191 protein-coding genes, 4 tRNA genes, 1 pseudogene and 1 riboswitch (1 of these 197 only partly in view) are annotated in these 229143 nt (G+C 37.2%); of the genes and pseudogenes, 142 read left to right on the top strand and 54 right to left on the bottom strand.

Annotated elements, in window-relative coordinates; translation table 11 throughout:
* Positions 1 to 11 precede the first annotated feature (11 nt).
* Positions 12 to 914 carry an IS3 family transposase gene (locus ABDJ41_RS14440; protein ID WP_349786767.1) on the bottom strand — a complete coding sequence of 301 codons (903 nt, stop codon included), beginning with the start codon at positions 912 to 914 and terminating at the stop codon, positions 12 to 14.
* Positions 836 to 1249: a transposase gene (locus tag ABDJ41_RS14435; RefSeq protein WP_349786761.1), complete on the bottom strand. Its 414-nt coding sequence runs from the start codon at positions 1247 to 1249 to the stop codon at positions 836 to 838. Before ABDJ41_RS14435 ends, ABDJ41_RS14440 begins: the two co-directional genes overlap by 79 nt.
* 295 nt (positions 1250 to 1544) lie before the next feature.
* On the opposite strand from ABDJ41_RS14435, the gene ABDJ41_RS14430 reads away from it, so the two are divergent.
* From ABDJ41_RS14430 to ABDJ41_RS14340, 19 genes are all read left to right on the top strand, one after another.
* On the top strand, positions 1545 to 2399 hold the full coding sequence (locus ABDJ41_RS14430; protein ID WP_349786760.1) for a UDP-2,3-diacylglucosamine diphosphatase: 855 nt from the start codon (positions 1545 to 1547) through the stop codon (positions 2397 to 2399).
* 63 nt (positions 2400 to 2462) lie between these two features.
* On the top strand, positions 2463 to 3449 hold the full coding sequence (locus ABDJ41_RS14425; protein ID WP_349786759.1) for a glycosyltransferase family protein: 987 nt from the start codon (positions 2463 to 2465) through the stop codon (positions 3447 to 3449).
* A 23-nt stretch (positions 3450 to 3472) separates the two neighbouring features.
* Positions 3473 to 4453 (top strand): DUF6427 family protein, encoded by a 981-nt coding sequence (locus ABDJ41_RS14420; RefSeq protein WP_349786758.1) that lies wholly within the window; start codon positions 3473 to 3475, stop codon positions 4451 to 4453.
* Positions 4454 to 4527: 74 nt separating this feature from the next.
* Positions 4528 to 5280, top strand: coding sequence for a type III pantothenate kinase (locus ABDJ41_RS14415; RefSeq protein WP_349786757.1), 753 nt, complete (start codon positions 4528 to 4530; stop codon positions 5278 to 5280).
* Entirely contained in the window at positions 5243 to 6562 is a 1320-nt protein-coding gene (bamG, locus tag ABDJ41_RS14410) for a BamG family beta-barrel-assembly machinery protein (RefSeq protein WP_349786756.1), read from the top strand. Before ABDJ41_RS14415 ends, bamG begins: the two co-directional genes overlap by 38 nt.
* Before the next feature lie 10 nt (positions 6563 to 6572).
* A complete protein-coding gene (locus ABDJ41_RS14405) occupies positions 6573 to 7175 on the top strand; it encodes a hypothetical protein (protein ID WP_349786755.1) in 603 nt (200 codons plus the stop codon).
* A 72-nt stretch (positions 7176 to 7247) separates the two neighbouring features.
* The gene (locus ABDJ41_RS14400) at positions 7248 to 9344 is read left to right on the top strand and encodes a peptidylprolyl isomerase (RefSeq protein WP_349786754.1); all 2097 of its coding nucleotides are present in this window, start codon (positions 7248 to 7250) and stop codon (positions 9342 to 9344) included.
* A gap of 74 nt (positions 9345 to 9418) precedes the next feature.
* On the top strand, positions 9419 to 9934 hold the full coding sequence (locus ABDJ41_RS14395; RefSeq protein WP_349786753.1) for a DUF2480 family protein: 516 nt from the start codon (positions 9419 to 9421) through the stop codon (positions 9932 to 9934).
* Positions 9935 to 9962: 28 nt separating this feature from the next.
* The gene (locus ABDJ41_RS14390; protein WP_349786752.1) at positions 9963 to 10739 is read left to right on the top strand and encodes a DUF3108 domain-containing protein; all 777 of its coding nucleotides are present in this window, start codon (positions 9963 to 9965) and stop codon (positions 10737 to 10739) included.
* A gap of 4 nt (positions 10740 to 10743) precedes the next feature.
* A complete protein-coding gene (locus ABDJ41_RS14385) occupies positions 10744 to 11310 on the top strand; it encodes a DUF3109 family protein (RefSeq protein WP_349786751.1) in 567 nt (188 codons plus the stop codon).
* A 51-nt stretch (positions 11311 to 11361) separates the two neighbouring features.
* Entirely contained in the window at positions 11362 to 12222 is an 861-nt protein-coding gene (rfbA, locus tag ABDJ41_RS14380) for a glucose-1-phosphate thymidylyltransferase RfbA (protein WP_349786750.1), read from the top strand.
* Positions 12223 to 12725: 503 nt separating this feature from the next.
* Positions 12726 to 13982 carry an L-fucose:H+ symporter permease gene (gene fucP, locus ABDJ41_RS14375; protein ID WP_349786749.1) on the top strand — a complete coding sequence of 419 codons (1257 nt, stop codon included), beginning with the start codon at positions 12726 to 12728 and terminating at the stop codon, positions 13980 to 13982.
* Positions 13975 to 14316: an L-rhamnose mutarotase gene (locus ABDJ41_RS14370; protein WP_349786748.1), complete on the top strand. Its 342-nt coding sequence runs from the start codon at positions 13975 to 13977 to the stop codon at positions 14314 to 14316. The genes fucP and ABDJ41_RS14370 overlap by 8 nt, the downstream gene beginning before the upstream one ends.
* Positions 14317 to 14318: 2 nt before the next feature.
* Positions 14319 to 15971 carry a UxaA family hydrolase gene (locus tag ABDJ41_RS14365; RefSeq protein WP_349786747.1) on the top strand — a complete coding sequence of 551 codons (1653 nt, stop codon included), beginning with the start codon at positions 14319 to 14321 and terminating at the stop codon, positions 15969 to 15971.
* Positions 15972 to 15980: 9 nt separating this feature from the next.
* The gene (locus ABDJ41_RS14360; protein WP_349786746.1) at positions 15981 to 16745 is read left to right on the top strand and encodes an SDR family NAD(P)-dependent oxidoreductase; all 765 of its coding nucleotides are present in this window, start codon (positions 15981 to 15983) and stop codon (positions 16743 to 16745) included.
* A 7-nt stretch (positions 16746 to 16752) separates the two neighbouring features.
* The gene (locus ABDJ41_RS14355; RefSeq protein ID WP_349786745.1) at positions 16753 to 18078 is read left to right on the top strand and encodes an alpha-L-fucosidase; all 1326 of its coding nucleotides are present in this window, start codon (positions 16753 to 16755) and stop codon (positions 18076 to 18078) included.
* A gap of 8 nt (positions 18079 to 18086) precedes the next feature.
* A complete protein-coding gene (locus ABDJ41_RS14350) occupies positions 18087 to 18944 on the top strand; it encodes a fumarylacetoacetate hydrolase family protein (protein ID WP_349786744.1) in 858 nt (285 codons plus the stop codon).
* Complete coding sequence (locus tag ABDJ41_RS14345; protein WP_349786743.1) at positions 18931 to 19761, top strand: amidohydrolase family protein; 831 nt, start codon at positions 18931 to 18933, stop codon at positions 19759 to 19761. The genes ABDJ41_RS14350 and ABDJ41_RS14345 overlap by 14 nt, the downstream gene beginning before the upstream one ends.
* A gap of 13 nt (positions 19762 to 19774) precedes the next feature.
* Positions 19775 to 20557: an L-fucose dehydrogenase gene (locus tag ABDJ41_RS14340; protein WP_349786742.1), complete on the top strand. Its 783-nt coding sequence runs from the start codon at positions 19775 to 19777 to the stop codon at positions 20555 to 20557.
* 92 nt (positions 20558 to 20649) lie between these two features.
* On the opposite strand, the gene ABDJ41_RS14335 is transcribed toward ABDJ41_RS14340, so the two are convergent.
* Entirely contained in the window at positions 20650 to 22425 is a 1776-nt protein-coding gene (locus ABDJ41_RS14335; RefSeq protein ID WP_349786741.1) for an aminopeptidase P family N-terminal domain-containing protein, read from the bottom strand.
* Between the two features lie 168 nt (positions 22426 to 22593).
* Between ABDJ41_RS14335 and ABDJ41_RS14330 the strand changes: the two genes are divergently transcribed.
* From ABDJ41_RS14330 to ABDJ41_RS14200, 27 genes and pseudogenes are all read left to right on the top strand, one after another.
* Positions 22594 to 23175, top strand: a complete 582-nt coding sequence (locus ABDJ41_RS14330; protein WP_349786740.1) for an RNA polymerase sigma factor — start codon at positions 22594 to 22596, stop codon at positions 23173 to 23175.
* 102 nt (positions 23176 to 23277) lie between these two features.
* Positions 23278 to 24279, top strand: a complete 1002-nt coding sequence (locus tag ABDJ41_RS14325) for a FecR family protein (protein ID WP_349786739.1) — start codon at positions 23278 to 23280, stop codon at positions 24277 to 24279.
* Between the two features lie 235 nt (positions 24280 to 24514).
* Positions 24515 to 27748: a TonB-dependent receptor gene (locus ABDJ41_RS14320; RefSeq protein WP_349786738.1), complete on the top strand. Its 3234-nt coding sequence runs from the start codon at positions 24515 to 24517 to the stop codon at positions 27746 to 27748.
* Positions 27749 to 27766: 18 nt separating this feature from the next.
* Positions 27767 to 29209: a RagB/SusD family nutrient uptake outer membrane protein gene (locus tag ABDJ41_RS14315; protein WP_349786737.1), complete on the top strand. Its 1443-nt coding sequence runs from the start codon at positions 27767 to 27769 to the stop codon at positions 29207 to 29209.
* A 10-nt stretch (positions 29210 to 29219) separates the two neighbouring features.
* Complete coding sequence (locus ABDJ41_RS14310; RefSeq protein ID WP_349786736.1) at positions 29220 to 31124, top strand: redoxin family protein; 1905 nt, start codon at positions 29220 to 29222, stop codon at positions 31122 to 31124.
* A gap of 107 nt (positions 31125 to 31231) precedes the next feature.
* A complete protein-coding gene (locus tag ABDJ41_RS14305; protein ID WP_349786735.1) occupies positions 31232 to 32506 on the top strand; it encodes a nucleotide sugar dehydrogenase in 1275 nt (424 codons plus the stop codon).
* A gap of 53 nt (positions 32507 to 32559) precedes the next feature.
* Positions 32560 to 33696: a GDP-mannose 4,6-dehydratase gene (gene gmd, locus ABDJ41_RS14300; protein ID WP_349786734.1), complete on the top strand. Its 1137-nt coding sequence runs from the start codon at positions 32560 to 32562 to the stop codon at positions 33694 to 33696.
* Between the two features lie 9 nt (positions 33697 to 33705).
* A complete protein-coding gene (gene purU, locus ABDJ41_RS14295) occupies positions 33706 to 34530 on the top strand; it encodes a formyltetrahydrofolate deformylase (RefSeq protein ID WP_349786733.1) in 825 nt (274 codons plus the stop codon).
* A 190-nt stretch (positions 34531 to 34720) separates the two neighbouring features.
* Positions 34721 to 35188: a SusD/RagB family nutrient-binding outer membrane lipoprotein gene (locus ABDJ41_RS14290; RefSeq protein ID WP_349786732.1), complete on the top strand. Its 468-nt coding sequence runs from the start codon at positions 34721 to 34723 to the stop codon at positions 35186 to 35188.
* Between the two features lie 223 nt (positions 35189 to 35411).
* Positions 35412 to 35792 (top strand): annotated as a pseudogene (locus tag ABDJ41_RS14285) (SusD/RagB family nutrient-binding outer membrane lipoprotein); the annotation flags it as partial.
* Between the two features lie 143 nt (positions 35793 to 35935).
* Positions 35936 to 37360: a sugar MFS transporter gene (locus tag ABDJ41_RS14280; RefSeq protein ID WP_349786730.1), complete on the top strand. Its 1425-nt coding sequence runs from the start codon at positions 35936 to 35938 to the stop codon at positions 37358 to 37360.
* 20 nt (positions 37361 to 37380) lie between these two features.
* Positions 37381 to 37977 carry a Crp/Fnr family transcriptional regulator gene (locus ABDJ41_RS14275; RefSeq protein WP_349786729.1) on the top strand — a complete coding sequence of 199 codons (597 nt, stop codon included), beginning with the start codon at positions 37381 to 37383 and terminating at the stop codon, positions 37975 to 37977.
* A gap of 123 nt (positions 37978 to 38100) precedes the next feature.
* Positions 38101 to 38844, top strand: a complete 744-nt coding sequence (gene ric, locus ABDJ41_RS14270) for an iron-sulfur cluster repair di-iron protein (RefSeq protein ID WP_349786728.1) — start codon at positions 38101 to 38103, stop codon at positions 38842 to 38844.
* 221 nt (positions 38845 to 39065) lie between these two features.
* Positions 39066 to 41405 (top strand): glucuronyl esterase domain-containing protein, encoded by a 2340-nt coding sequence (locus ABDJ41_RS14265; RefSeq protein WP_349786727.1) that lies wholly within the window; start codon positions 39066 to 39068, stop codon positions 41403 to 41405.
* A gap of 167 nt (positions 41406 to 41572) precedes the next feature.
* Entirely contained in the window at positions 41573 to 41920 is a 348-nt protein-coding gene (locus ABDJ41_RS14260; RefSeq protein ID WP_349786726.1) for a hypothetical protein, read from the top strand.
* Between the two features lie 100 nt (positions 41921 to 42020).
* A complete protein-coding gene (locus tag ABDJ41_RS14255; RefSeq protein ID WP_349786725.1) occupies positions 42021 to 42368 on the top strand; it encodes a hypothetical protein in 348 nt (115 codons plus the stop codon).
* 239 nt (positions 42369 to 42607) lie between these two features.
* The gene (locus ABDJ41_RS14250; RefSeq protein ID WP_349786724.1) at positions 42608 to 42952 is read left to right on the top strand and encodes a hypothetical protein; all 345 of its coding nucleotides are present in this window, start codon (positions 42608 to 42610) and stop codon (positions 42950 to 42952) included.
* 136 nt (positions 42953 to 43088) lie between these two features.
* Entirely contained in the window at positions 43089 to 44213 is a 1125-nt protein-coding gene (locus ABDJ41_RS14245; protein WP_349786723.1) for an SGNH/GDSL hydrolase family protein, read from the top strand.
* A 6-nt stretch (positions 44214 to 44219) separates the two neighbouring features.
* Complete coding sequence (locus ABDJ41_RS14240) at positions 44220 to 44786, top strand: RNA polymerase sigma factor (protein ID WP_349786722.1); 567 nt, start codon at positions 44220 to 44222, stop codon at positions 44784 to 44786.
* Between the two features lie 76 nt (positions 44787 to 44862).
* Complete coding sequence (locus ABDJ41_RS14235; protein WP_349786721.1) at positions 44863 to 45996, top strand: FecR family protein; 1134 nt, start codon at positions 44863 to 44865, stop codon at positions 45994 to 45996.
* Between the two features lie 199 nt (positions 45997 to 46195).
* Positions 46196 to 49618 (top strand): TonB-dependent receptor, encoded by a 3423-nt coding sequence (locus ABDJ41_RS14230; RefSeq protein WP_349786720.1) that lies wholly within the window; start codon positions 46196 to 46198, stop codon positions 49616 to 49618.
* An 18-nt stretch (positions 49619 to 49636) separates the two neighbouring features.
* Positions 49637 to 51526 (top strand): RagB/SusD family nutrient uptake outer membrane protein, encoded by a 1890-nt coding sequence (locus ABDJ41_RS14225; RefSeq protein ID WP_349786719.1) that lies wholly within the window; start codon positions 49637 to 49639, stop codon positions 51524 to 51526.
* A gap of 21 nt (positions 51527 to 51547) precedes the next feature.
* Positions 51548 to 52513, top strand: coding sequence for a DUF5017 domain-containing protein (locus tag ABDJ41_RS14220; RefSeq protein ID WP_349786718.1), 966 nt, complete (start codon positions 51548 to 51550; stop codon positions 52511 to 52513).
* A gap of 13 nt (positions 52514 to 52526) precedes the next feature.
* A complete protein-coding gene (locus tag ABDJ41_RS14215; protein ID WP_349786717.1) occupies positions 52527 to 54752 on the top strand; it encodes an alginate lyase family protein in 2226 nt (741 codons plus the stop codon).
* 40 nt (positions 54753 to 54792) lie between these two features.
* Positions 54793 to 55704: a PfkB family carbohydrate kinase gene (locus ABDJ41_RS14210; RefSeq protein ID WP_349786716.1), complete on the top strand. Its 912-nt coding sequence runs from the start codon at positions 54793 to 54795 to the stop codon at positions 55702 to 55704.
* A gap of 12 nt (positions 55705 to 55716) precedes the next feature.
* Entirely contained in the window at positions 55717 to 56700 is a 984-nt protein-coding gene (locus tag ABDJ41_RS14205) for a metallophosphoesterase family protein (protein ID WP_349786715.1), read from the top strand.
* 155 nt (positions 56701 to 56855) lie between these two features.
* Positions 56856 to 59216: a sensor histidine kinase gene (locus ABDJ41_RS14200; RefSeq protein ID WP_349786714.1), complete on the top strand. Its 2361-nt coding sequence runs from the start codon at positions 56856 to 56858 to the stop codon at positions 59214 to 59216.
* 5 nt (positions 59217 to 59221) lie between these two features.
* Here the strand turns inward: ABDJ41_RS14200 and ABDJ41_RS14195 are convergent, their stop codons facing one another.
* Positions 59222 to 60268: a DUF4434 domain-containing protein gene (locus ABDJ41_RS14195; RefSeq protein ID WP_349786713.1), complete on the bottom strand. Its 1047-nt coding sequence runs from the start codon at positions 60266 to 60268 to the stop codon at positions 59222 to 59224.
* A gap of 324 nt (positions 60269 to 60592) precedes the next feature.
* Here ABDJ41_RS14195 and ABDJ41_RS14190 point away from each other — a divergent pair, with 324 nt between their 5' ends.
* From ABDJ41_RS14190 to ABDJ41_RS14180, 3 genes are all read left to right on the top strand, one after another.
* On the top strand, positions 60593 to 62134 hold the full coding sequence (locus ABDJ41_RS14190) for a PQQ-dependent sugar dehydrogenase (protein WP_349786712.1): 1542 nt from the start codon (positions 60593 to 60595) through the stop codon (positions 62132 to 62134).
* A gap of 352 nt (positions 62135 to 62486) precedes the next feature.
* Positions 62487 to 63389: an RpnC/YadD family protein gene (locus tag ABDJ41_RS14185; RefSeq protein WP_349786711.1), complete on the top strand. Its 903-nt coding sequence runs from the start codon at positions 62487 to 62489 to the stop codon at positions 63387 to 63389.
* 108 nt (positions 63390 to 63497) lie between these two features.
* Positions 63498 to 64001, top strand: coding sequence for a HEAT repeat domain-containing protein (locus ABDJ41_RS14180; protein ID WP_349786710.1), 504 nt, complete (start codon positions 63498 to 63500; stop codon positions 63999 to 64001).
* Between the two features lie 89 nt (positions 64002 to 64090).
* On the opposite strand, the gene ABDJ41_RS14175 is transcribed toward ABDJ41_RS14180, so the two are convergent.
* A complete protein-coding gene (locus ABDJ41_RS14175) occupies positions 64091 to 64699 on the bottom strand; it encodes a hypothetical protein (RefSeq protein ID WP_349786709.1) in 609 nt (202 codons plus the stop codon).
* A gap of 944 nt (positions 64700 to 65643) precedes the next feature.
* Here ABDJ41_RS14175 and ABDJ41_RS14170 point away from each other — a divergent pair.
* From ABDJ41_RS14170 to ABDJ41_RS14160, 3 genes are read left to right on the top strand one after another with little or no spacing between them, the layout of a single operon-like run.
* A complete protein-coding gene (locus ABDJ41_RS14170; RefSeq protein WP_349786708.1) occupies positions 65644 to 68649 on the top strand; it encodes a SusC/RagA family TonB-linked outer membrane protein in 3006 nt (1001 codons plus the stop codon).
* Between the two features lie 10 nt (positions 68650 to 68659).
* On the top strand, positions 68660 to 70057 hold the full coding sequence (locus tag ABDJ41_RS14165; protein ID WP_349786707.1) for a RagB/SusD family nutrient uptake outer membrane protein: 1398 nt from the start codon (positions 68660 to 68662) through the stop codon (positions 70055 to 70057).
* A gap of 12 nt (positions 70058 to 70069) precedes the next feature.
* Positions 70070 to 71581: a TlpA family protein disulfide reductase gene (locus ABDJ41_RS14160; protein ID WP_349786706.1), complete on the top strand. Its 1512-nt coding sequence runs from the start codon at positions 70070 to 70072 to the stop codon at positions 71579 to 71581.
* A gap of 8 nt (positions 71582 to 71589) precedes the next feature.
* On the opposite strand, the gene ABDJ41_RS14155 is transcribed toward ABDJ41_RS14160, so the two are convergent.
* The 8 genes from ABDJ41_RS14155 to ABDJ41_RS14120 all read right to left on the bottom strand — a co-directional run bounded on the left by ABDJ41_RS14155 (position 71590) and on the right by ABDJ41_RS14120 (position 77330).
* The gene (locus ABDJ41_RS14155) at positions 71590 to 72639 is read right to left on the bottom strand and encodes a hypothetical protein (RefSeq protein ID WP_349786705.1); all 1050 of its coding nucleotides are present in this window, start codon (positions 72637 to 72639) and stop codon (positions 71590 to 71592) included.
* A 62-nt stretch (positions 72640 to 72701) separates the two neighbouring features.
* Positions 72702 to 72956, bottom strand: coding sequence for a DUF6520 family protein (locus ABDJ41_RS14150; protein WP_349786704.1), 255 nt, complete (start codon positions 72954 to 72956; stop codon positions 72702 to 72704).
* Between the two features lie 98 nt (positions 72957 to 73054).
* Positions 73055 to 73540, bottom strand: coding sequence for a MauE/DoxX family redox-associated membrane protein (locus ABDJ41_RS14145; protein ID WP_349786703.1), 486 nt, complete (start codon positions 73538 to 73540; stop codon positions 73055 to 73057).
* Between the two features lie 199 nt (positions 73541 to 73739).
* Positions 73740 to 74399 carry a cyclic nucleotide-binding domain-containing protein gene (locus tag ABDJ41_RS14140; protein ID WP_349786702.1) on the bottom strand — a complete coding sequence of 220 codons (660 nt, stop codon included), beginning with the start codon at positions 74397 to 74399 and terminating at the stop codon, positions 73740 to 73742.
* Positions 74326 to 74793, bottom strand: a complete 468-nt coding sequence (locus ABDJ41_RS14135; protein ID WP_349786701.1) for a hypothetical protein — start codon at positions 74791 to 74793, stop codon at positions 74326 to 74328. Before ABDJ41_RS14135 ends, ABDJ41_RS14140 begins: the two co-directional genes overlap by 74 nt.
* Before the next feature lie 247 nt (positions 74794 to 75040).
* Entirely contained in the window at positions 75041 to 75994 is a 954-nt protein-coding gene (locus ABDJ41_RS14130; protein WP_349786700.1) for a helix-turn-helix transcriptional regulator, read from the bottom strand.
* 156 nt (positions 75995 to 76150) lie between these two features.
* Positions 76151 to 77101, bottom strand: coding sequence for a helix-turn-helix domain-containing protein (locus ABDJ41_RS14125; RefSeq protein ID WP_349786699.1), 951 nt, complete (start codon positions 77099 to 77101; stop codon positions 76151 to 76153).
* 31 nt (positions 77102 to 77132) lie between these two features.
* Positions 77133 to 77330, bottom strand: a complete 198-nt coding sequence (locus ABDJ41_RS14120; RefSeq protein ID WP_349786698.1) for a hypothetical protein — start codon at positions 77328 to 77330, stop codon at positions 77133 to 77135.
* A 592-nt stretch (positions 77331 to 77922) separates the two neighbouring features.
* Between ABDJ41_RS14120 and ABDJ41_RS14115 the strand changes: the two genes are divergently transcribed.
* From ABDJ41_RS14115 to ABDJ41_RS14080, 8 genes are all read left to right on the top strand, one after another.
* The gene (locus ABDJ41_RS14115; protein WP_349786697.1) at positions 77923 to 78567 is read left to right on the top strand and encodes a DUF6266 family protein; all 645 of its coding nucleotides are present in this window, start codon (positions 77923 to 77925) and stop codon (positions 78565 to 78567) included.
* Positions 78564 to 79211, top strand: coding sequence for a hypothetical protein (locus ABDJ41_RS14110; RefSeq protein WP_349786696.1), 648 nt, complete (start codon positions 78564 to 78566; stop codon positions 79209 to 79211). The genes ABDJ41_RS14115 and ABDJ41_RS14110 overlap by 4 nt, the downstream gene beginning before the upstream one ends.
* A 206-nt stretch (positions 79212 to 79417) precedes the next feature.
* Complete coding sequence (locus ABDJ41_RS14105) at positions 79418 to 80065, top strand: DUF6266 family protein (RefSeq protein WP_349786695.1); 648 nt, start codon at positions 79418 to 79420, stop codon at positions 80063 to 80065.
* Between the two features lie 259 nt (positions 80066 to 80324).
* A complete protein-coding gene (locus ABDJ41_RS14100) occupies positions 80325 to 80690 on the top strand; it encodes a hypothetical protein (protein WP_349786694.1) in 366 nt (121 codons plus the stop codon).
* Positions 80609 to 81121, top strand: a complete 513-nt coding sequence (locus ABDJ41_RS14095) for a C40 family peptidase (protein ID WP_349786693.1) — start codon at positions 80609 to 80611, stop codon at positions 81119 to 81121. Before ABDJ41_RS14100 ends, ABDJ41_RS14095 begins: the two co-directional genes overlap by 82 nt.
* A 4-nt stretch (positions 81122 to 81125) precedes the next feature.
* Positions 81126 to 81497: a hypothetical protein gene (locus ABDJ41_RS14090; RefSeq protein ID WP_349786692.1), complete on the top strand. Its 372-nt coding sequence runs from the start codon at positions 81126 to 81128 to the stop codon at positions 81495 to 81497.
* A 145-nt stretch (positions 81498 to 81642) separates the two neighbouring features.
* Positions 81643 to 86898: a putative Ig domain-containing protein gene (locus tag ABDJ41_RS14085; protein WP_349786691.1), complete on the top strand. Its 5256-nt coding sequence runs from the start codon at positions 81643 to 81645 to the stop codon at positions 86896 to 86898.
* Positions 86899 to 86912: 14 nt separating this feature from the next.
* On the top strand, positions 86913 to 87800 hold the full coding sequence (locus tag ABDJ41_RS14080) for a PorP/SprF family type IX secretion system membrane protein (RefSeq protein ID WP_349786690.1): 888 nt from the start codon (positions 86913 to 86915) through the stop codon (positions 87798 to 87800).
* A 143-nt stretch (positions 87801 to 87943) separates the two neighbouring features.
* Here the strand turns inward: ABDJ41_RS14080 and ABDJ41_RS14075 are convergent, their stop codons facing one another.
* From ABDJ41_RS14075 to ABDJ41_RS14050, 6 genes are all read right to left on the bottom strand, one after another.
* Positions 87944 to 89341 (bottom strand): alpha amylase family protein, encoded by a 1398-nt coding sequence (locus ABDJ41_RS14075; RefSeq protein WP_349786689.1) that lies wholly within the window; start codon positions 89339 to 89341, stop codon positions 87944 to 87946.
* A gap of 24 nt (positions 89342 to 89365) precedes the next feature.
* The gene (locus ABDJ41_RS14070) at positions 89366 to 91069 is read right to left on the bottom strand and encodes a DUF5018 domain-containing protein (protein ID WP_349786688.1); all 1704 of its coding nucleotides are present in this window, start codon (positions 91067 to 91069) and stop codon (positions 89366 to 89368) included.
* Positions 91070 to 91086: 17 nt separating this feature from the next.
* Positions 91087 to 92805 carry a RagB/SusD family nutrient uptake outer membrane protein gene (locus ABDJ41_RS14065; protein WP_349786687.1) on the bottom strand — a complete coding sequence of 573 codons (1719 nt, stop codon included), beginning with the start codon at positions 92803 to 92805 and terminating at the stop codon, positions 91087 to 91089.
* 12 nt (positions 92806 to 92817) lie between these two features.
* Positions 92818 to 96354, bottom strand: a complete 3537-nt coding sequence (locus tag ABDJ41_RS14060) for a TonB-dependent receptor (RefSeq protein ID WP_349786686.1) — start codon at positions 96352 to 96354, stop codon at positions 92818 to 92820.
* 166 nt (positions 96355 to 96520) lie between these two features.
* On the bottom strand, positions 96521 to 97699 hold the full coding sequence (locus ABDJ41_RS14055) for a FecR family protein (RefSeq protein WP_349786685.1): 1179 nt from the start codon (positions 97697 to 97699) through the stop codon (positions 96521 to 96523).
* Positions 97700 to 97767: 68 nt separating this feature from the next.
* Positions 97768 to 98367: an RNA polymerase sigma factor gene (locus ABDJ41_RS14050; protein WP_349786684.1), complete on the bottom strand. Its 600-nt coding sequence runs from the start codon at positions 98365 to 98367 to the stop codon at positions 97768 to 97770.
* 262 nt (positions 98368 to 98629) lie between these two features.
* Here ABDJ41_RS14050 and ABDJ41_RS14045 point away from each other — a divergent pair, with 262 nt between their 5' ends.
* The 31 genes from ABDJ41_RS14045 to ABDJ41_RS13895 all read left to right on the top strand — a co-directional run bounded on the left by ABDJ41_RS14045 (position 98630) and on the right by ABDJ41_RS13895 (position 131986).
* Positions 98630 to 99325: a hypothetical protein gene (locus tag ABDJ41_RS14045; protein ID WP_349786683.1), complete on the top strand. Its 696-nt coding sequence runs from the start codon at positions 98630 to 98632 to the stop codon at positions 99323 to 99325.
* A gap of 192 nt (positions 99326 to 99517) precedes the next feature.
* A complete protein-coding gene (locus ABDJ41_RS14040; RefSeq protein WP_349786682.1) occupies positions 99518 to 101977 on the top strand; it encodes an SLBB domain-containing protein in 2460 nt (819 codons plus the stop codon).
* Positions 101978 to 101988: 11 nt separating this feature from the next.
* The gene (locus ABDJ41_RS14035; RefSeq protein ID WP_349786681.1) at positions 101989 to 103077 is read left to right on the top strand and encodes a Wzz/FepE/Etk N-terminal domain-containing protein; all 1089 of its coding nucleotides are present in this window, start codon (positions 101989 to 101991) and stop codon (positions 103075 to 103077) included.
* Between the two features lie 31 nt (positions 103078 to 103108).
* The gene (locus tag ABDJ41_RS14030) at positions 103109 to 104296 is read left to right on the top strand and encodes a UDP-N-acetylglucosamine 4,6-dehydratase (protein ID WP_349786680.1); all 1188 of its coding nucleotides are present in this window, start codon (positions 103109 to 103111) and stop codon (positions 104294 to 104296) included.
* Entirely contained in the window at positions 104296 to 105450 is a 1155-nt protein-coding gene (locus tag ABDJ41_RS14025) for a LegC family aminotransferase (protein ID WP_349786679.1), read from the top strand. Before ABDJ41_RS14030 ends, ABDJ41_RS14025 begins: the two co-directional genes overlap by 1 nt.
* 4 nt (positions 105451 to 105454) lie before the next feature.
* A complete protein-coding gene (locus ABDJ41_RS14020) occupies positions 105455 to 106090 on the top strand; it encodes an acetyltransferase (protein ID WP_349786678.1) in 636 nt (211 codons plus the stop codon).
* Complete coding sequence (gene neuB, locus ABDJ41_RS14015; protein ID WP_349786677.1) at positions 106090 to 107115, top strand: N-acetylneuraminate synthase; 1026 nt, start codon at positions 106090 to 106092, stop codon at positions 107113 to 107115. The genes ABDJ41_RS14020 and neuB overlap by 1 nt, the downstream gene beginning before the upstream one ends.
* Entirely contained in the window at positions 107112 to 108230 is a 1119-nt protein-coding gene (gene neuC / locus ABDJ41_RS14010; RefSeq protein ID WP_349786676.1) for a UDP-N-acetylglucosamine 2-epimerase, read from the top strand. The genes neuB and neuC overlap by 4 nt, the downstream gene beginning before the upstream one ends.
* Positions 108220 to 109275 (top strand): nucleotidyltransferase family protein, encoded by a 1056-nt coding sequence (locus ABDJ41_RS14005; protein ID WP_349786675.1) that lies wholly within the window; start codon positions 108220 to 108222, stop codon positions 109273 to 109275. Before neuC ends, ABDJ41_RS14005 begins: the two co-directional genes overlap by 11 nt.
* Before the next feature lie 2 nt (positions 109276 to 109277).
* A complete protein-coding gene (locus ABDJ41_RS14000) occupies positions 109278 to 109970 on the top strand; it encodes an acylneuraminate cytidylyltransferase family protein (protein WP_349786674.1) in 693 nt (230 codons plus the stop codon).
* On the top strand, positions 109967 to 110812 hold the full coding sequence (hisF, locus tag ABDJ41_RS13995) for an imidazole glycerol phosphate synthase subunit HisF (protein ID WP_349786673.1): 846 nt from the start codon (positions 109967 to 109969) through the stop codon (positions 110810 to 110812). The genes ABDJ41_RS14000 and hisF overlap by 4 nt, the downstream gene beginning before the upstream one ends.
* An 8-nt stretch (positions 110813 to 110820) precedes the next feature.
* Positions 110821 to 111468, top strand: a complete 648-nt coding sequence (hisH, locus tag ABDJ41_RS13990; protein WP_349786672.1) for an imidazole glycerol phosphate synthase subunit HisH — start codon at positions 110821 to 110823, stop codon at positions 111466 to 111468.
* Positions 111468 to 112697 carry an N-acetyl sugar amidotransferase gene (locus tag ABDJ41_RS13985; protein ID WP_349786671.1) on the top strand — a complete coding sequence of 410 codons (1230 nt, stop codon included), beginning with the start codon at positions 111468 to 111470 and terminating at the stop codon, positions 112695 to 112697. The genes hisH and ABDJ41_RS13985 overlap by 1 nt, the downstream gene beginning before the upstream one ends.
* A gap of 110 nt (positions 112698 to 112807) precedes the next feature.
* Positions 112808 to 114226 (top strand): lipopolysaccharide biosynthesis protein, encoded by a 1419-nt coding sequence (locus tag ABDJ41_RS13980; protein WP_349786670.1) that lies wholly within the window; start codon positions 112808 to 112810, stop codon positions 114224 to 114226.
* Positions 114210 to 115724, top strand: a complete 1515-nt coding sequence (locus tag ABDJ41_RS13975; protein ID WP_349786669.1) for a capsular polysaccharide export protein, LipB/KpsS family — start codon at positions 114210 to 114212, stop codon at positions 115722 to 115724. Before ABDJ41_RS13980 ends, ABDJ41_RS13975 begins: the two co-directional genes overlap by 17 nt.
* Positions 115711 to 116397 carry an acyltransferase gene (locus tag ABDJ41_RS13970; protein WP_349786668.1) on the top strand — a complete coding sequence of 229 codons (687 nt, stop codon included), beginning with the start codon at positions 115711 to 115713 and terminating at the stop codon, positions 116395 to 116397. Before ABDJ41_RS13975 ends, ABDJ41_RS13970 begins: the two co-directional genes overlap by 14 nt.
* A 68-nt stretch (positions 116398 to 116465) precedes the next feature.
* Positions 116466 to 117089 carry an acyltransferase gene (locus ABDJ41_RS13965; protein ID WP_349786667.1) on the top strand — a complete coding sequence of 208 codons (624 nt, stop codon included), beginning with the start codon at positions 116466 to 116468 and terminating at the stop codon, positions 117087 to 117089.
* Position 117090: 1 nt separating this feature from the next.
* A complete protein-coding gene (locus ABDJ41_RS13960; RefSeq protein ID WP_349786666.1) occupies positions 117091 to 118011 on the top strand; it encodes an NAD-dependent epimerase/dehydratase family protein in 921 nt (306 codons plus the stop codon).
* A 57-nt stretch (positions 118012 to 118068) separates the two neighbouring features.
* On the top strand, positions 118069 to 119166 hold the full coding sequence (locus ABDJ41_RS13955) for a glycosyltransferase (RefSeq protein WP_349786665.1): 1098 nt from the start codon (positions 118069 to 118071) through the stop codon (positions 119164 to 119166).
* Between the two features lie 148 nt (positions 119167 to 119314).
* Positions 119315 to 120409, top strand: coding sequence for a hypothetical protein (locus tag ABDJ41_RS13950; protein WP_349786664.1), 1095 nt, complete (start codon positions 119315 to 119317; stop codon positions 120407 to 120409).
* Positions 120410 to 120430: 21 nt separating this feature from the next.
* The gene (locus ABDJ41_RS13945) at positions 120431 to 121138 is read left to right on the top strand and encodes a glycosyltransferase family 2 protein (protein WP_349786663.1); all 708 of its coding nucleotides are present in this window, start codon (positions 120431 to 120433) and stop codon (positions 121136 to 121138) included.
* Positions 121135 to 121881, top strand: coding sequence for a glycosyltransferase family 2 protein (locus ABDJ41_RS13940; protein ID WP_349786662.1), 747 nt, complete (start codon positions 121135 to 121137; stop codon positions 121879 to 121881). The genes ABDJ41_RS13945 and ABDJ41_RS13940 overlap by 4 nt, the downstream gene beginning before the upstream one ends.
* 105 nt (positions 121882 to 121986) lie before the next feature.
* Positions 121987 to 123099, top strand: a complete 1113-nt coding sequence (gene gmd, locus ABDJ41_RS13935; RefSeq protein ID WP_349786661.1) for a GDP-mannose 4,6-dehydratase — start codon at positions 121987 to 121989, stop codon at positions 123097 to 123099.
* Positions 123099 to 124046, top strand: a complete 948-nt coding sequence (locus ABDJ41_RS13930; protein ID WP_349786660.1) for a GDP-L-fucose synthase family protein — start codon at positions 123099 to 123101, stop codon at positions 124044 to 124046. Before gmd (ABDJ41_RS13935) ends, ABDJ41_RS13930 begins: the two co-directional genes overlap by 1 nt.
* 13 nt (positions 124047 to 124059) lie before the next feature.
* Positions 124060 to 125112 carry a mannose-1-phosphate guanylyltransferase gene (locus ABDJ41_RS13925; RefSeq protein ID WP_349786766.1) on the top strand — a complete coding sequence of 351 codons (1053 nt, stop codon included), beginning with the start codon at positions 124060 to 124062 and terminating at the stop codon, positions 125110 to 125112.
* 9 nt (positions 125113 to 125121) lie between these two features.
* Positions 125122 to 125667 (top strand): dTDP-4-dehydrorhamnose 3,5-epimerase, encoded by a 546-nt coding sequence (gene rfbC / locus ABDJ41_RS13920; protein WP_349786659.1) that lies wholly within the window; start codon positions 125122 to 125124, stop codon positions 125665 to 125667.
* Positions 125664 to 126530, top strand: coding sequence for a dTDP-4-dehydrorhamnose reductase (rfbD, locus tag ABDJ41_RS13915; RefSeq protein ID WP_349786658.1), 867 nt, complete (start codon positions 125664 to 125666; stop codon positions 126528 to 126530). Before rfbC ends, rfbD begins: the two co-directional genes overlap by 4 nt.
* The gene (gene rfbA, locus ABDJ41_RS13910) at positions 126530 to 127390 is read left to right on the top strand and encodes a glucose-1-phosphate thymidylyltransferase RfbA (protein WP_349786657.1); all 861 of its coding nucleotides are present in this window, start codon (positions 126530 to 126532) and stop codon (positions 127388 to 127390) included. The genes rfbD and rfbA (ABDJ41_RS13910) overlap by 1 nt, the downstream gene beginning before the upstream one ends.
* A 35-nt stretch (positions 127391 to 127425) precedes the next feature.
* Complete coding sequence (locus tag ABDJ41_RS13905) at positions 127426 to 128331, top strand: MraY family glycosyltransferase (RefSeq protein WP_349786656.1); 906 nt, start codon at positions 127426 to 127428, stop codon at positions 128329 to 128331.
* A 92-nt stretch (positions 128332 to 128423) separates the two neighbouring features.
* The gene (locus ABDJ41_RS13900) at positions 128424 to 130376 is read left to right on the top strand and encodes a polysaccharide biosynthesis protein (RefSeq protein WP_349786655.1); all 1953 of its coding nucleotides are present in this window, start codon (positions 128424 to 128426) and stop codon (positions 130374 to 130376) included.
* Between the two features lie 2 nt (positions 130377 to 130378).
* The gene (locus ABDJ41_RS13895; protein WP_349786654.1) at positions 130379 to 131986 is read left to right on the top strand and encodes a gliding motility protein RemB; all 1608 of its coding nucleotides are present in this window, start codon (positions 130379 to 130381) and stop codon (positions 131984 to 131986) included.
* A 328-nt stretch (positions 131987 to 132314) separates the two neighbouring features.
* On the opposite strand, the gene ABDJ41_RS13890 is transcribed toward ABDJ41_RS13895, so the two are convergent.
* On the bottom strand, positions 132315 to 133283 hold the full coding sequence (locus ABDJ41_RS13890) for a helix-turn-helix domain-containing protein (RefSeq protein WP_349786653.1): 969 nt from the start codon (positions 133281 to 133283) through the stop codon (positions 132315 to 132317).
* Between the two features lie 211 nt (positions 133284 to 133494).
* Between ABDJ41_RS13890 and ABDJ41_RS13885 the strand changes: the two genes are divergently transcribed.
* The 9 genes from ABDJ41_RS13885 (at position 133495) to ABDJ41_RS13845 (ending at position 146700) form a co-directional block, all read left to right on the top strand.
* Positions 133495 to 134199, top strand: a complete 705-nt coding sequence (locus ABDJ41_RS13885) for a FadR/GntR family transcriptional regulator (protein WP_349786652.1) — start codon at positions 133495 to 133497, stop codon at positions 134197 to 134199.
* Positions 134200 to 134348: 149 nt separating this feature from the next.
* On the top strand, positions 134349 to 137579 hold the full coding sequence (locus ABDJ41_RS13880; protein WP_349786651.1) for a SusC/RagA family TonB-linked outer membrane protein: 3231 nt from the start codon (positions 134349 to 134351) through the stop codon (positions 137577 to 137579).
* Between the two features lie 16 nt (positions 137580 to 137595).
* Positions 137596 to 139059, top strand: coding sequence for a RagB/SusD family nutrient uptake outer membrane protein (locus ABDJ41_RS13875; RefSeq protein ID WP_349786650.1), 1464 nt, complete (start codon positions 137596 to 137598; stop codon positions 139057 to 139059).
* Between the two features lie 2 nt (positions 139060 to 139061).
* Entirely contained in the window at positions 139062 to 140225 is a 1164-nt protein-coding gene (locus tag ABDJ41_RS13870; protein ID WP_349786649.1) for a sialidase family protein, read from the top strand.
* A 2-nt stretch (positions 140226 to 140227) separates the two neighbouring features.
* Complete coding sequence (locus tag ABDJ41_RS13865) at positions 140228 to 141880, top strand: exo-alpha-sialidase (protein ID WP_349786648.1); 1653 nt, start codon at positions 140228 to 140230, stop codon at positions 141878 to 141880.
* A gap of 20 nt (positions 141881 to 141900) precedes the next feature.
* Entirely contained in the window at positions 141901 to 142833 is a 933-nt protein-coding gene (locus ABDJ41_RS13860) for a dihydrodipicolinate synthase family protein (protein ID WP_349786647.1), read from the top strand.
* Positions 142834 to 142874: 41 nt separating this feature from the next.
* Entirely contained in the window at positions 142875 to 144392 is a 1518-nt protein-coding gene (locus tag ABDJ41_RS13855; RefSeq protein ID WP_349786646.1) for a PKD domain-containing protein, read from the top strand.
* Positions 144392 to 145465, top strand: a complete 1074-nt coding sequence (locus ABDJ41_RS13850) for a galactose oxidase (protein WP_349786645.1) — start codon at positions 144392 to 144394, stop codon at positions 145463 to 145465. Before ABDJ41_RS13855 ends, ABDJ41_RS13850 begins: the two co-directional genes overlap by 1 nt.
* Before the next feature lie 2 nt (positions 145466 to 145467).
* Positions 145468 to 146700: an MFS transporter gene (locus tag ABDJ41_RS13845; RefSeq protein WP_349786644.1), complete on the top strand. Its 1233-nt coding sequence runs from the start codon at positions 145468 to 145470 to the stop codon at positions 146698 to 146700.
* Between the two features lie 31 nt (positions 146701 to 146731).
* On the opposite strand, the gene ABDJ41_RS13840 is transcribed toward ABDJ41_RS13845, so the two are convergent.
* Positions 146732 to 147955, bottom strand: coding sequence for an ATP-binding protein (locus tag ABDJ41_RS13840; protein WP_349786643.1), 1224 nt, complete (start codon positions 147953 to 147955; stop codon positions 146732 to 146734).
* A 174-nt stretch (positions 147956 to 148129) separates the two neighbouring features.
* Between ABDJ41_RS13840 and rhaT the strand changes: the two genes are divergently transcribed.
* The 5 genes from rhaT to ABDJ41_RS13815 are packed head-to-tail and all read left to right on the top strand — an operon-like array spanning position 148130 to position 155088.
* Entirely contained in the window at positions 148130 to 149209 is a 1080-nt protein-coding gene (gene rhaT, locus ABDJ41_RS13835) for an L-rhamnose/proton symporter RhaT (RefSeq protein ID WP_349786642.1), read from the top strand.
* A gap of 45 nt (positions 149210 to 149254) precedes the next feature.
* Positions 149255 to 151375 (top strand): bifunctional aldolase/short-chain dehydrogenase, encoded by a 2121-nt coding sequence (locus ABDJ41_RS13830; protein WP_349786641.1) that lies wholly within the window; start codon positions 149255 to 149257, stop codon positions 151373 to 151375.
* 20 nt (positions 151376 to 151395) lie between these two features.
* A complete protein-coding gene (locus ABDJ41_RS13825; protein ID WP_349786640.1) occupies positions 151396 to 152670 on the top strand; it encodes a sugar isomerase in 1275 nt (424 codons plus the stop codon).
* A 3-nt stretch (positions 152671 to 152673) separates the two neighbouring features.
* Positions 152674 to 154038, top strand: a complete 1365-nt coding sequence (locus ABDJ41_RS13820; protein WP_502930338.1) for an FGGY-family carbohydrate kinase — start codon at positions 152674 to 152676, stop codon at positions 154036 to 154038.
* Between the two features lie 18 nt (positions 154039 to 154056).
* Positions 154057 to 155088: a GntR family transcriptional regulator gene (locus ABDJ41_RS13815; protein ID WP_349786638.1), complete on the top strand. Its 1032-nt coding sequence runs from the start codon at positions 154057 to 154059 to the stop codon at positions 155086 to 155088.
* Here the strand turns inward: ABDJ41_RS13815 and ABDJ41_RS13810 are convergent.
* Complete coding sequence (locus tag ABDJ41_RS13810; protein ID WP_349786637.1) at positions 155021 to 155629, bottom strand: 5' nucleotidase, NT5C type; 609 nt, start codon at positions 155627 to 155629, stop codon at positions 155021 to 155023. The two genes, ABDJ41_RS13815 and ABDJ41_RS13810, sit on opposite strands and share 68 nt — an antisense overlap.
* Before the next feature lie 152 nt (positions 155630 to 155781).
* Here ABDJ41_RS13810 and ABDJ41_RS13805 point away from each other — a divergent pair, with 152 nt between their 5' ends.
* Complete coding sequence (locus ABDJ41_RS13805) at positions 155782 to 156531, top strand: DeoR/GlpR family DNA-binding transcription regulator (protein WP_349786636.1); 750 nt, start codon at positions 155782 to 155784, stop codon at positions 156529 to 156531.
* Between the two features lie 123 nt (positions 156532 to 156654).
* On the opposite strand, the gene ABDJ41_RS13800 is transcribed toward ABDJ41_RS13805, so the two are convergent.
* Complete coding sequence (locus ABDJ41_RS13800) at positions 156655 to 157350, bottom strand: BT1926 family outer membrane beta-barrel protein (RefSeq protein ID WP_349786635.1); 696 nt, start codon at positions 157348 to 157350, stop codon at positions 156655 to 156657.
* A 142-nt stretch (positions 157351 to 157492) separates the two neighbouring features.
* On the bottom strand, positions 157493 to 159421 hold the full coding sequence (gene dxs / locus ABDJ41_RS13795) for a 1-deoxy-D-xylulose-5-phosphate synthase (RefSeq protein ID WP_349786634.1): 1929 nt from the start codon (positions 159419 to 159421) through the stop codon (positions 157493 to 157495).
* A gap of 93 nt (positions 159422 to 159514) precedes the next feature.
* Between dxs and glyA the strand changes: the two genes are divergently transcribed.
* Positions 159515 to 160786, top strand: coding sequence for a serine hydroxymethyltransferase (gene glyA / locus ABDJ41_RS13790; protein ID WP_349786633.1), 1272 nt, complete (start codon positions 159515 to 159517; stop codon positions 160784 to 160786).
* A gap of 276 nt (positions 160787 to 161062) precedes the next feature.
* Here glyA and ABDJ41_RS13785 read toward each other — a convergent pair whose 3' ends face one another.
* The 6 genes from ABDJ41_RS13785 to ABDJ41_RS13760 form a co-directional block, all read right to left on the bottom strand.
* The gene (locus ABDJ41_RS13785; protein ID WP_349786632.1) at positions 161063 to 161758 is read right to left on the bottom strand and encodes a ComF family protein; all 696 of its coding nucleotides are present in this window, start codon (positions 161756 to 161758) and stop codon (positions 161063 to 161065) included.
* Positions 161759 to 161807: 49 nt separating this feature from the next.
* Positions 161808 to 162857, bottom strand: coding sequence for a dual-specificity RNA methyltransferase RlmN (rlmN, locus tag ABDJ41_RS13780; RefSeq protein WP_349786631.1), 1050 nt, complete (start codon positions 162855 to 162857; stop codon positions 161808 to 161810).
* A 60-nt stretch (positions 162858 to 162917) separates the two neighbouring features.
* Positions 162918 to 163994: a 23S rRNA pseudouridine(2604) synthase RluF gene (rluF, locus tag ABDJ41_RS13775; protein ID WP_349786630.1), complete on the bottom strand. Its 1077-nt coding sequence runs from the start codon at positions 163992 to 163994 to the stop codon at positions 162918 to 162920.
* Positions 163995 to 164154: 160 nt separating this feature from the next.
* Positions 164155 to 164421: a TFIIB-type zinc ribbon-containing protein gene (locus tag ABDJ41_RS13770; RefSeq protein WP_349786629.1), complete on the bottom strand. Its 267-nt coding sequence runs from the start codon at positions 164419 to 164421 to the stop codon at positions 164155 to 164157.
* 97 nt (positions 164422 to 164518) lie between these two features.
* On the bottom strand, positions 164519 to 165010 hold the full coding sequence (locus ABDJ41_RS13765; RefSeq protein ID WP_349786628.1) for a DinB family protein: 492 nt from the start codon (positions 165008 to 165010) through the stop codon (positions 164519 to 164521).
* An 84-nt stretch (positions 165011 to 165094) separates the two neighbouring features.
* Positions 165095 to 165787, bottom strand: coding sequence for a helix-turn-helix transcriptional regulator (locus tag ABDJ41_RS13760; protein WP_349786627.1), 693 nt, complete (start codon positions 165785 to 165787; stop codon positions 165095 to 165097).
* Positions 165788 to 165901: 114 nt separating this feature from the next.
* On the opposite strand from ABDJ41_RS13760, the gene ABDJ41_RS13755 reads away from it, so the two are divergent.
* The 20 genes from ABDJ41_RS13755 to ABDJ41_RS13660 all read left to right on the top strand — a co-directional run bounded on the left by ABDJ41_RS13755 (position 165902) and on the right by ABDJ41_RS13660 (position 191453).
* Positions 165902 to 167164, top strand: coding sequence for an amidohydrolase family protein (locus ABDJ41_RS13755; protein ID WP_349786626.1), 1263 nt, complete (start codon positions 165902 to 165904; stop codon positions 167162 to 167164).
* Positions 167165 to 167186: 22 nt separating this feature from the next.
* The gene (locus ABDJ41_RS13750) at positions 167187 to 168140 is read left to right on the top strand and encodes an NAD(P)H-dependent flavin oxidoreductase (protein WP_349786625.1); all 954 of its coding nucleotides are present in this window, start codon (positions 167187 to 167189) and stop codon (positions 168138 to 168140) included.
* A 3-nt stretch (positions 168141 to 168143) separates the two neighbouring features.
* Positions 168144 to 168422: an acylphosphatase gene (locus ABDJ41_RS13745; RefSeq protein WP_349786624.1), complete on the top strand. Its 279-nt coding sequence runs from the start codon at positions 168144 to 168146 to the stop codon at positions 168420 to 168422.
* Positions 168423 to 169904 (top strand): lipopolysaccharide biosynthesis protein, encoded by a 1482-nt coding sequence (locus tag ABDJ41_RS13740; RefSeq protein WP_349786623.1) that lies wholly within the window; start codon positions 168423 to 168425, stop codon positions 169902 to 169904. It begins immediately after the preceding gene.
* A gap of 70 nt (positions 169905 to 169974) precedes the next feature.
* Positions 169975 to 170406, top strand: coding sequence for a dUTP diphosphatase (gene dut / locus ABDJ41_RS13735; protein ID WP_349786622.1), 432 nt, complete (start codon positions 169975 to 169977; stop codon positions 170404 to 170406).
* Between the two features lie 15 nt (positions 170407 to 170421).
* A complete protein-coding gene (locus tag ABDJ41_RS13730) occupies positions 170422 to 171456 on the top strand; it encodes a tetratricopeptide repeat protein (RefSeq protein ID WP_349786621.1) in 1035 nt (344 codons plus the stop codon).
* A complete protein-coding gene (lolB1, locus tag ABDJ41_RS13725; protein ID WP_349786620.1) occupies positions 171434 to 172228 on the top strand; it encodes a lipoprotein insertase outer membrane protein LolB1 in 795 nt (264 codons plus the stop codon). The genes ABDJ41_RS13730 and lolB1 overlap by 23 nt, the downstream gene beginning before the upstream one ends.
* Before the next feature lie 22 nt (positions 172229 to 172250).
* On the top strand, positions 172251 to 173546 hold the full coding sequence (locus ABDJ41_RS13720) for a murein hydrolase activator EnvC family protein (protein WP_349786619.1): 1296 nt from the start codon (positions 172251 to 172253) through the stop codon (positions 173544 to 173546).
* A gap of 55 nt (positions 173547 to 173601) precedes the next feature.
* A complete protein-coding gene (locus ABDJ41_RS13715; RefSeq protein WP_349786618.1) occupies positions 173602 to 174117 on the top strand; it encodes a Sec-independent protein translocase subunit TatA/TatB in 516 nt (171 codons plus the stop codon).
* Positions 174118 to 174134: 17 nt separating this feature from the next.
* Complete coding sequence (locus ABDJ41_RS13710) at positions 174135 to 174341, top strand: Sec-independent protein translocase subunit TatA/TatB (RefSeq protein ID WP_349786617.1); 207 nt, start codon at positions 174135 to 174137, stop codon at positions 174339 to 174341.
* Positions 174342 to 174381: 40 nt separating this feature from the next.
* Positions 174382 to 175806 (top strand): Asp-tRNA(Asn)/Glu-tRNA(Gln) amidotransferase subunit GatA, encoded by a 1425-nt coding sequence (gatA, locus tag ABDJ41_RS13705; RefSeq protein WP_349786616.1) that lies wholly within the window; start codon positions 174382 to 174384, stop codon positions 175804 to 175806.
* Between the two features lie 97 nt (positions 175807 to 175903).
* Positions 175904 to 177130, top strand: a complete 1227-nt coding sequence (locus ABDJ41_RS13700) for a lytic transglycosylase domain-containing protein (RefSeq protein ID WP_349786615.1) — start codon at positions 175904 to 175906, stop codon at positions 177128 to 177130.
* Between the two features lie 79 nt (positions 177131 to 177209).
* Complete coding sequence (locus ABDJ41_RS13695) at positions 177210 to 179525, top strand: NADP-dependent malic enzyme (protein ID WP_349786614.1); 2316 nt, start codon at positions 177210 to 177212, stop codon at positions 179523 to 179525.
* A 5-nt stretch (positions 179526 to 179530) separates the two neighbouring features.
* Positions 179531 to 180115 (top strand): Holliday junction branch migration protein RuvA, encoded by a 585-nt coding sequence (gene ruvA / locus ABDJ41_RS13690; protein WP_349786613.1) that lies wholly within the window; start codon positions 179531 to 179533, stop codon positions 180113 to 180115.
* A 9-nt stretch (positions 180116 to 180124) separates the two neighbouring features.
* On the top strand, positions 180125 to 187312 hold the full coding sequence (gene sov / locus ABDJ41_RS13685; RefSeq protein ID WP_349786612.1) for a T9SS outer membrane translocon Sov/SprA: 7188 nt from the start codon (positions 180125 to 180127) through the stop codon (positions 187310 to 187312).
* Positions 187313 to 187413: 101 nt separating this feature from the next.
* Positions 187414 to 187794, top strand: a complete 381-nt coding sequence (gene gcvH / locus ABDJ41_RS13680; protein WP_349786611.1) for a glycine cleavage system protein GcvH — start codon at positions 187414 to 187416, stop codon at positions 187792 to 187794.
* A 3-nt stretch (positions 187795 to 187797) separates the two neighbouring features.
* The gene (locus ABDJ41_RS13675; RefSeq protein ID WP_349786610.1) at positions 187798 to 188205 is read left to right on the top strand and encodes a VanZ family protein; all 408 of its coding nucleotides are present in this window, start codon (positions 187798 to 187800) and stop codon (positions 188203 to 188205) included.
* Between the two features lie 274 nt (positions 188206 to 188479).
* Positions 188480 to 188695, top strand: a complete 216-nt coding sequence (locus ABDJ41_RS13670) for a FeoA family protein (protein ID WP_349786609.1) — start codon at positions 188480 to 188482, stop codon at positions 188693 to 188695.
* Between the two features lie 4 nt (positions 188696 to 188699).
* Positions 188700 to 190817: a ferrous iron transport protein B gene (gene feoB, locus ABDJ41_RS13665; RefSeq protein WP_349786608.1), complete on the top strand. Its 2118-nt coding sequence runs from the start codon at positions 188700 to 188702 to the stop codon at positions 190815 to 190817.
* An 18-nt stretch (positions 190818 to 190835) separates the two neighbouring features.
* A complete protein-coding gene (locus ABDJ41_RS13660; protein ID WP_349786607.1) occupies positions 190836 to 191453 on the top strand; it encodes a SprT-like domain-containing protein in 618 nt (205 codons plus the stop codon).
* Positions 191454 to 191475: 22 nt separating this feature from the next.
* On the opposite strand, the gene ABDJ41_RS13655 is transcribed toward ABDJ41_RS13660, so the two are convergent.
* From ABDJ41_RS13655 to pdxA, 11 genes are all read right to left on the bottom strand, one after another.
* Positions 191476 to 192867 (bottom strand): LutB/LldF family L-lactate oxidation iron-sulfur protein, encoded by a 1392-nt coding sequence (locus ABDJ41_RS13655; RefSeq protein ID WP_349786606.1) that lies wholly within the window; start codon positions 192865 to 192867, stop codon positions 191476 to 191478.
* Positions 192868 to 192894: 27 nt separating this feature from the next.
* Positions 192895 to 194469, bottom strand: coding sequence for a M28 family peptidase (locus tag ABDJ41_RS13650; protein WP_349786605.1), 1575 nt, complete (start codon positions 194467 to 194469; stop codon positions 192895 to 192897).
* 10 nt (positions 194470 to 194479) lie between these two features.
* Positions 194480 to 194917 (bottom strand): ribose 5-phosphate isomerase B, encoded by a 438-nt coding sequence (gene rpiB / locus ABDJ41_RS13645; RefSeq protein WP_349786604.1) that lies wholly within the window; start codon positions 194915 to 194917, stop codon positions 194480 to 194482.
* 24 nt (positions 194918 to 194941) lie between these two features.
* Entirely contained in the window at positions 194942 to 195835 is an 894-nt protein-coding gene (gene tatC, locus ABDJ41_RS13640; RefSeq protein WP_349786603.1) for a twin-arginine translocase subunit TatC, read from the bottom strand.
* Positions 195836 to 195938: 103 nt separating this feature from the next.
* Positions 195939 to 197279 (bottom strand): acetyl-CoA carboxylase biotin carboxylase subunit, encoded by a 1341-nt coding sequence (gene accC / locus ABDJ41_RS13635; protein WP_349786602.1) that lies wholly within the window; start codon positions 197277 to 197279, stop codon positions 195939 to 195941.
* A 21-nt stretch (positions 197280 to 197300) separates the two neighbouring features.
* Positions 197301 to 197774: an acetyl-CoA carboxylase biotin carboxyl carrier protein gene (gene accB, locus ABDJ41_RS13630; RefSeq protein WP_349786601.1), complete on the bottom strand. Its 474-nt coding sequence runs from the start codon at positions 197772 to 197774 to the stop codon at positions 197301 to 197303.
* Positions 197775 to 197848: 74 nt separating this feature from the next.
* Positions 197849 to 198838, bottom strand: a complete 990-nt coding sequence (locus ABDJ41_RS13625; protein WP_349786600.1) for a beta-ketoacyl-ACP synthase III — start codon at positions 198836 to 198838, stop codon at positions 197849 to 197851.
* 11 nt (positions 198839 to 198849) lie between these two features.
* A complete protein-coding gene (gene plsX, locus ABDJ41_RS13620; protein ID WP_349786599.1) occupies positions 198850 to 199788 on the bottom strand; it encodes a phosphate acyltransferase PlsX in 939 nt (312 codons plus the stop codon).
* 97 nt (positions 199789 to 199885) lie between these two features.
* The gene (rpmF, locus tag ABDJ41_RS13615; protein WP_108555155.1) at positions 199886 to 200077 is read right to left on the bottom strand and encodes a 50S ribosomal protein L32; all 192 of its coding nucleotides are present in this window, start codon (positions 200075 to 200077) and stop codon (positions 199886 to 199888) included.
* An 18-nt stretch (positions 200078 to 200095) separates the two neighbouring features.
* Positions 200096 to 200629 (bottom strand): YceD family protein, encoded by a 534-nt coding sequence (locus ABDJ41_RS13610; protein ID WP_349786598.1) that lies wholly within the window; start codon positions 200627 to 200629, stop codon positions 200096 to 200098.
* Between the two features lie 59 nt (positions 200630 to 200688).
* Positions 200689 to 201768: a 4-hydroxythreonine-4-phosphate dehydrogenase PdxA gene (pdxA, locus tag ABDJ41_RS13605; protein ID WP_349786597.1), complete on the bottom strand. Its 1080-nt coding sequence runs from the start codon at positions 201766 to 201768 to the stop codon at positions 200689 to 200691.
* Positions 201769 to 201866: 98 nt separating this feature from the next.
* On the opposite strand from pdxA, the gene rsmA reads away from it, so the two are divergent.
* The 5 genes from rsmA to ABDJ41_RS13580 all read left to right on the top strand — a co-directional run bounded on the left by rsmA (position 201867) and on the right by ABDJ41_RS13580 (position 206277).
* Positions 201867 to 202649: a 16S rRNA (adenine(1518)-N(6)/adenine(1519)-N(6))-dimethyltransferase RsmA gene (gene rsmA / locus ABDJ41_RS13600; protein WP_349786596.1), complete on the top strand. Its 783-nt coding sequence runs from the start codon at positions 201867 to 201869 to the stop codon at positions 202647 to 202649.
* Between the two features lie 48 nt (positions 202650 to 202697).
* On the top strand, positions 202698 to 203633 hold the full coding sequence (locus ABDJ41_RS13595; RefSeq protein ID WP_349786595.1) for a 2-hydroxyacid dehydrogenase: 936 nt from the start codon (positions 202698 to 202700) through the stop codon (positions 203631 to 203633).
* A gap of 161 nt (positions 203634 to 203794) precedes the next feature.
* Positions 203795 to 204268, top strand: a complete 474-nt coding sequence (gene greA / locus ABDJ41_RS13590) for a transcription elongation factor GreA (RefSeq protein WP_349786594.1) — start codon at positions 203795 to 203797, stop codon at positions 204266 to 204268.
* Positions 204269 to 204278: 10 nt separating this feature from the next.
* A complete protein-coding gene (locus tag ABDJ41_RS13585; protein ID WP_349786593.1) occupies positions 204279 to 204671 on the top strand; it encodes an HIT family protein in 393 nt (130 codons plus the stop codon).
* Between the two features lie 358 nt (positions 204672 to 205029).
* Complete coding sequence (locus ABDJ41_RS13580) at positions 205030 to 206277, top strand: hypothetical protein (RefSeq protein WP_349786592.1); 1248 nt, start codon at positions 205030 to 205032, stop codon at positions 206275 to 206277.
* 14 nt (positions 206278 to 206291) lie between these two features.
* Here ABDJ41_RS13580 and ABDJ41_RS13575 read toward each other — a convergent pair whose 3' ends face one another.
* The 3 genes from ABDJ41_RS13575 to rsgA are packed head-to-tail and all read right to left on the bottom strand — an operon-like array spanning position 206292 to position 208019.
* A complete protein-coding gene (locus ABDJ41_RS13575; RefSeq protein ID WP_349786591.1) occupies positions 206292 to 206618 on the bottom strand; it encodes a nucleotide pyrophosphohydrolase in 327 nt (108 codons plus the stop codon).
* A 1-nt stretch (position 206619) separates the two neighbouring features.
* Positions 206620 to 207072 carry a D-aminoacyl-tRNA deacylase gene (gene dtd, locus ABDJ41_RS13570; protein ID WP_349786590.1) on the bottom strand — a complete coding sequence of 151 codons (453 nt, stop codon included), beginning with the start codon at positions 207070 to 207072 and terminating at the stop codon, positions 206620 to 206622.
* A gap of 26 nt (positions 207073 to 207098) precedes the next feature.
* Positions 207099 to 208019 carry a ribosome small subunit-dependent GTPase A gene (gene rsgA / locus ABDJ41_RS13565; protein WP_349786589.1) on the bottom strand — a complete coding sequence of 307 codons (921 nt, stop codon included), beginning with the start codon at positions 208017 to 208019 and terminating at the stop codon, positions 207099 to 207101.
* 288 nt (positions 208020 to 208307) lie between these two features.
* Here rsgA and thrA point away from each other — a divergent pair, with 288 nt between their 5' ends.
* The 3 genes from thrA to thrC are packed head-to-tail and all read left to right on the top strand — an operon-like array spanning position 208308 to position 213008.
* The gene (gene thrA / locus ABDJ41_RS13560) at positions 208308 to 210755 is read left to right on the top strand and encodes a bifunctional aspartate kinase/homoserine dehydrogenase I (protein WP_349786588.1); all 2448 of its coding nucleotides are present in this window, start codon (positions 208308 to 208310) and stop codon (positions 210753 to 210755) included.
* A gap of 7 nt (positions 210756 to 210762) precedes the next feature.
* Positions 210763 to 211698: a homoserine kinase gene (locus ABDJ41_RS13555; RefSeq protein ID WP_349786587.1), complete on the top strand. Its 936-nt coding sequence runs from the start codon at positions 210763 to 210765 to the stop codon at positions 211696 to 211698.
* A gap of 5 nt (positions 211699 to 211703) precedes the next feature.
* Positions 211704 to 213008, top strand: coding sequence for a threonine synthase (thrC, locus tag ABDJ41_RS13550; protein ID WP_349786586.1), 1305 nt, complete (start codon positions 211704 to 211706; stop codon positions 213006 to 213008).
* Here thrC and ABDJ41_RS13545 read toward each other — a convergent pair.
* From ABDJ41_RS13545 to murQ, 6 genes are all read right to left on the bottom strand, one after another.
* A complete protein-coding gene (locus ABDJ41_RS13545; protein WP_349786585.1) occupies positions 212995 to 213426 on the bottom strand; it encodes an META domain-containing protein in 432 nt (143 codons plus the stop codon). The two genes, thrC and ABDJ41_RS13545, sit on opposite strands and share 14 nt — an antisense overlap.
* 199 nt (positions 213427 to 213625) lie before the next feature.
* A complete protein-coding gene (metF, locus tag ABDJ41_RS13540; RefSeq protein WP_349786584.1) occupies positions 213626 to 214579 on the bottom strand; it encodes a methylenetetrahydrofolate reductase [NAD(P)H] in 954 nt (317 codons plus the stop codon).
* Between the two features lie 32 nt (positions 214580 to 214611).
* Positions 214612 to 218271, bottom strand: a complete 3660-nt coding sequence (metH, locus tag ABDJ41_RS13535) for a methionine synthase (protein WP_349786583.1) — start codon at positions 218269 to 218271, stop codon at positions 214612 to 214614.
* A gap of 116 nt (positions 218272 to 218387) precedes the next feature.
* Positions 218388 to 218497, bottom strand: a riboswitch (SAM riboswitch).
* Positions 218498 to 218871: 374 nt separating this feature from the next.
* Positions 218872 to 219621: a Bax inhibitor-1/YccA family protein gene (locus ABDJ41_RS13530; RefSeq protein WP_349786582.1), complete on the bottom strand. Its 750-nt coding sequence runs from the start codon at positions 219619 to 219621 to the stop codon at positions 218872 to 218874.
* 50 nt (positions 219622 to 219671) lie between these two features.
* On the bottom strand, positions 219672 to 220244 hold the full coding sequence (locus ABDJ41_RS13525; protein WP_349786581.1) for a hypothetical protein: 573 nt from the start codon (positions 220242 to 220244) through the stop codon (positions 219672 to 219674).
* A gap of 8 nt (positions 220245 to 220252) precedes the next feature.
* A complete protein-coding gene (murQ, locus tag ABDJ41_RS13520) occupies positions 220253 to 221056 on the bottom strand; it encodes an N-acetylmuramic acid 6-phosphate etherase (RefSeq protein ID WP_349786580.1) in 804 nt (267 codons plus the stop codon).
* A 260-nt stretch (positions 221057 to 221316) separates the two neighbouring features.
* Between murQ and ABDJ41_RS13515 the strand changes: the two genes are divergently transcribed.
* The gene (locus ABDJ41_RS13515) at positions 221317 to 222891 is read left to right on the top strand and encodes a S41 family peptidase (RefSeq protein ID WP_349786579.1); all 1575 of its coding nucleotides are present in this window, start codon (positions 221317 to 221319) and stop codon (positions 222889 to 222891) included.
* Positions 222892 to 222902: 11 nt separating this feature from the next.
* On the opposite strand, the gene der is transcribed toward ABDJ41_RS13515, so the two are convergent.
* The gene (der, locus tag ABDJ41_RS13510) at positions 222903 to 224204 is read right to left on the bottom strand and encodes a ribosome biogenesis GTPase Der (RefSeq protein WP_349786578.1); all 1302 of its coding nucleotides are present in this window, start codon (positions 224202 to 224204) and stop codon (positions 222903 to 222905) included.
* 89 nt (positions 224205 to 224293) lie between these two features.
* Positions 224294 to 225169, bottom strand: a complete 876-nt coding sequence (gene era, locus ABDJ41_RS13505) for a GTPase Era (protein ID WP_349786577.1) — start codon at positions 225167 to 225169, stop codon at positions 224294 to 224296.
* A gap of 111 nt (positions 225170 to 225280) precedes the next feature.
* Between era and ABDJ41_RS13500 the strand changes: the two genes are divergently transcribed.
* The 4 genes from ABDJ41_RS13500 to ABDJ41_RS13485 all read left to right on the top strand — a co-directional run bounded on the left by ABDJ41_RS13500 (position 225281) and on the right by ABDJ41_RS13485 (position 225732).
* Positions 225281 to 225356 (top strand) — tRNA-Met (locus ABDJ41_RS13500).
* 38 nt (positions 225357 to 225394) lie between these two features.
* Positions 225395 to 225466: transfer RNA gene (locus tag ABDJ41_RS13495), tRNA-Glu, on the top strand.
* Between the two features lie 80 nt (positions 225467 to 225546).
* Positions 225547 to 225622 (top strand) — tRNA-Met (locus ABDJ41_RS13490).
* A gap of 38 nt (positions 225623 to 225660) precedes the next feature.
* A tRNA-Glu gene (locus ABDJ41_RS13485) sits at positions 225661 to 225732 on the top strand.
* Positions 225733 to 226227: 495 nt separating this feature from the next.
* On the opposite strand, the gene ABDJ41_RS13480 is transcribed toward ABDJ41_RS13485, so the two are convergent.
* The gene (locus tag ABDJ41_RS13480; RefSeq protein ID WP_349786576.1) at positions 226228 to 227280 is read right to left on the bottom strand and encodes an FUSC family protein; all 1053 of its coding nucleotides are present in this window, start codon (positions 227278 to 227280) and stop codon (positions 226228 to 226230) included.
* A gap of 118 nt (positions 227281 to 227398) precedes the next feature.
* On the opposite strand from ABDJ41_RS13480, the gene ABDJ41_RS13475 reads away from it, so the two are divergent.
* Positions 227399 to 227578 carry a hypothetical protein gene (locus ABDJ41_RS13475; protein ID WP_349786575.1) on the top strand — a complete coding sequence of 60 codons (180 nt, stop codon included), beginning with the start codon at positions 227399 to 227401 and terminating at the stop codon, positions 227576 to 227578.
* 39 nt (positions 227579 to 227617) lie between these two features.
* The gene (locus tag ABDJ41_RS13470) at positions 227618 to 228082 is read left to right on the top strand and encodes a hypothetical protein (RefSeq protein WP_349786574.1); all 465 of its coding nucleotides are present in this window, start codon (positions 227618 to 227620) and stop codon (positions 228080 to 228082) included.
* A 24-nt stretch (positions 228083 to 228106) separates the two neighbouring features.
* Here ABDJ41_RS13470 and ABDJ41_RS13465 read toward each other — a convergent pair whose 3' ends face one another.
* Positions 228107 to 229143, bottom strand: the final stretch of a protein-coding gene (locus ABDJ41_RS13465; protein ID WP_349786573.1) for a glycosyl hydrolase family 28-related protein. It continues 1957 nt past the right edge of the window; the window shows 1037 of its 2994 coding nt (coding positions 1958-2994); the start codon falls outside the window, past its right edge; its stop codon occupies positions 228107 to 228109.

Below are 229143 nucleotides of genomic sequence, written 5' to 3'. Positions count from 1 at the left end.
GATTAACAAAATTAAGTTTTTTGTACGAGAGCTCGGTATTCCACCGGGCTCTTTCCATTTAGCCTGTTTTTTATTCTTTTATTGTTGTAATAGTGAATGTATTCTTTTACTGAAAGGACAAACTCATCTGCTGTCTCAAAGCTTTGTGAGTACAGTAGCTCAGTCTTTAAGATTCCAAAAAAGTTTTCGGCCACTGCATTATCTAAGCAATTTCCCTTCCTGGACATGCTCTGTATAATTCCTTGTTTCTCTAAAGCCTTTCTATATCCATAATGCTGATATTGCCAGCCTTGATCAGAATGAAAAATAAGCCCCTTTGTGTCTTTTACTTTGTCAAAAGCCTTATCTAACATTTCGTCTATCATCTTCATATTCGGACTTTTTGAGATACTATAGGAGATAACTTCTCCATTGAATAGGTCAAGTATTGGTGATAGGTAGATCTTCTCGCCTTTGATGTTTACCTGAGTGACATCTGTAGCCCATTTCTGATTAGGGGAACTTGCCTTGAAATTCCTTTCAAGTACATTGGCGGCAATTTTACCAACTTCACCTTTGTATGAGCGATAGCGAACTTTCCTTATATTACATTTTAGGTTCAATGTTCCCATTAATTTTTGAACAGTCTTATGATTGATATGATAACCCAAGTTCTTCATTTCGGCCGTTACCCGTCGATACCCATATCTGCCTTTATGCAAGTGATATATGCGTATAATCTCTTCCTTTTCATTCTTGTATTTATCTCTACTATTCAGGCGCTTGAGATGATAATAAAATACCGAGCGAGCCATCTGTTTGCAATCCAATAGAATTGCAACATCATGTGCAGGCCTTAGTTCTTCGATGGCTTTTGCCCACTCATGTGTTCGCGGGCTTCTCTTTCCTTGACTAAGGCCGTGACTTTTTTTAATAGTGCGTTCTCGGCTCGCAAACGAGCATTCTCTGCCTGGAGTTTTTCTAATTCTGTTTCAGGCTCATGCTTCTTTGATCTACTCATGTCTTTGGGTAGTCGTTCACGATTTTTTTGTTGGTGTAGTACGCCATAACCCTCAACTCGTACTGATCTTACCCAGCGTTCTAAAGCGGTTTTACTTACTCCATATTGCAGAACAACTTGTACTAAAGGTACCTTTTTCTCTAGAACAATCCTTACAATTTCTTCCTTGAAATCAGGTGTGCCCCGGACATTAGGTTGTTTGAGTAGCCCACTTTCACCATAAAGATCATATTTCCGAACCCATTCCAATATCATCCTTTCGACTATATGCCGTTCGCGGGATATGCGTAGTATCGGCTTCCCGTTTTTTACTTGAGAAACTATATCTAGTTTCTCCTCAAATGTGTGTTTTGCCATAAATAGTGAACCCCAAAAGTTTTTGTCCAACTTTTGGGGTTCACTTCAAAGATGAGCAACCTTTTTTTATGCTTCTAAATTTCTTAATTAGCTATATTTCCCTCTTAATATTTAACCTTCCCTTAATCTCTTGTTAATCTTGTCGATGCACTTTTGTAGCGTAAAATAGTATGCAATATAAATCCGCATGACATCTAAAAGAGAAATAGATATTGCCGTAATCTCAGATGTGCACTTAGGCACTTATGGCTGCCATGCTAAAGAACTGTTAAAATACCTTAAAAGTATCAAGCCTAAAATGATCATTCTAAACGGTGATATTATTGATATTTGGCAGTTTAGTAAAAGATATTGGCCAGAGACACACATGAAAGTGGTTCGGAAGCTTATGAAATTTGTGGTGGAAGGAGTACCTGTTTATTACCTGACAGGTAATCATGACGAATTGTTGCGGAAGTTTGCAGACATGAATCTGGGTACATTTCATATTCAGAATAAGCTAGTGCTTGAATTAGATGGTAAAAGAGCATGGTTTTTTCATGGAGATATATTTGATGTTACTATGCAACATTCCAAATGGTTGGCGAAGTTGGGGGCGGTAGGGTACGACAGCTTAATTTTGATTAATAGTTTAGTAAACTGGTTTTTGGTATCGATAGGAAGAGAAAAAATGAGTTTTTCTAAACGAATTAAGGCACAATTCAAAGATGCTGTAAAGTTTATTAATGGTTTTGAAAATACAGCTGCGGAGCTAGCTGCTGAAAATGGTTATCAATATGTAGTTTGTGGGCACATTCATCAACCTGAAATGAGAGCAATAGCCACAGAGAATGGAGCGGTAACTTATTTGAATAGCGGGGATTGGGTGGAGAACCTTACCGCTCTGGAATATTGTGATCAATCTTGGAAAATATTTAGATATGATCAAAAAGACTTCCAAAAGGATGATGTTGAAGAAGGGGAGTTGTCAGATGGTGAAGATTTACGTAGCAAGCTTGATGTCAATATTTTGTTGCAAAAAATTAAGTTAGAAATTGTCTAACGCCAAAACCTGAATGAATTTACAAATTTATATTTCAATGAAAATTACAGATATTCGGTGCGGATGAAGATACTTTACGCCATACAGGGTACAGGCAATGGACATATTAGCCGGGCAAGAGAGATTGTGCCTTTGTTGCAAAAACATGGCGATGTTGATCTGCTAATCAGCGGAACACAGGCAGATGTTAAATTAACGCAGGAGGTAAAGTATCAATTGCATGGCTTTAGCTTTATTTTTGGTAAAAAAGGTGGTGTGAATCATTATGAAACCTGGAAGAGCATGAACCTTCCACGTTTTGTAAAAGATATGAGAAGTATTCCTTTAAAGGAATACAATTTGATTTTGAATGATTTTGAGCCTGTTACGGCGTGGGCTTGTAAAACAAAAGGTATAGAAAGTGTAGGATTAAGTCACCAGGCTTCTTTTCAATCTAAAAAAGTTCCGAAACCAAAAAGTATAGATTGGGCACAGCTGGTTATGAAGTATTATGCGCCAGCTACTCACTATGTAGGTTTTCATTTTGAGCGTTACGACGATTTTATTTATACGCCGGTAATCAGAGCTGAGATTAGAAATATGCTGACAAGTAATTTGGGGCATTATACAGTTTACCTTCCAGCTATTGATGATCAATACCTGGTGCCGATGCTCAAGCAGATACCTCAAGTTAACTGGCAGGTGTTTTCTAAGCATTGCAAACAAGCCTATATAGATGGAAATGTTGATGTTCATCCCGTAGATAATCGATTGTTTAATTTGAGTTTAGCAAGTTGCGAAGGATTGTTTACTGGTGGCGGATTTGAAGGCCCTGCTGAAGCACTTTTTTTAGGTAAGAAATTATTGGTAGCGCCAATGAAATTTCAATATGAGCAGCAATGTAATGCTTATGCATTGAAACAGTTTGGTTTACCCGTGCTATGGGGAAGCAACAAGGACTGGCTTCCTATAATTAAAGAATGGGTAGTACAGCCGCAAATACATCAATTTCATTTTCCTGATGAAACAGATGCTGTAATTGATAAAGTTGTAAAGCAGTTTGCCAGATAATTTGCTTTACTTTGCCTTTAGGCATGATTAATCAATTTAGAAACTTAAACCCTGTAAACCTGTTAATCCTGTTCGCATATACTTTTTTTATGCGAATAGCTCTTTTTGCTGATCTTCCAGCTCAACTGAATTTTGAATTTTTAGAATCTTACACCAGGTTTTTTATTAAAATTCCGGTGCAAGGTTTCTTCTCTCCAGTTAGCAATGTCTTCTTTGCAGGAATCATTGTATATATTCAGGCCATACTGTTTAACAGGGTTGTAAATAATCATGGATTGTTAAATAAACCAGGTTTTTTACCAGCATTGATGTATATCAGTGGTGCCAGTCTATTTATGCCTTTTTTAGTGTTGAGCCCAACCTTAATTTGTAATTTTTTATTGATCTGGATGATGGATAAATTCTTAAAGATTGGTAAATCTCCAAATGCTATAATGATCATGTTCGATATTGGGATGATCATTGCTATAGGGACATTAATCTATTTTCCGTTCATAGTAATGCTGGTCATGATCTGGCTTGCCCTATTGTTGTATAGGTCGTTCAACTGGCGGGAGTGGATTTCTGGATTGGTGGGCTTTTTAATCATATTCTTTTTTGTAGCTGTGTTCTATTACTGGAATGATAGTTTATCCATGTTCTATAAGATATGGTTGCCTTTGGCAAACAAATTTCCTTCTGTTTTTAAGATTAATTATAATGATTATCTGGTATTGGTACCTGTATTGGTTATGATGATACTTGCAATTGTTCAACTACGTGAGAACTTTTTCAGAAGCTTTATCTATACTAGGAAAGCATTTCAAATGCTTTTTTTTATGTTTATTGTAAGTGCCGGTAGCTTTTATACAAAACCAGACTTTAGGTTATATCACTTTTTGTTATGTGTACCACCGGGGGCTGTTTTATTAGCATATTATTTTTCAAATGCTAAAAAAAGATGGTTTTATGAAAGCTTGTTTCTTATCTTGGTTTTTGCTATTCAATACTTTTTATTTGTTTAACTTTTTTTAACAAATTGAACCGTTGAAAATACCTAAAGATTGATAGCTTTGTGCAATGAAGTTTGGAACTGTTAATGCATAATCTTGTTATAGATATTGGTAATACAAATAGTAAACTCGCTGTTTTCGATGAAAAGGTGTTGGTTCACTACCAGGTTTTTAAAGAGATTGAGCCCGATGTACTCATCAGCATAATACAAAAGTACAAGGTGAAAAACTCTTCTGTTTCTATTGTTAGGGAAGACTTACAGGAAGTAATTGATGTGTTGAAATCTAACACAAATTATATTCCTTTTTCTACTGAAATTAACACGGGAGTAATAAATTATTATCAGACGCTTTCAACACTTGGTTTAGACAGGTGGGCTAAAGTTATCGCAGCCTATAGCTGTTATCCTGGTCAAAACAGTCTAATGATAGATGCAGGAACCTGCATTACATACGATTTATTAAGTAGAGATAATAAGTATTTTGGGGGGAGTATTAGTCTTGGGATAGATATGCGCTTTAAAGCATTGCACCAATTTACAGGTAAATTGCCACTTATTGAATGGCAGCAAGAAGGAGAAATTCCTAGGGGTATAGATACCAGTTCAGCAATTAAAAATGGTGTTTTACAAGGGGTGATAAATGAAGTTGAGGGTTTTATATCCTCTTATAATAAAGAAAATATAGGCCTTACGGTATTGTTAACAGGGGGAAGTGCAGCTTTTTTGCTAGAACAATTAAAAAACAGCATCTTTGCGCCTCAAATAATACACGATCCGTATTTGGTATTAAAGGGATTAAATGAAGTTATTGCATTTGAATATGTACAAAAGAATTAATTATATAGTAGCGGTAATCATCTTGTTTGCCAGTGTTAGTGTTAAAGCACAGGTAACTTCTCAATCACCATATTCAAGATATGGTCTTGGAAATGTGAAAGGATTATTGCTTCCTCAATTCAGGGCAATGGGTGGAATATCTACTGCTATTTACAAGCCTAATAATTACTATAGTAATATCAATATGCAGAATCCTGCATCTTATTCTGGCATTACCTTAACTACAGTAGATATTGGTATGAGTGGGGGTTTTAAACAGCTTAAAAGGGATAATTTATCTGAAGGAAGTTTTAACTCGACCTTAAGTCATATAGCTCTTGCATTTCCGATTAAAAATGGTCGTACGGGATTAAGCTTTGGCTTAATGCCTTATACTGATCTTGGCTATGAATTTAGTAATTCAGGAACGCTCGCTGGAGATACTACTGTTGCAAATAGGTTATACTCCGGAGAGGGTGGACTAACTAAAGCATATTTTGGTTTAGGTCAGCAATTTGGTGATCATTTTAGAGTTGGGGTAAATTTGGAATATGTTTTTGGTAACCTCGTTGAAAACCGTGCTTTAGAACTTCAAAGTGTGCCATCAATAAATACAAAGCAACAAGATAAAAATAGTGTAGGTGGTATCAGCTTCTCTTATGGGGCACAATATGAAATTCCCCTTAGTGCTAAAAGTAGAATCACACTTGGATACTCTGGATCTTCACCATCGAGTATTAATTCTAAGAGAACGTTTGTAGTAACGCAATATCTGAGACAAAGTTCTGGAGATGAAGGAACAGCAATTGATACTCCTGCATTTACAGAAAATGGTTCGGCAAAATTGAAATTACCATTGTTACATAACTTTGGTATTGCTATTCAAAAAGATAATAAATGGTTAATTGGTGCAGATTTTAGAACAGGAAACTGGTCTAAATTAAGTATTGACGGACAGAACAATGGTCTGCAAGATAGCTGGGGAGCTTCTATTGGTGGACAACTTACGCCTGATATGACTTCAATTGGGAGTTATTTTAACCGCGTAGATTATAGACTTGGTTTTACATACGACAAGACTTATATTCAAGTTAAAAATCAGGATATTAAGCAGATGGCTGTTACTTTTGGTTTAGGATTGCCTTTGGCATTCAATAGGTTCGCTTTTCATAAGTTGAATTTGACTACAGAGCTTGGTAGAAGAGGAACGTTAACTAATGGCCTGGTACAGGAGAATTATATCAACATTCATTTAGGATTTACGCTTAACGATACCTGGTTCAGACGATTTAAGTTTGACTAATAACCAGCTTATGACAAGCCTTTTAACATCATTAAAAAAATATACCTGGATAAAAAGTCCGGGTTTGATTTTTTGTATGGCTTTTTTTTGTGTGTTGTATTTGAGCTCTTGCGGGGATGATGACCTGAAAAAAACGGCAAAACTTTCTAAAAAAATTAGTTTGGATACAAATCGGACTATCGGAGTGGAAATTATTTACAGTGATTCTGCAAAGGTAAAGGCTAAAGGTTTTGCACGTGTGTTGGATAAGATAACTCCAGCTACGGGAGCCGCCTTTTCTGAAATGCCAAAAGGAGTTAAAATTGAGTTTTTAGATGAAAATCAACAAATAACCGGAACCATTACATCTGATTATGCCATTGCAAAGGAAACAGAGAAGTTAACTATCTTCAGAAAGAATGTCGTGGTGGTAAATCAATCGCTAACTTTTAATACAGAAGAGTTAATATGGGATGAGAATAAAAGAATGTTCTTTTCACCTAAAGGTATAGTAACAAAACCAGATGGTTCTTTCGCTGATGCTGTTAACTTTAGTGCACCCCAAGACTTCAGTTATTACAAGGCTGGGAGTGGTTTTGGTGAAACATATATTGAGGAAAAATTTAGCGAATAATTTAATGTTTTCTTTTTTTCGCAAAAGTTGTATCTTGCGCGCTCTTAAAAAAGAATTATAAATAATAATATTATGGGATTAATGACATTTTTGCGGAATCGCGCTGGCTTTATTTTGATAGGAGCCATCGGTTTTGCAATTGTTGCATTTTTAGTTGGTGATGCAATGCAAGCGGGGCAACCTTTTTGGAGTGCGTCTCAAAAAGTTGTAGGATCAATTGATGGTGAAGAAATTAGCATAGATCAGTTTGGGCCTAAGGTAGACCAAAGTCTTGCACAGTTTAAACAACAGTATGGCGGATCGGGCAATGCTCAAATGCAAGCCATGGCGGTTGATAATGTTTGGCAAGGCGAAATAGCGAGTATTCTTTTAGGTAAAGAATATAACAGGCTGGGATTAACTATTTCAAGTGATGAGCTTTTTGATTTGCTTCAGGGAAGTAATCCTAGTCCACTTATAGTTCAGTATTTTGGTAATCCTCAAACAGGTGAAATAAACCGTGCGGAAGTAATCAACTCCTTAAAACAACAAGGTCAAAACCCTCAGTTAAAGCAACAGTGGGATATGCTACAAGAAGAGATTGAGAAACAGGCCTTGCAGAAAAAATATGCAAACCTGATTACCAATTCAATGTATGTAACTACTTTGGAAGCTAATGATGAGTATCAGAACCGTAATAAACTGGCTAGCTTTAAATATGCTGTGCTTGATTACGCTTCAGTTCCTGATGCTGATGTAAAACTTACAGAGTCTGACTATTCAGATTACTATAACGAAAACAAAAAGCGTTTCGATAATCCAACAGAAACACGTTCATTCGAATATGTGTCTTTTAGTGTAAATCCTACAAAAGCTGATTCCGTTGCTGTTAAAACAAAAATTGAAAAACTAGCTGCTGATTTCAGAACATCAACAAACGATTCATTGTTTGCTGCTGTAAACTCTGACGTAAAAGTACCTTATGCTTATATGTCTAAGGGTAAACTAGACCCAGCTGTAGATTCAGTTGTTTTCAACCTGCCTGCGGGTAGCTATTACGGACCTGCATTCTCAGGAAACTCTTATAAACTTGTAAAAGTTATTGATACTCGCTTTTCTCCAGATTCGGTAAAAGCAAGTCATATCTTAATTAACCCGTCTAGTTTAGGTGGTGCAGATAGAGCTATTAAATTAGCAGACTCTTTAAGAACTTTAGTTCAAGGTGGTACTAGCTTTGCCGAATTAGCAAAAAAATATAGTGTTGACGGTTCTAAAGATAATGGCGGTGAATTGGGTACATTTAGTCGTGGACAAATGGTTCCAGCATTTGAGGATGCTGCATTTAATGGTAAACCAGGCGATCTTAAAGTGGTGACTTCTCAGTTTGGTGTACATTTAATTAAAATTGAAAAACAAGTTGGTTCTTCAAAAGTTGCTAAACTGGCTTATATAGAAAAAGGTCTGGTTCCTAGTAATAAGACAAGAGATGCTGCTTATAAACAAGCTAGCGCTTTCCTTAACGAACTTAAAGGAGATAACTTTGCAGAAGTAGCAAAGAAAAAAGGGCTTACTGTTGGTGTGGCTGAAAGAGTTACTCCTACGCAAGGATTTGCTCCTGGACTAGATAATCCTCGTCAGTTAATTCGTGATGCATATGCTGCAGATAAAGGTGATGTCCTTAAAGAGGTTTACCAGATGGATAATGCTTATGTTGTTGCCCGTGTAACTGATATTAAGCCAAAAGGTGCTTTATCTCTTGACGCTGTAAAGAAAGATATTGAACCAATGGTGCGTATCGCAGTTAAAGCTAAAATGTTAACTGAAAAAGTAAATAAAGCATTAGAAGGTGCTTCTAAAATTGAGCAGGTAGCTCAAAAATTAGGTAAGCAGGTTGCTCCGGTTGAGAATATCGTGTTTGCTAACCCGATTATACCAGGTGCTGCTCAAGAGAATAAATTGGTTGGAGCTGTTTTTGGTTCTCAGCCAGGTAAGCTTTCTAAGGCTATTGATGGTAGTCAGGGTGTGTATGTGTTTAGTGTTGATGGATTCAGTAATCCTGCTCCTCTTGCAAATGCTTACAAACAAAAAGAAATTATGATGCAAGGTAATGCACAACGTTCTTTGGGAGCTGCATTCCAGGCATTACAAGATAGAAGCACGATAAAAGACAATAGGGTGAAATTCTATTAATCTTATTTTACGTAATTTTGTAGCCGGAAGCAGTTTAGCTTCCGGCTTTTTTTATATTTAAAGATATTTATACCATGGATATTCAAGAGAATTTTGTCAATAAGGTAGCTGCAAGTGGGTTGATTACACTCAACCTTGAAGATTACTTTCATGCGGGAGAAAGAATCGTCTATGATATTAAAGAGAATCTTTTTCATGGATTGATGCTTAGAGAGAAGGACTTTCGCGAATTCATTAAAACTCATGACTGGTCAGTGTATACAGGGAAAAATATTGCTATAGTGTGTAGTGCAGATGCAATCGTACCAACATGGGCTTATATGTTGCTGGCTAATCGGATGAAGCCTTTTGCCAATGAGGTCGTTTTTGGAAGCCTGGAAACTCTTGAAGCAGTACTTTTTTCAAAAGCCCTAGCGAAAATCGATTTGTCTGCATTTGCCAACGAACGTGTGGTAATTAAAGGTTGTGCTGATATTGATGTTACTGTTGCTGCCTATGTAGAGATTACGAATTTACTTACTCCTGTTGTTAAGAGCATCATGTATGGCGAGCCATGCTCTACAGTGCCTATTTATAAGCGTAAAGATTAATTGGTTTGCTTTTTGTTTTAGCTTAGTTATGAGAAAATCCTTATTGTGTATCCTTATTTTATTACTAAGCTTCAAAGTGCAGGCGCAGGAGTTACCATTTGTAAAGGAGCCTGTTTTCAAGGCGGGCGAGGTTCTGCAGTATAAATTGAAATATGGATTTATTACTGCTGCCGAAGGGACTTTAAAGGTGCAGGAATCTGATATTAAATTTGATGGTAAACCTGCTTTCAAGTTACTGGTTGATGGAGAGACATCTGGCACATTTGATATATTTTACAAAATAAGAGACCATTATGATTCTTTTATCGATAAAGAAAACTTAAAACCATTTTTCTACCAGGAAAATATACGTGAAGGTGGATACCGTAGGCAGGATAAAGCTAGGTTTAATCAGGAAGGGAAGAAAGTGGTAGCTACTCAAGGAACTTTTACCACACCTACTACTCAGACTTTCGACCTGGTATCAGCTTATTACTTTGCAAGAAGCCTGGATATCTCTAAAATGAAAATCGGCGACTTTGTAAAACTGAATTACTTTTTGGGAGATGAGATTAGCCAATTGGAAATTCAGTTTGTAGGCAGAGAAGTAGTAAAGACCAAGTTGGGTAAAATAAAATGTTTGAAATTTAGCCCATCTATCAAGCCTGGGCGAGTTTTTAGAAAAGATAGTAAGTTATACCTTTGGATAACAGACGATGGAAACAGGGTGCCTGTGAAGGCTCAGGTTGAAATTATAGTTGGTTCTGTAACCATGGAGATCAAATCGGCTGATGGATTAAAATATCCATTAGCTATAGTTAAATAATATAATGATAGAAGTACAAAATACACTGGTTCATGAAGATGTTATTACAGAACAGTTTGTCTGTAATCTGAGCAAGTGCAAAGGGATTTGTTGTGTTGAAGGAGATGCAGGAGCACCACTTGATGTTGCTGAGACAGCAATCTTAAAAGATATTTATCCAAAAATCAAGCATCTTTTAGAACCTAAAGGGATTGTAGCTATTGAAGAACAAGGAACTTCTGTTGTAGATGCTGATGGTGATTTAACTACCCCTTGTGTTGATGGGAATAAAGAATGTGCCTATGTTACTTTTGAAAATGGCATTACTAAATGTGGTATTGAAAAAGGCTATGAGCAAGGTCTGGTAGATTGGCAGAAACCTATTTCCTGTCATTTATACCCAATAAGAATTACTCAATACCCTGAGTTTGATGTGTTGAATTATGATAGATGGCATATCTGCCATGATGCATGCTCGTTTGGCCGAGAATTAAAAGTTCCTGTATATCAATTTTTGAAAGGACCACTAATCAGAAAATATGGTGCTGAATGGTATGCAGAGTTAGAAAATAGTGTATCTTCGAATAAATAGTGTAGACTGTAAATCAGGATATAATAGATATTAACCTCAAATATATACCCATTGAAAGGAATTATTTTAGCTGGAGGTAGCGGTACCCGTCTTCATCCCTTAACTTTAGTCATGAGCAAGCAGATGATGCCTGTTTATGATAAGCCAATGATTTATTATCCATTATCTATTTTAATGCTTGCGGGTATTAAAGAGATATTGATCATTTCAACTCCACATGATCTGCCTAATTTTGAAAAATTATTAGGAGATGGTTCTCGTTTGGGCTGTAAGTTTTCCTATGCTGTCCAGGAAGTGCCAAATGGGCTGGCTCAGGCATTTGTTATTGGTGCCGATTTTATTGGTAGTGATAAGGTTGCTCTTGTCCTTGGTGATAATATTTTTTATGGTGATGGAATGTCGAGGTTACTTCAATCAAGTGCAGATCCTGATGGTGGTGTAGTATTCGCTTATAGAGTTTCTGACCCTGAAAGATATGGCGTTGTCGAATTTGACGAACATAATAAGGCCATCTCTATTGAAGAAAAACCTGCCGTTCCAAAATCTGATTATGCAGTTCCTGGATTGTATTTTTACGACAATAGTGTTGTTGAAATCGCCAGAAATATTAAGCCTTCAGCAAGAGGGGAATATGAAATAACCGATGTGAATAAAGTTTATTTGGAACAAGGTAAGCTAAAGGTTGGTGTTTTGAGCAGAGGAACAGCCTGGTTAGATACCGGAACTTTTGCTTCATTAATGCAGGCAGGCCAGTTTGTCCAGGTTATTGAAGATAGACAAGGCCTGAAAATAGGCTGTATTGAGGAAGTCGCTTACCGTATGGGATTCATTGACAAAGAACAGTTACGTGAGGTTGCAATGCCTTTAGTGAAGAGTGGGTATGGGGAGTATTTGCTGAAAATGCTAAAGTAAAGGGAAAAAATAACCGTTCTCTTCATCGCGGGAATCTTTTTCTGAAGAGAAAAAGTTCCAATGCTCTTCTGAGAAGGTGATTTTTTCTTTAAGCATGATGTAGAGAAAGGGAGGTTAGGGAAGGTGTACAAGAGGGAGATTTTTATAGCGCTTAAGAGTTAATTATAAAGTTTATGGCTTCGGGAAACCGGAGCTTTTTTGTTTTTCAATAAATTGTATTTGCACTATGCTTTTATTCTTTACTTATAACTACCGTTTTACTTATGTGTATGGAACTTGCTTTTGCAATATGGTTTTGTGGGTTGCTTCTGCTCGCTGCTGACAGAAAAATTACCTTTTCTGAAGCGGCCTTAGGCGATGTTGCCCTTTAGCAACAGATGCCAGACGCTGAAGAGAATGGTTCTTTTTCAACTTGAATGTTAAAATCGCTTAATCATTAGATAATATCATAAAATAAATACATTCTAAATTTCCGTCCTTTGAATAACCAAATATTTAATCGAATGACGAAAAATAAATATCTTTTTCCTTTTATCATGATCACCTCACTATTCTTTATGTGGGGTTTTGTACATAATCTCGATCCTATTCTTATTCCACATTTAAAAAGATCATTTAGTCTAAGTACTTTACAGGCTTCTTTGGTAGATTCAGCAGTGTTTATTGCTTACTTCGTTATGGCATTACCTGCGGGTTTCATCATGAGGAAATATGGTTACAAAACAGGTATTATTATTGGATTGATTGTCTTTGCAATTGGTTCATTTTTGTTTATTCCCGCAGCCAATACGCAGTTATATGTATTCTTTTTAGGTGCATTGTTTGTCATTGCGTGCGGACTTACTATTCTTGAGACTGCAGCAAATCCATATGCTTCCTTATTGGGGCCACCTAAGAGCGCTACGTTTCGTTTAAACTTTGCACAAACCTTCAATGGACTTGCTGCAACATTAGCGCCTATGGTGGGTGTTAGAGTAATTTTAATACAAGGAGCTACAGATGAAGAGTTGAGTAAAATGACGGAGTCGGCTAAGCAATTGGCTTTGGCTTCTGAAGCTTCATCGGTAAAAACGCCTTATTTGATTTTAGGAGCTATAATTTTGGTGATTGCTGTAATATTTATCTTTTTAAAATTACCTGAAATTACAGAAGAGGAAGAAAAACAAGGAGAGAAAAAAGGAATGTTCCATGCTTTAAGACATAAGCATTTAAGCTGGGCAGTTGCTGCACAGTTCTTTTATGTAGGTGCTCAAGTCTGTGTCTTCAGCTTTTTTATATTATATGCCACTGAAGCTGCAGGTATTGATCAGAAAACAGCGGGAGATTATGCTGGTTATGGAATGGGACTTGCCTTTTTATTTGGCAGGGTCATTGGAACATCGTTAATGAAATTTATAAAAGCGGAATCATTATTGGTGATTTACTCATTAATTAATGTGGCTTTATGTATCGTTGCAATTGTAGCTGCAGGTACATTAGCATTGGTTTCAGTAATTGGTATTGCTTTTTTTATGTCGATTATGTTTCCAACTATTTTTTCTCTTGGTATCAAAGACCTTGGTAACGATACAAAATTGGGGAGCAGTCTCATTATTATGTCTATCGTTGGAGGCGCAGTATTGCCACCAATAATGGGCTATATTGCTGATTTAACACATAATATCCAAATTGGATACATCGTCCCACTAGTTTGTTTTGTTGTCGTACTTGTATTTGGATTAAAAGGGCATAAAATTGTTAAAAGAGTGGATTATGAATAAAAGATATTGCTTAACACTAGATCTCATACCTGATGAAGTACTAATTGCTGAGTATGAAGCAGTACACCGCAAAGTGTGGCCGGAAATAATTGAGAGTATCACCTCTTCAGGAATTGTAGATATGGAAATCTACCGAATGGGAAACCGATTGTTTATGATTATGGAGGTAAATGATACATTTAGTTTCGATCGTAAGTCGGATATGGATGCTGTAAATGAAAAAGTACAGGAGTGGGAAACGCTGATGTGGAAATACCAGCAACCTGTTCCAGGAGCAAAGCCTGGAGAGAAATGGATAATGATGGATAGAATATTTGAGTTAAAGGATTATTAGCAGTGGATAAAGTAAAAAGTTATTTGCAAATACACCCTAAGGATAATGTCTTGGTGGCTTTGCAAGATTTGCCAAAAGGACAGATTATAGATTGGAATGGACAGTTAATCACTTTACAGGATGATATACATGCCAAGCATAAATTCTTTATTGATGCGATGGAGGTGGGAGATGAAGTTTTGATGTATGGTGTACTGGTTGGGAAAGCAATCATAGCAATTCCTAAAGGAGGGATAATGACGACTGAAAATGTACATCATGCCTCTCAGGATTATGCCTATCGCAAAGTAAATTATGAATGGAAAACCCCTGATGTGTCTAGTTTTAATCATAGAACTTTTAATGGATACCTTCGCGCTGATGGCAGGGTAGGGACAGCAAATTATTGGCTTTTTGTTCCAACTGTTTTTTGTGAAAACAGAAACCTGGATGTAATAAAAGAAGCTTTATATAATAACTTGGGTTATACTGTAACTGACAAGTACAAGCACTTTACAGAGCAACTATTGGAAGCTTACCAAGCTGGTGAAGATATTTCAGCATTTGAAGTAGATAAGCTAGCTCCAGTTGAACCATTAAAGAAAAGGGTTTTTAAAAATGTTGATGGAATTAAATTTCTAAATCACCAGGGTGGATGTGGTGGGACAAGGCAAGATTCAGCATTACTAAGTCAGCTATTGGCTGCTTATGTAGATCATCCAAATGTTGCGGGAATTACAATTTTAAGCCTTGGCTGTCAGCATTTGCAAACTCAAAATTTACTGGATGACCTCAAAGTAAGAAATCCATCATTTAATAAACCTGTGTTAGTATTTGAGCAACAAAAAAGTCAGAGCGAAGAACAGCTGATAAAAGAGGCAATCCTTCAAACCTTTACAGGTTTAACGGAAATCAATAAAATAGAAAGACAGCCAGTGCCGTTGAGCAAACTTTGTGTAGGTGTTAAGTGTGGTGGTAGCGATGGTTTTAGTGGTATATCTGCTAATCCGGCTGTTGGATATACTTCAGATTTATTAGTAGCTTTAGGAGCTAAAGTTCTGTTGGCGGAGTTCCCGGAGCTGTGTGGTGCTGAGCAAAATTTAATTGATAGAAGTGTAGATCAGCCTACAGCCGAAAAGTTCATACGTTTGATGCAGGAGTATGATGCTCAAGCGCATGCTGTAGGATCGGGTTTTCATATGAACCCATCACCTGGAAACATAAAAGATGGTTTGATTACCGATGCTATTAAAAGTACAGGAGCAGCTAAAAAAGCTGGGACATCTCCTGTTGTTGATGTGTTGGATTATACAGAGCCGGCAACAAAGGCTGGATTGAGCTTGGTATGTACACCAGGGAATGATGTGGAAGCAACAACAGGAAAAGCAGCAAGTGGTGCGACATTAATTTTATTTACTACCGGATTGGGAACCCCTACAGGAAACCCTGTTTGTCCGGTTATTAAAGTAGCCACAAATACAGCTTTAGCAACAAGAATGAGTGATATTATTGACATTGATACCGGAGCAATTATCCGTGGAGAGAAATCGATTGAAGAAATGGGAACAGAAATTCTTGAGTACTGTATTAAAGCGGCGAGTGGAGAAGAAATACCTAAAGCGGTGCAATTGAACCAGGATGACTTTATTCCATGGAAAAGAGGAGTTTCATTATAATTATTAAAAATGTTTAGTTTAAAAGGAAAATCAGCAATTATTACAGGTGGCGGAAGTGGAATCGGAAAAGCAATTTCAGTGCTTTTTGCCAGACAAGGTGCCCATGTTCACATTATTGAATTGAATGCAGACGCAGGTTTACAGACTGTAAATGAAATCAAAGAGATGGGAGGACTAGCCGATGTTCACAGTTGTAATGTAGTAAATCAGGAAACAGTAGTAAAAGTATTTAAGCAAATAGGTAAGATCGATATCTTGGTAAACAATGCTGGTATTGCACATATTGGTAGAGCTGATAATACCAGTGAGGCTGATTTCGACAAAGTATTTGATGTTAATGTTAAAGGAGCTTATAACTGTTTGTTTGCTGCCATTCCGGTAATGAAAGAAAATGGTTATGGCGTGGTACTAAATATGGCCTCTATTGGCGCATTAGTGGGCTTATCAGATCGTTTTGCATATTCTATGAGTAAAGGTGCAATATATGCAATGACGCTTTCTGTTGCGAAGGATTACATGGCTGATGGCATCCGATGCAATAGTATATCTCCTGCAAGGGTGCATACTCCGTTTGTAGATGGATTTATTTCTAAGAACTATGCAGGTCAGGAAGCAGAAATATTTGAAAAATTATCTAAAAGTCAGCCAATAGGCCGTATGGGAAAACCTGAAGAGGTGGCTTCGTTGGCACTTTACCTGTGTTCTGATGAAGCAGGGTTTGTAACCGGGAATGACTATCCTTTGGATGGTGGTTTTATAAAGCTTAATAACTAATAACAGTATGAAAAGGCTCTTTATCTTTCTTCTTTTTATTAGTATCTCATTGGTATTAAATGCCCAACGCTATAAACCAAGTCCAGCAAACGTCGCTGCACGTAAAGAATTTCAAGATATGAAATTTGGCATGTTTATCCATTGGGGGGTGTTTAGTATTCTTGGGGATGGAGAATGGGTAATGACCAATAAAAATATTAAGGTAGAGGATTATAAACGATTGCAGGATTTTTTTAATCCTACGGCTTTTGATGCTAAAAAGTGGGTAAGTACAGCAAAAAATGCAGGGATGAAGTACATCACTTTCGTAACACGTCACCATGATGGATTTAGTAATTGGGATACCAGACAGTCTGACTGGAAAATAACAAATACGCCATATGGGAAAGATGTACTTGCTGAACTGGCTAAAGAATGTAAAGCACAAAACATAAAGTTATTCTTGTATTATTCGTTACTGGACTGGTCTCGTAATGATTATCATTATCAAACAGGTAAAACTGGTAAAGGAACAGGCCGTACAGAAAGAGGGCACTGGGAAGATTACATCGCATTTATGAAAGCTCAACTCACAGAATTACTTACAAATTATGGAGAAATAGGCGGGATATGGTTTGATGGGCATTGGGATCAGTTGGATAACGATAAAGACAAGTCATTAAAATCTAAAGTAGACTGGCATTATGATTCAATCTATGCACTCATTCACAAATTGCAGCCACAATGTCTGATAGGAAATAACCATCATTTAAGTCCTATTGAAGGTGAAGATTTTCAAATGTTTGAAAAGGACCTTCCAGGGAAAAACACGACAGGATTTGGTGGTGCAAGCATCTCACATCTTCCATTAGAAACCTGTGAGACGATGAATGATTCGTGGGGATTTAAAATTACTGACAGAAAATATAAAACGGTAAAGCAATTGATCCATTATCTGGTAAATGATGCAGGTAGAGATGCCAATTTATTGTTGAATGTTGGTCCTATGCCAAATGGGGTAATCCAGCCCGAAAATGTAGATACGTTGGCTAAGGTTGGGGACTGGATGAAAAAACATGGAAATACGATTTATGGTACACGCGGAAATGTAATAGATGTACAGGACTGGGGCCTGGTAACTGGAAAAGGTAAAAGTTTATACATACATGTTCTCAATAAAATTACACAGACTTTTATTACTTTACCCAAGCTTAAAGGGAAGGTGATTTCTGTAACTATAATGGAAAATGGAATGAAGTTGAGATTTAAGCAAACAAAAGACAAAACCATAATATATTTAGACGGGGTAACAATGGACGACATTGATACCATTATTGAATTGAAAATTAAATAAACACAAAAATGAAATTAATCAGATGGGGTGCTGCCGATCAGGAGAAAATCGGTGTTATTGTAAATGATACGTGGTACGATACTTCTGCTTTTGGCGGAGATTACAACGAACAGTTTTTTAGTGATAACGGATTGGAAAGACTTGCTGAATTTGTGAAAGCTAATGAAGGCAAATTAAATGTTATTCCTGCTGGTACAAGATTAGGCTCACCTGTAGCCCGCCCTTCTAAAATCCTTTGTATTGGTTTAAATTATGCCGATCATGCAAAAGAAACAGGAGCTGCAATTCCTTCAGAGCCGATTATCTTTATGAAATCGACAACCTCTATGGTTGGCCCTTTCGATGATATCGTAATTCCTAAAAACTCTGTTAAAACAGATTGGGAAGTAGAGCTTGCAATTGTAATCGGTAAAAAAGCGTCTTATGTAGATGAAGCTGAGGCATTAGATTATGTAGCTGGTTATGTTTTACATAACGATGTGTCAGAGCGTGAATTCCAATTGGAAAGAAATGGTACTTGGGATAAAGGAAAAGGTTGTGACACATTTGCTCCGCTTGGCCCATTTTTGGCTACAAAAGAGGAAATAGCCGATGTTGATAATCTTCGCATTTGGTTGACCGTAAATGGTCAGAAGATGCAAGATGGCAATACATCAAACTTTATTTTCAATGTTCCTTTTGTGGTTGCTTATTTGAGTCAGTTCATGACTTTACTTCCGGGAGATGTGATTTCTACTGGTACACCAGCAGGTGTTGGTCTAGGTTTTAATCCGCCAATTTACCTTAAGGAAGGTGATGTTGTTGAGCTAGGTATTGATGGACTAGGTACATCAAAACAAAAGGTGAAAAACTATGTTAAAAATTGATTCCCATCAACATTTCTGGATATATGATGAGGTAAGAGATAGCTGGATTACAGATGATATGGCTGTAATTCGGGATGATTTTAACCCTGATCGTTTGCTAGCTGAGCTTCAGCAGCATAATTTTGATGGAAGTGTGGTGGTACAATCGGATCAAACTCCGGCTGAAAATATATTTCAACTTGAAAACGCTGCTAACAACGCTTTTGTAAAAGGTGTTGTTGGTTGGGTTGACCTGCAAGCTACAGATGTTGAAGAGCAGTTGTTTGAATTATCAAGCTATACTAAGCTTAAAGGGTTTCGTCATATTTTACAGGGTGAAGAAGATCGGGCATTAATGTTAAAACCAGAGTTTGTAAATGGTATCGATAAACTAAAACGATTCGGTTATACCTACGACATACTCATTTTTCCTGATCAGCTAAAATATGCAGCGGAGCTGGCCAAGATGTTCCCCGATCAGCCTTTAGTGCTTGACCATATTGCTAAACCAGATATTAAAAACGGGACTATTGATCAGTGGAAAAAAGATATCTCCGAGTTGGCACGGCATGAGAATGTTTACTGTAAAGTATCTGGGATGGTTACTGAGGCAGACTGGAAACAGTGGAAAGCGGATGACTTTAACCCCTATTTGGATGTGGTTTTTGAAACTTTTGGATTAGAAAGAATCATGTATGGATCAGACTGGCCGGTTTGTCTTGTCGCAGCTAGATATAATCAGGTGGTAGGTATTATGGAACAATATACATTGAAATTATCTTCCAATGAACAAGCCATGTTCTGGGGTGGTAATGCAACAAAATTTTACAACTTATAAAATTTCAACTGCTATGGATTTGCAATTAAAAGATAAGGTAATCATTGTTACCGGGGGGGCAAAAGGTATTGGAGAAGGCATTGTAAGGGTCTTGGCAAAAGAAGGGGCAATTCCCGTTATCTTAGGACGTAATGCACAAGATAATCAGAAATTGGCTGATGATATCATTACAGGTGGTGGAAAGGTCTTCCCTGTTGTTGCAGAGCTTACCAGGCCCAGAGATTCAGCTAAGGCAATTGAGCAGGTTCTGGAGAAATTTGGCAGGATTGATGGATTGGTAAATAATGCTGGAGTAAACGATGGTGTTGGTTTGGAAAATGGTAATTATGAGGGGTTTGTGGAGAGTTTGCATAAAAATGTAATCCATTATTATTTGATGGCACAGCAGGCTTTACCAGCTTTAAAGGCTTCAAAAGGAGCAATTGTAAACATTGGCTCCAAAGTAGCAGATACAGGGCAGGGCGGGACTTCTGCGTATGCTGCTTCTAATGGTGCAAGAAACGCTTTAACGCGAGAATGGGCATTAGAGTTATTGCCTTATGAGATTCGTGTAAATGCTGTTATTGTAGCGGAATGTTTCACGCCTTTGTATCAAACATGGGTTAATTCTCTACCAAATTCTGAAGAAACATTAGCATCCATTAAGGCCAAAATACCCTTTGGACAAAGGATGACAACGGCTGAAGAAATTGGAAATGCAACAGTATTCTTATTATCCAATGCATCCAGTCACACAACCGGACAGTTGGTTTATGTGGATGGGGGATATGTACATCTAGACAGGTCTATTAGTTAAGTACAACATTTTAGATATTAAAAAACCTGATATGTAGAGAGAATTCCATATCAGGTTTTTTTAATCGTTTAATTATGGGTATATCGAGTGGATTATATTGCCTTAGTTTCTTCTTTCAGCCAAGCTGCTTCGTCAGCATTTAATAGTGGACTAAGTTTTTCATATACTAAATTATTATAGCTGTTTAGCCAGTCAATTTGCGATTGCTCTAATAAATCTTTCTTAACAATTTTAGTGCTGATCGGGGCAATTGTTAACGCCTCAAAAGCATAGAATTCATTAAACTCATTGCTGATATCAGTAATCGTGTTTACAAGATTTTCAATACGAATACCATGTTTTCCTGGACGATAAATCCCTGGTTCAACTGAAGTAATCATGCCCAATTCAATAGCGACTGGGTTTGCAGTAGGGTTGAATACCTGAGGGCCTTCATGTACATTTAGAAAATAACCAACACCATGACCTGTTCCATGTCCATAGTTAATAGCATAATCCCAAAGTGGTTTCCTGGTAATAGCATCAATCTGATAACCACAGGTGCCTTTAGGGAAGCGCACTTTGCATCCGTCAATCATGCCTTTTAAAACCAGGGTATAGTCAGTGCATTCTTCTTCAGTGTTATTCCCCATAGGGATTGTACGGGTAATATCCGTGGTTCCATAAAAATACTGACCACCCGAATCTACCAGAAACAGGCCTTCAGCTTTTACCTCTGCATTACTTTCTTCCGAAGCGCCATAATGAGGTAAAGCACCATGTGCTTTGTAAGCGCTGATAGTATTAAAGCTATCGCCGGCAAAGCCATCTTGTGCAGCTCTGAATTTACGTAACTCAGCAGCAGCAGAAAGCTCAGTTATGGTAATCTTACCAATGTTTTCTGATAACCATTTTAAGAATTGAGTAATGGCAACGCCGTCTTTAAGCATTGCTGTACGTGTATTGGCTAGCTCAGTTTCGTTTTTTATTGCTTTTAAGTTTGTAGTCGGATTGGTGTCTTTAATGATTTTAACTGATGATGGGATTAGTTTATAGAAAGCAAAGCAGTTACGTTTTGGGTCAATAAAGATTGAACTGTTGGCGGGGATATTTGAAATAGCACTTTCAATATCTTTATATGGTAATACCTCTACTCCACTACTTAATAGATTTTCTTTTTCTGCTTCACTAAGCTTATCAATATCCATGTATAAGGTTGCGTGATCTTGATTAATCAATGCGAAACTCAATACTACAGGATTATAGCTAACATCTTTTCCGCGGATGTTAAACAACCAGGCCAGGTCATCTAGTGAAGAAATCAGGTGATGCGTTGCACCTTGTTTTTGTAAGCTTGTTCTTACCTGATTTAATTTAGACCTAACTGATTGGCCGATATGTAGCTCTTCAATCAGGAATGCTTTTTCGGAAGGTAATGCAGGACGGTTTTCCCAGATAGAACTCAAATAATCTTTACTGCTTAAGCTAATCTCTTTAACAGAAAACTGCTGAGTAAGCAGGTCGCCCAGTAAAACAGAAAGCAATTTATCATCTGCCGCAACAATACTTCCTTTGTCTAATTTTTCAACTAACCACTGAATGTATTCCGGAGCATGCTGAACCTTTTGTTTCATTAGTTCAAATCCGCTATCCTTTAGTTCATCAGCCGCTTGTTCAAAATAGCGGAAGTCGGTCCACAAGCCAGCATGGTCATGAGTAATAACTAATGTTCCTGCTGATCCTGTAAAGCCTGAAGTAAAGGGGATACACTTATAATGTTTTGGTAAATATTCACTAATATGAGGGTCTGCTGAGGGAATAATGTATGCTTGTACATTATCAGCCTTCATTTGATTGCGTATTTCTTTTAGTTTTTCCTGATAAGTCATAGTCAGTTCTTTTATGTCTGTTACAAATTTATGGAAAATATGTTTAGCCCAAAGGGATCATCTATTTGCTGCGGTTCTATATTTTAAATCCTGTTAATAATTGTGTAACTTTCGTATTAATAATCGTAAGGGTTGGGATTTAAATAAAATCTACTAGATTTGTAGAGTATGCGATTGTCCATCAATAGGGAAATAGAATTATTAGAAAAACTTAAATTACAAGATCCAAAAGCATTTTCGCAGTTGTATACCTTGTATGTTAAGAAAATCTATGCCTATGCATTGGGAATTTTAAAATCCCCATCCCTTGCCGAAGATGTTACACAGGATACCTTTGTGAAGTTGTGGGAACATGCTTTATCAATCAAATCAGATCGTTCAATTCAGCCATTTCTTTTTACCATTGTTAGAAACCTTTCCTTGAATGTAATTAAACAAGCTTCTAAGCAAGCTTTTATCTCCGATGAAATGTTCTCACACGTGGAGTCTCAGCAAGAGGATGGTTTGCAGTATACAGAACGGAAGCAAACTGGAGAGATCATTGGAAAGGCAGTTGATCAGCTTCCTCCACAGCGTAGAATCATTTACGATCTTTGTCGTAATTATGGTTATTCCTATAAGCAGACTGCCGATAAACTTGGGATAAAGGATAGTACCGTAAACAGTCAGATGGTTAAGGCACTTAAGACCATTAAAGATTTTATGGTACGTAATGGAGCTTTATTATTGATCTTGTTCTACACTAAATAAAAAATATTTTCAATCAGAGTAAATGTACTCCTTCGGTTATTTGTAATATATAGGTCTGTTCGATATCGGTTTCAAACAGATGTAATAAAAACAGATAACAAATTGGAAAACCCCATCAAGCAATTATTTGTAAAATTCATTCTTAATCACTGTAGTCCACAGGAAATTGCAGAGGTTAAGGAAATGGTAAGTTCTGGAGGCTATGAGCAGGAGTGGCTCGAGGCGATGGAAGAGACAGAAAAGGAATTTTCTAATGCTGATCATCTGTCATTGATCATAAATGAGCAGAGAATCTTTGATAAGGTAAACACTACTATTGGCACAAAAAGACCTCTTTTAAATACGAAACGTATTTGGTTTGCTGCTGCGGCTTTAGTCTTACTTGCCATGAGCATTGGCTTGTTACTTATAAAGCCTGAGGTTGATTCTCAAAAAATAGCCGAAGTAAGAAAGGGAAAATCTGTAGAACCAAAAGACACCACTCATAAATGGGTGAAATTACCTGATGGTAGTTCAGTTCAATTAAATGTAGATAGTTATTTGGAGTATCCGGAATCTTTTGGCGGAAAAGCACTTAGAGAAGTCCGTTTGACTGGAGAGGCTTATTTTGACATTAAGCATGATGCAAAACATCCTTTTGTTATTTATACAGGTAAAATAAAAACTACGGTACTTGGTACAGCCTTCAACATCAATGCATATCATGTTAATGAATCAGTAACTGTAACAGTAACCAGAGGTAAAGTTAAAGTTGAAGACGAAAAGAAGGTCCTTGCTGTATTAACGCCAGATCAACAATTGGCATGGAATATTAAACTTCCGGAACCTACAAAAATAAATGTGAAAGCGGAGACCGTAGTGGAATGGAAAAAACATGACCTGATTATGGATGATGTGAGTATGGAAAGTGCTGCACAAATGATAGCAGAGCGTTATGGCGTAAAAATCCAGTTCAAGAATGAAAAAGTTAAAAACTGCAGATTTACAGCAGCTTTTCTGAACCGAAATGATATCAATCAGGTACTGAGTGTAGTAGGAGATATTACAGGTTCAACGCTGACTTTAAAAGATAATCTGGTCACTATTGATGGTCCGGGATGTTAATCAATAAACTAAACTAAACAACCATAAATGAAGAACAAAGCATCACCATAAAAGCATTCATGCTTCAGACTATTAAAAGCAAACCCCGGCTGCAACCGGAGTTTGCAAGTGGTCTTAAATTTTCCTATCAGTTCAAACTAAAACCAACGCAATGTATTACAATTCTACTCGTTTTGCAAGCCGGTGTGTTCCGGCATTTTACGCTCCTTTTAATATTAAAAAATTAAAGTTTTTTATGAAAGTGAATGCGATCCTCTTATTGATCACCTTATTTACAGTTAGCAGCTTAACCGCATCGCCGGGTTCCGCTCAGACACTTTCCGATGTGAATGTCTCTGTTGATATCAACAATGGAACACTTCGCTCTGCTTTTTCTCAGATTGAAAAGCAAACAGATTTTAGGTTTGCTTATAGAAATGAGCTGATTGCTAAATTTAAAAGTCTAAACATTAGCGGAGATAACCGTTCTGTAAAAAGTACGCTGGAGGAGCTGCTGAAGGGGACAGGTCTGAGTTTTAAGCAACTTAATAACAGCATTATTATTTTCAAGGAAACAAAGGAGTCACAATATACCACAAATCAGGATTTATATATCACTGGAGTGGTAACTGACGAAAATAGACTACCTATGCCAGGGGTATCTGTAAAAATAAAGGGAACAACTAAAGGGGTTACAACAAATAATGAGGGTAAGTTCAATATCCAGGTATCTAATGAAAATGATATGCTAGTTTTCTCTTATATCGGTTACGTTACAACTGAAGCATCTGTAAAAAGTGGGCGTGTTATTAACATTTCATTAAAGCCAGATATAGGTACATTGGATGATGTTGTGGTTATTGGCTATGGAACAACGACTAAAAGATTAAATACAGGCTCAGTATCCTCAATTACAGCAAAGGATATTGCGAATCAGCCAATTTCTAATCCGATTGCAGCATTACAAGGCCGGGTGGCAGGTTTGGATATTTCAGGAACTACTGGTTTACCGGGGTCGTCATATAATGTACGTTTAAGAGGTACAAATTCAATTCTTGGAGGAAATGATCCTCTATATATTGTCGATGGAATTCCTTTTATCTCTGAATCAATAGATCAGTTTAGGGGAGCAAATGGTAATAACAGCCCTTTAAATAGTATTAACCCTGCTGATATAGAAAGGATAGATATCTTGAAGGATGCAGATGCTACAGCGATTTATGGATCAAGAGGGGCAAATGGAGTTATCCTGATCACTACAAAAAAAGCTAAAAGTGGTAAAACAGCTGTTGATGCGAAGGTCTCTAGTGGCGCTGCTTTTGTGAGCCACCAGGTTGAAATGCTGAATACTCAGCAATATCTGGCTTTGCGTAAAGAAGCACTTGCAAATGACGGTGGCTCAGTTGCTGATGAAACGATACCTGATTTGAAAGCCTGGGATCAGAATCTTGATAACAATTGGCAGGATAAACTAATGGGGCGTACAGCTAAATTTACAGAAGCACAGCTTTCTTTGTCAGGTGGATCTGAATTAACTAATTTTTTGGTTAGTGGAACCTACCGTCGTGAAGGGAATGTAACTCCGGGTGATCAGAATTACCAACGTGGTGCCATTAATATGGGAATGAATCATAAATCTGCAGATAAGAAGTTTGATTTGAGCGCTTCGTTAAAATATACAGCAGATATGAATAAATCCTTTGTGACCGATCTGACTCAATATTATAATCTTTCACCTAATTTCCCGATTTATCAGCCTGATGGAAAATATTTTTGGTTTAGCACGGCGCAGAATCCAATAGCACTTTTTGAAAGGGATTATGAGTCACAGACCAATAATATGTTTGGAAATGTATTGGCTAAATATAAGATTCTTGATGGTTTAAGTGCTCAGGTAAGTTTAGGCTATAACAGAATGACTTTAAAACAGACGCAAAGTATTCCTGAAATCTCTTCCAATCCTATAAATTATACAAATAGCGAAGCCTATTATGGAAATAGTGAACTCAATTCCTATATTGTTGAACCTCAGTTGGATTATGTTCGTAAGATTGGAAAGGGGACATTAAATGTATTATTGGGTGGAACCTTTCAATCTAGTACTAAAGAGGGATCTAATCTGTTGGGCTCAAACTATCCTAGTGATGAGCAGTTAAAAAATCCTAATGCTGCCGAAGAACTAATCTCCAGAGGTTACAATTATAGCAACTATAAGTATATCTCTGTATTTGGACGTGCTACTTATAATCTGGATGAAAAATATATTGTTAACGGAACCTTCAGAACTGATGGATCTTCTCGCTTTGGCCCAGATTATAGATTTGGAACTTTTGGAGCTGTTGGAGCAGCATGGTTATTTGCTAATGAATCATTCATTAAAGATAATATTGGTTTTTTGAGTTACGGTAAATTAAGGGCTAGTTATGGTACTGTTGGAAATGATCAGATTGGAGATTATGAGTACTATGATGGTTGGGAACCTTCAAGCTTCCCTTATGCGGGCTATCCAACACTTAGTCCTAGCCGCTTTTCAATCCCTACATATCATTGGGAAGTAACCCGTAAGTTTGAAGTAGGATTAGAATTGGGTGTTTTAAAGGATAGAATTTTAATGACAGTTGCATATTATCGTAATAAATCAGGTAATATGTTGATACGATACCCTCTTTCTTCTCAATCTGGATTCCCGGAATATACCTCTAATTTGCCTGCTGAGTTGGAAAATAAAGGCTTCGAATTAGAATTGAATACGGTTAATATTAATAATAAGGATTTTAAATGGAATACTTCATTTAACATCACATTTGCTAAAAATAAACTTCTAAAATATCCAGGATTAGAATTAACATCATTTTCTAGTCAATACTTTATAGGTCAGCCTATTAATGTTACTACGGGTTATATCTCTGAAGGAATTGATCCGGAGACAGGATTGGCAAAAATTAAAGATTTGAATGGTGATGAGGATATTGATGATATTAGTGACTTTACTTTCCTTGGAACCACTACCCCTAAATTTTACGGAGGGATTTCAAATACCATTAGCTACAAAAATTGGAGTCTTGATTTCTTTTTTCAATTTGTAAAGCAAGAAGGGCCTACATTAAACTATGGCTATCTATCATCACCTTATGGATTTGCGGTGAATAAGGATATAAGTGCACTTAATAGGTGGACGCCCGAAAACAAGTATACCGAAATTCCAAAAGCGACAGCAAGCGCTAGTAGTGATGCTTATACCTCTTATAGTCAATGGAGATTATCAAGTGCCAATTGGAAGGATGCTTCTTATATACGATTAAAAAATTTGGCATTGCGTTACAATCTGCAGTCGCTTGCTAAGCGATTGAATGTAGGGAATCTGCAAATTTTTGCTCAGGGACAGAATCTATTTACAATAACTAATTATGATGGTTTTGATCCGGAAACAAAAGGCTTGGTTATGCCTCCTTTAACAGTTTACACTGCGGGGTTACAGTTATCTTTTTAATATTTTAATTCTAAAAAAATGAAATCAAACATATATATAGTCCTGGTTACTTTACTAAGTCTAACCTTGTCTTGCAAAAATTATGTGGAAATCGATCCGCCTAGGACAGAACTTTCATCAGAAAGCTTATTTGTTAATGATAAAACTGCTATTTCAGCAATGGTAGGTATTTATTCTGACATGAACTCTTATAACTATTTCTATGCTAATTTAATTACCATGTTTATGGGAGGGATGTGTTCAGATGAGTTTACATATGCCCTAACTTCAACTGCCGAGTTTGAAGAGTTTAAAAATAATAATGTGTTGCCAACTAATCGTTTTGTTGATCAGCTATGGTCCGAACCTTATACTTATAATTATAGAGCAAATGCTGTTATTGAGGGAGTAACTGCATCGAGGACGCTCAGCCCCGAAGTGAAGAATCAATTGCTGGGCGAAGCCAAGTTTATGCGAGCATTCTTCCATTTCTATCTTGTAAATACTTTTGGTGATGTTCCACTAATTTTGGATACTGATGTATTGAAAAACACAAATTTGCCTAGGACACCTGCAGCAGATGTTTACAAAGCGATTATTGCAGATCTGATTGATGCTAAGAGTTTACTAGATATCAATTATCCAGTAAATGGAGAAAGAACAAGACCAACTAAAGGAGCCGCTACTTTATTACTTGCACGTGCCTATTTGTATACTGGTAACAATGTGCAAGCAGAGATAGAAGCATCTGAGGTGATCAATAATCCCAATTATCAATTGCTACAGGGAGCAGATATGAATAAATCATTTTTGGCCAATAGTCGAGAAGCAATTTGGCAATTGCAGGTTGTAAATACTGGGGGAGGTAGAAATACCTGGGAAGGTTTTACAATGACTCCTGCTAGTATGACAGCTCCAGTAGCTTATTATCGTTTAACAAAAGGTGCTGGAGGCTTGGTTGATGCATTCGAACCTGGGGATCTACGTAAAGCATATTGGACAGGAGCTTACACAACTACAGCTACTCCACCATTAACTCATACTTACCCTTATAAATATAAAATACGGACCACTACAGGTGGTGTAACTGAATATTCTATGGTGATGAGATATGCCGAAGCTTACCTGATTCGTGCAGAAGCAAGAATTCAGCAAAGTAAATTCGGCCTGGGTAAAGATGATTTGGATGTGATAAGAAGCCGTGCTGGTTTTATCACCCCACTTCCTTCGTTTACAACCATTCCTGCAGGAATGCTTAAAGTTGAGCAAGAGCGTAGAGTGGAGTTATTTACAGAATGGGGACATCGTTGGTATGACCTTAAAAGATGGAAAAGTGTAACAGGAGATCTAACAAAAACGCGTGCTGATGATGTGTTGTCATTAACTAAACCTTCTTGGAAATCTACTGCTATTTTGATGCCAATACCATCAGAAGCCAGAAAAACCAATAGTAGTTTAACTCCAAATCCAGGCTACAATTAACTTAGAACAGATGTTTAAAAATATAGCTTTCAGCTGCCTGCTTTTACTTGCATTTATGCAAGTAAAAGCCCAGGTGCTGCAAATTACCCCAGAACACCCACAACGTGGAGAAAAGGTCACCATAACTTATCATCCTGATGCTGCCGGCGCGATGATAGGAAAGGATGCTAAAAGTGTAATCATTAATTTTACCTATTCAACTTTTTATGATCAACCCTGGAAATTGCCTATGACAAAACAGGGAAATGATTGGGTTGCTTCTTTTGTTTTACAGCGTTATGCAACATTTGCTTCTTTCTATCTTCAAAGTGGGGAAATTATCCAGAAGCCAGCAGCGGACCAGCATTATTCTTTAGCGGTTTATGATGGTAACAAGCGGGTTAGGGATGGCTTTTTACATGAGTCCTATAGTTTAGGAGCTCAGATGCCCAAATCGCCTAAAATACCTGGACTGCAATTGACACTCCTGAAAAAAGAACTGGCTAATTATCCCGACAATTATGAGGCAAAAGTAAGGGTGCAAAGTGTACTCATGACAATGGCAAAAACACCTGAAGAAAAGCTAAAACACAGAGTTGAAGCCCGTAAAATCATAGCTGCAAAATTTGAAGAAAACCCGACGTTCGGAGGAAACCTCAACAAAGTAACTATGGGGTACTTAATAATTGGAGAAAATTCAAGAGTTGATTCAATCCGCAAGGTTGTTTCTAAACGCTTCCCAAAATCTGATTTGGCTAAAGACTATCAGATCTCGGCTATTTCTAAAGAAAAGGATGAAGTCAAGAAAGTAGCGCAGCTTGAAGCATTATTAAAAGAAGACAAGGAAACTGGCGAAAACTCAACCGATATACACAGGATTTTATTTGAACATTATGCGGAAAAGAAAAATGAAGCAAAAGCAATTTTTCACGCCCGTAAAAGTCTGGGTAAAGAAAGTCCTTATACTCCGGAAATACTCAAAAATATTGCCGCAACGTTAACGAAACAAAGAATGTCTCCTGATACAGCATTGGCTTATGCTAATGCTTCTTTAAAAATTGTAGATCATTGGCCAGTAGGTGTTATTAGGTATTTCCCTGAATATGGCTACATTTTGCCGTATGTGGCCGATAGTGCAAAGATGAAAGCGGTTAAAGAAGCAAAAGCAGAATTATATGCAATTATGGGGCTCAATAATTTTTTTAAGGGTAAAAAAGAGCAGGCATTAAATTACGCAGTTAAAGCAGAAAATACAGCTGAGAATCAAGAGATATTGATGAATGTTGCTTTACTTTATGAACTGGCAGGGATGCCTGATAAAGCTTTTGAGGCTGATTGGAAAGTCTTGCTGCAAAATCCTTCTGACACTGCAGCACTAAAATCAGCCAAAACTAACTTTTTAAAATTCAACCCTTCTGAGGCCGAATTTAATAAAAGAGTTAAAAAGCTGGAAGAGTTGAAAATGGCTCAGCTTAAAGTTTCTCTTAAAAAACAACTCATGCATAAGCCCGGGCCTGTGTTAAATCAGTTAACCGATCTAAAAGGGAAAGCAGTGACAGCAGAAATGATGAAAGGTAAAATCGTTATTCTTGATTTCTGGGCCACCTGGTGTGTGCCTTGTATGCAGGAAATGCCTTATTTGCAAAAAGTATATGACAAGTATAAAAATAATCCAAAAGTAATGTTTATGGTTGTGAACAGTGGTGCGCGAAATACCATTAAAGATGCCATTGCCTGGGGAGCTAAAAACCCTCAATATACTTTTCCACTTTACTTTAACAATGATCCTGATATAGGAGAGAAAGTCGGTTTCACACTAATCCCTACAATAGCCCTGATTGATCAAAAAGGACTGATGCAATTCAGGACAATAGGTTTTGAAGGGGCAGAGTTAGAACATAAACTCGCTGCCCAGATTGATATTCTATTAGAATAGTTAAACAAATGTATAATGATAAATGCCTTTGAGACTTCCTCAAAGGCATTTTTTTTGTCATAAAAAGCCACCTGTACCGAATTAAATTATTTCGTAAGTTTGCAGCCATGTCAGCAGCAAAAAAGCCACACATTGCAATCATCGGTTTAGGTTACGTCGGATTACCATTAGCTATCGAATTTGCTAAACAATATCAGGTTCTTGGTTTTGATATCAATGAAACAAGAATAAATGAACTTTCTAAAAATGAGGACATCACAAAGGAAGCTGACTTAAATGCTCTACAGGGCGTACTCGGCAAGGGACTTGCGCTTTCCGCTGAGATAGAATCTTTAAAAGATTGTAACGTTTTTATTGTAACGGTCCCAACGCCAATAGACGAGTTTAAAGCACCTGATCTGAGACCACTTTTGGGTGCAACAAAAATGATTGCACCATTCTTATCGAAAGGTGATATTGTAATATATGAATCAACCGTATATCCAGGTTGTACCGAAGAAGATTGTGTGCCTGTTTTAGAGAAATACTCAGGATTAAAGTATAATGAAGATTTTTACTGTGGATACTCTCCAGAAAGGATCAATCCTGGGGATAAAGTAAATACATTAACAAAAATCATGAAGGTTACTTCTGGCTCAACACCTGAAGTGGCAGATTGGATTGATGCCCTATATTCTAGTATCATCACAGCTGGAACACATAAAGCGCCTAGCATAAAAGTTGCAGAGGCATCAAAAGCAATAGAAAATGCGCAACGAGATGTAAACATTTCTTTTGTAAATGAGTTGGCTTTGATTTTCGATAAAATGGAAATCGACACTTCAGATGTAATTGCTGCTGCCGGAACTAAATGGAACTTTTTAAAATATAAACCGGGATTAGTAGGAGGGCATTGTATTGGTGTTGATCCTTATTATCTGGCTCATAAATCTAATGCATTAGGCTATTCTCCACAGGTCATCTTATCTGGAAGGATAGTAAATGAAAATATGGGTATTTTTGTTGCTAGCAAGGTAATAAAAATGTTAATTGCAAAGGGCTCTATGATTAAAGACCAGAAAGCATTGATATTAGGAGTAGCTTTTAAGGAAAACTGTCCAGATATAAGAAATACAAAGGTTGTAGATATATATAAAGAACTTCGCCAATATGGGATGGATGTAGATGTTTATGATCCATGGGCTATAGCTAGTGAGGTTAAAGAAGAGTATGGTATTACTTTAGAGGAGACTCTTGAAGATATCGATTACAAGGCAATTATCATCGCTGTAGCACATGATGAATTCTTGAATTTGAATTATGCAAAGTATAAAGAAAGGGGCGCGATTATCTTTGATACTAAATCATTTATAGATCGCAGGTTTGCTGATGCACGGCTCTAGAAAAAATAAATAATTCCGTATGTTTACGGCAACAATTTAAAAATATAATATTGATGAAGGTAGCTTTAATAACAGGTGTTACAGGACAAGATGGGGCATATTTAGCAGAGTTTTTACTTAAAAAAGGATATTTTGTACATGGTTTAAAAAGAAGAGCTTCATCATTCAATACTGATAGGATAGATCATTTGTATCAAGATCAGCATGAAAATGGTGTCAACTTCAAATTACACTATGGAGATCTTACTGATTCAACCAATCTAATCCGCATTATCCAGGAAACTCAGCCCGACGAGATTTATAACCTTGCGGCAATGAGCCACGTGCATGTAAGTTTCGAAATGCCAGAATACACTGCAAATGCAGATGGTATTGGTACTTTAAGGCTGTTGGAAGCCATCCGCATATTGGGAATGGAGAAAAAGACTAAAATCTATCAGGCTTCAACTTCAGAATTGTATGGGTTGGTACAAGCTGTTCCACAAAGTGAAACAACTCCTTTCTATCCCCGTTCTCCTTATGCTGCAGCTAAAATGTATGCTTACTGGATTACTGTTAACTATAGAGAGGCTTATAAAATGTATGCTTGTAACGGAATATTGTTTAACCACGAAAGTCCGCTTAGAGGAGAAACATTCGTAACCCGTAAAATTACACGAGCAGCTTGTAAAATAGCGCTTGGATTGCAAAACTGTCTATATTTAGGTAACCTTTCTGCACAAAGAGATTGGGGACATGCTAAAGACTACATCGAAGCAATGTGGTTAATTCTACAGCAGGAACAAGCCGAAGATTATGTAATTGCAACAGGTGTAACCACAACAGTAAGGGACTTTGTGAAAATGAGTTTCGCAGAATTGGGAATTGAAGTTGAGTTTAGTGGAAAAGATGAGCATGAGCGTGGTGTTATCATCGATGTAGATCAGGAAATGGTTGCCAGGCTTGGTCTTAACGATACTTACCTGAAACCTGGAACTGTAGTAGTACAGGTTGATGAAAAGTATTTCCGCCCTACAGAAGTAGACTTATTGTTGGGTGATCCTACAAAAGCTAAAACAAAATTAGGCTGGAAACCAAAATATGATCTTCCATTATTGGTTCAGGATATGATTCAGTCAGATTTACACCTAATGAAGAAGGATGAATACCTGAAAGAAGGAGGTTTTCAAACCCTGAACTATTTTGAATAGGAAGCAGTTATGATCGTTATCATTCAATGTAAAGACCGTGTTGGTCTGGTCGCCGATATTTCAAGAATCTTATCAAAAGCACAATTGAACATTATTTCCATGCGTGAGCATGTGGATAAAGTGGAAAGCAGTTTCTTTATGCGTCTGGAAGTGGATGGGACAGCAAAAGAGTTGGAGTTGAAAGAACAGATGGAACAGATCTTACCAGAGGGGGCAATTATACATGTTAATCCGGTTCCTGATAAGAAGATCGTGGTAATGGTTACAAAAGAATACCATTGTCTGGCAGATATATTGGTGCGCAATAACTTTGGAACACTTGGTGCAACTGTACTTTGTGTAATTGGTAACCATTCGATCCTGCAACAGATTTGCGATCGATTTGATATCCCGTTCTTTTTGATTCCTTATCATGATGATAAAGAAGTGTCTGAGCAGGAAATCATCCGCAAAATTAATTCTTATAATCCTGATTATGTTGTTCTCGCTAAATTTATGAGGATTTTATCTCCGGCTTTTGTAAAGAACTTTTCTAACAGAATCATAAATATTCACCATTCATTTTTACCCGCATTTGCAGGTGCCAGTCCCTATAAGCAAGCATTTGAAAGAGGAGTGAAACTCATTGGGGCAACAGCCCACTTTGTAACAGATGATTTGGATGAAGGGCCAATTATCGCGCAGCAGATTATTCCTGTAAATCACTCTTATACAGCTGCTGATATGGTGAAATCAGGAAAGGAAATTGAAACAGCTGTGCTTGCCAAAGCATTGCGATTGGTGTTTAATGATCGGGTCTTTGTTTATAAAAACAAAACGGTTGTCTTCGAGTAACTGTTTTTACAATAATTATTTTCTGCTTTAAATTTCTTTAACTGAATGACTTTATATGTCCGTTTGCCTTGCAAATGGACATTTTTATTTTTTCATTCTACTCTAATTCTTTATAAACTTTTTAATACTTAATAAATTATTTAAAAAGATTTGAAAAGTATTGTTTTAAATTATTAAGCTTGTTGTAGCAATGGATCAATTTACTACTCGACTAGCTATCTATGATCTTGCCGGAAATATTGTTTATCCAGTTAAGTCACTTGAATTGGTACTTCCCGGAGATACTCAGGTGGGGGAAGAGCGGATTGCAGGTGGAAAACCTGAACCACATATAAATAACATGATTCAGGTAGCAAGGATCTGGAGGGCATACTTGTTGAGTGAGATGTCTGATAACTTCGGCTCTATTCCTATTAAAGGTTTTCAGGGAGTGAATCCTGATTTTACGGATGTTAAAACTGTGTACTATTACATTTTAGCTGAATTAACAGATGCTGCATCTAAGCTGTATGTTTCAGTTACCAGATCTGACGCGTTGAAAAAACTTGATCCTGCTTATGAGTATGATTTTGCAAAATGGAGAAAGTATGCTAATTCTATGCGTTTAAGATATGCAATGAGGTTATCTGAAGTAGATTCAGCATACCAGGAGATATAACTAATATCAATTATCCGAAACAGAATGGAGATTATGATATCCTTACTACACGGAATTTAAAAAATTCTACTGGTGGAACAGTAAAAGCTGTTGATGCAAAATATACATGGAATGCCAAAACGGATGGGGCATGGGGCAGTAAAGATCCAATGAATGAATTGGTTAATTATGGAGGTACAATGCCGCGTATTAATAATCAGTTTAGAACAAGTACTCAAAACGTCTTTTCTTTGGTGCTTGGGAAACCTATTTCCTGCTTGCAGAGGGGGCTGTGCGTAGCTGGACTTCTCCTGTAACAGCACAGGTAGCTTATGAAACTGGAATTACAAAGAGTTTTGAATATTGGAAAGTCTCATTGGGCTCGTATCTGACTTCACAAGATTACAATAGAGTAGGTACTTCAGTGAGCTGGACACATACTCCTGAACCTACATCGCGTGTCATGAAGTTTGAAGATGGAATGACAGGAACACCTGGTACTGTAACTTTAAGTTATCCGAAGAATGATCTTTTAACCAAGATCATTACTCAGAAATTTATTGCTCAAACACCATGGCAAGGAATAATAATCCAGCTGGTTATGGACAAGCAGTTGGTGCTTTAAATGGTCTTGATGAAGTTCTGACTCCTCTCTGGTGGGCAGGGATGTCCTAATAGGCATCCCTGTTGCAATTAATTACTATCTTCACGCTGTGAATTTTAATGGAAAACCATTGAATTCTTAAATCCTGATTAAAATATAAAACGATGCAGATAGCAAAGAAAGAAAATTTACGCCCAGAAACAAGCTATACTACACCTCTCATTTCCTTAACTTTCCTTTTCTTTATGTGGGGCTTTATAACCTGCATGAATGATATCCTGATCCCACATTTAAAGGAATTGTTTGTATTGAATTACCTGGAAGCAATGTTGGTGCAATTTTGCTTTTTCAGTGCCTATTTTATTGGTTCATTGATCTATTTCCTCATATCTTATTTTAAAGGAGATCCGATTAATAAAATCGGTTATAAGAACGGTTTGTTGCTCGGACTGATCATCTCAGCCTTAGGTTGTCTGATGTTCTACCCAGCAGCTACAATGTCTGTTTATGGATTGTTCCTCGCTGCCTTTTTTATCCTGGGACTTGGATTTACGCTATTACAGATCTCAGCGAATCCATATGTTTCTCTATTGGGAAAAGAAAGTACAGCATCTGGGAGGTTGAATCTGGTACAAGCTTTTAACTCATTCGGAACTACCATCGCTCCTATTCTTGGAGGTTACCTTATCTTCCACTTCTTCGCCTCAAATGGACATTTATCGGCTCAGGCTACAAAAATGCCATATCTGATATTTGCAGGTATCTTTTTGTTGCTTACCCTTTTCATTTATAAAGTGAAATTGCCTGATTTTAAGAATGAAGATTCAGAAATGGATGGGCTTGGTGCATTGCGCTTTCCACAGCTTAAAGGAGGGATATTCGCAATCTTCTTTTATGTAGGTGCAGAAGTTACTATAGGAAGCTTTATGATCAGCTTCCTGGAGCATGGGGATGTGATGGGTTTAAAAGAAACAGTAGCCAAAAATTACCTGTCCTTATATTGGGGAGGTGCAATGATCGGTAGATTCCTTGGAGCAATCAGTATGAATGATGTACTGAGAAATGGCAAAAAAATGTTGTACATGGTGTTGGTGTGTGTCGGTTTATTCGGACTGCTTTATGCTATTGTAGACCTTAATTTTGAACAAATGCAATGGTTTATCATATTTATTGTGATTAACCTTGTAGGTTTTAGTATTGGTAAATCTACTCCTGCATTAATGTTATCTGTATTTGCATCAATCAGTATCGTGTTATTACTTGTGACTGTATTTACTGGCGGAGCCCTTGCAATGTGGTGCCTGTTAGGTATTGGCTTGTTCAATTCAATTATGTGGTCTAATATTTTCACACTTTCTATCTTCGGATTAGGCGAGTATAAGAGTCAGGGCTCTTCATTGTTGGTTATGGCTATATTGGGTGGTGCAGTAATTCCATTAGTACAAGGTAGCATAGCTGATGCTGTTGGTATCCAGTATTCATTCCTTTTGCCAGCCGTATGCTATGTTTATGTAGCCTGGTTCGGATTGTTCTGTTTAAAGAAGTTTAAAGCTGTTAGCCTTGAAAAATCTGTAAGAGGAGGTCATTAAAAAACACTATATTAACTGATATGGTTGATGAAAGCCTTTTGATTCAGTTTGGTGCCAGAATTGTTAGCTTTGACAAAGGGGAAATCTTATTTAATCAAGGTGATACACCACGTTATTACTTCCAGATTCTCAGTGGTGAAGTGAAAATGAACAACTTTAATGATGAAGGAAAGGAGTTTGTTCAAGGTTTTTTTACAACAGGAGACAGTTTTGGTGAACCACCTCTTTTTCTGAAAGATACTTACCCCGCAAATGCAGAAGCCATTGTAAGTTCAAAGGTTTATCTTTTGTCAAGAGATAAATTTATGGATTTACTAATGGCTAATCCGTATATTCATTTAAGTATGACCACTAACCTGGCCCGTAGACTTTATTATAAATCTATAATGGCATCAGAAATTTCTTCTCAGGAACCTGAACATCGTATTTTAAAGCTTATCGATTATTTTAAAACTAAAATCAGTAAAACACCTGTTAGTGCTAAATATAAAGTGGAAATCACCAGACAACAGATAGCTGATCTAACGGGACTAAGGGTTGAAACCGTTATTCGTGCTATAAAAGCATTAGAAAAGAAAGGCGAATTGTCTATAAATAATCGCAAAGTTTACAGATAATCTAATAGATAAAGGTCTTCTCTATAATTCTTTTTCTTTATGATCACAGTCATAAAAAATAGATTTACAGTCCAATAACTTTGATGTTAATTAACAGATCAATTGTCATTAAAATAATTAGCAATGGATAATTTAGTAAATATCAAAGAAGAAACTATTGGTGAAATCGTAACCAGAGACTATAGAAAAGCTCAGGTCTTTAAAGATTTTGGCATCGACTTTTGTTGTGGTGGTAAAAAGACCATCACTGAAGTTTGTGAAAGTAAAGGGATAGATGCAGCAGAACTTAATAATGCACTTGAAAAAGTAACGGATGAGGTAGACACTATTGGGAATGATTATCAAAAATGGGATATTGGCTTTTTGACAGATTATATCATCAATACCCATCACCAGTATGTAAAAGATAATACTCAGTTTATAATAGAACTAGCCAATAAAGTGGCAAAAGTTCATGGTAATCAACACCCTGAACTCGTTAGAGTAGCACAAATCTTTACACAAGTAGCAATGGAGCTGATCTCTCATCTGAATAAAGAAGAAAAAATGCTTTTCCCATTTATAAAGGAACTTTCAGTTGTTCAGCATAATGGTGGAAGTGTACCTGAAAGCGCTTTTGGAAAAGTTTCTAATCCAATACGAATGATGGAGTCGGAGCATGAAGAAGCTGGGGAAGCATTGCAGACAATTCGTGAAATTACAGGTAATTTCACTTTACCGGCAGATGCCTGTAATTCTTACACTATACTTTATAAAAAGTTAGACGAATATGAGAATGATCTGCATAAACATGTACACCTCGAAAATAACATCTTGTTTCCTAAATCCATTTTAGTAGAACAGGGACTCCAAATGTCTAAGAGTTAATTTTCTATACTTCTAAACCTTAAAAAAAAATAATAGAAGTGCTGTAAATACAGCTCAATTGCAAGTGATTGTAATTGAGCTTTTTTGCGGATAATTTGTTGCTGTAAAATTAATTATTTTGATACGATCAGTTTTTTTAATAATTTCGGGTACGTACCCAAAACTAGTCGCGACCTATTTAAGCTGACCTGATTTGAGGTCGCTAACCAAATCTAAACTGTATGATCAAAGCTATTGGATTATTTTTTTGCGTTGTTTTTTGTATGTCAGGAAATATTTTAGCGCAGAGTGGACTGGAAAGACAGCATCAATATCTGAAAGATATTCTAGATATTAATCTCCCTCAACGTTTTAAGGAGAATACAAGACGAGTTAATTTAAAAGACAGTACATGGCAGGAATGGTTGACAAGAACAAAGGAATTACCTCCGGATTTTTCTAAAATGGTTTCTTCTCCAATGTTGCCTGATCCACTAATCCAGTACAAGAATGGCAAAGAAGTGGAGATCAAAACAAAGGAAGAATGGGAAGAAAAAAGAAAATGGATCAAAAAGGAATATAAGTATTGGATATCTGGACAATTTCCTCCTGCTCCAAAAACTGTAAAAGCAGAAATACTTTCAGAGCGGACAGAAGGTGAGACCTTAATACAATTGATAAGACTTAAATTCGGACCTCAGGACAAAGCTGTCATGAATATAGAATTGATGATCCCTAAAACAAAAGGTGTTTTGCCGGTCTATATGACACAATGGACCCATAGGGGATGGGCACAACTCGCAGTCAGAAGGGGATATATTGCCTGTGTGTATGCTGCAGCTGATTCCAAGGATGATACTGAAGCTTATCAGGCACTTTATCCTGATTATGATTTTAGTATGTTGATGAGAAGAGCTTGGGGAGCTTCAAGGGTTGTTGATTATCTGCTGACAAGAAAAGAGGTTAATAGAAATCAGATTGCAGTTTCAGGACATTCGCGGAATGGAAAACAGTCGTTGTGGGCAGCTGCATTTGATGAAAGAATTGCGGCCGCAATATCTAATAGCTCAAGTACAGGAGGCGACGCACCGTGGCGCTTTAGTGATCCTCAATATGTTAGTGAAACATTGGATTATGTAACTGCATTAAATGGACATTGGTTTCATCCACGTTTACGTTTTTTTTCAGGAAGGGAAGATAAATTGCCTGTAGATCAGAACCTGCTCGGAGCTTTAATTGCACCGAGGGGACTGCTTTATCATTACTCTATAGTAGAAAGGGGTCTTAATCCCTGGTCTAATGAACAGAATTATTATTCAGTAAAAAAAGTATATGATTTTTTAAATGCTCCAAATAATATAGGTGTATTAACCCGAATGGGCGAGCATGCTGTAGCTGCAAGAGATGTCGAAAAAACAATAGACTTTCTTGATATTCAGTTTAAACGTAGTAGCCTTACCTGGAATAATCAGTTGTATTATACTTATAGTTATGCCGACTGGCAAAAACAACACCCAGCTTATCAGAAAGAGGCAATGAGTGTATCTCCTGTTAAGTTAAAAGTGAGTTATTCAGACACAGTTACTTTTTCAAAAGACAGAAAGAAAATAATAGCAAATCTTAAATGGATTCTTGGAAATGAACCAACTGGCGTTAAGGCTTCGAATGTGGGTGTAGCAGATCCATCAAGACGCGACTGGATTGATAAAACCATTGGGAGACCTGAAGTTAATGGTGCTAAAGAAATTTACCTTGGTCCTTATACTGCTATGGGAGATCATGTCGCCGGTATATTGTATTGCCCGGCAGATAAGTCGGGAAAGATAAGTACTGAAAAAGGTAAAATTCCAGTGGTTATTTATTTACATCAGTACGCTCATTCCACCGGGTATGCCAAAGGGTACGGGAAAAATGGAGGACAAGCTAATAAATTGCTTTTCCAGGAAATGGTGAAAAAAGGTTTTGCAGTGCTGTCTATCGATATGTTTGGTTTCGGAACCAGAATAGATGAGGCTACAAACTTTTATACCAGATTTCCGCAGTGGTCTAAAATGGGCAAAATGATCAATGATGTGAAGGGATGTATTGATGCTTTGGAGAGCCTTGATTATATTGATCACAATGGCATTTATTTATTAGGAAATACAATTGGTGGTAGTGTGGCTTTAATGACAACCGCTGTAGATAGGCGTGTAGCTGGACTAGCAGTTGTTGCTGCATTTTCCCCCTGGCGAACTTCAAATAAGCAATATGAAAGCTTAAAAAACTATTCGCATTTACATGGCTTTATTCCAAGATTAGGCTTTTTTACAGATAAACAAGAACAGGTACCTATCGATTTTGCTGAAATTATAGCAGCGGTTGCACCTAAACCTTTAATGATTATTGCTCCCGATCTGGATAGATATGCTGATATTCCAGCAGTGAAAAAAAACATACAGTCTGCATCTGTAATCTATAGCTTATACAATAAAAGAGATAACCTGATTGCAAAATATCCACATGAAATAAACAGGTTAACCGAGGGGATGAGTGTAGAAATTGCAGGTTTCTATGAAAGTTTATATAGAAAAAGTAAATGATGCCAAAGTATTGTCCCCTTTATTTTAGAATATATATTGTAAATAAGAAGATTGAAATGATTAATATTTGGATTTAATATATATGTTTTTTATTTTAGGGTACGTACACAATTAGCGATTCCCTGTAGTGTACAAGAAAAACCAAATTTTAACCTAAAAAATTAATTATGAAAAAAATCTTATTGACTGCAGTAGTGTTATTCGCATTAAATTTTGCCTCAGATGCTCAGGAAAAGAAACGTACAAATATTCCTTACTATACTGTAGAATTATTGGATGAAATAGGAGCAACGGCTGATCAAAAAGCAAAAGTTGCTGAATTAGTAAAGGAGTTTAAACCAAAATATGATGCGGTAAAACAAGATGCCAGCTTAACTGAAGAGGAAAAAAAGGCTAAAATAAAAGAGATTGGGTATCAAAGAGGAAGCCTTTATTTTAAAATCTTAAATGCAGAACAAAAAGCAAAACTAGATGCGATGAAAAAAGAAGTCGCTAAAAATAAAGAAGGTAACTAAATTGTCTTTTATCATATTTGTTCTATATTTTAGAGATGGCTACACGACTGATGGCCCCATAAAAGTGTAGATAAACCAAATTTTAACTTAAAAATTAATTATGAAAAAAATTTTATTAACAGCAGTAGTGTTATTCGCATTAAATTTTGCCTCAGATGCTCAGGAAAAAAAACGTACAAATATTCCTTATTATACTGTAGAATTATTGGATGAAATAGGTGCAACAGCTGATCAAAAAGCAAAAATTGCTGATCTTGTAAAGGAATTTGAACCAAAATTTGCTGCTTTAAAGGCCGAGACAAATTTAACTCCTGAAGAAAGAGCCGCTAAGTATAAGGTTATTTCTGGTGATAGAGGTCGGATCTATTATCAAATCTTGAATGCAGAGCAGAAAGCTAAATTAATTGAAATGAAAAAGGAGATCGAAAAAAACAAAGCAAATAAATAATATTTATAGATCTTCTCAGAAAGACACTACTATCTTAGATAAATTTGACATCTATTTAAGAGAGTAGTGTCTTTTTTTGTAACAAGCATTTTATAAGGTGGGAGATTTTTTATGAATGAGGATGTTGGATAATTATTATTTGCATTTGAAATATATGTTTTATAATTTAGGGTACGTACACGACGGCGATGCTATCCATGTGTGCTTTAACCAAATATTTAAACCTTAAATAATTCATCATGAAAAAAATTGTACTAATGACTATGGTGTTGTTTGCATTGAACTTTGCTACAAGCGCACAGGAGAAGAAGCCGGCTGTCCTTAAATATTATGATACAGAATTACTGGATGAAATAGGAGCAACAGCAGATCAAAAGGCAAAAGTTGTAGCTTTAGTTAAAGAATTCCAACCACAACTTACTGAAGTTAATAAAAATGCATCTTTAAGTGCAGATGAGAAAAAGGCCAAATTAAAAATACTTTATGGGGAGAGGGCTGTAAAATATTTTAAAATTTTGACAGAGGAGCAGAAAGCTAAATTAAAAGTAATGCAGGCCGAAATGAATAAAAATAATACCAAATAACAATTGTTTATTTATAAGCTGTATCGAAACCCGGATACAGCTTATTTTTTACCCAATGTGCTAATTAGTCATATTGTCCATCTGATCCCAATTGATAAAGGAAGAAACCAATTGGAAATACTATTCAAAGCTTAATATGAGAATCCAAAAGATACTAGCATTTGCTGCCGTATGTTTTTTTGCCATACCTGTATTTGCTCAACCATCAAATGTAAAAATGAAATGGTGGAACCCTGCTAAAAATGAATTTCCAGTTTTAGAAGGTCAGGGTTGGAATAAAGAATTGGAAAATTTCTATGATAGAATACCCCTTAGAGCAAAAAATGCCTTAAGAAAGCCGGTGTGGAGTCTTTCCAGGAATTCTGCTGGATTAAAATTTCGCTTTAAAACAAAGGCAAGACAAATTGTAGTTAGATATGTAGTTGAAAAGAAAAATTTTGCAATGCTTCACTTCCCTGCTACAGGTGTCAGTGGTGTCGATCTATATTCCCCAAATAATGATGGAAGCTGGGCCTGGGCAAATGGGAAGTATAAATTTGGTGACACTATAACCTATACTTTTAGCAATTTGGACCTTGATACTAAGAATTATAAAGATGGAAGAGAATACCACCTTTATCTACCTTTATATAATAATGTATCTTGGTTAGAAGTTGGTGTTGCTGAAAATGCTGATTTTTTACCTTTAGGCCCCCGTAAAGAGAGACCAATAATAGTGTATGGAACATCTATAGCCCAGGGAGGATGTGCATCACGTCCAGGTATGGCGTGGACGGCTATTTTGGAGAGAAAGCTTAGGATTCCTATGATCAATCTGGGCTTTTCAGGTAATGGACAGCTTGAGAAAGAACTGATTGATTTAATCGCAGAGATTGATGCCAGTGTATTTGTGTTAGACTGTCTGCCAAATCTGGGTGGGTTTAAGCCGGAAGAAGTAAATAAAAGATTATTGGCATCAGTTAATACATTGCGGCAAAAGCATCCCCAAACACCGATTATCCTTACCGATCACGCTGGATTTACAGAAAATAGAATGGATGCAGCAATTCGTAGAACTATTATGACTTCCAATCAGACCTCTGCTGCGGCATATCAACAGCTTGTAAAAGCGGGGGTAAAAAATATTTATCAATTATCCACTCAGGAAATAGGATTAGGTACAGATGGCACCGTTGACGGGTCACATCCCACTGATCTGGGAATGTTAAGGTATGCAACAGCATATGAAAATTTAATAAAAAAGATATTAGACACTAAATAATTTAAAATGTCTAAGTACCATAATTTAAGCAATTCTGAACTAATATCACTTCTAAGAGATGATGATAGGGAGGCATTTGCTGAGATTTACAATAGGTACAAAGGAATTTTGCAACAACATGTTTATAAAAAGCTTGGTAATTTTGAAGAAGTGAAAGATGTACTTCAAGAGCTTTTTACTCAATTGTGGACAAAAAGAAAAGAACTTCCGGAAACAATAAATCTTTCTGGCTACTTATATGTTGCAGTTCGCAACAAGGCATTTAATATCATTTCCCATCGCAATGTTTCCTCCAGGTACATACAGTCTCTTCAGGAATTTATAAATGAGGCCAGTTATGTTACTGACTTGCAAATAAGAGAAAAAGAATTTGCTGAGATGATTGATCAGGAAATCAATGCATTACCAGTAAAAATGCAAAGGGTATTTAAGCTAAGTCGAAAGGACTACCTCACTCACAAAGAAATTGCAGTACAATTAGAAATATCTGAACAGACTGTTTCTAAGCAAATTACAAATGCCCTTAAAATTCTAAAAGTGAAGTTGAATATCTTTTTCTTCTTCTTTTTTTAAATTATTTTTCATTTCACCTACCTGTTAGACTCGTAGCTAACTGTCTTGGTATAAATAGGGAAAACATTCTATTATTATGCAAGAGTCAGAGGCTAAAGAATTATTAAAAAAATATTGTGCAGGTATTTGTTCTGAGGAAGAAATAGCAATACTTGAAACCTGGTATGTCAGACAAAACATGTCTTTACCTGAGATTTCTGAAGTAGAAAGAGAAAAACAACTCGACGAAGTCTGGAATAGTTTGCCTATTCATTCGAAAAAACACTTCTTCATTAGGTTATGGCCAAGGGTCGCTGCAGTTGGCATGATCATTTTGGCCATAAGTACAGGCTTATTGTTCTACTTTTTTAAAAATACGTCCAATAAGGATCAAATCAGCTATGCCCGGGATATTAAACCAGGTGGAGATAAAGCGGTATTAACACTTGCTGATGGAAGTAAGATTAACCTTTCAGATGTAGCACAAGGAAAGCTCGCTGAACAATCAGGAATCAGCATTTCAAAAACAGCTGATGGGCAGTTGATCTATAAGATTGTCGAAGTTGCAGGCGAAGTAAAGTCCAGTAATAATATCGAATACAATACGATTGAAACTCCTTTGGGTGGACAGTATCAAGTATATCTTCCCGATGGAACAAAGGTATGGCTCAATGCAGCTTCGGTACTACGCTATCCTGTAAAGTTCATTGGTGATGAGCGTAGAGTAGAGTTGAAGGGGGAAGGTTATTTCGAAGTTGCTAAAATAAAGAATAAAACATTTAAGGTATTTAGTGCAGAACAAACTATTGAGGTTCTGGGAACGCATTTTAACGTTATGGCTTATACTGATGAGAAAGTCATCAGAACAACCTTAATCGAAGGCTCGGTTAAAGTTAGTAATGCTAAACATTCAAAATTATTAATACCCGGAGAACAGTCAGTAGTGTTTGGTGGAAATGAAATACAGATAAATGAAACTGCCGATACGGAAGAAGTAATGGCCTGGAAGAATGGTTATTTTAAATTCAATGAGAACTTAGAAAGTATTATGAATAAGATTTCCAGATGGTACAATGTGGAGATTAAATATGAGTTTAAACCGGATTCGGATCTGGTTTTTGCTGGTAAAATATCAAGAGCCAGAGATATTGATGCCGTACTAAAAATTATGGAATACACAGGTAAAGTTCATTTTAAAGTAGAGGGGAGGGTGGTAACAGTTACAAAGTAATTTTCTGGCAAAGGCAAAAAAAACCAGAGGTGCGTAGGAACACCACTGGTTATAAATTGAGTCTTTTGCCCTATTAATAAGGATAAATATTAAGCAATCAACATTTTAAACCAAAACTCAACAGATCAAATGTATGGAATTTTACACTCAATTTAAGCGTCACGGTTCTGTTTCCGCTTTAACAAAATTAATACAGTTTATGAGATTGATTTTTTTCTTTTTAACTATAATGATTTCACAGGTTAGTGCGAGCAGTTTTGCACAAAAAATAACCATGAATGTTAAAAATGAATCTATGGAGAAGGTGTTCAATACCATCCGGATTCAAAGTGGCTATGACTTCTTCTATGATTTAAAGCTCATAAAAAGTACAAAGCCAGTAACTATAAATATTAGAGGTGCCTCGATAGAGCAAATTCTTAATATGTGCTTTAGGGATCAGCCACTCATCTATAAAATAGAAGATAAGGCTGTAATGATTCGAGAAAGGAATAATCCGGTTGCTATTCAAGCAATCGCTAAAAATATAATAGGAGTAATCATCAATAGTGAAACAAAAGAACCATTATCCGGTGTAAGTATTAAAATTAAAGCTACAAACAAAGTCGCGGTTTCAGGAGAAAATGGTAGGTATAGTATTTCCGCAAATCCTGAAGACATATTGATGTTTTCTTATTTAGGCTATGCTCCCCAATCTTTTAAGGTAGGTGCCAGGACCACCATTAATGTTGCTTTAAAACCGATACTGACAGACTTGGACGAAGTCTTGGTTGTTGGATACGGAACAGTTAAACGTGGTGATCTTACCGGTGCTGTAGGTTCTGTAAGTATAAAAGATATTGCAAATGCACCAGTTCAATCTTTTGAGCAGGCATTGGCAGGAAGAGTAGCAGGTGTAAATGTAACTTCCAATGAAGATCAACCAGGAGCTGGGATGAATATAGTAATACGTGGAGCGGGATCACTAACACAGAGCACTGCGCCCCTGTATGTTATTGATGGGTTCCCAATTGAAGACTTTGATGCAAAATCTCTTAATCCGGATGACGTTGAATCTATTAGTGTGTTAAAGGATGCTTCATCAACAGCAATTTATGGGGCCAGAGGTGCAAATGGTGTTATCGTAGTTCAAACCAAGCAAGGTAATGAAGGAATGCCAACAATTTCTTATAGCGGTAGAGTAGGAATTGCACAGGCCAATAAGAGGATGGAGATGATGAATCCTTTTGAGTTTGTTAAATATGAATTGGAAAGATCCCCTTCAATTGCTACCCAGGTATTTTTTAGGGATATTTTTGATGTAGATGGGATTGCTACAGTCACCGACCTGGAACGTTATAGAGGTATTAAGGGTGTAAACTGGCAGGATAAAATATTGCAGAACGGCAGCACTAATATTCACAGTTTGGCTTTAAGGGGAGGTACAAAACAAACTCGTTATGCTGTATCAGGCTCTATATTTAATCAAGGAGGTAGTATCATCAATTCAGGGTCTAAGCGGTATCAGGGTAAAGCTGCTTTGATACAAACGGTAAATTCTAAATTAAGGGCAGGAATTGATGTCAATTATAGCCATAATATGAACTATGGTTTGATTTCATCTACAGGAGCTGCGAGTGCGGCCAGTAGTTCACTTTTTTATTCTGCATGGGGCTATCGACCAGTTAAAGGTATTGGTCCGGTAGACGAAGAAGACTGGGATATTGAGGAAGATTTATACGATTCCAGCATAGATCAAACAGCAGATTATAGAATTAATCCAATGTTGTCTGTAGAGAATGAATTGAGAGAGCGTTATACCACCAACTTCAGAACAAACGCCTGGTTTACGTATAACCTTATAAAGGATCTGGAGATAAAAATACAAGGAGGTATAGATAATGTGTTGGACAAGAGTAAGATTTTTTATAACTCTAAAACACATCGTGGTACTCCCGATCGTCCTGGAAATACAGCAGGTGTTAATGGTGGTGTGAGTTATCTGGAACGTGGTGTATATTCAAATGAAAATACCATTACCTGGAAAAAAGTTTTGAACAAAAAAAACCGTTTCGATCTGATGGGAGGGTTCAGTTTACAATCTATAACCGGAGAAGGTTTTGGTTTAAGTGCCCAGAATTTACCTAATGAGCAATTGAGTGTATGGGGATTAAATGAAGGGATTCCACGCCCAAATTCTTCCAGATATATCTGGTCTACCATGGCATCTGTATTTGGCCGTGTCAATTATTCTTACGATAGTAAATATCTGGCAACTGTAACATACCGTGCAGATGGTTCTTCAAAATTCTTGAAGAAATGGGGATATTTTCCTTCAGCTGCTTTAGCATGGAGAATTAGCAGGGAATCCTTTATGAAAAATATCAAGTTCATTTCAGATGCAAAGTTAAGAGCAAGCATTGGAGTGACTGGTAACAATAGAGTCGGTGATTTCAGCTATGACCCAGCATTAGGGATGCCTTTTGATGGTTCTTATTCTTTTAATAATGCAACTCCTATACCTGGTATCCGGCAGACTAACATGGGTAACAAAGAGCTGAAATGGGAACCGACAACACAAGCAGATTTAGGAATAGATTTAGGGTTTCTAAAGAACAAAATTGAATTAACAGTAGATGTATACAGAAAAACGACTTCCGATCTCTTGTTAAATGCGAATGTTCCTTATGTAACTGGGTTTTCAACCGCATATAAGAATATTGGAAAACTTCAAAATGACGGCTTGGAAATTACTCTGCAAACTATTAATGTTAAAAATAAAAAATTTAGCTGGACCAGTAGTTTTAACATCAGTTTTAACAAGAATAAGATACTGGCACTGACAAAAGATGAGCAGTTTATGCTTTCATCTGTTGCCTTTGATAATTTATATACTGACTTCCCGTATATAGCCCGCGTTGGAGAATCAGCCGCTACTTTTTTTGGTATGATCTGGGAAGGGGTGTATGGTTATGAGGATTTTGATATTGCACCTGATGGAAAATACATTTTAAAACCTGGTTTATCTACAAATAATCCTGATGTTACTGTAAAGCCTAGACCAGGGGATATCAAGTATCGTGACGTCAATAGTGATGGTGTAATTAATGGCAATGACCGCGTAAATATTGGAAGAACTGCACCAATACATACAGGAGGTTTTTCAAATACCTTTGCTTATAAGGGAATTGATCTTAATGTATTTTTACAATGGTCGTATGGTAATGATATTCTGAATGTGAACAAAGCCTTTTTTGAAGGAAATCAGTCGAGCAGAATATTACTGAATCAATTTGCTTCTTATCAGGACAGGTGGACCGAAGAGAATACATCAAGTAAGATTTTTAGGGTTAATGGAGGCGGACCAGCTGGTGTATATTCTACCCGACTAATTGAAGATGGCTCCTTTCTCAGATTAAAAACAGTTGCTTTGGGTTATACGCTTCCCAAAAAGTTGACCTCAAAAGCAAAGATAAGTACGGTGCGTTTGTCTGTATCTGGACAAAATCTATTCACATGGACCAAGTATTCAGGAATGGATCCGGAGGTATCTGTTCGTCATAGTATCCTTACACCGGGGTTAGATTGGTCCTCATATCCACGTATGAGAACATTTGTTTTTGGTGCACAGGTAACGTTTTAATATTAAAAATCAACGAATATGAAATATATATGTAAATCTATTGTATTAATTTTAGTCTTTACATTAGGTAGTTGTAAAAGTTTTCTTGATACTGAACCTAAAGATTTTCTATCTAAACAGAATTATTATACTACAGAAGATCATTTAAATAGAGCATTGATTTCTGTTTACGATATTTTAGGTAGTAACAATACCTATGGTTCAAATATGTTAGGCCGGATGGGCCTGGATGCTGATCAGGCATTCTATGGAAGAAATGAAAAAACCGGAGTCTCTGTATATGAAACTGCTGCTACAGACCCCTTGGTCACTTCATTCTGGCAAGCAATGTATGATGGCATTAATCGTGCAAATGTATTATTAGAGAATGCCAGCAGGCCTGCAATGAACGAAGCTAAAAGAAACACTATAATCGGAGAAGCGAAGTTTTTAAGAGCTTATTATTACTTTTTATTGGTGACAAATTTTGGGGATGTTCCTCTGAAAACAAAAACAAACGATTCGCCGGCCGAGACGAACTTTCCACGTGTTCCTAAAAGAGAAATCTATGATTTTATTATTAAGGAGATGACCGAAGCGGAAGCTATGGTCAGCACTGCAGGTAAAGTAGGTTTTGGCGGTAAAATATCTAAGTCGGCTGTTAGAGGGATTCTGGCAAGAGTTTGTCTGCACATGGCTGGACATCCTGTTAATGATGTGTCTAAATATGCAGAAGCACGCAAATGGGCAAAAATGGTAATGGATCCTGATCCTTCTGATGGTTATGTACATGCTTTAAATCCTAGTTACAAACAGATTTTCATCAATTATGCTCAGGATTTATACGACTTGAAAGAAAGTATCTGGGAGGTTGAGTTCTGGGGATTTGCAGATGGTACATACTCTGAGTCTAAACGGGTAGGAAGTAACAATGGCATCAGGGCACATCATACAGATAATGCAACCAATGATTTGATTGGATATGCTTATGGCTATATACAAACTACAGCCAGTCACTTTATGCTTTATGGTTCGGAAAGTAAAGCCATTGGATCAGTAGTTTTAGAATATTCTAATGATATGAGGAGAGATTGGACTATCGCACCTTTTTATTATGGGACCTCGCATAATGGGGCAAAAGTTTATCCTCCAGCCACTGTTGCGGATATGTACCGCCGACTAAGTGGAAAATGGAGAAGAGAATATGAGCTGATTAAACCTAAATCTAAAAACGATACTCCCCAGAATTACCCTCTATTACGTTTTTCTGATGTGCTGTTGATGTTCGCTGAGGCAGATAATATGGTCAATGAAGGACCAACTCCTGAGGCTGTAGAAGCATTGAATAAAGTAAGGAGAAGAGGATATGGGAAAAATTTAAAAGCAGAGTTGGTTAGAAACATTGTGATTACAAATCAAGGTACAGGTTATCCAGCTTCAACTACGATAAGTATAACAGGTGGCGGTGGAACTGGAGCGGCAGCAACTGCAACCGTAGTTAGCGGTAAGATCACAGATATTACCATCACTGATGAGGGCTCTGGTTATACTTCTGCACCCACAATTACCATTACAGGTACAGGAGGTAAAAATGCTGCTGCCACCGCAGTGATCAGTCAGATCGCTGCTACAAAAGCAGATTTTACTATCGCAGAAATTGGCACAAAAGAAGATTTTCTAAAATTGATACAAGATGAACGTACAAGAGAACTTGCATTTGAGAATTTAAGAAAGGGCGACTTGGTACGTTGGGGTATATTTTATCAGAACATGCAAAATGAAGCCCAAGATATGGTCACAGGCGCTGCTAGCACCTGGTCAGTACATAGCCGCTATTTTACAAATGTTCGTCAAAAAGATGAAGTATGGCCAATACCGGCAAGAGAGATTGGTTTAAATCAAGGGTTGGTACAAAATCCAGGTTGGTAATAATTTGTTAAAAACATTTCGATGAAATTATATACATATTTAGTACTGCTCTTAATGGTGATCTTAGGAGCATGCAGTAAAAAAGAAGAACTCCCTGAGCTCAGTTTTGATGTGAGTGTAGAGTCTGCAACAGTTAAAGTTAATGAGCCTGTAAAATTTAAATTTTCAGGAGATCCCGGAACTATATCCTTCTTCTCAGGAGAGTCTGGCAGTGATTATCGTTTCAGACAAGAGCCACGGATAGATAATATTACTGAAGTGACACTTTCTTTTCAAACACACGATCAGGAGGCTACTGTTCCCTCATTGCCAGCAGCGTCTCCAGCAACTTTTAAGGTGATGTTCTCTACAAACTTTGATGGGGTTTATGAATATGATCATGTAAATAATGCTACATGGCAAGACATCAGTAATAGATTTATCATTGCTCAGCCTCGTGCCTGGGGTAGTAATTTAGGTTGGTTTGAATCTGGAGTAGTTAATATTTCTGATTTAAAGCTACCAGGAAAGCCTTTTTATATTGCATTTAAATTTGACTCACCAACTGGGGCAGCGGTTGCCAGTACGAGATGGAGAATGTCTTCATTTAAGTTAGACTTACTAACCGCTTCAGGGGTTCGCTCAAACTTGGGTACTTACTCAAATACTAAGTTTAAATTGGTTTCTCGTGATAACCCTATCACTTCACGATCAGATGGATGGTCAGCATCAATCATGATTTTTAATCCAATAGCTCCCGCAAATGGAACGCCTCAAAAACCAACTATAGATGAATGGGGAATCAGTCCGGCATACTCAGCAGATGATATTAACCTGGGGACGGATTACGCTACAGCAATTAAGGGCTATGGTAACCCTACTGTTAATGACTTCAGTTATACTTTTGCCAAAGAAGGGGTTTATAAAGTGGTTTTTATAGCAGCCAATACTAATTTATATGCAAGTAAGCAGATTGTTAAAGAAGTTGAAATCAAAGTAGAGCCTTAATTAGCTGTATTTAATGAAATATATAGAAAGAAAGCATGTTTTAAGGTTGTTAACCTTATTGCTAACAAGCATTATGTTTTCCAGTTTTACCAAAGCAGATGCTTTGGTAAAACTGGAAAAGCCTTTGTATGATTACCCTGTTTTTTCCTTAAACCTGGAAGACTTCTATAATCAGTTTGATTATAAAATATCCGGTTTGGGCAAGGTAAAGGCTGCGGTCGAAAAGAAAGATTTTACAAAAGCAGCTAAGGAGCTCCATGCTTATTTCATTAAGCACAAGAGCTATGCGCAAAAGGTATACAGTATATCCGAATTAAGATCTGCTGATGTAAAACAAAAGGAAGCAGAACGCTTATTGGAGCGGACTTATTCATTTCAGGGTGCTACGCATACTTTCAGCAATGGAATTGATTGGTTATACAATCCAACAGTCAAAGAAGGGAAAGAAGTGAATCCCGAATGGGTTGTAAATACAGTTAGATTTAGAGTCTTACCTGAAATTGTTTCTGCCTATAGAAAAACAAATGATGAGCGCTTTGCTTCAGAAGCCGTTTATCTGATGCGGGATTTTATAGAAAAGTTTCCAGTCCCTTTAAATGAAAAACAAGATAGTCGTATTCCCGTTGAAATAGACTGGCTCGTCTATAGTAAGTTATCAGTTTCGGCCAGGCTTAACGCGACTATTTTAGGTTTATTTTCGGTGATAGAATCACCTTCTTTAAGTAGTAAAGACTTTGTAACCATTCTTCAGGGTATAAACAATCATTTGCTAAGGATGGAAAAATATCCTTATCTGGGCTACCATAATATGGGCGTTGTAGACGCACAAGTATTACAAAAAGCATCTGTAGCAATCCCTGAACTAAAGAAATCTACAGAATGGGCCAAATGGGCATTAGAAAGAGGATTAGATCAGATGGAACATGTCGTTTATCCAGACGGAGTGGAAAAAGAATTATGTCCAAGGTATCATCAAGGAGTAATGGGCAGCTTTGCACAATTTATGGCCGTATCTCAATCAGCCGGAATTTCTGCTCCTAAAGCATTTACAGAGAAATTGAAAAGTATGGGAGAGTTTCTGGTTAAGATTTCCAGGCCAGATGGGACTATTCCAGCTTTCAATGAAATGATACAGGCGCATGGCGATAGTAAGGATATCCGTAAAAAAATCAGGGGAATCTCCAGAGCTATAAATGATAATGGAGTTTTAAACTGGTTTGGAAGCAGTGGAACAGGTGGGACTAAGCCCCAATATAATTCGGTAGCATTAAATTGGGCTGGTTATTATGTAATGCGTTCCGGATGGGCTAAAAATGATAACTACATGGTAATAAAAGCAGGCCCTTATGGTGCTGCCCATCAACAGGAAGATAAATTGAGTTTCGAACTGTTTGCCAATGGAGAGCTATTTTTAATAGATCCTGGATTTTACTTGTATAATAAGAAGAGCTTGTGGAGAAAATATTATCAATCTTCTTTGGCGCATAATACAGTCGTTCCTGATAGATTAAGCCAGTATCGTTATGGACAAAGGAATTTGTATGAAAACAATAAACCCAATGATGCTACATGGATAAGTAATACCAAATATGATTTTCTAAGTGCTACTTACGAAAATGGTTATGCTGAATATCGTTATATTACTGAAAAGAACCCAAATCCTCTGGTTAAAATCCGTCATCAAAGAGATGTTTTATTTATTAAACCTGGAGTATGGTTGGTGTTAGACTGGCTGGATCCTGAAGATACAAAGGAGCATTCGTATGAGGCTCTGTTTCAGAGTGAATTTAAATTTCAAGTAAATAAAGATAATCTGATATTAGAAGGTAAGAAATCTAATCTCCAGATACTTCCGGTGCCTGGTAAAGAAAATGCATTGGAGGCAAGTGTGGCGAGTGGACAAACTGAGCCTTTAAAAAGGGGTTGGATTTATAAAATAGAAGGAGAGAAAAACACCCCAATATCAACAGGAGTCATCAACCAAAAATCAAAGGGAAAAACTGCTCAGGCTTATTTTATAATCCCTGGAGAAAAGAATGCTTCTGATATATATCAGGTTAAAATGATAACTGTTGAAGGAGGGGTTGGTGCAAAACTGTTTGGCCCCAATGGCTTATCTATATCATTTATAGCCCAGCAGCAGGCTGGTAAAGTAATTTCAGGGGCTGGCTTAACGACTTCGGGAAGAATAAAAGTTAATTTTGATAGCACAGGTGAAAAATTTGAGATAGTGAAATAGTATTTTGTTTTACTATTTTGCATGAAGTTATTAAATCTTTATGAGAGAGAATAAAGGGGTTGTTTGTTTTGGAGAAGTATTGTGGGATAATCTTTTGGAAGGAAGAAGGATCGGAGGGGCACCATTAAATGTATGTTACCATCTTTCTAAATATGATATTCAGAGTAAAATAATTAGTCAGATTGGCAATGACAGTAATGGTAAAGAAATCACTAAAGAATTAGATAGGCTAGGTGTTGATTATCAGTATTGTTTTAAAACGGATTTATATCCTACTTCAACCGTAGAGGTTCATGTCCTCGACAAAACAAAGGTCGAATATGAGATTGTTGAAGAGGTGGCTTGGGACTATATTCCTTATACATATGAAATGGGGGAAGAGATAAAATCATCTGTTGTATTTGTGTACGGTAGCTTGGCGGCTCGGAACAATGCAAGCAGGGAAAGTTTACTTAAATGTATTGAAAATGCAAGTTGGGCTGTATTTGATGTCAATTTAAGAACTCCTTTTTACAGTAAAGAGCTTATAGCAGATCTGATCTCTCGTTGCCAGACACTCAAAATAAATGATGATGAGCTACTCCTTGTGACCAAATGGTTTGATAATGACTCAAAAGATGAAACAAAAAATGTCGAGAAATTATTTAACAGGTTTGCTACCTTAAGAGAGGTCATTCTGACTAAAGGCGCGCGTGGAGCTAGCTATTATTCGCGCAAGGAAAGTATAGAAGTTGACGCAATCAAAATTGAGGTTAACGATACTGTTGGTAGTGGAGATTCATTCCTTGCGGCATTTATTGCCAATAAAATGCAAGGGCACTCTTTAGTCTACTGTATGAAAGAAGCAGTAGCTCTTAGTGCATTTATTGCTACTTTCCATGGAGCATGTCCATCTTATGATAAAGGGGATCTTTTGAAGTTCAAAGAAAGGCATGGATACAGGACTAATTAAATAAAATATCAGATGCTTTTGAAATACAGTCTTTTTTTACTGATTCACCTGAATCTGTTCCTATCCTATAGCTATGGACAAGATCAGATATACAAGGAACAACGTAATAAAGACCTTAAGATATTATTGATTTCAGATCTGAACGATAGTTATGGTTCGGTAACTTATAGCAATGAGGTACACGATATCATCAGCAAAATTAAAATCATTAAGCCTGATATGGTATTATGTGGAGGTGATATGGTTGCAGGACAAAAGAAATCACTTACTGTCGGGCAATTGGACAACATGTGGAATGGATTTCAATCCACTGTACTAGATCCATTGTACAAACTAGGTGTTCCATTTGGATTTACATTGGGTAACCACGACGCTTCGCCTGGTTATACCAATGATCGTAATGCCGCTTCAAAATTCTGGTTGCAAAATAAAGAGAAAGTCAACCTCACCTTTGTGGATGACCGTCACTTTCCATATTACTTTTCTTATATAAAAAATAACATATTCTTTATAAGCTGGGATGCCTCTTCTGCCGTGATCCCTGATGAAGTTAAAACCTGGATGAAGGGGCAACTCTTATCTCCGGTTGCCATGAAAGCACGCGGGAAGATTGTTTTGGGACATTTACCCTTATATGCAATTGTGGAGGCAAAGAATAAACCCGGAGAAGTGCTGGAAGAGGCAGATAAGACACTTTCTTTCTTAAAAACTCATGGAGTGGATATGTATATATCAGGACACCAGCATGTCTATTATCCTGCATCAAAAGATCAGATTACGCTTTTGCATTCTGGCTGCCTTGGAGGTGGTCCAAGGAGTTTGATTGGTCATAATGGAGCAGCATATAAATCTTATGAGATTATCAGAATAGCCAGAAAATCTAGTCCTGAGAATGCCGATATCCAGGGCTATAAAGCCGATGGTCATAGTCAAATTCCCCTTGAAAGCTTACCACAGAGTGTTACAGGATTTAATGGCACTGTAAATCGAAGATAATAGCGGAGAATTAGCAAAAGTTTAATTCAGATAGAAAGTTAAAATGCAATCGTTATTTCATTTAAGAAAAAATTAATATCATTATCTATTTTGGTATATTAGTAATTCTGAAAACTTGATATGGTTTTAATCTTATCCTTATTTGAGCGGCCTTTATGCGTCCAAAGAAAAATTTTTTTGATTTAATAGCTACCATTTTTAGTCGGCCAAAAGTTGCCGGGGCCTCCGTCTTTTTATTTCTACTCATCCTTATAGGATTTATTACAAAACAGAAATACAGGATAATTAAGGATGAAGAAAGACAGGAAATGTTGAGCATCCTTAACGTAGTAAAACAAAATATAGAGCAATCCTTAAAGAACAGTTATACAGCAACATTAACGCTTGCTGTAACACTCAACGAAAATGGCGTGCCGGTAGATTTTGAAAAAGTGGGGGCGAAATTGGTCGACTCGAATTCCATGATCCAGACTGTACAGTTGGTGCCACACGGAACCATTAAATATACATACCCTTTAAAAGGAAATGAAAAAGCATTAGGACTAAATATTCTTAAAGGATCAAATGAAGTTGCGGCCGGAGCTTTAAGAACTATAAATAGTAGAAGGATGTATTTTTCGGGTCCGATACCATTGATACAAGGTGGATATGGAATTATTGGTCGTCTACCATTATTTGATAATGGGAAGTTCTGGGGATTTTCTGCGGTGGTACTTAAACTCGACAAATTTTTAGAACAGGCTGGGGTATATAATAATAAAAATGACAAATTCTTTTTTCAGTTCTCAAAAATAAATGAGCAGGCAGGTAAGGAGACTTTTTTTTTACCTACAAAAAAGGACCTTAAGAATTCTACATTTGAAAGTATCCTTATTCCAGATGGCGATTGGAAACTGTATATCGTAGCAGCTGATGAAAACAGATTATGGATCCAACTTATTTATTCCTTCTTGTTAGGGCTTTTGTTGGCAGCTATACTTGGAATACAGACCTTTAGATTGTTTAAAAAGCCCGAAAAACTAAGACAGTTGGTGAATAAACAAGCCAATGAACTTATGGAAAGTGAACTTCGGTTTAAAACCATATTCGAGAAAGCCCCTATTGGCATTGCAGAGGTAGATACGAAAACGGGCAATTTTATCCGTGTTAATCATAAATTTTGCTCTATTTTAGGATATACAGAAAAAGAACTTTATCAAACTGATTTTCAGTCCATCACATTTCATGATGATCTCTCTGATGATTTTGAAAAGATGCAAAAAATGAAATCGGGTGAAATTGATGAATTTACACTGCTGAAGCGTTATAAACATAAAGACGGACATTTAATATGGGCTAATTTAACCGTTAAATCTTTATGGAATGATGTAGAAACTCAAACTAGCCACATTGGTATAGTTGAAGATGTGACGGAAAGAATGTCTGCAGAGCAAGAAGCGAAAAATTCACAGTTAAGAATAGCTTCTTTGATCAATACCATTGACGGAATCGTTTGGGAGGGGAATCCTGATAATTTCGAATTTACTTTTATCAGCAAAAAAACAGAGCAAATACTAGGTTATACTGCGGAGGAATGGTTGGCATCACCAACTTTTTGGGCCGATCATATTTATGAGGATGATAGAAATTGGGTAGTGGACTATTGTATGATGTGTACAAAAGAACTTAAGTCTCACGAATTCGAATATCGAATGATAAATAAAGAGGGTACTTTGGTTTGGTTGAGAGATATAGTTAATGTGATTTCAGATGGGCATAAACCCACTTTATTACGTGGAATTATGATTGATATAACGGCGCATAAAGAAGCAGAGAAAGTATTGAATGATTCCCTTACACTGGTGACAGAACAAAATAAGAGATTGGTCGATTTCTCTTATATTGTGTCCCATAATTTGCGTTCCCATGCCAGTAATATAGATGGTATAGTAAGTTTAATTGATGAAGCTAGCAATGATGAGGAAAGAAATGAGTTCTCAGGTATGTTGAAAAGAGCTTCAACTTCACTCAATGAAACACTGATGAACCTCAATCAAATTGTGAATATTAAAAACCGGATTCATGTAAATATTGAACCCTTAGATCTTCAGTATTATATAAATAAAACTATTGATTCACTTCATCAGGAAATCGCTGCCAAGGATGTTATTATTAATCAATTCGTAAATTGTGATTATCTGGTAGATTATAATCCTGCTTACCTGGAAAGTATTTTGCAGAATTTTATATTTAATGCGATAAGGTATAGTCATCCAGATAGAAGACCGGAAGTAAGCATAGATTGCCTCAAAGAAAACGGGCAGTTGGTGTTACAGATTTCAGATAATGGGATAGGGATCAATCTGGAAAAGCATGGTGAAGATTTGTTTGGGATGTATAAAACATTTAACGGAAATCCGGATGCTAAAGGCATTGGTCTTTTTATGGCTAAAAACCAAATTGAAGCTATGGGTGGTAAAATTGATGTCAGCAGTGCAGTAAATGTGGGTACTACATTTAAAATCTACTTTAAATAGCAATGTTATCCTTTTAACCAGCCTTCTTTTACTAATGATTGGTACAAACTTTTACCATTATCAAAACCTGTAAATAATTTGGTTCCTGGTTTATTCAGCATCCCTGTATATTGATAAATAAAGATCTGATCTACATATTCTGAAACTGCTTCCAGTTGTGGGATTACTCTTTCTGCTGGCGCTGGTAATAAGGGTGAATTATATACCTTACCTTCAAATTGAAAAAGCTCCACATCGGCCCAGAGTTTGCTTTTGCCAGACTTCTTATGGAATTTATTTAAGTTTTGGTAGAAAGCGGCTGTCTGATCAGCTGTTGTTTTTTGTACACCCACTTCGTCCTGGTAAGCAATAAAGTCAATGTCCAGTAAGTCCAGTTGAGATAAGTACTTGTCGTCAAATTTTATGTCTTTTGTACCGTAAGGTGCAATAAGGTTTTTGCCATTAGGTGTCAGGCGCTTCGCTTCTTTGGTGCAGGCATTTACATAATTAATGAATACATCATCATAATGTCCTGAAATACCGGTTTCATTAGGGTAATACCAACCATAGAAACTTTTATGATGGCTATATTTTTCCGTTAACTCTTCCATCGCTTTTACCCGAAGTTCATGTATTTTCTGATCTTTCATTAATAGCCAGGGATTTCTCCAATCACCAAAAAATCCATTGCTGATAAAAAATCTGAGTCCGTACTTATTTGCAGCAGTAAGCGCTGCTTCCAAGGGATCAGTACAGCCTAAAGAATGTTGAGGGAGTAACTTGGAAGGATAAAAACTCTTACCATATATGGCAACATCTAAAAGTACCAGATATTTTATGCCGCTTGAGGCAATCTCTTTGATCTTACTATCCCAGTCGTTCGCAGTGAACCCTTGTAGGGTATCATTCCAATACTTGCCTTCTATTTCACTATGATGTTGAAATTCGAACCATGTCCCTGTAATAGGTTTAATTTTTTTGCTTTTAGTAATTTGAGCAAACAAAGTTTGATTATGGGTTGCAGTTAAAGCCGTTGCGGCTGTTATCAAACTTAAAAAACTCCTTCTTTTCATAATAAGGGATAAATTAGCTTTTGTTATTATTTGGTAAAACTATTCACATTTGGTAGGGAAATGCTAATCTTCTGGAGCAGTAAATCCGAGCTGATAATTAGAAATAGAAAGCATATGTTGAGGTTTATTTGGTTAAATAAATATATTAATATTTTTTTAAATGTGTAGCGATCTTTTGAAATTTATTTGTTTTTAGAATTGTATTTTGTTTATGCGAATGGATTATTTTGTGACGAACAGTTGCGCGTAATTATTCAATTACTTAATTTAGAGATACAATATAGTAATCAATACTATCCTTTATTACTATGAATTTTAATTAAAATGACCATATCATTTAATAAAATAAGAATAGCCCTTATATTGTTGTTTTTGTCAGTAAGCTGTTATATTAGCCTGAACTTCGCTGCTGTTGGTCCAAGTGTAAAATCAAGTACAGATTCAGTAAAGATTGGGTACAGTACCATCATTTCCAATCTGGATGTCCCATGGGAAATGATCTGGGGGCCAGACAATACTATATGGTACAGCGAGCAGAATGGAAGTATCAGTAAGGTAAATCCAGGGAACGGAGAGCATAAATTAATGCTGAAGATAGGGGACTATTACAGGAAGAAGCTAGGTCTGCTAAGTATGGTATTCCATAAGGGGATGAAAAAGGAACCTTATCTCTTTGTGTACTATTCTTTTTTAAAAGATGAAAAAGTATTTACAAAAATTGTACGGTATACCTGGGAAGCAGATTCATTAATCAAGCCAAAAACACTCCTTGAGATTCCAGCTCATACAGGTCATATGGGAGCCCGCCTTGCTATTGGCCCTGATAATAAACTCATGTTAGCTACCGGTGATCTTACAGATGCTAAGAGTGCTCAGAATCCAAATACCCTGAATGGGAAAATCTTAAGAATTAATTTAGACGGAAGTATTCCGGAAGATAATCCACAGAAGGGAAGCTATGTCTGGGCAAAGGGATTTAGGGTTCCACAAGGTTTGGCTTTTGGCGCTAAAGGACTTCTGTATACTTCAGAACATGGAGATGCTACTGATGATGAAGTGAACCTCATTACAAGAAATGGGAATTACGGTTATCCGAATGTTACTGGGATTTGTGACAACCCGGCAGAAAAAGTTTTTTCTGCTAGTAATGTGGTAACAGATCCTTTAAAAGCCTGGACACCAACTATCGCTCCTTCCTCCATTGCATATTATGGGGCCTCCGCAATACCTCAGTGGAAAAATTCATTACTGGTTACTACACTTAAGGAAAGTGATCTCCGGATATTAAAACTAAATGAAGCTGGTGATAAAGTCATTTCAGAAAGCATTTATCTGGATCAGCAATTCGGGCGACTACGTGATGTTTGCGTTTCTCCTTCCGGAGAAGTCTTTGTTTCCACCAGTAATCATGACTGGAACCGGACCAATAAATATTCGAATGAAAAAGATGACAGGATCATCAGGATCGCTCCCCTCGGTAAATCCTCAGCGCTAAACGAAGTCCTGTTATCAAATACACAAAATAAAGATGTAAAAGGAGTAATTATCGGAAAGGTTCTTTACAATCAATATTGTGCTTCTTGTCATAAAGAAGATGGCAACGGTCTTGCGGGAGTATTCCCTCCTTTAAGAGATGCAGAACAAGTGACTGGAGACAAGAAGAAATTCATTGAAATTGTTCTGAATGGCATTTCAGGTCCTATAAAAGTAAAAGGCGAGGAATATGATCAGCAGATGCCGGCATTCAGTTTCCTGAAAGACCAGGAACTGGCAAAAATTTTAAGTTACGTCCGTTCAAATTTTTCCAGCACACAAAATAGTCGCGTGAGTGCAGAAGAAATAAAGAACCTAAGAGAATCAAAATAACTATAGCAACAAACAACATTCTGTTCGTTGCTACATTCTTTGTCCTTAAACAAACTTTATATTACATGTCGCTATTTTTTCTGAGGAAAATGCAGTATTTTAATTAAGTGAATTTTATTATAAGTGTTCTAATTACGTTTGCTGAGCACAATCAAACTAATTATAATAGAAGAAATAACTTCTAAGACAGTTGTTTGCCAGAATCATATTTTGTTTAAGGCTCTTAGGTTACTCTATAACTAATCTTATTTTGATTTTTGAGGTTTTTATGGTGGAAAACTCAGTGTTTCAGATAAAGCAGTCTTCTTGTTTTATATCTCATTATTTTTGTTAAATACCAATTCTTAATTAAATGGAAGAGCAAAGATTCCAGCGGTTTGTTGTTAAATCAAGAGAGGCTTATAAATATTCCTGGTGTTTCTCAACTGCTATTGTTTGCGAAGAGAACGGTATTTACAAACAAAACAGCCAATATGATAAGGTGTTTCGTGAAAACATGCGTTTCACTTTACCGGGGATCTTGGAGAAAGTACTTAAACTCAATATTGTTGCAAGTGCTGAGCTCAAAGACAAGATTCAGATTACTAAGCAGAAAGAGGTTGATGCATTACGGGTGGTTACTGATGCCAGTGGAGAAACTTATGTGCTGCATATTGAGTTTGAATCAGGTAATCCAGACAAGATGAATTTCAGAATGGCTGAGTATCGTGCAATGTTGCACCAGATTTACGATCATCCTGTAAAGCAATATGTCTTGTATTTGGGTAAAAGCAAGAGCAGGATTTCTAACAAAATTAGTTTACCAAAGTTCAGGTTTGAGTACGATTTAATTTCTTTCTCTGACTTACCTTATGAGTTGTTTTTAACTTCAGCAAGTCCTGAGGAGCAAATTTTAACAGTATTGGCCGATTTTGGAGATGCAGATCCAGATAAAGTGATCCAGGAGGTTCTGGAAAAAATTTGTAGAGATGACCATGGAAAGTTAATAAAGAACAAATATTTTGAACAGTTGCGCGTAATTATTCAATTACGTAATTTAGAAACACATTTAAACAAGGCTATGTTAACAGTAAATTCATTTTTTAAAAAGGAAAGAGATGTTCTATTTAAGTGGGGCCTCGAGCAAGGAATAGAGCAAGGGGCAGAAAAGCGAAGTAAGGAGATGGCGCGTAAATTAAAAGACAAAAATCTATTATTAGTAGATGAAATTGCAGAATTAACGGGGCTTTCAGCGGAAGAAATTGAGGCTTTGTGATTCTGCTGATGTGATGGAAATGTTATTCCTTTTTTGCCTCTTTTTTTATGTTATAGAATGGCAGCAAAGAGCTAGCGGGTACTTATATTAGAGTAGAATTTGTTATTTATGGCAGTGCTTGAACAATTAATTGAACAATATAGGTCTGAATCTAATGAGGATCTGAAAGCTGATATTATACTAAGTGAATTTGAAGATCTGGAAGTAAATGATAAATGGGATTTCCTGTTGCAGCTAATCAATGATAAAAATACCTATGATCTGGTAAAAATTAATGTGTATAAAATTATTGAGATTGCTGAGCTTTCAGAAATGGATTTGATAAAAGTAAAATCCGCGGTTCTTATAGCAATTAATAATGAAGAGGACGAATTGGTTCGGCAATGGGGATTTATAAGTCTGACCAACAATTTCTCTAGCTTCCATGATGTGCTAGATCTATGTATTACCACGGTTGAAAATGAGGAAGAAGACTTAGATGTGAGATATAGTGCTTTTGGAGTAATCAAAAATTCTAGTGCGAAAGAGAAATTAGAATCATTTCAAAAAAGACTACTTAAAGTCGAACAATTCAAAAAATCAGCAGAAAGATTTTATAAAGAAATGAAATAGGGTGCCGATGTTTGAGTGCCTGGATGTTTCATCCAGGTTTTTTTATGTTCTATTCACCTTAATTAATTTCAAATTCTTTATTGTTTACTTTATTTTTCAGATTTGAGGGATATAGCATTTTTGTAAATCTTTTCTTGGGCTTTCTCACGAACTTCTGGCATTATTTTCTTTGCCAGTTTATAGATTTTTTCAGGTTTCTTATTTGTTGATGTAGGCCTTGTTTCTTTAGTGTCAATAACCAAGTCTTTCAGAATGCCTTTGTTCCATTCTATAGATTTACCAGTCATATGTTTAATGAGATCCTTCGGGAACTTTGCTATTATCTGGGAATTGGTAAATTCATCATCAGTCGAATATTCACTGAGTACTACTATTACATTTTCATTTATATTACGAGTGCCCTTTTGTCCAACCTTGATATTACCTTCTTTCTTTTCGACTTTATTTTTAGTGGCGACCGGTAAATCTTTAATAGCCGGAGGTCCTTGATTTGTTTCTTTAAATTCGCAATAGGTTAAACCATATATACCTGCTATTGATTCTGCAAGATCAAGAGTTAGTGTTTTTACACCTCTTTCTAAGCCAATATATTTTAGTTGCTTATTTTGCAAAAGATCATTCAACTCCTGTTCAGTTAATTGAAAATGTAATCTAAATTTCTTAGCCTTTTCTATAAAGTTATTTCTATGCTGATCCATTAATATTTAAATCGATATCATTATATTTTTATATGTCTAATAATTTCTTTATCTTTGTTATAGTTAAATAAGCGACAAATAGAGTAGAGTGCTTTAAGTTCTATTCAATGATGTCACTCATGAGTGTAAACCGTCAAATTTCCACATGAGTTGATTGTGAGTTCGCCATGACTATTGTATTTTAATTATCTTCGTGATATTAAACCAATAGGGCGAACTTCATAGCAGCCTTTTGTGGAACCAGGTTTCGACTTGGCGGTTCTTGACGGTACCTCACTCAAAAGCATTGAAGTTCGCCCTATTGGTCTTAACCAATTAGGCTCTTTCATTGCTTTTATGGGTCACATCGTTAAATAACCAAATACTAACTGTTATGAAAACGAAAAGGTTAAGCTATGCCACATGTCTCTGTCTACAGACGATAGAATGTGTTAATCCTCTTAAATTCTTTTTAAAGAACGAACTTTGTTCTCCACCGTAATGATTGCAAGAAAAACAAGTAAATAAGCCAAGAAAAGCTAAGTGTGAAAAGAGCGCACATTTATCTCAGAGGGTTATATTAACTTGTCACCAGCCCTTATAAAGTTTTTTAGGATTTAAAAGGTACATTACTATGGTTTGTCGCGATTCCAAGGTAAGGCGTTTTTTCCAATAAAGCAAAATGATTTAAATCAACCGCGTTACATTGATTGCGGTAAGGGCTGGTATTTATACTTTCTATTATACTTCTTATGCCACAAATCTGAGGAACTATTATTTCACTAGCATTGCTATGCCTTGAGTATTCAGAGAATGAAAAGATCGATTATCCCAACAAAACATATTCTTATTAATGCACACTCAACAATAGATCTGTGTATCTGCGTTCCGATATATCATGATTCTTCATAGACCCTGAAATCATCTTTATTTTTCTTTAATAACTAACCAATAAATATAACCATATGAATAAAACGATACTAACCGTCGTAATGGCCACGCTTTGCCTAAATTTTAGCGCTATATCCCAAGAGCAGGTAAAGCCTCCTCCTTTAAAAAATCAAGGAGTGATGGGGAAAGTAATATCAGCTTCAACAAATGAACCTCTTTCTGGTGCGGTAATAAAAATAGCAACAATTAATTATACTGTGGTTAGCAATGATAGAGGAGAGTTCGTTTTAACCTTAAGCAATAAAAGATATAATTTATCTATATCTCACCTTGGTTATAAATCCCAAAACATTAACATTCAAATCCCGCTAAAAAATCAGCTCATCGTCGCGTTGGAAACGGAGGAGCAAGACTTAAAAGAAGTAGAAATCAATGCAGGGTATTATACGGTAAAGGATAGGGAAAGAACTGGTTCCATTTCAAGAGTTGATGCTAAAACAATTGGTCATCAGCCAGTGAGTAATGTAATGGGGGCTTTAACTGGAAGAATGTCAGGGGTGCAGATTACACAACAAACTGGAGTTCCCGGAGGTGGGTTTGATGTTATGATAAGGGGTAGAAATAGTGTTTCTAGTGGTAATACCCCTTTATATATTATAAATGGAGTACCTTTTACTTCCACTTCTATTAGCTCTGCATCAGGAACAGGTATTTTGGGGCACCATGCTAATCCATTAAGTGTAATTAATCCAAGTGATATAGAAAGTTTAGAAGTACTCAAAGATGCGGATGCCACTGCAATATATGGTTCTAGAGGGGCTAATGGTGTAATTTTGATAAAAACAAAGACTTCAAATCCGAAACTAGGTAATATTGAATTTGAACTTCAACAGGGAATAGCAAGGGTTAATAGAAAACTTGATCTCTTAGGTACAGAAGAATATCTGGAAATGCGGAATGAGGCTTTTAGAAATGACAATGTAGTGCCAGGTGCTTTTGATTATGATGTAAATGGCAAATGGGATCAAAGCCGTAATACGGATTGGCAAAAGGAACTGATTGGTGGTACTGCTACGACAACAACTTCTCAGTTATCACTTAACGGAGGAAATGTTAATACAAACTTTAGAGTAAATAGTGGATTTTATAGAGAAACGAGTGTTTTTCCTGGTAGTAGTGCTTATAATCGTAAAACAGTGGGTTTGACACTTCATCATCATTCTATCAATCATAAATTTAATGCTAATTTCTCGGCAAAATATGCTGTTGAATCTAATAATATATTTTCTAATGACCTTACTTCATTAATTAATTTACCTCCTAATGCTCCAACACTTTATGATCAGTTTAACCAATTAAATTGGGAAAATGGGACTTGGAATAATCCTCTTGCATTTTTAAAACGGAATTATGAGACACTCACCAATAATATAATTGCCAATACTAATTTGAGTTATAAGTTGTTTGACGGATTGGAAATAAAAACGAGCTTAGGTTATACAAATATTAGCCGCCAAGAGATTCAGACTAATCCACTAGCTGCCTTTAGTCCATTCCAGAATTACTGGACTAAAGAAAATATTTGGACAGATTTTTTTAATGGTAGTACAGGTAGTTGGATTTTAGAACCTCAGATTTCATGGCGTAAAAAAGTAGAAAATCATCTGTTTACGGCTATGGTTGGTGGTACATTACAGCAAGATTTAAGAAGTAGTCAACGGTTAAAGGCGATAGGGTTCAGTAATGAATCATTGATGAGAAATATTCTTTCAGCAAATAAGCTGGAAGCTATGGAGAATTCGTACTTACAGTATCGATATATTGCATTATTTGGGAGATTAAACTATAATTATAAACAAAAGGTTTTAATCAATTTTACTGCCAGAAGAGATGGGTCTAGCAGGTTTGGACCAGAAAATCAATTCGCAAACTTTGGAGCTGTAGGAGCTGCATGGTTATTTTCAGAAGAGCCATTTGTAATAAAAGTATTGCCATTTTTAAGTCTGGGGAAATTAAGAGCTAGCTACGGCTCCAGTGGTAATGATCTAATAGGTGACTATAGATATCTTGAACTATGGAAATCAACTAGTAACAATTATAATGGAAATTCTGGCCTTTATCCAACGAGGATTGGTAATCCAAATTTTGCTTGGGAACGTAATCGGAAATTTGATGTTGCCCTGGAATTAGGTATCTTAAACAATAAGATCCAGTTCTCTACAAACTACTATCGAAACACTTCCACCAATCAACTTATTGACTTTTCCTTACCACCTAGTATAGGTTTTACTGGTGTGCAATATAATTTGAATGCAGAAGTAAGAAATTCAGGTTGGGAGTTTGAATTCAATTCTACTAATATTAAGAAACTTAATTTTTTGTGGAACATGTCATTAAATGTGACTATACCACAAAATAAGCTCGTTGCATTTCCAGGTCTGGAGGAGTCAAGTTATTACACTAAATATGAAATAGGAAAGTCTTTAAACATAAAAAGAGCATTTAAACTAAGTGATGTACATCCTACGCGTGGTATTTATACTTATGTTGATTATGATGGAAACAATTCTGTTGAGTGGCCAAATGATTTGATGTCAGTTAATCTGGACCAAAAATTTTATGGGGGCCTTTTCAATAGTTTCTCTTATAAGGGGTTTGAATTGAACTTTATGATTCAGTTCGTAAGGCAAACTGGGATAAATTACAAAGCCGCTTTTTATCCTCCGGGATTTATGATGAATCAACCTTATGATGTAATGGATCGATGGCAAAAAGAGGGAGATATAAAAAGCATTCAGAAATTTACGCAAGCCTATGCTGAAGCTTTCAATGCCTATTATGAGAATGGAGATCTTTCTTATAGCGATGCATCCTTTCTAAGATTAAAGTCGGCGTCTTTTTCTTATACTTTTTCTCCTAAAAGCCTGAAACGGCTTCCGATTTCTTCGGCAGGCATGTTTTTACGGAGTCAGAATTTATTAACCATTACAAATTTTAACGGCTTAGACCCAGAATCACAAAATGTAATGACATTACCATCATTGGGAGTCCTGACTATAGGATTCCAGCTGAAATTTTAAAATAAATAAAATGGAACAAGTAAAATGTATAGTATATAAGTTGCGACAATTAACATATGTACTTTTAGGAGGTATCATATTTCTGCAAATGTCTTCTTGCAGAAATTTCCTCTCTATTGATCCCCCGCGTGATCAGATTATTTCCAATGAAGTTTTTAAAGATGAAGTTTCGGCAACAGCCGCGCTCACTGGGATCTATAGTAGGATGATGGAGGAAAAGCAGGGGTTTGCCAGTGGGGGAATTAGAAGTGTTACCTATCTTACTAGTCTCTCCGCAGACGAACTTACCGAGGTAACTCCGGGAGAGTTTTATAGAAATCAACTGTTGCCTATCAACGGCATTATAAATGGATACCTATGGTCAGAGCCTTATCAATACATTTATTCTGCAAATACTATAATTGCTCAGCTTAAGTATTCATTGATTAATGAGAGTGTAAAGAAACAGCTTATTGCAGAAGCAAAGTTTGTTAGGTCTTTTTGTTATTTTTATCTTATTAATTTGTTTGGTGATGTACCTCTTTATTTAACAGCTGACTACAGGTTAAATCGGTTAGTATCTCGTACTAGTAAAGATATTGTATATGAGCAAATAATTAAAGATTTGATCGACGTTCAGTCTGAACTATCAGATCAATTCTCACCGAAAGGAAGAATCAGGCCAGGTAAATGGGCCGCAACAGCTTTATTAGCTCGCTGCTATCTATATGTAGAAAATTGGAGTGAGGCTGATAATCACGCAAGTACAATAATCAGCAGATCAGATTTGTTTTCAATTCCTAAGGATTTAGACGCGGTTTTTTTAAGTAGTAGTCCTGAAGCAATCTGGCAATTGTACCCTAGAAGTATTGGTGAAAATACTTACGAAGCTGGAACATTTATCATTCCGACAGTACCAGGAAATTCGGTTCTTTCATCAAGCTTATTGAATTCATTTGAGCAGTATGATCTTAGAAGAATTCACTGGATCAATCATGTTCATAGTGACGCAGGCTTATTCTATTATCCATTTAAGTACAAGATTACCTCTAGGTCTTCATCGGATGAATATTCGGTGATCTTTAGACTAGCTGAACAGTATCTGATTCGCTCAGAAGCAAGAGCTCACCTTAATAGAATTAAAGATGCACAAGCAGATTTAAATGTAATTCGTGGAAGGGCAGGGTTGGATAATATTACTGCGAGCGATCAAGCCTCCTTACTAGGAGCCATAGAATTGGAAAGACAGAAAGAATTATTTACGGAATGGGGACACCGTTGGCTAGATCTTAAACGTACCAATCGGGTAGATCAGGTTTTGAAATCTATAAAATCGCCTAATTGGCAGAAAGAAGATGCCCTCTATCCAATTCCAATGGATGAGATTAGCCGGAATAAGAACATTAAACAGAACAATGGTTACAAGTAATAGAAAATTAATATGCGTTTTACAATATTCTCCTTTCTTTTTATAGTTAGTTTTCTTTGTGCTAAAGCACAGCCAAAGGAACGTGTTAAGGTTGCAGGCTTTTTTACTGGCCAAATAAAAGATTACGATCCTTCAACTAAGGATTCATTGATGGTAGCATATTATCCAGACCAAAGTTTGAATACATCTGATGAACCACAGTTTTTTATCCATCCTGATGAAAATGGGGAGTTTAAATTTGAAATCCCGCCAGTCTCACATCCTATTCGGATCTTATTTGGCTTATTTACAAGTAAACCGATATTCATAAACGATTATCTGATGGAGCCTGGCGATAAAATACATATGGAGATTCGGTACAATGAGGGACAGATTAAGGTGAAGTATACAGGAAATGGAGCTTCAAAATATGCAGCTAAGGACTTAATTTCGATAGAAAATGATCTCTGTTATGAAAGAGTAGGTGCGTATGAATCTAGTTTACAGTTGACTACTTCTGTCACAGCTAATTTTGATTCTCTGCAGGTTGAAAAACATTTAGCAGTTTATAATATATTAAATGAGAGTCTAATTCGAGTAAATAAAATTTTAGATCAGATTAGGAATAAACGTAGTAAATCAATGTATAGGTTAATTAAAGCAGATCAATTAAGCTTCTATGGAAGTAATTGGCTGTTACAGTCGAGATTCTTTTTGAATAATTGTAAAAGCAATAAGCTTAAAAAGAAGATAATTGATCGATATAACCAATTTAAATCCGAACTATATTTTAAGAATGCTCCAATTAATGCTTACTCGTTAAATGTCATTAATTTAAATTTGCAAGAGGCACGATTTGATTTATACTTGGAAAATGAACTCAAACCTTATTCTTATACCCGCCTGTATCAACGGATAAAGACTAGTTATACTGGAAGATATAGAGAAAGAATGTTACTTCATTTTTTTAATGATCCTGCTAATTTTCAATTTATTACAAACTATAGTCAGGTTGAGTTCGGAGACTGCTTAACAGATGCTTTGTCGTATTTTAAAGATCCGCCTATCATAGCCCTAATAAGACGTAAACTACTATTAAAAAAGGGGGCTCTAGCATATGATTTCACTATGCCAGATCAGAATGGTCAATTGCATAATTTACATGATTTTAGAGGAAGTGTTGTGCTTGTTGATGTGTGGGGGGAAGGGTGTACTGCTTGTACGCATTTTTCTAGCGTATTCAAAAAAGAGGTTTATCCACATCTCAAGGATCTAGAAAATTTTAAGGTTATTAGTATTAGTATTGACCGTAAAAAGGAGGTTTGGCAGAAAGGGATTAATAGTGGCAGGTATACTCAGCAAACTTTCACAAACTTATACACTGCAGGAATAGGGGTTGAGCATCCTTTTTTAGAATACTATAATGTAAAATCAATCCCTTTTTTGTTGCTAGTCGATAAGTATGGGCGAATTTATACTGAATTTCAGGCTAGTATGAAATCTTCTCAAATTTTATCTATTATTCATCGGGCTCTGTCAGAATAAGGTATAGGTTACAGATTTAAATTGAAAGTAAGTATGTCTTGTCCATATACAGCAATTATCGTTTTATCTGCAATAGCGAAATCAGTAAGTGTTTTATTTCCGTGTTTCGGGAGGTAAAAGCTATATCGATAGTTTCCATTATTTGAATTATAAACATCAATTACACAATATTTATTAAAAACATCATAATCTTCATTATCAGATTTTAAAGTGGAATAGATATATAAATTTTCATCCAGTATATAGGATTTTTTATTTATTAAGTGAGCTGGTGAAGAGAATGTTGTTGTTTTTTCTTTTGATGTTGAGAAATTGGAAATAGTCAACTTCGCTTTATAGTTTGTATCAATAGTTCTTGTATCTAATAATACATTTAAATTTGTATCCAACACAGTAAATTGATTTCTATAATAGTACATGTACATCAATTTTGCTGATAGTGGGTCATATTGCAATTCACCATCTGTACAGAAAAATCCGTCAATTTGCTTTTTTAATTTATATTGTTTTTTCACTATTAAATTAGGAAGAAATGAGACTTTTTCGATGATATTCTGTTTAAGGACCAGGTCATAACTTCTAATGAATATAGATGAAGGAGAAATTGGGCTAATCTGATCAAAATGTAGTTGATCCATATTTTTAAATTCAAAATTATTTTTTCCCAAATTACTATAAGAAAAAGAAGGTGTAATGATATCTGTCCTAAAATAAAAGGATGATCTAATAATATTTTTTACTGCTTTCCAAGCTAATCTTTTGTGATCTGGTATTGGTAGCGTCATTTTATTTATAGATGTAAGTTTAAAGTCTAATGCTAATACTTCTCCCACATCAGTTGCATTCCCGATATAAATAATGTCATTATAAATGCCAGCCAAATAGTAGTTGTCGCTAGGTAATGAAAGTTTATAATTTTCACCTAAAGCGTGTGGTGGAAATAATCTCACAAAGCCATTTTTTGAATGGTTTCTTTTGTATGAATACTGATTTAAGCCAAGAATTAGGAGTATGCTTAAAAAGGTAATACTTATTATCTGGTAAGTAGCTTTTTTCATTATAATATTAGTTGTAAACGGCAGTAAGAGCCTCATTCTTACTGCCGTTGGGAGGTGATTACTTACGGTCTTTTATAAGTGATTGGAGGAGTAACCAATGAACTACAGTTCGGTAAACTGTAAAGTTCAAGGGTTTGCTTACATGCAGACCCGGTAAAATTTGGGTCGCAGGTAATGGTATTACATTCCGAATCACTTACTCTTTCATAGTAAGTTGTAACAAGATTCTTGTTACTCGTCTTTGTATTTGCATTCATTGCAAACACTCCGCCTACTGCTACTATAGCCAGCGCAGCGGTTAAAAGATGTTTCTTCATCTTTTTAGGGTTTAAGGTTGTGCCTACTTTGTGTCCAGGTGTTCGGCTTTTCCTGATTCTTGTTTAAGAATATTTTATATACCTATTAAGGCTTGTTGTCATTCATCTATTGCTGGCTTATGCATTTTTAGTCTACTCTGAAGCACGATTCCCACCAGAGCCAGTGCCACAAATGCAATATTGAAGGCCAGATGCTGCCCCCATGTTGCACCCTCTAAGATCCCATTACATGAACAGGGGATGTATTCACTATAATTCATGATAACAAAAATGTAGGCGGTAAACATGACCATTAAGTTAAATGATGCAAATAGGCCAAGGAGCTTTGTTTTAGGGATGATGAGTAGGATGGATATGATAATTTCAATTGCCGGAATAAACCAGGCAACAAATCCCGCAAGGTTTGTGAGCAAGGGCGATTGCCCAAGTTGTATCCTAAACTTTTCAATGTCATATAACTTATCTGCTGCGGAATAAAGGAACAGCAAAAAGAGCATTCTGCTAATGACAAACACAATTACATCTTGGTTTATGCTTGCCCTTAATTTGGAAAAACTGAATCTGTTGTTAATTATATTGTCCATTACGCTATGTTTAATTTTTTCCATTGGTCTCATTGTCAATTAATCCAAAGATATATGAGGAAAAAAAAAGCGTATTAACCTGGGTTAAGTGATTCGCTTAACCCAGGTTAACTAAAGTTCTTAACTCGGGTTAAGTCAGTGTCGCTGAAGGGGCCGTAAGGGCTGTTTTTGAAGAAGTAATTATTTTAAAAAAAATGAATTATTTTGATATTCTTTTTAACAATCTACTATAGGAAGGGATTTTAATGGCCAGATGTCCGGCGATATCTTTTTTGGCTGTACGTTGCTCAACCTCTGGACGTCTATGTTTCAATTTCGAATAACGATGCTCAGGACTACGGGTTTTAAGCTTCCTTTTCCATAGTTTAAAATCCTGGATTTGCTCTTTAATAAGGTCATTTATACAAATGCCTATTTCTCTATATTTTGACTCAATTGCTGATAAACCTGCCTTGTCTAATATATAAACAACACTACCTGCACTAACCTCAATGCTAAATCTTGCAACACAGTTTTTTTTCATACTTCTTCCTTCAGCCAAAATGCAGGGACTTAACATCAGAAATGGATTGAGTTCTTGTTTATATGATTTACTGTAGTAGTAGAAACGGCAGTTGCCCTTTAATAAAAAGTAAATGCTTACAGCAACATTACCATCTTTAATTAAATCCCGTTTTCCTTCGCGATAATCTGGTCTCGTCAAATTGAAAATGTATTGATACATTTCTTCCTTCATTTTTGCCGTGGTGGCTGCAGGCAAACGAAGCGTTTCGTCTAATATTTGCTTAAAGAGCGATTTTATCATTGCTAACGCATGTTTTCCATGTGTCTTTCCATTCGCCACTCTTAACCAGCTCATCCCTTTTCTGAATGGTTTTACTAATTGCTTCTTTTTCATCTGCAGCCAGACATTGAAAAATTAATATGCCTCCATCTTCGCCGTACGCCGAATGAAAAAAGATATGGTAAGATTCCTTTAATGCTTCTTCGACCATGTCAATCGTACTGCAGATTAATATTTCCTTTGGTATAATAGAGATCTTATCAAGCAATATGCAATATGGGTCGGCAGTTTTTTCCGTATAATATTTAGGATTAAGATCCGACGATACAATCTCGACGTCAAACATTTTTGTTTTAAAGCGATTTAAAAAAGTCTCTGCTTTTTCAAGTGTGTCGAACATGCCGTATAACTCGTCCAACGACTGATTGCTTGCGGGTTTTACCAGGTAAACTTTACTTTGGGCTTTCATTTCCAAAACTGCTAATGGTGAGAAATCTGTTAATTGTAGATCGCGTTAGCCGCTTCGTTGCACCCTCATAAATCAGCTTCTCCCGGCTAAGCGCTTCCAGGAAAAACATTTTTATGAGTGGTGCTAGAAGCTTGCAAATCAAATCTCAACACATTTTCTTTCTTTTGGAATGGACAATCACGTCAATATGTAAATGTATTTTATACCTCAATTGAAACGATTGTCCATGTCATACCGTCTGAATTTTTTAGTGATTTCGCCTTACATCACTGGGCGCTAAATCAAAATGATTTTTAAATAGCCGGCTAAAATGCAATGGATCGGGATAGCCTATGTTGGCTGCTATGTCTTTAATAGCGATCTGGCTTGTTGTAATTTGCACCATAGCTTCATCCATTCTCAGCTTTATAACATATTGGCGCAAGGTCATTTTAATGGTTTTTTTGAGTAGCCGATCTAAAGTAGATATCGAGATGTTAAACATGCTTGCCATTGTAAGCTGGTTTTCGACTATTTTCTCGGTATAATGTTGGCGGATAAAAGAAATGATCTCTGCTATTTTTGTTTTATTTAAAGCATTGGTGGTATATCTCTCATTTATCAGAGCTTGCTCGTATTTAGCAAGGCAGTTTGTACTGATGCTCTCTATAGCGGTAAATTGTGTCAATGTACCTGAGTTGATGTACTTGAAATATTTTTTAAACAGATTGAAAATGCTTGTGGCGATCTTGCAATGAGGCAACAGAATGTAAGGGATATCCCCAGATTGATGGGCATCTGTCATCCCTTTAAATTGTGGAGTTTCTTTGCTTCTTTCTATAAAATAATCCGGATTAAAATTTAAAAGGATCATTTTATGTTTTGGGGACTTAAATTCCCAAGTGTAGTGCCCCGCATTAAGAAAACATAAAGTGCAACTGTTCCCTTTGGTTTCTGAAACCAAATCACCAAACTCATTATAAAGTGTAGATTCACCTTTTAGCATAATAAGCATTAAGAATGATGACTGCTCAATGATCATTTCAAAACTTGTTCTGTTAGGTAAATCAAGTTTAAAAAAGTCTAAACGTACAAGGTAATGATTGATCGACTGTAGGCAGATTCTGGAATTGGTTCCCAGAAGAAACTGTATTGTGGCCCCATTTAATGGAATGTTTGCAAAATGAGAATGCTGACCAGAATCACTAATTCTGATCAGCATTGTGGTAAGGTAAAAGGTAATATAAGAATGCATAGAACTGAGCGTTTAGATGAAAAGCAAAGTTCCATACTATATCGATCTTAAAAAATGCAGTTTAGGGACAAAATTTTAGATAATAATCCAATAATCGGTTACTATTTGACAAAAACCGAATTTTTAACCAGGATTTTTTGTGGCAGCTTCCTTAGCTGGATATCCATGATACTCATTAAATCTCCTGCTGAAATAGTCCTCAGTTTTAAATCCAACCTCTTTATATACCTCTTTTACCATTTTCCGCTCATTAACCAGAAGATCTCGAGCTTTCGCCATTCTTAGATCTGTAAGATATTTATATGCAGTTGTACCCAATACTTTCTTGAAATACTCGGTCAGGGTTTTCTTGGTGGTGTTAAATTTAGTTCCCAAAATCGTGAGGTTCTCAAATTCCGGATTGCCGTAATTTTCATTTATATAAGTTTTTATTTCAAGTACTACTTGCATATAATGAGGCTGAGAAGAATATTTGGATTTTCCTGCACAGAGGTCAATTTCTCCTGATTTTAACAGGCTTATCTTTAGTTTAATGTAATTTTCTATGCTGATCCGTAAAAATGAAGCACAATATTTATCTGCCAGTCCGGGGACATCGTAATTATTAAAAAAGGAAATAATCCTTTCACGTGGAGCTAATAAAAACATTTCAGACTTGTCATCATTTAGTTTTATTGCATTGCTCATCAATACGCTTTCCAGTTTTGCCCTTTCAACAGCTGGTTCTAATTCAAGGTAATCAATTTGCTTTAATTCATGAACTTCTACTCGACCTATGGCCATGTATTTATAGGCAACAGGCTGCTTATGAAAAAAGCTGGGCAGATCTGTAACGAAGGCTCCGGGACAGTAAATGTCCATAAGGGTTTGTCTGCCATCGGTATCCTGACTTACTTCTGCTATATAGCCGGACCGGAGGTGCCAGATTGATTTGGCAATTTGGCCAGGCTTTAAAAAAATAGAGTAGTTGTTCTTGACTTGCTTTTTTAGTTTATCTGCCAGATTAACTTCAAATTCCTTAGAAAAGGGGTCTGTGCTATTGAAATCACTCAATAGATCTTCATCTTGAATCATACGCTGAGATTTGTTAATTGTAAATAATAGATTAATTGTTTTTGTTTAATGCCTTAAGAACTTCGCTTTCTTCCAGGCCTTTATGTTCACTAAATTCTTTTATAGTGATTAAATGCCGTTTTTTCTTATTAAGCTCTTCGCGGATCGCTTTGAATATCCGCTGTGCTTGTCGCACACTGATTTCCAGAAGCCCGGCGGCTTCTTTAGGGTAAATACATAATCGTTGCATGTTAGGGTCTGATTAAAACCGCAACAAGTTAAGTGGCGCTTAGCGCACAGATCAGTTGATCTGTACGGAACCCAACTGGTAGTTGGTTTATGGTTTATATGTTGGTTAAGTATTATGATTATTTATTATGTAAATAATTTTGCAATGTAAAAATTATTGCCAAATAATGGAATATTTTATTTCTCAAATAAAAGAAAAATATTAATCAATTGCATAACTATTTAATATTTGGTAGTGGTTGTTTGTGTAACAAATTTATTATCACGACAATTACGACATAAACCGTCAAATCAGGACATCCTGCGACAAGCCGTTTTTTATTCACTCTACTTTTGGGTTATGGATCAGAAACATAACATAGCAAAAACTTTTTTTAACATCTTTTTGGATGAATGTCAGGCTTACAGGATGGCAGTATTCAGCTTAATAACAAAGTCGAATTTAAGAGGAACATTGTTCGTATCTCGTTCGGGTTTGTTCGATAAAATCCCAATTAAAAACGAATAGAAATACAAGCAACATATATGCTTATTAATGATGGGCTAATCGTTGCTTGACGGAACTAAAAAAAATCAATTAAATCATATCAATTATGGCAAGATTAAGTAGTGGAATATTTGGACCTATCCACGGTAAATTAGGGTCTGTAGTGGGGGCAGTATGGAAACAAACAGCGTATTTGAGAACTATGCCAACTGAAAGAAAACCTGGATTAAAGGCAACACCTGCTCAAATAGCGAGTAGGGAAAAGTTCAAGTTTGTAAATGAATGGCTTGTGCCTTTCCATGCGTATGTCACTGTAGGATTTAGGAATTACGCTAAAGATAAAACAGAGATCAATACCGCATTTTCTAAGAATTACCGCCAGGCAACCGTTGGGGTATATCCTGATTTAAGTATCGATTATGAAAAAGTGGTTTTAGCAAAGGGCAATTTGCCATGCTTATATGGTGTACAGGTTGAATTGGCTCAGCCAGATCTGCTAAAACTGACCTGGAAGCAAAATCATAACGATGACTCTTCCACTGATGATCAGGTGATGTTGATCGTTTACAATAGAGAACTTAAAATTGTTGATGGCTTTATTGGTGGATGTAACCGGGCCAATCTGCACTGTAGCCTGGAGTTAAATCCTAAACTGATCGGTAAATCATTGGATGTATATGTAAGTGTTGTTTCATTAAATGGTAAAAGAGTAGCAAACAGTGAATATTTAGGAAAGGTAAATCCTTTATGAATGCTGACCTGACAAAATTGAGGACTTTGGTTCTAAAGGATCTGGATCCGAAATATTATCATATGAATGCACAGCAGGTGGAAGACTGGTTAAGGGAACTGCCAAAAATTGAGTCGAATATATTGGCAATATTACAGGAGGAAGTACTTGGGGATATGGATAATAGTCTGGTTGAACGCCATCTGAAACAAATAAATTACGACTGTGTGTTTTTATTGAATGCTTTGTATAAATATGGTAATATGCCGGATGTACCGGAACCTCTTTATTTTTTAACCGAAAGCTGCCTTCAGAATACACTGACACATATTGAGGGAAGATATGGCAGTTTTTTTCTAAGGAAGGAGGGCGACTACCATCAAGTCGGGGAAGATTACCGGATCCGGGTATTATTGTCGGCCGGGGGCCTGGCATATTTTTTCAAGTTGCTTTTTAAAGCCGGTGCTTTAGACTCAGGACCGGTTAGCCGGATGATGGTATCGCTTTCTAAAAATTTTACAACTTCTGGTATTGGTAACGGATCCTTATCCAGTTATAGCTTAATGACAAAATACAAGCAGGTGGTACAAAGTACAGCTAAATCTATAAGGGCATTACTCGTAAAAATGTTAAGGATTCTGGACGAGGAGTTTACAATTGTATAATTTTTAATTAAAATTTTATGCTGTCAGAATCGGTCTGGAACCCGATTTTAAGGGAAAAACCCTGAGGGTACCGTACCCCCCGGGACTGCCACAGCTTTCTTTTATTCTTTCTATTTGTGTCATCATTTGCAATGGACAGGGTAGTGACGTCCGCCCTTGCTGGTAAATGAAGTAAACAGATTTTTTAATCCTTAAAATTTAAAATTATGGGAATTGTTAGAAATGGAATTCTTGGTGGATTTCGCAAAAAAGTTGGTAATGTTTCCGGTGCTTTCTTTAGAGATCTGAATGTTATCAAGACCTTGCCTCGTCCAAGTGGTAAGGCGCCAACACAGTTGCAGATTAATCAGCGTATAAAGTTCGGATTGGTGACTAGCTTCTTAAGTTTATTGAGTGATCTGATTGATACGGGATTTCAACCAGATGCAAAATCTGCTTCACCAATGAATCAGGCGGTTTCTTATCACCTTAAAGAAGCCGTTATTGGTGTCGCACCAGATTTTTCAATTGATTATACTAAGCTTAAGTTCAGTCGTGGAAAGTTGAATATTCCTTATTTATACGATGTGGAACCGGTAGCCGGAGCTGAACTGAAATTTACCTGGAGCGAGGATGGTATAGATAGCAAGCATAAGGATGGGACAGATATGATCAACGTGGTTGCTTATGAGCCATTAACTAATCGCTTTGTAATGCTACCCGCGGCGGAAGAAAGATCTGCACTGGAGTTTAGTCTGCAGCTTCCTCCTGATTTGGTAGGGGCAGAGGTTTATTGCTACTTCAGTTTTTCTTCTGTTAAGAAAAAGAAGCTTCATTCTAAAAGCGTCTATGTAAAGAAGGTGGTAGTGGTGTAATTGGTTAAAAATAATGGTGATCTCCTCTCAGGCTGGGACACAGCTACGCAATGCCCCTATGCCTGCTCGGAGACACCATTATTTTTTCCCGTAATGAACTACTTGGAGTGGTTTCATTTAATGTTTCAGGCTGGGACACAGCTGAGCAATGCCCCTATGTCTGTTCGGAGACACCATTTTTTTCGTGATAAACTACCTGGGGTGGTTTCATTAAGGAGGTTCCTGGCCTTATTATTAGTTAATTTCTAAAATTGTAAAAATGGATGTATTAAAAGTTTCAGCCTTAAATGCTAAGGCAAATTATAAAGTTTATTTGTTGCTGCTGATCTTGTTCTCGCTATGGTTATTTGCACAGCGCCTGATTATGCATGCTGATCCTACTATAGGGTTTATTGATCCGAATATCTGGCTATTGTTGTTGCTGAGTATGATTGCTTTTTTACTGGTTGTAGCATTGTGTTGGTGGATTTTGCAAAGATTTTGGTTGGGCTTAGGTTTCCCGGCTTTGGGTTATATGGTTTCACAGTTTAAACAATTGTTATTATGGCAACAGTTAGGATTTTATTGGGCTTCGTTTGCATTGCTTTTATGGGCAGCAGTTGGGGTGCTGAGCGCAATATTATAGCGCTGCATAAGGTTGTTGAAGTAGCACAAAAGGAAATTGGTGTTCAGGAAATTGCTGAAAATAGTGGTCTGCGTGTTGATCAGTACAATGCTTATGTTGGACTAAAAAAAGTGCCTTGGTGTGCTTCCTTTGTCTCCTGGTGCTTTGGACAAGTTGGATATTCACAACCTCGGACGGCCTGGAGTCCTTCACTTTTTCCCAGCAGAAGGATTGTGAGGGAGCCTGTTCGGGGAATGGTACTAGGTATTTATTTTCCGGAACTGAAAAGAATAGCACATTGCGGGCTTGTTGAACAAGTTAAAAACGATCTCATATACACCATTGAGGGGAATACTAATATCAATGGAAGTAGGGAAGGGACTGGTGTGTTTCGTCGCTTAAGACATAAACGCAGTATTCATCGCTTTGCAGATTGGACACAGGAAAAATAATATCATGAAAAAAGAATTATTCATTGTCACTTTATTGTTTTATAGTTGTTCCTTGTTTAGAAAAACTAGCAAGACAAAAGATATCGTAACGCAAAGCTCAAAAAACCAGCTGGATTTTAGTCAGCTGGTTTTAAAATCTTCAGGCAAAGAAACACGGGTTTTTACTTATTGGAATGACAGTGGTTTTTATCAATATCAACACATCAAGGAACAGCTTGATCAGGCTAAGTCAGATCAATTAAAAACAATAACACAACATGCAGCCGGACAAACTATTGCTACTAAAAACACTACATCTTTACAAACATGGGGGATAGTTGGCATGTTTATGCTTACCTTAGTTTTTGGTTTTCTTTATAGAAGATGCCGGTCTTGAGTATCTCATTTAAATGTAACATTCTTAATACATTTAAATCGCCTTAATGTGATTATCTTTAGCAAGTAAAAAAAATACAGATATCTAACACATTGTTAGCTATCTGATTACTTTAAGATCATCTAAATTAACTATCCCTATTTTTATGAAAAAAGCTCTGCTCTTTTTTTTCTTAGTATTCTCGTTATTTTCCGTTAATGGCCAGATTACTGAAACGTTCGAAAGTGCCACTAAAGATGCACAAAGTTTTACAGCTGGAGGAGCAACCTTCAATCTGAGCTCACCATATACCTATTTTGTATATGGTAACCAGCCTGGTCTTGGTTACAACGGTTCTGATAGGTTTATCCATGTTCTGGATCCTCAACCTACAAGTAATCCTCCTGTAAATCCATATGGGCAGACAGGCACTCTTAAAATTGCAAGTGGTAGTTTTAAACTAAATAGCTTCTGGCTATTTTTATCTGGAGATCCTGGAACACGTCCCAATGTTACAAGGGACGGACTACCGGGAAGCGCAACCATCAAAGGGAAACTGGCAGGTATTACACAATTCACTATTGCGAAACCCGTAACCGGGGCCAATATAGGTTATGGGTTTCCAGGTAATGGTTTTGAGTTTATCGATCTTGCTACCGCAGGGGGGACAAATAATACCAATGTGAATATTGATGAACTCGAAATTACGTTGAGCGATCACCTGGATTATTTTGCGATTGATGATTTTAGAATAACAACAAGTACTTCCGGGGTTGCACTATCCACATCTCCAACCCTCACATTCACAAATGGTACGGGGCTGAATACAAAAGCAACTGATGGGGCAGGGGGTTCAACCGCGATCTCCGACCTGAATCTGGAAATATTTGGAGGCAACAAGACCACCGGTGCTATACTTTCCGCACCAATGGAATGGCATAATGCCAGCTGGTTTAGTTCTATAAATGGTTTTACAGGCGTAACACCAATGTCTGCTTCTGTCCAAGACGATGGATTTGATGCTTTAATCATCAAAAGCTCTGCTCAGGCTAATAATTTTGCATTAAAATCTTTTGGTATTATCGACTGGGGGGGTGAAAGCCCGGTAATGATAGCCGCATACGACGGTGGCACATTACTCGGAAGCGTTGAACTCACCTTACCGAACGACGGTACAGGAATAGTTGTTAACCAAGTCTCAGCCTTAACAGGAATATTCAACAATGTTGATGAAGTCAGGATCTATTCAAAATCAGGGAATCCGATTTGGGTTGGTGTAAACAACATCAATGTTGGGCCAGCAGTGGTGGATCTTACTCCACCCACTGTTACTTCCATGGAAAGGGCACATCCCAACCCGACCAGTCTGACTGACCTTGTATTTAGCATTTTTTTCTCGGAGAATGTTAACGGAGTTGATATCAATGATTTTGATCTTGTCAAAGGTCCGGGAGTTTCTGCAACGTTACAAAGCATTAGTGCACCTCTTCCAAACGGCCAGTATAATATATCAGTAAGCAATGTTTCTGGATCGGGTACACTGGGTCTAAATCTTAAAGCTAGTGGTACCGGTATTGCTGATCTTGTCGGAAACCCTATAAGTAGTGGTTTTACCGGTCCGGTTTATACCATTGATCAGACGGCGCCTGCAGCTCCGGTTGTTATTACACCTGTCAATGGTTCGGTGATAAACTCACTAAGGCCAGCGATCAGCGGTACAGCCGAGGCGAATGCCAGGATTAACATTGTTATTGACGGCAGTACATTGATCCATGTCGCTACAGCTGATGCTTCGGGTAACTGGAGTTATGTGCCTACGACTAACCTTTCTCAGGGCTCACATACGGTTAGTGCCCGGGCAGTCGACCTGGCAGGGAACTCAAGTTCTCTGAGCAATACCAATACTTTTACAGTATCGCTGGCACCAACAATAGTTGTTAACCCCGGAAATGTAACTGCTGTTACGGTTGGAGTGCCTTATTCCCAGACTTTTACTGCAAGTGGTGGTGTTGCTCCACACACATTTAGTTTATCAAACGGGACGTTGCCTCAGGGATTGACGCTGAATTCTACTACAGGTGCTTTAACTGGTACACCCACTGCTGCCGGAGGGTTTAATTTTACGATAAAGGCTACGGATGGTTCATCTGCTCCCGGACCTTATTCGGGTACCCAGAATTATTCTGGAGTTGTTGCACAACCGGTTATAGTAGTTGCTCCGACAACAATATCTAATGCAACGGTTGCTACTGCTTACAGCCAGACGATTACTGCAAGTGGTGGTATAACTCCTTATACTTATAGTGTAACTGGTGGATCCTTACCTGCCGGGCTAACAATAAATAATACTACAGGCATCATATCCGGTACGCCTACAGCTGGTGGAACATTTAATTTTACAGTTACAGCCAGAAGCTATTCAACAGGTATCGGAGCTCCACATACCAGTTCAAGAGCATACGAACTTGTTGTGAATGCACCCACCCTCACTTTAAATCCGGCTTCTATGCCCTCTGCAACTGCATATGTGTCTTACAGTCAGATCTTAACTGCAAGTGGTGGTACGGCTCCTTATACTTATGCTATCACTCTGGGCAGCTTACCTGATGGTTTAACCTTGAGTACTGGCGGAGTGTTAAGTGGTACACCAACTGCCAGCGGTACCTTTAATTTTACTGTAACCGGAACAGATTCTTCAACAGGTACTGGCCCCTATTCAAAATCACAAGAATATACCTTAAATATTATTTCACCGATTGTAATCAATCCTGCAAGTTTACCGGATATGATTTATGGGGTTTCCTATAACGAATCGCTGACATCATCAGGAGGAGTGGCTCCTTATAGCTATAGCCTGGCAAGTGGCGGATTACCTAATGGAATTACATTTAGTCCGGAAGGTGTGCTGTCTGGTACACCACGCTCAAGTGGCAGTTTTCCATTAATCGTACGGTCTACCGATGCAAATGGTGTAAATATTTCCAGAACATATAATTTCATGATACAGCCAGCCGTAATGGCGATTATTCCATCAACTTTGCTAAATCCGGTATTGGCTGTACCTTATAGTCGAACCTTAACTTCTTCAGGTGGTATTGCCCCTTATAGCTATTCTGTGACCTCGGGATCCCTTCCTAATGGTTTGTTGTTAAGCAGTGCCGGAGTCTTAAGCGGAACTCCAACATCAGCCGGAACCTTTACTTTTATAGTAAAGAGTGCGGACAATGGTTCGGCTAGTACTTCACAGAGCTATACATTAACTATTGCTACACCAACATTGACCATTTCACCTGCTTCTTTGCCAGGTGTTACTGTGGGCGATTCATATAGTCAGACGCTGACTACAACCGGAGCTACTGCTCCTTACACATATGTTCGCACTACCGGAACATTACCTTTAGGGTTATCTTTAAGTACCGGAGGTGTAATCAGTGGTATACCCACAACAAAAGGAACATATTCATTTACTGTTCGCAGCACTGATTCATCTGTAGGTTCTGGTCCGTATAGTACAACAAAGGATTACAGTATTGTGGTTCAGGGTAAAACACAGACTCTTACTATGGCCTCAACTAAGACTGTAAACTATGGTGATGCAGATTTTGATCCGATGGCAAGCAGTAATAGTCCGTTGACAATCACTTATACCACCAGTAATCCGGCGATTGCTACTATTGTTAACGGAAAAGTGCATATTGTGGGGGCAGGACTGGTAACTATTTTTGCCAATCAAGCTGGTAATGGTACTTATGAGGATGCTGTACAGAAACAACAAGCCCTTACTATTAATAAAGCACAACTGACTTATGTTGCCAATGCAGCTTCCAGAATATACGGGGCGGCTAATCCTGCATTTAGCGGAACGGTAACGGGTTTTAAATATACTGATAACCTTGCAGGATCAACAACAGGGACGGCTTCGTTTACTACAACAGCTACTACCGCAAGTCCTGTGGGAAGCTATGCTATAAATGGTTCAGGTTTAACTGCAGCCAATTATACATTTGTACAAGCAGCAACAAATGCGACCAGATTGAGCATTACACCTAAAGAGCTGACCATCACAGCTGATAATCAGGAGAAGTTTGCTGGTGCTGCTATTCCTCCATTTACTGCCAGCTATAGTGGTTTTGCTAATGGCGAAACACAGACTGTTGTCACCACAAAGCCAGTTCTTTCTACTACTGCCACTGCAGCTAGCCCTGTGGGGACTTATGACATTAATGCAAGTGGAGCTGTAGCAGCAAACTATACTTTCAAATATGTAAAAGGAGTGCTCACCATAAAACCTGGTGCCCCAACAGACATCAGTCTGGCAGCAGTTACATTATATGAAAATCGACCATCAGGGACCAATGCGGGAACACTGAGTAGCGTTTCACCTGATCCTTCTGCTACTTTTACTTTTACCTTAGTTTCGGGTGCGGGTGACACTGATAACAGTTTGTTCAGCATCAGTGCAAATAAGTTGAATACTGCTGCAAGTCTTAATTTTGAACAAAAGGCTAATTACAGTGTACGCATACGTAGTACTACGCAATATGGATTAACTTTTGACAAAACCTTGAATGTAACGATCGCCGATGTGAATGAAATACCAACGCTGGATGCAATAAGCAATCTGCCGATCTGTTATACCACAAACCAACAAACTGTTCCTTTAACAGGGATCAGTGCAGGCCCGGAAAGTGGACAGACGGTGGTCGTTTCGGTTACAAGCACAAATAGTGCTTTGTTTGAAAGTCTGAACGTAAGCAACAGCGGAACCACAGGCTCTGTTAATTACCGTGTTAAAACAGGTGCTGCAGGAACGGCTACCGTAACTGTTACAGTGAAAGACAATGGGGGAACAGCAAATGGTGGCGTAGATACCTACAGCCAGACTTTTGTGGTTACTGTAAATCCATTGCCTATACTGGCTATTAATAGCGATAAAGGCACTACTGTAAGTAGAGGTGAAGTATTATTGCTAACGGCAACAGGTGCAAGTAATTATGTGTGGACGGGTAATAACGGAATAGTTAACGGAGCAAATTCAGCGGTGCTGCAAATCAGACCAACAGTAACAACTACCTATACCCTTACCGGTACCAACTCCAGCGGTTGTAGTGAAACGCAAACATTTACGGTAACAGTTCTGGATGACCTTGCTAAAATTAAAGCAACCAATATCCTGACACCAAATAATGACGGATATAATGATAAATGGGTCATAGATAATATTGACGTTTATCCTAATAATGATGTAAAAGTATTTGATAAAGCAGGAAGGATAGTTTATACCAAAAAGGGCTATGACAATAGCTGGGATGGTCAGATGAATGGTACTGCGCTAAACGAGGGTACTTATTATTATGTGATTGATTTTGGTCAGGGAAAAAGAAAAATAAGAGGATACATTACAGTAATCCGCAATAATTAAAACAACAGAACAATATGAAATTTCTATATAAATTTTTGATGTTAACGATAAGCTGCGGATGGGTTGCATCAACAGCAAAAGCACAACTCAACCCTTTAGCTGCCCAATATTATAGCAACCGTTACCTGATCAACCCGGCTTTTGCAGGTGCAAAGCAAGGACTTAAAATTAATGGTGCTTACCGCAAACTCTGGGACAATGTTGACGGTGCCCCGGTAACCCAGAGTCTGACCGGCGATTACGGCTTCAACAAGGTCGGTCTTGGTTTAAATGTAAACAATGAAAGTTCTGGTCTGGAACGCAAGACCCGCGTAGTTGGTAGTTATGCCTACCATTTGCCTTTAAGTGGTGACGGACAGCAGTTACATTTTGGAGTTTCAGTTGGTTTTATGAGCCAGCGACTGGAAAATCCCGACATTTATGGTGATATAAATGATCCGCAGGTAGGGTTGTATAATGATCGTAAGACCTATCTGGATGGGGACTTCGGGCTTGCCTATACCTCAAACAGTCTGACTGTGGAAGCTTCTATTCCTAATTTAAAAAGCTTTTTCAAAAAGGATGTGATCAAATTGGCCGATGTGGCAACTTTTTATACTGCGGCAAGTTATCAGATACAGCTGAGCGAAGGTCAGGATGGGGTAGATCTGGAACCTAAGGTGGCTTATCGTGGTGTTAAGGGTTTTGACAACATCTGGGATGCAGGAGCACAAGCCTGGATAGCAAACAAACAGGTATTTTTAATGGGAATGTACCATAGTACCGAAAGTGCCACTTTTGGCCTGGGTATGGATTATAAAAGGAAATATCTTATCAGCGGTATGTATACCACTCAAACCTCTGCTTTGTCTGGTTATACAAACGGTAGTTTTGAACTGAACTTAAGATTGAGCCTGTTTTAAAATTTCTAAAATTAGTTCCGTTATCTTCCATTCTGAAGATAGTTGTTTATCAAAAAAATAAAGGTGCCTCTGAGCAGACATAGGAACATTGCGTAGCTGTGTTCCCGACTGCGAAGAGTGCACCTCTATTTTTTTACAGATTACTACTTCCCTTTTATTCCCTTTTCAATCGCATTCCAAAGAGGAATCTTTAGATTGTTGTAATGCGGCACAGTAATATGCACCACATCAAACAACATAAGCCCACCACTGGAACGGTTCAAAATGTACTTTATAGAGTTTGATATTTCTGCTTCATTATCATATGGCACATTCCCTACATCTAAACTCGAATAAATAGGCATTTTGTTTTTTGTAACATAATCAACCCCATTGATAGATCCCTCAACACTCCACCAGTGGTAAAATAGATTCATAGTTGCTGGGTTATCGGATAACATCAGCTGCTTGAAATAATTACCTGTCATCAACAGGTCCAGCTGTTCCGCATATCCTGTTTCTTTATATCCCGGATAAGCCCATGAGAAGGTCAGGTCATCATCATAAAAAGGATCATAATCTTCACTGGCCCAGTTCACACCCACTTTATAATAAGTATTATACCAGGCACCTGTATAGGCACCCAGTTTAAGATCAGGTTTAACACTTTTAACAGCAGCCCTGGCTTTGACGAAAAAGTTCTTCAAAACAGAAGAGCGGAAATACAACCATTTCTGATAATATTTTCCAGTAACATTTGGCTCTATTACCCCATTTGTAGATTTCCATGAGCTCACAATATCTTTAGGAAACTGCATGTATTTCGCATCGTTGTCGTTAAACTTATCCTTTAGGAATTGAATAAACAGTTCTTTACTCAGGTCTGAGAAATCGGCATTGATATCCTTGTACCTGCAATAATCCAGGACAATTCCATCTATATCAAATTTCGAAGCAATTTCTTTAATCACATTTAATGCCCTGTCCTGAACTACTGCAGCGGCAGGGTTCATAAACGCATTGGCCCCAAAATCAGTTGAAGTAACCCTGTTGCCATTTACATCACATAAAATAGCTTCATACTTCTTAAATTCCGGATCATCGTAAATCACGCCTCTTTTCTTTGATCCATTTCCCCAGACAAAAGTATTGATGGCTAAAAAGATGTTTAGTTTTCTGGCCTTTGCTTCCGAGATCATAAACTCAACGTAATTTTCAGGAAGATTATAACCATCAAGGGAGGTCAGCATACCAGCATAAGCACTATTGTATAAAGTATAGCCGGTATTGTGCTTAATGTCGACCACCAGTCCGGTAACACCCACGATTTTTAAGCTGTCCAGGATGACTTTGATGTCATCCTTATCCCTGAATCTACCTCTGTTTTGAAATATATTCGACTGTGCATCTACCCAGACCAGCACTTCTCTTTTCGGTTCTATTCTCGGGGTTTCCTCTTTCCCATTATCAACAATAGCCTGTTTTTCTTTTTTGCAGCCTGATGAAAAACCAACAATTATAGGCAGTGCAAACAGTAATGCTAATTTTATAATTCTTTTCATTTGTTTATATTTTAATTGTTGTAGCTATTCAGCTGAATAAACGGTAAACTCATGAGCCAATACACCATGGCCAGATAACAGCATATAGATTTGCATCCTATCTCCATTATTTGAATATCCTATGGCCACATCGCCTGCCCCACCTGTTGTTTGTGTTCCTATAAATGCTTCTGAATTGTATACATTCAACAGCGAATAAGAGGGATCAGTAGAAGGGGTAGGGATCCTTGCAGGATTTGTAATGTCAAATAAGGAAAGATGTGCCCTGTTCAGGTTACTGCTGCCCATATATTTCATCAGTGCAGCATAGGTAGCATTGTTAAAGTGCGCTACAGATAATGCATTTCTGAAATTAATACTCGCAGCATTGGCCAATGAGAAACTATTGATATTGGCATTAGTGCTGCCATTAAGATAGGCAAAGTCCCACTGACTGGCCATCAGATAATTTGTGTTGGCATCTGCTGTTAAAGGTTGTACCTCAGCTACGAAACCAAAATGAGTACCTACTAATCCTGTCATAAATATGATTTCAGGTATGGCATTCTGTAACGTTCCGTTTTTAACCACCCATTTATAGAAGGCCAGCGTCTGACCAATCGGAACAAAAATAACGGCATCAGTTGCTAAATCACCGGATACATTTATCCTTCTTCCTATACCTCTGTCTAACGTGGTTAAGGTTGCTAAAGCTGGATTCGAATTGGTAAAGTTAACCAGCAGTTCAGGATTGGTATCAAAAGCATTTTTGTATTTATAAATCCTGAAGTTTGTACCGTAGGCTGCTCTGTTAATCGCTAATAAAGCTCCTTTATCGTCCGCTACCAATTGGTTAGTCTGACTTAAAGCTCCTGATGCAGCATTAAACGGCATATACATATTCTGTATAAATTGTCCCGTAAAGCGGTTGTACACTCTATACTTAGAAGTCCCGGCAGTTCCCAGCGTTGTGATGATCAGATGGTCGCCACTAACGGCCAGACAAGTTTCATTAACTGCGCTAAAGCCACCCAGGTCTGCAGCTAGCTTTGTCCATAATCGTCTGTGGATACCAAAGCCATAATCCAGTTTTGTAGGCTCAGCAGCAATAAGTTTATAGGTTTTTGAAACATCACCCTGTGCACTTACCTTCAATGAAAAAGGATTGGATAGGTCTACTACTGCACCATTTGCGATGGAAGCTGATGAATGCTGGTTGATGCTAAAATTGATTTTTGATTGAGATACATCTGTGCCCGGTAAAATGAAGAACCTCAGCTCATCATCCACTGCAATCGCATCTAATTCCTGTAATGCCCCGTCACCATCGGTGTACGACATTTTTACATTACTGATGGATACATCACCAACCCGTTTTGCAACCACTACATAGGTTTTACTTTCTCCCGAACCTGAAGTAACGGTAAGCTTTACCGGAGCCGTTAAATCCATTGGGAAACCTAATTGCGGACTAACAACAGCGTCGGCAGATAGCGATGCCCTTAAAATTATCTTTCTTAAATCGGTTTCATAATCTGTATCTACAGGATAGAAATAAGGGATGTCAAAATATATAGTGTCATTGCTGAACCGGGGTTCAAACATCCTTTTTGCACCTGAGGCTTCAGTATTTGCAAATATATCAGTCAGGTCGCCGGTGCTGTTTCGTATAACAGGATCTGCTTTTTTGCAGGAGCCCCATATTGCAGTTGTCAGAACAAGCAGCGATATATAAATAAACTTCTTCATAATCTTAAATAAAATAATTACCAACCTTGAATTTGAGTTAACATTCCATTACGTTGAACTTCGGTGTCCAGTATTGGCAAATAATATAAAGAAGGGTAAAACTCCCTGTCTTTATCATCAACACTTACAGATTCATAATTCAGACTGTTTCCTATTGTGCTGATTTTATGCCCTCTGAACCTGGTGTCGTTAAGCGTCTGGTGTGCTTTTCTCCATCTTCTCAGATCCCAGAAGCGATGTCCTTCAAATGCCAGTTCTACAATTCTTTCATGTTCTATGGCTTTCATCAAATCGGCTTTGCTATTGGCGGGGGTATTGGGTAAGCTTCTGATGCCACGCAATTGGTTTAAGGCAGTTCTGGAACCAGATACATCGTTTAACATCGCTTTAGCCTCTGCCAGAATCAGGATTATCTCTGCATATCTGATTTCGTGCCAGCTTTGTGTGCTTTTACTGGTAAGAATTGTAGTGTTATTTGGATCAAGCATCTTTTTAGCATAGTATCCGGTAACTGTTTTTCTGGGTTCAGACATACTTCCATAAGCCACAAAACCATCTAATGTTCCCGTTACTGTCGTGTTAAGTGTTCTCCCTTTCCATACCGCCCCATTGTATAAGATCGAAGCATAAAAACGTTTCTCTCTGTTTGCATAAGGATCGTTAGACATAGATGGTGTGTTCCAGTTGAACTTATTGCCATCAGCCATTTCAAACTCATCCACCAGATTGGCAGTTGGTACGCCATAAACCATAGTCTGACCAGGGACATCACCCGGTGGGACAAATCCGAAATCATACTGGTGCGTTACCAATTGCGTCACAAAATCCAACCTGAATATTGATTCCGTAGAATTCTTATTCTGGAATATATTGGCGAAATCAGCTGATAAAGCATAATATCCTTCATTTGCTAAATCGACAACCCCCTGGGCTGCATTCTTCGCATTGGTGTAATAAGCCTGCGCTTTATCTGCCGGCACACCTGTTAAAGGATCTGCATTAAATTGTTTTTTATCAAACTCTGCGGTAGAAGCAGCATACAACCAGGTTCTTGCCAGCATACTTAGTGCGGCACCTTTAGTTGCTTTACCTTCAAATTTACCACCCTCAATGGTTTTCCAGGTTTTAGGTAAATAAGCAGCCGCATACTCCAGATCACTCGCAATAAAATTCCAGCAATCATTCTCTGATGAACGGGCAATGTCCTTTTTGGTATGATCGTTCAGGTCTTTCATGATAATTACACTCCCATGAAGTTTTACAAGCATGAAATAGATGTATGCCCTGATAAATCTGGCTTCGGCTTCATAACCTAATTTTTTGCCATTATCTATTTGCGCATAGGTATGTATCCCATCTAAGAACTCATTGATTCTCCTGATCCTGGTATAAGCATTTGCCCAATAATTTAATCCCGGACTGGCCGAATTTATCCTGGATGCATCTGTAGCCAGAATGTTTACTGTACCATTTCCAGAGGCACTGGAAGTATATTTTAACAGATCGGTTAATCCGTCTGTAGCATTGTCATAACCTATAGGGAAGGTTCCAAACTGAAAACGTCTGAATTCCTGATACATGTCATTGATGTATAGTTCAATACTGCCCGGATCGTTCCAGATTACTTCTTCAGTATATCTGTCTGTAGGCGTTACATCGATTTTACACGACTGCAGAGTGAAACAGCAGATGATCAGTAAGATGCTTTCCTTTATATATTTTTTTAATAAACTCATCACTCAGAAATTTTAGTTAAAGACTACGTTTATACCAAATGCGAATAACTTTTGCTGCGGGTAAAAGCCATTATTTACGTTAGGCATTTCCGGATCAAAATACTTCAGATGATCCCAGGTAAACAGGTTCGATGCCGTTGCGTAAAAACGCACTTTTTGAATCTTAGCATAATTCAATATGCTTTTAGGCAGGGAGTACCCCAACTGTAAAGATTTTAAGCGTAAATAAGCACCGTTGCGCAAATATCCGGAACTGCTGTGTGCATTGTGAGCACCCAAAGCTGCTTTGCCAGCTGTTAAACGTGGGAATTCTGCATTTGGATTGTCACTGCTCCAGGAATTTTCAACTAAAAAGTAAGGGGCATTTCCATTTTGATAAAAGGACCTTGACATTACCGTAAATGCTTCAATACCGCTTGTTCCTGATGAACCTTCATATAGACCAGATAGGGCTACATCTGACAATGCTGCTCCCTGGAAGAATGAAGAGAAGTCGAAGTTTTTATATTTCAGGTCTATGTTAAGTCCGAACATCATTTCCGGAATATTGGAACGGCCGATAAAAGTCATGTCGTCCGATCTGGTAATTTTTCCGTCGTTATTCAGGTCCCGGTATTTGAAAAAGCCAGGAGCCACAACACCGCCGGAAGGAGAAACCGCATCTTTAGTCTCTTCCCAGTTCTGATAAATCCCATCTACTACAAAACCGATTTTCTCTCCATAAGAGCGGCCGACTGTTCTTTGCCAGTAAGGCAGACTGGTATTCTCGTCTCTTCTGATGATTTTGTTTTTGGCCCAGTTGAAATTACCGGTTACCCCGTAAAATAGTTCGCCAATATTGTTTTTATGCCTGATTTGTAAATCGATCCCTTTATTTTCCATGATGCCATAATTGATCGTGGAAGGGAAAAAGCCTCCTGTAGAAGCAGGGTATAATCCGGCAGGAGAAGCAAGTATGTCTTCCGTCACCCTGTAAAACCATTCTGCATCAAAGCCCAGTTTACCATTAAACCACTCCGATTCAAATCCGACATTAAATGTTGTTGAAGTTTCCCAGCGGATATCAAGATTTGGTGGTGCAGAGGTATACAATCCCGATACCGGAGCACCCCCTAGTACACCTACCGGGTCAGTTGATAATCTATAGGTCTGGAGATAAGGAAAGGCTCCGTTAATTTTATCATTACCCGTTTGGCCCAGGGATGTTTTAAACTTCAGGTAATCTATGTTTTTAATGTGATCCTTAATAAAAGACTCCTTGCTGAGCAGCCATCCCAAACCTACAGCAGGAAAAATATCCCATCTGTTTTTTCTGGCAAAGTTTACAGAAGCATCAGATCTGGCGGCAACTTCTAACAGGTATTTTTCTTTAAAACCATAATTGATCCTTCCTACATATCCGGCTCTTGCGGTTATCGAACTGGAACCACCTGGTGGAACAAAATCTTCAGGGTCAGGACTGCCGTAATCTAAGTCATACAAGCCACCGATCGGGAAGTTTCTGGCACCTGCAGAAAATCTGCTGCTTTGATACTGTGACCACTCATACAATGCCAATACGTTGATCTGGTGATCTCCGATAGCTTTTAAATAGCTGATGCTGGGTTGAAATGTCCTTCTGTTATTTTGTACGTGACTTTGAGTTAAGGCTGTTTGTGTAATTCCAGGAACAGTGGTCAGGGGTATAAAGGAACCTGTTTTCTGTTCTCTGTCGCGACCCATTAGCGGATAGGGTTGAAGCCATCCTTTATTTTCTGTGCTTGTTTTATCATAGGCAGTCATTACCTGCATTTTTAAACCCGGAACCCATGGGATATCTACTTTAAAAGTTAAATCGCCCTGAAAAAAGTTTGATTCTTGCTTTTGAAAGCCGGATTGTTCTACAGAGGCCAGAGGATTTACCCAGCCTGGACCACTTCTGTATGCGGTATATATTCCATTTGGTGCATACATGGGTAGGTTTGGTAACATCATTGCTGCCTGATAAAATGGGTTCAGGTAAGAGCTGTTGTCAGGCGATATACCAGGAGTATTCGTATTCTGTTGTCTGAACATCAGGTTCAGGTCGACCGAAATGATTTTGTTTAAGTTCGCACTGACGTTGCTTCTGACATTGTATCTTTTGAATCCTGTATTTTTTACTACCCCATCCTGATCCAGGTGAGAGACAGAAGTAAAGTATTTTATATTTTCAGTACCGCCATTTACGGTAATAGCATGGTGTTGGGAATTACTGTTTTTGCCGATGAGCTCACCGATCCAGTCGGTATCGCCAAACAGTATATTTTTATTGGTACCACTTCTGATGTCGTTAATTAGGTTTTTGCCGTATACATAAGGAACAGGGTTTCCGCCAGTGTGCATCAGATATTCATTGTCTTCATCTGTTGCTTTATTGAACCATTCCATATAATCTACCGCATTTAAAAACTCCGGAAAACGTGTGTTCTGACCTAAGGTATAAGAGCCATCATAAGCTATGGAAGCCTTTTGCTGTTTTCCTTTTTTTGTGGTAATAAGGATGATTCCATTTGTGGCCTGTAAACCATATACTGCGGTTGATACTGCATCTTTTAACAGGGTTACGCTTTCTATTTCCGAAGCATCCAGGTGAGAGAAAGATTCGCGTTGTACACCATCAATCATGATCAGGGGTGCTTGATTGTTGCCATAAGAGCTTATTCCTCTGATTCTTAAAGTGGCATCATCCGCGCCAGGGCGTCCTGATTGTTGCACTGATGTTAGTCCCGGTAACCTTCCGCCTAGTAAATTGGTAATGTTACCTGCGGGGGCCTTTTCCAGTTCTTCACCTTTGATCTGAGATACAGACCCCACGACATTTGCACGCTTTTGCGTGCCATATCCAACTACAACGACTTCATTCAGTTGTGCATCTTTTTCCTGTAAAACAACTTTAATGCTTCCTTTTAGTGCATTTACTTCTTTGGTTACGTACCCTAAAAATGAAACGACAAGTACATCAGTTTCTTTAACGCCAGCAATGCTAAACTGACCGTTGGTATTGCTGATTACAGATTTTGATGTTCCCTTTATGGTGATAGTTGCTCCGGGTAGGGGGAGGCCTTTATCATCCAGGACTTCTCCTTTTATGATGTTATCCTGCAATAGTGACGTTGTATTTTTAAGTGCAGGTTTAGACTTCAGGGATACCACTACTGACTTATCTTCCAGTGAATATTCTAAAGGTTGTCCATTGAAAATTTTGCGAAGTACGTCGTTCAGCTCCGCATTTTTAACATCAATGTTAATAGGAGAGGCATCTTTCAGTGTTCTTCTAGTGAACAGAAAATCATATCCCGTTTGGGCACTAATCTTTTCAAAAATCTTTTCTAAGCGGGTGTTCTTTTCGGACAGCGTTATTTTCTGAGCAAATGTGGTTGCGCTGACCTGTATAAAAGAGGCAAGCAACAAAAACGAGATCATATTAATCCTCATAATCCATTTTCTTCTATCAGCTTTGTTCACCCAATTGAAAATCGGGCGACTGTGGTTCTGGATTTGTAATTTCCTTTTATAAAAATTGTACATTTGGTTAGTTTGGTTTTATTCGAAATGCCTTTCCATTGTCCAGATGTATCCGGCTTTCGAGAATTCAGTTTAGTTTTTAGATATGCTGCTGATGATCCAGACTATTTGGCCATTCTGAGTCCCATCGGAATGGCTTTTTTTTTCTGGTAACCATTGGTTGTATCATTTACTTCATAACGGTTACCCTCCTTCCTTCAACTTTAAAATGAATACTCTTCGTTTTTTCAAGCATGGTTAATACTTTATCAAGGTTATTGAACATGGATATTTTACCATTGAACTCTTCATCAGATGGCTTTCCTTCATATTGTACCTCTATATCGTACCATCGGGATAGCTTTCGCATCACACTTTCAATTTTTTCATCATTGAAACGGAAATATCCATTTTTCCAGGACATGGTTTCTTCTACATTAGCTTGCCCGACTTTTAGTTCCTTGTAGTTGTTGAATAGGTGCTGACCAGGGTTTAAGATTTTATTGCCCGTTTTGCCTACCACTTTTACTAATCCTTCTATTAATGTGGTATTAGTCCCCGATTCATCTTCATAAGCGTTGACATTGAAATGTGTTCCAAGCACTTCAACCTGCTGCTGATCTGTTTTTACAACAAAAGGACGTTTTTTATCTTTAGCTACCTCGAAATATGCTTCACCTCTAAGCTTTACTATTCGTGTACTTACTTTGTTTAAAGAAGTGTTATAGGTTAAGCTTGAAGCTGCATTCAGCCAGACCTGCGTCCCATCTGGCAGACGAACCTGATAGGTTCCTCCTTTGGGGGTGGATATGGTTTGTACTCCCTCAGTCGAGGCTACCCCATCTTGGATTTTAGATCCATCATTGTAAGTTAAGGCAAGATCATCGATAATAACTCCATTTTTTTGATCACTAAGGTTTATTGTTTTACCATTTGCTAAAGTAATGGAAGCTTGGTTTTTACCTGGTGCAATAGTATTGGCATAATTATTTTTTTGCTGATTTTTTGTTGAGGTTGGACTGTTTAAAAACAATAATCCGGCTGTTGCCAGTATGATTACAACAGCAGCAGCGGCTGTAATGCGCCACCATATATTTACCTTCCTAATTGCAGGTGTATAGGTTTCAGCAATTATTTTATTTCTTGTTTTGTTCCATACTGAGGCCTTATCAGCGGAATAATACATTTTTAGTTGTGCTGCAATATTGGCTTCTTCGCAAAAAGCCTGAAACCATTGTTCATTTTCTACTGATGCCTGGCGAAAGTTGTTCAGCTCTTTTTCCTGATCAGGACTTAAATTCCCGTTCAGGTATCCCGCTACCAGTAATGATAGTTCTTGTTCATTTTTAAAGTTTTGCTGAATACTCATTCTGGCTTGTTTTTATTGCTGTTTTATATAGAAACAACTAAGCAATGAAAACAACCAAAAGAAATTATTTATTTATCGATAAATAGTAAAATGGCGAGTGTTGTTGCGGCAGACAAGCCTTTTTTCAGGAAAGAGGCTTTTAATAATTCTACAGCACGTGTTTTATGATTTCTCACTGTTTGCACAGAGAGGCCGAGTTGCAGGGCTATTTCGTCTGTTTTACGTCCTTCTAAATAGATTAATTTAAATACCTCACGACATTTATCTGGTAAAATCTCTATTTCTTTACTGAGTATGGTTAGAATTTCCGTTTCAACCAGTTCATACAATACCGTTTCTTCTCCTTCTTCTATTTGACTAGAGTATTTTTCTTGTATTGCAGTTCTTCTTTTAATACTCTTTAGATGGTTAAAGCAGGCATTTCTACAGCTGATGTATAAAAATGCTTTGATATTGGCTGCTGTTTCAAAATCTTCTTTCTTTTCCCAGAGTTTACAGAAACAATCCGACACAATATCTTCAGCTTCCATGTTATCTTGCAACAGTCGACCTGCAAAATAACAAAGTGAGCGATAATGAAGTTCAAAAAAGTATGCAAGTGCCGCGTCCTCACCTTTACGAAAGGCGTTTAACCAGGATTGTTCATCTTGTGAGTCGTATTGCGGCATCTATTTGGTGAATTTTGAACAATATCTGTAAAAAAAACAGCTTTATTATAAAAAAATCGATGAGAATGTTCTGGAGTTTCTTGTTTATTTCCAATGCAAGTTGATCCTGACAATTAAGTTTGATAAAATTTATTTTTTTTTATTGTGATATAATTTCTGGCACAATAAATGAACAGACACGGTAGTTGTAACGTTCTTGCTATTTTACATTATTGTTATTATAAATTTTAACTGAACAAAATGCCCGGGAAGGGATTTATTAATGAAAAGAAATCTACTTATTGTGCTCTCTCTAATATTGTCCAATAGTGCTTTTTCACAAATAAATGGTGATTTTAACTACAGTTTAGCTGTAAAGGGGTATAGCATTATGCAAATGCCCAAGATAATGAACCAAAAAAAGAACGAAGAATTTAAAGATGTCTCCTTTAGTGGAGGGATGATTAAATTTAATGACAATCAGATCAGCTATCGTTTAGGCGGCAGTTATATTAAAAGAGATATTAAAGCGGTCAATATTTGTAGCACATGTGAAGAGATGAATGGTCAAATGAAAGACTTTAATCTAACCCTCGGTTTCGAAAAAAATCTTAACTTCTCCAGAATACAACCTTATTTTGGTTTTGATATTGGTTTCAGAGAAAATAAATTTGATGGGACAATAATTTCTAAAAATATACTATCTGCTGCTAACGGATCCGTTATGGCTCCGGATATTTTGGAAACAAGTAAAACAGGTTTTACAGCATCACCTGTAATAGGCATCAAGATTAATCCGATAAGTCAGGTGACTTTGTTTGCCGAAAGTAGTATTCAATGGTTTTATTCTTATGAACGGCAAGAAACAGTTGCTCAGGGCGTGGGTAATACCAGAACCTTTAACAAGTATCATAAGTCAGAATTTTTAGCAAATGCAGTTTCAGTAGGTATCCAGATTAACATTGGAAATGTCAGATAGATCTTCGTAACATTTTAACCCAGATCAATTAATTTAATATATTTGCATTTAAACTAAACCATACCTACCATATGAAAGTTAAGTTAGCCAACGTCTCCATTCCCTATAAATTACAAGATAATCGAATTTTATGCGTTTTTGTATAAACAAAACGTTGAAATAAATATTAAACATTAACTCTCTACCTATAATATGAATTTTAAAAGAACGATAACTGCAATAATATTTTTGTTTGCTGTTTTAGTCACGGAGTCTGCTTTTTCACAATCAAACTACTCAGATGTAAAGGTTGATGAACTTTCTGATGCTCAGATTTTACAAATGATTAAAAAAGCAGAATCAATAGGATATGGTGAAGCACAATTGGAGCAGATGGCTGCGGCCCAGGGTATGAAGCAGGAAGAAGTTCAAAAGCTTCGCGCCCGCGTCGAAAAGGTACGCAAACAGGGCTCAACTGCAACTCAGGTTGATACCAAAGTGGTTAGCACAGGTCGTGAAGGTAGCGAAACTACTGACGGAGGTGCTGTAGATAATGAAAAGAAAATAAAAGATGAGGAGATCGGACCTAAGATCTTTGGTGCTGAGCTTTTTAGAAATGGAAGTATTACATTCGAACCCAATCTGAGAATTGCTACACCTAAAGGATATATAATAGGGCCTGATGATAGATTGCTGATTGATTTAACTGGTGATAATGAAGCGAGTTATGAATTAGCTGTAAGTCCTGATGGAGTAATTAATCTTCAGTTTGTTGGAAGGATTGCAGTTGGTGGTTTATCTATAGATCAGGCAACTTCAAAGATCCGCTCTGCAATGGGGAAAACCTACCCTTCATTACGTTCAGGACGAACTAACCTGGCTATTAATTTAGGAAATATCAGGAGTATAAAAGTTGTAATGACTGGTCAGATTACTAAACCGGGAACTTATACTTTATCTTCCTTATCTACTGTTTATAATGCATTATATGCTTCAGGTGGCCCATCTCAAAATGGTTCATTCCGTAAAATACAAGTTATTCGTAATAACAAAGTCGTTGCAAATATTGATGTTTACGATTTCCTGTTAAAGGGAATACAGCAAAATAATATTCGTTTGCAGGATCAGGATGTAATTAATGTCCCTGTGTTTGATAAACGGGTAGAAATTCAGGGAGAAGTTAAAACAACAGCTTTGTTTGAAATTGTTTCAGGAGAATCATTAAATGACTTAATTGGCTTTGCTGGTGGTTTTACTACTGAGGCTTATACAGCTAAGATTAAAACATTTCAAAATACAGATAAAGAGCGCAAGATAATGGATGTTGCATCGTCTGATTTTGGGAGTTATTTGCCCAAAAACGGAGATAAATTTGTTGTTGAAGCAATCTTAGACCGATTCCAGAACAGAGTAGAGATCTTAGGTGCAGTTTTTCGCCCAGGCATGTACGCATTGGATAGTGGACAAACTTTGAAAAGACTGATTACTAAGGCTGACGGCCTTACTGAAGATGCATTTTTAAATCGTGGTTATATTAATCGTTTAAATGCTGATAATACTCAAAGTCTGTTATCTTTTGATGTTGCTAAGATCATGGCTGGAACAGATCAGGATATTGTACTTCAAAGAGAAGATAAGGTAACAATTTCATCTTTGTTTGATTTAAGAGATGAGTATAAGGTTAGCATTCAAGGTGAAGTGCGGGCGCCCGGTACTTTTGACTATGCAGATAATATGAAATTAGAAGATGTAATTCAGATGGCTGGAGGCTTTAGAGAAGGCGCAACACCAGATAGAATCGAAATTTCAAGAAGAGTAAAAAATAGTGATTCACTTTCAAAGTCAGCGGTGACTGCAGAATTGTTTACTTTGAATGTAAATCAGGATCTTAAATTAGTAGGTGATCCTTTTATTTTGAAACCTTATGATATTGTAACTGTTCGTAACGCCGCAGGATATATGGCGCAAAAACAAGTGAAGCTGGAAGGAGAGGTTTTGTATCCGGGCGTTTATACTATTTCGTCAAAAGATGAGCGCATTTCTGATTTAATAAAAAGAGCAGGAGGACTAACACCTTCCGCTTATGCTGATGGGGCTTCTTTAAAGAGACCTGGTGCTGAGAAAGTAAATCCGGGAGATAAGAACGCAATCAATAACCAGGAGGAGGATAGTAAGAAACTATTAGGATTGAAACGTGCCGAAGAAACCGGAGCTAAAGCGGATATTGCACCAGAACTGATTCAATCTGACTTAGTAGGAATTGATTTAGTAAGGATTTTGAAAAAACCATTGTCAAAGATCGATCTGATTGTGGAAGATGGTGATGTAATTCGTGTGCCCAGACAGCTGCAAACAGTAAAAGTTACAGGAGAGGTATTGAATCCAAATAGCATTATTTATATACCGGGGAAAAGCTTTAAACAATATGTAAATGGGGCTGGAGGCTTCACTTCCAATGCATTAAAAAGTGGGACATATATAAAGTATGCCAATGGCTCAGTAGAGGCAGGAAGTAAGTTTTTATTCTTTAATAATTTTCCGAAAGTAAAACCAGGGGCTGAGATTTTGGTTCCTAAGAAAGCAGAAAAAGAAAGAATGAGTGCACAGAGCTGGATAGGATTGGGAACAGGTTTGGCTTCTTTGGCAGCGATTATTGTTAGTTTATTGAGATAGAAAATCACCTTATGTCAGTGGATAAAAAGCAATACATTTCTGAAGAAGAGCAAGACGAAATATCTTTAAGAGATATTGCGTTAAAATTAAAAAAATTATTTAATTATTTGGCTGGTAAATGGCTAATCATAACGATTTTTTGTATCATCGGTGCAGTTATTGGTTATATGTATGCTACATGGAAAAAGCCAGTCTATACTGCATCTACGACATTTGTAATAGAAAATGGAGAAGGTAGAGGTGGTATGGGTCAATATGCCGGATTAGCTTCTATGGTTGGTTTGGATATTGGGAGTAGTGGCGGCGGTATTTTTCAAGGCGACAATATATTGGAACTTTACAAATCCAGGACTATGATCGAAAATACTTTGCTAACGGCAGTAGATGACAATGGTAAACCAAAGTTACTGTTAAATAGATTTATAGAGTTTAATGGCTTAAAGGATTCTTGGAAGGGAACGATTTACGAAGGAGTTACATTTGATCTTCATTCTAAGGATTCAACCTTAACAAGGCTGCAGAATAGTATACTGACAACTATTATAGCAGACATTAATAAAAACTATTTGGTTGTTGACAAAGCTGACAAAATGTCGAGTATAATTAAGGTTGATATAAAAGCTAAAGATGAGTTTTTTGCCAAAGAATTCAATGATCAAATCGTAAAAAGTGTAAATGATTTTTATATCCAAACTAAGACAAAGAAGTCTATCGAAAATATTAAAATCTTAACTCTAAAAACTGATTCAGTTAGATCAGTAATGAATGGGGCTATTTATTCGGCGGCCAAAATTGCTGATGCCACCCCAAATTTAAATCCAACAAGAGAGGTTCAAAGAGCAGCCCCAATCCAACGTTCTCAATTTAATGCAGAAACTAATAGGACAATTCTTGGAGAATTAGTAAAGAATCTGGAAATGTCGAAAATGGGTTTATTAAAAGAATCGCCGTTAATTCAAGTTATTGATCAACCCGTTTATCCTTTGAATGTAACTGCTCTTTCAACAATTAAGGGAGCTCTTATGGGAGCTCTGTTAATGGGATTTATTATAATTATGATTTTAATATCAAAAAGAATATTCAATAATATTTTGATTTGATAAATACTGCTAACATTTTTTTGAAATTTTAATGAATAAGTTAAGGTTAATCGGTAGAAAAAAAGAGTTGTTTATCAATGATATTGCCCAACACGAGTTTTTACTTAGGGAAATTGTATCACAATCAACTTTTCTTGTTATAGGTGGTGCCGGTTCTATTGGTCAGGCTGTGGTAAAGGAAATATTTAAACGTAACCCTTTAAAACTTCATGTAGTAGATATCAGCGAAAATAATGCAGTTGAGTTAGTTAGGGATATTAGAAGTTCATTTGGTTATATAGATGGAGATTTTCAGACGTTTGCGTTAGATATTGGCTCAACTGAATATGATGCGTTTATTGAATCTGACGGAAAATATGATTATGTGTTAAATCTTTCCGCGTTAAAACATGTTAGAAGTGAAAAGGATCCATTTACATTGATGCGTATGATTGATGTAAATGTGTTTAATACTGAGAAGACAATCAATCAAGCAATAGCAAAGGGAAGTAAGAAGTATTTTTGTGTTTCAACTGACAAGGCCGCTAATCCAGTAAATATGATGGGAGCTTCTAAACGTATTATGGAAATGTATTTGATGCGTAGAAGTGAAGAAATCAATATTTCGACAGCTCGATTTGCAAATGTGGCATTTTCTGACGGGTCTTTATTGTACGGCTTTAATCAGCGTATTCAAAAACTCCAGCCCATTGTTGCACCTAATGATATAAAGCGATATTTTGTTATACCTAAGGAGTCTGGAGAACTTTGTTTGATGTCCTGTATTTTCGGAGAAAATAGAGATGTGTTTTTTCCAAAATTAAGTGAAAACCTCCACTTAATTACTTTTGCAGATATAGCTGTAAAATACCTCAATGAGTTAGGATTTGAACCTTACTTGTGTGAAACGGAAGATGAAGCAAGAGCGTTAATAAGTACTTTACCTCAGCAAAAAAAGTGGCCATGTTTATTCACTTCAAGCGATACCACAGGAGAAAAGGATTTCGAAGAGTTTTTTACGGAGAACGAAATACTTGATATGGATCGTTATGAAAATCTTGGAGTAATTAAAAATGGTCCTGGTTTCGATCAGATAAAGCTGAATCATTTTACGGATTCTATCGAAAAATTGAAAAGGGATAAATCATGGGTAAAAGAGGATATTGTAAAACTGTTTCATGATATGATTCCTGATTTTGGTCATAAGGAAACAGGTAAATATTTAGATGCAAAAATGTAATGGAATTAACTGATAAATTTAAGAAGACAACAGAATTCATAAAGGCAAAATATCCAGAAAAGAATTTTGTTGGATTACATGAACCTGTATTTATAGGTAATGAGCGTGAGTACGTGTTAGATGCAATTGATTCTACATTTGTTTCTTCTGTAGGCGCTTATGTGAATCGTTTTGAAGAGATGATGACACAAATCACTGGCGCTAAATATGCCGTTGCAATTGTAAATGGTACAAATGCGCTTCATATGGGGCTTATTTTGGCCGGAGTACAAAGGGAAGACGAAGTCTTGTCTCAGGCTTTAACTTTCATTGCAACTGCAAATGCAATAAGCTATATAGGTGCAATACCTGTTTTTTTAGATGTAGATAAAGATACTTTAGGGATGTCACCTGTAGCTTTAAAACTTTTTTTAGAAGAAAATGCAGAGAAGAGACAGGATGGGACTTATAATAAAAGTACAGGAAAAAAAATAGCAGCATGTGTACCTATGCATACGTTTGGTTTTCCTTGTCGCATTGATGAAATAGCAGCTATCTGCGAAGAATGGAATATCTATTTGGTAGAAGATGCCGCTGAATCATTGGGTAGCTATTATAAAGATAAACATACTGGTGTATTCGGTGGGATTGGAGTATTTAGTTTTAATGGAAATAAGACGGTTACTTGTGGAGGTGGTGGTGCATTAATTACAAATGATGAAGCCATTGCTAAAAGAGCGAAGCATTTAACTACACAAGCAAAAGTACCTCATAAATGGGAGTTTGTACATGATGAGATAGGATATAATTACAGAATGCCTAACCTAAACGCGGCTTTAGCTTGCGCTCAGTTGGAGCAATTGGAACACTTTATAGAAAATAAGAGAGGCTTGGCGGCGGCTTACAAGGCTTTTTTCGAAATGCAGGATATAAAGTTTGTAATTGAGCTTCCTGAAGCCAAAGCTAATTATTGGTTGAATGCCTTATTGTTTAACGATCGTGAAGAACGTGATACTTTCCTGACATACTCTAATGAAACCGGAGTAATGACCAGACCCATATGGGAGTTGATGAACAGACTAAAAATGTTTCAGTATTGTCAGACTGATGAGTTGACGAATAGTGTCTGGATTGCAGAAAGATTGGTTAACATTCCAAGTGGGTTTAGGGTATAGGCTTATGAAACAAAAACTGATCTTGATAGGAGGAGGAGGACATTGTAAGGCTTGTATTGATGTCGTAGAGCAATCCGGTAATTTTGAAATCGCGGGCATTTTAGACGAGAAAAATCTAATTGGGCAATCGGTGCTGGATTATATGATAGTTGGCACTGATGCAGATATCCCTAAATACGTTGGATTAGGATGCAGTTTTTTAATCACTGTAGGCCAGATTAAATCAGCCGAAATCAGGAAAAATCTATTTAAATATTTAATGGATTGTAAGGCAGATATCGCTACGGTAATTTCCCCTCGTGCTTATATCTCAAGATATGCGGAAGTTGGAACTGGGACAATAGTTATGCACAACGTCACTATCAATGCAGGAGCTAGGATCGGAACGAATTGCATACTAAATACTGGTTGTAACATTGAGCATGATACTTTAATTGGCAGTAATGTCCATGTTTCAACACTAGCAACTGTAAATGGTAATTGTGAAGTTGGAAATGAAGTATTTATTGGAAGTAATGCGACGATTTCCAGCCAGATGAGAATTTCAGAAAATACAATTATTGGCGCTGGAACAGTTGTTGTAAGGGCTATTAAAGAAAAAGGAATTTATGTAGGAAATCCTGCAAAAAAAATAAATTAATGGGACATACAATCATTATTGCAGAAGCGGGAGTAAATCATAATGGTGATTTAAACAATGCATTTAAATTGGTTGATGCTGCGGTTGCCGCTGGAGTTGATTATGTAAAGTTTCAGACATTCAAGGCTGATAAACTTGTTTCTATAAATGCAAAAAAGGCCGAATACCAGATAGAAAATACTCAGGATAATAAAGAGTCTCAATTGGAAATGCTTAAAAAGCTAGAACTCTCAACCGATGATCATGAACAGTTAATAACTTATTGTAAGTCTAAAAATATCAGGTTTTTCTCTACCGCATTTGACCTCGATTCGTTGCTTTATCTCTCGGAAATAGGATTGGACATGGTTAAAATACCATCGGGAGAAATCACAAACCTGCCCTACTTGCGTAAGGCAGCTGAATTATTTCCTAAGGTCATTTTATCGACTGGAATGTGTACGCTGGATGATATCAGGCAGGCTATTGAGGTTTTTATAAAAGGAGGTATTGAAAAGAAAAATATTTCCATTTTACATTGTAATACAGAATATCCCACACCAATGACTGATGTGAACTTAAAGGCAATGCTTCATATTGAACAGGTTTTTGGTACTGCGATTGGCTATTCTGATCATACCCTTGGAATTGAAGTCCCTATTGCTGCAGTAGCCTTAGGGGCGACTATCATAGAGAAGCATTATACTTTAGATCGGAATTTGCCGGGGCCGGATCACATTGCTTCATTAGAGCCGGCTGAGTTAAAAACTATGGTTGATAGCATAAGGAATATTGAAATTGCTGTTTCGGGCTCTGGTTTAAAGGAACCCTCTGTTTCTGAAATGAAGAACTCAGCTATTGCCCGTAAGAGTATACATTTGGGTAACGATAAAAGAGCCGGAGACATATTGCAGGAGGGAGATTTGGAAATGTTACGTCCCGGCGATGGTATCTCTCCAATGAAAATGGATGAGCTTATTGGCAAAACCATTGCGACAGATTTGCAGGCAGGACATAAGTTGTCACTAAATGATTTGTATATATGAGGATTGGTGTTCTAACAAGTTCAAGAGCAGATTTTGGCATTTACCTTCCTTTGTTGAAAAGGTTGAAGGCAGATGATTTTTTTGAATTGGATATCATTGCTTTCGGTACTCATCTTTCTTCATTTCACGGAGAAACAGTTCAACAAATTCTTAAGGAAGGATTCGATGTAAAGTATAAAATCGAGTCGATGCTGTTGACAGATAGCGCTGAGTCTATTTCTACCGCAATTGGTTTGACGTCAATTAAATTCGCTGCTTTTTGGGCAACACATGGCAATGAATTTGATTTGGTATTTTGTCTTGGTGACAGGTATGAGATGTTTGCTGCAGTTACTGCAGGGATTGCCTTAAATATTCCTTTCGCCCATTTGCATGGTGGAGAAACAACATTAGGCGCAATAGATAATGTTTTCAGACATTCTATAACATTGGCTTCGAAATACCATTTCGTCTCCACTACTCAATACGCAAAACGCGTTGCTTCAATTATTGATTCAGAAGAGAATATCTATTATGTCGGTGCTTTAAGTCTTGATAATTTGGATGATGTTGAATTGCTTGATATTCATGGTTTTGAACAAAGATGGGGGGTTGATTTATCTGAGGATACTGTACTTACGACTTTTCACCCCGAAACCATCAATGCAGCAAACAACGTTAACTATGCTAATGAGTTGGTTGAGGTCATCATGAAAAACTCGCAGTTTCGATTTTTGATTACTATGCCGAATGCGGACACTAGTGGTAATGGCGTGAGAAAAATTTTGACGGATAGATTAGGGGAGAACAAGAACGTTTACTTAATTGAAAATTTGGGCTCTCAAAGTTATTTTACGGCAATGAGATATTGTTCTTTTTTATTAGGAAATACTTCTAGTGGAATTATTGAAGCTGCTTCTTTTAGAAAATATGTAATTAATTTGGGAGATAGGCAGAAAGGTAGGGCGGCTGGTGTAAACGTTATTAATGTTCCGTTAATTGCGGATAATATTCAGCGGGCAATTGAAGAAATCAAACTAAGAGAACCTTATAACGGCGGGAATATCTATCATAAAGGGAATTGCTCTGAAGAAATTATACAGGTTTTAAAACAAATACCACGTAATGCAAAATAATAATCAACATATTGTTAAAGAAAAACAAGAAGCAAGAGTAGCGTTAAAGGCTATTGATGTGCTAGATGAATATGCCAGCAAAACGCTATTTGTTGTAAACGAACAGAACAAATTAGTTGGTTCTTTGACAGATGGCGACATTAGAAGAGGACTTTTAAGTGGAAGGGAAATTTCTCAGCCTATCGAGAAATTTATGAATACAAATTTCAAGTTTTTAAAAAAGTCAAATAATAATCTTGCATTGATTAAAGAGTATAGACACGCGGGAATTAATTTAATACCGCTTATTGATGATGATTATCATTTACTAGAAGTACTCGATTTAAAAAGAACAAAAACAAGTCTTCCTATTTGTGCCTTAATTATGGCTGGCGGTAAGGGAGAACGTTTACGTCCGTTAACTGATGTCACCCCAAAGCCGATGCTGAAAATAGGAGAAAAGCCGATTATTGAACACAATATTGATCGACTCATTAGTTATGGTATAAAAGATATCTACATTAGTGTTAAATATCTAAAAGAACAAATTATAGATTATTTTGGGAATGGGGAGTCTAGAGGAATTAATATAGTTTATCTCGAAGAAGACCAAGCTCTTGGTACCATTGGAGCACTTGGTCTTATTAATAAAACGGACTATATAGATATATTGGTAATGAACTCGGATTTATTGACTAATATAGATTTCGAAGATTTTTATAATTTCTATTTGGAGAATAAGGCGGATATGGCCTTAGCAAGTGTTCCTTATCATGTAAATATTCCATATGCAGTTCTGCAAACATCTGGTCACATTATATCATCTTTTTCTGAAAAGCCGAGTTACACCTATTATTCAAACGGTGGTATATATATGATGAAAGTTGCGTTGAAAAATTTATTTGAAAGAGGGAAATTCTTCAACGCTACGGATTTAATGGATAAGGTAATTGGAGACAAAAGTTCAAATTTGATTCACTATCCATTACTAGGATATTGGTTAGATATCGGCAAGCATCAGGATTTTATGAAGGCTCAAGAGGATATAAAACACATTAATTTTTAGTAATGAAAACACTTTATCTCATTCCGGCGCGTGGAGGATCTAAGGGAATACCCAAAAAAAATATTAAAGATTTAAATGGAAAGCCACTTATTTACTATACAATAGATGTAGCGAGAACGTTAGCTGAAGATTTTGATATTTGTGTTTCTACTGATTGTGACGAAATTATCTCTATTGTTCAAGATTATAAATTGGACGTACCTTTCAAAAGACCGGAGTTTCTTGCCTGTGATCAATCTGGGAGTTACGAGGTAATCATGCATGCTATTGAGTATTTCAATAAAAAAGGGCGGGATTATGATAACGTGATGCTCTTGCAGCCAACATCCCCTTTTAGGCAGGAACAACATTTGAAAGATATTTCAGCTTTGTATAACGAAAAATTAGATATGGTGGTTTCAGTCAACCTATCTCATCAAAATCCATATTTTAATCTTTTCGAGGAAAACGAATTTGGATTTTTAGAAAAATCAAAGAAAGGACATTTTGAAAGCCGTCAACAGTCACCTCCTATTTATGCTTACAATGGATCAGTATACCTTCTTAATACAAAGTCCTTAAGGTTAAACCCTTTGCACAAATTTGAAAAAATAAAAAAATATGTAATGGATGACATTTACTCCATGGATATTGATACTCCATTGGACTGGGCTATTTGCGAAACAATAATTAGAGAAGGTTATATAAAAAAATGAAAACAGTTAGAATCATACCAAGGCTTGACATTAAAGGCCCAAATCTTGTTAAAGGAATTCACCTAGAGGGGTTGAGAGTTTTAGGTAGACCCTCGGATTTTGCTAAATATTATTATGAACAGGGTGCAGACGAACTTATGTTTATGGATGTTGTCGCCTCCCTTTATGAAAGAAATAGCCTTCATGATATCATTTCAGAAACGGCGAAAAGTATTTTTATACCAATTACCGTCGGAGGAGGATTAAGATCAATTGCAGATATTAAAGAAGTGTTAAGAGCCGGTGCTGATAAGGTTTGTTTAAATACAGCTGCGATAAATAATCCCCAGCTAATTAAAGATGCAACCAGAATGTTTGGATCTTCTACGATTGTAGTTGCGATTGAAGCAATTAAAGAATCACATGGGACTTACTTAGCTTATACAGATAATGGGAGGGAACATACAGGGATTGATGTTTTTCAATGGGCCCAGAAATTAGACGATATGAAAGTTGGCGAGATCGTGATTACTTCTGTTGATAAAGAAGGAACTGGAGAAGGGTTCGACTTAGAACTTATCTCTAGAGTCAGTTCCTTAGTATCTGTTCCAGTTATTGCTCATGGTGGGGCTGGCGAAAAAGAACACATTCCGCATGTATTTAAGGAGGCAAATGCTGACGCTGTCGCACTGGGTTCGTTGTTGCATTATCAATTTATCAAGGATAATGAATCCAATAATTCGAAAGAAGAAGGGAATACCGAATTCTTAAAACAAAAAAGAAATTTTCATACTTTTAAGCCCTGCACGATTAGTGAGATTAAAAAGCATGTGATTTCAAAGGGTATTGAATGTAGATTATAGCAAGAGTTATGCAGAAAAAAGTTGTTATTATAGATTATAATTTAGGTAATCTGTTTAGTGTTAAGCAGGCGTGTGATACTATTGGAATTAATTCAAAGATTAGTTCTAATAAGGCTGATATAGAAGATGCGGATGGTTTAATTCTGCCAGGCGTAGGGGCCTTTATTGAAGCTATGCAAAATCTGAATAATTTAGGCCTTATTGATTCCATCAAAAATAATGTAAAGAATGGTAAGCCAATATTTGGTGTGTGCTTGGGCCTACAGTTATTATTTAGTCGAAGTGAAGAATTTGGATCTGGTGATGGGCTAGATTTAATTTCAGGCACTATTAAAAAATTTCCTGCAATTGTGGAAGATAAAAAGATTCGGGTTCCGCAAATAGCATGGAACAAAATCTATTCTTACAAACAAGATTGGAAAAACAGTCCTTTATACAATATTTCAGAAAATGAGTTTATGTATTTTGTCCATTCTTATTATGTGGATCCAACTGAAGAGTCCTGTATTTTAACGAAAACCAATTATAGCGGATTGGATTATTGTTCTGGAATTTTAAAGGAAAATATTTTTGCAACCCAATTTCACCCTGAAAAGAGTGCGGAAAAAGGGATTTCAATTTATAAAAATTGGGCTACTTTAAACAATATATTATAATGTCAGAAAAAAAATTAGAAGCTTATTATGGTTTACCTGAAGAGGTAAAATTCTGCACAAAATGCGTAATGTCAAATCAGCGACCTGCTTCTGCTGTCGAATTTAAGCATACGAAAGACAGTAAAAAGGTTACAATGCAATTTGATGAAAATGGTGTTTGTGATGCTTGTCGGACTGCTGAGATTAAAGACAATATTAATTGGGGCATGCGCGAAGAAGAACTGATCAAGCTTTTAGATAAGCACAGGAAGAACGATGGTTCGTACGACTGCTTGGTGCCTGGAAGCGGAGGTAAAGATAGTGCCTATCAAGCCCATATTTTAAAATATAAATATGGAATGAATCCATTGACAGTTACCTGGCCACCAATATTATATACAGACTATGGTCTGAAAAACTGGAGAAACTGGCTTGATAGCGGATTTGATAATATTTCTTTTTACAGAAACGGGAAAGTTATGAAGCTGTTGACAAAGCTGTCAATCGAGAATTTATTACATCCTTTTCAAACTTTCATTCTTGGTCAAAAGAATCTGGCTCCTAAGATTGCCGCTGCTCAGGGAATCAATTTAATTTTTTATGGGGAGAATGAAGCAGAGTATGGTAATCCAATTGCGGACAACATGACTTCATTAAGAGATAAGTCATATTACAGTTTTGAGCATCTTGACGAAATTTACTTAGGAGGTGTTTCTGTTCCAGAACTGATTGAAAAATATGATGTCAGGCTTTCTGATATTATGACCTTTTTGCCTCCAAAAGCCGAGGATTTAGAAAAAGCAAATATAGAGGTACATTATTTGGGCTATTATCTAAAATGGACACCACAAGAAGTCTATTATTATGCTGTAGAAAATACTGGTTTTAAAGCTAGACCATTCAGAACTCAGGGTACTTACAGTAAGTATAGTGGAATTGATGATAAGATCGATGATTTACATTTCTATACAACATTTATAAAATTTGGAATTGGCCGTGCTACATATGACGCATCACAGGAAATAAGAAATAGCCATATTACTAGAGAAGAAGGGGTTGCATTAGTAAATAGATTTGATGGGGAATTCCCTGATCGTTACTTCGATGAAGTTATGGAATACATAGGTATGGAACCTGATCATTTTCATAAATTATGTGATCAATTCAGATCTCCACACTTGTGGGATAAGGATAGTGAAGGAAAATGGAAATTAAGACACAATGTTGCAGGTAAAGGTTTAGACGATTAATCTATATATATAGCATTATAGAAAAATATATTAATCTAAGTTTAATTTTTTAAAGAGGTTGAACTTAGATTACATCAAGTTGGTAAAGCTTGATTTATAAATTATATCGAGTGAATAGGAAGGTAATAAAGAATATTTTTTTTTATGGTATAGGTGACTTCATTGTTACCGGAGTAACTGCATTCTTGTTCATCCCATTATACATAAAGTATTTATCAGTAAGTGAGTATGGCATTTTTAATGTTTTGAATAATAATTCAACAATATTTACTTATATATTTCAGTTTGGGATTGTATCAGCGTTTGCGAGAATATATTTTATAAGAAAAGCTGAAAAAAAGGAAAAAGCATATACTTGGAATATCATTTTTTTGCATATTTTTTATTCACTTTTTCTATTCCTGATTATATATCTGTTCAGAGACTTCATTTTTACTAATTTATCTCCCTCAATAAAAGACTCAAGACTGTTCAATTACCCTGTTGCAATTGCTTTTCTAACATTTCTGCCTTCCTTATATTATATTTATTTAAGGGTAGAAGAAAAAGCATCTTTATTTGTTATCTACCAGATTGCGAATGTGGCATTGATTATTTTATGTATTTTTCTAAATTGGTACTTTTATAAACTAGATCTCTATACTATATTACTTTCTTTTTTTGTTACAAATGCAACAATCTGGCTTGTAGTTATATTAAAGTTTTTGCCTTCTTTTTCAATTGAATTAGATCGTAAAGATTTTATAGACACTATTCGTTTTTCTTTTCCGATTTTTATCAGTTATATCGCGTATTTTTTTATTGCAAAATATAGTATCGTAATATTACAAAACCACATTTCACTTAAAGATATTGGCTTATTTTCTCTAGCTCAGCAAATTTCATCTATACCTAGCCTTGTAACAATTGCAATAACAAAGGCTGTACAACCTTATTTATTTTCATCAAATTCAACTGCAGAATTAAAAGATAAAACTGGGAAATTTGATTCTAGCTATAAACTTATAATGATATGGGTGGTAGGATGTTTGATCTTTTCTGTGGATATTGTATTCAGTTCTTTTTTGCCGAGTTCTTATTATTCAATTCATAATGTAACTAAATGGCTACTACTAATTAGTTTAATATATAATTTTTCAATAGTCGAAAACTCCATTTTACTTTATTTCATGAAAAGTAAAGTTATACTGGCAATTACACTCGTTGGATCAATATTGAATGTTTTATTAAGTAATATTCTAGTTTATAAATTTTCAATTAATGGTATTTTGATAGCAATGGCGATTGCCTTTAGCGTTAATTTTCTATTGGATGTTTTTTTTTCAAGAAAACATGTAAGGCTTGATTACAATATTAAGGCTCTGTTGCCATGTCTTATGATTATTATCCTATTTATTATTATTACATCATCTAATTTAGTACCGCTTTTAATTCATTACAAGGTAGCTTATACTATTATAAGCTTTTTAGTGCTAACCGTTAGTGTTGCATTATTTCTAAAAAAAACAAATCATGATTTTATCAAATAAACAAATCATAAAGGCTAGATTAAGGTTTATCTTAAGCTTTATAAAATTTAAGTATTTTCTAACTAAACTCGATTTATCTTCATACGCACTCGAGCAGCAAAAAGAAAGTAATTCTTATATAATAGTATTGTCTCCCTGGCTATTGACATCAACTCCTTGGTTTGCGATTGCAACTGGTATTTTATTGCATAAAAGAAATCACAAAGTTCAGGTCTTAATTGACGATCTCCAATTCGAAAATAAGACAGATCATGCATTACAAATTAGTTTAATTGGAATTGCTTTAAACTCATTGAAAAAACTGGAATGGAAAGTGGAAAGGCTTAGTGAGTATAGAACTAATAATGCCATCAGTATAGAGGAATTGAAAACTATTCAGAATTTGGGATTTGCTAATGCTATACATAAAAATCGTGGCGAAGAAGAAACAGCTTATTTCAATGCACTTCGCGATAAGAACATTGGTGTTTTGAAGAAAAACTTTTCAACTATAAAGTCTTTTGTCGAGGTAAATTCGAATCAGACTTATATTTTTCCTGGAGGAATTTATGCTAATTCGGGGCTTTTGGAGCGTCTTTTAAAGAAGGGTGATAGGTCTTATTTTACATTTGATTCGGGGTTTGAGGTCTTGCTATCAACTTATAAGGGCATAGCTGCACAGTTTACGGATATACCGGCTTCTCTGGAGTTGTTGTTGTCTGGTAATGAGAAGGATACCGAGATAGCTATGATCCACGCTAAGGAAGAATTCGATAAAAGGAAGAATGGAACAAACAAACTAAATAGTCAATATCAATCATTCGAACAGAGTCAGAATTTTGATAAGGTGGGTGTCCTTATTCCATTGAACTCTCCCTGGGATTCAGCGGCTTTAAATATATCATCTGTATTTTCTGGATATAACGAATGGCTATTGGAAACTGTTGGATTGATATTAGAGAACTCTAGCTTTAATGTTACAATTAGGCAGCATCCTGACGAGCGTTTCTGGTGGGGGAAAACTAAAACTGATTTCAATCAGTTGATAACCGATAGATATACCGATAAAAGAATTCAATTTGTATCTTGTTTTGATAAAGTAAATTCCTATGCGTTATTAAGTAAATCAGACGCAGTTGTATGTTATTCATCGACATTTGGAATCGAAGCTTCTATGTCTGGGAAAGCCGTTTGTGTTTGCTCGAATGTTTATTATTCGAGATTAGGCTTTTCTTATAAACCGTCTAACGTTGAAGATATCAAATTTTTCCTGAAAAATGTCGATAGTGAAAGGTTTAACGTAGATATGAACAAGGCTAGACTGACTTATTACTTAGGTCAACAGTGTAATTGGTTATTTACACCGTTCACGCCTATGACACCGGATTTAGACAAGTGGTTAGCGATAGGAATTGATCAATTATTAATTGACCCTACAGTAAACATTTATTTGGAATCCTTGGAGAAACACTTACCAATGAGTTATGTAAATCATAGAAAAAATTATGATGCGAGCTAAATTTTTGTACCTGAAAGTAAGAGGTTTCTTAAGAAGGTATCTTAGCCAGGACATATCAAAGAGTTCTTTTATTGGTAGAAATACTCAATTATTGGGAATTCGCAATATATCCATAGGCGAAAATACGACTATAGGGGAAGGATGTACATTCACAGTTAATGACAGATCTTTAAATTATGTGACTTTAAAAGTTGGCAGTAATTGTTTCATAGGCAGGAATAATTTTTTCGCAGTGGGTAAACGTATAGAGATTGGTGATTATTGCATTTTCGGAAATAATTGCTCTATAATGTGTAGTGATCACGTATTTGAATCACCATTAGTCCCTTACAGAATGTCAGGCGTCACGACTGAGAAAAAAGTAAAAGTGGGTGTAAATTGTTGGTTGGGAATAAATGTTAGTATTCTAGGTAATGTAACAATAGGGCATGGTAGCATCATTGGAGCAAATACTGTGATAACAAAAGATGTACCTCCTTTTAGCATCGCAGTAGGAAATCCCTTTAGGATTATTAAAAGGTTTGATTTCGACCAAAGTAAATGGATTAGCGATGATCAAATAGATGACAACCGTTATTTTGATGAAGATTTTTATTTAAAATATATTAGCAGTCATTTTGGAAGTTTATCCAAAGCATATCATGCAGCCTCATCTCAATTTGGTGACATCTAAAGTTCAACGAGTAGGCTAATAATATGTATTTAAGCAGGAATATTTCTTATTTATTTTAAAAACAAATTATGATTTCTTTAATTATTAACTCACTTAAGAAGCTTCTCCTTAAGTTACACTTAAAATCAAATCTGCAGCATATAAAAATAGGCAATAGTCATTTTTTAGAAAACTTTAGATTGAGAGTTATTAAAGGTGTGGCTGGCAGAAATTATGTGGAGATTGGTAATGATTGTATATTAGATTGTAAGATTTTATTTGAATCAGGGGAAGGTAAGGTTGTTATTGGAAATAGGAATTATTTAGGCAATTCTAATATTATTTGTAAAACAGGAGTTGTTTTCGAAGATAATATATTTGTTGCTTGGGGAAGTTATTTTTATGATCACAATTCTCATTCATTAGATTACGGAGAGCGTGAACATGATATTACGCAGCAATTGGAAGATTATAGGTCAGGAAAGCTTTTCATCGAAAACAAAAATTGGAATGTTGTAGAGAGCCAACCTATTAGGATCTGTTCTAATGCTTGGATTGGAATGAATTGTATCATTCTAAAAGGTGTAACTATTGGACAAGGGGCAATTGTAGGTGCTGGAAGCGTAGTAACTAAGGATGTACCTGCATGGAGTATTGTTGGAGGAAACCCAGCGAAGGTGATAAAAGAGATTCCTGAAGCATTAAGAAAATAAAATGAAACGAGTTTTAATAACGGGTGCTTATGGCTTTTTAGGAAGGCATACAGCAAGAAAATTTAAGGACAGTGGATGCCATGTAACAGGAATTGGACATGGTAAATGGTATTTGGAAGAATATACTAAATGGGGAATTGACACTTGGTTGGAATCTACGATTACATTTGAGTCTTTAATGAATATCAATGAGCGATTCGATATTATCGTTCATTGTGGTGGAAGTGGTTCTGTGGCTTTTTCTCATTCTAATCCGTATGAAGACTTTCAAAAAAGTGTTCAAAGTACACTTTCATTATTGGAATACATACGTTTGCAAGCACCTAAATGTAAGTTTATATATCCATCTAGTCCTGCAGTTCAGGGGAATCTTCAGGATTTACCCATTCAAGAAAACATTATTTCGAATCCCATTTCTCCTTATGGATTTAACAAAAAGATAGCCGAAGAATTATGTTTATCCTATCGAAATAACTACGATTTAGATATTGGAATTATCAGATTTTTCTCCATATACGGAAAGGGTTTACAAAAGCAATTAATATACGATGCATGTAAAAAAATCGTAACTACAAATGTTGACGAGATCATATTTTTTGGTACGGGAAAAGAAACAAGGGACTGGATAAATGTAGAAGATGCCGGAGCGCTCATTGTTAAGTTTTCGGACGCCTTTGTGGGGTGGGATGTAGTTAACGGTGCAAGTGGTGTTAGAACGGAAATACAAGAGATTTTGAGACTTGTCGCAATTCAGTTTGATAGACCATTAAAAATTACATTTAATGGAGTTACAAGAGAAGGGGATCCAAAATATTTTTGGGCAGATATGACCCATACTTTGACATATGATTGGAACCCAAAAGTAGTGTTGGCTGATGGTATTGCAGAATATGTCGAGTACTTTAAACAATTGAAATTATAAAGTTGATTGGTGTATTAATTATTAGACAACTTTCAGTTAAAATCAATAAAATTAAAAATGAAGATTACTATAGTTATTGATGCTCCGCATTACATTGGTGGCATAAGGTATATTGAACGATTTATCAAAATTTTGTCTCTAACAGATCAGGACATTGATTTAAATATAGTATACGTAAACTGTAAAAGTCCGTTGAATATTTCAGTTCCAAAAAAGGAGTTTTTTTTTAAAATACCCTCTATCTTATATAGATTGGATCGCCTGATGGCTAGGTTTCTAGGTATTTCCTTTTTTTCAATATTCCTCTTAAAATATGTAAAAAATGGGAACGTATTTTTTTCAGATATTTTTTTGCCAAAATTTCTGAAAAAACATTATAATATTAAGTTAGTTCATTGGTTTCCAGATTTTCAGGTTTATGATTTGGAACATCTTTTCCCTAAAAACAAGGTTATTTCTAGGAAATTGTACATTCTTCTTCAGTTGAGAACTTGCGATTATCTTCTAACACAATCCAAAACTGATTTGGAGCGAATGAAGATTCTTTATCCTGCTTTTAAGGATAAAATCGTTAAGTGGTCTTTTGCTGAGCCTAAGTTTGACGTACCAGAAATAGATACTGTTAAGATAAAAGAATTTAATTTGCCGAGAGGAGGATTTCTTATGTATCCACATCAGGGTTGGGCACATAAGAATCACTTGCTTTTAATTAATATCCTTCAGTCTTTTCCAAGCGAAAGACTCGTTCTAACAGGAAGGTTAAGTGACCCGAGAAATGATAAATACTCAAAAGATCTACAAGATGCCATCAGTAAAAGTAAGATTGAAATTATAAATTTAGGACTTGTTGACTCGGAAGAGCTTAACTTATTAATGAAAAATGCTAAGGCTATCCTGAATTTTTCTTCTTATGAAGGTTGGTCATCATGCGTTGAAGAAGGGATTATGTTTGGTACTCCATTAATACTTTCGGATCTTCCAATACATAGAGAGCAGTTTGGCGATGCCTCGTTTATTGATATCTCTACTGAAGAATCAGCGAAAAAAACTTTTGCAAAGGCTTTGTCTGAGGTAGAGGGTTTTAAGGGCTATTGTCATGGTCAGAGAGTAATGAATTCTGTAAAAGACCTGAATGATATTTTAGTAACTTTGTAAGTGTCTTTAAATCTTTTAAAATAAACAATTGTTGAAAGGGCGCACTAATTCCGGTATTAAAACCGAGACAATATTTCTGTTTCTTTGCTTTATAATCGTAGGTACTAACATTGGTTCCGGACCTTGTTATGGACTTTTCGGCTTATTGGTGTTACTTTTTTTTTTAGTTCAAAGGAGATTCTACTTAAGAACTATAGCTTGGGATTTTATTGCATTTGGTTTTATTCTGTTATGGGCATATGGGTTGATTCTTGGATTTTTGAGCGGTAATAAGTTAAGTTATATTGTTGCTAACAATGCAGGAATGGTACTTTACTTTGTCTACTACCTATTGCTTCAGTTTCGAATACCAAAGGAGAAAATTTATAAACTAGCTATTTATGCCGGAGTTTCTATTGGTTGTATCACTGTTTTGTTATTCATTTTTAGTTTTACAAATATTCCAGCAAATTTCCTATTCTTTTTAGGTGAGTTTACTGGAGGCTCAAGTACAGGGCAACGAAGGATATATTTTGTTAGCCAGATCTCATTGTTCCCGGCATTGGCTTTATATATGTCTGCCTTTATAGCTTCTAGATATCAGAAATTAGAGTATTTCGATGTGCGAAATTTAAAACAAAACATTCGCGTTTTTTTTGCATTCATGTTCTTCACAATGTGTGTGATGTTTTTTACGGCATCAAAAGGATTTATGCTCGGCTATCTTTTTATATTATTTACACTCCCGTTTGCTCTTTTTTTTAGAGGGTTTTATCATGGATATATAAATAAAAAGATAATCTTCTTTCTTGTATTATTAGTGATATTAGTGGTTTTATTGTTGTCTTTTGGCTATTTCAATATAATTACAGCTACTTTTGATAATAAAGACGAAGCAAATATTCGCAGATATGAACAGCTTTTTTATTTACTTCAGGATCTTACAATTTGGGGTAAGGGTTTAGGTGCTGTTATCCCTGGCTATTCAAGAAATTTAGATAAACCATATGGTTTTGAGCTCTCTTATTTATCCTTGATTCACAAGTTTGGCATTTTTGGCATTGTTGCTGTGCTATTATATTTGGTTATAATTTTTAAAGCTATTGCAAATGTAATTATTGGTTATAATGTTAGATATGCAATAACAGCTATTGGATGCATGTGCTATTTACTACCCTCAATTGGGAATCCACTTCTGTTTGCCCCTCAAGCCGTCGTTTTAAATTGTCTGGCACTTTATTTATTAAGAAAAGAGAAATCATAAATGAAAAAAATATCAGTTTGTATGGCCACTTATAATGGAGGCAAATATATTAAAGATCAAATCGCTTCAATTTTGCCGCAATTGAAGCTGAGTGACGAACTAGTTATTTCGGATGATTCGTCTACTGATAATACTATTGAGATCATACGTTCATTTAATGATAAAAGGATTAAGATAATAGAAAATCAGCAATTTAAGAGCCCTATTTTTAACTTTGAAAATGCTTTGAAACATTCAGATGGGGATGTTATATTCTTATCTGATCAAGATGACAAATGGTCTGAAAATAAAGTTGAAGTTATGTTGTCTGCATTGCAAAAATATGATTTGGTTGTAAGTAATGCTTTCATTGGGGATGGTTCTTTAAATATTATAAGAGATTCATATTTTGAATGGAGAAAATCTCGCAACGGAATCTTGAAAAATTTTGTTAGAAATTCCTATTTAGGTTGTTGTATGGCTTTTAAGAGAAAAGTAATACAGGTTGCTCTTCCTTTTCCAAAGGATATTCCTATGCATGATATGTGGCTAGGGATGATATCGGAAATATATTTTAAACCGGTTTTTATTAAGGATAAATTGATGATATATAGAAGACACGACGAGAACGCAACATTCTTAAATGAAGATTTTACGAGTAACGAAACTTTGTCTTCAAAATTTAAATTTAGATATAATTTATTCCTGGCCATTGTGAGAAGAATAATCAACAAAAAGCGTAGTATATGAAAATTTCTATAATTACAGTGGTATATAATAATGTCACGACGATCGAAGAGGCGATAAAGTCTGTACTATCACAAAACTGTTCTGATATTGAGTATATAATCATTGACGGAAAGTCTAATGATGGTACTTTAGAACTAATTCATAAATATAAAGAGAAGATCCATAAAATAATTTCGGAAAAAGACAATGGAATTTATGACGCAATGAATAAGGGAATTCAGTGTGCAACTGGGGATATAATTGGAATTTTAAATTCGGATGATCTTTATGCAGATGATAATGTCTTGAAAGATGTTAAAAGATATTTTGATGAAGATCCTAAACTGGATATTTTATATGGTGATTTAGTATATGTTAAATCAGATGACATTGATAAAGTTGTTAGAAATTGGAAATCTTCAAGTTATTATAGCAATTATTTTGAAAGAGGTAATGTTCCTCCTCATCCTTCTTTATTTTTGAAAGCATGTGTGTATAAAAAGGCAGGACTTTTTGATGTAAAATATAAGCTGGCAGCTGACTATGAATTCATGCTTAGAATTTTTAAAAAATACAATTTTAATTCAAAATATATCTCCCGTTTGATGGTTAGGATGCGTCTTGGTGGCGCAAGCAATAAAAATTTAAATAATATAATTAAAGCCAATAAGGAGGTTTTAGATGCTTGGAAAAGGAATGATTTAAAGGTGCCAACTTTTTTATTGCCAATTAAAATATTTAAAAGACTCACACAGTTTTTCTAGTTGATCTAAATTCAGTTGCAAAATATCTTGTATTCTGAAAGATCTTTTATAACTAAACTATATACCTATATTAAAAACTAAAATCTACACATACTAATTTCAAAAATGAAAACAGCACTTATAACAGGAATAACTGGTCAGGATGGAGCTTATTTAGCTGATTTACTATTAAAAAAAGGATATATGGTTCATGGCATTAAACGCCGAAGTTCATTATTTAATACGGAACGTATAGATCATTTATACCAGGATCCCCATGAATCCAATGTAAGGTTTAAATTACATTACGGAGATCTAAGCGATTCGACAAACTTAATCAGAATCGTTCAGGAAGTACAGCCAGACGAAATTTATAACCTTGGTGCAATGAGCCATGTTAAGGTTAGCTTTGATACACCTGAATATACTGCTAATGCCGATGGAATTGGGACGCTTCGTTTGCTTGAAGCTTTACGGATTTTAGGTCTTGAAAAGAAAACAAAAATATATCAAGCCTCTACTTCCGAATTATATGGTTTGGTTCAGGCAGTACCTCAATCTGAAACTACTCCATTTTATCCACGGTCTCCATATGCTGTTGCTAAAATGTATGCTTATTGGATAACTGTTAATTACAGAGAGGCTTATGGTATGTTTGCATGTAACGGTATTTTATTTAATCATGAAAGTCCATTAAGAGGCGAAACGTTTGTTACTCGAAAGATCACAAGAGGTACATCAAAAATTGCCTTAGCTTTACAAGATAAGTTATATCTTGGAAATTTGGATGCGCGTCGCGATTGGGGACATGCAAAGGATTACGTCGAAGCCATGTGGTTAATTTTACAACAAGAGGTAGCCGAAGATTATGTTATTGCCACAGGTGTAACTACTACTGTTCGGGACTTTGTTAAAATGTCTTTTGCGGAAGTGGGAATCGAAATTGAATTTAAGGGTGAGGGTATTGAGGAAAAAGGATATGTGAAATCTTGTTCAAATAAACAGTTTATACTTGAAATTGGAAAGGAAGTAGTTGCTGTAGATCCGAAATATTTTAGGCCAACTGAAGTGGATTTGTTAATAGGAGATCCAACAAAGTCAAAAACAAAATTAGGTTGGAAGCCTCAATATGATTTGCAGGCTTTGGTGAAGGAAATGATGGCCTCGGATATTGACCATTTCCGTAAAGAACTAATGCTTAAAGAAGCTGGCTATACTGTGAAAAATCAATTTGAGTAATGAATAGATCTAATAGGATTTACATTGCTGGGCATAGAGGAATGGTAGGATCAGCGATTTTACGCAAACTTCAATCTGAAGGTTTTGATAACCTTATGTTTAAAACCTCTGCAGAACTTGATCTGAGGGATTATAATGCAGTAGCCTCCTTCTTTGAAGCGGAAAGGCCCGAATACGTCTTTTTAGCAGCAGCGAAAGTTGGAGGAATCATTGCTAATGATACCTATCGGGCCGATTTTCTATATCAAAATCTAATGATACAAAATCATATTATTCATCAATCTTACTTAAATGGTGTAAAAAAGTTAATGTTTTTAGGGTCATCTTGCATATACCCTAAGCTAGCTCCTCAACCTCTGAAAGAGGAATATTTGATGACTGGAGAATTGGAGCCTACAAATGAGCCTTACGCCATTGCTAAAATTGCTGGAGTTAAATTGTGTGACGCTTACAGAGATCAATATGGGTGCAATTTTATTTCAGTTATGCCAACGAATTTGTATGGTTCTAATGACAATTACGATTTAAAAAATTCGCATGTACTGCCGGCAATGCTTAGAAAATTTATTGTAGCAAAACGTAATGCCGAAGAATCGGTTACTATTTGGGGTACAGGTAAGCCTAAGCGAGAGTTTATGCACTCAGATGATCTTGCTGATGCTTGCGTTTATTTGATGGAGAAATATAATGAATCAGGTTTGGTTAATATTGGTGTTGGTGAGGATATTTCCATATTGGACCTAGCACAATTAGTGAAAAAAATTATTGGTTTTGAAGGTGAGATCCTGAGAGATCTTTCAAAGCCTGATGGTACTCCGAGAAAATTAATGGATGTATCGAAATTAAATAATTTGGGATGGAAAGCTCGTATCACTCTTGAAGACGGGATTAGGAAAGTTTATAATGAAATTAAGGATATAACCTGGAAGACAAATGAAGCAAAATAACTATGTATTGATTATGGCAGGAGGGGTAGGCAGCCGCTTTTGGCCAAAAAGTCGTCAGCATTTTCCAAAGCAGTTCATTGATATATTGGGTATCGGTAAATCATTATTGCAACTTACTTACGAGAGATTTTTAAATATTTGTCCTCCAGAAAATATTTATGTTTTAAGTAATGAGCATTATAAGGATTTAATAAATGAACAGATTCCTGATATTTCTGATACTCAGATTCTGCTTGAGCCGTGTCGTAATAACACTGCGCCTTGTATTGCTTACGCAAGTTATAAAATTCATAAAATTAATGCAGATGCAAATATTGTCGTTGCACCCTCTGATCATCTTATTTTAAAAGAGAATGAGTTTTTAATAAAGCTAAACCTTGCTTTAGGTTTTACTGAATCTAATGACGCGTTACTTACACTTGGAATTCAACCAACTAGACCGGACACGGGATATGGTTACATTAATTTCAAGAAGGAGGATAATGAGGGAGTATATCCTGTTGAAAGGTTTATGGAAAAGCCAATATTGGAAACAGCGAAAGAGTTTGTCGCAAGTGGGGATTATTTATGGAATGCAGGGATATTCATCTGGTCAGGTAAATCAATTATCGATGCATTTCAAAAATATGCTCCCGAAATTGCTGCGCTTTTTGAAGGTGGAATAGCATATTTTTCGACTGATAAGGAATCCGCTTTTATAAAAGAAAATTATCCGAACTCTCCTAATATTTCTATCGACTATGCGATACTTGAGAAAGCGGAGAATGTTTATACTATTCCAGCGGATATAGGTTGGTCTGATCTTGGCACTTGGGCATCATTACATACCATTGCTCAAAAGGATGCTTGTAATAATGTAATAAATTGTTCTGCAGTTTATGTGAGTGAAACTGAAGATTGCATTATTCAGTTGCCAAAAGGAAAGGCGGCGGTGGTGAAGGGTTTAAGCGATTACATTATTGTAGATGATGGAAATGTTTTGTTAATTTATCCAAAATCAGAAGAACAGCAAATCAAAAAGGTCGCAGGAAAGATGGTTGAAGAATATGGTATTGATTATTTATAATTTTAGTAGATGGAAATACAAGAAACAGCATTAAAGGGGTGTTTTATTTTCAAACCAAAAGTATTTGAAGATAGTAGAGGGTATTTTTATGAGGGCTTCAACTCTGCAACCTTTGAAAGGTTAACTGGAATGTCTGGTACTTTTGTGCAGGACAATCAGAGTTATTCATCTTATGGTGTGATCAGGGCATTACATGCCCAGGCTGGAGAATACGCCCAGGCAAAATTGGTTAGGGTTTTACAAGGTGAGGTGTTAGATGTGGCAGTAGATGTCAGGCCAGGGTCCGTAACTTATGGTCAACATGTAGCCATTCGTCTGAGTGCAGAAAACAGGTTACAATTATATATCCCGAGAGGTTTTTTGCATGGCTTTGCTGTGTTAAGTGAAACAGCAGAATTTTTTTATAAATGTGATAATTTTTATAATAAGGAAGCTGAACAAGGATATCATCTGGCTTCTCCGGATTTGAATATTGATTGGTTAATTGAGGAAGATAAAAGAATAATTGCAGAAAAAGATTTAATGTTGCCTTTTCTTTCAACTATAGAAGTATGAAGAAAGTATTAGTATTTGGAGGCCTTGGACAGCTCGGACAATGTATTAGTAAATTAAGTAGGCAGCGTGAATATGAATCTATATTGTTTTTAGACGAAATAGAAGGGAATATATTAGATATTGATATACTGTCTGCTTTATTTGCGAAGGAGAAACCGGAGTTTGTAATCAATTGCGCTGCTTATACTGCGGTTGACAATGCAGAGGAGCAGGTGGAGCTTTGTGAAAAGATCAATAAAGATGGGGTAGCAAACTTAGCAAGGTTTTGTGATGAGTTCAAGACTACACTTGTCCATGTTTCCACTGATTTTGTGTTCGAGGGAAACTTACCTAAGTTGTTAAACGAAGAAGATACCGTCAATCCTATTAATGTTTATGGTAAAACAAAACTGGAAGGTGAGCTGGAAATTGCAATGGTCCTGCAAGAATATTTTATATTAAGAACTAGTTGGCTTTATTCAGAGTTTGCTAACAACTTTGTGAAGACCATGCGTAAATTAGGATCTGAAAGAGAGCAGTTAGGTGTTATTGTTGATCAGGTGGGAACACCAACCTATGCGATGGATCTGGCCGTAGCTATTTTTGATATAATTGAATCTGGAAAGCTTGCCTATGGCACCTACCATTATAGTAATGAGGGGATTACTTCATGGTATGATTTTGCAAAAGCAATTTTTGATATTAGTGAGATTACAGTAAAATTGAATCCAATACCGGGTTCTGCATATCCGACAAAGGCAATTCGCCCTTCCTTTTCTGTAATGGACAAGGCAAAAATTAAAAATACATTTGATATGGATATTCCATATTGGCGGGATAGCCTTGTAAGATGTATACAGGAATTGAATCTACTTGAAAAATAATGAAAGGAATAATTTTAGCAGGAGGAAGTGGGACAAGACTACATCCTTTGACACTTGTGATGAGTAAACAAATGATGCCGGTTTATGATAAGCCAATGATTTACTACCCATTATCGACCTTAATGCTGGCAGGGATAAATGAAATTTTAATTATTTCTACTCCACACGATCTCCCGAATTTTGAAAGATTATTAGGTGATGGAAGTTCTTTGGGTTGTAAATTTTCTTATGCGGTGCAACATGAGCCGAATGGCCTTGCTCAAGCCTTTGTAATTGGTGCGGATTTTATTGGACAAGATAAGGTTGCCCTTGTTTTAGGAGATAATATTTTCTATGGTGATGGTATGGCTAAATTGTTGCAGAATAGTTCTGATCCAGATGGGGGAGTCGTTTTTGCTTATAGAGTTTCAGATCCTGAACGTTACGGAGTTGTCGAGTTTGATCAGGATAACAAAGCAGTTTCGATTGAAGAGAAACCCTTAGCTCCTAGATCTGATTATGCGGTTCCAGGTTTGTACTTTTATGATAACAGTGTAGTAGAAATTGCTAAAAATATTAAACCCTCTTCACGTGGTGAATATGAAATCACAGATGTAAATAGAGTTTATCTGGAAAAGGGAAAGCTAAAAGTAGGCGTATTGAGTAGAGGTACTGCCTGGCTTGATACTGGAACTTTTCATTCTTTGATGCAAGCAGGGCAATTTGTTGAAGTAATAGAAGAGCGTCAGGGTTTGAAAGTGGGGTGTATTGAAGAGGTTGCTTATAGAATGGGTTTTATTGATAAAGAACAGCTCCGTACAATTGCTACACCTTTAGTAAAAAGTGGTTATGGTAACTATTTATTGAAAATCATTAAATAATGCTGTGCCCAATTTTAGTTATATTGATGTTTATAATGATGCTGCTTTATTTTAAGCTTGCAGATCATTATAACATCATTGACAAACCAAACGAAAGAAGTTCACACACTGAAGTAACGATACGAGGTGGAGGAATAATCTTTCTGATTTCAGCAATTTTTTGCTTAATTCTACATTCTGAGTTCTGGCTACCTATTCTAGGGATGATAATTATTGGAACGATTAGTTTTATAGATGATAGGATTACACTATCTAACAAGATTAGAATCTTTTTTCACCTGACTGCTGTAACCTTGTTGTTTTTTGCACTCAATATTTTTCAGATTTATCCCTGGTATTTTTGTATAGCAATATATATATTGGTGATAGGAATCATCAATGCTTATAATTTTATGGATGGCATTAATGGAATAACCGGATTATATAGCCTGGTTGTTCTGGGGGGCTTACAATATGTGAATTATCAGTTCACATCTTTTATTGAACCGGATTTAATCTGGTTACCTGTTTTAGCTTGTCTGGTATTTTTATTCTTTAATTTCCGTAAACGAGCCAAGTGCTTTGCTGGAGATGTGGGCAGTATAAGTATCGCCTTTTGGATCAGTTATCTGATATTTAAGCTGATCATTCAGACGGAAAATTATGCCTATATTTTATTTTTATCAGTTTATGGCGTAGATGCGATATTGACCATTATTCATAGATTACTGTTGAAACAGAATATCTTTAAAGCACATCGGCTACATTTCTACCAGATTTTAGCCAATGATCAAAAATGGCCACATTTATGGGTTGCAACATTGTATGCTGCACTCCAATGTCTAATTGTTCTGATTATTATCTATTGGCCAATTGATTTTGGATACCTGTTCATATTAGCCACGTTGCCATTAGTGCTTTGTTATATTTTTTTAAAGAAAAAAATAATGATAAGCGTCTAAATACGTGGGGATTAAATTAATGTTCATTTATTGATAAACCTTTTTGGTGTAATTATTGTTAGGTTTGTAACGATCATTTTTACGTAGCCTATATGTTTACAAAACTACAAATTGTATCGCGCTGGATTATCTTTACAATTGATATTTGTTTAAGTGTCATTGCTTTGCTATTTGCGGTAATCCTTCAGAAGAATTTCGCCCTCAATCACATAGATTTTCTGGCTTTTTATAAAGCGGTGGTCTTAATGATCATTGTCAATTCATTGGTGTTTTTCTCAGTAAAGACCTATGCAGGCATAGTCAGGTATACTTCTGCCCAGGATTCCTTTCGTATATTATTCGCGGTGGTGCTCAGTTCTTTAATCTTGTTTTTTGTCCACGCAATGGCCATCGTGATTACCGGAGAACATGTAATCAGTGCAGTGACCATTATAACTTACACTTTATGTAATTTCTTATTTCTGATTACTTATAGGATTATTGTGAAGTACTTTTTTATGTACATTAAAAATGCCAGTCTGGATAAAATCAGAGTTATTATTTATGGTGCGGGTGAAGCAGGTGTGGCCACAAAAAGAACTTTTGACCACGATCCTAAAGTAAATAAAACCATTATTGCCTTTGTGGATGATGACCTTAGAAAAGTAGGTAAAACCATTGATGGGGTAAGGATATTAGATGCGGGAAATCTGGAGAAATTAATCGCAGAACATGAGGTAGATGAGATCATTTTTGCTTCTTATGCAATTCCAGTGGAACGTAAAAACCAAGTAGTTGATATTGCCCTGGAAAATAATGTTAAAATTTTAAATATACCTTCTCCAGAGGTATGGGCAAAGGGGCAAGTTACGATTGCGCAGATCCAAAATATCAATATTGAGGATTTATTAAATAGAAAAGCCATTCAGATTGATATAGATGGAATTCAAAATCAATTGAAAGGTAAAAGGATATTGATTACTGGTGCCGCAGGTTCTATTGGTAGTGAAATTGTAAGGCAGCTGTTGAAATTTGAAACCGGACTGATTATACTATGTGATCAAAGTGAAACTGCTTTGCACAATATTTATCTGGAGCTCGAAGAAACTCATGCTAATATAAATTTTCATGCTTTTATAGGTGATGTAAGGGATGTGAAACGAATGGAAAAGCTTTTCACGACATATAAGCCACATTACGTTTATCATGCTGCGGCATATAAACATGTGCCTTTGATGGAAGATAATCCTGCAGAGGCGATTAAAACAAACGTATTCGGCACAAAAACTATTGCAGATCTTTCGGTAAAATATGGTGTTCAGAAGTTTGTTATGATCTCTACAGATAAAGCTGTCAACCCAACCAATGTAATGGGGGCATCTAAACGTATTGCTGAGATTTATGTACAGTCGTTAAATAATTCACTAACTAATCCTGATCAGATTTTTACGAATGGTTTAAGTTATCTGAATGAAGGAAATGTTAAGCCGATCACAAAATTCATTACTACCCGATTTGGGAATGTACTGGGTTCTAATGGCTCTGTTATTCCTAGATTTAAGCAGCAGATTGAAAATGGAGGGCCAGTTACAGTTACTCATCCTGAAATTACACGTTATTTTATGACTATACCGGAAGCTTGCCGGTTGGTTTTAGAAGCTGGCTGTATGGGTAAAGGTGGAGAGATCTTTGTTTTTGACATGGGTAAATCGGTTAAGATTGTGGAGCTAGCAAAAAAAATGATCCGCTTAGCTGGACTAGTGCCTAATCAGGATATTAAGATTACTTATTCTGGCTTAAGACCAGGCGAGAAACTTTTTGAGGAATTGTTGAATGATCAGGAGAGTACCATGCCAACTCACCATGAAAAAATTATGATCGGACAGGTGAGGGAATATGTTTTTAATGAAATTGAAATGCAAATTCATCAACTGGTGCAATTTGCTACGTTAAGTAATAATAGAGAGGTTGTAAAGCAGATGAAAGTTATTGTACCAGAGTTCCTCAGTAAAAACTCTGTATTTGAAGAACTGGATGCTGTGGTACCAGTAGAAGAAAACTCTTAGAAATGAAGAAATTCCTATTACTGGGGATCTGGTTACTAGCTTCTCAAAGTATAAAAGCACAGACCCCAAATGTAAATATACCCTATTCTTATCAGTTTTATCAAAAGTTAAATAAGTCTGTATACGATGTAAACAATCGTTCGCATTCTGCAATTAAAGGTTTTTATGCCGACGATTCCCTATTGGTAAATAGGTACAATGATTTAATGCAGATGGGGGTTGATTCAATAAATAAACGCTCTTGGGTTAGACGCAAACTAACTGAAGAACACCTTTTTAATTTTAAAGGGGAGGACTATACAGTATATGCAGATTTTCTTCCTGATTTCCAGATTGGCCGGGACTTTAAAAATGGCAGTACGATATGGAAAAACACACGGGGTTTTCAGATTGGTGGGACAGTGGGTGAGAAATTCTCTTTTTATACTAATGGCTTTGAGAACCAGGGAGTATTTGCAAATTATATAACCGATTTTATCAATACTAATCAGGTAGTGCCAAGTGAAATGAGTGGTAAGCTTGGTAAGAAAACAAAAGACTGGTCGTATGTGACTGCCCTGCTTTCTTACACACCAAATAAGCACTTGAATATTGCATTAGGTTACGATAAGAACTTTATTGGTGATGGTTACCGTTCCATGTTGTTGTCGGATGTGGCAGCCAATTATTCATTTTTAAGAGTTAGAGCAAGTTTGGGGAATGTGCAGTACCAAACTATTTTTGGCTATATGCTAGATCCGGGTGCCGAAAAATTAACTGCTGATCGTCGGTTAGGAGATCGTGGTAAATGGGCAGCTATGCATTACATAGACTGGAACGCCACAAATAGGTTTTCTGTTGGTTTTTTTCAGGCGGTAACATGGGCAGATGCTGAACCTGAAGGGAAAAGAGGTTTTGATTTCAATTATGTACATCCATTTATCTTCTTAAGGTCGGTAGAAGGAGCTAATACAACCTCGCCTGATAAAATGCGATTAGGTATTAATAGTAAGTATGAGATTCTGGACAAAACAACTCTATATGGCCAGTTTATGATTGATGAATTTACAGCTAAAGAATTTTTTAGCAACAATGGATACTGGGCCAATAAATGGGCATTACAAATAGGTTTTAGAGGAGCTGATTTGTTTAAAGTCGAAAACTTAAATTACCTCTTCGAATTTAACACAGCGAGGCCTTACACTTATGCACACTTTGAAAGGCTGTCCAATTATGGGGCAATGAACCAACCTTTAGCCCATCCAATGGGGGCTAACTTTAAAGAGGTTTTAGGAATATTAAACTACAGCTACAAGAGATTTGACCTCCAAGGTCAAATAACGTATGCACGTTATGGCCTGGACCCTGAGGGGATGAATTATGGTAAAGATATCTTTAAAGGATACGATACAAGAGTGGCCGACTATGACAACAAAATCGGTCAGGGTATAAAAACCAATCTTTATTTTGCTGAGGGAAGAGCATCTTACCTGTTGAATCCAAAATATAACTTACGCTTAGAACTTGGTGGTGTGCTAAGGCGAGAGACCAATAATCTGAAAAATACAAATACAGCCTTGTTTACTTTTGGCTTACGCAGCACCTTTAGAAATCTTTACCAGGATTTTTAAGGCCTCTTACGATAGTTGCTTATTTGATACATAAGCCTTATGGCCACAGCAGCTACATTCATATCTTTTAAGATCTACAAAGAAAAGAAAAGTCTTTACTAATGTACTTCTTCTGATTCGTATGTCTAATTTACCATTTTCACAATTAGGGCAATCCTTATAAGTTTTTTGTACTAAAGCCCATTCAGGCAGCGTTTGTTCCGTCATCATAATAATTTTTGTGGTTACTATAATTTCAGAGGTAGAGGGATGATTGTTTTTCGTTAAAGCAAATGTAATATGCTTTTAAGTTTAAACTACCATCTTTATGGAGTAAAAAAGTCCTGATTTAGAAATCCGGACTCGATTGTTGAAGTGATTTAAGGTATTCGACCGGACTAGAGCCTGTATGTTCTTTAAATTTTGCAAAAAACACACTTCTGGATGAGAAGCCACTTTCTGCTCCGAGGCCTTCAATTTTAAGGTGTTTCCATTTGTGGTAGTTTTGAAGCTGAGTACGCACATGAATTACCCTATAGCTATTTATAAAAGTATTAAAACTCTTTTTGTATGTCGCATTGATCAAGCTTGACAATTGGTGAACTGGAATGGAAAGCTCTTCAGAGAGTTTTGCAATGGTTAATCCCTGTTGTTTGAATCCTTCTTCTCTGACTAGAAAGTTCTCAATTAATTTGCACCTTTCTCTTGCAAGCTGAACATCATTTGTTTTAGCATACTTTTTAAGTATCCTTTCAAGGGTTTTACAATTAATGTCCAGGTAATCGGCGATGTATTCTGCAGGAACCCGGTTAATCAGTTGTGGCGCAACAGATGCATAATAGTTATATTTATCTCTGGCAGTGCCTAAACGTACCATGTTTGATCTTTCATGCGCTGCTTTATAAAACCCTTCCAGAATTTTTCTAATAATGATATTCATTTCTATACTGGTATTCAGTAAATCGACTATGGTTTCTACTTTTAACCCTAAAAGAAGTACATCTTCTAAAACCAGAATGCTTTCTCCTGAGGGCTTTTCCCCGTACATACCAGAGATAGAGGAAACGGCGTCTCCTTCTGCACAGATAAAGGTAGTCAGTCGTCTATTGTTCAACAAGGTATAACCTACAACAACACCTTGAAGTATAAAATATAATGCAGTACATCGCTCGCCCTGACCAAAGATGTGTTGCCCCTTTTTATAACTGATCTGGAAAAGTTCTTTCTCTATTTTAGTTCTTATTTTAGGAGAAAGGGGATGATATTGGTTTAGAAAATTTATAGCAAGTTGAGTGTGTTGTATATTTGGTTTAACCATACGTATGCATTTAATCTCATTAAATGTAAGTATTTTTCGTTATTAATTTTATATATTATCTTGGCCAGATATTCCACTGAAGTCTTTTTGTCTATTCTGATCAACAAATTGAATATAATTTTGTAGTTTGTAACCAGCAATTTTTAACTTAAAATATTTTAATCTTGTAGTACATAATAACAAAAAAATATCTCACATTTGTTTTATCACTATGGCAACAAATGATTTAAGTAAAGACCTGGCTCCGATATCGTCAAATACAATGGCTGATATTGTTGAAGTAAGGCTAAGAGAGTATTTGAAAAAGAAGTCCTTCCGTCCGGGGGATGCATTACCTAAAGAACTGGAACTGGCCGAAGCATTGGGCATCAGCAGAAATGTATTGCGTGAAGCACTGAGCCGATTGAGAATGTTGGGCATGATTGAAACCAAGAAGAAGCGCGGTATGATCCTGGCGCGTCCTGATATTCTGGGTGCTTTTGAGCGGGTACTTGATCCCCTGATTATTGATAACAATACTTTACAGGATATTTTTGAACTCCGCCTTGTACTTGAAATGGGATTAGCAGACCTGCTATACATCAGAAAGACGGATAAGGATATTGAGGAGTTAGAAAATATTGCTAAAAAGGAAGCAAAACTGGACGACTCCTTTCGCATTAAAAGTGAAATCGCTTTTCACGGGAAATTATACGACATTACGGGCAATGATACTTTGAAGAGATTTCAGATTATGCTGATGCCGACTTTTGAGTATGTATTGACGCAGGAACAGAAACCAATCAGAGGAAAAGTTAATCATATGGATCTGGTACAAATTCTAAAAAATGGGACTAAAGAAGATTTTAAAATTGGAATGCAAGCTCATTTGCAACCACATTTTGATAGGTTAAGTAAATTAAAAACAAATAAATAGAAATGATTTTTAATTGTTTAAAGCCCTTTTTAGGGCTTTTTTTGTTTTGTAACAATTTCATCACGTAAATTTAACTTGCATTTTGAAAAAATAGTTCACACATTTGTTATGTAGTACATAAATACTAAACCAAATATCAAATTTGAATTATGAACAATAAAAACATGCTTTGGCTGATAGGTATATTTTTACTTTGTGCCTATAGTAGTTATGCTCAGAAACCAGTTACAATTACGGGCGTAGTAACTGGCAACACTTCGGAAACACTACCGGGTGTAGGAGTGAAATTGAAGGGTAGCTCCATTGCTTCCACCACAGACATTAATGGAAAATATTCAATTCAGGTTCCGGATGGTAAGGGTATCCTGATTTTCTCGTATATAGGATATGATACCAAAGAGGTTAATGTAACAGGAAAAACAGTATGGAATGTTGATCTGCTCGCTAATGTGAATGCATTAGATGAACTGGTGGTAATTGGATATGGTGTGCAGTCGAGAACTACATTGACTACATCTGTATCAAAAGTTAGTGCAGAGGAATTTAAGAATGCACCAGGAACAAATCCCTTAATGCAATTACAGGGGAAGGTGGCAGGTCTTTCGCTTCAGATGTCGAATGGACAACCCGGAGCAACTCCACAAATTTTTATTCGCGGTGGTAGTTCAACATCACCAGAGACTGATGCTCCACTAATTATTGTGGACGGTATTGTTGGTACATCAAGAAATATAGTAGACCTTAATCCTGATGATATTGAATCTATGCAAGTGCTTAAAGATGCAGCCTCGACAGCAATTTATGGTGCAAGGGCGGCAAATGGAGTAATTATCGTAAAAACCAAATCTGGTAAGTCGGGTCCTACACAAATTAATTTTAAAGTTTCTTCCGGAGTAGATGTTCAGGCGAACAAATATGATTTTGCAAGTGCAGAAGAATATATCTATATCTCCAGGAAAAATATTATGAATTATAACAAGACTAACCCTGATTTTTTCCTGACGGGTGGCCGTTACGGAATGTCGACTGGTAATCCAAGAAATTCTAAAAACACATTGGAGTTTTTAGATACTTATATTCAGAACTATGGACAGGAATATGTTTCTTCCTTAATTGCAAATGAGGGCTGGCAGACTATGACTGATCCTGTTACCAATAAAAAGCTGATTTTTAAGGAAACGAATTACCAGGATGTGTTTTTTCAGAATGCCTTGAAAATGCAATATGATTTTAACTTGTCGGGCGGCAATGATAAAGCTACTTATTATTTTGGAGCTGGTTATTCTGATCAGAAGGGGATTGTTCTGGGAACAGGATATAAAAATTACAACGCTTTGTTTAATGGAACTTATAAGCTAAGTGAAAAATGGAGTCTGAATGCCAATGTGGGGTATTCAATCAGTGATAACGATTCGCCAACCAGTTATTTCAATTCACTTAGTAGATCTGTACTCATGCCTTTTACGTATAGACTAAACTATGAAAATGGTTTACCTGCACCGGGTGAGGGGATTGCTTCTTTCAGGAACCGTAACCACGAAGTGTATTATAAGGAAAAGAATAATGATATTAAAGTGCACAGAGTTACTTTAGGTTTGGGAGCTAAATGGGATATTTTACCCGGTTTGACTTTTGCACCAGCGGCTTACCTGAATACCAGTGAGGGGATGGAGAACCGCTTTGAAGCATTTAATGAAATTGTAGGAACCAGACCTGTTAGTGCCAATCATAATTTTTTCAAAAAGGTACAATTAGATGGAGTATTGACCTATGATAAAGACCTAACCTCAGATCATCATATCAATGCGATTCTGGGAACTAGTTATATCAATGATTATACCTACAATATGAATGGTAGTGGTAACTCTGCACCCACTGACTATATCCCTACTTTAAACGCAACGGCTGCCTCTACACAAAGGGTAAGCACAACGAAAGAGACTAAAGTTATTGATAGTTATTTTTCAAGACTTACTTATGACTTTAGAAAGAAATACCTTTTTTCTGCAAGCTTAAGGTATGATGGTTCTTCGAATTTTGCCAGTGAACATAAAAGAGGACTTTTCGCCGGTGTATCGGCAGGATGGAATGCCCATATGGAAGACTTCTGGCAACCGATACAAGCTTATGTTTCTACTTTTAAATTGAGATCGAGCTGGGGACAGACAGGCAATGATAATTTGACTATCGGTAATTCACAAGGTGCTTATGCTACAGGCTTTAATTATATGGGGCAGGTTGGGATAATGAATACCGTGCTGGCAAATCGTAATTTAATATGGGAAACTACTGCATCATTTGACGTTGGTGCTGATATAGGTTTGTTTAATAATAAACTGACTTTAGTGCTGGACTATTACAACAAATTAACGTCCGATAGATTGTTTGACAAGCCATTAACTTCAACAACAGGTTTTACGTCTATCACCAGTAATTATGGCTCGATCCGTAACGAAGGGTTTGAACTTGAACTGGCTTTTAACGCAGTGAAAAATTCCAATTTTTCCTGGAATACAGCATTCAATTTTTCATATAACAGGGGGCTGGCTGTTAAATTGCCTGAAAATGGAGAATATAAGAACAGAAGTGGAGGTAATTATGTGTATGATCCCGCATCGAATACTTACATGAAGGTTGGAGGTTTGGCCGAAGGGGAACCTTATGGACAGCGTTGGGCTTATAAATCATTAGGTGTTTATGCAACTGACGCAGATGCAGCTAATGCTCCTTATGATGTGGAAACTGCTGGGCGACAAAAATTTGGTGGTGATGCGATCTGGGCCGATCTGGATAATAATGGTCGAATTGATAACAACGACATGATATTTATGGGGCTGATCAGGCCTGACAAAACCGGAGGTATGGTAAATACTTTTAACTATAAAGGATTAAGCATGCGCTTTGTGCTTGACTATGGCATAGGTCATGTGATCGACAATAATTTCAGAGCTAAAACAAATGGTAGTGCCAGAAATAACAACATGATGTTGAAGGATGCTTTAGGCTCTAGTGTTTGGAAGGAACAAGGTGACATCGCTACCATACCAAGATATACAGTCCAGAGTGATGTGGATTATAACTTCAGGAATCACCTGCGCTTCTCCAATTCAATTGGTAATGATTCTGATGGGAGTAATAATTCCCTTTACTATTCGAAAGGGGACTACCTGGCCTTTAGAGAGGTGTCATTTGCTTACTTCTTAAACCCTAAATTTTTAGGTAAAACTTTTATCAAAGGAATAGAGCTTACAGCGGGAGTTTACAACCTGGGTTATTTAACCAAGTATGATGGCTTGAGCCCTGAGATTTTTACCGGCCGTGATGAGGGGAAATATCCAAGACCAAGACAATATAGCTTCAGCTTAAATGTGTCATTATAATTTAAAGCAGATAAATATGAATACATATATAAAAACCATTTCACTGATTGCAATCGTATTTTTTACAAGTAGTTGCAGTAAGATATTAGATGTAAAACCTGTTTCATCTATTACCAGCGAGAGTTACTGGAATACAGAGAATGATGTTACCGGATATTTAACGGGAATATATTATGATATGAGAGCTTCTGTCAATACTACTTTTTATCTGGAAGATAGAGGCGATACATTTAGTCCGGGCCTGGAGGCTGGTTTGTCAAGTGCATGGCAGCAGAACCTTACCTCTTCTAATGCGCCCAACTGGATTGGTTATTATAACTTGATTCACCATTGTAATTTGGTAATAAAGTATGGTAACATCATTTCATTTACAAATGGAAATAATAAGAACAGGGCATTAGCTGAAGCTCATTTCATCAGGGCTTTTACTTATTTCTGGTTATTGCGCTCGTGGGGTGATGTACCAATAGTACTTGAACCTACAGAGAGTGACCAGATTTCATTACCCGCCAGAGCTCCGCAAACTCAGGTGATGGATCAGATTTTGAATGATGTAAATCTGGCCATATCATTATTCCCTGAATCTGGCTTTGTGAATAAAAGTCGTGCCTCAAAACCAGCTGCTTATGCTTTAAAAACAGATGCATTATTGTGGAAAGCAAAGGTTTTAGCTGGAGGTGATGCAGCATTAAATGAAGCTGTGATTACAGCGGATCAGGCAATGGCCGGGGTTTCCTTGGAGCCTGGTTTTCCAAATATTTTTTCTACTAAGAATGGCCAGGAGGTTATATTCTCTCTTTACTTTAAAAGAGATGATATGTTTGATCAGAACGGTAAGAAGATTGATAAGTCTGATCAATATGGCAGTACACTTAAGCCGCGGGATATATTTGTTTCGAATGCTACAAATGTAAATGATATTGCTTTCTCCAGGGGTGGTGCCAGAAGTGCTTATTCACCAAGTCAGAAATTCAGAGACTTATTTGTTAATGCCGATGTGCGTAAAGCAGCCTCATATATTATAGCGACTGCTGCCAATGGAAGTACTATCGGGATTTTTGATAATAAATTTAGAGGTACAATATATCAGGATGATGATCGGTACTGGGAAAACGATATTATTGTTTACAGGTTAGCCGAGATTATACTATTTAAAGCGGAGGCCTTAGCGGCATTGAACCGTGTTCCAGAAGCTATTACGGAACTGAACAAAGTTAGAAACCGTGCTAAAATTGGTAACTATCCTGGTGTGGAAACAAAGCTTGCAGTTGAAACTGAGATTCTGGACGAGCGTTTTCGCGAACTTTATCTTGAATTGAAAAGATGGCCTGACTTGATCCGTTTTCACAAAGCCGGTACGATAAACATTTATAATGAAGTACCTAATCTGGGTGCTAAAGGGAATATGCCTCTGTTTTTTCCAATTCCGAGGACCCAAATCGATCTGAATCCTAATTTAACTCAAACACTAGGCTATTAACTATGAAACATATATTAAATCTTACACTGATCATATTTTTAAGTTGTGCTGGTATATCTTGTGGTAAGCTGGAATTGGGTGGTGGTGGTTCGCCAACTTCGCCTAATGCTCCTGGTGGTTCTGCCGGTAAACAATTCAACTATATTTTTAAGGAAAAAACTGAGGGTTATGCTGTATTCAGGATTCCCGCAATTGTAAAAACTAAGGATGGAACGTTATTGGCTTTTGCGGAAGCACGTAAGCTGGCTTCGGCAGGTGATAGCGGTGACATTGATCTGGTTTTGAGGCGCTCAACCGATAACGGTAAAACCTGGGGGGCTATGATTACAGTTTGGAGTGATGGAGCAAATACCTGTGGTAATCCGGTGCCTATTGTGGATGAAATAACCGGTGAAATTCACCTGATGATGAACTGGAACAATGGTGAGGATACTTATGGTGAGATTAATAATCTGACTGCAATTGATACAAGGAGAGTATTTTACACTAAATCTGACGATGATGGCAAGACCTGGAAAACTCCTGTTCAGATTACTTCATCTGTTAAAAACAGCAATTGGAGATGGCATGGTACTGGCCCTTGTCATGGTATCCAGATTTCTGAGGGGACCTTTAAAGGTAGATTAGTAGTTCCTTGTTATTATTATGATGGTACAAACGGCAAAACTTATTCTAACACAGTTGTTTCTGATGACCATGGGCTGACCTGGAAAATAGCAGGTACTACACCGCAAGACCAGGGTGGTGAATGTGCAGTGACTGAATTGAAAGATGCTAAATTAATGCTGAACATCAGGACCAATGCACCAAACAGATTGGTGACAACCAGTATTGACGGTGGAAATACCTGGGCAAATTTAAGTACTGATTTTTCATTGGTTGACCCACAATGCCAGGGTAGCTTATTGTCCTACAAAACGAATAATGATCTGAGCTTGTTTTTCGCTAATGCGGCTAGTGCTGAACGTGTAAATATGACTGTGAAACAGAGCTTAAATGAAGGTAGTACCTGGGCTAAAGTATTTACGGTTCATACTGGTCCATCTGCTTATTCGGATCTGGTGAAAATCTCCGATCAGGAAATTGCCATTGTTTATGAAGGTGGTATAGGCCGACCTTATGAGGGGATTTCTTTTGAGATTATAAAAATTGCTGACTTTAAATAAGAATGATGAAAGGACTTTTAACTGCGCTGTTCATGATGTTGTATCTGGGTGTTTATGCCCAAAAACATCAGATTTTACAAGATAGGTTGCAGGTACCTGTATTGAAAGGTAAACCTGTTAATCCAATGCTGCGGCTTAAGGTTATTCCGGCAAGTGCTGATGAACAGGTATTTCTGAAAAATATTACTCTAAGCTCTATTGGGACAAGTCGGATTGCCGATATCAAGCGTATCTATGTATACCATGCGGTTAAAGATTCTACTTTTGGTCATTTTGGAAACTTGAATAATGCTGTTTTGCTTGCTGAATTGTACAATCCATCAGGAAGTAATCATGTAGTTGAAATTAATCAGTCGCTCGGAACTGGTACTAAATATCTATGGGTCGCTGTGGAACTTTCTGAGAATGCTGATTTATCTGATAGAATAGCTTTAAATGTGAATGCTGTTCAGTTTGATAAAGGACAGGTAAATATACCCTTGAAAAAGATGGCGGCTAACAGGATTGGAATTGCACTTAGATCTCACCGACAAGATGGAGTAAATACTCATAGAATTCCCGGTTTGGCAACGGCAAAGGATGGTAGTTTAATAGCTGTTTATGATGCACGCAGAGATACGGGTAGAGATTTGCAGGGAAACATAGATATTGGTGTTTCTCGTAGTCTGGACAAAGGTAAAACCTGGTTGCCAATGGAGATAGCTATGGATATGGGTACATGGGGTGGCTTACCTGAGAAATTTAATGGTGTTTCTGATGCCGGGATACTGGTGGACAAAAAGACCGGAACCATATTTATTGCCGGCCTTTGGATGTACGGTGTGATAAATGCCGATGGCAAATGGCTGGAAGGATTGAATGAGGGTAGTAAAGATTGGAACCATCAGTGGAAAACCAAGGGATCTCAACCTGGATTTGATGTGAAACAAACTTCGCAGTTTCTGATTGTGAAAAGTGAAGACAATGGTAAGACCTGGTCTGAACCGATAAACCTGACTAAAATGTGTAAAAAGGAGGAATGGTGGCTTTGGGCACCTGCTCCGGGACAAGGCATTACGCTAAAGGATGGAACCCTGGTCTTTCCTACCCAGGGTAGAGATGCTACTGGTAAAGCTTTCTCGAACCTGACTTACAGTAAGGATGGGGGAAAGACCTGGGAGTGTTCTAATCCTGCTACAGAAGAATCGACCACAGAAAACATGGCTGTTGAACTATCGGACGGTAGGGTGATGCTGAACATGCGTTCGAATGCCAACACCAAAGATACCAGCAATACTAACGGACGTGCGGTTTCGGTAACTAAAGATCTGGGCAAGAGTTGGAAGATTCATCCCACTAACCATGGAGGCCTGATTGAACCAACCTGTATGGCAAGCATTATCAGACATGATTTTTCGCAGAATGGTAAGAAGAAATCAGTATTGCTGTTTTCTAATCCTGATTCGAAAGTGTTGCGCCATAGAATGACGATAAAGATTAGTGAAGATGATGGGATGACCTGGTCGAAGGACAGGAAAATCCTATTGGATGAAATGAAAAGCAGAGGATATTCCTGCTTAACAAGTATAGATGAAAACACGATAGGGATTGTGTATGAAAGTAGCCAGGCGGACCTGGTGTTTCAGACTATCAAGCTATCAGAATTATTAAAATAAAAGAATTAAGATTAAACAAAATGGATAAAATTAAGGGATTGGTTGCGGCAGTTTTTGCTGCTTATCATGCAGATGGGACAATAAATACAGCTATTATACCTGAACTGGTAGAGAAAATGATTGCAGACGGCTTGTCGGGCGTGTTTATCTGTGGTACGAATGGCGAAGGGCCAAATATGACTATTGAAGAAAGAATGGTCATTGCGGATGCTTATGTGAAAGCTGCAGATAAAAGAATTAAAGTATTGATCCATGTAGGACATACCTCTATTGCAGAGTCGCGTAAACTTGCTGCTCATGCGCAGGAGATTGGCGCTGATGCGATCTCTTCTGTTGCTGCATTTTATTTTAAACCATCAGGAGTGAAAAATCTGGTAGACAGTATGGCCGAAATCGCTTCTGCTGCTCCGAACTTGCCATTTTACTATTACCACATTCCTACTTTAACAGGTGTGGCAATGGATATGGTAGAATTTCTGGAAATCGCTGAATCAAAAATCCCAAATCTTGCGGGTATTAAATATACTGCATCGACTTTGCATGAATACCAGGCTTGTCTGAATTATAAGGATGGCAAGTTTGATATTTTGTTTGGTTATGATGAGATGTTGTTAAGTGCACTTTCTGTTGGAGCTAAAGGTGCGATAGGTAGCACCTATACTTATGCCGCTCCATTATATCTGAAAGTGATGGCGCTTTATGAGAACAATGAACATGAAGCTGCGAGGGATATGCAGATGCATGCGGTGAATATGGTGCGTTGTCTGGTTAAATTCCCTCCAATTCCCGCACAAAGAGCAATTATGAAATCGGAAGGCCTGGAGTTAGGCATATGTAGGTTACCCCTGGTGGCCCTGGATGCAGATCAGGAAAAGGCTTTGCATGATTCATTAGTGGTGAACGGTTTTTTTAGCATACTAAAAGAAGTAAGTCTGTTGCAGGAAGCTAAATAACCTGCTCCGGAAATCAAAAACATGACCAAATATAAACTGATATGATAACGAATAGACTTTTAATGATTTGCCTGTTGCTGACAGCTGTTTGCTGGATGTCATGCAAAAAAGATGAGCTTCCAAGCCTGAAAGCTGAATTCAGTGCTTCTGCACAGGAAGTTCTGGCTGGAGGAGAGGTTGTTTTTACAGATCTTTCTGAGGGGCAGCCAGCTAACTGGAACTGGGAGTTTGAAGGTGGTTTCCCTGCAACTTCTAATTTATCTGGTCCGACGGTTAGATATGATAAGCCTGGTACTTATGCGGTAACACTGGTCCTGAAGAACGGCAATCAGGAAGCTGTTGGTAAAAAGGAAAAATTCATCACCGTTGGATATAATGATGTTAGCCCTGATTTTGAGGCCAACGTAGTTTCGGCATTGGAAGAAGAAACAATTAAGTTCACGGATAAATCGACAGGCCTGCCAGAATCATGGAACTGGGAATTTAAATCCAAAGATGGATTAACAGTATTGACTTCTACAATACAGAATCCTGAAATCAAGTTTACGGAACCAGGAATTTACACGGTTAAACTGGTAGCTGCAAATCCTAAATCTAGCAAAGAGATTATCAAGACAGATTATCTGACAATCATAGATAAATTCTCTGTGATTGCAGAATTTGAAGCGTTAAATACCGCTACTTATGGAGGTGGGCAAATCCAGTTTAATGATAAGTCTATTGGTAATGCAACGAACTGGGCCTGGACATTTGAAGGTGCCGCAACAGTAAGTTCAACGGAACAGAACCCTAAAGTGACTTATCCTGCTGCAGGAAGATATAAAGTGAAATTAGTAGCTTCTAATCCGGTAAAATCATCGACAATAGAAAAGGAAAGTTATGTTCTTGTGGTTCCTTCAAATGGTTTGACTGCATTTTTCCCTTTCAATGGTAGTGTGCAAGATGTTGGACCTAGTGCAACTGTATCAACAATTACTGGAACTATTGCTTTCAATGTTGCAGACAGAAATGCTGTAGCTAATAATGTCGCTGGATTTAATGGCTCAAGCTATGTAGTGGTGACTGACCATCCTGCTTATAATTTTGGAAAAGGGGATTACTCTGTATCTACCTGGGTTAAAACAAATCGTACAAACCGGATGATGATCTGGGCAGAAAGTGGAGGTAAAGGAAGTGGTGACAACCAGACCTGGCTTCGTCTGGGAGCGAATACGACGACTCAATTATTGGGTTTTGCAACTGAAGATTCAGGAGGTGGCTCATTCCTTGGAATGAGTGAAGCTGAAAAAGGTAAAATGTACGATGATGTATGGCATCATGTAGTATGTGTAAGACAAGGCTTAGTGACCAGGGTGTATGTAGATGGTGTTAAAGCCAAAGAGGTAACCGCTAATGCTACACTTGGAAATAAGGATGTATCGAATGCAGGGAATTTTAAAATCGGCGCTCAGGAAGGTACAAGCAGTTTCTCTAACTTCTTTAATGGACAGTTGGATGACTTGATTATTTATAAGAAAGCATTAACGCAGGCTGAGATTACTGCCTTATATAACTTATAATGGATAAGAACGCATTGACAAAAATATCGTTAATCATCCTGCTTAGTACGATTACGGCAGGCTGCAAAGAAGAAATATCTGCAAAATACGATTGGAATCAACTTCCCGTAATTCCTGATCCAGTTGGTTTTGCCGGATCGTTCTCAGGGCTAAGTAATGGAGCATTAATTGTTGCGGGAGGAGCAAATTTTCCGGATGGTGGTGCTCCATGGTCTGGCTCGGTTAAGGTTTGGCATAATGATATTTTTGTGCTTGAAAAAGAAGATGGACAATGGTTAAGGGCAGGTAAACTGCCCACCCCATTGGGCTATGGCGTTTCTATCAGCTGGAAGGATGCTTTGGTTTGTATTGGGGGAAGTAATGTTTCGGGGCACCATGCCGATGTTTTTATGCTCCGTTATAAAGACAGGAGCGTTTCGATTGAAAAGCTACCCGATTTACCAACCACATTAGCTAATTCTTGCGGTGTATTAATTGGTGACGTAGTATATGTTGCTGGTGGACAAAAGAATGCAACTGATCTTGTTGCTTCTGATAATTTCTGGTCATTGGATTTGTCGGCCCCTGAAAAGGGCTGGCAGGTTTTGTCGACATGGCCCGGCTCGCCAAGGATGTTGCCTGTCGCCAGTACCGCTGAAGGTTCTTTTTATCTGTTTAGTGGGGTAGCACTTAATGAGGGGAAAAGACAATACCTGAATGATGCTTTTAAGTTTGTACCAGGGAAAGGCTGGCAAAAGATTAAAGATCTGCCGGCACCGGTAGTTGCCGCACCTTCTCCTGCATATAATCTGAATGATGCTGACCTGTTGATTTTTGGAGGCGATGATGGGAAACTTGCAGATAAGGCTGCTGATCTGAAAGAAAAGCATCCCGGGTTTTCCAGAGATATTTTGGAATATAATGTTGCTGCTGACAATTGGACCATTGCCGGAAAGGTTGCAGCTCCTGCACCCGTTACTACACCTTTAGTGGTGTGGAATGATAAAGTTGTTTTACCTGGTGGCGAAGTAAGACCTGCTACCAGAACTCCAAATGTGCTGATCGTTAGTGTTAATAATGCTGAAGCTGAATAGTTATGAATAAAAGATCATCCCTATTATCCTTCCCATGGGTTATTGTTGCTGTACTTTGGGTAGTTGCCTTTCTTAATTATTTAGATAGGATTCTGATTACCTCTATGAGGGATCCTATTGTGAATGAGTTTGGACTGACCGATGCTCAGTTTGGTTTGTTAACCTCTGTCTTCTTATGGTCCTATGGTTTTTTAAGTCCCTTAGGGGGATACCTGGCAGATCGATATAGCCGTAAAAAAGTAATCGTATTTAGTGTCTTTATCTGGTCGGCCGTAACCCTATGGACTGGTTTTACAGGTTCTTTTGAGGAAATGATTGTGGCGCGGATTTTTATGGGGATCAGTGAGGCCTGTTATATTCCTGCTGCATTAGCATTGATTACAGATTATCATAAAGGCCGTACCCGGTCTCTGGCCACTGGCTTACACATGAGTGGACTTTATGCCGGACTGGCTTTAGGCGGTATTGGAGGATACATTGCTGAGCTTTGGGGTTGGAGATATGGTTTTCAGATCTTTGGGGCCTTTGGTATTTTGTATTCTTTTTTGCTGCTATATGTGTTGAAAGACTATAAAAATACGCCAGAAGAGGATGCAGTGAATGAAGTGCAGGGCGTTGAGCCGGGTTTGAGTTTATCGCAGACTTTTAAAATGCTTTTTAGTAAAGCCGCTTATATCATATTGCTGATTTATTTCTGTGTACTGGGAATGGTTAACTGGCTGGTGAACGGTTGGTTGCCTACTTTTCTTAAGGAGCATTTTAACCTGAACTTAGGAGAAGCGGGAATGTCGGCCACTGGTTATATTCAGATTGGTTCTTTTATAGGGGTGGTGCTTGGTGGAATCTGGGCTGATCGATGGGCCAGGTCGAACGTTAAGGGGCGGGTTTATGTGGTGATCATTGGTTTTTCAATAGGTGCACCCGTGTTGTTTCTGATGTCGGCCACCAGTGTTTTTGGTATTGCCATTCTGGCCATGATGGTTTTTGGATTGGCAAGGGGCTTTAATGATGCGAACCTGATGCCGATTATGCGACAAATTGTTGATGGTCGTTACGCCGCCACAGCCTATGGCTTTCTGAACTTTTTAAGTACAATTGTTGGTGGCATTATGGTTTATGTTGGCGGTGCTTTGAAAGATGCTGATATAGGACTGGCTATTGTTTACCAGGTATGTGCTGTGATTATGATACTGGCAACTTTTACTTTGTTTGCGTTGAAATTAAAGCGGCAGTAGTAGTGCAATAGTATAGGTCTTTGCCAAGACCTTATACTATTGCTTCAAGCATTAAAAAGTCGCGGATGTACAGATGCCTAATACCTTGTTGTGTATTTCCATCGAATTGATCATTGGTAACGACTAATTTGGGATAGTTGTCAGGAATAGCTAACAGGTTGCCGAATTCACGGTCTATTGTATTCTGATTTTCTAGTCTTAATGCTACCTGGACATACACTATTTCTCCATTGCGCTCACATACGAAGTCGATTTCTTGTGTATTCATGGTTCCCACCTTAACCTGATACCCCAAAAATAACAAATGGTTGTAAACTACATTTTCGAGTATTTTCCCTAAATCATTAGGTTTGTATCCTATAATTGCATTTCTAAGTCCTGTGTTTTCGAAGTAAAATTTGCTGCCACTTTCAAATATTTTTTTTCCGATAATATCATATCTACCTGCTTCATGAATGATAAATGCACTGGTTAGGTAGCTGTTATATAGCTGTATCTGATGTGGGGCCAGATTAGTCTGTTGTGATTTAAGGAAATCACTGATTCTTTTTGCCGAAAAAAGACTGCCGATGCTATCTGCAAGGAATAAGACTAGCTTCTCTAAAAAGAGGCTGTTCCTTAAACTATATCTGCTTACTACATCTCGGAATATTATGGTAGAATACACACTTTTAAGATATTCAAAAGCTTGATCATTGAGCGGCAGGTTGATCAGGTATGGAAGGCCTCCGTATTTAAAATAATGAGCCAGGCTTTGATCATTGTCCTTTAGCTGATGAAAGGAAAGGAATTCAGGGTAAGAAAGACTATATACATTAAACTCAATATATCTTCCACTCAGAAATGTTGCTAGTTCTCCAGAAAGCATCTTTGCATTACTTCCTGTAATATACAGGTCGTTTTTCTCATCTAATAGCAAAGATCTAAGTGCTTTCTCGAAATCAATGATATCTTGTATTTCATCAATGAAAATATAGTTGTGCTCGTCTGACTTTAGTTGAGAAAGTATATATTCATTGAGGTCAGTCGCATTTTTGATAAAATCGAACTGAAGATCTTCCATATTAATATAGATGATGTTAGCTGTTTCTTCTGACGATTGAATTAACTTCATTAATTGAAATAACAAATAGCTTTTTCCAACACGTCGTTGTCCACTAATTACCTTTATCAGATTTTTCTTTATATACGGTCTGATTTGCTCAATATAGTTCGGGCGTTCTTTTAAAGAAGAGGGTATGATGTGGTTTCTCATTGTAAGTATACTTGTAATTTTTTTGAAGTTAGCTATAAATTGTAAGTATACTTATAATTTTTATGATTTTTTATAAAAATTGTAAGTATACTTATAGTTTTAACCATGACAGTGCATGACAGAGTTATGTTTTGATTGCGTTATTTTAGGCAAACCAAATTTAAAACCTTAGACATGCAGATTCTTTTAGGCGTCATTTTTCATTTCATCGGTGGGTTCGCTTCCGGTAGTTTTTACATCCCTTTTAAAAAGGTACAGAAATGGTCCTGGGAAACCTATTGGATTGTCGGAGGATTATTTTCCTGGTTGATTGTCCCGCCTTTAGCTGCCTGGTTAACTATTCCCGGTTTCATGGATATCATCATCCATACAGATGGTAAAATACTTTTTTTAACTTATTTCTTTGGTTTATTATGGGGTATTGGAGGCTTAACTTACGGTTTGGGCGTCCGCTATCTCGGCATTTCCTTAGGAAGTACCATTATCCTTGGTCTTTGTTCAGTATTTGGTTCTTTAATCCCCTCATTATATTATGATTTTTACCCATCAGCAGGCAAGGATAGTCTGAGCGATATGGCTGGCACACAATGGGGCCAGATGGTATTACTAGGTCTGCTGGTTTGTGTAATAGGTATTGTAGTTTGTGGGCGTGCAGGAAGCTTGAAGGAGAAAGATCTTGTTGAATCCGGAAAAGCAGATCCTTCAAATAAAGAATACAAATTGGGTATTGGCCTGATCGTATCCATTGTATCAGGTGTTTTAAGTGCTTGTTTTGCCTTTGGTATCGACGCTGGTAAAGATATGGCTCATCATGCTAATGATGCCTGGAAAGTACTTAACCCGGGACAAGGAGAATTTCTTTTCCAGAATAATGTGACTTATGTGGTGATCTTATGGGGAGGTTTAACAACCAACTTGTTCTGGTGTATGCTGTTGAATGCAAGGAACAAGACATTTGGTGATTATACCGATAAAAAGGCTCCACTAATGAAAAATTATATTTTCTCAGCATTGGCTGGCACGACCTGGTTTTTACAGTTTTTCTTTTATGGAATGGGGGAAAGTAAAATGGGTAATGGCGCCAGTGGCTGGATTTTACATATGGCCTGCATCATCCTTGTAGCTAATGGTTGGGGATTATTTTTCAAAGAATGGTCTGGTGTGAAAAAGAAAACATTTGGGACTATAATAGCCGGGATTGTGATCCTGATTCTTTCCATATTCATTGTAGGATATGGGAACTCAATTAAATAGAAAATAACCTGTAAAAAAGATAAAAAACAATTAATAATAATTTTTATGAGTACTCGAACAACCGATTTTAAACATGTAAGCTATTTGTGGGATGATGCAAAGGCTGCTGAAATGGCTGGAGATGAAGTTGCACTGTTGATCTACCGTTCAAACTTATTAGGTGCTGATTTGCGCTTAACCAATTATGGTGGTGGAAATACTTCTTGCAAGGCCATTGCTAAGGATCCATTAACTGGACAGGATACCGAAATTATGTGGGTTAAAGGCTCAGGTGGTGATTTAGGAACTTTGAAAAGCAGTGGTCTGGCAGCTTTGTATGTGGATCGTTTGCGTGACCTTAAAAATATTTATAAAGGATTGGAGCATGAGGATGAAATGGTGGAATTGTTTAACCATTGCATCTATGACCTGCAATCTAAAGCACCATCTATTGATACGCCTTTACATGGATTCTTACCGTTCGCTCATATTGATCACTTGCATCCGGATGCGGCAATTGCTATCGCCGCTGCTAAAGATGGTGAACGCATTACGAAAGAACTGTTTAACGGAACAATTGGTTGGGTGCCATGGCAGAAACCAGGTTTTGAACTGGGATTGATGTTGCGTAAATGCCTGGATGAAAATCCCGGGATCAGAGGCATCATGTTAGGTTCTCATGGTTTATTTACCTGGGGCGATACGGCTTACGAAAGCTATATGAATACTCTGGAGGTGATTGAAAGATGCGCGGAATATCTGGAAGAGAATTATGGTAAAAAGGGTCCTGTTTTTGGCGGACAAAAAATAGATAGTGCCGTAAAGGAGCAACGTAATAAACAAGCTGCAACAATTGCTCCTGTGTTGAGGGGTTTCTGTTCGAGCGAGAGAAATATGGTTGGTCATTTTACTGATGATGCAAGGGTGTTGGAGTTCATCAATTCGAATGATTTAGCTCGTCTTGCACCTTTGGGAACAAGTTGTCCTGATCATTTTTTACGCACAAAGATTAGTCCGCTGGTATTGAAACTGGAGGTTAATGAAGATCTTACTGATGTTAAATCATTAAAAGAAAGATTAGCGCCTGAATTTGAAGCTTACAGGAAAATGTATGCTGAGTATTATGATTCATGCAAACACAGCAATAGTCCTGCAATACGTGATGCTAATCCGGTAATTATTCTTTATCCTGGGATTGGAATGTTCTCTTTTGCAAAAGATAAACAGACTGCAAGGGTAGCTGCTGAGTTTTATACCAATGCCATCAATGTCATGAAAGGCGCAGAAGCGATTTCTGAATACACTTCTTTACCGAGACAGGAAGCGTTTAATATTGAATACTGGTTGTTGGAAGAAGCAAAGTTGCAAAGAATGCCAAAGCCTAAACCGCTTTCGGGAAAAATTGCACTGATTACCGGTAGTGCCGGAGGTATTGGAAAGGCTATTGCCCGTAAGTTTGTTGAAGAAGGAGCTGTAGTAGTGCTGAATGATATGAATGCGGAACGTCTGGAGGAAGCCGCGGCTGAGTTTGCAGGTAAATATGGTAAAGATAGCTATACTACTGCTGTGCTGAACGTAACAAGCGGGGAAGATATTGCTGCGGCATTTGATACTGCTGCTCTTGCTTTTGGTGGTATTGATATTGTAGTGAACAATGCTGGTTTGTCGATCTCGAAAACAATTGCTGATCATACTGAAAAGGATTGGGACCTGCTGTATGATGTGTTGGTGAAAGGGCAGTTCTTTATTACACAGGCTGCTGCTTCAGTGATGCAAAAACAGGATATTGGTGGAGACATTTTAAACATTGTAAGTAAAAATGCATTGGTAAGCGGTCCGAATAATGCTGGTTATGGCAGTGCAAAAGCTGCGCAGTTGCACCTGAGCAGATTAAATGCTGCTGAATTGGGTGCTGATGGTATCCGTGTGAATGTGGTGAACCCTGATGCGGTAATCAGTGATAGTAATATCTGGGCTGGTGGATGGGCTGAAGGTCGCGCCAAAGCTTATGGAATTACAGTTGCCGAGTTGCCAGCTTATTACGCAAAGCGTACCTTGTTGAATCAAATTATATTACCGGATGATATTGCCAATGCTTGTTTTGCTTTTGTTGGCGGATTGCTAAATAAATCGACCGGCAATGTATTGAATGTAGATGGTGGTGTTGCAAATGCCTTTGTTCGTTAATAAATTAGAGAATTAAAGAGATGAAATTAGAGAACTATCATATAGAATCACATAACAGCGACCTGTTGCCTAAGCATCAGCGTAAGCTGGCGGTTGTTGCTGATGAGGTTGCAAATGCGCAGGAAATAATTCAGAAGCTGGTTGATTTCCAGATTGGGATTCCTAGCTGGGCTTTAGGTACTGGTGGTACGCGTTTCGGACGTTTCTCGTCTGGCGGTGAGCCCCGAAACATTGAAGAAAAGATTGAAGATATTGGCTTGTTGCATAAACTGAATGCAGCAAGCGGTACAATTTCATTACATATTCCATGGGATACAGCCGACAATGTGCCGGGCATTAAAGCTTTGGTCGCGCAGCATGGTTTATCGTTTGATGCTATGAACTCGAATACTTTTCAGGATCAGGCTAATTCAGCGCATAGCTATAAATTTGGCTCCTTGCAAAATGTAGATAGAGCGGTAAGAAAACAGGCTATTGAGCATAACATTGAAGTGATCCGTCAGGGTGTAGAGTTGGGCTCTAAAGCACTTACAATCTGGCTGGCGGACGGTTCTTGTTTCCCTGGTCAGCTGAACTTTAGAAAGGCTTTTCAGAATACTTTAGAGAGCTTGCAAGAAATTTATGCTGCTTTACCTGAAGATTGGAAAGTGTTTGTGGAGTACAAAGCATTTGAACCAAACTTCTATTCAACAACAGTAGGAGATTGGGGGCAGTCTTTATTATTCGCTAATAAATTAGGGCCTAAAGCTTATACACTTGTAGACCTGGGGCATCACCTGCCAAATGCGAATATTGAACAGATTGTTGCTTTATTGCTGATGGAAGGTAAGTTAGGTGGTTTCCACTTCAACGATTCGAAGTATGGTGATGATGATTTGACGGCGGGAAGTATCAAGCCTTATCAATTGTTCCTTATTTTTAATGAATTGGTGGAAGGAATGGATGCACGAGGAATGAATCACCGTCAGGATCTGGCCTGGATGATTGATGCTTCACACAATGTGAAGGATCCATTGGAAGATTTATTGCAGTCAGTAGAAGGGATCATGTTGGCTTATGCCCAGGCTTTATCGGTAGACCGCGCTGCTTTGCAAAAGGCACAGGCCGAAAGCGATGTTGCACTTGCTCAGGAAATCCTGCAAAATGCATTCCGCACTGACCTGCGTCCGCTGGTTGCTGAAGCACGTTTACGTGCCGGTTCGGCTTTGTCGCCACTAGATTTATTCAGACAACTGAATGTTAGACAAGAATTGATAAAAAGCCGTGGTTTAAAAACTGTAGCAACTGGATTATAATTAATGGGATTAATGAAGAAACCGATTCCTTTAATCGCTGTGTTTGATGTGGGGAAAACAAATAAGAAACTGTTCCTTTTTGACGAGCAGTATAAGATTGTTTTTGAAAGATCGGCGAGATTTTTGGAAACTGTGGACGAGGATGGTGATCCCTGTGAAAACCTGGAAAGCTTAAGGTTATCTATTTTTGATTCTCTTAGAGAAGTTTTTAAGAATCAGGATTTTGAAATCAAGGCGATAAACTTTGCTACCTATGGGGCAAGTTTTGTCTACATTGATGAGGATGGGAAGCCTTTAGCTCCCTTGTACAATTATCTGAAGGCCTATCCGGAGTCACTTAAAGATCAGTTTTACAATACCTACGGAGGAACGGAAGAATTTTCAAACCGCACTGCATCTCCTGTTTTGGGAAGTCTGAATTCGGGGATGCAGTTGTATCGCATTAAGTATGAAAAGCCGGAATTATATGCGCAGATGAAGTATGCCTTGCATTTGCCTCAGTATTTAAGCTATTTGATTTCAGGAGAGGCTTATTCGGATATTACCAGTATAGGTTGTCATACCAATTTATGGGATTTTACTAAAAATGAATACCATGAATGGGTTAAGAAGGAAGAAGTTATAGAAAAACTGGCGCCTATTGTCGCTTGTGATAAGGTGATTCCTGCGGCCTTCCCAGGTAATAATTATGCCGTTGGACCGGGTTTTCATGACAGTTCGGCTGCGTTGGTTCCTTATCTGGTTAATTTTCACGAACCCTTTATCCTACTTTCTACAGGTACCTGGTGTATTAGTTTGAATCCTTTTAATGATATTCCGCTTACTACCGAAGAGTTGGAAAATGACTGCTTGTCGTACTTACAATACGAAGGGAAACCTGTAAAAGCATCCCGTCTTTTTTCGGGATATGAGCATGAGCAACAAGTGAAACGTATTGCTGCGCACTTTGGTACAGATATCATTGCTTATCGTACTGTGCCCTTTGATGCTCAGTTGATCGAGCAGATACAGCAGATGGATAAAAATAAGTTGTTTGCGGATCGTGATCTGAATGATTATCCAACGGATATTATGGCCTATCATCAATTGATATTTGACCTCGTAAACCAGCAATATATATCGACAAACAGAGTACTTAAAGGTACACAGGTGAAGCGGATATTTGTAGATGGAGGTTTCAGTAAAAATGTGATATTTATGAATTTGCTGGCTGCGGCATTTCCTGATCTGGAGGTTTTTGCTGCTTATATGGCACAAGCTACTGCTGTTGGCGCGGCATTGGCCATCCATAAATCATGGAATACGAAACCACTTCCAAATGATATTATTGAACTAAAATATTATGCTGCTGGTGCTGTTTTAAAGTAATAGTACTATATTAACCTAATGAAGCCGGTGAATTTTTTTGACTATATCCATGTTGATGAATATTCATCGACGCCTAAATATTTACAATTAACCAATTCCATTCTTAGTGCAATAGAATCGGGCAAGATTCTTAAAGATGAACTGCTGCCTTCTATTAATGAGTTGAGTTATGAGTTGGAGATATCGAGAGATACAGCTGAAAAAGGATACAAGTACCTTAAGAAAATAGGAGTTGTAGGATCTGTTCCCGGTAAAGGTTATTATATCATCAGCACAGATTTTAGACGTACACTTAAAATATTTTTACTTTTTAATAAGCTTAGTGCCCATAAAAAGATCATTTATGATGCCTTCATAAAGTCTCTGGGCGATCATGTAGCGGTGGATTTTTACATTTATAACAATGATTTTAACCTCTTTAAAAAGTTAATTTCGAATGCAGGTGAAGATTATTCTCATTATGTGATTATTCCTCATTTTATGGAGGGGCATGACCTGGTGCATGAGGTAATCAATAAAATTCCGAAAGAAAAGCTTGTGATATTGGATAAACTGGTGCCTGGTGTAACAGGTGAATACGCTGCTGTTTATGAAAACTTCGAGAGTGATATTTACAATGCCCTTGAACAGGCCAGGGAGTCTTTAAGTAAATACCATACGATTAAGATGATCATGCCGAAGCGCAGCTATTATCCAGTGGAGATTTTAAAGGGTTTTAACCGCTTTTGTTTGCAATATGCTTTTACTCCTAAAGTAGTAAATCATATCCTCACTGAGGAAATTGCTGCGGGCGAGGTATACATTAATCTGATGGAAGATGATCTCGTTATACTGGTTGAAAGGCTGATTAACCTGAATCTGAAGTTAGGTAAAGACGTAGGTGTAATCTCTTATAATGAAACTCCTTTAAAGAAGATCATATTGAATGGGATTACTACAATTTCTACTGACTTTAAAAAGATGGGAGAGATGGCCGCAAATCTTATTCTGGAAAACTCAAAAGCGCATCAGGAAGTGCCTTTTCATTTAACTTTGCGTGCCTCTCTGTAATCTTCTCCTGTTCTTTTTCCATCAGAGAAAGTACTTCTGACCAATTGTTAGCGCGAATATGATGATTAAAGCTGGCATTGTGACCGGCTGTAAACATAATCGGCGTTCCTTTACAGTAATCGAGATTTTTGCAATGATCATCTATAAGGTAGTCTGTCGCAATAACGCTTTTATCGCCACAGAAGATGATATTTTTCCAGTCGATAAATGGGAAATGTTCTGCAAGCCATTCTCTTTTTTCAAATAGTGACAATGGGAATTCCATTGCTGCGGAAACGATATAAATCTCGTAATCTTCAGCTAATTTCTTTACCGCTTCTATTGCACCTTTCATTACTGGTAATGTTCTGAAAAAGCCCGGTGTAAATACATATTTATGTACTGCGGTTTTGTCTGGAAAGGCATCGGACTCTTTTACATTTAAAAATATTTCAGGTCCTAATCTGACACCATAGTCTTTTTCATACAGATTTAACCAGTGACTTTCTATATCGGCCAATACGCCGTCCATATCTATTCCTATTGTTTTTTTCTTTATCATATTATAATTGTTTTTCATTTACTGCGGCTTTAATTTGCGAATTATTGCAGTTGACGCAGTGCTTATTGTATTTATTTGCAACAAATATACAATTTATTCGCATAATATTGCAATATGTTTTTGTTATATTTGCATTATATTGCAATTAAGCTATGATTAAAGCAGAAAGACAACAACAGATTATTGCCCATATAAACAAAGATCAGAAAGTATTGTTAGGGGATTTAAGTGTTTTGTTGAATGTATCTGAGGATACGGTAAGAAGAGATATAAAGGAATTATCAGATCAGGGCTTGCTTAAAGCTGTTCGGGGTGGCGCTATTTTAAATTCTCCTGTTCCTCTTCATTTTCGTGATCGCGAACATTATGATGTGAGTCATAAGAAGATCATTGCTGAAAAGGCTTTGAGCTTTATTAAAGATGGGCAGGTCATTCTTTTTGACGCGGGGACTTCTGCTCTTGCTGTGGCTAGTCAGATCCCAAGAGAGCGTAGAATTACGGTAATAACGAACAGTTTTCCAATTGCTACTGTGTTGGAAGATCATCCGAATGCAGAGGTGCTTTTTATAGGTGGACGCCTAAATAAAACTACTTTTTCTACATCCGGCCATGAGGTGATTCAAACTTTAAGCACGATACGGCCAGATATTTGTTTTTTAGGGATTTGTAGTATTGATATCAACCTTGGTGTTACGGGGAAGGATTATGAGGATGCACAGGTAAAAAGAAAGATGGTAGAGAATGCCAGACAGGTAATTGCATTATCTACACTAGAAAAGATTGGTACAGCAGAACACTATCATATTTGCAGTATTGATGCTATTGATACGATTATTACTGATGCAGAGCCAGGCCATGAAGACCTGGCTGATTTTACCAAAATAGGAATTACAATTATTTAATTAAAGTCAGAGATACAGCCGGCTTACCAGAATGTCTTATACTAAAGAAGCCTGTTTCAATTTAATGAAACAGGCTTCTTCATTTTATTTCATCCTGAATTCAGGAATCCATTTAATCAATTCTTAGAATACAAAACCAACACGTACAGCAGTGATAATGCTTGAGTCAATACCAAAGTTTTTACCAGCTGATTTGTTAGTAACTGTAGTTGTAGTACCACCAGTTGTAGTAGTTGTAGTTATTTCACCATCTTTAGAAGACATGAAACCAAAACCTGCTTCAGCTCCTAAGTATAAACGTTTAGCGATATAGTAATCAGCACCGATTACACCACGTAATCCGAAACCAAAAGCACCTGGACCTTTTCTTTCGAAGTTCTCACCATCAACATAATTACCACCTAATACGTTTTCACGAGATTCTTTAACAGAAGAGCTTCCGATAAGGAAATCTGCACCTACATAAGGAGATAAACGGTCAGTGCCAGTAAAGTGTTTTTCAATACCTAAGTTGATCGTTAAGTCAGTTTGACTATTTTTATTATATCCTACTTTGTTTTCATTAGGAGAACCAACAGCACCGTAAATGTTATCAGTATTGCTGAAAGTGCTAACGTTAAAACCTGCACGGATAGCTAAATCGCTTTTTACGAAGTAACGGAAACGTAATAGACCTTCATTTAAATCGAATTCAGCATTGTTTAAACCACCTGCTAAACCGAATTCTGTAGTTACATCACCTTTTGCTGGTTTAAAATCCTGAGCTTGTGCTGCTAAACCTAAACAAGCAATGCTTAATGATAGTAATAATTTTTTCATAATTGTGTTAATTGTTAAAAAAGTGTTAATTAATTGTTTTGAAGGGGGCAAAATTACCTTTAATTCAATTAACAATGTCAGATTAATGTCATTACACGATTTTTAATTTCTAACACGTTGATATGCTGTAAGATGAAATTTTTTACGAAGCAATGGTAGAGGTTTTTCTACCTACAGTGATTTTTTTAATAGTTGATATGATAGAATTAGTGTCATACCCACAAAGTGCCCAAAGCTCTGCCTGTTCACCGTGTTCAATAAATTCATCAGGAATTCCTAATCTGATGATCTGACTATTATAGTTGTGGTCTGCCATAAATTCAAGCACAGCACTTCCCATTCCACCCTGTATACAACCATCTTCGACGGTAACTACATATTTATAGCGTTTGAACACGTCATGAAGCATAGCTTCATCAATTGGCTTAACGAAACGCATATCGAAATGTGCAGGATGTATGCCTTCACTATTAAGTTCTTTGCACGCTTCCACAGCAAAATTTCCGACATGACCAATGGTGAGTATGGCTACATCTTCCCCATCAGATATTTTTCTGCCTTTACCTTTTTTAATTTCTTTGAAAGGGCGCTTCCAGTCGGCCATAACTCCATTACCTCTTGGGTAACGTATAGAGAATGGACCAGCATTCTCCAGTTGGGCAGTATACATCAGGTTACGTAGTTCTTCCTCATTCATAGGTGCCGCAACAGTCATATTTGGAATACACCGCATGTAGGCAAGATCGTACGCACCATGGTGTGTAGCGCCATCTGAACCAGCAACTCCAGCCCGGTCTAAACAAAATACTACATTTAGATTCTGTATGGCTACATCATGTATAACCTGATCGTAGGCCCTTTGCATGAAACTGGAATAGATGTTACAAAAAGGAACAAGTCCTTGAGTCGCTAGTCCGGCCGAGAAAGTAACGGCATGTTGTTCTGCAATACCTACGTCGAACGCACGTGCTGGCATAGCTTTCATCATGATGTTCATTGATGAACCAGAAGGCATGGCGGGGGTAATTCCTACTATTTTTGAATTGGCCTCAGCAAGTTCAACCAGGGTATGTCCAAAAACATCCTGGTATTTTGGTGGTTGTGGTTTATCGGATACCGATCTTTTGATTTCTCCGGTAATTTTATCGAACAGACCTGGCGCATGCCATTTGGTCTGGTCTTTTTCGGCCAGTGCAAAGCCTTTACCTTTTAAAGTGACACAGTGTAAAAGTTTAGGACCGGGAATGTCTTTCAAGTCTCTGATAACGTGAACCAGACGCTGTACGTCGTGGCCATCTACAGGACCAAAATATCTGAAATTAAGCGCTTCAAACAAATTGCTTTGCTTAAGTAAAGTGCCTTTAATACTTTTTTCAATTTTCTTAACAAACTTATGCGCATTTGGGCCAAGCTCAGAAAGCTTAATTAACATTTGCGATATGTCTTCTCTGAATCTGTTATAGGATTTGGAAGTAGTGATGTTTGTTAAATATTCCTTAAGTGCACCTACATTAGGGTCAATAGACATGCAGTTGTCATTCAGGATAACCAGCAGATTTGAGTTCTCGATTCCAGCGTGATTTAATCCTTCAAAAGCAAGACCTGCTGTCATGGCACCATCGCCAATTACTGCAACGTGCTGGCGGTCGGTCTCTCCTTTATAATGGGAGGCTACCGCCATACCTAATGCAGCAGAAATAGAGGTGGAAGAATGACCAACCCCAAAGGTGTCGTATTCACTTTCACTTATTTTAGGGAATCCACTGATCCCGTTAATAATACGGTTTGTGTGAAATACAGATTTCCTTCCAGTCAATATTTTATGACCGTAGGCTTGATGACCCACATCCCATACGAGCTTGTCGTAAGGTGTGTTTAATACGTAATGTAAAGCAACCGTTAACTCCACAACACCAAGGCTAGAAGAGAAGTGGCCCCCATTAACACTCACCACATCAATGATATACTGGCGAAGCTCCTGGGCTATTTGCTCTAAGTCTTGTTCTTTATACTGCTTTAAATCAGCAGGATAATTTATGTTGGGTAAAAACGGACCGTTAATATCTTCCATGCAGGCTTTATAGAATAGAAAGTACAAAGTAAGCCATTTTGTTATTAAACTAAGAAGGAAAATCGCTAATTTTACAAAAATATACTTTGATAAATGACTAGAGATACTTTAATTTTTGATTTGATTGACAAAGAATTGGACCGTCAGGAGCATGGTCTTGAACTGATTGCATCGGAAAACTTTGTCAGCAAACAGGTGATGGAAGCGGCAGGCTCATGTTTAACTAATAAATATGCTGAAGGGTTGCCAGGTAAAAGGTACTATGGTGGATGCCAGGTAGTTGATGAGATTGAAAACATCGCTATTGAACGTGCTAAAAAGCTTTTTGGAGCAGAATGGGTAAACGTGCAACCACATTCAGGCGCACAAGCTAATGCGGCAGTAATGCTTGCTGTGATTCAGCCAGGAGATAAGATTCTTGGTTTTGACCTTTCACACGGTGGACACTTAACTCATGGTTCTCCAGTTAATTTTTCAGGGAAATTATATCATCCATTGTTTTATGGAGTGACAAAGGAAGATGGAAGAATAGACTATGCTAAATTAGAAGAAGTAGCTTTAGCGGAAAAACCAAAATTAATCATTGTTGGAGCTTCAGCTTATTCAAGAGAATGGGATTATGCATTTGTACGTAGTGTTGCTGATAAGATTGGTGCATTGGTAATGGCTGATATTTCTCACCCTGCAGGTTTAATTGCTCGTGGTTTATTACAGAACCCACTTCCTCATTGCCATATTGTAACGACTACTACTCATAAGACATTACGTGGCCCTCGTGGTGGTATGATCATGATGGGTAAAGACTTTGAAAATCCATTCGGATTAAAAACTCCTAAAGGCGAAACCAGAATGATGTCATCTGTTTTAGATATGGCTGTTTTCCCTGGTACACAAGGTGGTCCATTGGAGCATATCATTGCAGCTAAAGCAATTGCTTTTGGTGAGGCTTTGAGTGATGAATATTTAACTTATATCAAACAAGTTCAGGTGAATGCTCAGGCAATGGCGAAGGCTTTTGTTGCAAGAGGTTATGGTATTATTTCTGGTGGTACTGATAATCACTTGATGCTGATTGATCTTCGTAACAAGAATATCACTGGTAAACTTGCAGAAAGTGCATTGGAGAAAGCAGATATCACTGTTAATAAAAATATGGTTCCTTTTGATGATAAATCACCATTTGTGACTTCTGGATTCAGAGTAGGTACTGCGGCAATTACGTCAAGAGGTTTCAAAGAGACCGAAATGGAAGAAATTGTTGATTTGATTGATCAGGTTTTGACTAATGCAGAAGACGAAGCTAATTTGGCTGCTGTAAAAGAAAAAGTGATTGCTCTGGTAAGTCGTTTCCCTTTATATAAATAAGCTGTAAGAAGTTATATATTTTAAGCACCTTTTTCTTATAGAAAGGGTGCTTTTTTTATATACTCATTTTTATATAATGATTGCTATTGAAAAGGAATGCTGTTTGGGAAGAAAGCTATTTGTGACGGGCTAGCAGCACAAAATCTTATTAAAAGATAAAGGGCCGATAACTCAGAGATGAGTTTATCGACCCTTAAATTAACGCTCTCACAACAAAGGTGCGAATTATTTTTGAATTACCAAATATGCGGGTAAATATTTTTGTCATATTATTGTTTATTTTGTAAAGGCGATGGTTGCTATACTTAACTTTCCAATGCCCGCTGATAATAAAGTATGCCCACATGCTTCTAAAGTTGCGCCTGTAGTCATCACATCATCTACTAATAAAATATGTTTTCCTTTAATATCGGCATCATTTACAATTGAAAACATCTCCTGCATATTTTCAAAGCGATTATATCTTCTCTTTTTAGTTTGTGTAGCTGATCGTTTTGTGCGTAAGAGGCTATTTGAATCAATCGGAACTTTAAGTATAGAGGCAATGCCTTCTGCTATGCACATGCTTTGATTATAACTTCTTGTATGTAATCTGCTACGGTGAAGTGGGACGGGGATAATAAGATCTATGTTCAGAAATGAAGTATTTATCTGTAGTTTTTCTGCAATCATCTTTCCTAGCTTGATGCCAAGGTCTTTTCTTCCTTTATATTTTAAGTGATGGATAATATTTTGTACGCGGCTGCCTTTGTTAAAATAAAGCAGTGACATGACTGCATTGCATGGCAAACGCCCCCATAGTTGTCGTGCCGCTCTATTTTCTGCATGTAGGTGATGGTCAGTATAGGGTAGACGGTACAAGCATATGGTACACAGTTGTGACTCGTTAAGATATAAATGTGTACCACATCCACAACAAAGGTCGGGAAGTAACAAGCCAATCAGGTCTTCTAAAAAACGTTTTAACAGCATAATGCTGTCAATCTATAGTGTTTTAGTATTACGTTGGTAAAAAAAGAAGTTAGTTTTGTTCTTTAACGGCTAATTGTCCACAGGCAGCATCAATATCTTTACCGCGACTACGTCTGATATTTGTGTTGATTCCCTGACTTTTGAGGTAATTAGAGAAAGCATCGATCTTATCTCCTTCAGCATTGATGAAATCTGCAAATTGAATAGGGTTGTATTCGATAAGATTTACTTTACATGGGATATGTTTGCAAAACCTTGCAAGTTCCATTGCATCTTCAATCTCATCATTGAAATTGTTAAATACAATATACTCGTAAGTCACCGGGTTTTTAGTTTTTGAAAAATAATATTTCAACGACTCGGCAAGGACCTTTAAAGTATTATGCTCATTAATGGGCATAATCTCATTGCGTTTTTTGTCGTTCGCTGCATGTAGTGATAGGGCAAGGTTAAATTTAGCGCCATCATCTGCCAGCTTTTTAATCATTTTTGAAATACCTGCGGTTGATACTGTAATGCGTTTGTAAGACATGTTTAATCCATCAGGAGCAGTAATCCGCTCAATTGATTTCATTACATTGGCATAATTAAGGAGTGGCTCTCCCATGCCCATGTATACGATGTTGGTAAGTGGGGCATTGTAGTTTTTCTTTGCCTGTTGGTCAATTAAGACTACCTGATCATAGATCTCATCGGCATTTAGATTCCTTTTTCGGTCCATATAACCCGTTGCACAGAACTTACAGGTTAAGCTGCAGCCAACTTGCGAACTCACACAGGCTGTCATACGGTCATCCATAGGAATCAGTACACCTTCTACTATATTCCCATCATATAACCTGAAAGCATTTTTGATGGTATGGTCGTTACTGAATTGAGAACTGTTTACTTCTACAACATTGATCGCGTAATTCTCATCGAGTTTATTTCTAAGGTCCTTAGAAAGGTTGCTCATTTCTGCAAAAGAGCGTGCAGACTTTTCCCATAACCACTGGTAAACCTGTTTTGCCCTATAGGCAGGTTCCTTCATTTCAGTAAAGTGCTGTTGAAGCTGGCTAAGGTCTAATGAGCGAATATCGATTTTATGTATTGCAGACATTAAATGCAAAGTTACCAAAAAAAGTAATACCGATTATAATCGCGAGGTAAAGCTAATTGATTATCGTTTTGGACTCCTTACTTTGGCTCCTGGAGTGCCAGACTTCCCTCTGCCAGGTTTAACAGGTCTTTTACTTGGGCCACCAGCTTTAAACCAGTCGTTGGTGCCAGTAGTGGCGCCACGTGATTTATTTGCCGCAGGAGTTTTGCTTCCAAATGATTTTCCTTTTCCTCCAGCAGGGCGGTCTTCCCTTGTAATTGAAGCAGGTGCTTTTTTCACTGGTCTCTTGCCCGAAGCAACTTTTGCCGCTCCTCTTGGGCCTGTAGATCTACCTGGAGTTACATTTTCCATTAAGTCGTCTTCAGCCTGAACTTTAGATTTTTTATTAGTGCGTTTTGGTGCAGAAGAAGCTTCCAGAGCACTTGATTTAGCTATAAGATTATACATTTCAGTTAATTCTTCAGGGCTAAGTTCACGCCATTCGCCCATTGGAATTCCTTTTAGGTTTACATTCATGATACGTACACGCTCTAGTTTCGTAACTTCAAAACCGAAATATTCGCACATTCTTCTGATCTGACGGTTTAAGCCCTGTATCAGTATAATCCTAAATACAAATGTGCTTTCCTGTTTAATCTTGCACTTTTTAGTCATTACCCCCAGTACTGGAACACCTTTGGCCATGCCAGTAAGGAAAGACTCTGTAATGGGTTTATTTACTGTAACAACATATTCTTTTTCGTGGTTATTGCCTGCACGCAGGATTTTATTTACCAAATCCCCATTGTTGGTTAGAAAGATGAGTCCTTGTGAGTCTTTGTCTAAACGTCCGATAGGAAATACACGTTCGCTGTGGTTTACATGGTCTACAATGTTTCCTTTAACACCGGCTTCAGTAGTACTTGTGATGCCTACTGGTTTATTGTATGCAATTAAAATAGAATTGTCTACTTCTTTTGGATCAATGGTTTGACCATTAACTGTAACTATATCGCCGAAAAATACCTTGTCACCTATTTTGGCTTTTTTGCCATTGATAAACACATTTCCTTGCTCTATATATCTGTCAGCAGCTCTTCTAGAACATAAACCGCTTTCACTTATGTATTTATTTAACCGTGTGGTAGAATCAGACATGAATATTAATTTTTACAAAGGAAGTTAAAAATAACCATTCTTTTCATAGACTGGCATCTTTTCTGAAAAAGAAAAGCGCCTGAGGTCTCTGAAAAGAAGGTGATTTTTATGTCAGACAGGGCGCAGAATCAGGCTTGATGAAGCTCAATTCTGCCCTGATTTAGAAATCAAAGAAATCATTCAAAAACGATTTCTTTTTTTTATGCGGATATCTTTTATTGTAGTCATTATCGTATTCTTTGTATTCATACCGCTTATAGTCGTTGTCGTAATTATCTTTTTTGGCGTAATGATTTGCAGATTGCTCGATGATTTTATCCAGCTCCCCACGGTCTAACCATATGCCACGGCAACTTGGACAGTAATCAATTTCAACACCGCTTTTTTCGCTCATCAGTAAAGTCTCATTACAGGAAGGACATTTCATAGTTTCTCGTTATATATTAAGTAATAATTGAATCTCGTAAATAACGTAAAATGGTGTGTAATAATGTACGCGTAACATAAATGATATATAAAAATATTTAGTGCTCATCCGCGCTTGGTCCATAGCTAGCAGGAACAGGGATATTTAAAAGTCTTAGGTAAACACCTAGTTGGGCACGGTGATGCACAATCTGATTTAAAGTCATCCGGATAATATCGGCTTTTGGCTCCGCCGTAAAAATTTGTGCTCCGTCTCTTAGCGTCCAGATTTGATCCAAGACCTCTTCATAATTTTCAGTAAGATGACTACGCCCGTCTGCTAATGATTTTTCGAAGTGAGCAAGTAGCTCTTTGGTTGTTTTTAAATCTTCCGGTTGATACGGGCTTATTGAAAAGTCTAGTTCCTTTGTTGTTAACGTCATTGTGATCCAGGAGGGCAGTTCGGCAATATGAATTCCCAATGTTTTTATGGTCATACTTTTAGGATGTGGCTGCCAGTCGAATTTATCGGTTGGGATTCTCCCCAACATTTTGCGAGTGATTACTGATTCAGCTTCTAATTCTTTCAGGAATGTTTTGATTCTGTTCATGGGTTTGTATTTTAATTTACAATACAAAGAACGAAAGGGTTACTGACAGCCCTATGGCAGTCTGTTTTTTGGTTTATAATTATTTTAATAATCCACAGGTAATAGCTTCATATATTCATTTAAAGCCATATGCGAAGGTTTGCGGAAAGAAATCTCCAGATTCCGAATTTTTGCAATACGGGAAACCCTGAAATCACGGTACTCGTTGCGCAGGTGACACCATGCAATAAGATGCCAGTTATAAGCATAAAATACGAGTCCGATTGCTTCAACTTCGCGTTTGCTGCTTTTATTGTTCATGTCTAGGTAATCCAGTTCAATAATGTTTTTACAAGAAATGGCATTTTGCAAATCAGACAAATGATCGAAGTCATCATTAGGGAAATCGTGGCCCAATTGAAATTTGATGCTTTCATTCAGTAATTCCAGTTTTTCTTTCTGAGAATGCTTGAGGACAGCTTTAACCTTATTTAGTGCTGATGTATAATTGGCGAAAATAGATCTATCCGCAAAGCGGGAGACCAGACGCTCCATAATCAATAAGGCATTTGCTTCATCAGAAGAAAAAGAAACAGGTGGCAAAAAATAACCTTGAATAATATAATAACCTTTTGTCTGTTCAAAACTGATTGGAACACCCTGCTCAAGCAAGGCCTTTATGTCGCGGTAAACCGTTCTTGTGCTAATCTGAAACTGATCTGCTATTTTATCTGCAGATACATATTTCTTTGTTTGTAGTAGAAGGAGTATGCCAAAAAGCCGGTCAATACGATTCATTTAATTTGTAATTGGTTAAAACCTCCTCACAAATTTAGTAGTTTTTTGATCGATTATTTAAGTTTTGTCATCATTGGCAGCTCTGCCTTCTGCCTGATAAAAAAAACACCTTCTTTGAGGAGACCTCAGGCGCCTCTGCTTTTTCAGCAGAAGATGCCAGGCTCCGAAAAGAATGGTTATTTTTTCCTTTATTTGCGTATGGTTACTTATATTTCAGCAACATATATATATACTGTGTCTGGTCCGGTTTTAAAAAACGGAGTGCTTGCAGTTGATGCAAAAGGTGTTATTAAAAAGGTTTATACTGAACAGGAAGCGAAAGATCAAAAAATAGCAGACATTCAACATTATAAAGGGGTACTTGTTCCAGGTTTTATAAATACACACTGCCATCTTGAATTGTCAAACCTTAAGGGGATGATCCCAAAAAGGACTGGCTTGCCAGAGTTTGTAAAGTCTGTAATTAAGCTACGTACATCAGACGAATATGAGTTGAATCTGGAGTTGTTGAAAGCTGATATTGAAATGTACGAGAATGGGATAGTAGCAGTTGGTGATATTTCGAATCAGCTGGTTTCAAGAGCTTTAAAATTGACTTCTCCCGTTCATTATTTAACATTTTTAGAGGTCATGGGATTTAACCCCGCTTCAGCTAAGGATGCTATGAAAAGAGCCAAAGAATTTAAGGATGAATTTGATCCTTTGCCTGTATCCATTGTACCTCATGCGCCATACTCTGTATCGGCCGATTTACTTCATGAACTTAGTGAGTATGCTGAATTGAATGGAGGTCCTATCAGTATCCATAATCAGGAAACGAGAGATGAAAATGCTTTTTTTGAACGTAATGAAGGCGAATTCCCTGGTTTATTTGAGTTTTTAGGGCAGGACATCTCTTTTTATAAACCAACGGGTAAAACATCGCTGCAAAGTTATCTGCCACTTTTATCACCTAAAGTGAAGGTCTTACTTGTTCATAATACCTATACATCAGCAGATGATGTAGCTTATGCAAAAAGTATTCATCCCAATTTGTATTGGTGTTTATGTCCAAATGCGAATTTATATATAGAGAATAAATTGCCTGATGTTAATATGTTGCGTGAGGCTGATTTAAAGATTACAATTGGAACCGATAGCCTTGCTAGTAATAACTGGCTCAATATATTGTGGGAAATAAATCTATTGCAGGAGAAGTTTGGTGTACCTACAGAAGAACTGCTGACCTGGGCAACTCTTAACGGTGCAGAGTTTTTAGGAGTAGAAGAACGCTATGGTAGCTTAGAAGAAGGAAAGCGGCCAGGTATAAATCTGATTGATTTTGAGGAGGTGGATGGTCAGGTGGTTCTGGGGATGTGTGTAAAAAGGTTATTTTAAATTAATAGTATTTAATGTCTTTATGGCGAATAAGATAACAGAACTATTTGGGATAAAGTATCCGATTGTACAAGCGGGGATGGTGTGGTGTAGTGGCTGGAGATTGGCTTCGGCAGTTGCCAATGCAGGTGGTTTGGGAATTATTGGCTCCGGCTCTATGTATCCTGATGTTTTGCGTGAGCATATCCGTAAATGTAAGGCTGCAACCAGCAATCCTTTCGCGGTAAATGTCCCTTTGCTTTATCCGAATATTGATGAAATCATGCAGATTATAGTAGAGGAGGGGGTTCAGATTGTATTTACTTCTGCAGGAAATCCGGCTACATGGACAAGCTTTTTAAAAGATAAAGGGATTATTGTTGTGCATGTCATTGCCAATACAAAATTTGCATTAAAAGCGGAGAGCTGTGGCGTTGATGCCATCGTTGCGGAAGGCTTTGAAGCTGGTGGCCATAATGGAAGGGAGGAAACAACAACTATGTGTCTGATTCCTATGGTGCGCCGTGTGGTTAAAATACCGGTTATAGCTGCCGGCGGTATTGGTAGTGGTTCATCGATGTTGGCTGCTTTTGCTCTGGGAGCTGATGGTGTACAGATTGGCTCTGCTTTCGCTGTTGCTGAGGAATCTTCGGCACATCCACAATTTAAAAACAAGATAATAACCGCAGCTGAAGGAGATACTAAGCTCCGTATGAAAAAGCTTGTGCCTGTACGTTTACTTAGAAATGAGTTCGCAGATATGATTGCGCAGGCTGAATCTGAGGGAGCTGATATAGAGCGATTAACAAAAATATTAGGAAGAGCCCGTGCTAAATTAGGTATGTTTGAAGGTGATATGGAACAGGGAGAGTTGGAAATAGGACAGGTTTCGGCTATGTTAAATGAGATAAAACCAGCTTCTCAGATTTTAAATAGGATTTGGGAAGAATTTTTGTTGGAGAAAGAAAGGTTGTGCAATAGCACAATAAGTGTATAAAAAATGGAAATAAAACATTTAGATATTAAGATTACAGGGAAAGTGCAAGGTGTATCTTTCAGAGCTGTTACTAAGGTGGTTGCCGATCAAATGGGGATTAGAGGCATGATCAGAAATGAGAAAGATGGCAGTGTTTACATAGAAGCGGAGGGTGATGATACATTGCTGGAAGTTTTTATGGATTGGTGTAATGAAGGAACCGACAGGGCTAAAATTGAAAATGTAACTTCTACACCTGGTGTGGTTAAAAATTATAAGGATTTTGAGATTATTAAGAAGTAGATGTCGGCGATAAAGAAATTTCTTGGGCAGACGGCTATATATGGAGTGACGACTGTAATTTCAAGGCTATTTAATTTTATCCTTACACCTTTATTTACAGGTGTATTTCAGCCGGGGATTTATGCAATCTTTACTAAGATGTATGCTTCAGCATCCATGATCAATGCCATTCTTGCTTTTGGTATGGAGAGTACTTTTTTCAGATACTTAAATAAGCATGAGGATAAGAAACAAGAGGTTTACAATAATACTTTTTTCTGTGTAGCTCTTATTGCAACACTCTTTCTGATCTCAGGTCTTGTTTTTTCATCGCACATTGCTGGTTACTTTGCAAGTGGACCTGATGAAATGACTGATTATATAAAGTATGTACACTATTTTGTTTGGTTACTTTTTATAGATGCGATCTGCGTAATTCCATTTGCAAAGGTTAGGGCTGATGAGCGTCCGATGCGATATAGTCTTATTAAATTCCTGAATATTGGCAGCTTTATTGGCTTTAACCTGTTTTTTTTATTTGTGGTTCCGATCATTATTAAAATTGGAGGGTCAATTGGAGAATGGTTTGGTTCATGGTATAGGCCCGAATGGATAGGTTATGTGTTTATTTCGAATCTGATTGCAAGTGTATTGACTTTGATTTTGCTTATTCCTGAAATAGCAAAACTGCAATTTAAGTTTGATAAAGAGCTTTTTGGTAAAATGGTTTCTTATTCATGGCCGGTTTTAGTGGCGAATCTTTCCTTTGTAGTAAATGAAAATCTGGATAAAATGATCATCAATCAATTGGGGGTGTCAGAATATAATCTGGGCGTGTATGGAGCTGTTTGTAAGATTGCAGTGTTTTTGAGTTTGTTTATCACAGCGTTTAGATTAGGTGCTGAGCCGTTCTTTTTTAGCCATGCTAAAAGCACAAATGCCAGGCAGACTTACGCTACGATTCTGAATTACTTTGTTATCGCACTGGCTGTTATTTTTGTAGGTCTGGTAGCTAATATTGATATTCTTAAGCATTTTATTGATAGTGAATATTGGGTAGGACTAAATGCTGTTCCCTTTTTACTTCTGGGCTATGTTTTTCTGGGTATTTATGTCAATCTATCTATCTGGTATAAATTGTCAGATCAAACCAAATTTGGATTATATATATCTGTAATTGGCGCAATTACTACTATTGTTTTAAACATTTTGCTAGTGCCGAAATATGGCTACATGGGTTCTGCATGGGTATCTATGCTTGCCTATTTTGTAATGATGCTAATTTCTTATGTTTTGGGACAAAAGCATTATCCTATACCCTATAATCTGACGAGAATGCTTAGTTATCTGTTGGTTTCGACAGTGTTGGTCGTACTTTCTTTTTGGGTATTTAACAGGAATATTTATATTGGTAATGCTCTGCTATTGACCTTTTTGATAGGTGTGATTTATTTTGAAAAAGATGAGCTGAAGCTTATTTTGGGAAAAACAAAGAGCAAGTAAAAAGTAATAATTTTTAGTTGAATATTGTGTTTTAATAATACGGTAAGAAAACATTAAATATAATATATAAATGAATATAAACATTATCAATAAATCGACCCACGCTTTACCTCAATATGAAACTGCCCATGCTGCAGGAATGGATTTACGTGCTTTTATAGAAACTGAGATTACGATTAAACCTTTGCAACGGACACTAGTTCCAACGGGTTTATACATTGAGCTTCCAATTGGCTTTGAAGCACAGATCAGACCTCGTAGTGGTTTGGCTTATAAACATGGTATCAGTATTGTAAATTCACCAGGTACCATAGATGCAGATTACCGTGGAGAGCTTAAGGTGCTTTTGGTTAATTTATCGGAGACTGATTTTGTTATAAGTAATGGCGATAGGATTGCCCAAATGGTAATTGCGAAACATGAAACTGTCGAATGGAATGCTGTTGAAGAGTTAAATGATACTGCTCGTGGCGCTGGTGGCTATGGCCATACAGGTAAATGATAAGTTGTTTTGAATATGAAATGTAAGGTGTTTTTAATGGTTTTGCTGGGGTATGTTCCAGTTATGTTTGCTCAGAAGCCTGTAGGATATGTTGTAGATACAACCTTAATAAAAACACTTTATTTTGCTGGCCTACGTGACAAATTAAACGAAGATTACAGCAAAGCGAATGAGGTATTCAATAAAATACTACAACTGGATGATAAAAATGCAGCAGTTTACTATGAAATTGCAGTAGTAAATTACAGACAGAATAATTTGATCGAAGCTGAGATGGCAATTAAAAAAGCGACTGCCTTGGATGCCAATAATAGCTGGTATTGGATGTTGATGGCAGAGCTTTACAAGCGAAAAGGAGATATGAATGCGATGACGAGTTCTTTGGATCAGTTAATCAGATTGTCTCCGGATAGAGTTGAATATTACTTCGATCGTTCAAACGCCTATTTACTTGCTGGTAGAGTTGCTGAGGCCATGAAGGGTTATGATGAACTAGAGAAGAAGTTTGGGCAATCTGAAGACCTGTCGAGGGCCAGGAGACGAGTAACTTCTGGGATGAAACCAGGTGAGGAAAGCAAACCTGCAGAACCTACTGTTGATGATCAAAATATTTTGCTTGCAGAGAACTTATATAAAAAGGGTGATTTGCAAGGTGCCCTGGTATTGTTTAAAAAAGTTCTGGAAACGGATGATCAACCTTATAGAGCCTGGGAGCAAGCTTTAAATATACAGCTGCTTTTGAAGCAATATAAAGATGTAATCAAAACTGCTGATGCAGCGCTTTCAATATATCCGAACCAGGCTATTTTATATTATTTTATGGCATTGGCTCAGCATAAAGACCATCAGGATGTAACAGCTTTAACGACGGTTAAATCTGCTCTGCAACTGGATCCTGAGAATGGGGTATATCTGGAGTTATATGGAGACTTATTGTTTTTAACAGGGGATAAGGCAGCTGCATTAATGCATTGGAGAAAGGCAAAGGCCTCGGGTAACGGTTCAGAAAAACTAAATAGAAAGATCAATGAAGGGAAATATTTGGAATAGTTTATTGCTGGCGGGTGTACTTTCAACTACTTTGCTGGCTTGTAAAACAAGGAAATTGGCTGGTACAGTTAAACCACCTGCTACTGTCACTGAATTGAGTAGTAGAAAAGCAGAGAATATTAATCTTTTAAAATCTAAAGATTTTGTTTTTAATACTTTGGCGATAAAGACCAAAGCTAAGATTGATATTGATGGGAGTAAAAATAATGCAACTATGAATATCAGGATGGAGAAAGGCAAACGGATTTGGGTTAGCATTACTGCATTGGCGGGTATTGAAATTGCAAGAGCTTTAATTACACCAGATAGTGTTAAAGTGCGAAATAATTTCCAATCCGTATATTTAAAAAAGCCTTTCAGTTATTTACATCGTTATGCTAATAAGCAATTAAGTTTTGACTGGCTGGAATCTATTTTATCAGGTAATACCATTGCCGATTTTGTGAATGAAAAGGCTACGATTAATGTGAATAATGGATTGTGGGTGTTAGAAGGAGAGAAAGAGGCACTTGCATTTAAGGTGTTTTTTGATTCACTTTTAAAGGTGAGTGAAAATAATATCAATGACATAAATGTTGGGCAGGCTTTAAAGGTTGTTTACGTAGGGGCTTACCATGATATTGATGGGGCTTTATTACCAAAAGGAGCAATAATAAGTTCCAGGGTTGGGGATAAAAATGTAGATATTGAACTTGAGTATTCTAGTATTGAGCGCAATGTTACTCTTGAATTTCCGTTTACTGTTCCAGGGAGGTATGAAGTTTTACACTAAATTTTTTCATACTTTTGAGCCAATGAAGTTAAGTAAATTTCTTTTCCTGCTATTATTTGTACTATCTGCGTCTGTTACATTTGCTCAAAGTAGTACCGAATTAAAAAGAAAAAAAGAGGCCATACAAAGAGAAATCGAATTGTTGCAGCGAAACCTTAACAAAACTGCAAACAATAAGAAATTGACTCTAGGTCAGATCAATGCATTAAACAAGAAGATTAGTTTAATGCAGGACAAGATTACGGTGATCAACTCCGAAATTAAGAATCTTGATAATCAGATCCATGAAAATACCAATACGGTCATTAATCTGAAAGGGCAGCTTGGCCAATTGAAGAAAGAATATGGTGCAATGATCAGGTTCGCTCAGCGCAATAAAAACGCATATGATAAGATGATGTTTATCTTTGCAGCAAAGGATTTTAATCAGGCTTATAAGAGGATTAAGTATTTGCAGCAGTTTGGCCAATATCGTAAAAAGCAGGCGAGTTATATTCAGGGGACCCAAAAAGAGCTGAATTATAAGATTGTTATTTTAGATAAAAACCTGAAAGAGAAGAGTAATCTTTTGCATGAACAGGAAAATGAAAAAGATAAGCTCGGTAAAAATAAAAACCAGCAATCTGCGGTTTTGAATAAATATAGTAAACAGGAAAAGAAATTCCGTCAGGACATTGCCAGCAGAAAGAAACAACAGGCGCAGTTAGATAGAAGTATCAGGGCTGCTATTGTTCGTGAGATTGAGCTAGAACGTAAGCGTGCTGAAGCTGCAGCTAAAGCAGCAGCTGCTAAAGCCGCCGCCGCCGCTGCGGCAAAGGCAAAAGCTGAAAACAGACCTGCACCTGCTACACCAGCGGCTGTTGCTAAACCAAAAGCGAATAGCAGTGGTTATCTGGCTGCAACACCGGAAGCGGCGAAGTTATCTGCCGCCTTTGAAAGCAATCGTGGTTCTTTACCCTGGCCTGTAACAGCCGGATCTATTACCGAAAGTTTTGGGAAGCATAAAGAAGGACAGGCTAGTTACAATAATGCAGGTGTTACAATTCAGACTGCAGAAGGCGCTGGTGTAAGGGCCGTATTTAATGGCAAGGTGAGTAAAGTAGGTAATGCATTAGGCAGATATTATGTGTTGATTAAACATGGACAATTCTTTACAGTTTACCAAAATCTGAGGTCTGTTAGTGTTAGTGCAGGTGATGACGTGAGCACAAAGCAAAATATTGGTACTGTGGCTTCTTCGGGAGATATTCCGGAATTACAGTTCCAGATTTACAGAGGAGCAGTCGCGCAAAATCCTGCCGCATGGATAGCCAAATAAACTTTTGCAATTAATTGTTTATATTTGTTTTATAGAAGTTAAAATAAAGATTGAAATGTATACAGGCACGTTAGTGGAGTTTTTGAATATGGGTGGAGGTGAGATAATGCTCATCTTGGTCGTAGTACTTTTGTTATTTGGAGGTAAAAAATTGCCAGAATTAGCTCGTGGACTTGGAAAAGGGTTAAGAGATTTTAAAGATGCATCGGAAGGTGTTAAGCGTGAAATCCATAGAAATATTAATGCTGCCGGTATTACAGATGAGATTAATGAGTTTAAGTCTACTTTCAATGCTGATGATACTGGTAACAGGCCACATAATTATGATTATAAACCTGGGGAAGATATGTACAGCAGCGATAGTTATGACAGTAATCCTGGATATAATGATGAAACTGCTCATTACAATAGTACGTTAGATAGTGATACTGATCATTCAGTGGATACTGAAAGTACTACAAATGAAAATGTAGAAAGTAATACGGATGGCATTGAATCTGCAGATGACGCTGAAAACGCGGAACATGCTGCACATGGTAAACACACAAAAATAGAAACAGATAAAAACTAAACTTTAATTAAAATATCATGTTTGACACAACAATATTAGCTTTTGGACTAGGAGGCGGAGAGATCGCAGTTATAGTAGTGATTGTTTTGCTACTTTTTGGAGGTAAAAAAATCCCTGAATTGATGCGTGGTCTAGGTAAAGGTATCAAAGAATTTAAAGACGGTAAAGATGGTGCTGATGATGCTGTTGAGCAGAATCAAAGCAACACCAATAAACCACTATAGGTTTAGAAAACCGATTTTTTAATTTAATGAATTCTTGATTTTGAAGAAGTATACCTCCTTACAAGAGATACAAACTCTTATTGGGCAAAAAAAGCTTAGTTTGCCAGAGTTATTAGATCATTATTTCAAGCAAATAGAAAAACATAAACACCTCAATGCGTTTAATGAGGTGTTTTTTTATTCTGCAGATCTTCAGGCTAAACGGGTACAGGAAAAGATAGAGGCTGGAAATGCGGGTAGGCTGGCAGGAATGGTAATCGGAATAAAAGATAACATCTGTTATAGGGATCATCAGGTTACAGCTTCCTCTAAAATGCTGGAAGGTTTTGTTTCTCCATATTCTGCTACTGTTATTGAACGTTTAATTAGCGAAGATGCTGTCATCATTGGCAGGTTGAATTGTGACGAGTTTGCAATGGGAGGCTCTAATGAAACTTCATATTACGGTCCGGTAAAAAACGCAGCTGACAGTGATAAAGTTGCTGGCGGATCATCAGGTGGTTCTGCGGTTGCTGTACAAGCCGATCTGTGTTTGTCTGCACTTGGAACGGATACGGGCGGTTCTGTAAGACAGCCGGCAGCTTTTTGCGGTTGTATTGGCTTAAAGCCTACTTATGGCAGAATTTCCAGATATGGCGTAATTGCATATGCCTCTTCTTTTGATCAGGTTGGTACGATTACCTCGTCGGTAACAGATGCTGCTATCTTATTGGAAGTTTTGGCTGGAGCGGATGAGCATGACAGTACTGTTTCTAAACGTAGTGTTCCTGATTATTTAAGTAAACTTAATGAAGTTACACCTAAAAAGATTGCTGTTTTAAAGGAGACTTTAGAAAGTGATGCACTTGATGCTGATATTAAGAAAGCTATATTAACATCTATTGAAGCGTTTAAAGCACAGGGGCATACGGTAACGTATGTTTCTTTTGATATGTTAGATTATCTTGTGCCTGCTTATTATGTATTAACTACAGCAGAAGCTTCTTCTAATTTATCACGATATGATGGTGTACATTATGGTCACCGTAATCTGGAAGCTACAAGTTTAAACGAACTTTATAAACAATCCAGAGCCGAAGGTTTTGGGGAAGAAGTGAAGCGGCGTATTCTATTGGGTACTTTTGTTTTGAGCGCGGGTTATTATGATGCTTATTATCAGAAAGCACAGCAGGTAAGAAGACTGATCAGGGAAAAGATGGAGGAATTACTTGGTGATTTCGATATTATAATTAGCCCGGTTACGCCTACTCCAGCATTTAATATAGGCGAGAATATTGAAGACCCTTTAGTGATGTACCTTGCAGATATATATACAGTATTAGCTTCATTGACAGGAATTCCAGCAATAGCTATTCCTTTGGGCAATAATCCTAAGGGTTTGCCGTTAAGTATACAATTAATGGCCAGACATTTTGGAGAGCAGGAGCTTTTGTCATTGTCTCAGGCTTTTTTAAGAACTAAATAATCTTGACAGTTTAACAAACCAGGCAACTAAACCACCACCTCTTTTTGATACTGCCTGAAATAGATTTTATTAACCGATAAAAAGGAATAATACGCCTATGAAGAACATAGTACGCTTAGTATCCGCTTGCTTTTTAGCTGTAACAGGTTTTGCTGCAGTAGCACAAAAAAAAACACAACTGGAATTAACTGATACTACTAGCGTTCCCATTGTGTATGAGGGCCCTACTTTTTATAATCATAATTATGTTTATAAGGCAAGACTCGATTCTATTCAGAAGATGGTACCTCTTAATTATAATGAATATGTACAGAATTACATAGACATTTATGCTGGTAGAAAAGATATGATGGGAAAGATGCTCGGTCTTTCCAGTTACTATTTCCCTATTTTTGAAAAAGCACTTAAGAGCTATAATATTCCTGAAGAGATTAAATATCTTCCAATTATTGAGTCTTCAATGAATCCTCATGCCGTATCTAGAGTTGGAGCCACAGGTTTATGGCAGTTTATGTTTGCTACGGCAAAGGATTATGGCCTGAATATGGACAACTTTGTTGATGAGCGTAAAGATCCTATTCAAGCAAGTCATGCTGCAGCAGCTTATTTTAGAGATGCTTACGAGGAATTGGGGGATTGGTTGTTAGCTATTGCTGCTTATAATTGTGGTAAAGGGAATGTGAACCGTGCAATTGCAAAAGCAGGTTCCCGAGATTTTTGGGAGATCAGACGATTTTTACCTATGGAAACCCGTAATTATGTGCCCGCTTTTATTGCCGCGGTATATGTTATGAATTGCCCGTCTAATCATCAGATCAAATCACAAAAATCATCTTTTATAAGAAATACAGATATCATTCAGGTTAATCGATTTGTGTCTTTAGCCTCGTTAGCTGAAGCGCTTAATATTGACTTGGAAGAGTTGTCAGCTTTAAACCCTTCTTACAAGAAAAAGATTGTAAATGGTACTCAGGAATTGCCAAAGCGTGTGATTTTGCCTAAGGTAAGTCTGACTAGTTTTGCAAGCGTGTATCACTTGTTGAATGAAGAAGAAGAAATTGACGTGAATAAGAATGTTGTTCTGGCATCTAATGACAGGAGTGTGAAGTCTAAGTCTGGTTCTCTTTCCAGCAAAGCTGCGGTTGTATATCATAAAGTTACATCTGGACAGAACTTAAGCATTATAGCTGATAAATATAATGTTGAAGTACAAGACTTAAAAGTATGGAATGGCTTGAAAAGCAGTGGAATTGTTCCAGGTCAGAAGTTGAAGGTTTATCGTAAAACAGCCGGAAAAAGTGTTCCTAGATCTAACAGAAGTTAATATTTTATAAGTGTGCCTTTTTGTATATGGCTTATCAAAAGAATTGTAACTTTGGGCCGTTTACATATAAGATCATTTTATGAGTAAGATTAATAGGAAGCAGGACGCGTTGGATTACCACTCGCAAGGAAGACCAGGAAAGATTGAAGTTATACCAACTAAACCAACAAACTCTCAAAGAGATCTGGCACTTGCCTACTCACCAGGTGTCGCTGAACCTTGTTTAAAGATAGCCGAAAACATAGAAGATGTTTATAAATATACAGCCAAGGGTAACCTAGTAGCTGTTATTAGTAATGGTACTGCTGTTTTAGGACTAGGTAATATTGGTCCTGAAGCAGGGAAGCCAGTTATGGAGGGGAAGGGATTATTGTTTAAGATATTTGCAGATATTGATGTTTTTGATCTTGAACTGGATGTTACAAACGTTGATGACTTTGTTAAAATAGTAAAAGCATTAGAACCTACTTTTGGTGGGGTGAATTTAGAAGATATTAAAGCACCTGAGTGTTTTGAAATTGAACGTCGTTTAAAGGAAGAAATGAAAATTCCTGTAATGCATGATGATCAACATGGTACAGCCATTATTTCTGCAGCGGCATTGATTAATGCTTGTGAATTGCAGAAAAAGAAAATGGATAAAATTAAGATTGTTGTTAACGGTGCAGGTGCCGCAGCAATCTCTTGCTCACGTCTTTACGTTTCTTTAGGTGCAAAGAAGGAAAATATTGTAATGTGCGACCGTTCTGGTGTAATTAGAGATAATAGGGAAAACCTTGATTCGATAAAGGCAGAGTTTGCTACTTCAAGAAACTTGAATACATTGGAAGAAGCGATGAAAGATTCAGATGTGTTTATTGGTTTGTCGTCTGCTGACTGTGTAACTGAAAACATGTTAAACTCAATGGCGAAAAATCCTATTGTGTTTGCTATGGCAAATCCTAATCCTGAAATCGCTTACGAATTAGCAATAAAATCACGCAAAGATATTATTATGGCTACTGGCCGCTCTGATTATCCTAATCAGGTAAATAACGTATTGGGTTTCCCTTATATTTTTAGAGGAGCCCTTGACGTTCGTGCTACTGCGATTAATGAGGAAATGAAAATTGCTGCAGTGAGAGCTATTGCCGAGTTGGCAAAGAAATCAGTTCCTGAGGCTGTAAATATGGCCTACAATGAGAAGAATATCAAATTTGGCAAGGAATATATTATTCCTAAACCTATGGATATAAGGTTAATGACAAATGTGTCGACCGCTGTTGCAAAAGCAGCAATTGAATCTGGTGTTGCACGTAAGGTTATTACTGATTGGGATGCTTATATAGAGGAATTGAAGCTTAGATTGGGTATGGATGATGCCATTATGCGTGCGATCACGAATAAGGCTAAATCTGATCCAAAGCGTGTTGTTTTTGCAGAAGCTGATAATTATAAGATTTTAAAAGCAGCTCAGATTGTTAAAGATGAGAATATCGCTATTCCAATTTTATTGGGGAACAAGGAAACTATTGAACGTATTATTAGTGAAAGTGCGCTGGACTTAGAGGGGGTAACTATTATAGATCCGTTTAAGGAAACTGAGCAGATGCAGAAATATGGTCAATATTTATACGAAAAAAGACAACGTAGAGGTCTGACCTTATTTGAGGCGACTAAACAAATGCGTGATAGAAACTATTTTGGAGCTGCTATGGTAGAGTTTGGTGAAGCTGATGCTTTGATTTCTGGGCTAACCAGGAACTATGTATCGACCATTAAACCCGCTTTGCATGTAATAGGCACTGCTCCTGATGTGAACCGTGTTGCTGGAATGTACATGATGATGACCAAGAAAGGGCCAGTGTTTTTTGGTGATACAACAGTTAATGTTGATCCTACTGCAGAGGAACTGGTTGATTTAACTTTGTTAATGGAGCGTGCTGTTAGTAAGTTTAACATTAAACCTCGTATTGCGTTGCTGTCTTATTCTAATTTTGGCTCAAACGAAGGGGATGTACCTGAAAAAGTAAGAAAAGCAGTTAAAATATTACATGAGCAGTACCCTGAAATTGTAGTTGATGGTGAAATGCAAGGTAATTTTGCAATGAATAACGAGTTGTTGAAAGGAAATTTCCCTTTCAGCAAATTGGTTGATGGCCCTGCAAATACTTTGATATTCCCTAATCTGGAATCGGGTAACATAGCTTATAAATTATTGCAGGAACTAGGTGAAACCGAAGCAATCGGTCCAATTTTGCTAGGTTTAAATAAGCCTGTTCATATTGTTCAACTTGGAAGTTCAGTGAGAGAGATTGTAAATATGGTTACCTTAGCGGTTTTAGATGTTCAAGGTAAAGAGCAGGAAGTAAGCGCAAAAAAAAGCGGTTTATTAAAAAGAATAGCTAAAAAATAAATATTATGTTTGAATATATTGATGGTAAACTAGCGTTTAAATGTCCTACCTATATTGTTGTGGAGGCAGGCGGAGTCGGCTATCATCTGAATATATCTTTAAATACTTATAGCAGTCTTCCAAACTCGGAAAGGTGTAAAATTTATACCTGGCTGCACGTAAAAGAAGATGCGCATACCCTTTATGGCTTTGCTGATGAAGGGGAGCGCAGGCTTTTTTTGCATTTAATTTCTGTGTCCGGGATAGGACCAAACACTGGAAGAATGATGTTATCATCCATTACTCCAGTTGAAATTCAAACAGCAATTGTAAATGCGGACCTCCCTCTGATCCAAAGAATTAAGGGGATAGGAGCGAAGACTGCTCAACGGTTGGTACTTGAATTACAAGATAAATTGAAAAAAGAAGGCTCGGGATCATTAATTTCGGCACCTTTAAATAATACGGTTCGAGAAGAAGCATTATCGGCATTAATGATGCTCGGTTTTGTGAAACTTGCTTCCGAAAAAGCAATAGACAAAGCAGTGAAAGATGGTGGTCAGGATTTGTCTGTTGAACAAATGATAAAAATAGCATTGAAGAATTTATAAAAATAGCCATTGAAAACTCTATTAACGCTATTTCTCTTCCTGATAGTAGGTTTTGGAGCGCAGCGAACATTTTCGCAGGTTAGCCCCAAAAAAGTAATACAGGATACGTCCCGGAATTCTTTCGGCCTGAAAGAGAAGCAAAGACTTGGTATAAGATCTATGTCGAGCCCTTTTTATCCATTGCCTGAAAATGTGCAGAGAAAAGTGGAATATGACGCATTAAATAAAAGATACAACATACAGGAATATATTGGTGATAAGCCTTTTGGGCCACCTCAGTATTTAACAGTTGAGGAATACCTGCGTTTGGTAAATAGTGAAATTAAACGTGAAAACTGGCGCTCCTTTTCTGACCAGGAGGTAAGTGAAGTTAGAAGAACTGGTATTATTCCAAGTTTAAAGATCAATAGTAAATCATTTGAACGCATATTCGGCGGGAGTACAATCGATATTCAACCACGGGGTGAAGCTGAACTTACTTTTCTAGGCAGGATCAATAAAAATGAAAATCCGATGTTCAACGAGCGTCAAAGGGTTCAGGGGAACTTCGATTTTAATCAACGTATCCAAATGGATGTGATTGGTAATATCGGTTCAAAGTTGAAAATCAATATGAACTATAACACTGAAGCTCAATTTGATTTTGAGAATCAGGTGAAGCTTGATTATACAGGTGGTGAGGATGATATTATACAAAAAATAGAAGCAGGTAATGTTAGTTTACCTTTAAATACCACACTGATAAATGGTACACAAGCATTATTCGGTGTCAAAACACAATTGAAATTTGGCCGATTGAATGTGGCAACTGTTTTTACTCAGCAAAAATCTCAATCTCGTCAGATTCAGATTAATAATGGCGGACAGCAAAACGAATTTCGGTTTAGTGCAGACAATTACGAAGCGAATAAACACTTTTTCCTGGCTCAATATTTCAGGGATAATTACAACAAATCGCAAAATAACCCACCTACAATTACTTCTGGGGTGTTAATTACAAAGATTGAAGTCTGGATTACAAATAAGGCAGGTAGTACACAGGATTCCAGGGATGTATTAGGCTTTATGGATTTAGGTGAGAATAAGCCATATAATCCTGTACTTGTTGGCGGGAGATCTGTACTCCCTTCGGGTTTTACAAACCCGGTATTTCCAAGAAGCTCCAATGACCTTCTTGAAAAAATTCCAGTTGACTCACGTAATACCAATTCTAATTCCATTATTAATTATTTCGATGATAAGGGGAAAACTGATAACTATGCTAAGTTAACTTATGCAAGAAAGCTGGCAGATAGAGAGTATACTTTTCATCCTCAATTAGGATATATTTCATTAAACAACGGCTTAAATAGTGATGAAGTTCTTACAGTAGCTTTTAGGTATACATTTAATGGCGTAGAATATCAGGTAGGTGAATTTGCAACTGACGTACCATTTGATCCGTCAACTCCAAAGGTATTATATACCAAACTATTAAAAAACGAAACAATAAAAACCAATTTGCCAACCTGGAGCCTGATGATGAAGAATATTTATTCTATCGGTGGGTATCAAATCAGTCAGCAAAACTTTAAACTCGACATTTTAAGAATTGATGAAAAAACAGGTGTTGAAAAGCCGTTAATACAGGAAGGTGAAAAACTGGATGCAGAGCGTAGACCACTTAATGGGAAACAATGGATTCAGGTAACAGGACTGGATAGGTTAAATCAACAAAAAGAACGTAAGCCTGATGGAGTATTTGATTTTGAAGTGGAGAACAAACCATTCGGATCTAGTCCAAATAGTGGACAAAATTCGTCATTTAATAACGGTAGTAACAACAGTTCTACTACAAATAGTCAGATTAACTTTTCGACCAATACGATTAATGGTTATATCACTATTGATCCATTAAATGGCAGGATGATCTTTCCACTTATTGAACCATTTGGTGATGACCTGGCAGATCAGTTTTTGCCATCAGAACAAGTACTGATTGACAAGTATTCTTTTAGAGCTTTGTATGACTCGACTAAGGTCGTTGCACAGCAATTGTTTAGCAATCAGAATCGTTATGTAATTAAAGGGACATATCAATCGGAGATTTCCTCAGAATTTAGTTTGAACTCTATTAATGTACCAGAAGGTTCTGTAAAAGTTTTTGCAGGTACGATTCCTTTACAGGAGGGAGCAGATTTTACAGTAGACTATCAAGGTGGCAGGGTGCGGATTATTAATCCGGCATTATTAACATCCGGACAGCCAATCAGGATATCTACTGAAAATAATGAATTGTTTGGATTACAGCAGCGTTCTTTATTTGGTACGAGGCTCGACTATAAAATGAACAATAAGTTGAACCTTGGAGGTACTTTCATGAACCTTACGGAGAAGCCACTTACCCCGAAAGTTAATATTGGTGAAGAACCTATATCAAACACCATGTGGGGACTAGATATGAACTATAGTTCTCCATCAAGGTTTTTAACAAAGATGGTTGATAAGCTGCCGTTTATATCTACAAAAGCGCCATCGAATATTACATTCGCAGCTGAGTTTGCCCAGTTAATTCCCGGACATCCAAGTGCATTGAATTTTGGTGGTAAAAAAGGAGGAGTAAGTTATCTCGATGATTTCGAAGCCTCTAGATCTGTGATTGATTTGAAGAGTGCGATTGCCTGGCAGTTATCCGGAACACCGCAACTTTTTCCTGAAGCAGATCGAATTGATGACCTAAGTTATGGTTTTAACCGTGCCAGGATTGCTTTTTATAATATAGATCCTATATTTTACAATAGAAACTCTGGAGATATTCCTTCCAGTTTACGGAACAATGTAACCGAGAGGTCTAATCACTATGTACGAGAGATTATTGAGCAGGAAGTATTTCCTTTTAAAGAGACAAGCACAGGACAAGCCATTACTTTGCCAACTTTGGATGTTGCTTTTTATCCGACTATACGAGGACCATATAACTATTCCACTACTGGTTTTAATGCTAATGGGACACTAACAAATCCTAAATCCAGATGGGGTGGTTTGTTCAGAAGAATTGAAACTACAGATTTTCAGGCATTGAATATTGAATATATTGAGCTTTGGGTAATGGATCCGAATATTTATAAACCCAATTCTGCAGGTGGTGATCTATACTTTAATCTTGGTAACATTTCTGAAGACATTTTAAAGGATGGGCGTAAATCGTTGGAAAATGGTTTACCTGCTAATGGAGATCCAAATGCTTATGATGAAACAAATTGGGGTAGAGTACCCAAATTACAACCAGTAATACAAGCATTTGATAATGACCCGTCAGCAAGAAAGGCTCAGGATGTGGGGTTGGACGGTTTGTCTAATGCTGACGAGAAAGTGAAATTTGGTCAATTGATAGACCAGATCAAAGCTCAGCTTAATCCAGATGCAGCAGCAGAACTTGATAATGACCCTTCTTCTGATGATTACATGTATTTTAGAGGTAGACAACAAGATCAGGCAAATGCAGGTATTTTGAAACGCTACCAACGCTTTAATGGTCCTGAAGGGAATTCTAAAACTTCGCAACAATCGCAGGAGGATTTTGGAGTAGATAATTCAGCTTCTACTTCATTGCCTGATGGCGAAGACATCAACAGGGATAATAACATGACGCAAAGTGATGAGTATTTCCAATATAAGGTTTCTATGCGTCCTGGTGATTTAATGGTTGGACAGAACTTTGTAACTGATAAAGTAACATCGCAGGTTAAGTTGGCAAATGGACAGACACAACCAGTAACCTGGTATCAGATAAGAATTCCTTTAGCGCAGTATCAGCAAAAGGTTGGAAACATACAGGATTTTAAATCGATTCGTTTCGTAAGGATGTTCTTAACTAATTATGCCGATACAACGGTATTGAGATTTGGGAAAATACAATTGGTAAGAGGTGAATGGAGACAATATAATTCGGCTAATGAAGCTTCACAAGTTATTCTTGATCCGAGTTTACAAAATCTTGGACCAGACAATTCAACGATAGAAATATCGACTGTAAATATTGAGGAAAATGGTAAAAGAACCCCTATCCCATATGTGGTACCCCCAGGTATTGAAAGGGAACGTGATTTTAGTAACTACCGCGGCGATACGAGACAGAATGAACAATCTCTTGCTGTTACTGTAAAGAACCTGCGTGATGGCTATGGCAGAGCTACATTTAAAACTGCTTTGAATGATTTCAGATCGTATAAGCATCTGGAGATGTTTATCCACATGGAAGCACTCGGAAATGCTGTTCTTAATGATTATGATTTAAATGCTTTTTTGAGAATTGGTACCGATAATCAGGATAACTATTATGAATATTCACAACCCTTAAAAGTAACGCGTCCTGGAACAAGTGACCCTTATTCAATATGGCCTGATCAGAATAAAATGGATATTTCCCTGGAATTGTTTCAACAGGCTAAATTAGCCAGAAATAAGGCTCTTGATGTTGATGGGCTACCTTGGAACATCAGCAAACCATTTAAATATGAGGTAAACGGGAAAACCATTATTGTAAAGGGGCAACCTGATATGAGTAAGGTGAGAGTGTATATGTTAGGCGTAATCAATCCTTATAGAAATGTTGCAACGGGTACATCAGATGATGGTCTGGATAAAAGCGCGCAGGTATGGTTTAATGAAATGCGCCTGACAGAATTTGATGAACGTGGTGGTTGGGCGGCAACTGCAAGGATGAATGCACAACTGGCAGATTTTGCTGATATAAACGTATCGGGCAGTAAATCGACCATAGGTTTTGGTTCTTTGGAGAAGAGAGTAAGTGAAAGAAACCGTGCAGATAATGTGTTCTTTGATATTTCTTCGAGCATGGAATTGGGTAAGTTCTTCCCTCAGAAAACGGGGATTAAGATTCCTATGTTTGTTAGCTATTCGAGCCAGGTAAGTACTCCTCAGTACGATCCGAAGACACCAGATATTGAATTAAAGAATGCATTGGATAATGCTTCGAAATCTGAGAAAAAGGCAATTCTGGAATATGCTCAGGATTATACTACAAGAAACAGTATCAACTTTACCAATGTACGTAAAGAGCGAACGAATCCGGAGAAGAAACCACAGGTATGGGACGTTGAAAACTTTAATGTGAGCTATGCGTATACCAAACTTGCACATCGCGATTTTATCAATGAAAGAAATACACAGGAGACTTATAGAGGGTCGTTGGCCTATAATTATTCCGGACAATCTAAAACAGTAGAGCCCTTTGCTAAAATCATCAAATCGAATACCTTAGCGCTTTTACGGGATTTTAACATAAATCTGGTACCTAATGCATTAAATTTCAGAATCGATGTAGATCGTTATTATTCGGAAAACAGGTTAAGAAATAATGATCCGAATAATTCTATTCCAATTAATACTACGTTTAATAAGAACTTCCTGGTTACACGAGTTTATGGTATATCATGGAGTTTGACAAAGTCGCTGACACTGGATTTTGATGCAACAAATTATTCAATCATTGACGAGCCAGATGGTAAAATTGAGGGTTTGAAAAGGGATACTTTGTGGCAGAATTTAAAGCGTCTGGGCAGAACAACCGATTATAACCACAATATGAACATTACCTATACTTTACCCTTCAATAAAATTCCGGGTATGGATTGGGTAACTGTTGCGACCAGGTATGGCACTAATTTTAATTGGCAAACTGAGCCGTTATCGACGCTTAGAGATCCATTAATTGATCTGGGGAACACAATTCAAAATTCAAAAACTGTACAAGTAAACCCTACGTTGAATCTGGCGGGGTTATATAATAAGTTTGGTTTTGTAAGACGAGCGAATGCAGGTGGAGATAATGCAGCTAAAGGTTCGTTCTTTATAGGCCTTTTAACAGGTCTTAAAAATGTAAATGCTGCATTTACGCAAACTAAAGGGACATTTTTGCCGGGGTATATGCCAAGGGTTAGTTATTTTGGTCTGGATGAAGTTACAGGAGCTCCTGGGCTTGGGTTTGTTTTTGGTAGTCAACGTGACATCAGAGAAATGGCCTTAAATCACGGGTGGATTACCAGAGATACTTTACAAACCCAACTTTACATTAATACACTTAGAGAAGATTTAAGCTTAACTGGTTTAATTGAGCCTATTAAAGATTTGAGTATTACACTAACTGCAAATAAAAATAGAACATTAAATTATTCTAGCAATTTCAGGTTTGACAGATCAACTCAGAGCTTTGAAAATTTGAGTCCTTTTACGACCGGAGATTATAGTGTTTCGTTCATTTCAATTGGGACAGCATTTTCTGAAAAACATGGTAGTAGTTTTTCTAAGTTGTTTAATCAGTTTATGTTGAACAGACAAGTGATTTCACGACGTCTTGGTTCACAAAACAACAATTCGAGAGGTTTCAATTCTGCTGGTTATGCAGATGGTTATGACAAGAATTCTCAGGATGTTGTTGTATCCGCTTTCCTTGCTGCCTATACAGGAAAAAGTGCTTCATCTAGTAGCTTGAATTCTCTTCCTAAAATTCCATTGCCAAACTGGAGATTAAATTATAGAGGATTAACTCAGATTGGTTTTCTGAAAGAAAGGTTTAGCTCTATTGATTTAAGGCATTCTTACCGATCAGTATACAGTATCAATGGATTTAATTCATTGATTAGATATCAGGAGACGAATGGGGCTGTGAGTAGCCGAGATGAAAATGATAATTTCTTGCCGGTGTATCAATATGCACAGGTTACAATTGCAGAACAGTTTTCTCCGCTTATTGGCATTGATACCCGATTGAAAAATAATATGACTGCCAATTTTGAAATTGGTAGAACGAGAATGCTGGGACTTAGCTTAGCTAATAGTCAACTGGCTCAATTATCAGAAAATAATATGGTTTTTGGTTTAGGCTATCGTACTGCTAAATTCAGATTCCCATTCGGACTATTTAAAGAGCTAAAGATGGATAATAACATGGACTTTAAGTTAGATGTTGCAGTCCGAGATAATAAAACAGTTATTTACAGAGCTGATGTTGATGAAGCCGAGGTTTCGTCCGGGGCTAAAAATATTACGTTGAGACCTAGTGTTGATTATATTTTGAACCAACGATTTAACGTAAGGGTGTTTTATGATTCTAATGTCACTAAACCTTATACTTCACAAACCTTTAATACTTCGTTCAGCAATTTTGGTTTTAGCTTAAGGATTACACTGAATTAGAGAAGATTTGTTTTAAATGAGCGGATTTAATTACCTTTGAAGGGAATAGGGGAGTTTGTCCCTTTTTCAATTATAAAATATTGCAACTAACAAATAAAAAAATGAATTTTCCATCAGAATTAAAGTACACTAAAGACCACGAATGGGTTAGAGTTGAAGGTAACGAGGCATATGTTGGCATTACAGATTTTGCACAACGCGAGTTAGGGGACATCGTATACATCGACATTAATACTGTAGGTGATGAGGTTAGTCAGGATGATGTGTTTGGTACAGTTGAGGCTGTTAAAACTGTTTCAGATTTATTTATGCCCTTAACTGGTACTGTAAGCGAATTTAATGCATCATTAAATGATAATCCTGAATTAGTTAATACTGACCCTTATGGTGCTGGATGGATGGTTAAAGTGACTTTAACAGATGCATCACAAGCTGAAGGTTTATTAACTGCGGATGCTTATAAAGCACTTGTAGGAGCTTAGTAAATGGGCATTTTTGGGCAGTTAAAATACCAGATTTGGGCCGTGTTATGGGCCATTGTAGTTGTTATTCTTTGCTGTGTGAAGATGCCTTCAGGTGGTGGGGGTGGTTTCTTTTTTCAGGGCTTTGACAAGTTTGTCCACATGGGCTTCTTTTATGTCCTGACTATCCTTTTGTTTTACGGTAAGATTAACCATCAGCACAATTACAGCTTTAGTTCATTAACAATTTTTAAGATCATCATTTACACAGCTGCTTTAGGAGCTGGAATAGAATTGTTACAATGGAAGTTCTTTAGCTACAGGTCTGCCGAATGGTGGGATTTTGGCTGTGATATGATCGGTGTATTTATGGGTGTTTTTAGCTATGTATTACTTCACAAATCAAATTATAATGAAAAGACTGATCGTTAAACTATTCTTGTTGTTAGTGATTTGTTTTTTAGGAAGTTGTACAGTTTTTAAAGGTGGATGTAAATGTCCAAAAGTGAGCTATAACGCATATCCAAAACATTAATAGTCTAATTTGATAACCCAATGTTTGGGTAACAATAAAATGACTAAATAAAGACGGTGTATGGAGAGAGTCCTGCATCGTCTTATTTGTAATTATTATAAATTAAGTCTAAATTGCGCCTTATCTGCTAAGAGGCGAGCGCCCATGCAGGATATACAAACCTTAAAATAGATGAAACTTTCGCAGCTTAATCCCGGAGACAAAGGAACTATTGTAGCATTTACAGATCAGGAAATGTCTGTAAAGTTAATGGAAATGGGCTGCTTGCCCGGCGAAGTTGTAGAAGTTGAGCGATTCGCGCCATTAGGTTGCCCGATCGCAATCCGGGTATCTGGATATCAACTTTGTTTACGTAAAAGCGAAGCATCTGTTATTATAATTCAATAGTGATTTGAGAAAAGATATTAAAATTGCCTTAGTTGGTAATCCTAATACCGGAAAATCTACACTTTTTAATCTCCTTACTGGGTTAAATCAAAAAATTGGGAACTTTCCGGGTATTACAGTAGATAAAAAAGTTGGTTACTGTAAATTGCCAGATGGCAAACATGCAGAGGTTGTTGATTTACCTGGTACTTATAGTTTATATCCGAAAAGTCGCGATGAAAGTATCGTTTTTCAGGTATTGGCAGATAAAAATAATTCAAGCCATCCTGATGTAGTAGTTTTGGTTGCGGATGTTACAAACTTACGTAGGAACTTACTGCTTTACTCACAAGTAGCAGATTTAAAAATTCCTGTTGTATTAGCATTGAATATGGCCGATATGGCCAAAAAGCAGGGTGTTGAGGTTGATGTTGACAAGCTTTCAGAAAGATTGGGAGTTCAGATCGTATCTATATCGGCAAGAAGTAATTCTGGACTGGACCAGTTAAAGGAAGCAATTAATAACACCACGAAAATAGCTACTCAAACAGAAGGTACTGATATTTATACATTGGCTCCTGAAGCTATAGAAAAAGCTAAATCAGTTGTTAAAACTGATAATAATTATTTCGCATTGCAGGTGTTGCATCAATACGAAACACTTGATTGCTTTTCTAAAGCTGATAAACTCTTATTAGCTGAAATTGGAAAGGAGCATGATTTTGATTCTTCAAAACTTCAGGCTGCTGAAACTGTTGCACGTTACCGTTTTTTAGGTAGTATATTAAGTGGAATTGTACAAGATACCGGAGCTGCAAGAAAGTTCAATTTTAGTGATAAAATTGATAAGGTTTTAACGAATCGCATCTGGGGATTTGTTATTTTCCTGGGCATATTATTCTTTATTTTCAATGCTATTTTCTCCTGGTCTGCATATCCGATGGAGTTGATTGAAAATTCATTTACATGGCTTACAGAGTATGGACATGCGCATTTGCCCGAAGGCATTTTAACCAATTTGTTATTAGATGGGGTGGTTGCGGGACTCGGTGGAGTAGTTATATTTATACCTCAGATTGCTATTCTTTTTGCTTTTATATCCATTCTTGAAGATACAGGATATATGGCAAGGGTTACTTTCATGATGGATAAGATCATGAGAAAGTTCGGTTTAAGCGGAAAATCTGTAGTACCTATGATCAGTAGTTTAGCTTGTGCCGTACCATCCATCATGAGTGCGAGAAACATTGAAAGCTGGAAAGACAGGATCATTACGATCATGGTAGCTCCTTTGGTAAGTTGTTCTGCCAGGTTGCCTGTATATACTTTATTGATTGGATTAGTGGTGCCTGAAAAAATGATATGGGGCTTTATTAATCTGCAAGGTTTAACACTAATGGGTATGTATGTAGTTAGTATTGTAGCTGCTATACTTGTTGCTTTAGTGATGAGCTTCTTAATTAAAGCTAAAGAGAAATCTTACTTTATTATGGAAATGCCAGTGTATCAGATGCCAAGATGGAACAATGTATTGTTTACCATGTACGAGAAGTCGAAAACTTTTGTTGTGGAAGCAGGTAAGGTGATCATTGCTATTTCTATTATTCTTTGGGTAATGGCTAGTTATGGCCCTTCAGATCGTTTTGAACAGATTGATAAGAAATATGCGGCAATAGAAGCCCAAAAAGATAGTGTGCAAATCAGCACGCTTGAAAGAGATAAATCTGCAGAGAAACTTAAAAATTCTTATGCAGGTATATTGGGACATGCAATTGAACCTGCGATTAAGCCATTAGGCTTTGACTGGAAGATTGGAATAGCTCTGATTACGTCATTTGCAGCCCGTGAGGCCTTCGTTGGAACCATGGCGACCATTTATAGTGTAGAGGGGGGAGATGAGAATGTGACAAGTATAAGAGATAAAATGAGGGAGGCTAAATTTGCAGATACAGGTTTACCGGTATTTACTTTTGCTACTTCATTCTCGTTGATGTTATTTTATGCTTTTGCTATGCAATGTATGAGCACTGTTGCTGTAGTTTACAGGGAAACAAAATCATGGCGCTGGCCAGGCATTCAGTTGGTTTATATGACAGCTCTTGCTTATTTTGCAAGTTTAATCGCTTATCAGCTTTTAAAGTAAATTGGTTATATTGTGATTGTGGAAAAGGAAAACATTTTATCACAATATATGCCCGTATCGGCCGCGCCGATTATAGCCAAATGGATTGATTATTTTCAGTGTGAATTTAAAATAAGCAAAGGCAGAGCTACAAAACTTGGTGATTACAGACATCCTTATAAAGGAGCAGGACATAAGATTTCAGTAAACAACAACCTCAATTGTTACGCTTTTTTGGTAACTACCGTCCATGAGTTTGCGCATCTTTTGACCTGGAACGATCATAAGAATAAAGTAAAACCACATGGTGAAGAATGGAAATACAATTTCAAAAGAATGATGGTCCCCTTTTTGGAGCAAAGTGTTTTTCCAGAAGATGTTAAAAAAGCTATTGTCAGTTATTTAAATAATCCTACTGCGGCAAGTTGTACAGACTTAAAGCTTTCAAGGGCTTTAAAAAAGTATGATGAAGTAAAGGAAGATATCCCAAGACTTGAGGAGTTGCCTTTACATGCTGTGTTTACAATTAAGGATGGAAGACAGTTTAAAAAGGGAGAAAAATTAAGAAAAAGGTATCGTTGTACCTGTTTAAATAACGGGCACATTTATCTGTTTAATCCCCTTGCAGAAGTTATTGTTGAAGCGACGGGTACCTGATAAATAATCAGAAAAAAAGATGTTAAGCGTCTTTTGATTCCTTATTCTTTTCCTCGTATAGTTTTGCAAATGATTTTGGTGCAACCTCTGGCATTTCACGATATTTACCCCAAACCTTTTTGAAGAAAAATTTAAGAAAGAAGTTCTTTGCTTTTCCACCAAATGAATCCATTCTAGATCTTTTCAGCATGCCTGTCTTCCAGATCTTCCAGCCAATTTCTTCGGCTTTTGTATTTTGATGTGTTGCTGCAGCATCTCTTCTGTTTAAGAGCAACATTTTGTGGATGTCTATTTTAACGGGACAGACTTCTGAACATTTCCCACATAGACTAGAAGCATAGCTTAGATGTTTAAACTCCTTCATGCCCTTTAAATGTGGTGTAATGATAGAACCAATAGGGCCACTATAGGTAGTATTATAGGTATGTCCACCAATATTCTTATAAACCGGGCATGCATTTAAGCAGGCACCGCATCTGATACAATATAAGCCTTGACGCTGATCTTTCTGAGCCAATAGATTGGTCCTGCCGTTATCTAAAAGGATAACATACATTTCTTCAGGTCCGTCAGTTTCCTCCCCACGTCTCGGGCCACTTAAAATGGTATTGTATACCGTTAAGTTTTGTCCGGTACCATGACTGGCAAGAAGTGGCCAGAAAAGGTCTAAATCTGTCATAGAAGGAATAATTTTCTCAATACCAACTATTGCAATATGAATCTTAGGAAAAGTCGTGCAAAGCCTTGCATTGCCTTCATTTTCTGTCAACGCAATACTTCCGGTATCGGCGATCAGAAAATTACCACCACTTATGCCTATATCGGCTTTCAAATATTTTTCTCTTAAAAGCTCTCGGGCTTTTTGAGTTAGTTGTTCAGGAGTATAATCTAAAGGTGTTCCGAATTTTTCATGGAAAAGTTTGGCAATATCCTCTTTATTTAAGTGCATTGCGGGAGTAACAATATGATAGGGGTGTTGTCCCAGCAATTGAACAATGTATTCGCCCAGATCACTTTCCAATGATTCTATACCGTGTTTTTCCAGGAATTCATTGAGGTGGATCTCCTCGGTTGTCATAGATTTTGACTTGATAACCGTTTTACCTCCGTTTTTATTGATAATGTTAAGGATTTCTTTCTGAGCTTCGGCAGTATTATTTGCCCAGATTACTTTTCCGCCACGACGTTGAAAGTTAGATTCAAACTCAGGGAGGAATTTGTCCAGGTTTTCCATGACCCTCCATTTGATCACATGGGCTTTCTTTTTAGAATTCTCCAGGTTTTCAAATTTGGACAAGCCTCGTTCAACAGCAGTATTGTATTTGCCTATATTGTAGTTAATAGTTTTACGATGCCCTAAATCAAAGGCTTTTTCATCAGCCTTCACCAAAAATTCCTCAGATACCTTCATCATCCTTCAAATATAAAAATAAAAAAGTCTTTATTTTTTTATAGTACCGTCTTCATTTTTATCAACCACAGGTCTTTTTGCTGCATTTGCCAATTCCCAGGCTGTGAAATAAACAAGCTTTGATCTTTTAGCAAGCATAGGGAAATCAATCTTACTGATTTCATCTCCCGGTTGGTGATAATCTTCGTGTACACCGTTAAAGTAAAAAATTACAGGAATGCCATGTTTCGCGAAATTGTAATGATCAGAACGGTAATAAAAACGATTCGGATCCGTACGGTTGTTGTACTTCTCATCCAGATTCATTTTTATATAATCCTGATTTGCCTTTTTGCTTATACGGTGAAGGTCAGAGCTTAGCATATTAGAACCAATAATATACACGAAATTATTGTCTGCTGCATGTGCTTCATCCCCGCGACCTATCATGTCAATATTTAGGTTTGTAATGGTGTTTTTTAAAGGGAAGACAGGATTTTCCGAATACCAATCAGAGCCCCATAAGCCTCTTTCTTCTCCGGTTACTGTCATAAATAAGATACTTCTTTTAGGACCTTTACCTGCCTTCTTGGCCTTCATAAATGCTTCAGCAATCATCATTACTCCTGTAGTGCCGGAACCATCGTCGTCAGCACCATTGTTAACTTTATCACCAGTCTCAGCACCAGTCAGCCCGATGTGATCATAATGAGCTGTGATCACCAATACTTCGTTTTTAAGCTTAGGGTCTGAACCTTCCAAAAATCCTAAAACATTATCAGCCTTAACCTTAGTTTCTGTTGGCATTGCACTGGCGCTAATCGTTGCAGTAAGCTCTATGGATGCTGGCTTACGATTAGCATCAATTTTATTTTTAAGCTCGTCAATGGTTTTATTCACTGATTTTAGCAATTGATTTGCAACTTGTTTGCTGATGTAGATAACAGGGATTCCTTGATCTTTTATTTTACGTTCTTTGTGCTCCTGATTATTTAATACCATTGGTTGATACTCCAGCATTCTTTTAGTTCCGCTATCCATAGCCCCAATCTTGGGTTCTACAACCAATATCGCTTTAGGGTTTTCTTTAGATAGCTGCATAATCCTATAAGAAGCTGCACTATAGGTAGAGATCGCTTTAGGGACATCATCACCAAGTATCATGACTACCTTACCGGTTACATTGAATCCATGAAAGTCATTATAGGCCTCAGCATTCAGACCATATCCCGCAAATAATATATTATTTGCATTAAAAGTATAACCTTTAGTTATCGAAGTTCTAATATTATAGAAATCTGTAATTGGTTCAGCAGGTTGCCCTTCAATTGTAAGAATCTGGTCGTTCCCCATTTTTACGATACCAACTGGTTGAAAATATTCCCCATTAACAGGTCCTTTCAAGCCAATTTCTTTAAAAAAGTTTTTAATGTAATCTGCAGCCATCCAACCACCTTTTACACCAGTACCTCTCCCTTCATATTCATCAGAAGCGAGTACAGATAAGTGTTTGTAAGCATTGTCTTTAGTGATCGTTTGACTAAATTTAATGGCATCTTTGTTTTGTGCCACTGCTGTGCAGCCTAATAATAATACGAGACTGGTGTATAGAAAAGACCTTTTCATAATCTTGGTTTTAGCAAGACATTTTACCAACTCTTCCGGCATGTCTACCTCCTTCAAAAGCAGTATTCAGGAAGGTTGTAACCATTTCTTTAGCCAGATCTTCAGATACAAATCTCTCCGGAATACAAATAATATTGGCATTGTTGTGCAATCTAGCTAGTTCAGCAATTTCTTTCTGCCAGCAAATTGCCGCACGGATCCCTTGATGTTTGTTCGCTGTTATGGCAACACCATTTGCGCTACCGCAGACTAAAACTCCAAAATTAAAGACTCCACTTTCTACAGCATTGGCAACCGGGTGTGCAAAATCAGGGTAATCGACAGAGTCAGGACTAAAAGTACCAAAGTCCTTTACCTCATGATCATTTAAAAATGATTTTAGTAGTTCTTTATATTTAAATCCGGCATGATCTGAGCCAATAGCAATTTTAAATTTGGTTGTTGACATTTTCTTATGAATAAATGGTTAGTATTATGTTTTTTTTACTCTGGCGACACCGTATAGTTCTTTGTTCCGTTTGCGCTCTATATTTGCTGATATAAAAATACTTACCTCGTACAATATAAATAGCGGAAAAGCAACGACCACCATCGTCAGCACATCTGCAGTAGGTGTAATTACAGCTGCAACGATTAGAATAATTACGGCTGCATACCTTCTGGTGGAACGCATGAAAGCAGGAGTCATGATTCCAAATTTAGATAAGATAAAGATCACTACAGGCAACTGAAAAATCACACCCGAACCTATAGTTAATGTAGCAACAGAAGAAAGGTAAGATGTTATGGTAAACGTATTCTGAATATCTGGACTTACTGTAAAGTTGGTCAGGAAGTTCACAGATAATGGACATACAATGTAATAACCAAACAGAATCCCAATAAAGAAAAGGGTGGAAGCGAAAACAACAAAACTGCTAGCCGATTTACGCTCATTATCATGTAGTGCAGGTTTAATAAATAGCCAAAGTTCGAATAATATATAAGGTATTCCCAACATAATACCAACCATTACACAGGCATTAATTTGAAGGGTAAACTGCCCAGCCATCTCTGTATTGATAATTTTTGCATCAATGTGAGTAATGCAGAAATCCGACCCAAACAAAGTTGGCCAGGTTGCTACCATTTTGCACATCATTCTATATGTCCAGAAATCAGGGTTTTTAGGCCCCATTATAAGGGTGTTAAAAATGAAGTCAGAAAACCAGAAAGCACCGATTGTAATCAGTACAATTACCAACAGTGATCGTAGTAAATGCTTTCTAAGTACGTCTATATGGTCAAAAAAGGACATTTCTGCCTCTAAAGTTTTTCCCTTTTCTTTTATGGCCCCAATCAGGTCACGCTTTTTATGCTCACTCATGTACGTTATTTGTAAAACAAAAATACCATTCTTTTATTTAGAATGGTATTTACGTTTTAAATCTATTAAATAGTTTTAAACTGAATGTATTGAATTATCTCCTTTATTCAGAAAACTCAAAGGTTTCCATAAATTTAGTCGTAAAATTACCAGCTCTAAAGTTAGGATCTTTCATCAATTTTAAGTGGAATGGAATGGTAGTTTTTACACCTTCAATCACAAATTCACTTAATGCACGTTCCATTGTACTGATGGCTTCTTCACGTGTTTGTGCAACACAGATCAGTTTGGCAATCATCGAGTCATAGTTTGATGGAATCTGATATCCTGCGTAAACATGCGTATCAACCCTTACCCCATGTCCACCTGGCGAATGAAAATTCGTTATTTTACCTGGTGATGGCCTGAAGTTATTAAAAGGATCTTCTGCATTAATCCTGCATTCTATTGCATGCATATCAGGTAAATAATTTTTACCTGAAATAGGAACTCCAGAAGCAACCTTGATTTGCTCTTTAATTAAGTCGTAATTGATTACCTCTTCTGTAACAGGGTGTTCAACCTGGATACGGGTATTCATTTCCATAAAATAGAAATTACGATGTTTATCTACTAAGAACTCAATCGTACCTGCACCTTCATATTGAACAGCAATTGCGCCTTTAATCGCAGCTTCACCCATTCTTTCACGTAATTCAGGAGTCATAAATGGAGAAGGAGCCTCCTCAACCAGTTTTTGATGTCTACGCTGAATAGAACAGTCACGCTCAGATAAGTGACAAGCTTTGCCATACTGGTCTCCAATAATCTGGATTTCAATATGACGTGGATCTTCAATATACTTTTCTAAATAAAGACCATCGTTACCGAAAGCCGCACCAGACTCTTGTCTGGCACTATCCCATGCATTTTCAAAATCTTCATCTTTCCAAACTACACGCATGCCACGGCCACCACCGCCGGCAGTAGCTTTAAGGATAACCGGATAGCCGATTTCGTTAGCAGTTGCAATACCATCCTTAACATTTTCAACCAAACCTTCAGAACCAGGAATAGTAGGTACACCCGCTTTTTTCATGGTTTCTTTGGCGGAAGCTTTATCGCCCATTGAATTGATCTGCTCAGGAGTCGCTCCTATAAATTTAATTCCATAATCACGGCAAACAGAAGAAAACTTAGCGTTTTCAGATAAGAATCCGTAGCCAGGGTGAATCGCATCTGCATTTGTTAATTCAGCTGCAGAAATGATATTTGGAATACTTAGATAAGAATCTTTACTTGGTGGTGGGCCTATACAAACGGCTTCATCAGCAAACCTAACATGTAAACTCTCTCTGTCGGCAGTAGAGTAAACAGCTACGGTTTTGATGCCCATTTCTTTACAGGTACGAATAATGCGTAAAGCAATTTCGCCCCTGTTGGCAATTAATATTTTCTTAAACATATTTTCGTTCCTTTTCAGGGATTAAATTGGCTCTACTAGAAATAAAGGTTGGTCATACTCCACTGGTGATGCATTTTCAACCAGAACTTTTACGATTCTACCAGAAACTTCACTTTCAATTTCATTGAAAAGTTTCATCGCTTCAATAATACAGATCACTTTACCTGTAGAAATTTCATCGCCAACATTTACAAAAGAAGGTTTATCAGGACTAGCAGAACGATAGAAAGTACCAATCATTGGTGATTTAATAGTGATGTACTTTGAACTATCTTCAACAGGTGCTGATGATTTGCTTTCAGTAGGGGCAACTACTTGAGGAGCTGCAGCAACTGCAGCAACAGGAGGAATCGGTGCAGCTACAGTTGCCTGAACAATTGTAGGTGTCTGATTAGTTTTAATAGTGATTTTGAAGTCTTCCTGCTCAATAGCTACTTCATTTACGCCCGAACGAGAAACAAATTTAATAAGTTCCTGAATTTGTTTAATATCCATTTTTTTAGGTATTTTTTTAGAAAAAATAGTACGTCTTTAGAACTATCTAAGTTAAGATTATTTATTTTATAAAATTAGTAGGCCCATTTTAAATAAACTGAACCCCAGGTAAATCCACCTCCAAAAGCAGCTAATATTAGATTGTCGCCCTTTTTAAGTTGGCTTTCCCATTCCCATAAACATAAAGGGATGGTGCCATTTGTAGTATTTCCATAACGCTGAATATTGATCATAACCTTTTCAGAACCAACACCCATTCTTGATGCAGTCGCATCAATAATTCGTTTATTGGCTTGATGTGGTACCAACCAGGTCACATCATCAGATGTTAATTGGTTGCGTTCCATGATCTCTGCAGCAACATCGGCCATATTTGTAACGGCAAATTTAAATACAGCCTGTCCTTCCTGATAAACTACGTGTTCGTTATTATCTATGGTTTCATGTGATGCCGGACGTGCAGATCCACCAGCTTTTTGATGTAAAAATTGTTTGCCTGCGCCATCACTTTTTAAAATAGAATCCATAACACCCAGGCCTTCTTCATTCGGCTCTAATAAAACTGCACCACAACCATCACCAAATATGATGCAGGTGGTACGGTCTTCATAATTTATAATGGATGACATTTTATCACCACCTACAACTAAAACCTTTTTGTGTTTGCCAGATTCAATAAATTGAGATGCAGTTGATAAACCATAAATAAAGCCTGAGCAGGCTGCCTGAAGGTCATATCCCCATGCATTTTTGGCGCCGATTTTATCGGCTAAGATGTTTGCTGATGCCGGGAAAGGCATGTCGGGAGTAGTAGTACAGAAAATGATCAGTTCAATTTCTTCAGCACCTATTCCACGTTTTTTAAGTAATCCATTCACAGCATGAACTGCCATATCTGAAGTCCCTAATCCTTCTCCCTTTAATATTCTTCGCTCTTTGATTCCTGTCCTGGATGTAATCCATTCGTCGGTAGTGTCTACAATTGATTCTAGCTCTTTGTTGGTCATTACGTAATCAGGTACATAACCATGAACAGCTGTAATCGCAGCGTGAATTTTACTCATTTTATTTAAAATTATTTAAATGCGGCCTGTATTTTTTCAACCAAGCCGGTTGTAATCATGTCTCTGGATTGCAGAATCATGTTTTTAACAGCCAAAGGTGTTGAAATACCATGACCAATAACTACGGGGGCATTTACTCCTAAAACAGGACTACCTCCATAGTTTTCATAATTAAAGCGGTCAAAGAATGCATCTTTTAAACCTCTTTTTAAAGTCAATACATAGAAGGACTCTGCAAGTTTAAGCATTACATTTCCTGTAAAACCATCACATACAATTACATCAGCTTTATCATTGAACAAGTCCCTGCCTTCCACATTACCTACAAAATTAAATAGGTTTGTATCTTTCATTAAAGGAAATGTTGCCAGACTAAGCATGTCACCTTTTTCATCTTCTTCACCTATGTTCATTAATGCAACCTTGGGCTTTTTAATGCCCATTACATTTTCAGCGTACATACTCCCTAATACTCCAAATTGCAATAAAGTATCAGGCTTGCAGTCGGCGTTAGCACCAACATCAAGCATTAAACCTATGCCTCCAGAAAGTTTAGGAAGGAAAGTAGTTAAACAAGGCCTGATAATGCCAGGGATTGTTTTTACACTAAAAACAGCTCCTACAAGCATGGCACCTGAATTTCCTGCACTTGCAAATGAATCAAGCTTCCCTTCTTTAAGTAAGCTGAAACCAACAGATATGCTGGAGTTAGGCTTTTGAACGATAGCCTTAGTGGGATGTTCGCCCATACCAATTACTTCTTCGGTATGAACATAGTCAAAGTGATCCGGATTAAATCCGTTTTCAATCAGGATGGGCTTAATTTGCTGAGTATCTCCAATAAGCACAATTTGCTCATCCGAAGATAACAAGGGATGAGCCGCTATTGCTCCTAAAACATTGGCTTTAGGAGCAAAGTCTCCGCCCATTATATCGAGACCTATTCTCATAGTAAAATCAGTTTGTGTACCAGGCAAAATTGCCGATTTATAAAGGCGCTAAGTTAAACTATAGCGAAGTTAAAACACAAACTATTTTTCAAGAAAATTAACCTATTGAGGTGTTTTCAATAACCAATTTACCGTTGTAGTATAAGTTACCATCAACGTTGTAAGCGCGGTGAGGTACGTGGATCGCACCTGTTGTTTGACAAGTAGCTAAAGAAGGAGCTTCTGCTTTGTAGTGAGTTCTTCTCTTATCTCTTCTGCTCTTAGAAACTTTACGTTTTGGATGTGCCATTGTTGATTTGTTTAATTATTATTTTAATTTCTTTAATGCAGCCCACCTTGGGTCGTCATTTTGTTGTTCTTCTTCTTGTTGTGAACCAACCGATAATTTTTCAAGTCTTGCAATCATTTCCTGATCACATTTCTGTCCGCTACCGTTTTCTTCACAGATCTTAATATAAGGAACCGATACAGTGATGAATTCGTAAATCAGTTCTGAGACATCAAGCTCGCTCTCCTTTTTGCTTAACACAATGATCTCAAGATCATCGCTTTCTAATTCATCCTCAGCAAATTTTACAATCTGCCTTTCGTTTAACTCTATTGGTGCCTCAAATTCAGCTAAACATTTGTCGCAATCTAATACTATGTTTCCTTTTATGTGGAAATGAAGTATCAACATCGTTTCTTGCTTGTCTAGCTCAACTTCTGCTTTTAATTCTCCTTTTTTTACTAAAGAGTATTCAAAAGCATCAAAAAAGCTGTTATCAATCTCAAAATCAAACTGATGTTTGCCAATTTTTAAGCCAGTAAATGGGATTGAAAATTGTTTTAATGGTTTCAATTGTAACAAAATTTTAGCCCGCAAATGTAGAGATAATTTTTAATGGTTGCAAATCTTTTTTAATTCGCATCATCTTTCATATCCGAGGCTGTTTCAATAACTTTTCCGCCTGTTCTTAATTGGTTACTTAATAGCGCTTGTTGCTCTCTTCTGTTCCTGACAATATGTGTAGCAGCAAAAATTGCTTCTATGAATGACGAAGGATCTGCAAGATTCTTACCTGCTATATCATAACCAGTACCATGGTCAGGTGATGTACGTACAATCTTTAAACCCGCAGAGAAGTTTACCCCTGTGCCAAAAGCAATAGTCTTAAACGGAATTAAACCCTGATCATGATACATTGCTAGCACGGCATCAAATTGTTTATAACTACCATTGCCAAAGAAGCCATCTGCAGGGTATGGGCCAAAACAGATTACTCCTTTATCAAACGCTTCCTGAATGGCAGGTGTGATAATGTCTAGTTCTTCATTACCTAAAAGGCCCCCATCGCCAGCATGAGGGTTTAGTCCTAATACCGCAATCTTAGGTTTTTCAATCCAAAAATCTTTTTTTAAACTCTCATTCATCATGAGTAGTTTTTTTACAATTTTTTCTTTGGTAATGTTTTGCGAAATATTTTTAACCGGAATATGTCCTGTGACAACACCGACACGGATGTCTTCGCTGATCATGAACATCAAAACTTCAGGGCTGTTACTTTGTTCTTGTAGGTATTCTGTGTGACCTGGAAATTTAAAAGTTTCCGATTGTATATTATGTTTATTAATCGGTGCAGTAACCAAAGCATCAATCTCACCTTTTATCAATGCATCTGTTGCTTTCTGCAGAGATAGTAAAGCATATTTTCCACCCGTTTCGTTAGAAACACCAAGGTCAATCTTTACATCTTCTTCCCAGCAATTAATCAGGTTAGCCTTTTTTATATTGGCTGTCGATGGATCATTGATCACGTTAAAAGCAAAGTCTGTTAAGCCTAAAGCCTTTCTATGATAAGAAGCAACTTTTGTATGGCCGTATACTATTGGCGTACAGTAGTCAAGTATGCTATTGTTTGATAAGGATTTTAAGATTACTTCTAATCCAATCCCATTTATGTCGCCAATGCTAATTCCAATTTTAATTTTATTGCTCATGCCTGAATAGAAATTTGGCGCAAATTACAGTTTTTCAATTAATGTTAGCCTGATGCTGGTAAAACTTTACTTATTTTGCAGTTTTTAAGGGAGAATATATGAGTTTGGTTAAAGCAAAAAAACATTTAGGGCAACATTTTTTAACTGATAAAAACATTGCTGCTAAGATCGTAAACGGCCTTGTCCATACCGATAAATACAAACAAGTGCTGGAAGTCGGACCAGGTATGGGAATTCTTTCCGATCTTTTACTGGAACGTACGGATATCGAAACCTATCTGATAGATATTGATGTGGAATCTTATCACTTTTTACAACAAAAATATCCTCAGTTGGGTGAGAAGCTGATTAATGGAGATTTTCTTGCGCTCGATCTTTCAGCGATTTTTAAAGAGAAATATGCCATCATTGGTAATTTTCCTTATAATATATCTTCTCAGATCCTTTTCAAAATATTGGAGAACCGACAAAACGTAGTGGAAATGGTTGGTATGTTCCAAAAAGAAGTTGCAGAGAGATGTGCTTCTAAATCAGGAACCAAAGATTATGGTATATTAAGTGTCTTGATCCAGGCTTATTATGATATTGAGTACCTGTTTACTGTAAAGCCTGGTACATTTAATCCGCCACCAAAGGTAAATTCAGGAGTAATCAGGTTAAGCAGAAACAATGTTGAAACTTTGCCTTGTGATGAGAAATTATTCTGGCGTACAGTAAAGGCAGGTTTCAACCAGCGTAGAAAGACTTTGAGGAATGCACTTTCAGGAGTGGTGCCTAAAGACAAAATGGATACACATCCATTTTTTGATAAACGTGCAGAACAGTTAAGTGTGGCAGACTTTATTGAACTTACTGTACACCTTACAGAATTGACTAAGTAATATTTTTTAATCAGGTTAACTAACCGCTATAAAAACATAAGTATACAAATGAAAGGAAAGATCTTAATTGTAGACGATTTGCACCCTATATTTAAAGAAAGTGCCACTGCAATGGGCTTTGAGGTTCATGATCGACCATTAATTACCAGAGCCGAAACACTTGATGTCATTGCAGATTATGACGGCATTGCTGTTCGTACAAAATTCAAGATTGATAAAGAACTTATGCAGGCCGGGGCAAACCTTAAATTTGTGGCAAGAGCTGGTGCAGGAATGGACAATATCGATGTGCCTTTTGCAAAGCAACAAGGAATAGAGTTGTTAAATGCCCCTGAAGGAAACATGGATGCTGTGGGAGAACATGCAACAGGGATGTTACTGGCTCTGATGAATAATTTCAGACAAGCTGATATACAGATTCGTAATGGTGTATGGGATAGAGAAGGTAACCGTGGATATGAGTTGAAAGGAAAAACTGTTGGTATAATTGGTTATGGCTTCATGGGACAGAGTTTCGCTAAAAAGCTTGCCGGTTTTGGAGTTCATGTAATTGCATACGATAAATATAAAACGGGTTTTAGTGATGAATATGCAAAAGAGGTAAGTATGGAAGAAATAGTAAAGCAATGCGATGTGCTGAGCTTACACATTCCTTTAACCGAAGAGACTCGCCAAATGATTGATGATGAATACCTTTTTCATTTTCGCAAACCTATATTCTTTATCAATACTGCCAGAGGAGAAGTGGCTAGTGTATCAGCCATTTTAAAAGCGCTTGATCAAGGTAAAATATTGGGTGCTGGACTGGATGTTTTACAGGTAGAGAAGTTCCCAGCCCTTGTAGAACAAGATTGGTACAATGAGCTAAAATCATCTGATAAGGTTATATTAACTCCTCATGTTGGTGGATGGACATTCGATTCTTATAGAAAGATATCTGAAGTGCTTATTGATAAGCTGAGAAGTTTGTATCCTGTGGATTAATTACTTCAAGGCTTCTTGTAAGGGAAAAGTTAAAATATTTAAAATATTTGTTTTTGTCGGAAGACCCCATTATCTTCGTTTTAATTGAAGCAAGACTATGTAGGCGATAAAGCCGATGTAGTCTTGTTTGCTTTTTATAGGATTGACAAAATAATTGAGCTATGACAGAAGTAACATATTATACCCAAGAGGGGCTGGATAAATTGAAAGAAGAACTACAGTATTTAAAAACTACTGGCAGACAACAGATTTCAAAGGCGATTGCCGAAGCAAGAGATAAAGGGGATCTATCTGAGAATGCTGAGTATGATGCAGCAAAAGAAGCACAAGGTTTACACGAAGCCAAGATCTCAAAAATGGAGGGCACACTTTCTACAGCCCGTTTAATTGATGAGTCTAAATTAGATACCTCGAAAGTACTTGCGCTTTCTATCGTAAAAATAAAAAACGTTAAAAACGGTGCTACAATGTCGTACCAATTGGTTGCAGAGTCTGAAGCCGATCTCAAGAGTGGAAAGATTTCTGTAAAATCTCCAATTGCAAAAGGTTTGCTTGGTAAATCTGTAGGCGATACAACAGAAATTGATGTCCCTGCAGGAAAAATGCAATTTGAAATCTTAGAGATTAGCAGATAAATTTAAAATAATGGCTAGTATCTTTTCAAAAATAGTAAACAGGGAAATTCCAGCACATATTGTTGCGGAAACTGACGAATTCATGGCTTTTCATGATGTGAGTCCTTTGGTTATGGGGCACTTGCTGGTGATTCCTAAAAAGGAAGTGGACTACATCTTTGATATGGATGATAAAAGTTATGCGGGCTTAACTTTATTTGCTAAAACAGTAGCAATAGGTTTAAAAAAAGCCTTTCCGTGTACGAGAGTAGGAGTGGCCGTAGTAGGATTAGAGGTGCCACATGTTCATATACATCTGATTCCTATGAACAATGTAAGTGATATGAATTTCGCCAAAGCAAAGTTGCAGCCAACTCAGGACGAATTGGCTGAAGCAGCAGGTAAGATTAAGGCTGTACTGTAAAGGGAAAAAACAGGAATTTATTCGCAGCCGGGAATCTTTCCCGATGAAGAATCAGAAAAGTTCCGAAGTCTAATCAGAGACACCAGTTTTTTCTTTAAGCATGATGTATAAATGAAAGATTATAAAAAAGCAGGATCAATATTGGTTCTGCTTTTTTTATGTGCATTTCTATTTGAAATATTTGTTAACAAACGGGGTATTGATTATAACATATTTTTAACAATGTTTAAATTTTAAGTTTATACTAATGGTTTAATTTGGTTTTAATTTTAATTAAAAATCCTTAACTTAACTTACGTAAGTTTATAAAAGCCAATAGATTAACCTAATATATAACCTATTAAACTTAAAAAAACTTATGAAAAAACAATTCACCTGGACATTATTGGCTTCTTGTTTATTTACAGTTTCCTGTAAAAAGAACATGTCAACCGAAGATTTGAACGATAAGCTAACTCCAAACAAGAGTATGGAGGTGGTTGCTTCAGCGACTACTGTAAGTGTAAATGGCTATTCAAATACATCGAGCTATATAAGCTCTGGTTTTTCATTTTTAGACCCAAGTCAGATTAATAAAAATCGCCAGGCCATTGGGGGAAGTTCTTATACTACTGTTTATGGGTTTAACATTCCTGAAGAAAATAGAATCAGAGGCATAAGGTGGAATGAAGATGATGAAACTACATCTTTATGGCGTCCACAGGGAATAGCCGGGTTTTCTAAAAATGGGGTGCGTTATTTATTGGTAAGCTGGTATGCCAAAGATGCTGCAGAAAGCAAAGGATCTAGAATAACACTTATAGATATAAGTCCAAGTTCGAGTACTTACTTAACCTACAGGCATATTTTACTAGTACACAATAGTCTGCCAACCACTGCAGTTGATTATACACAGTACGGTTCTTATGCTCCTTTAAATGTGCATGCTGGTGGAATAGCATATTTTAATGGGAAAGTTTATTTAAGTAGCACAAGTCTGGGATTAAGAGTATTTGATTTAAACAAAATCATTGAAGTTAGTACAGGGACTAGCACCAGTAATAAATGTGGCAAGGATGCTAATGGCAATCTTTATGCTTTTAATTACAGATATATACTTCCACAAGTTGGCTATTATAGAATCAATAATGCAAGTCCAATTTCATCTGTGCAAATAAATTACGATAATAATCAATTATGGACAGGCCAATACTATGCTGGAAGTGCTGACGCATCAATAGTGCCTAAAATTTTCGGGTTTCCTATAAACGCATCGGGCGATGTGCAAAACTCAGGTATCCAAACAATAATTCCTAAAAACAGTTTGTTTACCTCAAGTCATGCTCATGGGATTCAAGGTGTTTTTAGAAAAGGGAATAGAAGTTGGCTGTCCTGCACTGGCTCTCCTAGTGAATCTTACGGATCTACTGCCAGGCTAGCAAGATATACAGACGGCGATACAAACACGGTTAGGTACAGATGGCCATATGGGGCTGAAGCATTATATTTTGAAAAGCAATATGGGTATTTATGGAGCTTAACCGAGTTTGAACCTAATGCCGGAGCTCAAAACGGTAGTCAGGTTAACCGTTGCATCTTTGCTGTAGATTTTTCTAAATACGAGTAAAATTATGATGCCGATCATTTTAACTTCTGGTTATTTTTATGACGATCGGCATCTCTTATGCTTTTCTTTTCCAGATTTTTTTCCATCGCAGCTGTTAAGTCAATACCAGTTTGATTTGCTAAACAGATAAGTACAAACAGTACATCGGCCATTTCATCGCCAAGGTCAACAGCTTCATCACTTTTCTTAAATGATTGTTCACCATATTTGCGAGACATAATTCTGGCAACTTCACCAACTTCTTCCATTAAAATGGCAGTATTGGTTAATTCGTTAAAGTACCTTATGCCGGTTGTTTTGATCCATTGATCTACCGTTTCTTGTGCTTCAGCTATGGTCATATTATTCTTTGTTTTTTGAATCTATAGTAATGGTAACAGGGCCATCATTGATCAGGCTGATTTTCATATCGGCACCGAATATCCCGGTTTGTATTTCTTTATTAAGTAACTGAGAGAGTTGATTAATCATGGTTTCATAAAGAGGAATAGCTTTATCTGGCCTGGCAGCCCTGGTAAATCCTGGCCTGTTGCCTTTTTTAGTCGCAGCGAATAAAGTAAACTGGCTAATCAGTAGTATGTTGCCATTCACGTCTGCAAGAGCTTTATTCATCAGACCATTTTCATCGCCAAAAACACGCATATTTACTATTTTGCCAGCCAGCCACTCTAAATCTTCCTGAGTATCCGCATCTTCAATGCCTAATAATACCAGGAAACCATTGTTGATGCTGCCTGTAACTTCATCTGCTACCTTGCAGCTTGCTTCTGTAACCCTTTGTATAACCGCTCTCATATATTCTTATCTGGCTCCATGAAGTTTTAAGCCCTGGTTTCGTTGCCATGATAAATACTCAGATAACTCTCGTATCTGCTCAATTCAATTTCTCCATTTTCTACAGCCTTAATAACGGCACAACCCGGTTCATTGACATGTCTGCAGTTGTTAAACTTACATTCATGCATCAGGTCTCTCATTTCCCTAAAGTAATGTCCAAGCTCTTCCGGTCTGATGTCGAATATACCCAACTCACGGATGCCTGGGGTATCAATTAAGTAGCCTCCGAATGGTAAAGCATGCATCTCTGCAAAAGTAGTGGTGTGTTGCCCTTTATCAGTAGATTCTGAGATCTCACCAGTTTTAATGCTATATCCAGGGAGTAAAGCATTAATCAGGCTCGATTTTCCTACTCCTGAATGTCCTGAAAATAATGTCGTTTTATCTTTTAACAATGATTCAATCAAGTCTATATTGGTGCCCTCTAGCGCCGAGACAGAGTAGCATGGATATCCAATGTTTTCATAAATATCCTGATATGCAGCCAGAATTTCCAGTCCATCCTCATGGAAGAGATCGAGTTTATTAAAAATCAACATGGCTGGGATGTCATAAGCTTCTGCAGTTGCCAGGAAGCGATCTATAAAACCCAAAGATGTACGCGGTGATGCCAGGGTCACTACCAGGAAAGCCTGATCCATATTGGCTGCAATAATCTGTGCCTGTTTAGATAAGTTAATAGACTTACGGATGATATAATTCCTACGCTCATAGAGTCTATTGATTACACCAATCTCTGAATTTGGTTCCAACTCAAATTCTACCAGGTCGCCCACAGCAATAGGATTAGTGGTTTGGATACCCTGTATCCTGAATTTGCCTTTTATCCGGCAATGATAATCAAGTCCATTTTCTGCATGTACCTGATACCAGCTTCCTGTTGATTTTATTACTAATCCTTGCATATAATAGGTAAAGGTAAGAAAATGTTCAAATTTATAATTCCTACTAAATCGATCGGGGAATAAATTATTTTTATAAAGATTTGCTAATTAGAAAAATATAACTTTACTTTACTGCCAGTAAGTGTAAAAAATACAATGTATAACAATTCAACCATTACTACCACAATTACAACCACCGGCATTGTTCGGAGGAAGGTAAGCTAGTGGGCTGAAAAAAAGAAAATATAACAACCACGAAAAGCGCCTTCCTCTATTAGGGGAAGGCGCTTTTTTGATTAACCAGCAACTATGAATATTTTAAAATTTGGAGGTACATCTGTCGGCTCAGCGCAAAGCATAAGTGCACTGATAGATATCTTAAAGAAAGAAAAGGGTGATGAAAATCCTATTGTTGTACTTTCGGCAATGGGTGGTGTAACCAATACACTGCTAGAGATGGCAGAGAATGCCCGCAATGCACGGGATTATGCAGATCAGCTAAAAGCGATTGAAACAAAGCACTTTGAAGTAATTCGTACATTGTTACCTGCAATTGCTCAGAACCCTGTACTTACCAAATTAAAAATCTATTTTAATGAGCTGGAAGATATCCTGCAATCTGTATACAACCTCCGTGAACTGAGTTTACAAACCAAAGATCTTATTCTGAGCTATGGTGAGCGTTGTTCAAATGTAATGGTTAGTCATATTGCCCGACAGCAATTTCCTAATGCGATTTATGTTGACGGATCTGAACTGATAAAAACTGACAGCAATTTTGGTCAGGCCAAAGTGAATAACCAGCTCACAGAAATACTTATCAAAGAGTTTTACGAGGCAAACAGTGATAAATTGATGTTCGTAACTGGTTTTATTGCCAGCAACGATGAGGGGCGTATTACTACTTTAGGAAGGGGAGGAAGCGATTACACTGCAGCCATTTGGGGTGCCGTTTTAAATGCAAAAGAAATCCAGATCTGGACTGATGTTGATGGAATGTTAACTGCAGATCCAAGAATTGTAAAAAAGGCATTTTCACTTCCGGAACTAAGTTATATTGAAGCAATGGAGTTGTCTTATTTTGGGGCTAAAGTAATTTATCCACCAACTATGACTCCTGCTTTTTTAAAGAAGATACCAATAGTTATTAAGAATACTTTCAATGTTGATTTTGCGGGTACTTATATTAAACATGGAGTACAAGCTTCAAGCTTACCTATAAAGGGAATTTCTTCCATAGATGAAATTAGTATCCTGAATCTTTCTGGTAGTGGAATGGTAGGTAAAGCAGGTTTCAGTGGGCGTTTGTTCTCTCTTTTATCCAGAGAACAGGTAAATGTTGTGCTTATCACTCAATCCTCTTCTGAACATAGTATTACTTTCGCTGTAAAACCTGCAGATGCACTTAAGGCATTGTCTTTAATCAATAAGGAATTTGAACTGGAACTTCAGGCAAGAAAACTGGAATATCCGGAAGTAGAAAGTGGACTTTCTGTGTTGGCCATTGTAGGTGAAAATATGAAACGTACACCAGGGATTTCAGGGAAATTATTTAATGCGCTTGGTCGTAACGGAGTAAATATCAGAGCAATTGCACAGGGTTCATCCGAGTATAATATTTCAGTAATTATCTCACGTGCTGATCTTTCTAAGGCTGTAAATGCAGTACATGATGCTTTCTATTCAGATTTAAAGAAAACACTAAATGTGTTTTGTCTGGGTACTGGTAATATTGGTAAAACTTTGTTCCAGCAATTGCAAAATCAAATGCCATTTCTGGCAAAGAATAACGACCTGCAGGTAAAAGTAATGGGTATTTGTAATACCCGTAAAATGTATCTGAATCCGAATGGGATTGACTTAAATACCTGGGAACCTGAATTGGAAGCCAATGGTGAAAAGGCTGAATTGTCAGAATTCATTAAAAAGATGAAAGCCATGAACCTGGCTAACTGTGTATTTGTGGACAATACTGCCAGTCATAATCCTATTCAGTATTATTTAGACGTGCTGCAATCCAGTATATCTGTAGTAACCTGTAATAAGATTGGAAATTCAGCAGAATACGAACAATATGCCGCATTTAAGGAAGCTGCAAGGAAACATGGTGTTGATTTCTTTTATGAAACAAATGTTGGGGCTGGGTTACCCATTATCCGCACATTAAAAGATCTGATGCTTAGTGGGGATAGAATCAATCGAATAGAGGCTATTTTGTCAGGTACAATATCCTACATCTTTAACAATTTTAAAGGTGATAGATTGTTCCATGAAGTAGTGAAAGAGGCTCAGGATTTAGGATATACTGAGCCAGATCCAAGAGATGATCTTAACGGAAAAGATTTTATGCGTAAAATGTTGATCCTTGCACGTGATGCCGGTTATGCATTGGAAGAAAAGGATGTTTCTATAGAAAGTATGCTGCCTGCTGCATGTCTGGCAGCAGCAAGTGTGCCGGATTTCTATAAAGAAATGGAAAACAATTCTACACATTTCGAAAACTTAAAGCAACGGGCAGCTCAGGAAAATAAAGTGTTGAGATATATCGGTAAGCTGGAAGATGGTAAGGTTTCCATCACCCTGGAAATGGTTGATGACAGTCATCCTTTCTATATGTTATCAGGAAGCGATAATATTATATCATTCACAACTGACAGATACAGAGAACGTCCTCTTGTAGTTAAAGGACCCGGAGCTGGGGCAGAGGTAACAGCGGCAGGTGTATTTGCAGATATCATAAACGTGGGTAAGAGATAATTTAAATATGAAGAAGTCAGTAAAAGTTTTTGCCCCGGCCACAGTAGCCAATGTAGTATGTGGGTTTGATGTCCTTGGTTTTGCAGTAAATGAGCCAGGTGATGAAGTGATTATGCGGCTAACCGATAAACCAGGTGTGTCTCTTTTGAAAATAACAGGTGATGAAGGCAAATTGCCTTTAAATCCGGATAAAAATACAGTAAGTGCAATAGCTAAACAATACCTCGCACATATAGGCCGACCAGATGTGGGGGTGGAAATAGAATTGCATAAAAAGATGCCTATAGGCAGTGGGTTAGGTTCTAGCTCAGCAAGTACTGTTGCAGGTTTGTTTGCAATTAATGCGCTGTTTGATAGTCCTCTTACTAATATGGAATTGGTGCCTTTTGCTATGAAAGGCGAGGAGCTGGCCTGTGGATATGGTCATGCTGATAATGTAGCACCGGCTTTGTTAGGTGGATTCGTTCTGGTAAGAAGTTATAGCCCTTTAGATATTATAAGTCTGCCTTTTCCACAAGATTTGCATGCGGCTATTGTGTACCCGGAGGTTGATGTGCCAACCAAAGATGCACGTCAGATGATCCGTTCAAAAGTATTATTGAAAGATGCAGTAACACAATGGGGGAATGTGGCAGGCCTTGTTAGTGGCTTGTTTATGGGGGATTATGACTTGATTGGAAGAAGTATGACAGATGTGTTAGTTGAGCCAACTCGTTCTATCTTAATCCCCGATTTTGATAGATTAAGAGAATTGGCAATGGAATCAGGAGCTATAGGTTTCGGAATCTCAGGCTCCGGACCTTCAGTATTCGCATTGACAAAAGATGCTGGAACCGCCAGACAGATTACAGAAAAACTACAACAGCATTTAAAAAATATTGCCATTAACAGCCTGGCTTTTGTCTCTGAAGTAAATAAAAAAGGGCCAATTATTTTAGACTAAACAAAATGAAACTATACAGTACCAATAACCATAACTTAAGTGTAGACTTTCCTACAGCGGTATTTAATAGCATGCCTTTAGATAAAGGTTTATACATGCCTATTCATATTCCACAATTAGATCAGAAATTTATTGACAATATCGATCAATACAGTTTATCTGAGATTGCATTTAATGTAGCCTCAGCATTGATGAAAGATAGCATCCCTCTTGAAGATCTTAAAAAGATTATTGACGATGCTATCAATTTTGAAGCGCCAGTAGTTGAGCTTGATGCCGAAACTTACGTGTTGGAGCTTTTTCACGGACCTTCATTAGCTTTTAAAGATTTTGGAGCCAGGTTTATGAGTCGTATCATGGCTTATTTCCTCAAAGAAAATGAAAAGACCCTTGATGTTCTGGTTGCCACTTCGGGTGATACCGGAGGAGCAGTAGCTCTTGGTTTTTTAGGTGTAGACAATACCCGTGTTACTATTCTGTATCCAAAAGGAAAGGTAAGCGAGATTCAGGAATTACAGCTTTGCACTAACGGACAAAATATCCATGCCATTGAGATAGATGGTACTTTTGATGATTGCCAGGCATTGGTAAAACAGGCTTTTGCAGACGATGAGCTAAATGCCAAACTTCGCCTTACATCAGCTAATTCTATTAATATTGCCAGACTGATTCCACAAACATTCTATTATTTTAATGCTTATGCACAGTTAAAAAGGCAAGGTAAAGCAGATGTCGTATTTTCTGTGCCAAGTGGCAATTTCGGTAATATCGGAGCTGGTCTTTTAGCTTATAAACTAGGATTACCGATAAAACAATTTATTGCGGCAACCAACGTAAATGATACAGTTCCACGCTTCTTACAAACTGGTATTTATGAGACACGTCCATCAGTACAAACTTATGCCAATGCTATGGATGTCGGAGCACCAAGTAACTGGGTAAGGATTATGGATTTGTTTAAGAATGATACTGCTGCATTAAAGCAGGTGGTACAGAGTGCAAGTTATACTGATGAACAGACATTACAAGCTATAAAAGATATTTATGCGCAATACAGTTACATCGCTTGTCCACATACTGCAATTGCCTGGTTAGCATTAAAAGCATACCAGCAAGATCATAAGGAGGTTGCTGGCGTATTCCTTTCAACAGCACATGCTTGTAAGTTTCCAGATATTTTTCCGGAAGATATGAAAGCTAAAATTGAAATTCCGGCACAGGTTAAAGCGCTTGAGGTAAAAGAAAAGAAGGCTACCGCAATGGATACCCATTTCGAATCATTTAAAAATTACTTGCTTACTTCTTACTAAAGCGCATAATAGCAATATCGCCCATCATAAAATTTAGGGTAGTATCATTCGAAATAGAATAGGTACTTGCTTTTTTAAGCATTTCTACAAAAGTGGTCTCCCCTTCACCAGGGCAGGCCATTTTTGTCATCATAAAGGGTTTTGTGAAATTAATACCGATATCATCAGCAATTAGCTGACCAGAAAATGAATTGCAGCTGGTATTACCACTAAATCTTTTTTCAGCGATATCAAACTTGATGGTTGGTTTTTTACCTGGATACAGGCCATTGAATGCTATTCTTGGTCCAGAAATGTAATTCAGTTCCCAGGTTCCCCCCAATTGAGATAATCCACCATTGCCAATAGATCCAGGCTTCATTGTAGTACAAGCTGTTAAAGAACTAATAATTACCGTAAGTAGCACCAACCTTTTCATAATAATAAGCTTAATTCATGTGAAGGTACAAAAAGAGTACCCAAAATTAAAGTAACAAAGCTGTCGTCTTGTACGATCCATTAATAATTTGATCTTTTAAATCTCTGTATACAAAATGAAATAAAGCAAAAACGCATCACTTGTGATACGTTTTCGTAAAATGCATTGTTTAAGAGAACTTTTCTGACCTTATTAAAGACTAAAATATTGCCTGTGCAATTTTTCTTGTAGGCTCAGGGTTACTCATGGTATAAAAATGCAATACCGGGGCGCCGATTTCTACCAGTTCCTTGCATTGTTTGATCATCCACTCTATACCAACTTCTTTCACCTGTTTTTCGTCTTTACAGCTCTGTACGGCTTCAGTAAGGTCTTCAGGTAGATCTATATGGAATACTTTAGGCAGACTTATCAATTGTTTTGATGAAGTGATAGGCTTTAATCCCGGGATGATAGGTACGTTAATATCGTTTGCTTTGCATTGGGCTACAAATTCGACATATTTACTATTGTCAAAAAACATCTGGGTTACAATAAACTCCGCACCCATATCAACCTTTTGCTTCAGGTATTTAAAATCAGTTTTTAAGTTTGGTGCTTCAAAATGCTTTTCAGGATAACCGGCTACACCAATACAAAAATCAGTTTTAAAAGCAGAATGATCCTCATGAAGATATTTGCCACTATTCATGTCAGTAACTTGTTTCAACAACTCCGTAGCATAAGCATGGCCACCAGGAGTAGGAATAAAAGATGAATCCGCGTGACGGGCATCACCTCTAAGTACTAAAATATTGTCTATTCCCAAAAATTGAAGGTCGATCAGTGCATTTTCTGTTTCTTCTTTTGTAAAACCACCACAAATCAAGTGAGGTACGGCATCTACTTTGTACTTATTCATAATTGCAGCACAAATAGCTACAGTACCTGGTCTTTTACGATAAGATACCTTTTCCAATAAACCATTGTCATGCTGCTTATAAATATAATCTTCCCTGTGATAAGTAACGTCAATAAAAGGAGGATTAAATTCCATTAAAGGATCAATAGCTTTGTAAATTTCATCAATGCTTTTCCCTTTAACAGGAGGTAATAATTCAAATGAGAATAAGGTTTTACCCTTTGCGTTAGTTATATGGTCTATAATTTTCATTAGTCAAAATTGGTTTTTAAAGGTTACGAAGCTTAATAGGCAAGGTTAGGACTTAGCCATCTTTCTACTTCTTCAAGTGGCATGTTTTTCCGTATTGCATAATCTTCAACCTGGTCTTTGGTAATTTTACCTAATCCAAAATATCTGGATTGCGGGTGGGCGAAATAGAATCCGCTAACTGCTGCGGTTGGGTACATCGCATAGCTTTCTGTCAGACTTAATCCAATCTTAGCTTCAGCATCCAGAATTTCGAACAAGGTCCCTTTTTCGGTGTGTTCCGGGCAAGCAGGGTAGCCTGGTGCAGGGCGTATACCTGAATATTCTTCTTTAATTAAAGCTTCATTATCTAGTGCTTCGTCCTTTGCATAACCCCAGTAATCTTTACGTACCAATTCGTGCATCTTTTCAGCAAAAGCTTCTGCTAGTCTATCAGCCAATGCCTTTGCCATAATGCTATTATAATCATCATAGACAGCCTCGAATTGCGCCACCAGTTCATCACAACCAATACCTGCAGTTAAAGCAAAACCTCCAAAATAATCAGGAGTTCCGGTTTCTTTCTGTGCCACAAAGTCAGAAAGTGCATAATAGGGTTGGTCAGCCGTTTTCTCAGCTTGCTGGCGTAAAGTATGAATCACCACTTCTTTGCCTTCGACATCTAATACAATATCGTCGCCAACTGCATTTGCCGGCCAGAAACCGATTACTGCTTTAGCAGTTAATAGCTTTTCATCAACAATTCTTTTTAATAAGGCTTTGGCGTCTGCAAACAGCTTTTTAGCTTCATCTCCCACAACCTTATCATCCAGAATTCTTGGATAACTTCCACGAAGTTCCCAGGTCTGGAAAAATGGGGTCCAGTCAATATAGGGAATCAGTTCTTCTAAAGGATAGTCTTCAAAAATTCTTGTTCCTGTAAATTTAGGAGCAGGAGCTACCAGAGTAGTGTCTATTTTAAAGTTCTCTTTACGAGCTTCTTCAATTGTTTTAAAACGTTTATCTGAGCGTTTATTTAAATGTGCTTCACGAGCTTTCTCATACTCTGCTCTGATCCCAGCAATATATTCATCTCTGGTGTCCATATTCATTAAAGTACTGGCCACGGTTACACTTCTCGAGGCGTCTAATACATGAATCGCAGGACCAGAATAATTTGGTGCTACTTTTACAGCTGCGTGGATACGAGATGTTGTCGCTCCACCAATCATTAAAGGAATGGTAAAGCCTTCACGTTCCATCTCTTTTGCAAAGTGTACCATTTCATCCAGTGAAGGAGTAATAAGACCACTCAAGCCAATTATGTCAGCGTTAATTTCTTTGGCTTTTTTAATGATATCCTGTGCCGGAACCATTACGCCCATATCTACAATTTCGAAATTGTTACAAGCCAGAACAACACCCACTATGTTTTTCCCAATATCATGTACATCACCTTTTACGGTTGCCATCAATATTTTTCCTGCAGACGAATTTTGATCCTGATCAGGGTTGTCTAACTTTTCCTGTTCAATAAAAGGGAGTAAGTAAGCAACAGCTTTTTTCATTACACGGGCAGACTTTACCACCTGTGGCAGGAACATTTTTCCAGCACCAAAAAGGTCACCCACAATATTCATCCCATCCATCAAAGGACCTTCAATAACCTGAATTGGTCTAGGGTACTTCTGACGAGCTTCTTCTACATCATTATCCAGATATTCAATGATTCCTTTTACAAGCGCATGTGATAAACGTTCTTCAACAGTACCTTTACGCCATTCCTCATCTCTTACGATCTCTTTTCCCTTAGATTTGATGGTATCTGCATACTCCACCAAACGTTCTGTCGCATCCTCTCGACGATTAAGCAAAACATCCTCAACAAGTGTAAGGAGTTCAACTGGAATTTCCTGATAGACCTCAAGCATACCAGCATTGACAATTCCCATGTCTAGTCCAGCCTTGATGGCATGGTATAAGAAGGCCGAGTGCATAGCCTCTCTAACCGTATTGTTACCTCTAAAAGAGAAGGAAATATTGGATACACCACCACTCACTTTAGCATAAGGAAGGTTCTCCTTAATCCAACGTGTTGCGTTTATAAAGTCGACTGCATAATTATTATGTTCCTCTAATCCAGTTGCAACAGTAAGAATGTTGGGGTCAAAAATAATATCCTGAGGAGGAAAGCCGATTTCATTTACTAATATATCGTAAGATCTTTTACAGATCTCTATTCTTCTTTCATAATTATCTGCCTGTCCTTTTTCATCAAAAGCCATTACAACTGCGGCAGCGCCATAAGTCATAATTTTACGGGCACTTTCTTTAAACTTTTCTTCACCCTCTTTTAAAGAGATTGAGTTCACGATCCCTTTTCCCTGCATACATTTCAATCCAGCCTCAATAACAGTCCATTTCGAAGAATCGACCATGATTGGTAGTTTAGAAATATCAGGTTCAGATGCAATTAGGTTCAGGAATTTAGTCATGGAGGCCTCAGAGTCAATCATTCCCTCATCCATGTTTACATCAATGATCTGTGCGCCACCTTCCACCTGCTGACGGGCGACAGTTAGTGCAGCTTCAAAATCTCCACCTAAAATCAGTTTGGAGAATTTTGGTGATCCGGTAATATTGGTACGTTCACCTATATTTACAAATATACTATCAGGTGTAAGGGTAACAGGTTCTAAACCACTTAAACGCATGTAGGGCTCAAGTTGTGGAATTTTACGAGGCGCTACATTTTTTGCTTTCGCAGCAATACAGCCTATATGTTCCGGGGTTGTACCACAACAACCACCCACGATATTTACAAAGCCATGCTGAATAAAATCAGCTACAAGATGGGCAGTTTCATGAGGCATCTCATCATAAGCACCAAATTCATTTGGTAAACCTGCATTTGGGTAAGCCGAAACATAACAAGGTGCTTTAGCAGAAAGTTCCTCAATATGAGGTCTCATGTCTTTCGCTCCCAGTGCACAGTTGAAGCCTATGCTGATGGGATCTGCGTGTATTACTGAATTTAGGAAAGCTTCAGCAGTTTGCCCACTTAAGGTTCTTCCCGAAGCATCGGTAATCGTACCAGAGATCATAATCTCTATTTTTTTGCCAATTTCTGCTTCATATTTTTTAATAGAGAATATAGCGGCTTTGGCATTTAATGTGTCGAAAATAGTTTCAATTAGCAATAGGTCAGCACCGCCATCAACTAAGCCTCGGACCTGCTGATCATAAGCATCAACAAGTTCATCAAATGTAATAGCTCTGAAACCGGGGTCATTTACATCAGGAGAGATCGACAAAGTTCTGTTGGTTGGACCTACGGCACCGGCAACAAAGCATTTTCTGTCTGGGTTTGCTGCCATAAACTCATTTACAGCTTCTTTGGCAATTTTTGCTCCTTCAAAACTCATCTCATAGTCCAGCTCCTCCATCTGGTAATCTGCCAGAGAAATGCGTTGGGTACTAAAAGTGTTGGTCTCAATGATATCAGTACCGGCTTTTAAGTATTCGGTATGTATCTCTTTGATGATGTCGGGACGTGTTAAATTTAATAAGTCATTGTTCCCTTTTACATCACATGGGTGATTTTTGAAGCGTTCGCCTCTAAAATCGTCTTCAGTTAAAACATAACGCTGAATCATAGTGCCCATTGCACCGTCGATAATTAGGATACGTTTTTCTAATTCTTCTCTAATGTTCATTTAAAAAAAATCATATGAGCAGGTAATAAGCTATTTTTGATAGAGGCGAAAGCCTAAACAAGTGCCGAACTCATTACATACAAAGCTTATTCGGAATTCTGGGTTGTGACGAATTCAACTTATCTTTCGGGAATCGGTTATCCGGTTCCAGTAGAATTTAGCACCTTGTAAGCACAGGTTGCCAAGACTTCGTAGGGTCTAATCCCTCCGTCTTTCTCTATAAGCATTACAAAGGTGCAACAAAGAACAGTCATTTCCAAAAAAACTGAGATCAAAGCATATAAAATTTTATGAAACCCTCTGTTTGTGTCTTAAAATAGAATTATATTCTGTGAATCAATTGTTTAATGGAGTTGTAAGCCTTAGGTTTTTAATTGATTTCACTTTAGTCGAATATTGCTTTTCTATTGGTCTGAGCAAAAGGATAGCAAAACAATAGCAAAAGGATTGCAAAAGAAAACCCGAGTAAGAATGTCAATTTTACATGGGCCGATTTAGACTAGGATCGACTACTATTAGTCGTGTAATTATTTAGATAGAATTAAAGAGAAGCCCCCTGATGTTTAGATCAGGGGGCTTCTCTTTGTAAGTTTTGAAGAATTATCTTCTGTCTCCAAATATTCTTAATAAGTAAAGGAAGATATTTAAGAAGTCAAGATACAGTGATAAAGCACCCATGATCGCTAATTTTTTAGAATCAGTATCTTGCATTGTAGCACCACTTTCTTCTAAACCAGCGCCTATTCTTTTTAATTTCTGAACATCATATGCAGTTAAAGCAGTAAATATAGCGATACCGATAAAAGCCATGAACAGGCTAAAGTTTTCGCTTTGAATGAACATATTCACCACACTTGCAATAACTAAACCTACAACACCAATCATCAGGATTGGGCCAAATTTACTCAGGTCAATGTTAGTAGTATAGCCCATAACAGCCATAATACCAAAGATACCCGCTGCGCCAATAAAACAGCTCATGATTGAGCTTGAAGTATAAGCAAGTAGAATAAAGCTTAAACTAACTCCAGTTAATACAGCATATAAAACAAATACACCAAGTAATGCTCCGAATGAAAGACGGCTCATTCCTGCGCTCATGAGTAAGACCAAGCCGAGAGGAGCAAGCATTGCTACCCAACCTAACATTCCCATTTTACCAGTTTCCTGATTAATCAGATAGCTCATCATTTCAGGAGTGCTCGCCATATAGTAAGCTGCCAGACTCGATAATGTTAATGCCACGAACATCCATAAGAACACGTTAGCAAAGAATTTTTTGGCTACTTTACCTGTAATATCTTCTACAAAAACAGACTGCTGCGACCAGTTTTGATTGTTGTTATCCATTTGTTTTAATTTTTATTTTAAATGTACTAATTGTTTTAGTTATACAAAAGCTATGCCCCCAGGCGTTTTGTCAGGATTTCTTCAATTTTTTTAAAGAATTGAAGTGGTTTTAAGGTGCGCCATGCCAAATCGTCAAGTTGCCCGCCGAAATTGATATAGTAATCAATATTATTTTGTTTAAATTCTCTGATTACATGTTCCTGGAAGTTAATGCCTGTAATCCAGCCATCTTCAACCTCCTGAAACCATTCCTCATAATAGCTATCCTCTTCAGAAGAATGAAAATTTAATACGTTTTCGCCAATCAATATAAACTTATTGATACCCTCATCCATCATCATTTCCAGAATTTCGCGTTTTAATAGCATAATGTCATTTCCAATGGCATCATTCCATTCACCCATAAATTCAATAATAGCATAATGTCTGTCGTAATCAACATACAACACTTTTAAATACAGGGTCCCGGATCCAAAATCATCCCATTGAGGATGAATAAGGTAGTTATACATCTGTTTATCGAAATAAAACTCGGAGTATTCTGTATTGTAAAAAGGGGAACGTTCATCTTCAGCCGCAATGTAATCATCGCGCCAAAGATAGAAAGGTTCTATTTCATGCATAATCTTTATTATTTACCCGCTTCTACAGCTTTACGCACACTGCCATAACGAAGCAGCAAGTCGGCAGCCTGATCATGGTCGATATTTAATTCTGCCATAACCATTTGTGTTCCACGGTCAACAAGTTTATGATTGGTCAGCTGCATGTCAACCATTCTATTACCCTTTACTTTGCCCAATCTGATCATTACGGTCGTGCTCAGCATATTTAAAACCAGTTTTTGTGCTGTTCCTGATTTCATGCGAGTTGATCCTGTTAAAAATTCAGGGCCAACCACCACTTCTACCGGATAAGTACTTTCAGCTGCAATCGGACCACCTTCATTACAAACAATGCAGCCTGTAAGCACACCATTCTTATTAGCCGTGTTTAATCCTCCAACTACGTAAGGTGTTGTACCTGATGCTGCAAGGCCAACAACACAATCTTTTTCATTGATATCAAATTCCTGTAAATCAATCCAGGCCTGGTCGGCATCATCTTCTGCATTTTCAACAGCTTTTCTGATCGCTGTATCACCACCAGCAATAATACCCACCACTTGATCAAACGGTACACCAAAGGTTGGTGGACATTCAGATGCATCTACAACACCCAGACGGCCACTGGTGCCTGCTCCGATATAAAATAACCTTCCACCTTTTTTCATTCGCTCTGCTACAGCATCAGCTAATTTTTCAATTTGTGGAAGTACTTTCTCTACTGCAAGAGGGACAAGTTTGTCCTCCTGATTTATGCCTTTCAGAATCTCCATCACAGACATTTGGTCAATGTCATGATGTTTAGATTCTTGCTCGGTTACTCTGATCATATTCTTTTTTTCTACGTGTAAGGCTGTCGGGAGGCATTCAGTGTTATTTACTACCCGAATAAAAATATTGGTTGAAAAATGAATCTATAAAAATCGGCATTTTATTGATAAAGAAGAAATATAAGCGAAAAAACACTACGATACTTTGACGATTTATTGCTTTTTGGAATAAAAGATGAAAAATGGTAAACTTTTAAAAATGAATGCCGTTTGTTTATTAATTAACTAGGTTATTTCATAACTTTACGGTGCATTTAGTCATGAAGAAGAACACCCGTACCAATATTTTAATTGCCCTCACTTATTCGGTTACATTGATAGGTGGGATGTTCTTTGGCTATAAGTTTTTAAAAGATCAGGGGTTTCAGCTTAGTAAACCTGTTCAACTCGTAAATAATCATACAGAAAAGGTAGATGAAATCCTCCATATCATCAATAAAAAGTATGTTGATGATGTAAATGCGGATTCACTTCAGCATTTGCCCATAGATAGTTTGCTGCATAAGTTAGATCCACATAGTGTTTATCTACCTCCTACCAAAGCAAATGAAATGTCTGAGAACCTAGAAGGAAATTTTGAAGGTATAGGTATTGAATATTATATCTTGAATGATACTTTGTTAGTTACGAATGTAGTTAAAGATGGTCCGGCATTTATGGCAGGAATTCGAAGAGGGGATAAAATATTAAAAATAGACACTGTTACGGTAAGTGGTAAATCATTACCCAGAGAACAGATGATTGGTCGGATAAGAGGTAAAAAAGGTACAGCGGTAAAGCTAACGATTCTTCATGCAAAAGATGCCCAGCAAGTTGTCTTCCTGGTAAATCGCAATCGGGTAAAGGTGAGTAGCATTGATGCGGCTTATTTGCTGAATCCTGAGACTGCCTATATTAGGATTAGTAAATTTGGTGCAGATACAGACAAAGATTTTATAGAGGTTATACGTACTCTTAAATCTAAGGGTATGAAGAAGATGATACTGGATTTGAGGGATAATGGCGGTGGATATCTGAGTGCTGCTACAGGGCTTGCCAATCAAATTTTACAGGAAAACAAGTTAATTGTGTATACCGAGGGTAAACACGAGCCGCGAACCGATTATGTATCATCTGGTGGAGGCGAGTTCGAGCAAGGAAAGCTTGCTGTTTTAATTAATGAGAACTCAGCTTCTGCCAGCGAGATTCTGGCTGGTGCTGTTCAGGACTGGGGTAGAGGAGTAATTATTGGACGTCGTTCTTTTGGAAAAGGCCTGGTACAGGAACAGTTTCCTTTTGGGGACGGATCAGCTTTGAATTTAACTATAGCACGATATTATACTCCTAAAGGTAGAAGTATTCAGAAGTCATATAAAAACGGATATAATGCCTATAAAAATGAGATCGATGATCGATTTAATGATGGTGAGTTAACTGCTGATAAAACCTTAAAAGACAGTTTGAAAAATAAAACCATAGTACAGGGTGGAATACGACCTGATATTTATGTTAGAATTGATACCAGTGGTTATAATAAGTTTTATAATAAACTAATTACTAAAAAGGTTTTATTTGATTTTGTTTATGATGTACTGGGACACAGATATGATGTAGAGGAGTTAGATCAGAATGTGGCTACATTTACGATCAGTGATAATGACTATAGAGATTTGCTGAAGTATATTCAGAGTAAGAACATCGTAATTGATCAAAGGCAACTTGTAGCTTGCAAGCCATTAATCTATAATGATATAAAATTGCTCTTATACAAATATCACCTAGGTGATGCCGGTTATTACAGGGCATTAAACCTAAGTGATAATATGGTGAAGCAGGCAGTTGCCAGTCTGCAATAAACTCTCTTTTCTTACTTCTGTCTAAAATAGATCTGAATTGGTACTCCGCTGAAATCGAAGTTCTCACGTAACTTGTTCTCAATAAAACGCTTATAAGGTTCCTTAATGTATTGAGGCAGGTTACAGAAAAATGCAAACATCGGTGATGTGCCATTGATCTGAGTGATGTATTTGATTTTGATATACTTTCCTTTTGTTGCAGGAGGTGGATATTTTTCAATAATTGGTAACATCACATCATTTAATTTCGATGTAGGGATCTTCTTACCTCTGTTTTTATATACATCAAGCGCTGTTTCAACGGCCTGGAAGATACGTTGCTTGTTTAGTGCAGAAGTGAATATGATTGGAATATCTGTAAAAGGCTGTAACTTATGACGGATCTGATCTTCAAATACGTTTGAAGTCTTGCTGTTCTTCTCAACCAAATCCCATTTGTTTACCAATACCACAATACCTTTTTTGTTTTTCTCAGCAAGGTGGAATATGTTTACGTCTTGTGACTCCAGGCCTTCCATTGCATCAATCATCAGGATCACTACATCGGCTTCTTCCAGCGCTTTAATGGTGCGCATTACGGAATAAAATTCAATGTTCTCTTTTACCTTGGTTTTTTTACGTAAACCAGCAGTATCAATAAACATAAATTCGTGACCGAATTGATTGTAATGTATATGTATTGAATCTCTTGTTGTGCCAGCAATAGGAGTTACGATATTTCTTTCTTTACCCATCAGGGCATTGATCAGAGATGATTTTCCAACATTTGGCCTGCCAACAATTGTTAGTTTCGGTAAAGTGTTTTCTTCTTCAGGAGTATCTTCGAAGTGTTTGTTGACTTCATCCAACAGATCGCCGGTACCAGAGCCGGTCATAGAAGAAATCGGGTAGATTTCTCCAAGGCCAAAGCCGTAAAATACTGTGGCATCATTCTGTAGCTGAGTATTATCTACTTTGTTAACTACAATGAATACGGGCTTTTTACTACGTCTAAGTAATTGAGCAATCTCATCATCCAGATCGGTAATGCCAGTCGTTACGTCTACCATAAAAAGAAGAACTGTAGCTTCTTCAATGGCAATAACAACCTGCTCGCGGATAGCTGCTTCAAAAACATCTTCCGAATTTGCTACATAACCACCAGTATCAATAACGGTGAACTGTTTGTCAGTCCACTCTGCTAAGCCATAGTGACGGTCGCGTGTTACCCCGCTGAAATCATCAACAATAGCTTTACGACTCTCGGTTAAGCGGTTAAAAAGGGTAGACTTGCCTACGTTAGGTCTTCCAACAATTGCAATAATATTTGCCATGGGTGTTTTATACGAATAATTTAAAGGTCACAAAGATATACAATCCCTGTGGAAATGACGGGTTTTACTTTCTTTTTTGTGTAGAAACGTTACTCGTAGCCGAAGCTCTTTAAGTAGTTCTTTTTACTACGCCAATCGGGAATAACTTTTACAAAAGTTTCCAGGAAGACTTTTTGATCAAGGAATTTCTCAATGTCTTTACGCGCTTCAGTACCTACTTTTTTCAGACTGGCACCAGCTTTACCGATCAGAATGTTTTTTTGCGAGTCACGTTCTACAATAATTTCCGCACTGATACGGGTAATGTTTTCTTCTTCTTTATAAGAAGTAATGATTACCTCTGTACTGTATGGTATTTCTTTCTGGTAATTGTTAAAGATCTTCTCACGGATGATTTCAGATACAAAAAACCTTTGATTACGATCGGTAAGATCTTCTTTATCATAAAAAGGGGCATGTTCAGGTAAAAAGTCCAGAACAGTATTCATAATTCCATCCAGATTATACTGGTGAAGTGCCGAGATGGCATAAATATGTTTAGGGTTTAACTTTTCCTGCCAGTAAGTAATCTTTTCATCTACTTGTTCCTGCGTTGCATTGTCGATCTTATTAATCAGCACAATCATCGGAATAGTAGTGTTGATTATTTTTTCGAGTACATCATTCTCATCATGCTGTTCATTAATGTCTGTAACAAACAAGATCAGATCAGCATCAGTAAGTGCACCTTTTACTGAACTCATCATTGAATCTTGCAATCCATAACGAGGTTTTATGATGCCAGGCGTGTCCGAAAAAACAATCTGGTAGCTTTCTTCGTTTACAATTCCTAAAATGCGATGACGTGTTGTCTGCGCTTTTGGAGTTATAATAGAAAGCTTTTCGCCCACCAGAGCGTTCATTAAGGTAGATTTGCCCACATTGGGCTTACCGATAATACTTACAAATCCTGCTTTATGTGACATTAAAATATATTTTGAAATAAATTTGGACTACAAAGAAACGAATTATATCTTTGCATTCCAATTCGGAAGAAGAGTTAAGGATTTAACAGGCACTTATGGAATTGTATATAGTGCGGGGTGGAGCAGTTGGTAGCTCGTCGGGCTCATAACCCGAAGGTCATCAGTTCGAGTCTGGTCCCCGCTACCAAAAAGGCATAAGCAGAAATGTGAGTCGCCTTATAAAATGGCCCGTTCGTCTAGGGGTGAGGACGCCAGATTTTCATTCTGGAAACAGGGGTTCGATTCCCCTACGGGCTACATAACCGCTTTATAAAAAGTTGAGCGGTTTTTTTATGCTGATAAAGCATTTGTCGGATGGACTTCCGAAAACAATATAGTGCGGGGTGGAGCAGTTGGTAGCTCGTCGGGCTCATAACCCGAAGGTCATCAGTTCGAGTCTGGTCCCCGCTACCAAAAAGGCATAAGCAGAAATGTGAGTCGCCTTATAAAATGGCCCGTTCGTCTAGGGGTGAGGACGCCAGATTTTCATTCTGGAAACAGGGGTTCGATTCCCCTACGGGCTACATAAAAAATGAAAAGTTGGTTTAAAGCGATGCTGCTGGATACCAACTTTTTTTCATTTAAGGGTTTTGTTCCCCGTAATCAGATCCTTTGTTTCCCTTATAAATATATCCATTGCTTAAATTTTTTATATAGTTGAGCCTAGTTTTATCGTGTGTTACATTTTCCTGCTGCTAATTAATAATAGTGGTTTAGCGTATACCTGCTACTGCTCTGTTACTGCTCAGATACTGGTCAGTTACTGGTCGGCTACTGCTTTTGCAGTAAGAAACCAGTGTTAAACCAGTTCTAGGGCAGTTTCTGTGTGACATCTGTTACAATTCGATGTCCAATGGTGTTAATTATAGCACATAAAAAACTTCGTTATGTTTGTAATGGGCAAAACATTCGCTTAATGATTGGATAGTGCGATAAAAAGCTATCAATTACCCTTAACACTTCATAACCGCATTCAAGCGACAATTTGGATATAAGCCAGGTGAGTTTATAAAATAACATCAATGCTTGTATCTTTTCAAGATAACTCTGGTCTTTAAAAGTTGTTTCTTTGTGAAGAAATGGATTTGTTCGTGGTATAACACCCAGCCACCAATTGCTCCAATTATACTTCCCGTCAGGATATCAAAAAATCTTATTGTTATTAAATGATTGGGGTTCCCTATTAAGCTCATATTAGGTTCAGCAAGGAATATTGTTAACATGGAGATAAAAATAACTGCTATTCCGTAGTTTCTTACAACAAGGAACTCAACGATAGTTTGAAGAACAAAAATGCTTATGCATATTCCTAATGTTGTTACGTTCAATTGTAAAATCAACCAGGTTAGACCAAGGCCTATAAAAGTACCTAAAATTCTTTGTGCGGCTCTTGTCCAGATGTGTTTAGTGCTTATTCCCTGCATTACTGCCATACATGAAATAGGAACCCAATAAGGGTTTTCTAGTTTAAGTAAGATGGCTGTTAATAGCGCCAGTCCAATCATAACAGCAAAGATTATAGACTCTGTAATGTTTACATACGGATTTTTTTGCAAAACCATCACGTCAGGTTTGTTGTTGCCTCGTAATACAAAGACGCTGTAAAGCAATGCGATAATAAAGGCGATCATCACACCAATAGATAAATTTCCGATGTTGTTTGCTATGCCTGCTGGGTTGTGAGGTAAAGAAATTGCAATAGAAGCCAGCATGATAAAGAAAAAGTTACCAGGTGGACGGGTTAATTCAAGACGGTTTAGTGAATAATGAGTGCCGAAAGTGTAAAATGCCAATATTAAAGGTGTCAGCCATGCACTAAATGAAAAAACTAGACCTATAGCAAACGAAAAGATGAATCCGAATCCGCAAATCATGAGAATCATCATACGGTTAACCAATCTGTTGGATTGGATGTATAAGATTACAAGTGCTCCGATTGAGGCTGTTTTACCTGCTCCAATATCATTATAGAGCAAACCTAATAATAATGGGATAGCAACGCAAAGGCCTGCTACAACAGGTAGATGCCAGGCTCTGCCAGTTTGATTAAATTTGAATAATTGTTCCCACATATTATACTCAAATTACAGAAAATCTTATGACTAAGGAGATAAATAAATCCTTATCATTATAAAAAACTGTTCAGTAAAACAATTTAAGAGATAAGCTGTTAAACCTTAAAATTGCGTTATGAATAAATTCTTTAGAGCTATCATTGCTGGTTGGGGAGCTAAGAAACTGGGAGGTGGCTGTTTATCCACAATCATTATTTTTATTGTGATCTACACACTATTAGGGAAATGCAATCAAGATACAAAAGCAGCACCTGCACAGCATAAGCCTATTGCACCCGTTGAGGTTCATAGATAATTAATTTTATTACTTTTACACCATAAGCCATTTAAACAGATGAAAAATCCAATTCTTTATTTATCGTTCCTAGCCTTGCCTTTAATATTTAGTTGTAATCAGACAGAGCAAAAAAGTGCTGAATTAAAAGATAGCGCAATTCATAAGGAGTGTTTTATTGCTATTGATGGGAAAGATACAGCAAATTTAGAACTAGAGACATTTGAAGGTGGTAAAATTACAGGCCATTTATTGATCAATTATGTAGATAAAGGGAAGAATGATGGAATATTGGCTGGAGCCTACAAAGGGGATACGCTATTTGTCGATTATACTTTCAAAATTGGTACTGAAAATAAAACCATGTATAAAAATCCTTTAGCTTTTTTAAAAAAAGACGGTAAGCTCATTCTTGGTGTCGGACAAATAGAAACCAGTATGGGGAAATCTTATTTTGTAAAAGGAAAGCCTATTGATTTCGAGAAAGGAAGATTCACATTTGATTCTGCTACTTGCAAAGAATAAACGATTCGATGTTTATTGTTCTCATCAAAACTTTGGAAATCCGGCAGAGCTCTTTTCTGTTTGTCTGATAGCTGGTAATTTAATAGTAGAGCTGTCCCATTTATCATTAAAATAGATGATGTTATCGGCGACAATGTCTGATGAGTTTTTCAGCTTAATCACAACAGGGTTGTCATTTGCCTGAACTACTTTTAAGTTATTCATACTGGCGCCAATAACATCATCTAGAAAGATCGCATATCTACTGTCCTGCTTTTCGTAATTAAATGAACTATTTTCGATCTTAAGTCCTTTAACATGTCGGGCCCATATTCCATAAGATGGCTGTACACCAAGATTTCCTACGTTGTATTGTCCAACTCCCAGCTCTGGAGCTAATGTCTCTACATCTGAGACCGGGTTCCCACCTTTTACCAGGATATGCACATCATTAAATGAAATGTTTTTGATGTAACCTGTATGCAGTCCATTTGGAAGTTTGAAATCAAGGCCATCAGTAACTGTTTCTGTCTCCGGTAATTTATAGCCGGCAATGATCGGGGTAGCTTTGTTTTGAGTCTCATTATATGTATTCCAGCGGCTATTTTTACTGCTATAAGAGCTTCCTCCATATACCTCCATAATATCTATACCATTTATGATAATGTTCTCAACCTTTCCAATGTTTACATCTTTAATGAGTAATTCATCATGTTTTTTGCCATTTTCAGTAAAAGTATATCTGCCGGCACTAGCTCCGATAATACGACCGCGGTTAGAAATAGAAATAAAGAAAGGAGCTCGTGTTCTATACATTTTGGACCGAGAATGAAGCTTTCCTGTATGTCCACAATTCAAGTGTATATCACTAATATGTGCTCCGTCATTTGTTGATATAGAGAAACCAGCCTTATTTGCGCCGAGTACATAGATATTATCTATACATACGTCCTTTATGTCATCTGCAGTTTCCGATCCAATCTGAAACAGGTTACAGTTTGTGTCACCAATGATATTTCTGATCATGTATTTTTTTGCAGGTCTTGTAAAACCCAAAGAGCAATCTGATCCTGGTTTGATGA

The sequence above is a fragment of the Pedobacter sp. ASV1-7 genome (genome assembly GCF_040203335.1).
In the GTDB taxonomy this organism is placed as follows: domain Bacteria; phylum Bacteroidota; class Bacteroidia; order Sphingobacteriales; family Sphingobacteriaceae; genus Pedobacter.
Note: the sequence above shows the minus strand (reverse complement) of the source record. Positions and strands in the feature narration are given on the sequence as shown.

What these genes read in the sequence shown, in the direction of transcription:
- ABDJ41_RS14430 (WP_349786760.1), top strand. Translation starts at nt 1,545, where the DNA reads ATGACATCTAAAAGAGAAATAGATATTGCCGTAATCTCAGATGTGCAC.
- ABDJ41_RS14425 (WP_349786759.1), top strand. Translation starts at nt 2,463, where the DNA reads ATGAAGATACTTTACGCCATACAGGGTACAGGCAATGGACATATTAGC.
- ABDJ41_RS14420 (WP_349786758.1), top strand. Translation starts at nt 3,473, where the DNA reads ATGATTAATCAATTTAGAAACTTAAACCCTGTAAACCTGTTAATCCTG.
- ABDJ41_RS14415 (WP_349786757.1), top strand. Translation starts at nt 4,528, where the DNA reads ATGCATAATCTTGTTATAGATATTGGTAATACAAATAGTAAACTCGCT.
- bamG (WP_349786756.1), top strand. Translation starts at nt 5,243, where the DNA reads ATGAAGTTATTGCATTTGAATATGTACAAAAGAATTAATTATATAGTA.
- ABDJ41_RS14405 (WP_349786755.1), top strand. Translation starts at nt 6,573, where the DNA reads ATGACAAGCCTTTTAACATCATTAAAAAAATATACCTGGATAAAAAGT.
- ABDJ41_RS14400 (WP_349786754.1), top strand. Translation starts at nt 7,248, where the DNA reads ATGGGATTAATGACATTTTTGCGGAATCGCGCTGGCTTTATTTTGATA.
- ABDJ41_RS14395 (WP_349786753.1), top strand. Translation starts at nt 9,419, where the DNA reads ATGGATATTCAAGAGAATTTTGTCAATAAGGTAGCTGCAAGTGGGTTG.
- ABDJ41_RS14390 (WP_349786752.1), top strand. Translation starts at nt 9,963, where the DNA reads ATGAGAAAATCCTTATTGTGTATCCTTATTTTATTACTAAGCTTCAAA.
- ABDJ41_RS14385 (WP_349786751.1), top strand. Translation starts at nt 10,744, where the DNA reads ATGATAGAAGTACAAAATACACTGGTTCATGAAGATGTTATTACAGAA.
- fucP (WP_349786749.1), top strand. Translation starts at nt 12,726, where the DNA reads ATGACGAAAAATAAATATCTTTTTCCTTTTATCATGATCACCTCACTA.
- ABDJ41_RS14370 (WP_349786748.1), top strand. Translation starts at nt 13,975, where the DNA reads ATGAATAAAAGATATTGCTTAACACTAGATCTCATACCTGATGAAGTA.
- ABDJ41_RS14360 (WP_349786746.1), top strand. Translation starts at nt 15,981, where the DNA reads ATGTTTAGTTTAAAAGGAAAATCAGCAATTATTACAGGTGGCGGAAGT.
- ABDJ41_RS14355 (WP_349786745.1), top strand. Translation starts at nt 16,753, where the DNA reads ATGAAAAGGCTCTTTATCTTTCTTCTTTTTATTAGTATCTCATTGGTA.
- ABDJ41_RS14350 (WP_349786744.1), top strand. Translation starts at nt 18,087, where the DNA reads ATGAAATTAATCAGATGGGGTGCTGCCGATCAGGAGAAAATCGGTGTT.
- ABDJ41_RS14345 (WP_349786743.1), top strand. Translation starts at nt 18,931, where the DNA reads ATGTTAAAAATTGATTCCCATCAACATTTCTGGATATATGATGAGGTA.
- ABDJ41_RS14340 (WP_349786742.1), top strand. Translation starts at nt 19,775, where the DNA reads ATGGATTTGCAATTAAAAGATAAGGTAATCATTGTTACCGGGGGGGCA.
- ABDJ41_RS14335 (WP_349786741.1), bottom strand. Translation starts at nt 22,425, where the DNA reads ATGACTTATCAGGAAAAACTAAAAGAAATACGCAATCAAATGAAGGCT.
- ABDJ41_RS14330 (WP_349786740.1), top strand. Translation starts at nt 22,594, where the DNA reads ATGCGATTGTCCATCAATAGGGAAATAGAATTATTAGAAAAACTTAAA.
- ABDJ41_RS14320 (WP_349786738.1), top strand. Translation starts at nt 24,515, where the DNA reads ATGAAAGTGAATGCGATCCTCTTATTGATCACCTTATTTACAGTTAGC.
- ABDJ41_RS14315 (WP_349786737.1), top strand. Translation starts at nt 27,767, where the DNA reads ATGAAATCAAACATATATATAGTCCTGGTTACTTTACTAAGTCTAACC.
- ABDJ41_RS14310 (WP_349786736.1), top strand. Translation starts at nt 29,220, where the DNA reads ATGTTTAAAAATATAGCTTTCAGCTGCCTGCTTTTACTTGCATTTATG.
- ABDJ41_RS14305 (WP_349786735.1), top strand. Translation starts at nt 31,232, where the DNA reads ATGTCAGCAGCAAAAAAGCCACACATTGCAATCATCGGTTTAGGTTAC.
- gmd (WP_349786734.1), top strand. Translation starts at nt 32,560, where the DNA reads ATGAAGGTAGCTTTAATAACAGGTGTTACAGGACAAGATGGGGCATAT.
- purU (WP_349786733.1), top strand. Translation starts at nt 33,706, where the DNA reads ATGATCGTTATCATTCAATGTAAAGACCGTGTTGGTCTGGTCGCCGAT.
- ABDJ41_RS14290 (WP_349786732.1), top strand. Translation starts at nt 34,721, where the DNA reads ATGGATCAATTTACTACTCGACTAGCTATCTATGATCTTGCCGGAAAT.
- ABDJ41_RS14280 (WP_349786730.1), top strand. Translation starts at nt 35,936, where the DNA reads ATGCAGATAGCAAAGAAAGAAAATTTACGCCCAGAAACAAGCTATACT.
- ABDJ41_RS14275 (WP_349786729.1), top strand. Translation starts at nt 37,381, where the DNA reads ATGGTTGATGAAAGCCTTTTGATTCAGTTTGGTGCCAGAATTGTTAGC.
- ric (WP_349786728.1), top strand. Translation starts at nt 38,101, where the DNA reads ATGGATAATTTAGTAAATATCAAAGAAGAAACTATTGGTGAAATCGTA.
- ABDJ41_RS14265 (WP_349786727.1), top strand. Translation starts at nt 39,066, where the DNA reads ATGATCAAAGCTATTGGATTATTTTTTTGCGTTGTTTTTTGTATGTCA.
- ABDJ41_RS14260 (WP_349786726.1), top strand. Translation starts at nt 41,573, where the DNA reads ATGAAAAAAATCTTATTGACTGCAGTAGTGTTATTCGCATTAAATTTT.
- ABDJ41_RS14255 (WP_349786725.1), top strand. Translation starts at nt 42,021, where the DNA reads ATGAAAAAAATTTTATTAACAGCAGTAGTGTTATTCGCATTAAATTTT.
- ABDJ41_RS14250 (WP_349786724.1), top strand. Translation starts at nt 42,608, where the DNA reads ATGAAAAAAATTGTACTAATGACTATGGTGTTGTTTGCATTGAACTTT.
- ABDJ41_RS14245 (WP_349786723.1), top strand. Translation starts at nt 43,089, where the DNA reads ATGAGAATCCAAAAGATACTAGCATTTGCTGCCGTATGTTTTTTTGCC.
- ABDJ41_RS14240 (WP_349786722.1), top strand. Translation starts at nt 44,220, where the DNA reads ATGTCTAAGTACCATAATTTAAGCAATTCTGAACTAATATCACTTCTA.
- ABDJ41_RS14235 (WP_349786721.1), top strand. Translation starts at nt 44,863, where the DNA reads ATGCAAGAGTCAGAGGCTAAAGAATTATTAAAAAAATATTGTGCAGGT.
- ABDJ41_RS14230 (WP_349786720.1), top strand. Translation starts at nt 46,196, where the DNA reads ATGAGATTGATTTTTTTCTTTTTAACTATAATGATTTCACAGGTTAGT.
- ABDJ41_RS14225 (WP_349786719.1), top strand. Translation starts at nt 49,637, where the DNA reads ATGAAATATATATGTAAATCTATTGTATTAATTTTAGTCTTTACATTA.
- ABDJ41_RS14220 (WP_349786718.1), top strand. Translation starts at nt 51,548, where the DNA reads ATGAAATTATATACATATTTAGTACTGCTCTTAATGGTGATCTTAGGA.
- ABDJ41_RS14215 (WP_349786717.1), top strand. Translation starts at nt 52,527, where the DNA reads ATGAAATATATAGAAAGAAAGCATGTTTTAAGGTTGTTAACCTTATTG.
- ABDJ41_RS14210 (WP_349786716.1), top strand. Translation starts at nt 54,793, where the DNA reads ATGAGAGAGAATAAAGGGGTTGTTTGTTTTGGAGAAGTATTGTGGGAT.
- ABDJ41_RS14205 (WP_349786715.1), top strand. Translation starts at nt 55,717, where the DNA reads ATGCTTTTGAAATACAGTCTTTTTTTACTGATTCACCTGAATCTGTTC.
- ABDJ41_RS14200 (WP_349786714.1), top strand. Translation starts at nt 56,856, where the DNA reads ATGCGTCCAAAGAAAAATTTTTTTGATTTAATAGCTACCATTTTTAGT.
- ABDJ41_RS14195 (WP_349786713.1), bottom strand. Translation starts at nt 60,268, where the DNA reads ATGAAAAGAAGGAGTTTTTTAAGTTTGATAACAGCCGCAACGGCTTTA.
- ABDJ41_RS14190 (WP_349786712.1), top strand. Translation starts at nt 60,593, where the DNA reads ATGACCATATCATTTAATAAAATAAGAATAGCCCTTATATTGTTGTTT.
- ABDJ41_RS14185 (WP_349786711.1), top strand. Translation starts at nt 62,487, where the DNA reads ATGGAAGAGCAAAGATTCCAGCGGTTTGTTGTTAAATCAAGAGAGGCT.
- ABDJ41_RS14180 (WP_349786710.1), top strand. Translation starts at nt 63,498, where the DNA reads ATGGCAGTGCTTGAACAATTAATTGAACAATATAGGTCTGAATCTAAT.
- ABDJ41_RS14175 (WP_349786709.1), bottom strand. Translation starts at nt 64,699, where the DNA reads ATGGATCAGCATAGAAATAACTTTATAGAAAAGGCTAAGAAATTTAGA.
- ABDJ41_RS14170 (WP_349786708.1), top strand. Translation starts at nt 65,644, where the DNA reads ATGAATAAAACGATACTAACCGTCGTAATGGCCACGCTTTGCCTAAAT.
- ABDJ41_RS14165 (WP_349786707.1), top strand. Translation starts at nt 68,660, where the DNA reads ATGGAACAAGTAAAATGTATAGTATATAAGTTGCGACAATTAACATAT.
- ABDJ41_RS14160 (WP_349786706.1), top strand. Translation starts at nt 70,070, where the DNA reads ATGCGTTTTACAATATTCTCCTTTCTTTTTATAGTTAGTTTTCTTTGT.
- ABDJ41_RS14155 (WP_349786705.1), bottom strand. Translation starts at nt 72,639, where the DNA reads ATGAAAAAAGCTACTTACCAGATAATAAGTATTACCTTTTTAAGCATA.
- ABDJ41_RS14150 (WP_349786704.1), bottom strand. Translation starts at nt 72,956, where the DNA reads ATGAAGAAACATCTTTTAACCGCTGCGCTGGCTATAGTAGCAGTAGGC.
- ABDJ41_RS14145 (WP_349786703.1), bottom strand. Translation starts at nt 73,540, where the DNA reads ATGGACAATATAATTAACAACAGATTCAGTTTTTCCAAATTAAGGGCA.
- ABDJ41_RS14140 (WP_349786702.1), bottom strand. Translation starts at nt 74,399, where the DNA reads ATGAGCTGGTTAAGAGTGGCGAATGGAAAGACACATGGAAAACATGCG.
- ABDJ41_RS14135 (WP_349786701.1), bottom strand. Translation starts at nt 74,793, where the DNA reads ATGAAAGCCCAAAGTAAAGTTTACCTGGTAAAACCCGCAAGCAATCAG.
- ABDJ41_RS14130 (WP_349786700.1), bottom strand. Translation starts at nt 75,994, where the DNA reads ATGCTGATCAGAATTAGTGATTCTGGTCAGCATTCTCATTTTGCAAAC.
- ABDJ41_RS14125 (WP_349786699.1), bottom strand. Translation starts at nt 77,101, where the DNA reads ATGATTCAAGATGAAGATCTATTGAGTGATTTCAATAGCACAGACCCC.
- ABDJ41_RS14120 (WP_349786698.1), bottom strand. Translation starts at nt 77,330, where the DNA reads ATGCAACGATTATGTATTTACCCTAAAGAAGCCGCCGGGCTTCTGGAA.
- ABDJ41_RS14115 (WP_349786697.1), top strand. Translation starts at nt 77,923, where the DNA reads ATGGCAAGATTAAGTAGTGGAATATTTGGACCTATCCACGGTAAATTA.
- ABDJ41_RS14110 (WP_349786696.1), top strand. Translation starts at nt 78,564, where the DNA reads ATGAATGCTGACCTGACAAAATTGAGGACTTTGGTTCTAAAGGATCTG.
- ABDJ41_RS14105 (WP_349786695.1), top strand. Translation starts at nt 79,418, where the DNA reads ATGGGAATTGTTAGAAATGGAATTCTTGGTGGATTTCGCAAAAAAGTT.
- ABDJ41_RS14100 (WP_349786694.1), top strand. Translation starts at nt 80,325, where the DNA reads ATGGATGTATTAAAAGTTTCAGCCTTAAATGCTAAGGCAAATTATAAA.
- ABDJ41_RS14095 (WP_349786693.1), top strand. Translation starts at nt 80,609, where the DNA reads ATGGCAACAGTTAGGATTTTATTGGGCTTCGTTTGCATTGCTTTTATG.
- ABDJ41_RS14090 (WP_349786692.1), top strand. Translation starts at nt 81,126, where the DNA reads ATGAAAAAAGAATTATTCATTGTCACTTTATTGTTTTATAGTTGTTCC.
- ABDJ41_RS14085 (WP_349786691.1), top strand. Translation starts at nt 81,643, where the DNA reads ATGAAAAAAGCTCTGCTCTTTTTTTTCTTAGTATTCTCGTTATTTTCC.
- ABDJ41_RS14080 (WP_349786690.1), top strand. Translation starts at nt 86,913, where the DNA reads ATGAAATTTCTATATAAATTTTTGATGTTAACGATAAGCTGCGGATGG.
- ABDJ41_RS14075 (WP_349786689.1), bottom strand. Translation starts at nt 89,341, where the DNA reads ATGAAAAGAATTATAAAATTAGCATTACTGTTTGCACTGCCTATAATT.
- ABDJ41_RS14070 (WP_349786688.1), bottom strand. Translation starts at nt 91,069, where the DNA reads ATGAAGAAGTTTATTTATATATCGCTGCTTGTTCTGACAACTGCAATA.
- ABDJ41_RS14065 (WP_349786687.1), bottom strand. Translation starts at nt 92,805, where the DNA reads ATGAGTTTATTAAAAAAATATATAAAGGAAAGCATCTTACTGATCATC.
- ABDJ41_RS14060 (WP_349786686.1), bottom strand. Translation starts at nt 96,354, where the DNA reads ATGTACAATTTTTATAAAAGGAAATTACAAATCCAGAACCACAGTCGC.
- ABDJ41_RS14055 (WP_349786685.1), bottom strand. Translation starts at nt 97,699, where the DNA reads ATGAGTATTCAGCAAAACTTTAAAAATGAACAAGAACTATCATTACTG.
- ABDJ41_RS14050 (WP_349786684.1), bottom strand. Translation starts at nt 98,367, where the DNA reads ATGCCGCAATACGACTCACAAGATGAACAATCCTGGTTAAACGCCTTT.
- ABDJ41_RS14045 (WP_349786683.1), top strand. Translation starts at nt 98,630, where the DNA reads ATGAAAAGAAATCTACTTATTGTGCTCTCTCTAATATTGTCCAATAGT.
- ABDJ41_RS14040 (WP_349786682.1), top strand. Translation starts at nt 99,518, where the DNA reads ATGAATTTTAAAAGAACGATAACTGCAATAATATTTTTGTTTGCTGTT.
- ABDJ41_RS14035 (WP_349786681.1), top strand. Translation starts at nt 101,989, where the DNA reads ATGTCAGTGGATAAAAAGCAATACATTTCTGAAGAAGAGCAAGACGAA.
- ABDJ41_RS14030 (WP_349786680.1), top strand. Translation starts at nt 103,109, where the DNA reads ATGAATAAGTTAAGGTTAATCGGTAGAAAAAAAGAGTTGTTTATCAAT.
- ABDJ41_RS14025 (WP_349786679.1), top strand. Translation starts at nt 104,296, where the DNA reads ATGGAATTAACTGATAAATTTAAGAAGACAACAGAATTCATAAAGGCA.
- ABDJ41_RS14020 (WP_349786678.1), top strand. Translation starts at nt 105,455, where the DNA reads ATGAAACAAAAACTGATCTTGATAGGAGGAGGAGGACATTGTAAGGCT.
- neuB (WP_349786677.1), top strand. Translation starts at nt 106,090, where the DNA reads ATGGGACATACAATCATTATTGCAGAAGCGGGAGTAAATCATAATGGT.
- neuC (WP_349786676.1), top strand. Translation starts at nt 107,112, where the DNA reads ATGAGGATTGGTGTTCTAACAAGTTCAAGAGCAGATTTTGGCATTTAC.
- ABDJ41_RS14005 (WP_349786675.1), top strand. Translation starts at nt 108,220, where the DNA reads ATGCAAAATAATAATCAACATATTGTTAAAGAAAAACAAGAAGCAAGA.
- ABDJ41_RS14000 (WP_349786674.1), top strand. Translation starts at nt 109,278, where the DNA reads ATGAAAACACTTTATCTCATTCCGGCGCGTGGAGGATCTAAGGGAATA.
- hisF (WP_349786673.1), top strand. Translation starts at nt 109,967, where the DNA reads ATGAAAACAGTTAGAATCATACCAAGGCTTGACATTAAAGGCCCAAAT.
- hisH (WP_349786672.1), top strand. Translation starts at nt 110,821, where the DNA reads ATGCAGAAAAAAGTTGTTATTATAGATTATAATTTAGGTAATCTGTTT.
- ABDJ41_RS13985 (WP_349786671.1), top strand. Translation starts at nt 111,468, where the DNA reads ATGTCAGAAAAAAAATTAGAAGCTTATTATGGTTTACCTGAAGAGGTA.
- ABDJ41_RS13975 (WP_349786669.1), top strand. Translation starts at nt 114,210, where the DNA reads ATGATTTTATCAAATAAACAAATCATAAAGGCTAGATTAAGGTTTATC.
- ABDJ41_RS13970 (WP_349786668.1), top strand. Translation starts at nt 115,711, where the DNA reads ATGATGCGAGCTAAATTTTTGTACCTGAAAGTAAGAGGTTTCTTAAGA.
- ABDJ41_RS13965 (WP_349786667.1), top strand. Translation starts at nt 116,466, where the DNA reads ATGATTTCTTTAATTATTAACTCACTTAAGAAGCTTCTCCTTAAGTTA.
- ABDJ41_RS13960 (WP_349786666.1), top strand. Translation starts at nt 117,091, where the DNA reads ATGAAACGAGTTTTAATAACGGGTGCTTATGGCTTTTTAGGAAGGCAT.
- ABDJ41_RS13955 (WP_349786665.1), top strand. Translation starts at nt 118,069, where the DNA reads ATGAAGATTACTATAGTTATTGATGCTCCGCATTACATTGGTGGCATA.
- ABDJ41_RS13945 (WP_349786663.1), top strand. Translation starts at nt 120,431, where the DNA reads ATGGCCACTTATAATGGAGGCAAATATATTAAAGATCAAATCGCTTCA.
- ABDJ41_RS13940 (WP_349786662.1), top strand. Translation starts at nt 121,135, where the DNA reads ATGAAAATTTCTATAATTACAGTGGTATATAATAATGTCACGACGATC.
- gmd (WP_349786661.1), top strand. Translation starts at nt 121,987, where the DNA reads ATGAAAACAGCACTTATAACAGGAATAACTGGTCAGGATGGAGCTTAT.
- ABDJ41_RS13930 (WP_349786660.1), top strand. Translation starts at nt 123,099, where the DNA reads ATGAATAGATCTAATAGGATTTACATTGCTGGGCATAGAGGAATGGTA.
- ABDJ41_RS13925 (WP_349786766.1), top strand. Translation starts at nt 124,060, where the DNA reads ATGGCAGGAGGGGTAGGCAGCCGCTTTTGGCCAAAAAGTCGTCAGCAT.
- rfbC (WP_349786659.1), top strand. Translation starts at nt 125,122, where the DNA reads ATGGAAATACAAGAAACAGCATTAAAGGGGTGTTTTATTTTCAAACCA.
- rfbD (WP_349786658.1), top strand. Translation starts at nt 125,664, where the DNA reads ATGAAGAAAGTATTAGTATTTGGAGGCCTTGGACAGCTCGGACAATGT.
- rfbA (WP_349786657.1), top strand. Translation starts at nt 126,530, where the DNA reads ATGAAAGGAATAATTTTAGCAGGAGGAAGTGGGACAAGACTACATCCT.
- ABDJ41_RS13905 (WP_349786656.1), top strand. Translation starts at nt 127,426, where the DNA reads ATGATGCTGCTTTATTTTAAGCTTGCAGATCATTATAACATCATTGAC.
- ABDJ41_RS13900 (WP_349786655.1), top strand. Translation starts at nt 128,424, where the DNA reads ATGTTTACAAAACTACAAATTGTATCGCGCTGGATTATCTTTACAATT.
- ABDJ41_RS13895 (WP_349786654.1), top strand. Translation starts at nt 130,379, where the DNA reads ATGAAGAAATTCCTATTACTGGGGATCTGGTTACTAGCTTCTCAAAGT.
- ABDJ41_RS13890 (WP_349786653.1), bottom strand. Translation starts at nt 133,283, where the DNA reads ATGGTTAAACCAAATATACAACACACTCAACTTGCTATAAATTTTCTA.
- ABDJ41_RS13885 (WP_349786652.1), top strand. Translation starts at nt 133,495, where the DNA reads ATGGCAACAAATGATTTAAGTAAAGACCTGGCTCCGATATCGTCAAAT.
- ABDJ41_RS13880 (WP_349786651.1), top strand. Translation starts at nt 134,349, where the DNA reads ATGAACAATAAAAACATGCTTTGGCTGATAGGTATATTTTTACTTTGT.
- ABDJ41_RS13875 (WP_349786650.1), top strand. Translation starts at nt 137,596, where the DNA reads ATGAATACATATATAAAAACCATTTCACTGATTGCAATCGTATTTTTT.
- ABDJ41_RS13870 (WP_349786649.1), top strand. Translation starts at nt 139,062, where the DNA reads ATGAAACATATATTAAATCTTACACTGATCATATTTTTAAGTTGTGCT.
- ABDJ41_RS13865 (WP_349786648.1), top strand. Translation starts at nt 140,228, where the DNA reads ATGATGAAAGGACTTTTAACTGCGCTGTTCATGATGTTGTATCTGGGT.
- ABDJ41_RS13860 (WP_349786647.1), top strand. Translation starts at nt 141,901, where the DNA reads ATGGATAAAATTAAGGGATTGGTTGCGGCAGTTTTTGCTGCTTATCAT.
- ABDJ41_RS13855 (WP_349786646.1), top strand. Translation starts at nt 142,875, where the DNA reads ATGATAACGAATAGACTTTTAATGATTTGCCTGTTGCTGACAGCTGTT.
- ABDJ41_RS13850 (WP_349786645.1), top strand. Translation starts at nt 144,392, where the DNA reads ATGGATAAGAACGCATTGACAAAAATATCGTTAATCATCCTGCTTAGT.
- ABDJ41_RS13845 (WP_349786644.1), top strand. Translation starts at nt 145,468, where the DNA reads ATGAATAAAAGATCATCCCTATTATCCTTCCCATGGGTTATTGTTGCT.
- ABDJ41_RS13840 (WP_349786643.1), bottom strand. Translation starts at nt 147,955, where the DNA reads ATGAGAAACCACATCATACCCTCTTCTTTAAAAGAACGCCCGAACTAT.
- rhaT (WP_349786642.1), top strand. Translation starts at nt 148,130, where the DNA reads ATGCAGATTCTTTTAGGCGTCATTTTTCATTTCATCGGTGGGTTCGCT.
- ABDJ41_RS13830 (WP_349786641.1), top strand. Translation starts at nt 149,255, where the DNA reads ATGAGTACTCGAACAACCGATTTTAAACATGTAAGCTATTTGTGGGAT.
- ABDJ41_RS13825 (WP_349786640.1), top strand. Translation starts at nt 151,396, where the DNA reads ATGAAATTAGAGAACTATCATATAGAATCACATAACAGCGACCTGTTG.
- ABDJ41_RS13820 (WP_502930338.1), top strand. Translation starts at nt 152,674, where the DNA reads ATGGGATTAATGAAGAAACCGATTCCTTTAATCGCTGTGTTTGATGTG.
- ABDJ41_RS13815 (WP_349786638.1), top strand. Translation starts at nt 154,057, where the DNA reads ATGAAGCCGGTGAATTTTTTTGACTATATCCATGTTGATGAATATTCA.
- ABDJ41_RS13810 (WP_349786637.1), bottom strand. Translation starts at nt 155,629, where the DNA reads ATGATAAAGAAAAAAACAATAGGAATAGATATGGACGGCGTATTGGCC.
- ABDJ41_RS13805 (WP_349786636.1), top strand. Translation starts at nt 155,782, where the DNA reads ATGATTAAAGCAGAAAGACAACAACAGATTATTGCCCATATAAACAAA.
- ABDJ41_RS13800 (WP_349786635.1), bottom strand. Translation starts at nt 157,350, where the DNA reads ATGAAAAAATTATTACTATCATTAAGCATTGCTTGTTTAGGTTTAGCA.
- dxs (WP_349786634.1), bottom strand. Translation starts at nt 159,421, where the DNA reads ATGGAAGATATTAACGGTCCGTTTTTACCCAACATAAATTATCCTGCT.
- glyA (WP_349786633.1), top strand. Translation starts at nt 159,515, where the DNA reads ATGACTAGAGATACTTTAATTTTTGATTTGATTGACAAAGAATTGGAC.
- ABDJ41_RS13785 (WP_349786632.1), bottom strand. Translation starts at nt 161,758, where the DNA reads ATGCTGTTAAAACGTTTTTTAGAAGACCTGATTGGCTTGTTACTTCCC.
- rlmN (WP_349786631.1), bottom strand. Translation starts at nt 162,857, where the DNA reads ATGTCTGCAATACATAAAATCGATATTCGCTCATTAGACCTTAGCCAG.
- rluF (WP_349786630.1), bottom strand. Translation starts at nt 163,994, where the DNA reads ATGTCTGATTCTACCACACGGTTAAATAAATACATAAGTGAAAGCGGT.
- ABDJ41_RS13770 (WP_349786629.1), bottom strand. Translation starts at nt 164,421, where the DNA reads ATGAAATGTCCTTCCTGTAATGAGACTTTACTGATGAGCGAAAAAAGC.
- ABDJ41_RS13765 (WP_349786628.1), bottom strand. Translation starts at nt 165,010, where the DNA reads ATGAACAGAATCAAAACATTCCTGAAAGAATTAGAAGCTGAATCAGTA.
- ABDJ41_RS13760 (WP_349786627.1), bottom strand. Translation starts at nt 165,787, where the DNA reads ATGAATCGTATTGACCGGCTTTTTGGCATACTCCTTCTACTACAAACA.
- ABDJ41_RS13750 (WP_349786625.1), top strand. Translation starts at nt 167,187, where the DNA reads ATGGCGAATAAGATAACAGAACTATTTGGGATAAAGTATCCGATTGTA.
- ABDJ41_RS13745 (WP_349786624.1), top strand. Translation starts at nt 168,144, where the DNA reads ATGGAAATAAAACATTTAGATATTAAGATTACAGGGAAAGTGCAAGGT.
- ABDJ41_RS13740 (WP_349786623.1), top strand. Translation starts at nt 168,423, where the DNA reads ATGTCGGCGATAAAGAAATTTCTTGGGCAGACGGCTATATATGGAGTG.
- dut (WP_349786622.1), top strand. Translation starts at nt 169,975, where the DNA reads ATGAATATAAACATTATCAATAAATCGACCCACGCTTTACCTCAATAT.
- ABDJ41_RS13730 (WP_349786621.1), top strand. Translation starts at nt 170,422, where the DNA reads ATGAAATGTAAGGTGTTTTTAATGGTTTTGCTGGGGTATGTTCCAGTT.
- lolB1 (WP_349786620.1), top strand. Translation starts at nt 171,434, where the DNA reads ATGAAGGGAAATATTTGGAATAGTTTATTGCTGGCGGGTGTACTTTCA.
- ABDJ41_RS13720 (WP_349786619.1), top strand. Translation starts at nt 172,251, where the DNA reads ATGAAGTTAAGTAAATTTCTTTTCCTGCTATTATTTGTACTATCTGCG.
- ABDJ41_RS13715 (WP_349786618.1), top strand. Translation starts at nt 173,602, where the DNA reads ATGTATACAGGCACGTTAGTGGAGTTTTTGAATATGGGTGGAGGTGAG.
- ABDJ41_RS13710 (WP_349786617.1), top strand. Translation starts at nt 174,135, where the DNA reads ATGTTTGACACAACAATATTAGCTTTTGGACTAGGAGGCGGAGAGATC.
- ABDJ41_RS13700 (WP_349786615.1), top strand. Translation starts at nt 175,904, where the DNA reads ATGAAGAACATAGTACGCTTAGTATCCGCTTGCTTTTTAGCTGTAACA.
- ABDJ41_RS13695 (WP_349786614.1), top strand. Translation starts at nt 177,210, where the DNA reads ATGAGTAAGATTAATAGGAAGCAGGACGCGTTGGATTACCACTCGCAA.
- ruvA (WP_349786613.1), top strand. Translation starts at nt 179,531, where the DNA reads ATGTTTGAATATATTGATGGTAAACTAGCGTTTAAATGTCCTACCTAT.
- gcvH (WP_349786611.1), top strand. Translation starts at nt 187,414, where the DNA reads ATGAATTTTCCATCAGAATTAAAGTACACTAAAGACCACGAATGGGTT.
- ABDJ41_RS13675 (WP_349786610.1), top strand. Translation starts at nt 187,798, where the DNA reads ATGGGCATTTTTGGGCAGTTAAAATACCAGATTTGGGCCGTGTTATGG.
- ABDJ41_RS13670 (WP_349786609.1), top strand. Translation starts at nt 188,480, where the DNA reads ATGAAACTTTCGCAGCTTAATCCCGGAGACAAAGGAACTATTGTAGCA.
- ABDJ41_RS13655 (WP_349786606.1), bottom strand. Translation starts at nt 192,867, where the DNA reads ATGATGAAGGTATCTGAGGAATTTTTGGTGAAGGCTGATGAAAAAGCC.
- ABDJ41_RS13650 (WP_349786605.1), bottom strand. Translation starts at nt 194,469, where the DNA reads ATGAAAAGGTCTTTTCTATACACCAGTCTCGTATTATTATTAGGCTGC.
- rpiB (WP_349786604.1), bottom strand. Translation starts at nt 194,917, where the DNA reads ATGTCAACAACCAAATTTAAAATTGCTATTGGCTCAGATCATGCCGGA.
- tatC (WP_349786603.1), bottom strand. Translation starts at nt 195,835, where the DNA reads ATGAGTGAGCATAAAAAGCGTGACCTGATTGGGGCCATAAAAGAAAAG.
- accC (WP_349786602.1), bottom strand. Translation starts at nt 197,279, where the DNA reads ATGTTTAAGAAAATATTAATTGCCAACAGGGGCGAAATTGCTTTACGC.
- accB (WP_349786601.1), bottom strand. Translation starts at nt 197,774, where the DNA reads ATGGATATTAAACAAATTCAGGAACTTATTAAATTTGTTTCTCGTTCG.
- ABDJ41_RS13625 (WP_349786600.1), bottom strand. Translation starts at nt 198,838, where the DNA reads ATGAGTAAAATTCACGCTGCGATTACAGCTGTTCATGGTTATGTACCT.
- plsX (WP_349786599.1), bottom strand. Translation starts at nt 199,788, where the DNA reads ATGAGAATAGGTCTCGATATAATGGGCGGAGACTTTGCTCCTAAAGCC.
- rpmF (WP_108555155.1), bottom strand. Translation starts at nt 200,077, where the DNA reads ATGGCACATCCAAAACGTAAAGTTTCTAAGAGCAGAAGAGATAAGAGA.
- pdxA (WP_349786597.1), bottom strand. Translation starts at nt 201,768, where the DNA reads ATGAGCAATAAAATTAAAATTGGAATTAGCATTGGCGACATAAATGGG.
- rsmA (WP_349786596.1), top strand. Translation starts at nt 201,867, where the DNA reads ATGAGTTTGGTTAAAGCAAAAAAACATTTAGGGCAACATTTTTTAACT.
- ABDJ41_RS13595 (WP_349786595.1), top strand. Translation starts at nt 202,698, where the DNA reads ATGAAAGGAAAGATCTTAATTGTAGACGATTTGCACCCTATATTTAAA.
- greA (WP_349786594.1), top strand. Translation starts at nt 203,795, where the DNA reads ATGACAGAAGTAACATATTATACCCAAGAGGGGCTGGATAAATTGAAA.
- ABDJ41_RS13585 (WP_349786593.1), top strand. Translation starts at nt 204,279, where the DNA reads ATGGCTAGTATCTTTTCAAAAATAGTAAACAGGGAAATTCCAGCACAT.
- ABDJ41_RS13580 (WP_349786592.1), top strand. Translation starts at nt 205,030, where the DNA reads ATGAAAAAACAATTCACCTGGACATTATTGGCTTCTTGTTTATTTACA.
- ABDJ41_RS13575 (WP_349786591.1), bottom strand. Translation starts at nt 206,618, where the DNA reads ATGACCATAGCTGAAGCACAAGAAACGGTAGATCAATGGATCAAAACA.
- dtd (WP_349786590.1), bottom strand. Translation starts at nt 207,072, where the DNA reads ATGAGAGCGGTTATACAAAGGGTTACAGAAGCAAGCTGCAAGGTAGCA.
- rsgA (WP_349786589.1), bottom strand. Translation starts at nt 208,019, where the DNA reads ATGCAAGGATTAGTAATAAAATCAACAGGAAGCTGGTATCAGGTACAT.
- thrA (WP_349786588.1), top strand. Translation starts at nt 208,308, where the DNA reads ATGAATATTTTAAAATTTGGAGGTACATCTGTCGGCTCAGCGCAAAGC.
- ABDJ41_RS13555 (WP_349786587.1), top strand. Translation starts at nt 210,763, where the DNA reads ATGAAGAAGTCAGTAAAAGTTTTTGCCCCGGCCACAGTAGCCAATGTA.
- thrC (WP_349786586.1), top strand. Translation starts at nt 211,704, where the DNA reads ATGAAACTATACAGTACCAATAACCATAACTTAAGTGTAGACTTTCCT.
- ABDJ41_RS13545 (WP_349786585.1), bottom strand. Translation starts at nt 213,426, where the DNA reads ATGAAAAGGTTGGTGCTACTTACGGTAATTATTAGTTCTTTAACAGCT.
- metF (WP_349786584.1), bottom strand. Translation starts at nt 214,579, where the DNA reads ATGAAAATTATAGACCATATAACTAACGCAAAGGGTAAAACCTTATTC.
- metH (WP_349786583.1), bottom strand. Translation starts at nt 218,271, where the DNA reads ATGAACATTAGAGAAGAATTAGAAAAACGTATCCTAATTATCGACGGT.
- ABDJ41_RS13530 (WP_349786582.1), bottom strand. Translation starts at nt 219,621, where the DNA reads ATGGATAACAACAATCAAAACTGGTCGCAGCAGTCTGTTTTTGTAGAA.
- ABDJ41_RS13525 (WP_349786581.1), bottom strand. Translation starts at nt 220,244, where the DNA reads ATGCATGAAATAGAACCTTTCTATCTTTGGCGCGATGATTACATTGCG.
- murQ (WP_349786580.1), bottom strand. Translation starts at nt 221,056, where the DNA reads ATGATCAGAGTAACCGAGCAAGAATCTAAACATCATGACATTGACCAA.
- ABDJ41_RS13515 (WP_349786579.1), top strand. Translation starts at nt 221,317, where the DNA reads ATGAAGAAGAACACCCGTACCAATATTTTAATTGCCCTCACTTATTCG.
- der (WP_349786578.1), bottom strand. Translation starts at nt 224,204, where the DNA reads ATGGCAAATATTATTGCAATTGTTGGAAGACCTAACGTAGGCAAGTCT.
- era (WP_349786577.1), bottom strand. Translation starts at nt 225,169, where the DNA reads ATGTCACATAAAGCAGGATTTGTAAGTATTATCGGTAAGCCCAATGTG.
- ABDJ41_RS13480 (WP_349786576.1), bottom strand. Translation starts at nt 227,280, where the DNA reads ATGTGGGAACAATTATTCAAATTTAATCAAACTGGCAGAGCCTGGCAT.
- ABDJ41_RS13475 (WP_349786575.1), top strand. Translation starts at nt 227,399, where the DNA reads ATGAATAAATTCTTTAGAGCTATCATTGCTGGTTGGGGAGCTAAGAAA.
- ABDJ41_RS13470 (WP_349786574.1), top strand. Translation starts at nt 227,618, where the DNA reads ATGAAAAATCCAATTCTTTATTTATCGTTCCTAGCCTTGCCTTTAATA.